The organism is Pseudoalteromonas sp. 1_2015MBL_MicDiv (assembly GCF_002407505.1).
Lineage (GTDB): Bacteria > Pseudomonadota > Gammaproteobacteria > Enterobacterales > Alteromonadaceae > Pseudoalteromonas > Pseudoalteromonas fuliginea.
Genome location: NZ_CP012737.1, coordinates 3,171,934 through 3,402,619 on the forward strand (window position 1 = coordinate 3,171,934; position 230,686 = coordinate 3,402,619).

Genomic DNA, 230,686 nt, shown 5'->3' on the forward strand with positions numbered 1-230,686 from the left:
AAACCAAACCTCAGATTGGCCTGTATAATGATAAAAAAGACATGCCTAATACAATTACCAGCTTACTAGAAGTTGATAAGTCTAAAGAGCGTATAAAAACTGTAAAAGCACTTTTTAAACAAGAAGTAGAGAACGAAACGCGATCGCGTAGTGACATAGATGTTATTTACATTTTAGGTGATGCAATAGAAACCCGTTTAATTAAACCTTACCTTGATGTAAATGTAAGTACATTTGCTGATCGTATCCCACTTTATGCCAGCTCAAAAAGTCATAGCAAACAAATTGACCGTACAGATAAAGGTGATCTAGAAGGACTATATTTTACTGAGCTCCCATGGATGCTTAACTCACAAGTTAAACTACATACCTTGCGAGCACAATATGACACTTTATGGCCTGAACAAGTTGATATAAGCCAGCGTTTATTTGCTATGGCGTATGATGCAATATTAGTACTTCCAGAAATAAGGCAACTAAGTATTGTGCCTGGCAACGAATTTAGTGGTTTAAGCGGTAAGTTATCTATAAACAGCAGTGGGCACATAGAGCGAACATTAAATTGGGCGCAGTATTCTAATCGTCGTATAAAACCTGTGCAGTTAAAAACGCAGCGCCCAATACCACTATTTATGCAATCAGCAAATACAATACAAACAAGTAATTAAAGGGGGCGACATGTCGTGGTTTAAAGAGCTGTGGCAAAATAGCCGTGAAAAAGGTCAATATTATGAGCTCCAAGCGCAAAAATATTTGGTATCTCAGGGATTAACCCCCATTGAGCGTAATTATTACTGCCCCTTTGGTGAGCTTGATGTCATTATGAAAGAAGGTGACACCCTTGTTTTTGTAGAAGTTAAATTTCGTAAAAACAATGCGCGCGGCGGCGCTAATTATGCATTAAGCCCGCAGAAGCAGGCAAGACTAAAACGCAGTATTTATCATTACTTAGCCGCTAAAAACTTAACAAATGAAGCGCTTAGAATTGATTATGTAGCCATTACAGGAGAATCATCTCCCAAAATTAACTGGCTTAAAAACGTATTTTAAATACTTAGGCAATATAGGCTTAAGTTCATATAAAGATTAAGTATAAATTATTGGTAGGCTATGCAAGATACAATTAAAGAAATTTTTACAGAGAGCATTCAAGTACAAATCGCTGCAGGTGAAGTATTACCCAGTGCACTTGAATCAGCAGCATTTACCATTGCACAAAGCTTGATAAACGGTAATAAACTCATTTGTTGCGGCACTGCAAATTGCCATATGCTAGCCCAACATATTGCGGGTGTACTTGTTAACCATTATGAAACTGAGCGGCCGTGTCTCCCCGCGATAGCTTTGTCTCAAGAAAATATAAATTTAGGTCAAAATAACCAAGGCGATGATCACGATACATTTGCGCGACAAGTTCGTGCTTTTGCCCAGCAAGGGGATTTACTTCTTGCACTTGCTATAAACGGTAACGAAAAACATATTATTTCTGCTGTAGAGGCTGCACTTACTAAAGATATGAAAGTAATCGTGATGGTCGGTGATGATGGAGGGGAATTAGTTGGCTTACTTGGCCCTAATGACGTTGAAATTAGAACCCCTTCTAAGCGCCCTAGCCGTATTATCGAATCGCATTTAGTTAACTTACACTGTTTAAGCGAACTTGTTGATTTAACCCTCTTTCCGCAGGATGAAAACTATGTTTAAACGCTCCCTTATTGTTTTAAGTACTGTTGTATTATTGCAAGGCTGTGCGGCCGCTATTGTTGCAGGTACAGCTAGTGCAGTAACAGCAGCGAACGATCGCCGCACTATTGGCTCACAAATTGATGATAACAATATTGAGATAAAAGCCAGCATTGCCTTGAGTGAGGTAGAGCGCATTGAGAAATTTGCTAATATCAATGCAGTAAGCGTAAACGGTATCGTTTTATTAGTTGGTCAAGTCGCAAATCAAGAAATGAAAGGTGAAGCTCAACGTACAATTGAAGACGTTGCTGGTATTCGTAAAATTCATAATCAAATCCGTATTGGATCAAATATTGGTATCACCACACAAACCCACGACTCATGGTTAACCTCAAAAGTAAAAGCGCAGCTACTCACTGCAAAGAATATTAGTAGCAATAATATTAAGGTAGTTACTGAGAACGGTGAAGTATTTTTAATGGGATTAGTCTCTGAGTCTGAATCTAATCAAGCAGTAAACATTGCACGTAATGTATCTGGCGTTGAACGCGTAATAAAAGTTTTTGAATATATGTAGTTGTAAAATGATAGATAGCCTAATTACATACACCGGCTCGCTTTTGTATCAGGCATAAAAAAACCGCTTAATAAGCGGTTTTTTTTGGCATTTATGTATTATTTAATAACACGTAAATGAGAGCCTTTTTTCTTTTCAGGCTTTTCTGGTGGTGCTTCATCAATAAATTCAGCTGATGAGTCAACACTTTCAAGCTCTGGAGCAAAGTCGTCTTCGTCCCCTAAAAACTCGTCTGCTGTAAAGACCGTACCTTCACCATTTTCACGTGCATATATTGCCAGCACTGCACCTAAGGGCACATACACTTGCATTGGCTGACCACCAAAGCGCGCGTTAAAGCTAAGTTGGGTTAGGTCTAACGAAAACTGTGTGACTGCTGATGGACTTATGTTTAAAACAATTTGTCCGTCTTGAACAAACTGTGTAGGCACTTGTACATTAGCAAACCCAGCGTCTACCACTAGATGTGGCGTGCATTCGTTATCAACTATCCAATCAAAAAAAGCACGTAATAAATAAGGACGATTAGGCGTCATTATAAACGAATCTCACGCTCAGCTTCAGTTAAAGAAGCTTGGAATGACTCACGTTCAAATAAACGGATCATGTATTCTTTAAGCTCTTTAGAACCAGCACCATTAAGCTCAATACCAAACTCTGGTAAACGCCACAGTAGTGGAGCTAAGTAACAATCTACCAAGCTAAACTCTTCACTCATAAAGTAAGGAGCTTCACTAAAGATAGGTGCTACAGCTAGTAATGCTTCTGTTAACTCTTTACGAGCTTGAGCTGCATCAGATGCATTATTGATGATTTTTTCAGCTAGGCTGTACCAATCTGTATCAATACGGTGCATCATTAAACGGCTACGACCACGCATTACCGGGTATACAGGCATTAGTGGAGGATGAGGAAAACGTTCATCAAGGTATTCCATGATGATATTTGCCTGATATAAACCAAGCTCACGGTCAATCAGTGTTGGCACTGTACCGTAAGGGTTAATTTCGTGAAGTGCTTCTGGCAGGTTATCTTTTTCAGCCAAATGAATATCTACACTTACACCTTTTTCCGCAAGTACAATTCGTACTTGGTGGCTATACATACAGTTAGCCCCAGAAAAAAGGGTCATTACAGGGCGCTTATTGGCAGCTACGGCCATGCCTACCTCCATTAAATCACTAAAACAGCAATAGGGGCTTAAGCCCCTATTGCAAAATTACCTTTAAATATGTTCAAACTTAATGAACATCTCTCCAGTATTCTTTCTTAAGCATAAATGCCAAGATAAACAGGATAATTAAAAATCCGATTACCTTAATACCTAATGCTTCCGACTCAAGACGTGAAGGTTCACCCACGTACTCAAGGAAGTTCGTTAAATCACGAGCTGCTTGGTCGTATTCATCTACGCTTAGTTCACCCGTACCATCTGTTTCAGTAGCAATAACTTTAGTCACAGTGTGACCATGCTCTTCTACTTCTTCAGTAATTGGCGTTGGCAAACCTTGCAGCTCTTGAAGAACATGAGGCATACCAACAGATGGGAAAACAATGTTATTTACACCAAACGGGCGAGATTCATCTTTATAAAACGATTTTAAGTACGTGTAAATATAATCTGGTGATTTTACACGAGCAATTAGCGTTAAATCCGGCGGAGCCGCACCAAACCATTTTGCTGCATCATCTTTTGTAATCGCGTTAGTAATATGGCTACCGACTTTAGAACCGTCAAAAATCAATTGTTCTAAACCAACCTCTGTTGGGATACCAATATCGCGAAAAGTACGTTCATAACGTTGATACTGCATTTGGTGACAACCAAGACAGTAGTTCATGAACAACTTTGCACCGCGCTGTAAAGATGGTTGATCAGTAAGGTCGTTATTCGCTTCCATTAAAGGAACCGATGGACCCGCTGCCATAACCATATTCGGCAACAAGTTTACTGATAAAGCAAATAAACCAATAATAAGCTTTTTCATCATTTCGTTAACCTCTCTGGCAATGGCTTAGTTTTTTCGTTCTTACTGTATACAAACAACAGCACGAAGAACATAAAGTAAGTCACAGTACAGATTTGAGAAATTATCGTCTTAAGGTCTGTTTGTGGAGTTGCACCCACCCAACCTAAAAGAACGAAAGTAACAACAAAACCTGCAATGTTCCATTTATGGAAACCACAACGGTAACGAACCGATTTAACTCTACCACGGTCTACCCAAGGTAGTAACGCAAGTACAACAATCGATGCACCCATTGCTGCAACACCGATAAGCTTATCAGGGATTGCGCGTAAGATTGCATAGAATGGCGTAAAGTACCAGACTGGGAAAATGTGCTCTGGTGTTTTAAGAGGGTTAGCTGCTTCGAAGTTTGGACCTTCTAAAAAGAAGCCATTCATCGCAGGCATAAAAAACACAACCCAACAGAACAATATTAAGAAACCAACCACACCCACAATATCTTTAACTGTGTAGTAAGGATGAAACGGTATTGCATCAACAATATCTTTTTTGTCAGTGTAATACTCATGAAATTTAAATTTAGGTTTATCTTCTTCAGCTACAGAGCCTTTCTTACGCTTAATTTCAATACCTTCGGGGTTATTTGAACCCACTTCATGCAATGCAACAATGTGTAAGAAAACTAAGATTACGATAACCAGTGGGAGTGCAATTACATGTAATGCAAAGAAGCGGTTAAGCGTTGCACCCGATATTACGTAGTCGCCACGGATCCAAAGTGTTAAGTCATCACCAATAACCGGAATTGCACCGAATAGAGAAATGATTACCTGCGCACCCCAAAATGACATTTGACCCCAAGGTAATAAGTACCCCATGAACGCTTCAGCCATTAATGCCAAGAAAATAAACATACCGAATAACCACAGTAATTCACGTGGCTTTTGGTAAGAACCGTAGATCATGCCACGGAACATATGCATATATACAACGATGAAAAACGCTGAAGCACCTGTTGAGTGCAAGTAACGCAATAACCAGCCATATTCTACATCTCGCATGATGTATTCAACCGAGGCGAATGCGCCCTCAGCAGATGGCACAAAGTTCATCGTTAACCAAATACCGGTAAGAATTTGGTTTACTAGTACCAGCATGGCTAGTGAGCCAAAAAAGTACCAGAAGTTAAAGTTTTTAGGTGCTGGATACTGTGCAATGTGCATATTCCAAACACGTGTCATTGGGATTCGGTCGTCTATCCAACCAATAATCTTACCAAACATTAGACTACCCCTCTTTCTTCGCCCACTAAAATAGTGGTTTCATCTAGAAAAGTATAAGGTGGTATTTCTAAGTTTAATGGTGCAGGTACCGATTGAAAAACTCGGCCAGCCATATCAAATTTAGAACCGTGGCATGGGCAGTAGAAACCATCGTCAGTCCCTTCTACTTTTTCGCCAAAGTTACCTTGTAAAAAGCCAGGAGAACACCCTAAATGCGTACAAATACCTACAGCCAAAAATATTTCTGGGCGTAATGAACGGTAATCATTTGTTGATGATTCTAATTGTTGTGGCTCTTGCGATTGTGGATCACGAAGTTGACCTTCATGTTCTTTCATCTGCTCAAGCATTTTTGGGGTACGTGATACAACCCATACAGGTTTACCACGCCACTCGACACGTATTAATTGTCCCGGCTCAAGTTTGCTGATATCTACTTCCACAGGCGCACCCGCAGATTTAGCTCGCTCACTTGGATTCCAAGACGCAATAAAAGGAACAGCAGCCCCAGCCGCACCAACACCACCAACAACAGAGGTAGCTATGGTTAAAAAGCGACGTCGGCCATTGTCTACAGGCGCATTGCTCATCCACTTATCTCCACTTACGATTCTCAACACTTGCTATATTGAGAACATCAGTTACAGCAGGTTAATTATTCGAAATTTTTAAAATAGAAACGATCATAATTAAAACCCTTGATTAAAACAAGGTTATTCACAGCCTCATGCTCTAACACACCCTACTTCACCTAGGGTTCAGTAAGCCAGTTTGAGTATAGGGCCGAATAGTCATAATACCGTTTCTGTAAAAACTATGTACTGACCAAGATCAACTTCACTAAGCGAAAACTCTAAAACGGTGCGTAGTGTCGTAAAACTCGATCGTTTTACTTCCATGCCAATTGTAGCAAAAAATTCCACCAATTAACTGATGGATTTAAACTAATTACGATAATTATTTAACTTTTTTGCAGCTATCTGAGTATTTTTTAACTTTCGTTTATTAAATACGCTGTTATTGATGAGTTTGATCAATACAAGTAACTGTAATTATTAAGCCTAGGCACGATAACGAGTCAATTTAGGCATATCTTTCATTGTCGGAATTACTATTTTTAAAAACAAAAAACCCAGCATAAGCTGGGTTTTGAATTTTTGATAACGTATAGATTAACGTTTTGAGAACTGTGGACGCTTACGCGCTTTCTTAAGACCCACTTTCTTACGTTCAACTTTACGTGCATCACGAGTAACGAAACCTGCTTTACGAAGTTGTGGACGTAATGACTCGTCAAACTCCATAAGTGCACGAGTAATACCGTGACGGATAGCACCAGCTTGACCAGTTGTACCACCACCAGAAACGGTGATGAAAAGATCAAATTTTTCAGTCATATCAACTAGCTCAAGAGCTTGATGAACAACCATGCGTGCTGTTTCGCGACCAAAGTACTCTTCTAAAGAGCGCTTGTTGATTACGATGTTACCAGTGCCTGGGCGTAAGAATACGCGAGCACTTGAACTTTTACGACGACCTGTACCGTAGTATTGATTTGCCATGATGGTGCTCCTTAAATGTCTAGAACCTGAGGCTGTTGTGCAGCATGGTTGTGCTCAGTACCTGTGTAAACTTTAAGTTTACGGTACATAGCGCGGCCTAAAGGACCACGTGGCAACATGCCCTTAACAGCCTTCTCGATGATCATTTCAGGCTTTGCAGCTTGAAGTTTATCAAAAGTAGTAGACTTAAGACCACCTGGAAAACCAGAGTGTGAATAGTACACTTTGTTTTTGAATTTGTTACCAGTTACAGTAACTTTTTCAGCGTTGATAACGATGATATAATCACCAGTATCTACGTGCGGTGTATATTCAACTTTATGCTTACCGCGTAGGCGATGAGCGATTTCAGTAGCGATGCGACCTAAAGTTTTACCTTCAGCGTCAACTACGTACCAGTCACGTTTTACTGTTTCTGGTTTAGCAACAAACGTTTTCATTTATAAAAATCCAATGTTTTTCAATTAAAACCACAAGTAGTTAATATTAACTACTGCTCTAAGTTTGCTACAACCCCTTCGAGTTTTAGACTTTTGCGCCGCTCACAAGTGGCTAGACTATATGATGGCATAGAACGCAACGTGGCAGACGCGGGAGTATACCAGCACTTAAAACACATTGCTACTCGCCGGTTGTTTTTTCCACAAGAAATTTTAGAAATAAGAAGTACTATATATGTACCTCTTATTTTTAAGCGTTGGCCTATTACACATTTGCCTACTTACTTTAAACTAAATGCTCTTTAGCTAAATACTCTAAAGACTGCATTTCTTGCAAACGGCTTATACAACGCTTAAATTCAAAATTAAGGTTACCTTGAGTATAAAGGTCGGTGATCGGCTTCTCAGCTGAAATTATTAAAGTTACGTGGCGCTCATAAAATTCATCAACTAAAGCAATAAAGCGTCTTGCAGCATCATCGTTAGTTTGCCCAAGCTGTTTCACGTTAGAAATAATAACCGTATTGTATAGGCGACTAATCTCCATGTAATCGACTTGGCTTCGCGCTGTTTCGCACAATTCACTAAACTCAAACATCACAACACATTTAGCTACTTTGCGCGTTTTGATTAAACGCCCTTCTATTTCTATAGGCTCATCTAATTGGCCAGGCTCTGAGGAAAGTTTATCGAAGTAATCAAATAGATTTTTATCTGCTTGTTCGTCAAGCGGGCTATGAAAAATTTCGGCTTGTTCTAGCGTACGTAATCGGTAATCGACACCTGAGTCTACATTTACTATTTCTGTATTGAGTTTAACCAACTCAATAGCTGGTACAAAACGCGCACGTTGTAAACCGTTTCTATAAAGATCATCAGGTACTATATTTGACGTTGCAACAAGTACAATACCGCGTGCAAATAATGCCTCCATTAAACCGCCTAACAGCATGGCATCTGTAATGTCTTGAACAAAAAATTCATCAAAACAAATTATGTCTGTTTCAGCTTTTAAAATATCCGCGACTTTTTCTAATGGGTTTACAGTATTGTTTAGCTTTTTAAGTTCATCGTGTACGCGATGCATAAAACGATGAAAATGTACGCGCATCTTCCGCGTGCCTGGTAAGGCTTCATAAAAAGTATCAACTAAATAAGTTTTACCACGCCCTACTCCTCCCCAGAAATATAAACCTTTTATAGGCGCTGGCTCATCTTTATTAAAAAGCTTGGCAAAAAAGCTTTTTGATTTTATTTTGTTCTGGGTTAAATCGTCATATAAACGCTGTAAATGGCGCACTGCATTTTCTTGTGCTACATCATGTACAAAGTCATCTCGCTTCAAATCTTGTTGGTATGTTTGCCAAGGAGTCATATCTATTTACAGTTAAAATGCAGTTTAATTTGCAAAGCATATTAACACGCATCAATACTCGGGGTATATTACACTTAGTATGATTTATAATTGAATCAAGCATTCGTTAGTTATTTTCCCAAAGGGGTAGATTTATGGGCACAGTCACGTGGGTAGGTTTAATTGTTATTGTTGCTGTTATAGCTTTTTTTATTGGTGCATTTGTCACTAAAAAACAATTTAAACAGGATGAGTTGGAAAAACAGGCAGAGCAAGCTAACAATGCGTTAGAGCAATATCGTCAAGATGTAGCCGATCATTTAGCGAGTACAGGCAAGCTTGTAAATAAAATGAAAGAGAATTACGATCAACTACTTAGCCATGTTGAAGAAACCAATCAACTGCTGCTAGAGGATCGGAAGCAAACACCAGCTGAACCTTTCTTTTCAAAAGAAACTACTGAGCAATTACAAGCATCGATAAAAGAGCGCCGATGCGATCGCTCATCAGCAAAAGCACAACCTGCTGATTATGTTTCAGGCGAATCAGGTTTATTTGCAGGACAAAATAAAGTTTCAGAACATTCTAAAGCATCTTGATGAACTTTTTTTTAACCCCATAGTCTTTAGATATAACAGCTTTGTTGTTTTATCTTACTGATAAATTAAAAAGGGCTGCTTATGCAGCCCTTTTTAATTTTTTGCTTTTCTCGAAGTGGAGTAAACCCAGACTATGAAAATGAAATTATCACTTATCAGCGCAGCTATTCTTTCTACTAGCCTTTTATTAAGCCCGGTAGCGTCTTATGCAAAAATACCGGTTGCCGTAAATGGTCAACAGTTGCCAACACTTGCCCCAATGCTCGAAAAAATTACTCCAGGCGTTGTAAGCATTCAAGTTTCAGGCTCAAAAGAAGTGCGTCGCCGTGCGGATCCACTTGAATACTTTTTCGGACAGCAACAGCCCCGAAGCCAAAAACGTCAATTTAGCGGTTTAGGCTCTGGCGTTATTATTAATGCTGATGAAGGTTATGTAGTAACTAATAACCATGTGATTCAAGATGCCGAAAAAATGGTTGTTACTCTTGAAGACGGCCGTGAGTTTGAAGCGATTAAAATTGGGACTGATAAAGAATCCGACATTGCGCTTTTACAAATCGACGCTGATGATTTAACTGAAGTAAAACTAGCAAACTCAGATAATTTGCGTGTGGGTGACTTTGCCGTTGCTATCGGTAATCCGTTTGGCCTTAGCCATACTGTTACATCAGGGATTGTGAGTGCACTTGGTCGCAGTGGTTTAAACATTGAAGGCTACGAAGATTTCATTCAAACCGACGCAGCGATTAACCAAGGCAACTCTGGTGGTGCTTTAGTTAACTTAAATGGTGAATTAATAGGTATTAACACTGCTATTTTAGGGGCTTCAGGCGGTAATGTTGGTATTGGTTTTGCTATCCCGTCTAACATGATGAAAAACCTAGTAGATCAAATTATTGAACACGGTGAAGTACGTCGTGGCTCACTTGGTATTTCTGGGCGCCCACTTGATGCAGGCCTAGCTAAAGCACAGCAACTTGACGTCAAACAAGGTGCCTACGTTATGCAAGTAATGGATGACACCGCTGCAAGTAAAGCAGGAATCAAAGCCGGTGATGTTATTGTAAGTATTAATGGCGGTGATATTAGCGGCTTCCATGAATTACGAAGCAAAATAGCAACCTTGGGTGAAGGTAGAGAAATCAAGCTCGGCATTTATCGTGACGGAAAAATTAAAACAGTTAAAGTTACACTCGATGGTGCATCAGGTGTTACGGCAACAGGGGAAGAGCTACATCCTGCTTTTCAAGGTGCCGAGCTTGAAAACGTGCAAAAAAATAGTAATAAAGGTGTTGAAGTTACCTCTGTAGATCCTCGTTCACCTTCTGCCCGTGTTGGCCTTGAAGAGGGTGACATTATAATGCAGGTAAACCGTCAACGCGTAGAAACAATTCGTGATATGAATAAGATCATCGATGACACAAAAGGCAATATAGTGCTTGGCGTGAAACGTGGCCGTGAATCTATATTTATCTTAATTCAGTAATAAATATTGCTATAAATGAAATAAAAGTAACAGTGGCACTTGCCGCTGTTATTTTTTTTATGCCATCATAAAGAAATTACTTCCTTATAATAAGAATCCCGTGCTGAAACTAATAAAATTTATTCTCCCGCCATTATTTGCAGGGCTTAGCATTGCTTTTTTAGTGGTTTTTTTCAGCCCTAATATGCGAGCTTCTCTATTACCGAACGTGCCTCTTGCGAGTGCAATGAGTACTAGTCATTTAAGTTTCTCAGATGCTGTTAAACGTGCAGCCCCCTCCGTAGTGACTATTTTTTCTGAGAGCATTTCGAAAGAACCTCGTTATAAAAGACAAAATACCGTACAAGAATTAGGCTCTGGTGTGATTATGTCGCAAGATGGCTACATTCTTACTAACTATCATGTAGTGAATAATGCAGATCAAATTATGGTTATTCTGACAGACGGCAGGCGCTTTTTTGATGTCCAACTAATCGGCTTTGATACGATTACTGATCTTGCATTACTTAAAATAAACGCAGACCACCTTCCCGTTATTCCTATAAGCGATAGCTATACGTCGAGTGTAGGTGATGTAGTACTAGCCATAGGTAACCCACTTAATTTAGGACAGACAATTACCCAAGGTATTATTAGCGCTACTGGTAAGCAAAAAATTACAGACAGCCCTTATAATAACTTATTACAAATGGATGCCGCTATTAATGTAGGGAATTCAGGGGGCGCATTAGTCAATTCTAACGGTGATTTAGTTGGTATCACTTCAGCCCAATTTAAAACGCGTGAAAATTTAAACATACAGGGAATATTTTTTGCTGTGCCGTATTCACTTGCTAAAAAAGTGATGGGAAAATTGATTCGACATGGTCGTGTAGTTAGAGGCTACCTTGGTTTTGAAGGCACCGCAGTAGACAGCACAGGTAAAGAAGTTAACGATAGCCTAACTCCTGTTTCAGGTATGCGAATTACGAACTTAGATCCCTTAGGCCCAGCTTGGCAAGCAGGTATTGAAGAACAAGATATCGTTATTAAAATTGCAGGGCTTTCCGTAGCAAACCCGCAAAAAGTACTTGAAAAAATAGGCAATACAGAACCAGGGAAAGAAATAGAGTTTGAGCTTTATCGAAATGGCAAAATAGAAAAAATCATGGTGATGGTCGCAGAGCTTGAAACAAAACTATAACTACTAATTGTAGGTCGGTGTGTATTTACATATCCGACCTACATATATTAGGCGCTTTTAACTGCTTCTACGTTTAATATTAGCACCTAATGCACTGAGCTTATCTTCAATGCGCTGATATCCTCTGTCAACGTGATAAATACGGTCAACAACGGTTTCACCTTGCGCGACTATACCTGTTAAAATTAGACTCGCTGAAGCACGTAAGTCAGTTGCCATAACTTGCGCACCGCTTAGGCTTTTGGTTTCACCACAAATAGCCGTGTTGCCCTCAAGACGAATATTAGCACCCATGCGCTGTAACTCAGGCACATGCATAAAACGGTTTTCAAAAATCGTTTCTGTAATCGTTGCACTGCCATTTGCCACAACATTCAATGCTGTAAATTGAGCTTGCATATCAGTAGGAAAACCTGGGTGTGGAGCGGTTTTAATATTAACAGCTTTAAGCTCTCGGCCACGCATATCTAAGTAAATACTGTCATCATGCACCTCAAGTAATGCATTCGTTGCACGCAGCTTTTCAATCACAGGTTCAAGTGAATGAAAATCAGTATTCTTACAAAGTACCTCACCGCCAGCCATTGCAGCCGCCACTAAAAATGTACCTGTTTCAATTCTATCTGGCAAAATACTATGCTCACAACCCGCCAAGCGCTCAACACCCTCCACTTCGATACGGCTAGTACCTGCTCCAGTAATTTTAGCCCCCATTGCAATTAAACAATTAGCTAAATCGATAATTTCAGGCTCACGCGCGGCATTATCAAGTATGGTTTTTCCATCAGCAAGCGCTGCTGCCATCAGTAAATTTTCAGTAGCACCAACACTAACCATCTCCATAAAGATTTCAGCGCCTTTTAAGCGACCATTTACCTTTGCATTAATATAACCATTTTCAACGCTTATTTGTGCGCCTAAGCGCTCTAAACCTTGAATATGGATATCAACAGGACGAGCACCAATAGCACAACCACCTGGTAATGAAACCTGAGCTTCACCAAAGCGTGCCACTAAAGGGCCTAGTGCAAGCACAGAAGCACGCATTTGTTTAACGAGCTCGTAAGGGGCAAGCGTCTGATTTACCGTTGCGCCATCAATAATAAGTGTGTCGCCTTGCCAATTAACATCTGCACCTAAAGTTTTTAATAGTGCTTCGGTGGTAACAATGTCACGTAAACGTGGAACATTAGTAAATGTACTTTTACCATCAGCAAGTAAAGCAGCAAACAAAATAGGAAGCGCTGCGTTTTTAGCACCAGAAATAGTAACTTCACCAGCAAGTGAAGTGCCACCTTGAATTACAAATTGATCCATTTAGGAGGCCTTACTTATTGCGGTAAAATAAATTTTTGTTCACGTTTCCACTCTGTTGGAGTGAAAGCGCGAATAGAAACTGCGTGAATTGTGCCATCTGAAATTGTATTCATCAACGGACCATAAACTAGCTGTTGCTTTTTAACACGGCTTAAACCGTCAAAGCATTCACCAACTGCAATTACTTCATAATGACTACCATTAGCTTTTACATGCACTTCAGCTAATTGAAGTTCATCGCGTAATAATGTTTCGACTTGGCTAGTTTCCATAACTCTCACTCAAATAGGGTTGTAACTTGACCCAACTGCATTAAATTTTGCAATTGTTCAGGTGGATTTTGCAATTCAAGACGAATGCCTTGCTGCTTAAATTCTGCAAAAGAGTGAATTAACCAAGCTAAGCCCGCTGTGTCAACCCTTGATACCTCACTAAGGTCAAAATAAGTGGTTTTATGCTTAGTTATTAACTTATCGTTCAAAAGCCGTTCATTACTAATGGAATTTCGAGTAAGTTCACCACTTACTCGAAACTGCTGTTCATCAACTTGGCTAATTGCCAATTTAGTCATTCGAGCTACTGCCTCTAAATTGAACAGGTAACTTACTCTTTTGCTCTAAAAGGTTGCTTACATTGTCAATACCTTGCTGACGTAAAATACCTTGTAGTTCGCTTTGTTTGGCGTCTAATAAACTAATACCTTCAGCAATCATATCGTAAGCTCGCCATTCACCATCGCGATCTTCACGAACTTTAAAGTCTATTCTGATATCAGGTTTACCATCTTCAAGAATTTTAGTTTTAACAACAACGACATCTTTACCTTTAAATGGTTGCTCAGCACCAAACTCAACTTTTTGATTTGTATATTGTGTAAATACACCAGCGTAAGTGGCAACTAAATACTCTCTAAATACACCAATAAAGCGCTGAATATCTTTAATCGCTTGGGCTTTTTCAGCTTCATCTGTAATTGCTCGTACTTTAGATACTTCACTACCTAACACGCGAAGTGCTGCATATTTGTAGTCAATATAAGGCATTAATTCTTCTTCAACAATGACACGAAGATGCTCTTGATTTTTAATGATTAATGGCTGATCTTTTTTGATACGTGCAAATGTGTTATCCGCGACTTGGCGTACCATTTTGTTTGGATCATTTAGTTTAACATCTGCAGCACTTACGCTTTGAGTTAGCGTCATTGTGCTAATTGCTACAATAGCTAGAAACTTTTTCAACATAATAATTACTCACTACCTTGGTTGAATAAAAACTGCCCAATTAACTCTTCAAGTACAATGGCAGACTTAGTATCAGTGATTGAATCACCGTCACCTAACGCTTTACTGTCTACACCAAATAAATCATCAATTGCTTCGTCTTGCTTATTTTCGGTTACGACTTGACCTAAACAGCGTTGCTCTGCTGAATTAGGAGAAATAACAGGGTGGATACCTAGATACTGCTCACCTAAAATACCCGATGTTAAAATTGAGATTGAGCTCGTGTCTGAAAAACGACATAAATACTGTGCATCAATGGTCATATTAACCACTGGCAAGAACTCCTGTGGATGAACATAAATTGACTCTACTCGACCAATAACGACTCCGCCCACTTTTACTGGTGCACGTGCCTTTAATGACCCTATGTTTTCAAATTTAGCATTAAGTGTGTACGTCTCGCCTGAGCCGCTAATACCTGAATTGGCGACTTTAAGCGCAAGCATAGCAAACGCTAAAATTCCTAACGCCACAAAAAAACCAACTAAAATTTCTAATTTCCGTGAATTCATTATCTATACCCTATTAGCTGGTAAACATTACCGCTGTCAAAATAAAGTCAAACCCTAAAACCGCCAATGACGAATGAACAACCGTTTCGGTGGTTGCTTTACTGATCCCTTCAGAGGTCGGCACACAGTCATACCCTTTATAAAGTGCTATCCAAGTCACCACAATGGCGAATACAAAGCTCTTAATAATACCGTTTAGTATGTCTTGCTGAAATGATACTTGTGATTGCATAATTGACCAAAAGCTACCCGTATCAACACCAAGCCAATCAACTCCGACTAAATGAGCACCAATAATTGCCACTGCTGAAAATATCACCGCTAGTAACGGCATACTTATAAAGCCTGCCCAAAAGCGCGGTGCAATAATTCGTTTTAGTGGATCAATTGCCATCATTTCCAATGATGATAACTGTTCTGTTGCTTTCATTAAGCCTATTTCTGCAGTAAGCGCACTGCCCGCTCGCCCTGCAAATAATAACGCTGTAACAACAGGCCCGAGTTCTCGTAATAAACTTAATGCCACTAATGGCCCTAAACTATCCTCTGCACCATACCCAACTAATACCGTATAACCTTGTAATGCCAAGACCATACCGATAAATAAACCTGACACCATAATAATGAGCAAAGATTGCGAACCCACCATGTAGAGCTGACGAATAAGTAGAGGTGTACCCTTTTTAAAGTTAGGTACATTTACAAGTGCGCCAAAAAGCATATAAGTTGAGCGACCCAGAGCCGCAAAACGACCTAGCGTCTTATGCCCTAATTTTTGAAATAAATCCAACATTATGCTTTTTCTCCAAGCAACTCATCTGCATATGTTTGAGCTGGAAAATGAAAAGGCACGGGACCATCAGACAACCCTTTTAAAAACTGTTGCACTAAAGGAGACTCATGATTGCGCATTTCGTCAGGTGTTCCACAACCAATTACACCCTGATCAGCGATAATAATAACGTGGTCAGCAATACTCATTACCTCGTTAACATCATGGGTTACAATTAAAGAAGACAAACCAAGCACTTCGTTGAGTGACTTAATTAATTTAACCAACACCCCCATAGAAATAGGATCTTGGCCTGCAAATGGTTCATCGTACATTATAAGTTCAGGGTCGAGCGCAATAGCACGTGCCAGAGCTGCGCGCCTAGCCATACCTCCCGATAATTCAGAAGGCATTAAATCTTTCGCTCCGCGTAGCCCAACAGCTTGCAATTTCATTAGCACAACCAACCGAATTAGGTCTTCACTCAACTCAGTGTGCTCCCTAATTGGGAACGCTATATTATCGAATACCGACATATCAGTAAACAACGCACCACTTTGAAATAACATGCTCATTTTAGTTCGCGCTTCGTAGAGTTCTTTGCGCGACATATTTGGGATACTACCACTTTCAAATAAAATATCACCGGAGTCAGGCTTAAGTTGACCGCCAATTAAACGCAACATGGTCGTTTTACCAATTCCGCTTGGCCCCATAATCGCAGTGATTTTACCTTTAGGAACGCTAAAGCTCATATTTTTATATATGCTTCTATCGCCTCTCGAAAAGCTAACATCCTTGACTTCTACTATTGATTGCGACAAGTCGCTCTCCATAACAATGTTCACTAGTGCACCTATTTTAAAGCTTTTTTAACCAAGATGGAAAAAACAATTCGTAAGATTTTGTAATACACTTGCAAAAAGGAGTATAAGACTCGTTTATAACGGCTTAACTGCAGCTTAAGGTGCTGATATAAGCGCCTTAAAATATTATTCAACAAGTTATTGTAATTAGAGTTGACCTGACTCTTTTATTTATACTTTCACCTTTGCTTTTGTTACTATTCGCGCCATCTGTATTTTGAATAACTGGCTTAATATAATGGTTACCTCGTTTGTTATTTTAATTCTTGGTTTTGCGGCTCTTGTTTGGAGTGCAGACAGGTTTGTTTATGGCGCAGCGGCACTTGCAAAAAACTTTGGCGTACCAACCCTAATTGTAGGCTTAACTGTTGTGGCAATGGGTTCGTCAGCCCCAGAGATGATGGTTTCCGCTTCTGCAGCGCTCGCAAATAAAACAGATACTGCAGTTGGTAACGCTGTCGGTTCAAACATAACAAACATTCTACTTGTGTTAGGTATTACAGCGTTATTTAGACCTCTGTCTGTATCTTCAAGTACATTAAAACGCGAAATGCCACTGGTCTTGCTGATATCATTCGCTACCTGGTATATTTTTTCAGACAATTATTTTTCATTAGCCGAAGGTGTCGCCTTACTTATTGGCTTTATCGTGTTTATAGGCGGTTTGATTATTATTTCACTGCGCGCAAAAAACCAAGATGACCCATTTATAACAGAAGCCTGTGACGACGTACCTAACGATGTACCAACTAAAAAAGCGGTATTTTGGTTAGTTATTGGCATGGTTCTACTCCCTGTTAGCTCACATTTTTTAATTGGTTCAGCAGTCGACATAGCTAAATACTTTGGCCTAAGCGATCTAGTCATTGGCTTAACTATTATTGCCATTGGCACGAGCTTACCGGAGCTTGCAGCTTCAATTGCCGGTGTATTAAAAAATGAAGATGATTTAGCTCTAGGCAATATTGTTGGTTCAAACATTTTTAATATATTGGCTGTGTTACCGCTCGCAGGTATTATTAATCCATCCATTATCGATCCGTCAGTAGCGAGTCGAGATATACTCATTATGATTGGTGCAACATTTGCTCTTATCATCATGTCATTGAACTTTAGAGGCACCCAACGCATCAATAGAGTGGAAGGTGGCTTATTGCTTATCGCATTTTTGGGCTACCAAGGGTATATTTTTAGTCAAGTAGGGTAAATAATGACGACGCTGAACTTTATCGAACAGGGTCTTCGCGTTCTCAATATTGAACGCCAAGCACTTAATGACATAGCGCAATATGTAGATGAAAATTTTCATCACGCATGCCAATTAATGTTTGACTGCGAAGGTCGAATTATTGTTATTGGCATGGGTAAATCAGGCCACATAGGTAATAAAATTGCAGCAACACTTGCAAGTACAGGAAGCCCTGCCTTTTTTGTACACCCAGGCGAAGCTAGCCATGGCGATTTAGGAATGATCACCAAAAACGATGTTGTCATGCTTATTTCAAACTCAGGTGAGACGAGTGAAGTTTTAAATATTATCCCTGTTTTAAAACGCCTTGGCGCAAAAATAATCGCCATGACAGGCAATACTAAATCGACCATGGCAACACATGCAAATGTACATGTATGCATTAAAGTAGAAAAAGAAGCATGCTCTTTAGGGTTAGCACCAACGGCGAGCACTACAGCGACTCTTGCTATGGGCGATGCGATGGCAGTGGCTCTGTTAGAAGCTCGTGGTTTTACCGCCGATGATTTTGCGCTTTCTCACCCTGGGGGCAGTTTAGGCAAACGATTATTACTAACCTTAAAAGATGTTATGCACAGCGGCGCAAATACACCTATTATTAGCGTCTCACAAACCGTAAAAGATGCACTTATTGAAATGTCAGCCAAAGGCCTTGGTATGACAGCCATTGTTGATAAAAGTAATCAGCTAGTGGGATTATTTACCGACGGTGATTTACGCCGTATTTTAGAGCAAAGACTAGATATTCATACAACACAAATAGACCTTGTTATGACTAGGTCATGCACAACAGCTACACAAGATATTTTAGCTGCTGAAGCGCTTAATATAATGGAACACAAACGTATAAATGGCTTGATTGTTGTTAATGAGCAAAACCAGCCTATTGGCGCACTAAATATGCAAGACTTATTAAAAGCAGGAGTATTATAAATGCAATTTGAAGAACTCTATCAACCGCTGAGTGCTGATGCAAAAGCACGTGCTAAAAAAGTAAAATTACTTATATGCGATATTGATGGTGTATTTTCTGATGGCCGAATTTATCTTGGCAATCAAGGTGAAGAGCTCAAAGCATTTAATACAAAAGATGGTTTTGGCATTAAAGCGCTTATAAACAGTGGCTTTGAAGTGGCTGTTATTACTGGTCGCCATTCGCAGATAGTGCAACAACGTATGACCAGTTTAACAGTACAACATATTTATCAAGGTCAAGAAAACAAGCTTATTGCTTACGAAGAGCTAAAAAACAAGCTTCACCTAAGTGATGATCAAATTGCCTACATTGGTGATGATGGCCCCGATATGCCGGTAATGGAATTAGTCGGGTTTGCCGTTGCAGTTAACGATGCTCACCCACTAATCAAGCGTTTATCACATTACACGACACAGATGCTGGGTGGTTTTGGCGCAGTGAGAGAACTAACCGACTTACTTATGCTAGAGAACGACAAACCACTTACTAGCAAAGGTACTAGTTCATGAATACAGCGCGCATAATTTTAAGCGTTTTATTCATCAGCTGTATGGTTTGGCTTTGGTACCCTTATTTTGCACAAACAAATATGACAGCTCAGGTTGAAGCTGAAGTTATCGCTAAGCCTGATTATATTGCTATTGAGCTAAAACAAACGGCCTATGATGAAAATGGTAAAATTAATCATAAAGTTACAGCTGCTAAAATGGAATTATATCAACAGTTAGGCTTTACCTTTTTTGAAAAGCCCATTTTCACCTTATATAACGAAAAACAAACATGGCGAATAAATGCAGACGAAGCAACGTTATATGAAGGAAAACAATTAATTTTAGAAGGTAACGTGGTTGCCAAGAATCTTACTGATAATGCAATGATAGACAAGATTAATGCGGATAATATTCAAGTAGATATAAAACTACTCACGATGCGTTCAGAGCAACCCGTTATTGTTACGGGACCCAATTTAAAGATCACCGGTAAAGGCCTTGAAGCCGATTTAAAAACTGAAGTGATAAAACTTATTAACCATACGCGAACTATATATTATGACCAATAAAATTTCAAAAATACTTATTATTCCGACACTTATACTAGCTTTCAACCTTAGCGCTGCTGAACAAGCGATTCAACCTGCAGCGAATCAAATATCAATAAGTGCCGACAAACAAGAAGGCCAATTAAAAGAAAACGTCGGAATTTTTGAAAAAAATGTTGAGATTATTCACGGCAACCGCCGTATTACAGCCGACCGTTTAGAAGTACATAAACGTGATGAATTAGGCGATAATAAACAGCTACTAATTGCAACTGGTAGCCCTGCATATTTCGAAGAAAAACAAACTGACGGCACTATAATGAGCGCCAGCGCAAACGAAGTTCGTTATGATGTAGCTAAACGATTTTTAACCCTTATTGGCGATGCACAAGTATCGCAAGCGGGTCAAAAAATAAATGCCAAGAGTATTACTTACGATATGCAACAGCAATTAATTAGCGCTGAAAAAGACGAAAACTCAACCGATCGTGTGCATACTATTTTAGTACCTATTGAGACTAAAAAAGAAAAAAACGATAAAGGTCAGCCATGAGTACATTAAAAGCAGAACTATTAGCTAAAAGTTATAAAGGCCGTGAAGTTGTAAAAAATGTAGGTCTGGAAGTAAAGGCTGGCAGCATAGTCGGGTTACTTGGCCCTAATGGTGCAGGTAAAACCACAACGTTTTATATGATTGTAGGCCTTGTACCTAGTGATAAAGGCAAGATTTCTATCGACGATAACGATATTACTCTTTTACCTATGCATAGTCGTGCTAGATTAGGCATTGGTTACTTACCCCAAGAATCATCAATTTTTAGAAAGCTTACTGTTTATCAAAACTTAATGGCTATTTTAGAAACACGTAAAGAGCTAAATAAGCAAGCAAGAGAAGACACACTTAACAATTTATTAGATGAATTTAGTATTCAGCACATTCGTGATAGCCAAGGTATGGCATTATCAGGAGGCGAGCGTCGCCGAGTTGAAATAGCGCGAGCACTAGCCGCTGATCCTAAATTTATATTGCTTGATGAGCCTTTTGCTGGTGTTGACCCTATTTCAGTGTTAGATATAAAGAAAATAATAGAACATCTTAAAAATCGTGGTATTGGTGTGTTAATTACCGACCATAATGTAAGAGAAACTCTTGATGTTTGCGAAAAAGCCTACATAGTTTCTCATGGTGAGTTAATTGCATCAGGCACTCCAGAACACGTATTAAACGATAAAACAGTACGTGATGTTTATTTAGGCGAGCAATTTAGGCTGTAACATTTACGCCATGTCTTTAAGCATCTGCTAGTATTAATTATAACAACATAAAAGGATTGTTAGAGATACATGAGGCAATCATTACAGCTGCGCATGGGCCAGCAACTTACAATGACTCCACAGCTGCAACAAGCAATTCGCCTGTTGCAACTCAGTACATTGGATCTCCAGCAAGAAATACAAGAAGCACTCGACAGCAACCCCCTATTAGAGGTTGAAGAGCAAGATTACGCCGAAGATTCTGCTGGTAAAAACGAGCAAAAAGCAGATAACGACGATGTCACTGTTAGCGCAAATGCTGATGATGTTCCGAGCGAATATGAGCAAGACAGTGGTGAAGCACTTGCTAAAGATACGCTAAGTGATGAAATGGCTATGGATGTTAGTTGGGATGAATATATGAGCGCAGCCCCAGCATCATCATCAGGACCAATGCCTGAAGATGAATCTATATACCAAGGCTCCTCAACTGAAACGCTCCATGAATACCTAATGTGGCAACTACAACTGACTCCCTTTAGTCCTACCGATGAAGCGATTGCGATTGCGATTGTTGAAGCCGTCGATGATTCGGGTATTTTAACGCTGAGCTGCGAAGAAATTTTAGAAAGTTTTAATCAAGAGAACGAAGAAGACAACGAAGTTGAACTTGACGAAATAGAAGCTGTTTTAAAAAGAATTCAATTGTTTGACCCTGTTGGTATTGCAGCACGTAGTTTACAAGAATGCTTATGTATTCAGCTGAACCAATACGATAAAGAAACACCCTATATTAATGAAACAAAAATGATTTTAACCGAGCACATTGATCTATTAGCTGCTCGCGACTATCGTACATTAATGAAAAAAACAAAGCTCAAAGAAGAAGAGCTTAAAGAAATAATGACTTTAATACATACTCTTAGCCCAAAACCGGCGGATACTATAGTTAGAGAAGAATCTGAGTATGTAATTCCTGATGTATCGGTGAAAAAAATAAAAGGTCGCTGGGTTGTTGAACTAAACCCAGATAGCATGCCTAAAATCAGAGTCAACAGCCAATATGCAGCAATGTCACGCACCGTTAAATCAAGTGGTGATAGCCAGTTTATTCGCTCGCATCTACAAGAAGCTAAATGGTTTATTAAAAGTTTAGAAAGTAGAAACGATACACTATTAAAAGTAACTAATTGTATTGTTAAGCAACAACAAGGTTTTTTTGAGCATGGCCCAGAAGCCATGAAACCAATGGTTTTAAATGATGTAGCAGAAATGGTCGAAATGCACGAATCAACTATTTCACGCGTAACAACTCAAAAATATATGCATACACCTCGCGGTATTTTTGAGCTTAAATATTTTTTCTCAAGCCATGTAAGTACTGAAAATGGAGGCGAATGCTCATCAACAGCAATACGCGCTCTCATTAAAAAATTAATCGCAGCAGAAAACTCAGCAAAACCATTGAGTGATAGTAAAATTGCAGATATATTAGCTGAGCAAGGAATAAAAGTAGCGAGACGTACAATCGCAAAGTATCGCGAATCTCTAGCTATTCCACCGTCAAATCAGCGAAAAAGTTTGATTTAAGACGCTAAACAAAGAGGGTAATGCTTATGCAACTAAACTTAACTGGTCGTCACGTAGAAGTAACTGATTCATTAAGAGATTATGTAAATACCAAATTTGCGAAGCTAGAAAGACACTCAGATCATATTAATAATGTTCATGTCATTCTTGATATAGAAAAATTAAACCAAAAAGCTGAGGCAACGATTCATGTAAGTGGAGCTGAGTTATTTGCCTCTACTGAACATCAAGATATGTACGCCGCCATTGACTCGCTGATTGACAAGCTCGATCGCCAAGTTATTAAACACAAAGAGAAGCTTGCTCGACACTAATATTATGAAATTAAGTTCACTTATATGCCAGGACTGCAGCAGAGCTGCGGTCCTTTTTAATAGTAAAAAAAGAATTTTAGAGTTCATCAGTCAACTTGCTCATGACAAGCTCCCATATCTTTCTCAACAAGATATTCTCAGCGCCTTAATGAATAGAGAAAAACTGGGAAGCACTGGTATAGGAAGAGGCATTGCAATCCCTCATGGGCGAATGAGCGGCGCAGAAGAGCCCTTAGCACTCGTATTAGTAAGCGAAACACCTATTAATTTTGATGCTATAGATAATCGCCCTGTTGATATATTTGTTGCTCTCATCGTACCTGATGGCGATAACCAGCAGCACTTAAAGACGCTCGCAACGATAGCTGATAAACTAAATAATAAAGATTTTTGTAAACAGTTACGCAGCGCAAAATCAGATACTGAGCTGTATCAAGTTATTGTAGAACAATCGTAATTAACATAATGGGTGATAAATGGAATTAATTATCATAAGTGGCCGTTCCGGTTCTGGAAAATCGGTTGCTTTACGCGTAGTTGAAGATTTAGGTTATTATTGCGTAGATAATATTCCAATTAATCTGCTACCTTCTTTAGTGAGAAGTGTATCTGATAACTACGACAAAATTGCAGTTAGTATTGATGTCCGTAATTTACCAAAAGAGCAAGATGAATTTAACGATATCCTTGAATACTTACCTGGCTTTGCTAAACCGACTCTGTTTTATCTAGACAGTGAGGATCAAACATTAATTAAACGTTTTTCTGAGACTCGCCGTCTACACCCGTTATCAGTTGACTCATTACCTCTTGATTTAGCTATAAAAAAAGAAAAAGAACTACTCGATGTTCTCACTACTCGCGCTGACTATATGATCGACACGAGTGATTTAAGTGTTCATCAACTTGCTGAATCAATTCGTGAAAAAATTCTGGGTAAAAAAGATAAACAACTCATTGTTACTTTTGAGTCGTTTGGCTTTAAACACGGCATTCCTAAGGAAGCTGATTATGTCTTTGATGCACGCTTTTTACCGAACCCACATTGGGAGCCAGAATTAAAACCTTTAAATGGCTTAGACCAACCCGTAAAGGATTACTTAGCCAGCCACAGCATTGTCCAAAAGTTCACTTGGCAAATTCAAACTTTTGTACAAACATGGTTGCCACATTTAGAGCGAAATAACCGTAGCTACTTAACTATTGCTATAGGTTGTACTGGCGGGCAACATCGCTCAGTATATTTAGCACAAACGATTGGTGAAAGTTTTTCGATGACACATCCAAATGTAAAAATCCGCCATAGAGAACAAGAAAAATAACTCATTCAAAATAATCATCTGTTCAGCTTAGGTAGAGTAACTTATGCGTTTAGAAGACACTTTTTTAATAAAAAATAAATTAGGACTTCATGCAAGAGCCGCTACAGTATTAGCGCAACTTGCTATTAAATTTGATGCCTCAATCATGATATATCAAGATGATAAAGAAGCGCCTGGGGACAGTGTATTGGCTTTAATGCTACTGGAAAGCAGTCAAGGAAAAGAGGTGAAAGTAGTGTGTGAGGGCCCTGATGCCGAACAAGCTTTACATGCCGTTGGTCAATTGATAGCACAACGCTTTAATGAAGAAGAATAGCACTTAGCTAAAAACCGAAACTAAGATAAACTAAATGTGGTTAATTACCCCATTAATAAACCTCCCTATCCATAGTTATATAAAAATCAATAAGGACGCCAATGCCTGAAGCTTTTGAACAAGACTATCCACTACAACAATTAAAACAAGTGACAAAGTCGCTTAACAGTGGTCAATTTGTTCAAGTTAGGCGGATGTTAGCAAAAACAGCTCCTTGTGATACCGCATTATTATTAGAGTCATCGCCGCATAAAATTCGCCGACTACTTTGGCAGTTGGTTGACCCTGATGTACAAGGTGATGTTCTTGAAGAGCTTTCCGAAGATGTTCGTTTAGGCATTATTGCCCAAATGGAACCTGAGCACATTGCAGCCGCAACTGAAGACATGGGCCACGATGACTTAGGTGAAGTACTCCGTAGTTTACCAGACACCGTTTATAAAGACGTTGTCAGCGCGATGGATATTCAAGACCGTGAACGTGCAACACAAGCACTTTCATATCAAGAGCGTTCAGCTGGCGCGCTAATGAACACCGATACGGTAACCATTCGTCCTGATGTAACGCTCGATGTTGTACTTAGATATATTAGGCTACGTGGGGAGCTACCAGAAGGTACAGATGACCTATATGTTGTTGATAAACACAACTGTTTTATAGGCGCTCTATCACTGAGTACGTTATTAACGAACCCACCTGAAAAAATTGTTCGCGATTTAATGGATGAAGATTGTGAATCAATCCCAATTTCAATGGATGAAAGTGAAGTCGCGCAACTATTTGAGCGCCATAATTGGATATCAGCACCTGTTGTTGATGATAACGATCAATTACTTGGTCGTGTCACTATCGATGATATTGTTGACGTAATTCGAGAAGATGCAGAGCATAGTTTACTAGGCTTAGCCGGTCTAGATGATGAAGAAGATACCTTTGCGCCAGTACTCAAAAGCTCTAAAAAGCGCTCAGTTTGGTTAGGTGTCAATTTACTAACCGCACTTGCAGCGGCCTTTGTTGCTAGCTTTTTTGAAGGAACACTAGATGTTTTACCTATTTTGGCGGTACTAAACGGTATTGTCCCTTCTATGGGTGGCGTTGCAGGAAGTCAATCGTTAACGCTTGTTATACGCGGTATTGCAGTAGGCCATATAAACCAAACAAACCAACGCTTTTTAATGATAAAAGAACTTGCCATTGGTGCGTTAAACGGTATTTTGTGGTCATTATTAATTGCAGGTGTTATTGCCCTATGGCAATGGGACTTTATGCTTGGTGGTGTACTTGCCTTCGCTATGTTTATGAACTTAGTCGTGGCTGGTGTGGCTGGCGCAAGTATTCCAATAATACTTAAAAGAATGAATATAGACCCCGCACTTGCAGGGAGTGTGGTGCTAACCACTGTGACAGATATTGTTGGTATATTCGCCTTTTTAGGAACTGCTACCTGGTTGCTGGTATAAATTAGAATTTTTTGCAAATAACTAAAGTAAAAAATACTTAGGGTAAAGCAGCAATTATGACAACGAATATCAAGAATAAAAAAGTGACACCCAAAAAAACGCTAAAACAAAAAAGCGTATCCATATTAAAAAGTGTATTGGTATATGGCTCTATATTTTTCGTCATTTATACCGCCGTCAATTGGTGGCGGCAACCTGTCATGCCAGCAAATCCTCAATTACAATTAACAGATTATAAAGGGAAAAACATTGATCTAGCTGCAATGAGCCAAGATAAACCAACCCTTGTGTATTTTTGGGGAACTTGGTGCTCTATTTGTAGTATTACCTCCCCTGCCATAAACGAACTCGCAAACGAGAATAATTATCCTGTCGTGAGCATCGCAATAAAATCAGGTTCTGATCAAGAACTACATAACTATCTAAATGATCATGGCTACAGTTTTACGACCGTCAACGATCAACACAGTGAGATATTTACCGATTGGCAAGGGCAAGTCACGCCATCTTATATAATCTTAAAAGATAATAAAATGACGCAAGGGCTAACAGGTATTCAGCCGTTATGGTCACTTAAATTACGTTTGTGGTTATCATCAACGTTATAAGGAAGAACTGACTGCAAATATATAGGCACTAAATACGCGCAGCTCAAAGAGGGGGCTCTAAAAGCTCACTCTTTATCATCTACAATAATATTGATAATAAAGAGCAAGGTTAACTCAACTTACGTATTACGAAGGCTGAAAAGCGCGTATCGCAATTAAACTAATAACTGGCAGATTGAATTACTAACGTGTACTTTGACGATTACCACCTACTTTTGGTTTAGTGTTTGCCTTTTTAAATTGGCTAAAACCGGTATGTCGCGTTAATGCTGGTCGCCCGCCTTTTTTACCGCCTTTACCTATTTTTTCATCACGCCCTTCTTCAGGCACTAAACAGTTCGGTCCTTTACCAATTAAATTAGCTTTACCCATTTTACGTAGTGCTTCACGTATCATCGGCCAACCTGCTGCATCATGGTAGCGTAAAATAGCTTTATGTAATCTACGTTGGCGAGCGCCTTTAGGTACTGGAACAACTTCTGAGTTGTTTTTTATATTACGTAAAGAGTTCATCTCTGTATGGTAAATAGTCGTCGCATTAGCCATAGGTGATGGGTAAAAATTTTGTACCTGATCAAGCTTAAAGTCGTTTGATTTAAGCCATAAAGCCATGTTTACCATGTCTTCATCTTTTGTACCTGGGTGAGCAGATATAAAGTAAGGAATTAAATACTGCTTTTTACCGGCTTCTTTAGAGTACTTATCAAATAGTTCTTTAAATTGATCGTACGCACCCATACCTGGTTTCATCATTTTTGATAATGGACCATCCTCAGTATGCTCTGGCGCTATTTTTAAGTAGCCACCCACATGATGCGTTACTAACTCTTTAACGTAACGAGGGTCGCGTACAGCTAAATCGTAACGTACACCTGAAGCAATCAATACCTTTTTAATACCCTTAACTTCACGTGCTTTTTTATACAAATCTATTGTTGGCGTATGATCTGTATCCATGTGTTTACAAATATCAGGATATACACATGATAAGCGTCTACAGGTACTCTCGGCCTTTTTGCTCGTACAGCGCAGCTTATACATATTCGCCGTTGGACCACCTAAATCAGAAATAACACCAGTAAAGCCGGGAACTTTATCTCTAATTTGTTCAATTTCTTCAATAATAGATTCTTGCGAACGACTTTGAATAATGCGCCCTTCATGCTCTGTAATTGAGCAAAACGAACAACCACCAAAACAGCCACGCATAATATTAACTGATGTTTTAATCATATCGTAAGCAGGTATTTTAGCATCACCATAACTTGGGTGAGGAATACGCTGATACGGCAAACCAAATACAGCATCCATTTCATGTGTTTCTAATGGATATGCTGGCGGGTTTACCCAAATAGAACGATCGCCGTGTCGCTGAAACAGCGCTCTTGCACAACCAGGATTTGTTTCTTGATGCAAAATGCGCGAGGCGTGGGCGTACAAAGGTTTGTTAACACTTACTTGCTCATAAGCAGGTAACTTAACGTAGGTTTTTTCCCACGGTTTAGGTCGCGCAGGCTGAACCATAATTGGTTTTGCAGCTTCAGCTTTTAAATCAATACCGGCTTGTTTAAATTCAGATTTACTACAGCCAACATCATCCGCACCATATGGGTTTGGAATAGGGTCGATTTTACCAATTTTATCAATAGCGGTAGAATCACTGCCACGCCAACCAGGTAGGGGCTCTTTTCGAATAACAGCCGTGCCGCGAATATCCTGAATCGTATCCATCGTTTCGCCCGCCGCAATACGGTGTGCAACTTCAACTAACGGGCGCTCTGCGTTGCCATAAATTAAAATATCCGCTTTTGCATCAAACAAAATACTACGACGTACTTTTTCTTGCCAATAATCATAATGAGCAATACGACGAAGGCTAGCTTCAATACCACCAATAACAATTGGGATACCTTTGTATGCTTCACGGCATTTTTGCGAGTAAATCATTACGGCACGATCGGGGCGTTTACCGCCGACGTTATCAGGTGTGTAAGCATCATCATGACGCATACGCTTTTCGGCAGTATAGCGGTTGATCATTGAATCCATGTTCCCAGCTGTTACACCAAAAAATAAATTCGGTCTGCCTAGCTCCATAAATGCATCTTTAGAGTCCCATGCTGGCTGGGCAATAATGCCCACTCTAAAGCCTTGCGCTTCAAGTACACGGCCAATTACCGCCATACCAAAACTAGGATGATCAACGTACGCGTCGCCACTGATAATAATTATGTCGCAGCTATCCCAGCCAAGTGCATCCATTTCTTCACGTGTAGTAGGTAAAAATGGCGCGGTGCCATAACATTCAGCCCAATATTTAGGGTATGAAAATAAGGCGCGCTTAGCTTTGAGTGTGCTCATAAATTTAGCCGTAGAATAACAAAAGGCGCGAATTATACCTTATAGCATTGTTTATATATACAACATTACAATGTGTGATGTGGCTTTAGCTGTAAAATCATAATTTAACTTTAATTATTTTGCTTATTAATAAACTCAATTAATTCGTGCTCAGGCATCGGCTTGGCATACATAAACCCTTGCACCTCATCGCACCCTAAATCTTTCAAAAATTTAGCTTGTTCCTGCGTTTCTACTCCTTCTGCAATCGTTTTTAAACCCAACTTAGCACCAAGTGATATAACCAAAGCAGCTATTGCACCTGTGTCATCATTTGGTAAACCTTTAATAAACGCCCTATCTATTTTTAATCTATCAATTGGTAAACTCTGGATATAACTTAAAGATGAAAAGCCTGTACCAAAATCATCAATAGCCACCTCAACACCTAATTTTTTGAGTTCTTGGAGTGTATTAATGACAGTTTCTAACTCATCCATAACCACACTTTCAGTTACTTCCAACTCTATATTTTTTGGCTGCACACCATATTTTAATAATGTATTTTTAACGGTTTGTGCATACCCTTTTACTTTAAATTGTGGAACAGATACATTTACTGCAATGCAAATATCTGCGCCGGCACTTTCCAATCGTTTTTGTTGCTGGCATGCTTGCTCTAATACCCATTGTCCTATATCAACTATTAGCCCTGCATCTTCAGCTAAGGGAATAAATACAGCAGGTGAAATATAAGTGCCATTTTCTAAAGGCCAGCGCAGAAGCGCCTCACAGCCAATTAATGATAGATCATTAAACGCCAATTGAGGCTGATACCACACCTCTAGTTTATTTCTAGCAAAATCATGCCTTAGTTGCCTAATAATACCGAGTCGCCATGCAATGGCGTCCTCCATATCAACGCAGTAATAAACACCTTCTTTATGTTTATTCTTTTTAGCTTGATTAAGCGCAATATAAGCTACTTTGAGGGTTTCAATACCTGTACTTTGAAAATCTTGCTGTTGACATAAACCAATTTTAAACCCCACCGGTAATATATGCTCTGCAGCACAAAATGAAATACTAAGTTTTTCGTTAAAGTCTGTAATATTAAATTCATTTTTAAGGATAACAAAACCAAATACATCAGCCCCAATACGTGATAGTAATTTAGCTGTTGGGTAAATTTCCTTTAAACGCTCAACAATAGCAATTAATAACTTATTACCAACCTCTTGCCCTAAACCATTATTAACATCAGAAAAATTCATTACATCAAGTAAAACAAGAAGGTACTCATTTTTTTGTAGTTTTTGATAGCGCTCTATTCGCTCAATAAAATTAGTTCGATTGGAAATACCTGTCAGTACGTCTCTGTAAGCCGCATCTCTCAACTTAACAAATAGCCTAACGTTATCTAAAGCAATGCTTACATTTGCAAAAAATATTTCTGCAAATTGCAATTGAGTACGCGTTATCACTTCGTCGCATTCAATATAAATGGCTGCTTTTCTGTGCTTACTTCTTAAAAAAAATGTAGCGCTAGTATCTGTATATTGATGTTTTTTTTGACTAAAAGACGCTTCTACTTCATCGTATATCCGACTATCAACCTCAGCTAAATTTTCTCCAAAGTATGTTTCATAGCGCGTGCAACCGCCCAAGACTTGAATGTAATTATTACCGTCTAGTTTACTGCAAATTAAGCCTTTATCCGGACACTGTAAAATAACGCTTAAGTGCTTTATAATTCTTCTGCACAGTACTTTTATGTCGGTCTGTCCTAAAATAGACTTCGAAGCCGATAAAATAGAGTCCATTGCTTTATGCTGGTACTCTAATTGGCCAATTTGTTCATATGAGCGAATTGCAGTAATTAAAGAGGTGACGAGCTTAGAACGTGTTAATTCCGTTTTTGTTTTATAATCATTGATGTCATATTCACGAGTTACTTTTTCTTCAGGTATGCTACCGGCTTGCCCTGTACGTAAAATAATCCTAACATGTTGGTTATTAAGCTCCTCACGGACCCGCCTTACAACCTGCAAACCTGCATCATCAGTTTCCATTATCACATCTAAAAAAATGACTGAGATTGAGTTTTTTTGAGATAATATAGCAATAGCTTCAGCACCAGAATAAGCATCATGAAATCGAAATCCAGCTCCTTTGTATTCCAATCCAGAGAGAGCTAATTTAGTTACAGAATGAATAGCAGGATCGTCATCGACGATTAAAATATCCCAACAATCAGAAGGCTCTGAGATGACTTCATCATGGTCTTCTTTTAAAAATAAAAAACCGCTCGATTCTGATGACATTCATGCTCCTATTAATAACAAGCAAAAAACAACCAACTTAAAAACAATAACTTAGTAAAAATAACAGCTCAACATTCTCGTCAACACCTTAGTTAGGATTAGATTGTTTGAACTTCTAAGTTTACAGCTTTAGATTTAGATTTTGGTTTACAACTCTACTCATACTATAGTCTACTAATGGAAAGTTGTTATATTTTAAGTAAATAATTCAGTTAAGGCCTAATTATTAAATTATTAAAAACACTGTTAAAATGTCTCTTAATTTTGTTACTCACTATTATTATTATTGGCTTAATGCTTCCTCAAAACTATAGCGTCAATAAGACTATCGAAGTGAATGCAAGTATTCGTACTATCAAATCATTAACAACCGATTTTGATGAATGGCATAAATGGTCTCCTTGGCAACAAGTCGATCCATCAATTAAATTTGCAGTTAGTGAACCAAGTGCTGGTATTGGAGCTCATCAATCATGGATCAGTAAATGGGGGCATGGTGAGATGACAATTACTGCATTAAATGATCGTAAGATGGTATTTAATACCTTATTAAATAATGAACATATCGTACAAGGCACATTGACGTTTACAATTAATAGTAACAACAGTGTAAATGTAGAGTGCCATATTGAAGGGCAAGCAACGACAATACTTGTTTCTAGTTACATGGCTATATTTAGCGAATATGTGCTCAATAATACAATTGCATTAGGGCTAAATAATTTAAAAACAGTTGCTCAACTAAGTGATATACAAAATGTAATGGAAAGTCATGACAGTCAAAACAGCACAAGCAAGAATTAATCTCGCAAACATCATAGAATCATTACTTGGTTACTCTATAACCAAGGTAGGAAGTAATGGCGCACTCTCAAACGATGAAAAAAACTATAACCCACAAGGGAAAATAAGACCGCTGTACCATATTAGTAGCGATAATTCAGTTTTAGCTCGCGCTCAAAAGCGACAAGATTTACTACTTATTAAGCAACAGCAAAATATTGAAACAATCTTAGCGATGGCAATGGCGTTTTGTCCCGATGTAGCAAGTAGCAAACAACCAGATGCGGATTGGGTAGAGCACTTTATTGGGCTCTGTGAAGACACCTCAAACGAATCAATGCAAACATTATGGGCAAAAATACTTACAGGCGAAACTCTCAATCCTGGAACATTTTCAATTAAGAGCCTGCAAACACTTAAGCACATGACTCAGCGCGAAGCCGATGCATTACAAAAATGTGTATCACTAAGTAGCTATAACGAAAAAGACGACAGTCACTTTATTTTACTCGGATTTTATAAAAAACCATCGATTTTTGATTTACTACGCAAAGGCAATAAAGTATCTCTAAATTTAGGAAAAACAGGTATCAGCTTTCCTGACATTTTAACTTTAATGGATCTTAACTTATTGTATCGAAAAGAAATTGAATCAGCCGTGTTAAAATCAGGGCAAGAACTTACGCTTTCATTTTTTTCTCAAAAAGTAACGTTAAAAGCAAAAAGTAATGATTTAGTACTGAGTTATTACAAATTCACTCAAACGGGTGATGAGCTATCTAAACTAATAAACGTTCCAGTAAATAAAGTGTATAAACAATTAATAAATAGTGCATTAGAAGTAGAATTTGATTTAGCGTGGCATGCTACTAAGTAGTAAACCACGCTATAAAATCACTCAACTAGTTATCAAGTGAGTAATTAAAAGTGAATCTGAATACCTGCAAATGGGCCAGATGCATCGATATCTGTAGTAATATTATCTACATCATCAAGTTCTAATACCATGGAGCGATATCCAGCTTTAACTGCAACATCAATCGCTAGGTTATCAATAAATTCCCACGCAATACCCACTTGGTAATCTTGTACTTTACTATCGTCTATAGCCAAAAAGCTACCTTCAAAAAACACACTTAAACCAGTAAATGGCAGGCCGGCTTCTGCACGACCATAAGCAAGTGGTACAAAACCTGAAAAATCAACGGTTTCAGTAAAGTTAGTGTTGCCACTTTGAGTAGTACCCGTTACAGCAACCTCACCATCAAACTGTTTCGCATTCAAACCTAAATCAATAGAGATTAAATCGTTATCAAAAATTTCGTAATACAGAATATAATCAATGTGTGTTAGATCGCTAATTGAATTAACTGTCGTACCAACCACATAGTCTGAACCATTAAAGCTAAATGTATCAGTTAAAACTGCAGAACCGTTTAGTTCAAGTTCGGTATACTTTAATTTAATATTAGGTACTAACGGTACTGGGTGCTCAAGGGCTGCGTAATAACTTATAAATGTTTCATCTTCAAAATTGAAATCTTGAGATGCATTATTTTTATAAGAAAACTGACCATCATTATCTGATTTCCAGCCATCAACCCCTACATATAAACCTAATAAAGTGTCAGCGTGTGCTGCAGGTGCTAAACATGCCATTGAAAGGGCTGCTGCTAAACAATACTTTTTCATTTTTTATCCTTGAGCTAGTAGTTCGCTAAGTTCGATTAAAGCCGCATTGGCTCTAGAAATATAATTTGCCATAACTAAGGAATGATTAGCCACATAGCCAAAACCATTCCCATTTAAAATTATTGGGCTCCACACCGTTTCTTGGGTTGCCTCAAGTTCACGTATTATTTGTTGCACACTAACACGAGCATTTTTCTTCTCAAGTACATCTGCAAAGTCATACTCTACCGCTTGTAAAAAGTGTAACAACGCCCAAGTTGCGCCACGAGATTCATAAAAAACATCATCAATTTTTAGCCAAGGTGTTCTGACTTGCTGTTGTAATGGTGCAAGAGTCGCTTGTTTATTTGACGAATTTCCAGCTAAATCAGTATTCACTTTTTCTTGGCCGACACTGGCACTTAAACGTTGGCTTAAGCTACCTAAGCGCTTTTCCGCTTCTTTTAACCAACTACGTAGATTATCAGCTCGCGCATAAAATTGGCTATCACGTTCGTGCTGATTCGCTATTTGTGTACGATAAACGACTAGATAATCAATTCCTTTTTGATACTCTCCCTCCGCGCTTGGCCATGCCCACGCTTCAGAGCTTATATTAAACTGTGGCTGTGCTTTTTTAAGTGCTTCATGCTCTGTTGATTGCGATTGCGAACGGCTAAAATCTTTTCGCATAGAAAGCGCTAAATCACGCGTCATTTCTAACGCACCATATTCCCACGCAGGCATGTCATCCATAATAATACTTGGCGGTATAACATCATTCGATAAATAACCACCCGGTTTATTTAGTATCGTACTCGCTACCTCAATAAGCGTTGCCGTTGTTGTATAACCTGTAACTATTTTTTCATTACGTAACTGCGCTTGCTCTTTTGCATTAGCGACAACATCAAAACGTGCCGGTTCAGTACTCCAATAAACAGCAATTGCGTAAAATATGATAAGCAGTAAAACAATTGTTCCTGCTATTTTTCCTTTATGTTGCGACATGTGTACTCCTAATGATGAGCGTGTTGAGTAGATGGTTTTGACTGCTTAGCTTGCGTTTCAAGCGACACCACTTGAGCATTAGTAAACAAGCGGTTACCGTCACTAAAATATAGCGTGAGTTTACGTTCTTGCCCTACTTTTAATGGCTCTAATGGTTCAAATGCCATTAAATGATAACCGCCTGGTTGGAAGCTAACACTTTCATGCGCTTTAATTACAACCGATTCAACTTGTTGCATTTTCATCATGCCGTCTACATGTGAATGCTCGTGTATTTCCACACGCCCTAAGCCATCAATTGTTGCCTTAGTTAAAGTGGCGTTTGTTCCACTGTGATTAATAAGCGTTAAATAGCCTACAGTTGCAGTATTGGCAGGTAAAAACTCCCTCACTTGCGCGTTAGTTACTTCGAGTACAGCCACATCAGAACCATGCTCATGCCCTGAATGCGCCGCCAATGATGACGTAAATAAACCTAACATTAACGCTGAAGCCATCGAAAAAAACTGCTTTGTCATCATTTCATCCCTAGTGAAAACATTAAATTACAGGCTAAATTTAACATAGTTAACCCATAATAGTCAGTCAAATTAAGGATTAAGAGGCTACTTTTTTGTTATCAGCAACAAGCCAACACAACACTGCAACAAATAGTAACGGCCATGCAATCATTATTGATCCGAATAAAAACGCTAAAACAGTCCCAGCTAATGCCACAACACCCGCTCCAACTAATCCCATAGTAATTAAAGCCACTACCGCAACCACAGCAACAATTGCGGCCAAAGCACCTACAAGCTCAAGCCCTGCCCAGCTAATATCAGCAATCCATAATGGTAACTGCCAAGAATCAACATGCACAAACGCTATTAAATCAGTAAACAGTAATAAATAGATAAATACACATACTGCCAAAGCTTTCATAGTAATTCTCCTTATACCAACCGGCTTATATATGGGTCTATTTAACGATAAGAAAATTGCGCTATAACTAGGCAAAAGTTTTTATATCTAGTTGTTCTAAATAAAAAATTCAACAACGCTATAGAGTGATTTAATTCGTTAAATTGTTCAAATATTTATGCCTCTTAGTATTAATACTCTTTATTTTCAAGGCAGCAATGCGCTATAAAATAACCAAGTGCAATTGCAAACGGAAAACTCAAAAATAATAAAATAGTAACTAGGCGGGTTGCCCATACTGGAAAGTCCAATCTATGTGCTAAACCACTACAAACACCCGATATTTTTTTATTCAAAGTATCTTTATACCAACCTCGTTGACGATTAAAGCTGTTCATAGCAATCTCCTAAGCAGTGTGTTTTAAATTAGTATTTAAGTTCGCTTTTAAGCGAGCCAGTTCAGCATCAATTTTTTCATTTTTAACTAACGACTCAATTTGGGCACTGGTAGAGCTTGCTGTATCAGTCAGCTCATAAGCCTCTACTTGAGCTTCAATGCCTTCAACACGCTGCTCTATTTGTTCAAAACGAGACAACGTATGGGCAACTTTATCACTTTGTAATTGCGTATTAATTCGCTCTCTAGCAATAACAACATGATGACGTTGCATTAACTGAGCTTGCTTTGTTTTAGCCATAGCCATTTTTTGCTGCAAGCGTTCACAATCAACCTTAATTTTTGCAATAGACTCTTGCAATGTTTCTAGTTGATTTTGCTTATTTTCAATGCTTTCGTTAACGCGTTGCTTCTCAAGTAAGGCTGATTTAGCAAGGTCATCACTGCCCTTCTCAACCGCACGTTCTGCTTTAATTTGCCAAGCTGCTAATTCTGTTTTTTTAGTATCAATTTGGCGATTAATTACTTTCTCTTCACACAATAAAGCGGCTGCTGTACTACGACACTCATTCAATGCATCTTGCATCTCGGTAAGCATTAGGTTTAAAAGTTTTTCAGGGTCTTCAGCTTTATCAAGCATGGCGACAATGTTTGATTGAATTACATCATTTACGCGGTTAAATATTCCCATGGTATTCTCCTGTTGATTTTTAATTAATTTCAACAAGAAGATTCCAAGAGTTGTGCCAAGTTCATAAAAACAATGAAAAACAGCCTAATATCAACAATATAATTAATAAACAATTAAATTTTTAGTGACTTTAAGCTGAATAGCATTGAGTGTAATTAGCCAATAAATTATGCTTTTGACTAATTTTTAGGATCAAAAAAGCCACTTGAAAGTGGCTTAAATTTAGAATTTTTAAAGCTTAGTTTTATTCGGGTACAAAGCTTAATGCTTTATCCATTACTGATAAATCGGCTTGCTTACCGTGACCACTTTCAGAAAGGTGGCGTCTAAAACCTCGCGCACCAGGCTGCCCCTGAAAAATACCGAGCATGTGACGTGCAATATGCCAAAAATTAGCACCCAAACGCATTTCTTCTTCAATATAGCTGTACATTGAGCGTACTACATCGTGGCGTGATTGCGTGTTTGCAGTATCACCATAAATTTTCTCATCAACGTCATTGAGCATAAATGGGTTACTGTAAGCTTCACGCCCAATCATTACACCATCAATATGTTGTAAATGTTCTAGGCTCTGCTCAATTGTTTTAACACCGCCATTTAGACTTAAGTCTAGCTGCGGATAATCTTTTTTAAGTTGGTAAACACGTGGGTAATCAAGCGGTGGAACTTCACGATTTTCTTTTGGACTTAAACCATTGAGCCATGCTTTACGAGCATGAATAATAAAATCATCACACCCTACTTTATGCGACGCCTCAATAAGCGCACACAAAAACTCATACGAATCTTGCTCATCAATACCAATACGTGTTTTAACGGTAATAGGGATGCTTACTTCGTTTTTCATTGCTGCAACACACTCAGCAACTAATTGAGGCTCTGCCATTAAACATGCGCCAAATCGGCCATTTTGAACTCTGTCTGACGGGCACCCTACATTTAAATTTATTTCGTCATAGCCACGCTCACCTGCTAGCTTTGCACATTGCGCAAGCGCTTTAGGATCAGAGCCACCAAGTTGCAGCGCAACTGGGCCTTCGTGTTTATTAAAATGTAAGTAATCGCCTCGACCAAATAAGATAGCCCCTGTGGTTATCATTTCGGTATAAAGCACAGTGTGTTTAGTCATTTTGCGATGAAAAGTACGACAATGACGATCAGTCCAATCAAGCATTGGGGCTACAGAAAAGCGTCTATCCAAAGTACATTTATTCAAAGCAAACCTCAGGGTATTAAGTTATTAAGCACAGCTTAAAAGGCGCTGTATTTTACACAAAAGCCTAGCGGGCATCAATGCAAAGCAAACACCTAAAAACTAAAATAATGAGCTACACCATTTAAAAGACAATCGGTGTAGCCGAGCTTAAAATAAACCATATGGCTCTACTAATAAATTTACGCAAATATCATTAATTTGTGTACACGACAGTCATTAAACTAATACCACTGCCCCAAGACAATTACATAACCCATAAAATCATTAATTATCAAAGAAATATACATCTTTAAATTAGTAATGATGTTACCGAATTGCCACACTTCCATTGCTTCTATATAAAAACATAATTTAAACTTTAAATTTATTCAAATTAACTCTTAAATTAGCAATATATCGGGCGATACTTTCATTTGCTTCTGACGTATTTTTTGCTCCTGTAGATGTTTCTATTGCAATATCAGTAATATTAATTAAATTTTGATTTATTTCGCTTACAACAGCAGACTGCTCTTCCGCTGCGGTAGCAATCTGTAAGTTTAGGTCCGTAATCTCATTAACAGCAATGGCTGAGTTGGCAAATATTTCTGACGTTTCAGTACTTTTTTTAAGGCATTCGTCAGCACTACTAATCCCTTTATTCATACTAACAACCGCATTTTTCGCCTCACTTTGTAAGCGAGTAACCAGCCCTTGTATATCAACAGTTGAGACCTGTGTTCGTTGAGCAAGTGCCCTGACTTCGTCCGCTACAACAGCAAAACCTCTACCAGTATCACCAGCACGAGCGGCTTCTATTGCAGCATTTAAAGCGAGTAAATTGGTTTGTTCGGCAATACTCTGTATTGTATCTAAAACGCTGCCGATATTATTTGTTTCTGTAACAAGGCACTCAATTACGGTACTTGCTTCATCTATTTCTTTAGCTAAACGCTGAATAACAACTTTTGCCTCAGAAGCTTCTGCCTTGCCCTTTAATACACGCTCTTTGACTGCTTCTGTTACATCAGAAGCATTCTGGGTATTACTCGCAACTTCTAAAGTTGTACAGTTCATTTCTTCTACTGCTGTTGAAACCATTTCGGTTTCAGCTCTTTGCTTTTCAACATTAACTACCGTTTCCTGCATAACAGTTACGGCAAACTTTGATGAGTCGTCTAATTGCGATAAATGTATATTAGCTTCATTTATTGTTTCTCTTAGCATTGATAAAAATTTGTTGAACGCTCTTGCTGTATCGCCAGTTTCATCGCCGGCGCTTTCATCAAGCTTTAACGTTAAATCGCCATCGCCATCAGCTATTTCAACTAATCTATTTTTTAGCATATTCACAGGCAAAGCGATTGCTCTGCTAATCATATATGACAAAACAACACCCACAATAACGGAGAAGATAAATATATAAAGAATAAGGTTAATACCTTGCTTTTCATCATTTTCAGCTTGCAAAGCTGAGTTTAAAGTAAACTGCTGGATCTGAGAGAGTAAAGCTACAAGTTTTTCCTCAAATTTATCTTCTGCGACTTCTATTAACTTTATTTTATCATCCAAGCTGCCAACGGATTGCGTTTTAGTGGCCTCAATAATGTCATTAATATTCAGAGAAATACTTTGGTATTCTTTATTTAAAAGCCTCAGGTCACTCGCTAGCGAAGTAAAACTCGCTTTTGCCTCTTCACTGTGTAAATAATCAATAGAATCGGTGACAAATTTTTCTGACTTATTAAATTCACTTTGAATTTTTTGCGTTAATGACGTGAGTTTATTCTCGATTTCTTCATTGGCTTTACCTGGTTCTAAACTTGCGTGTAATAAAGCTCGCTGAAAAAATATCGTTTGTTCTAATTTGTGCTCAGACATTGTAGTAAGCATGTTGCTGAGCGGAATATCTCGCTCAGCTATATCAACCAGCTTTATACCAATTTTGTTCATTTGTGTTAAAGATATAATCCCAATTACCACCATTAAAAATATTTGTGATATTCCTAGGCAGTATATTTTACTTGTAATAGATAACTTATTTAACATTTTAGACCCCTTCATATTTTAGGCTTAAACCTAACTTTACTGTTACAAAGTAAAAACTTAAAAAGGTCGAGTAATAGCTAAACCGACAACTACTGCTTCTTCATCATCAATAAAATCAATAGCTATCGTTGGTGCTATACCAAAATCACCGACATGAAAATCATAGGCTGAGCTAATACGATATAAATCCTCATTATGAGGATGAGCTCCGCCTATACGCTCTTCACCATAACCCACCCCTAAACGTATATTTTTAGTTGGATGATAATAGAGCGAAGCCAAAGCGACAGCAGTACCATCGCCATGATGTGCATCATTTGTTCGCTCATACACCACTCCGGCGCCCCATTTTTGAGTGATTTTATATTCATACTCAACACCAAACGTAAACTCACTTTCACTGTCAAAATGTGTAGTACCAATAAAAACGCCTGGTATATGTTTCACCTCGTCACCCGCCTGAACAGCAGGAGTCAAAAATATAAAGAAACACGCTGTAAATTTTAAAACTTTATTTTTCATAATCTTCTCTTGTAAATAAGGAAACAAACAAACAAACAAACAAACAAACAAACACTCCAGCATCACATCAACGTTAGTATTCCTTCATAGGTTGGATCTTAAGAAAACTTGAAGTTGAACTCTGTTAATGATCAAATAGTTACGCCAATAAAAACATGACTAAAAACAGAGTTCACATGCAGATTAACCAAGTTTCAAACCAATTAAAAGCCCTTATCTCAGAAAAACACCTCATTGAGCTTGCAAAAACCTCTGGATTTCAAGTTCGACACCGTTGCCTGTCGATCGTTTCTCTGCTCAAAGCCGTATTTAAAAGCTTATCTTGCCTGCAAGACGCTAACTTGTCAGATATCCATCAAAACTTGCGAACGCAGGCTGATTGCACGATAAGTTATAAACCCTTTCATAATCAAATTCGAAAACCAGCCTTGACTGAGCTTGTCCGTGAGCTCGTTATTCAAGCGATGTCTAAATTGACTGTAAACACGCTGGATAAAACCTTTTTTACCCAGCGAGGAATACAGCGAGTGTTATTGCAAGATGGTTCTTCATTTGCTCTACATGATGAATTAGCGCAGGTTTTTGCTGGTCGTTTTACTGCTGTAAGTCCTGCCGCAATTGAGTTGCACGTTACCTATGACCTATTTAATGAACAACCCTGCGAAATAGATATTCGTCCTGATGTTGAAACTGAGCGCGCCTTTTTACCAGGTAGCCACACACTTGAAGATACGTTATTACTTGCTGATGCTGGGTATTTTGACTTAGATTACTTTGAGCAAGTAGCTCAAGATGGCGGATATTTTTTGATCAGAGCAAATAAAAACATTAACCCAATCGTTACATCAGCTTATTGCGCGGGTATAGAACTTAAAGAAAAGAACATTAAAATCAAAGCGTTACTCGATAAATTCGCAAGCCAACCACTTGAATTAACAGTACGTTGGAAGAAAAATGGGCCCGAGTACAGGCTTATCTATTTACCGAATGAAAAGCGCCCCGTTTTCCTTGTTACTAATTTAAAAGAGGCACAGTTTAGCTTTGACGAACTACTCGATATATATGCAACTCGTTGGCAAATTGAGTTGTTTTTCAAAGAACTAAAGTCATGGAATAATCTTAAAGGGTTCATCACACGAGATCCTCATATTGCCGAATCATTGGTTTGGCTGAGCATACTGCAAACACTTATCAAGCGTTTTATCTGCCATAGTGCAGCGGGTATGTTTAAGTGTGCGATCTCGACATTTAGAGCGAGTAAGTGCAGTTATATTTGGTTGGATGATATTCTGGATTGCATAGAACAAACACGGTGCAGCCATAAGATACATCGTGTATTTGAGCTACTAGCGGTAAATTGTAAGCGGCAAAGCATTGAGAAAAACAATGATATTTGCCGTTTTAAGATAGGAAGTCACACGGTCTGTGTTCCTTAAGAACTAAGCTATGAGTATTCCTTACAACAAAGCCAAAAATGTAATAACTAATAAACAATTAAGAAAAACATTTATTCTATATGCAGGGTGGTATTGTTAATAAATATAGGCAGGATTATTTACTTAGTAAAATTTTTTATAAAATCAGTTAAAAAATAAAAACAATACTATTTCACTTACAACAATCGGCTTAGATTTGAGGTCTATTAACAATAATTAAATTGCACTGTAGCTAGGCCATGTTGATCTTTGTGAATAGAAATTTGTTCAATCCAAGGAAGATTAAATCGCGGTGCGAGGTTTGTAATCAAGTGGTTTCGATAACTGCTCCCGCGTAACTCTAATGGCTTGCATCCCTTTAAGTGCATGTAAAAACCGAGTAAAGCTTTCATGCCTAGCTCGCGCCTACTTAACTTCATCAATGTAAGTAACAGAAGGTTAATCGCCCCTAAAAAGCCCTCATTATGGCGGCGGATATTTGTACTGCCTTACCGCCTATTTATGGGAAATAACCACACGACACAGGCTCTGTTTTGCCTGAAAAATAAACATACAGCTAAAACTTTTATGCAGATTGGTACTATAAAAAATACCTACTTTAATTTACACAACGCTACGAGTGAGCAATTTAAGACTGTAACGATATAGTAAGGGGTTGCGTTTAGTATTATATCGTTCTAATAAAACACGGCCAAACAGCACTCAAAAACAACAATACATCTTAAAATTAAAAAATTACATTTAAAATGCGCATAATCGCAGCAAGAGTAATTTGCATATAAGCAGCAGGCCTACCACCCGCAAACCCAATATTTCCCAATCATAAATATCGTTACGTGTGATTAATTATTTCAAATTCAAGTTAGTAAATATAATGTCATGGTCTCTTAAAGTCGCAACGATTTTAAGTAAACACTTGCAAACCAAAGTAATGAGCAATACCGCTTAAAATATTTGTTACCGCAACTGAACTCAAAATAAGCCCCATTATTCTACTTATTATACTTGCACCACTGTCACCAATTAATTTATGCACATGCGTAGCTAAGAGCAATAAAATTAGGACAATAGCCAACACCGCTAACATCGTTGATGATGTTATTAGCTGCTCAACCCATGTATGCTCTTCGTTACGAGTCATCAACACGGCCCCCAACATAGCACCAGGGCTTGCTATAGAAGGAATAGCCAGTGGGAAAATGGCAGTCTCAGTGCTATCTCGAACACTTTTTATTTCTGTTTCTGGTTTGCTTTCACCAAATATCATTGAAAGTGCAAAAATAAGTAATACTATGCCGCCAGCAATTTGAAATGCTGAAAGCGGAATTTCTATGGCATTAAGTAGTTGCTCACCCGCTACAACAAAAAATAAAAGCACGATGGCAGATACACCTACGGCTTTAAATATTACTTTGCGCTTAAATTTTTCATCTTCACCGCGAGTAACTGCTATAAATACAGGCACAGTGCCAATGGGGTCTATCACCGCAAAAAAGAAGATAAATATGGCTAATAATTCATGCATTACTGGGTTTCCTAGATAAAAAGCGTCTAATAAAAACGCTGCAACTACAACACAGTATGTTAGTATATCACGGTAGCGTAAGGATAAGAGAATGATGAATATAGAATCACTCGTAGGTAAAGCAAAACAAGTATGTGATAACCGTGGCGCACGTTTCACACCCATTCGTGAGAAAGTATTTCGCTTACTCGCTAGTGCCCAAGGTGGCGTGGGGGCCTATGACTTACTTGAACAATTAAAAGTAACTGAGTCAGGTGCTAAACCCGCCACTATATATCGCGCCTTAGATTTTTTGGCCGAACTAGGCTTTATTCATAAAATTGAAAGCACAAATGCATTTATGCTGTGTCATCATTTTGATCATATTCATCCCGTACAGTTATTAATTTGCGATACTTGTGGTTTTGTAAAAGAGTTACACTCTACCGTTATTTCGCATGAGCTTAATAACTTAGCGGCTGAGGGTGGATTTGTTGTTTCAGGACAAACTATCGAAGCACATGGAAAATGTGATTCTTGTAGGACATCCTAGCCCTCAAAGTTACCCATATTGGCTATACTTAATATAATTATAGTCATTTTCATAGTATCAATTTAAGAGTAAGCAATATGAATGTAGAGTTCATCAATCCTTTTTTATCTTCTTTGATAAATGTATTAAGTACCATGGCTCAAACTCAATTAAAGCCAGGTAAGCCACGTATCAAAACAGATGAAATAGCCTGTGGTGATGTGTCTGGCCTTATTGGCATGGTAGGCCCACAAACTAAAGGTTCATTTTCAATTACCTTTGATGAAGAGCTTGCATTAACTATTATGGAACGCATGCTAGGCGAACGCCCTGATTCAATTGATGAAGAAGTAACCGATATGGTTGGCGAAATTACTAATATGGTTACCGGTGGCGCTAAAAATTTATTAGGTGAAAAAGGCTTTGATTTTGATATGGCAACACCTATTGTCGTATCCGGTCAAGGGCATACAATTACCCATAAAAGCCAAGGTAAAAAAATCATCATGCCATTCACTAGCGATGCTGGTAATGCAAATATTGAAGTTAGTTTCGATAAGCTATGAGTTGGCAACAAAAGGTCATAGTATTAAAACCTCGCTCGCGGGGTTTTCATTTAATTGACGACGAAATATTGTCTCAACTCCCTGAACTTACTACTTACACAGTAGGCTTGTTACACCTATTCATCCAACATACCTCCGCTAGCCTTACTATAAACGAAAATGCCGATCCTACGGTGCGTATGGATATGGAAAGCCATTTCAATAAATTCGTTCCTGAATGCCAGCCTTATTACCGCCATGATTATGAAGGCGATGACGACATGCCCGCACATATTAAAACCAGCACATTGGGCTGTGAGTTAACTATTCCTATTTCTAATGGGTATTTAGCACTAGGTACATGGCAAGGTATTTACTTAGGTGAACATCGCAACTCTGGTGGCGCTAGGCGTATTATAGCAACGATTCAGGGGGAGCGGCTTTAATAAAAGCTCTCGGTTTCAAATTATTGACTCCTCCTACCTCACTCATACCTCATAACTTCAAAGTACAATACCTTTATTGTAGGCGCAGAGCTCGCGCGAGAAGCGATAGCTTTTAACAACCAAAACTTCAATGCTGAATATTACACAAAGAATAAAGTAGATAAGAGAGATTTTAAATTATAATTTTATTTATTATTTTTAATATAGGAAATTTTGAGGATATAAAAAGATTGGAGCGGTACACGAGGCTCGAACTCGTGACCTCGACCTTGGCAAGGTCGCGCTCTACCAACTGAGCTAGTACCGCATTTTTATTTCTTTAGTTATTTACGTTGGTGCGCGACAGGTCGCGTTCAACATTCTAGCAACTGAGCTAGTACCACATTACATTTTCATTCAACACTACAATTTCTTTTGGTTAGAAATTGGAGCGGTACACGAGGCTCGAACTCGTGACCTCGACCTTGGCAAGGTCGCGCTCTACCAACTGAGCTAGTACCGCATTTTTCAGTTATTTTATTGGTGCGCAATAAATTGCGTTCAACATCCTAGCAACTGAGCTAGCTTTTATTCACTACAATTTCTTTTGGTTAGAAATTGGAGCGGTACACGAGGCTCGAACTCGTGACCTCGACCTTGGCAAGGTCGCGCTCTACCAACTGAGCTAGTACCGCATTTTCACTTCTTCAGTTATTTTACGTTGGTGCGCGACAGGTCGCGTTCAACATTCTAGCAACTGAGCTAGTACCGCATTTTTACTTCTTCAGTTATTTTACGTTGGTGCGCGACAAGTCGCGTTCAACATTCTAGCAACTGAGCTAGTACCGCATTCTCTATTTCTTCAGTTATTTTACGCTTAAGCGCGACAGGTCGCGTTCAACATTCTAGCAACTGAGCTAGTACCGCATTTATTGATGGTAATTCAATCACTCAAACACACTAACCCCGCGTGGGTTATCGTCTTGAGCGGGGCAGGATTCTACAATAATACGGAGTGTTTGCAAGTGTTTTTTACAAATTAAAGAAATTTTCTCTATAGATTTTTAATTCCATAATCGAATCTTTAATATCGTCCAAAGCAAGGTGTGAGCCTTTTTTGTTCACTTTAGCAAGCACTTCAGGTTTCCAGCGACGTGCTAATTCTTTAATAGTACTTACGTCGAGATTTCGGTAATGGAAGAAGTCTTCAAGCTCGCGCATATATTTATTCATAAAGCGGCGGTCTTGACCAATTGAATTACCACACATTGGCGAAGTGCCTGCTGGTACCCACTGCTTTAAAAACGCTAAAGTTTGCTCTACAGCATAGGCTTCATCAAAGGTACTTGCTTTGCAGCGCGCTGTTAAACCCGATTTACCATGTTGAGTCGTACACCACTCGTCCATACCATTTAGTAATTCATCATTTTGATGAATAGCTATAGTTGGCCCTTCGGCTAATATATTCAGGTCTGCGTCAGTGACAACCGTCGCAATTTCGAGTATTTTATCGGTCTCTGGTTCGAGTCCGGTCATTTCAAGATCGAGCCAAATTAAATTTGATTTATTAATAGTCATAATACCTAAGCGGTGCTTTCCTTTAGATCCAACGCATTTCGATATATCATATTAGCATCAACCGTCGAGCTAAAGCTTTTTTTAGGAAAAGCGACATTTAACTAAGGTTATAGGCCTCCAGTGGCAAAACAGAAAAAATTAAGTAAAGGCCAATCGCGTCAGATCAAGGCCAACCACCAAAAGCGCATCAATAGCGCAGACTCAAGACCAGCTAAAAAAGGCGCGCAAGAGTGGCAAACCGATAATTTAGGTCAGGTCGAGAGCGCAATTGTGATCAGTCGTTTTGGCCAACACGCCGATGTCGAAACACAGAACGGCGATGTACTGCGTTGTAATATACGCCGTACCGTGTCAAATTTAGTGTGTGGTGATGAGGTATTGTTTCGCCGTGCCAAAGTAAGTGAAGGTGATTTAGCCGGAGTAATTGAAGCCACGCAAGAGCGTCGCTCACAACTTACCCGCCCTGACTTTTACGATGGTGTAAAAGTTATTGCAGCTAACATTGATCAAATACTCATGGTATCGGCGGTACTACCTGAGTTTACCCCAAGTATTATCGACCGCTATTTAATAGCCTGTGAAGATATGGGTATTGAGCCAATTTTAGTACTCAATAAAATAGATTTAATTGATGATGCTGGTCTTAGTGAAATACAAAAAGTTCTCGATATCTACCGTAAACTTGATTACCAAGTACTCCTTGTTAGTAATATATCGGGCAATGGTATTGATGAATTAAAAGAAGTACTTGTTGGTAAAAATAACATTTTTGTTGGTCAAAGTGGTGTGGGTAAATCAACCCTCGTTAACACTGTATTACCTAACGCTGAAATATTAACTAAAGAAGTATCTGAAAACAGCGGCCTAGGCCAGCATACAACAACTGTTTCACGCCTTCACCATTTACCAAGTGGCGGTAACCTAATCGATTCACCAGGAATTCGTGAATTTGGTTTATGGCATTTAGATGTTGAGCGTGTAACGTGGTGTTTTAAAGAGTTTAGAGAATTTATAGGCGGATGCCGCTTTAGAGACTGTAAACATTTAAACGATCCTGGCTGTATAGTTAAAGAAGCTGTAGCAGATGGCAAAATTTCTCAATTGCGCTTTGACAGCTACCACCGAATTTTAGAAACAATGGCCGATGGCCGTGCAGGCGCCCGTGCGCCTCGCGTATAATTTAGGATAAATACTGTGAGTTTAGACAAATTTAAAATCGCAATGCAGTACGCAATGCCAAAACATTTTATTTCACGCGTAGTGGGAAAATTAGCCGCAGCTAAAGCAGGTGCTTTAACAACGACTTTAATTAAACTATTTATTAAGCAATATAAAGTAGATATGAGCGAAGCCCAATACCCAGATCCGGCTCATTATAAAAGCTTTAATGAATTTTTTACTCGCCCTCTAAAAGACGGCATGCGCCCAATGGTAGAAGATAACAATATCATCATTCACCCAGTGGATGGCGCAATCAGCCAGCTAGGCGATATTGTTGACGGACAGCTAATACAAGCTAAAGGTCACGATTACAGCTTACAAGCGCTACTAGGCGGCTCACAAGATGATACAACACCATTTTTAGGCGGTAAGTTTGCCACCATTTATTTAGCACCTAAAGATTACCACCGTATTCATATGCCAATTGATGGCACACTAAGCAAAATGATTTACGTGCCAGGTGATTTATTTTCAGTAAACCCACTTACAGCGCAAAACGTGCCTAACTTGTTTGCACGTAATGAACGAGTAGTCGCAATTTTTGAAACTGAGATTGGTCCGCTTGCTATGGTACTTGTTGGCGCAACAATTGTAGCCAGCATAGAAACTATTTGGGCAGGTACTGTCACGCCACCAGCTGGTAGCGATGTATTTAGTTGGAAATACCCAACCACTGGCGATAACGCTATCACGCTTAAAAAGGGTGAAGAAATGGGTCGCTTTAAATTAGGCTCTACTGTGGTACTTGCATGGGGTGCTGATAAAGCTGAAATACTGGATGACCAACTACCAGAAGTGGTTACTCGCTTAGGTACTGCGTTTGCAAAAATTAACGACTAAATCAATCGTTAATTAGAAATCAAAAAAACCGCGTTATTTAAACGCGGTTTTTTATTTTTTAAAGCGTGAGGCTTGCTCACGTGAAAAGCACCGCTTTTGGTTTATATGTAATTGCAGGCTGTAGCGTTTATATCTTTATGGACTTCGTCCATCACGCCAGCAAGCTGTGCGTCTACAAGCTTGGTGCAAAAATTTTGATGTGTTGTAGACGTAGAGCTTGCTCACGTGAAAAGCGCAGCTTTTGGTTTATATGTAATTGCAGGCTGCATCGTTTATATTTTTATGGGCTTCGCCCATCACGCCAGCAAGCTGTGCGTCTACAAGCTTGGTGCAAAAATTTTGATGTGTTGTAGACGTAGAGCTTGCTCACGTTAAAAGCGTCAGCTTTTGGTTTATATGTAATTGCAGGCTTATAGCGTTTATATCTTTATGGGCTTCGCCCATCACGCCAGCAAGCTGTGCGTCTACAAGCTTGGTGCAAAAATTTTGATGTGTTGTAGACGTAGAGCTTGCTCACGTGAAAAACGCAGCTTTTGGCTTATAAGTAATTGCAGGCTGCACCGTTTATATCTTTATGGACTTCGCCCATCACGCCAGCAAGCTGTGCGTCTACAAGCTTGGTGCAGAAGTTTGATATGTTGTAGACGTAGAGCTTGCTCACGTTAAAAGCGTCAGCTTTTGGTTTATATAGCAGGCTGCACCGTTTATATCTTTATGGACTTCGCCCATCACGCCAGCAAGCTGTGCGTCTACAAGTCTGGCGCAGAAGTTTAATGCGTTGTAGACGTAGAGCTTGCTCACGTTAAAAGCGCAGCTTTTAGTTTTTAACGGCACATGTAGTAACAGGCACAAGCCCCTTCAAAACCTATTTTCCACACTCTTTACACTCTGAATCTTTAATCACTTTAAAATGCTGTTGCTTTAAAGTAAGCGCATCGAAGGTTATAAACATACATCCCTCTGCATGCCCCAGCAATAAATTGAGCGTAAGTTGCGCCTGCATAGAGCCTATTACACCAAGTAGCGGGCTAATTACTCCTGCGTTACTGCAATTTATAACCGGTGTAGCTTCGCTTTGTGGAAAAACACAGCCATAACATGGGCTATCACTTTGCCTAAAATCAAAGCCCATTAACTGCCCTTTGGTTGCGAGTGCAGCACCAGAAATTAACGGTGTTTTATTAGCAATACAATAACGATTAACACTATAGCGAGTACTAAAGTTATCAGAGCAATCAAGTACTATGTCAGCACCTTTTAGAATATTAGTGGCATTACTCTCATCTAGCTTTTGACAATGCGTTACTATGTTTATTTGATTATTCAGGCTCGCTAATACTTTACCCGCTGCAGCGACCTTGCTTTGCCCTAAGTGGTTTATTTTATAAAGCACTTGGCGCTGTAAGTTTGAAAGCTCAACCTCATCATCGTCAATTAAAATAAGCGTTCCAATACCCGCAGCGGCCAAATATAAAAGTGCTGGGCTACCTAAACCACCAGCCCCAACTACTGCAACCGTTGAGGATTTAAGTGCTAACTGCCCTTCAAGCCCAACTTCTTCAAGCAATAAATGGCGGCTGTAACGCAGGGTTTCTTTATCGCTTAGCTCACTCACGTTTATCAGCCTTATTAGTATTACCCTTGTTAGTTTTAATTGGCACTGCTTATGGCCACTTGCAGAGCGCTTATAGCCTCTACGTAATTATCAGCCTCGGTAATCGCACGCACTACGGCAACACTGCCTACGCCTGTTTTAGCTACCTGCTCAGCACGGCTTAAATCAATCCCACCTATTGCTACTGTTGGGTAGCTTTGCATAAGCGGCACAAATTTAATCAGCTTTTCAAGGCCTTGTATTTGCCCTGTCATGTCTTTGGTGGTGGTTGGGTAAATAGCACCAAATGCCATATAACTAGGGCGATAATTATGCGCACGCAGCATTTCATAAAAACCATGAGTAGAAAGCCCAAGCCTTAGCCCAGCGTCTTTAATAGCGGCTAAATTAGCAATGTCTAAATCCTCTTGCCCTAAATGCACACCATACGCACCATATTTAATAGCTAGCTGCCAGTAGTCGTTTATAAATACCTGTACGTTGTATTGCTTGCCCAGCTCAACAGCATGCTTAATGAGCCCATCAAGCTCATCTTGCGTTTTATTTTTAACGCGTAACTGCGCTGTTTTAATGCCTTGTTGTAAGCATTTTTCTAACCAATCTGTGCTATCTACAACCGCATATAAGCCCAGCGATTTACTTTCACAAAGCGCAAAATCTGCCGCCATATTAAAATCAAGCGGCACATCAAAATCAAGCTCATCACCCAGCCAGCTGCCTGGCTCAATTACTTGTGGGTAGTCAGCTAAATTAGTGGGGAACGAGGTCTGAGCAACCGGTCCAATCCCCTCGCCGTATCGAACAGACTGTTTTAGCCCTTGGTTTATATATGCTTTAGCTAAAATAAAGGCATCTTTTAATGGGTAGTCTTTAGCTAAACATGCTGCAATTACCGAAGCCATGCTACATCCGGTGCCGTGGTTATGCGGGGTTTGTATTTTTTGATTGCCTAACCAGTATTCTTCACCATTTTGCGTATTACTATCAATACAATAATCAATGCAGTAGCCACTTGGGTAATCCCAATGTCCGCCTTTAATAACAACGGCTTTTGCACCCCAGCTTAATAGCTTATTAGCCGCTTCTTTTATTGCAGCCGGGCCAATTAAATACACACCGGTTAATAACTGTGTTTCGTGGGTGTTTGGGGTTATTACATCCACCAGCGGCAGTAAACATTCTTTTATTGCACTGACGGTGTCTTCTTCTGTTAGTAAGTCACCGCTTGAGGCAATCGCAACAGGGTCATATACAATAACGGGAGGCACAGGCCACTTAGCTTTATAGTGGCTTATATGTTCGCTGATCAGCTGAATTTGCTGCACATTGGCAAGCATGCCAATTTTTATCACTTTGGCTTTCATGTCTTTTTCAAGCGCTAGTAACTGCGATTCAATAATATCGGTAGACACTGCATTAATAGCTTCTACACCTAAACTATTTTGCGCAGTAAGCGCCGTAATTGCCGTGCAACCATGTACACCAAAACTTTGCATTGCTTTTATGTCAGCTTGAATACCTGCACCGCCGCCCGAATCAGAACCGGCAATTGTCCACACTACATTATTCATATTCTTTCCTTCACTGCTGATGCCAAAATGGCATACCCATTGTTGGGGTTGATGGGGCTGCAACGTCTTTTTCAGGCATTGCTTTTGCTTGATATGCAAAGCGCCCTGCTTCAACTGCGCCTTTAAATGCGCGGCTCATAGTAATTGGGCAACCCGCCCCTGCAATGGCTGAATTTAATAATACCGCATCATACCCCATTTCGAGTGCTTGGCAGGCATGCGATGGCAAACCTAAACCTGCATCTACTATTAATGTGGTATCGGGTAAGCGCTCTCGAATAGTTTTTAAATTATAACTATTTAACAAGCCCTTACCCGTGCCTATTGGCGCACCCCACGGCATAAGCACCTCACACCCTAGCTCATTTAAGCGCTGGCAAAGTACTAAGTCATCGGTGCAATAAGGTAATACTTTAAAGCCATCATTAATTAATATTTTTGTAGCTTCAAGTAACGCAAAAGGGTCAGGCTGTAAATTGTAATCATCGCCAATCAGCTCTAGCTTAATCCAGTCGGTGGCAAATACCTCACGGCACATTTTTGCGAGTGTAATCGCCTCTTTTACACTGTGGCACCCTGCGGTATTAGGCAGTATTTTTAAGCCTGTATTTTTTATTAACTGCCAAAAGTCATCACCGGCTGCTACACTTTGTTGGCGCCTAAGCGACACGGTTACAATTTCAGCGCCAGAGGCGACTATCGATTGGGTCATAATGTCGGGTGACGGATAAAGCGCAGAGCCTATCAATAAACGACTCTTTATTTGCTCTCCATAAATAGTTAAACAGTCTTTAGTTTGCATGAGCTTTATCCGCCTTGAATGGGTGACAGTAACTCAACACTGTCGCCTTCATTAAATACATAGTTACTGTGCCGACTTTGTGGAATAAATTCGCCATTAACAGCCACAGCAAAAGGCGCAACTGCACCAAAACTTTGAAGTACCTCGACGAGTGCTTTGCTATTAACATTAAGTAGCTCGCCATTAATTGTAATGTTCATTTTATTCTCACTCTATTCGTGAAACTACTTGCGCCACTAATGCCGGTGCCAGCATATAACCATGACGATATAAGCCGTTAATGCTAATTACATTGCCAACTTGTGATACTTCTGGGCGGTTATCGCTAAATGCAGGGCGTAATCCGGCTTGAATATTAAGTAGTCGTGCTTCGGCAAATCCGCTGTGTACGGTATAAGCCGCTGAAAGTAACTCAAGAGTTGATCGCACTGTTGCGGCGCCGCTATCTTGCGATTCTATTTCGGTCGCACCAATTACATATTCATGATTAGGTTTAGGCGCTATATAAATTGGGTAACGCGGATGCATTAAACGCACAGGTCGCGTTAAATTTACTTCAGGTGCATATAGCCTTGCGACTTCACCGCGCACACCTCTAAGTGGTTTATCGCTTTTAGCACCAAGCCCACGACAATCTATAATGTAGTCAAATGGTCGATTATTTATTTCGCCGTTTTTAATGGTTACGCGCTGGTTAAACACACACTTAACTTTGCGCTTGTTGAGCATGGTAAAACTTGCTTTATAAAAGGCTTGGTTATCTATTTGCCCCTCGCAGGGTAAAAATAGACCTTGGTTAAACCGATTAGCAAGCTCTGGCTCTAACTGCGCTATTTGCTGAGCATTCAATGCCTGAGCGCTGTGCCCTGCTATAGGCTTTATTCTCTGGGTAAAGCTTTGTAGATCGCCTTTATCTTGCTGATGCGCAACGACCAATGTGCCTTGCTGCTGAAAAAAAACTTCACTTTCAAGTTCTGCAATAATGCCCGGCCAGCGTTTCATTGAATCAAGCCCCATTAAAGCTAAATCAGCCTCACACAATACCGACTCAGCAAGCGGGGCAAGCATTGCTGCTGCCACTTTACCGGCGCTATTTGGGGTTTGCTCGTCGTCTGCTTCAAACACCGTTACATGATGCAACTTACTTAGATCCAGGGCAGCTAAGCGCCCTGCTAAACCAAAACCCACCACAGCAATGTTATAAAACATAAAACCTCCAAAAGCAGTTATTAGTAGGTGCGAACTCACTCGCACTTCTTCAATGTTTAAAGAAGCGAGGTATAAAACCTCACCTACATCTGTATCTAACTTCTTGTTATACCGCTTTGTGGTAAATTTCTGAGCCTGTTTGCTTAAACTGGGCAGATTTAGCTTTCATTTCGGCTTCTACATCAATCATTTTTATTTCAATAGCGTCGCCAGCGTCATTTGGATCAATACCGCGTGTTTCTAAATCTTTAGCGTAATCGCGTACTTCTTGGCTAATTTTCATAGAGCAAAATTTAGGGCCACACATAGAGCAAAAGTGAGCCACTTTGCCTGACTCTTGCGGAAGGGTTTCGTCGTGATACTCGCGAGCACGCTCTGGATCTAAACCTATATTAAATTGGTCATGCCATCTAAACTCAAAACGCGCTTTTGATAAGGCGTTATCACGCTCTTGCGCGCCAGGGTGCCCTTTTGCTAAATCGGCGGCATGCGCTGCAATTTTGTAAGTAATTAAACCTTCTTTAACATCTTCTTTATTTGGCAGACCCAAATGCTCTTTAGGTGTTACATAACAAAGCATTGCACAGCCGTACCATGCTATTTGGGCCGCCCCAATACCTGAGGTGATATGATCGTACCCTGGTGCAATATCGGTCGTTAACGGGCCTAAAGTGTAAAATGGCGCTTCGTCGCAATGCTTTAGTTGCTCATCCATATTGGCTTTAATCATGTGCATTGGCACATGCCCTGGGCCTTCAATAAATACTTGTACGTCGTGCTTCCACGCAATTTTAGTCAGTTCACCTAATGTGCGCAGCTCACTAAACTGCGCTTCATCGTTGGCATCAGCAATAGAACCTGGACGAAGGCCATCACCGAGTGAAAAACACACATCGTATTGTTTTAAAATTTCGCAAATGTCTTCAAAGTGCGTGTATAAAAAGTTTTCTTTGTGATGCGCTAAACACCACTTAGCCATAATTGAGCCACCGCGCGACACAATACCGGTTACACGTTTAGCGGTCATTGGTACATAACGCAGTAATACACCCGCATGAATAGTAAAGTAATCAACACCCTGCTCGGCTTGCTCAATTAGCGTATCGCGAAAAATTTCCCACGTTAAATCCTCAGCCACACCGTTTACTTTTTCAAGCGCTTGATAAATCGGTACTGTGCCAATAGGTACAGGCGAATTACGCACAACCCATTCGCGCGTTTCGTGAATGTAACGGCCCGTTGATAAGTCCATCACGGTGTCTGCCCCCAGCGGGTAGACCACACCATTTTTTCTACTTCTTCTTCAATAGATGAGCTGACCGACGAGTTACCAATGTTGGCGTTAACTTTAACTAAAAAGTTACGACCGACAATCATAGGCTCTGTTTCTGGATGGTTTATATTATTTGGTAAAATAGCGCGACCACGGGCTATTTCGTCGCGTACAAACTCTGAGGTAATAAATTCAGGAATACTCGCACCAAACGACTCGCCTTTATGCTGCGCGGCTAGTAATTCTTTACGAATTTCTGCACGTCCCATATTTTCGCGAACGGCTACGTATTCCATTTCAGGAGTAATAATCCCTTGGCGTGCGTAGTGCATTTGCGTTACGTTTTTACCAGCGACACCACGGCGAATTTTTGGCAAGTGATCAAAGCGAATATGATCCAGCCCTTCATCTGCCATGCGCTGCTGCGAAAACTGCGACGTCACTGATTCTAAAATTTCAGTGTCACCACGGTTTTCAATCCATTGTTCACGAAATTTTGGTAAGCCTTTACGCACGTCTAGTTCAAAATTAGGATCGGTATACGGGCCCGACGTATCGTAAACGCGAAGCGGATCGTTTGACTCATAAACAGGGTTTTCATCTGTACCGCCAATAAACGTATCACTTAACGTGATTTCACGCATACCAACGCGCACGCCTGGTTGAGTACCTTCAACGTATACTTTATGAGAATTTGGGAACGGTTGACCCGTTAAGTTATAAATATATTCAGACGCGGCAGCGCGAGTTTCTCGGCGCGACGATTTATTTGTAGTGTTTGACATGACTTGCCTCATTGCTTAAGGGTTGTCTTGTCAGATATTCCGAGGAATAGAGAAAGATCGTAAAGTAGCGTACATGCTACTTTGCAGCCTAAAATAAACAAAATCACTTTATTGTGCGCATAAAAAAAGACGCACAAGCGTCCTATTTTAGGCAGCTTGTTCCCTACGCAGGTATTAGCCTGATCAGGTTCACGGATCCCGCTTTCGCGATCTCAGCCAAAAACTAATTACTTAGCTTTGGCACTCCGACAAGTATTGATATATAAATTTTGTTCGTCGATTCGAAGATATTATTCAACAAATCTGCGCTGAGTGTACGTCAGTTAAAAACTGCCCGCAAGGGGCTGTTTTTCAAAAACTTAAAATTATTTAGGGATAAACACAAATGTTTGCTCGCCTTGCATGACTAATTGCTGGTCTTGCATTTTAAGCTCGGCACCTTGCTTTAAGGCTTGCAATAACTGCTGCTCAAACTCATCAAGGTCTTCGCCGCACGACTTGCGCGTCATTCCTAATCTACTTACGGTAAGGTTACTTTCTTCAAGCGAGCCTTCACCAAAAAATTTGTTACAGCCAGCAAAACCGTTTACTTGCAGTGCTTCAATAAAGCTCATTGATGCATTAAACGAAGGTGGAATTGCTAAACCATCAACACGTGATAATTGCCATTGGGTGTATTTAAGCTGCTCACTGGTAACCGTCCCTGTTGATGCGCAACCAACACATAAACCGACTATAAGCATCGGTATTGCTGCTAATTTCATGCTACTACTAACTAATTGTCTAATTAATATAATTGTAACAATATTTATGCCCTTTATCCGTTAAAAATGCATGTTTTAAATGTAAATTTTTGTTCTATGATAGTTTAAAAGTTATACAATTAAGCACTAAGTTGTAGTTTTGAATACGTTATCTATTTGCTCAGGTAAAAACGGTCTACCTTTTTCATTAACAGACGTTCCTATAACCAGTGCATTGAGCATTACTTTTTCATCGTATTTACGAACAACCGTTTGCTTAAAAGCAAATTTAAGGCGACTTATGCGCTGCGGCTCCACAGCCACATAAAATTCATCACCTGGTAATAGTGAATGTTTATAGTCCATTTCGCTGCGCATCACGACTAGGTTAATTTTATCTTTCGCTAATTGAGCAAAATCAATACCGTGTGCGTACAAAAATTCATGGCGAGCATGCTCTAAATAATTAAAATAAACACTGTTATTTACGATACCTTGTAAGTCACATTCGTAATCACGTACTTTGAAGTCAACTTTAAAGGTCATATTAGTAATCCTGATTATTTAACGTATAATTGCCGCGTTTATAGCACATGTGTTTAAATAATTGCTACCATACGAGTCCCTAAAATGGAGTTAAGTAACCCAATGAACTTACGTTTGTCTTTAATTACTGCCGCACTTTTACCGCTGCTTGGTGCACCAATTGCAGCTAACGCTGATGATAGCGACCTAGAAAGAATTGTTGTAACCGGCGATTTTCAGCGCGAAAGCATTCAAACCTTAAGCGCGAGTGCGAGCTTATTCAGCGAAGATGAAATTAATCAACGTGGTGCAAGTTACTTAGACGAAATGTTAGGCAGTGCCGCCAATGTAAATTTTGCATCTGGTGCATCACGTGGTCGTTACATCCAAATTCGTGGCGTGGGACTTCGTTCACAATTTGTAGACCCTATTAATCCATCTGTAGGCTTAGTTATTGATGGTATTAACTATTCTGGTCTTGGTGGCAGCTCATTATTATTTGATATAGACCAAGTAGAAATTTACCGTGGTCCACAAGGTACACGCTTTGGCGCAGACGGTATGGCCGGCATGATCCAAATGGGTTCAGCTAAAGCCACAAGCGATCCAAGTTTAAAATTACAAGTAGGTGCTGGCACATACAACACACGCGAAGCAGGCATTGCAGCAAGCACAGGCTTAACAGATGACACTAGCGCACGCGTTAGCTACTTTCGCAGAAAGTCAGACGGTTACGTAGATAACCTGTACTTAAATGACGAAACACAAAATCAAGACGAGCAAGTAGCGCGTTTTAAATTAAACAGCCAGCTTACAAAGCATTTAAATACTGAGCTAAACCTTCACTATATTGATATAAACAATGGCTACGATGCGTTTACGCTTGATAACAGCCGCAATAGTGTAGCCGATGAACCAGGGCAAGATAATCAAGAAAGCTACGCAATAGGTATTAATAATACTTACACGGGCTTTGATGCTTTTGATGTAAATCTAAACCTATCGGCTATTGATACCGAATTACTTTACAGCTTTGACGAAGACTGGGGTTGTAACGATACAAGTGAGCCAAATTTATGTGCTGCTGGCTTACATCCTGATGGATACAGCTCAACCGATCTTTACAGCCGCGATCGCGATGACCAATCTGTAGATTTACAATTTAATTCTAAAACAGGTAACTGGGTTGCGGGTATTTATTACCAAAACCGTGATGTTGATTTAGAGCGCCAATACACATGGTTAGCAAGCCCGTTTTCTTCAACTTACGAAACCAGTAACGTTGCAGTATATGGTCAAGTAGCGACTCCAATTGGTTCTAAAACCACATTAATTACTGGTTTACGCGTAGAGCAATACCAAGGTGACTACACCGATAGCAATGGCTTTATAGAAGATACTGACGATGTAATGGTTGGCGGTAAAATTGCGCTAGAGTATCAAGTAATTGACCGCACTATGATCTACACAAGTATTACGCGTGGCTACAAAGCCGGTGGTATTAATTCAGAAGCGCTTGCTAAAGCGAAAGATGAAGGCTTAAACCTAAGCGCTGATTTTTTCCAGCAGCACACCAGTTTCGACCCTGAATATTTATGGAGTGGCGAATTCGGCGTTAAAGGCTCATCACTTGATGACAAATTTACACTTCGCTTAGCTGCATTTTACATGCACCGCGATGATATTCAGTTAAAAGCATGGCAAGTAAAAGGTCAGCAATTTACCGGTTATGTTGATAACGCAAGTTCTGGCAGCAATTACGGACTAGAAGTTGAAGGTAGTTACCAACTAACTGATAATCTGTTTTTAACAGGTAGTGCTGGTTACTTAAACACTGAAATAGACGACTTTGTAACACAATCAGGCTTAAATCAAGACGGTCGTGAACAGGCACAGTCACCTAAATACCAATATGCGTTTACTGCTCGCTATAACTTTACAAGTGAGCTTTACGGCATGATTGGTGTTGAAGGTAAGGATAATTATTACTTCTCTGATAGCCACAACTCACAAGCACCAAGCAGCAACTTAGTTAATTTAAGCTTTGGCTACGAAACTGACATGTGGGCAGTACGCGCATGGGCTCGTAACGTGTTTGACGAAACAGTCCCTACACGTGGCTTTGAATTTGGTAATGACCCACAAGATGGTTACGCAACGCATACCTACACACAATTAGGTGAGCCTCGCGTAGCAGGTGTTACGTTTACACTTAATCTGTAAAGCATAGCCGTTGGCTTTCAAATGAAAGCTTTCTGCAAGCAAATAAAAACACCGCGTTTAAATTAAACGCGGTGTTTTTATTTGTAGGTGAGGTTTTATACCTCGCTTTTTATAAAGTTAAATTACAAGAGCGCGAAATAAATTCGCACCTACAGGTTGGGCGTAGGTTGTTGGATTTGATGTTTATTGTAGGTGAGGTTTTATACCTCGCTTATTTATAAAGTTAAATTACATGAGCGCGAAATAAATTCACACCTACAGGTTGGGCGTAGGTTGTTGGATTTGATGTTTATTGTAGGTGAGGCTTTATACCTCGCTTTTTTATAAAGTTAAATTACATGAGCGCGAAATAAATTCGCACCTACAGGTTTGGCGTAAGTTTTGGGTTTGATGTTTATTGTAGGTGAGGTTTTATACCTCGCTTTTTATAAAGTTAAATTACACGAGCGCGAAATAAATTCACACCTACAGGTTGGGCGTAGGTTGTTGGATTTGATGTTTATTGTAGGTGAGGTTTTATACCTCGCTTTTTATAAAATTAAATTACATGAGCGCAAAATAAATTCACACCTACAGGCTTGATGTTTATTGTAGGTGAGGTTTTATACCTCGCTTATTTATAAAGTTAAATTACATGAGCGCAAAATAAATTCGCACCTACAGGTATTCCACCTACGCCTACAAGCCAAGCATCACGCTCTTTGCATATCAAATAAGTAATAATAAAATGTGTTGTAGACGTAGAGCTTGCTCACGTGAGAAGCGAAGCTTCTTATTACTTTAAACTAACCAAATAAAAAGACCTTAAAGCTTAGCTTTAACGCGCCAGCAAGCTGTGCGCCTACAAGTCCAGCATTACGCTCTTTGCACATCAAACGCGATTACGTCTTTAATTTTTTCTTTATTTGTTGCGAGCATTACCAATCTATCAATCCCCAAAGCCACCCCTGCGCACTGTGGTAATCCATGCTCCAGCGCTTTAATTAAACGCGTATCCATTGGTACTTGTTTTAAACCGTTTACAGCGCGGTATGCGTTATCTTCATTAAAACGTTTAGCTTGCTCACTAGCATTTGTGAGTTCGTTAAAGCCGTTAGCCAATTCCATATTTTTATAATAAAGCTCAAAGCGCCCTGCTACACGTGTATCGTGTTCACAAATTTGTGCCAGTGCCGCTTGAGAAGCTGGAAAGTGATAAACAAAACACGGTTTTTCTTGCCCTATCCTTGGCTCTACCTTCATACAAAACAATAATTGTAGTAAAGTGTCTTTATGCGTTTCGTTTTTGGCTATATCAGCAAATCCTTGCTCACAGGCAAGTTGCTTTAGTTGTTCTATGTTCGCTGTTAGCGGATCGAGCCCTAACGCATGTTCAAACGCTTGCTGATAAGTAAGCCTTGTTGCCGGCTCGACATTTAAAACAAGCCGCATTAGCTCATCCATTTCATCCATAAGTGCAAATTCATCAAAGCCTGGGCGATACCATTCCAGCATTGTAAATTCAGGATTGTGATGGCTACCTGCTTCTTCATTTCTAAATGCTTTACAAAGCTGAAAAATAGAGCCTGAGTCTGCAGCTAACAGGCGTTTCATAGCAAACTCTGGAGATGTCTGTAAAAATAGAGGAAGCCCACCTGCGTGCCCTGGACCTACAAATTTGGTATTAAAACTAGCTAAGTGCACATCAGTTACACTGGCAGCACTTAAGCTCGGCGTTTCTACTTCTAAAACATCACGCGCATAAAAAAACTCACGAATGCTACGTAATATCGCTGCACGTTGTTTTAGTGTTTCAATGCTTGCGCTTGGGGCCCAAAGATCTGCTGACATATTTTCTCCAAAAAAAATCCCAGCTTAAGCTGGGATTTATTAAGCTGAGTTAAGTGTTACTTAACACGGCTTACGTATTCACCGTTACGAGTGTCTACTTTAATTACTTCGCCAATTTGTACGAATAATGGAACTCGTACTACAGCGCCTGTGCTAAGCGTTGCTGGTTTACCACCAGTACCCGCTGTATCACCCTTAAGGCCAGGATCTGTTTCAGTGATCTCAAGCTCAACAAAGTTAGGTGGTGTAACAGCAATAGGGCTGCCGTTCCATAATGTGATTGTACATAAATCATTTTCAACTAACCATTTAACTGCATCGCCTAGTGCTTTTTCGTCAGCAGCAATTTGCTCAAATGTTTCGTTGTTCATGAAATGCCAAAATTCGCCGTCTGTGTATAGATACGCTAAATCGGTATCCATTACATCAGCACCTTCAACTGATTCACCCGATTTAAAGGTTTTTTCAAGCACCTTACCAGAGATAAGTTTACGGATACGAACACGGTTGAACGCCTGGCCTTTACCAGGTTTTACCATTTCATTTTCTAAGATACTGCAAGGCTCGCCGTCCATCATAATTTTTAGGCCGCCCTTGAACTCGTTGGTGCTATAATTCGCCATCGTTTCCTCTATTTATATTTTTTCGAGTAATCTACATGCCAATGATACAAAGAAATGAAGCAAATTTGCATAAAAACTGGCAAAAAGAATTAGCAAATGTAGTTACCTGCCCAAAAACCTTGCTTGAAATGGTCGGTTTATCGAGCCAAGTCCATGAAAACGACCTAAAAGCCCGCAGTTTATTTGCGGTACGCGTGCCTATCCCTTTTATAAAAAAAATACGCAAAGGCGATCCAAACGATCCTCTTTTGCTACAAGTAATGCCACGCCATCAAGAATTTTTAACTAAGTCGGGTTTTAATAAAGATCCCCTACTTGAGCAAGACAACGACCAACCCGGCCTTTTACATAAGTATAAATCGCGTGTTTTAGTAATGTTTAAAACCGGTTGTGCAGTCAATTGTCGTTATTGCTTTAGAAGGCATTTTCCGTATCAAGAAAACCAACTTAATAAAAAAAGTCTGCTTGAAACACTAAGCTACATAAAATCAGATGCTGATATAAACGAAGTGATTTTAAGTGGTGGCGATCCGCTCATGGCCAAAGACGATGCCATAAGTTGGTTTTTAGATGAGCTTGAGCAATTACCACAAATTAAACGAATGCGAATTCATAGCCGCTTGCCAGTAGTTATACCGGCGCGAGTTACCAATGAGTTATGTGAGCGATTAGCAAAATCGCCATTAAAAATTATTTTTATTAATCACATAAACCACGCCAACGAAATAGATTCCGATTTTAAAGCTGCCATGCAAAAGCTTAAACAAGCAAACGTAACGCTTTTAAACCAAGCTGTAATTTTAAAAGATGTGAACGATACGCTCGATGCGCAAATAAATTTAAGCGAAGCGTTATTTGACGCAGACGTATTACCGTATTATTTGTATTTGCTAGATAAAGTTGAAGGGGCCAGCCACTTTGATATTAACGAAGAAGACGCAATAAAAATAATGGCAGAGCTATTAAAAGCTCTGCCTGGATTTTTAGTGCCTAAGTTAGTTAGAGAAATAGGTGGTCAAAAAAGCAAAACACCTATCGATCTTAAGCTAATTTAAACGTATATATTTACGTTGTTACCCAATGATGCAGTTACCGACTTAGCCGGTGTTTGTGCACTTGACGATTGTGCAGCACCTTCAATAAGTGCAAGTGCTGCTGCGCCATCTGCTAGTTGCTGCTTTTTAGATAAAGCAGCGCTATAAAGCTCACTGCCTTGGCCTGAGCCGGAAACAGCGGGTAAACTTGTGCCTGATATATTCATATAACAAACCTGACTTTTAAATGTAATCCAAGTATTATGTCGGCCATGCAGTACAAAGCTTTAGGAAAACCATGGATTCAATTATTGAACAACTCAATACTAATTTAAAAATTGTTTATCGTCAGGCGCTTGATGCCGACAAAAAACTCGATGAATTACAGCAACAGGGCCATGGCAAATTTAAAGCCTTATTTGCACAAGATGCTGGATTTAGCTTTGAAGCTAAACGTTTTAAGCCTTACGTACTCGACGTAGCCGCTGACGTTGAAAGCTTATCTAACGATGGTTTTGATGAAGAAAAACTTAAAACTACCGTTATTAAGTTACAACAAATACTCACGTTGTTAGCTACTTTTAAGTAAAGCTTAAAAATAAAAATGCCGCTATTTAGCGGCATTTTTATTTTCAGTTAATCTAAACTTGGTAATATTTGTTCACCAAACCACTGCGTTAATAAGCGTTTTTCGTAATAAAATGATTCTTCGCGGCCCATTTTAATTTTATCCATAAAGCCCATATCTTTAAGCTCTACATCACTGCCTTTATTAAGTACGTTGCCATCTTTATCTGTTAACGAATAATTGAGCTTAATGCGCGGAAAATAGATTGGTTTTACTACACGTATTTCATCCATACCGCCGTATCGCACATCACCGGCTAAATCTAAATCAGTGAACTCTACGTTTAATTTATAACCTTTTGGTAGCTGCTCAGCAAGCTTAGCCATATGTTTTTCAAAGCTACTTGCAATGTGTTTATGATACGACCCTCTGGCTTGATTCGACGCTCGTACATCACGATAATCGTTAAAGTCATGCCATTTAACAATAGACTCCCCAGCATGAGCAAATACAGGGAGTGCTATACACATTGTCATTGCTATTTTCTTAACTGAATTCATATCGTTCTCCAAAAAGGTGTACCAATTACAATAGAGTGAATTGCAATAAGCCCAGTATTCATACCTAAATTACCAATGGCATATTAACAGTCATTCATTAACTATAACTTAACCATACCTTTTAAATTTTTGACAGTATTTTGTCGCTTGCGGCTTCAATTAAATCAAGCACATTTTCAAAGCCATCATCACCGCCGTAATAAGGATCGGGAATCGCACTAACGCTCTGTTCACCAAACTCTAAAAACAACGCTAATTTGTACTGTAAATGCGCAGGGCACTGGGCTTTTAAATCAGCTAAATTTTGTGTATCGGCCGCTAAAATTAAATCAAATTCAGTAAAGTCACTTGTGCGTACTTTACGCGAATAAATACCTTTAAAACTATAACCACGTTTTTCGCCTGCAGCCATTGAGCGGCTATCAGGCGTTTTACCTTCGTGATAACCAATAGTGCCAGCCGAATCAACTTTAACATCAACACCTAGCTTTTTAGCGCGGGCTTTTAATACCGCCTCTGCGGTTGGCGAGCGGCAAATATTACCTAAACAAACAACTAATATTTTTTTCATTAGACACTCCTTTAAACATTAAAAACTAAAACTGTTTTAAAATGCTCGCATCATACTCATCAGCATTTAGCGTTACGTTATGTTGCGCTGCAACAGATTCAAGCTCAGCTTGTTTAATGGCTAAATCGTCCATGGTGATTAGATTATCGTCTAGCTGCCACAATAACCGAGAGCCCGCGTAGCTATAATGAATCGCTAATAACGCATCGGCATTGCCTTCACGGCCAGCGGCTTTTAACTTAGCCATTTTACGGGTTATTTTATTAAGTGCTTTTTTAAGTTCCCACACATAAACAACTTCAGTCATAAAGCTATGTGTACGGTATTTATGAAGTAACCACGCAAGCCCAACGCTTGTAATAGCAACACCTATTAAGTTCCAATGAAAGTGGCTACCACTTTCATCAGGAAATAAAGCAATCAGCGTTTGCGATATAGCCAAGCTGCCTACAGCCAAACCAATACCACATCCTGCAATAACACGGTTTAAATGTTTACGATAACGCGCTTTATTTATTTCAATGAGTTGCATAACAGCCTAAAAAGTTAAGTTTTAATATTTGCGAATAGCTATTGTAACTAAACCCCACATTTTTTATAAAATTATTTCACCCCTTTTTGATTTGCCATCCGTTATAGCTTTGAAAATACCCTAATGCATTAATTTGGAGCGGCTTATGCACACACTTGAAGTACCTAACAACCCAGTATTTATTAAAACATCGACCGCCGTTATTGGCGGCGCCGCAATGACCTTTGCAGCTTTTGCGTTTATGCAATATTTAATAAGTGGCGAGCAACGCGCACCGGTTAAACCAGGGGGCGATATTATAGTAGAGATTTTTCAGGCACCTGAGGATTCAAAAGTCAGGCATATACAAAAAATACAGCCGCCACCGCCAATGCCTAAAGTGCCGCCAAAAGCTCCACCGCTTGATACATCAGCCGATCCTGTATTGGCGATTAGCGACTTTACGCCGATTACAATTGATGATTTTGGTGGCGACATTAACAACACCATTAATCGCCCAACAGGGGATGCAACACCCATAGTGCGCATAAACCCTAAATACCCAACCACAGCAGCACGCGATGGTGTTGAAGGTTGGGTGCAACTAAGCTTTAGTATTTCGCCAACGGGTGAGGTAATCGACCCAGTAGTTATTAACGCCGAGCCAAAACGTACCTTTGATCGCGAAGCAATACGAGCCATTAAACGCTGGAAATATCGTCCCAAAGTGATTGAAGGTGTGGCACAATTACAAACAGGTCAAACCGTACAGCTCGATTTTAAATTAGATAACTCTATTTAACGGACTAAACGCCTATGCTACTAAGTATTAAGTCATGGTTATTTGAAACGCCAAGCAAGGACTGCATGGCAAGTTATGCAAAAAGTGGCGACAATCGTTACTTAGAGCAGCTTATTGCCCTCTACAGTAACGACTTATACCACTACCTTGTTACGCAATCTAATACGCATTTAGCATACGACGTAAGCCAACAAACATGGCTAAAAGTAATCGAAAAACGCCACCTTTACCAAGCACAAACCACACCTAAAGCGTGGTTATTTAAACTTGCCCGCAACACACTCATTGACGAATACCGCAGGCAACAGCACTTTGTAGAGCTTGACGAAAACACGCATTTAGCAGCACAAAATGATAAGAGCGAAAGCGACTTAACTAGTGGAGACTCGCATATAGGCAGCTCAAACATAAGTTACGAAGCGTTCGACGCTGCGCTAAAACAACTTACCTTTGTACAGCGCGAAGCCATAACCTTGCAACAAGAAGGCTTTTCGCTCACCGACATAGAGCTTATAACGCAAAGCAACCTTGAGACCATTAAAACAAGGCTGCGCTATGCCAAACAAAACCTTAAACGTTTATTAGGAGCAAACAATGAACAAGCCTGATGAGCCGCTTGATCAAAAGCTCGCACAACATTACAAAGAGCGAAAAGAGCACACTACACTTACAAGTAATCAGCAAAAAGCGCTACTTAATAAAGCCACGCACACAAAGCCTAAAAAGCCCACAAGGCTTAGTTTTACGCTACAGCTAACCAGCCTTGCCTGCGCACTGGGTGTGTTCGCCTTTATTGTGTTTGATAATAACGATGGCTTTAACCACGCGCCTAAAACCGTATTTAACACCATAGACATTCACGACTATTCATTTATAAAAACACACGAAATAAATCAAGCAGGCAGCTACGCAAGCTCTATAAACGAGCAAAAACACGCGCTTGATAGTCAATTAGTTAACGATTTACGCCGTCACCAACAGCGCCATATAGAATACGGCACTCTAGTGAAGGTAGATAACGACTGGTACATAGCCAGCTGTAATGATGAAGTGCTAGTGCAAATTAAGCAGTCACTGTTGAGTGATTTAAAGGGTAAACACGCGGTAGAAAGTAATATAAATACGGGTGATATGCTGGCTATGGCACATAATGGTAAAGGGCAAATTATAGCGCTTAAACATGCAGGTGCTGGGGTTAGGCAGTGTAGGGCTTAGGTTGGTTTGGCTCAGTTAAGGTTGGTGGTAATTTAGATAAATATTACCACCGAGAACACAGAGACGCTAGGCGCTGCACAGAGATAGTTAACTATCGCCCATGTAATCTAATGGTGAGGAAAGCTCTATAAAATCACGATATTGTTCTTTAGTAATTTTGTTGTATTCATCTTTGATATAAATATAGTCAAGCCATAATAAAGTAACTTCTGGAGAAGTTTCTATTTTATGCTGTGCTAACGCCTCTTCTGCGTATTGCAGTTCCGTTAAATCATCATCACTAGAAGAAATAAAATAGAAATCATCTACATGTAAATCAAAGATTTTACAAAAGGTATTCTCAATAAATTTAGATAGTGGAATAGGATAATTTCCCTCAAAGTACTTATTATCTTTAGGAACGAAGCGGCCGTTATGGAATTGAGAGGTGTATGACTGTGGATCAATAAAATAGATTAACTCGGCTGATAAATACTCTTTTGATATATCCTTTTGTAAGAAGTCAGCTAGGCTAATATCTATGATCTTATTTTCATTACCTCGTTCTGTTCTTTTGAACCTACCATTTATCATCTCATCATAAAGTGGGTGGTCTTTTTCATAGATACAAAACAAAATAGCGAGCACAAGCACATCTACTTTTTTACCATTTGGTAAATTTACAATAATGGCAGTAATGCGTTCAGTAATTTGAATGGCTGTTCTAGGCGGCACTTGGAACGCATCTAAAACAACTGAGATATTAGCTAAAGCGGTTTCCGGTGTTTCTGTGCGGGGGAGTAGCTCAATATCTTTACTTTCTAAGTACCCAGATTCAAATTTAGTTGTATCACTATGTACTGATAAAAAATCCTTTAAAACAGGTCGCTTTAAGCTATAGCGGCTATTAAAAAAACGGCCTAGGTAAATCTTAGCATCAAAGCCTTCACCATAAATTGATTTGATTGTATGTTGGAGTTGTTCTGTATCTGTTGCTACAACAAATACAATACCTTTAACATCAAAAATATGTTTAATCGTCTCTAACATTTCTACTGCATAACTTGGGCGACAACGATCTAATTCATCAATAAAAATAAATATGGGTAACGACTTACCTTCCTGCTTTTCAAACTTACTGACCCAATCAGCTAACTTAGACTTTATTACTTCAATACTCTTATTTTTAGCTTCATGATCTTTAATTAAGTTTTGTGCAAGCGCCTTTACTGCCGGTGAAAAGTCGCTGCCCGTCAGCTTATTAGAATTTTGATTTTGGTCATTTTCAATTTCTTCATCAGAAAATAGTAATGTGTGTAGTTCATCTAAATCGATACCAGATATCTTTTTAGTTAAACCTTGTGCAATAGCAGGTGCAACAGCCTTAAACATTGAAACGGCGCTTTTAGGTATTGTTATATTAAACTTAGCCTGAAGTTGAAGCTGCTTTATAATACCTGCAATTACAGTTAAAAATGGGTCGTCTGAATAGTCTTGCTGCCATGCATCAATATATACAACAGGAAAATCTACTATTAATTCTCGTGACCAACGCTTAAGAAAATAGGTTTTACCTGCCCCCCATTCAGCATTTAAGTTTAATACATAGTTTTTCTTTTGTTCATCATCAGGCCTGCTTTCATCAAACCCCTCTTGAGCCAATAGCCTTGATAAGAAGGTGGCGTAGCGAGCACGATCTAATTTATCTGCAGGAAAATACTCTTCTAATGGAGGCTTAGTTGCTTTACTCCAATTGAATTCTTTCATTTAATTCCTTTTAAATAATACTTTTTTATATAGTGCCACATATCAATAAGTAAACGTGAGTTCTGTGCAATTTTTTAATTATTCACTCTATTTTTTTCAAGCTAACGCCCGACGCGCTAGCAAGCTATGCGCCTACAAAAAATATACATATACTTGGCTTTATAGGTGCAAACTACATTGGAGATTCGTTGGGTTTTGTACTGCTCAATCTACGTATGCTAAAAGTATCAGGCCATCATCAAATAAGCTGGCGATAGCCGTGTTTTAACACCGGTAAGTAAGTCCTCCCGATGCAATAGAAAATACGTCGCCGCTGATAGATGAGATCGCAAAAAGGGATCCATGGCAACACCTATTGGCTGCAGCTCTATACGTCACAAAATCTAAAATAAAGTTTTTAAATACTCCAAGTAAAAAACTAAACCTTAGAGCAGTGATTTGAATTGAAACTCAATACTTCTCAATTCAATACTCACTAATAATCTCGTATATAGCGATAATCAAATTCAGTACTATCTAATACTATACAATGATCATTAAAGTCGTCGCTGTTCATACTCTGTATGTCAATAATAACCGATTGCTCTTCTATATTTTTAGCAAAGCTCATTAGAAGCTGTTTGCCTCTCTTCGCATCAATTCGACAGCCAAATTCATAAATACTATAAAGCATAGCAAATTCATCACCTGCTTTTTCGGCTTGTAATAATAAAGCCTGACCTTTTTCGTTATTAAGTATTTTTCCTAAAATAAATTGTGCGCGCGGGTTTTTCTTTTCATTAGCTAGGTAACGTAATATTACTAAAGCTTGGAAGCTATCTTGCGGGTAGGCTCCTTTATAATATCCTCGCTCATCGAAGTGTCTTCCTGACTGATACGCATAAGCATATGTTAATGCTTTTTTGGTGCTCATAGAGGCGAGGTTTTCATTACTTGTTTCAATATGCTTACTGCGAAATTCAGCGGCACGCTGCTGATGTTGTTGTACCTCAATATCAATATGCTGCTGTTGCTGAAAAATAACGATACCTATTGCCGTAATAAAACCTGCAACAAGCGTTAAAACACTAACGACAGGAAGTACAATGAACCATCTATTTTTTAGCTTTTTTTGTTTTTGATAATCGGCAGATTCAAATAATTTATCAAATTCTTTATGGTCGTGCATTGATACATTAATGCGTGATATGTAGGCAGCTCCCCATGCGCCAAAAATATAAACCCCAACTAAAATAACCGCTAAAACGCCACCAACAAGAATAATCTGCAAATCCCACGCTACAAATACAATACAAGCATGAGCAATTAAACCTATTAGCGAAAATAAACGCTCGTATCCTCGACCATGAAACCGTACCGCTGCACCAACTAATGCACCACTAATGAGTAACATCACAGGACCTGCAGCTGGTTTTAACTCAAACAGAAATGCCCATAGAACTAAAATAGGAACACTCCAGAATGCAGCACCTAAAGCAGCTGAAAGTGCATTTTGTTTTGATATTTTTTGAAGTGCACTCTGTTTAGAATCTAGATCCATTTTAATTATTAGCCTTATTATTTTTTAATTAATCATAATACAACTCGATATCAGTTTCAGCATTACTTGCTTACTGCATGAATTAAAAGAGTAAAGAATTGTTAAAAATAATTTTTAAGCTCACAATAACAAAAATACACTTTTTATTAGTTTGCTTGTGACTTAAAGTCCCTCAAATCAAAATGAATAGTCCTTTTTAAGAAGGCATAGGGCGGATTTTGTTTTATACAAAACTAAAACACAGATGTCATGCTTAATACTATGATTCTGAAATCAGTAGTTGATGCGTAACCTAGTGCGTAAATACTAAATCTAACTTTTCGGGCTAACGCCCGACGCGCTAGCAAGCTATGCGCCTACAAAAGATATACATATACTTAGCTTTATAGGTGCAAACCGCATTGTAGAACAGTTCGGTTTCGTGTCACTCAACCCAACCTATGTACGCTTTTTTTAAACAAAAAAACCTACGGTTAAGCAGGCTTTTAACTATGTAAAAATCGTATTTTTTAATACAAACATACTTGTTACTAAGTACGCTAAAAACGTAAGATCGTAATCAAATAGCGTTATCTGATAATTTTCGGCTTAACGCTACTCACGTCTAAATGAATCGTCATTTCTACATTTTCAGGTTCTACCGCAACATCACTTAAACCTGTTCTAGTAAAATATTCTTCAAAGTTTTGCTGATATTTAGCCGAAAACTGCGTATACGCGGTAATAAATACACTCAACTTTTTAGCTATTATTGGGTAGGTTGCGGCAAGTTCCCGCAATTTTTCAGGTTCAGCAAAGGCAAATTCGGCGTAAGTATTAAAATCATTACCCATAGATGTTTTACCATAATCAGATAAAAAGCCCGCGCTATAATCTGGCGCTAACTCATCTTTTGTAAGTGCCTCAAAATTTGATGCCGCAGCCTTCCAATCTCTATTTAATAAACTTTGCCATGTCATTACGCTAAATGGTGAGTTATTAAATATGAGTGAACTAAGTTCATGATGTATTCCACGATACGCATTTTCATAGTTAGCTTTTGTTCCATTCCATTGTGCAACATTAGATAAAGCTATCCACCTAGAACCATAAGTTCCGCCAGCAGCAGCGCCTACAATATAAATAGTATCAATTACTTCAGAAATAAATCCTTCTGGGTAAACTCCCAAGGCAGACTCAATCCCATCAAGAGTTTCAGCAGCACTATCTAAAGAGGTTATAGTCACTTCAACATTGACTAAACTTCCCTCTTCTTCGGTAAAATCTTTTGGATAAGATTGCTTTGGATCATCTGTTTTTATATTGAGCTGGTATGTTTTACCCAATCGTTCTGCTTGCTCCGTTTCACTTTCTAGGTAAGAGCATGCGTTCAAAAACAATAAAAAACTAAAAAGGACAAAAGCTTTATTTTTCATTTAAACAATCCTTGTTTTGTGCCCTAAAAAAGCCTGCATATTTGCAGGCTTTCAAGGCATTTTATAAATAATTAAAACTCAGTATTTACAACACACTTTTATAACACGTTTTTATAACACAAGTATGCTTGTTACTAAGTACGCTATAAACGTGAGTGCGCCGCCAAATAAGGCGTACGGTAGCTGCGTTTTAACGTGGGTGAGTAAGTCACACCCTGATGCAATAGCCGATACAGCGCTGGTGTCGGATATAGGCGAGCAATGATCGCCAAATATACCACCACCCAAAATAGCACCTACAACAAGCGATGGCGGTAAACCAAGCGCTTGAATAAGTGGCACACCAATTGGGATTAATATAGCAAACGTGCCCCACGATGTACCCGTAGTAAACGACATTACCGCGCCGGTTAAAAAAAGCACAGGTACGATTAAATAAATAGGTAGGTAGTCGCCAACAAGCGATGCTACAAATACGCCAGTACCCAATTCTTTTAGGCTTGCGCCAAGTGTAAGCGAAAGCAGTACAATGGCGACCAGTGGCATTAATTCGCCCATACCTTTAAAACCGGTATCAACTAATTGATGATGCGTAAATTTACGTGAGCCAATCATTAAAAAGTAAGCGACAACAATGGCTAAAACCGTTGCATATAATACTGATTTAGAACCGCTGCCCTCGGCTAGTACACCATTACCGGTGTAATACATAAAGCCAACCATGCTGGTAATAAGCGTAATAAGCGGGATTAACATGTAACGCGCTTTAGAGCCTTTTACTTCTTCTTTTAAGTCAGTTGTTTGAAGCTCTAGTTTTTGTTCGGCTTCTTTCATTGGGCCGTGCACTTTATCGAACGCGATAGTGTAAAAAACAATGGCAAGGGTAATTATGGCGTAAAAGTTATACCCTACGCTGCCCCATAACACTGATACAGCCGACTCACCTAGCTCATAGTTACCTAACAAACCAAGTACAAATGCGCCCCAGCCGTTAAGTAGTATTAAAATACACACTGGCGCACTGGTGCTGTCAATAATGTACGCTAGACGCGCTCGGCTCATTTTAAATTTGTCGAATAAGCCACGCGATAAAATACCCGAGGTAAGTACGCTCAGGTTAGATTCTATAAACACCGCAATGCCGGTAAACATGGTTAAAAAGCCCACTTGGCGCTTACTTTTTGCAATACCTTTGTTCATTAGCATATTAACGGTTGCTGCAACGCCGCCAGATTCGCGAATGTAGGCAAGCAAGGCACCTATTAAAATACTAAATATTAATATGCGTGTATTACCTGGCGAACTGGCAACCGAAATAATACGTTCAATGGTATTTAAAAAAGTGTCAAACAAGCTATTACCTTCGCCCTGAAAGGCGAGTAAAAACTCAGAAGAAGCAACAGCAACAAGTAGCGCCATAATCACTTCTTTTCGCCAAAACACGATAGCAATCGCAATTAGCGGCGGTAAAATAGAATACCAATGCATAAAAAGTTAACCTTAATTATTAGCGAGTAAACCTCGCTTTGTACGCGTTTTAACGCTTATTTGTTAAGCCTAACAACATAAACCGGCTTAGTTTTATAGACCGCTTAGCTTAATGGATTGGCTTACTCAAGTCACCTGTAAATAAATCACTTAAGGTGGCACAGTTAGTACGTTTTAACCTATACGATAGCTTATTGATTTAGTAGCGCTTCATAAATAAGCGACACTACCGATCCGTACTGTGCGGTTTCAAATTGTTTGCCTGTAAATTCGTAACGTTTTTGCGAGCCTTTAATGGCACTATGGCGAGCATTGGTAAGTAAAACAATAGCCAAGTCGTAAGCGGGGTCAATTACGGTCACTGTCCCCGTCCAACCTGTGTGGCCATAAGCCTGCACGCTTGCATAAGGGCCAAAGTGCCAGCGCCTTGCTTGGTTGTTACCAGCTAGCCTAAAGCCAAGCCCGTAGGTTTCATCGCTTGATTGCGGCGTTAAAAATTGCGCTAAGGCGCTTGCACTAAATAATTGTTGGTCGCCGTAGCCACCATTATTTAGTAATAGCTGGCAAAGCACCGCTAAGTCGTGAGCGTTACTAAATAATCCTGCATGCCCTGCTACGCCATCAAGTGAGTAGTAAGCGCGCTCGTCGTGCACTTGGCCTTGTAAAACACTGGTGCGAACATTATCAAACTTAATGCGCCCGTCTCGTGTGTTGCCGCTAAGCTCAGTGGCTGCAAATTGCTGCGGCTTAAAGCCTTTTTTAAGTGGATTAAATAACGTGTTAGTTAATTTTAGTGGCGCGTACACTTGCTGCTCTAGATATTCGTCAAGGGGCTGCCCTGTAATACGCTCAATGAGCACACCTAAAATCATGTAATCAATATCAGAGTAAACATGCTGCCCAGATGATTCACTGCTAAAAGGGACGCTGGTAAGTAATAGCTGTTTGGTGGTTTTACTGTTTTGCGAATAAAACGCGTCACCATAGCTGCCATCTTTACGATGAAAGTCAAATACTGGCGGGTATCCGGCGCTGTGTGTGAGTAAGTCTTTTACTGTACGTTGTACTCGCCCTTCGCCTTTATATTCGCTTAGGTAGCTTTGTACGGGCTTATTAATATTTAATAACCCTTCGCTTACTAATTTCATAAGTGCAAAGTTGGTGGCAAATATTTTGGTGTTTGAGGCAAGATCAAACAAGGTATTAGTCTGCATTGGCTCTGGGCGTAGTAACATTAAATCACTTTGCTGGTATTGCTTTGCATCGCCATAGGCGGTTAATTTTATTAGCTCACCATTTTTAACAACGGCCAACACAGCCCCAGGAAAACCTGCTTTAACATCGCGTTCAATTAATGTGTCTACTTCAGTAAAATCTATATGCTTTTTTGGTTCATCGCTTAAAGTAGGAAATGCAAAACGCAGCGTTAAACTTGCGCCAGCAGGGAGAATATTTTCAACTTTAAAGGTATTAACACCGTTGTGAGTATTTTTTGCCAAACTGTAATTGTATAAGGTGTTGGCGCTTAGTTGGTTAACGTCGAGCTTTTTATTATTAATATAAATATCGGCGCTTTGTGCGTTGTGGTTTTGTATTAATAATTGCCCCCGCCCTTTGTAAGCTTTAAACGTTCCTCGGTTATTTACATAAAACCGGCTACTTGGATTTACCTCAGGAAACGTTACAACCACTTGTGCATTAGGCAGCTCTACAAGTTGGCTCTTTGTAAGTGGTAGCACCGAGCTAATAGGCTCAGGTGGTGTACTACAACCCACAATAATAAAGCTCAATGCCGCTATAAAAGCTTGTTTGATATAACCACACCTTTGATTTTTTACAGCAATAAACATGCTTAGCCCTTATTTATATAACAAGTAAGGCGCTCTTTGCGCTTTAAATTGCGCAAGCCCCGCCTGCCAGCTTTGTTTTATTTGCGCTTCTGATTGCCCTGCTTCAATAGCTAAGCGCAATTTATTAGTACCCGCTAGCTTATCCATAAAGTCAGCGCGCTCAAAAAACGAGATGTTGTTTTTACTAAGTTCCGTGTACGCATTTATTAAGTAAGTTAAATTTAGGCCTGAAATATTTGCTTGTCTTAAATCGAGCCCCTGCACGGTTTGGTTTTTAAATTTAGGGTTTAAAGCAGCGCCTTTAATTGCGCGCGGTGTAAAATTAAAATCACCTAATGCAACTGGCGAATAGCCAATTACTTGAAATGCAAAGTCGGTACCTCTACCAATGCTGATAGGCGTTGCTTCAAAAAAGCAAAGCGACGGATAAAGCGCAATGGCTTGATCGTTAGGTAAATTAGGGCTGGGTTTTATAGGCAAGCTGTAAGTACTTTTGCGAGTGTAATGATCAACAGGGATCACGGTTAGTTTTAAAGCGGGCGCTTTATTGATCCAGCCCTCACCCTTGATCATTTTGGCAAGTTCGCCAACGGTCATACCGTGTAACACAGGAATTGGGTGCATGCCTACAAACGATTTAAATTGTGGCTCTAATATTGGCCCATCAACGTAGGCAATATTTGGGTTGGGTCTGTCGAGTACTAAAAATTCTATCCCCTGCTCTGCAGCGGCTTCCATCATGTAGTGCATAGAGCTTATGTAGGTATAAAAACGCACTCCCACATCTTGAATATCAAAAATAATCACATCAACATCGACTAAAGCAGCTTGGCTTGGTTTTTTATTTTTACCATAAATAGAAATAAGCGGAATACCAGTTTTACCATCAACGGCATTTTTTACATGTGCGCCCGCATCGTGATCGCCGCGAAAGCCATGCTCAGGTGCAAAAATTTTAGTTATATTAATATTTTTAGTCAGCAGCGCATCTACCAAGTGAGTTTGCCCTACTGTTGATGTTTGATTGACTACTAGCCCTACACGTTTATTTTTTAACTGCGGTAAATATTTAGCATATTGCTGCGCGCCTACTACAAGTGAGTTGTTAACTTCGTTGGCTTGCACGCTTGCAATAAAAATGGCGCTAAAAATAAAAAATAACGTAATAAATAGGGTTTTAAACATACTGCAATATCCTTTTAAACAAGGTGTTTAAAATAACATAGGTAATATTAAAGAGCAGCTTTAGAAAGGGGTTAAGTGGACTTAGATATAGTGATTAGAAGCTGCCGCTTCTCACGCGAGCAAGCTCAGCGTCTACAACGGATAAATAAGCTCGGAGTTTGGATTTAAAGATTGGGTTGGTTTTACTTGTCGGCGTGCAGCTTGCTGACGCGACGAACAACGATCGTAAACTTTCTGTGAATTTTATAGATTAGAAGCTGGCGCTTCTCACGCGAGCAAGCTCTGCGTCTACAACGGATAAATAAACTCGGAGTTTAGATTTAAAGATTGGGTTGGTTTTACTTGTAGGCGTGCAGCTTGCTGACGCGACGAGCGAAGCTCGTAAACGTGCTGTGAATTTTATAGATTAGAAGCTGCCGCTTCTCACGCGAGCAAGCTCTGCGTCTACAACGGATGAATAAGCTCGGAGTTTAGATTTAAAGATTGGGTTGGTTTTACTTGTAGGCGTGCAGCTTGCTGACGCGACGAGCGAAGCTCGTAAATAAAGCATCAGTTATATCGGTGGTAAGTAATTAGAAGCTGGCGCTTCTCACGCGAGCAAGCTCAGCGTCTACAACGGATAAATAAACTTGGAGTTTAGATTTAAAGATTAGAGCTGTTTTTACTTGTAGGCGAACAGCTTGCTGACGCGACGAGCGAAGCTCGTAAATAAAGTATCAGTTATATCGGTGGTAAGTGATTAGAAGCTGTCGCTTCTCACGCGAGCAAGCTCTGCGGCTACAGGAGTGGTAGCTTACATTTCACTTTATTTTAGGCACAAAAAAACCGACTTAATGTCGGCTTGTTATGAAAGTGGTGGGCGCAGGAGGATTCGAACCTCCGACCGCTCGGTTCGTAGCCGAGTACTCTATCCAGCTGAGCTATGCACCCACTTTCATAGATTGCTTATTTAAACTCTAAGCAGAGCGTATAAATTCAGGCATAAAAAAACCGATTTCCATCGGTTTATTTTTCTTACACTTAAAAGTGTATGAAAACATGAAAGTGGTGGGCGCAGGAGGATTCGAACCTCCGACCGCTCGGTTCGTAGCCGAGTACTCTATCCAGCTGAGCTATGCACCCACTTTCATTTTTACTATTACTTATTTTGACTCTAAGTGAGAGTTTAGCTTATTTATACTCTAAGCAGAGTCTATAAAGTGGTGGGCGCAGGAGGATTCGAACCTCCGACCGCTCGGTTCGTAGCCGAGTACTCTATCCAGCTGAGCTATGCACCCACTTTATAGTTTACTTATTTAGACTCTAAGCAGAGTTATTAAAGTATGGTGGGCGCAGGAGGATTCGAACCTCCGACCGCTCGGTTCGTAGCCGAGTACTCTATCCAGCTGAGCTATGCACCCATACTTTAAAATTTTACAAAACACGCCATTAAAAGAAATGGTGGAGAGGGAGGGATTCGAACCCTCGATAGAGCTACAAACTCTATACTCCCTTAGCAGGGGAGCTCCTTCGGCCACTCGGACACCTCTCCGTCTTGTGGGGCGTATAATAAAGATTTCAGAAAATATGTCAAACACTTTTCTACCAAAAACGACTATATGGTTATAGATTGCACATATGCTTGGTTTTAAAGTGTAATTAGTTTGAAAATTAAGCGACTTATGAGTCCTCAGAGTGAGGATTAATACCTTCAACTGGTACTAACTCATCTGTTAGGTTTGCAAGGTACTGCTCTTGATACCCCAATTGCTGAAACTCAGCAATACAGGCTCTATAGTAGGCTTGTCGTTCTTGCTCTGTCGTACAGAGCTCTGACGACTCTTCAACGCGTTTATTTTTCATTTTATTATTCTATAAGTCCGTTTGATTATTCTTAGTTAAAGCGTACAACCTAGGCCGCTTAAATTTTCGCCATAGTGTAGCTAAAAAAGTTACATAAATACAACGAAATGTTTAAAAAACAGTCATAATAAAAAGTTATAATACTAACCAAATTTGTTTAAAAGAATCAAAATAAACAATATCAAATACTTAAGTTTATAAAAACAGCGCCACCCTAATCAAAAACAATTAACAAATTACATCTTTTTATTTACGAAGTACCTTGTTAAAAGCATACCTTTATTGTCTAGGCTTTAAACACAAAAACGCCGCGATTAGGCGGCGTTTATTAACTTACTTTGTTTTACTCAAAGCTTAGTCAGCTTGTGGACGCATATGCGGGAACAAAATAACGTCTTTAATTGTTGATGAATCAGTAAACAACATTACTAAACGGTCAATACCAATACCTTCACCAGCCGTTGGCGGTAAGCCGTACTCTAGTGCGCGTATGTAGTCTTCATCGTAATGCATTGCTTCATCATCGCCTGCGTCTTTCTCTTCAACTTGACGAGTAAAGCGCTCAGCTTGGTCTTGTGCATCATTAAGCTCAGAGAAACCATTTGCAAGTTCACGACCGCCAACAAAAAACTCAAAACGGTCTGTAACAAATGAGTTTTCGTCGTTACGACGTGCAAGTGGTGATACTTCCCACGGGTAGCCAGTAATAAACGTAGGTTGAATAAGCATGTGCTCTGCTGTTTCTTCAAATATTTCACACAAAAACTTACCTGGGCCCCAAACACAGTTTTCAGGAATTTTAACGTGCACTTGTTTAGCGTACGCTTTTAATTCGTCAAAGTGGTTTTCTGGGTCATTAAATACCACAGCATCAAACTCAGGGTTATACTTTAAGATTGCATCGCTCATGCTTAAACGTGTAAACGGTTGACCAAAGTCATACTCAACCGAGTCAGTTACTTCGCCGTTTTCGTCTTTCGTTGTATTTATAACAATTGGGCTACCCAATACGTTAGTTGCAACTGTACGTAGCATGTCCTCGGTGATGTTCATCAGGTCGATGTAATCAGCGTATGCTTGGTAAAATTCAATCATTGTGAATTCTGGATTGTGACGTGTAGATAACCCTTCGTTACGGAAGTTGCGGTTAATTTCAAACACACGGTCAAAACCACCTACCACTAAGCGCTTTAAGTAAAGCTCTGGCGCTATACGTAAGTACATGTCGATATCAAGCGCGTTATGGTGAGTTACAAACGGACGCGCAGACGCACCACCAGGTATAACCTGTAGCATAGGTGTTTCTACTTCCATAAAGTCACGCTCTGCTAAAAAGCGACGAATGCCTTCAACTACTTGTGAACGAATACGGAATGTTTCGCGCGTTGCTTCGTTAGTAATTAAATCAACGTAACGTTGGCGGTACTTAGTTTCTTGATCCGATAAGCCATGGAATTTTTCAGGTAACGGACGAAGTGACTTAGTTAATAATTGATACTCAGTCATTTCTACGTATAAATCGCCTTTACCTGATTTATTTAACGCGCCTTTAACACCAATAATATCGCCAGTGTCTAGCTGACCATATTTTTCCTTAAGATCTTTTTGAACATCTTTAGATGCATACGCTTGTACGCGACCTTTCATGTCTTGAATTACAAAAAACGGTCCACGCTTTGCTAAAATACGTCCAGCAATAGACACAACTTCTTGCATCTCTACTAATTCTTCTTTGCTCTTATCACCAAACTGGGCTTGCAAATCAGCCGTGTAATGCTCACGACGGAATTGGTTTGGATGACCGTTGGCTGGGCAATTTTCGCGTATCGCGTCTAACTTGCCGCGACGCTCAGCGATTAACTTGTTTTCGTCTTGGATTTTATCAGTCATTTTTTAGCTCTTTATTAGCTTGGTGGTTATAGGCCAGATTTAAGGCTGGCTTCAATAAATTTATCTAAGTTACCGTCAAGTACCGATTGGGTATTGCGGTTTTCAACGCCGGTACGTAAATCTTTAATGCGTGCGTCATCAAGTACGTATGAACGAATTTGACTACCCCAACCAATATCAGATTTAGCATCTTCTTGGGTTTGTTTTTCAGCATTTTGCTGCTGTAGCTCAAGCTCAAATAATTTAGCTTTTAACTGCTTCATCGCTTGGGCTTTATTTTTATGCTGTGAACGCTCGTTTTGACACTGCACTACGGTGTTTGTTGGTACGTGAGTAATACGAACCGCCGATTCGGTGGTGTTAACGTGCTGACCACCCGCGCCTGATGCACGGTAAACGTCTATACGTAGATCTGACGGATTAATATCAATTTCAATGTTATCGTCAATCTCTGGGTATACAAACGCAGAAGCAAACGAAGTATGACGACGACCACTTGAGTCAAATGGGCTTTTACGTACTAAACGGTGAACGCCTGTTTCTGTACGTAACCAACCGTAAGCGTATTCGCCAACAAAGCGAACTGTTGCACCTTTAATACCAGCAACATCACCGTCGGTTGCTTCAACTAGCTCAACTTTAAAGCCTTTAGCCTCGCCCCAACGTAAGTACATACGAAGTAGAATGTTACACCAGTCTTGTGCTTCAGTACCGCCAGAACCCGATTGTAAATCAAGGTACGCATCGTTTGAGTCATGAGGACCTGAAAACATACGACGAAACTCTAAGCCTTCTAACTGCGCATTCAAATCAGCGAGTTCGCTTTGTGCTTCATCAAAGGTATCTTGATCTTCAGCTTCTACTGCAAGTTCAAGTAAACCTTCAACGTCATCAGTACCGGCTACAAGGTTGTCGATTGTTTCAACAACGGCTTCTAATGCTGATTTTTCACGGCCAAGCGCTTGTGCGCGTTCAGGCTCATTCCATACGGCTGAATCTTCAAGTTCGGCGTTAACTTCTTCTAAGCGTTCTTGTTTAAGAGCGTAGTCAAAGGTACCCCCGAAGCAATTCAGTACGTTCGCGAATTTCCTTGATTTGGTTAATCACAGGATTCACTTCAAACATGGTCATTACTCCAAAATGGCTAGGTAATTGCGCCCCTTTACATGGGATTTTCGCAATAAATTATCGTCAAATGATAAAAACGCCCGATTTTAACAAAAAACCGCGCGCTTTATTAGCCTTTTATGCATGCTTTGTGCATATTTTTTAGTACACTTTTTCAAGTTCTCTGGCTATTAATTGCAGTGTAAATTTACCTCTAAACTCATTTATATCGAGTTGGTACGCTACTTTTACAAACTTCGCTTCTGTGTCGGGCCATTCTTTTACATCAATACCAAAGGCAATGGCGTCTACTAATCTCCCTGATTGATGCTTTAAAACGAGCTTTAAATGCTTTTCGCCGACTATGCGCTGCTGTATTACTTCAAAGGTGTGCTCAAACACTGGCTCAGGAAATTGCTGCCCCCACGGGCCCGATTGCTTTAATAGTTGAGCAAACTCCATAGTAAAGCAGTCGTTTGGCAGCTCACCGTCAGTAAATACAATGCAGCGCTTACTTTCTTCACTCAGTTGCGCGCTAACTGCGGCATCAAACGCTTTTTTAAAGTCGTTAAAGTGCTGCTCGTTAATACTTAAACCAGCTGCCATTGCGTGGCCACCAAATTTATTAATTAAGTGTGGGTCGGCTGTATTGAGTCCTTCGAGTAAATCGCGCATGTGTAGCCCTTCAATAGAGCGGCACGAGCCTTTAATTTCACCGTTTTCGCCACCAGCAAAAATAACGGTTGGACGGTGGTATTTTTCTTTCAAGCGACCAGCCAAAATACCAATAACACCTTGATGCCAATCATCTTGAAACAAACAAATAGCATCAGGGATGCTATCGTCGCTAAATGCGAGCCTATCAAGCACAGCTTGTGCCTCCACTTGCATGCCTTGTTCTATTTCGCGCCTTGCAAAGTTTAAGCTATCGAGCTCGCTCGCTATACTGCGCGCTTGGTTTATGTCGGTGCTGAGCAAGCACGCTATACCCAAACTCATGTCGTCTAATCGCCCTGCTGCATTTAAACGCGGCGCAAGTGAAAAGCCAAAGTCGCTTGCGCTTAAGCGCGCTGCATTGCGGTTAGCCACTTCAATAAGCGCGGTGATGCCAGGGCGTGTTTTACCACTGCGAATACGTGCTAAACCTTGATGTACTAAGGTGCGGTTATTTGCATCAAGTGCGACCACGTCAGCAACCGTACCAAGCGCTACAATATCGAGCAAGTTAGCTAAATTAGGCGGCGGTTGCTGCTCAAAATAACCAAGGTCTCGCATTACGCTTCTCAGTGCTATCAGTAAGTAAAAAGCAACGCCAACGCCTGCTATAGATTTAGACGGGAAGTTACATTCGTGCCTATTTGGATTTACTATTGCATCGGCATTTGGCAGCTGCTCACCTTGTAAATGGTGATCTGTTACCAGCACTTTTATGCCAACCGCTTTTAAAATATTAATACCGGCAATACACGATATGCCGTTATCTACGGTGATCACTAAATCAGGCTTAATTTGTACTATTTGCTCTGCAAGTGCGGGGCTCAAGCCATAACCTAAGCTAAACCGGTCCGGAATTAAGTAATCTAAATGCTTAAAACCAAACATCTCAAGGCCTTGCATTAAAGTGGCCGTACTCGTTGCGCCATCAGCATCAAAATCGCCGACTATTAATATTTGGCTTTGCGCTTTTAATGCTTCAATTAATAAATCGCTGGCTTTGTCGATGTCTTTGAACAATTTAAAGTCGTGAAGCGTAGCTACGCTGTTATTTAGCTCTTCGGCATTGAATACATTGCGGTTAGCATAAATTTGTTTAATTACAGGGTGTAAATTACTCGGTAAATGCGAGTCGTCAACGTTTTCACGCGCAATGATTAGTTTTTTCATGCAGAGTTTTAACTTATTGAGTCGTACTAAAAAGACAAAAAAAGGCCATTAAGGCCTTTTTATTAACTATAAAACGTATTACGACGCTTTGTTAGCATCTAATGCTGCTTTTAATGCTGCTGCAGGCTGGTAACCTGGGATCATCGTACCATCTTCTAAAACAATAGCCGGCGTGCCGCTAATACCAAAGCTTTGACCTAGCTGGTAATGCTCAGCAACTGGTGCATTACACCCTGCAATTACTTTAGTGTCTGCGCCCGATTTAGCCTCAGTCAGTGCTTCTTGCTGATCTTTAGCACACCACACATTCATTAAATCAGCATAACCAGAACCTTGTAGCCCACCACGCGGAAATGCAAGATACTTAACGGTAATACCTTCATCGAGTAAATCATCTAGCTCACGGTGCAACTTACGACAGTAGCCACAGCTAATATCAGTAAATACGGTAATGCTGTGCTTTTCGTTTGGTGCTTTATACACAATCATCGAATCTTCGTATTCTTTAATGCCTTCAACGCGCACGCCGTTTAATGCTTGCTCAGTTAGGTTATTACGATTATTCAAATCGATTAACGTACCTTGCATTAAAAATTGACCATCTGGACTTGCGTAAAGCACGCCTTTGTTGGTAATGAGCTCTTTTAACCCTGCAACTGGACTTGGGTTAATTTGCTTAACCGTTACGCCTAAAGTCGCAAATTTAGTAACTATAGGATCATTAGCATCAGGAGCTACAGCAACGCTATTTGCAAATGCACTAATACTTGTGCACAACATGGCACCTGCTAACATTAATTTTTTCATAATTTTCTCTATTCCAAAAGTACTTATAAATTGACCGGCTTAGTGCTATTTAATTTCAAATTAAGCACGCGGGTGATGCTGCGCATGCACCGATTTTAAACGTTCATTAGCAACATGGGTATAAATTTGTGTGGTTGATAAATCACTGTGGCCCAACATCATTTGTACCACACGTAAATCTGCCCCATGGTTTAATAAATGCGTAGCAAAAGCATGGCGCATTGTATGGGGCGATATTGGAGACTCAACTGCTGCCAAAATAGCATAGTGTTTAATTCTATGCCAAAAGGTTTGTCGCGTCATGCCAACACCGCGCTTAGACGGAAACACAAAATCGGTGGCGTGTTTTATCATTTGCGCACGCCCGACCTTTAAAAATTGCTCAAGCCAGTACATGGCTTCCTCGCCAAGTGGCACTAAGCGCTCTTTATTACCTTTACCTTTTACAAACACCACAGCTTGGCGCAAATTAATTTGCTCCATACGCAACCCAACAAGCTCACTTACACGCAAACCCGTTGCATAAAGTAGTTCAAGCATCGCTTTATCGCGCAGTCCCATCGCTTCTTCTGTATTGGGCGCATTTAACAATGCCTCAACTTCAGCTTCTGAGAGTGTTTTAGGTAACGACTGCCCTGCTTTTGGTTGAGCAATATTTAGCATGGGCGAATCACTAATTATTTTTTCGCGCACAAAGTACTGATAAAAACGCTTTAGCGCACTAATACTGCGTGCCGTACTACGTGGTTTTAATCCTAAATCAACTCTGTGAGCTAAGTAACCTTCTATATCAAGCCCGGTTACCGTCATTAAATTTTCGCCCTTTAAGAATAGGCAAAACTTATCTAAATCGCTGCGATAAGCACTTAATGTGTTTTCGCTTACGCCTTGCTCTAAGTACAGGCTATCTAAAAAGGTTTCTAGGTAGTCGCTATTACTGCTCATACTGCTGTCATTTTCAAAAGAATCATCAGATAGCGTTGTCACATTATGCTCTCATGCTTTGCTAAGGTATCAATTAAAAATACCTTACGGTAAACTTGAGCCTATCATATCAGGCAATTACACAGTGATAAATACGATGCAAATTGGTTTATTTTTTGGTTCTACTACGTGCTACACCGAAATGGCAGCAGAAAAGATTCGCGACATTATTGGTGCCGATATAGTTACCCTGCACAATATTAAAGACGAGCCACTAAAAAATGCGCAGCAGTACGACTTTATCATCTTTGGTATTTCAACATGGGATTTTGGTGAAATACAAGAAGACTGGGAGTCAAAATGGGACGACATAGCCGACGTAAACCTAACCGGTAAAACCATTGCTTTATTTGGCATGGGCGATCAGCAAGGTTACGGGCAGTGGTTTCAAGATGCGCTAGGGATGCTGCACGACGAAATAAATACGCAAACATTTACCCAACTTGGTTTTTGGTCCAACGACAGTAGTTACGAGTTTGAAGCTTCAAAAGCGCTAACTCCCGATGGTAAACAATTTGTAGGGCTCGCACTGGACGAAGACAGCCAATACGAGCTAAGTGATGAGCGTATTGCGACTTGGGTTGAACAAGTAATGACTGAATACGGCGAAACGCTTTAATTAAAATTGCGTAGCCATTATTGCTACGCTACAAAGTAATTACTCAACCCTTAGCCAATATTGGTTACGGAAAAAAAAGCCAATGTAACCACGTACTTCAAGTTTTTGACCTTCATCTTGCACTGTGAGCTGTAAGGTGTAGGTTTTACCATTTGTTGGGTCAAGTATTTCGCCATCTCCCCAAACGTCATCATCCTCAGCTTTTACATCAGTAATAATAGTCATTCCTAAAATAGGCTGATCTTTTAGCTCATCATCACATTTATTGCATATATCATTTTGTTTTGTAGGGTCTAAAATAGTTTCAACTTTACCGCTTAAAGTACCGTTGGTTTGGGTAATACGTACATACGACTTAGCTTGGTTTGTATCCTCGTCAATCGTTTTCCAAAGCCCAACTGGGGTCATGGCTGCCAGTGCACTTTGGCTTGCCAAAACAACCGCAGAGAATGTACTTAGTAGTATTATTTTATTTAATTTTTTCATTGTGTTGTCTTAATTCAATGTAACTAATGAGTGAATCATAACAGGTGATTTATAAACACACTATGAAAGAACAGTACCTAAAAAACCTAAACTAATAATCATTAGCTTAGGCTTAGGTTCAAATATAGGCTTTTTATTTATTTTTTAAAAACTACGAATAGCTACACTTGAGTTATTAAACTCAAATTTATTAATTTTTCCGCATTGCGCCATATGATTAGTGCTTGTATAAGGTGTATTGTTTTGAGCAATAGCAGTCTCCCATCCTTGGCCGTTTTTAATGAATGCTTTTAGTTCAAACCATCCATTAACCGCTTTACTGCAATCCATATCTACATCAAGCATCCAATAGTGTTCGCCCCATATATTTAAAGATGTCACACCAAAACCATCTGTGTTTACCGTTTTTTCAGCGCCCCAACCTGCTGGCCAAACATTCGTTGTCCAGTCGGTCGCAGAACCTTCTGCTTCGCTACTTTGCCCATTTTCTATGCCATACCAATCAAGGTAGTTATCATTTGCTTTCCAAGGGCTTGTTGTCACGTTTTTTAAATTATTATGACGAATAGGCATTGCACACTCAAAATTACTTGTATGGCAATTTCGACCCAGATTTGCGTTTGCATAAGCGTGATCTACACCACCGCGCAAAAACATATCTTGTCCACTTTGCGTTTGTGCATTAATAAAAATAACCGTGCGTTGCCAGTCACTCCCTGTATTTGGCACAGAGCTTGTATTTAACTTGGCATTTTTATGAATTGCCATTGCATCCCAAGCACCAATATTGAGATTAATAGTACCGTCGGAATTAACCGTTATAACCTCGCCACTGCAACTTTTAGCATCAGCCGACAACTCGCCTTTTAGCACATTACAGTATTGCCCAGGCGCCATTTCTGTTTGCACCGTTGCAATGAGTGTTGAGTCTTCTTTGTTAATAGCCATATGACCCGAGCTACCTCGGCCAAATGATATTTGATTATTCGTGTTATCCCACCAATTTGTTACTGCCCAATTGTCGGCGGTGTTATTTCTAAAATCGACCCCGCCTGCAATATATGACCAGCGATGCTCACACTTCCAATTACTAGCAAAACACTCTAAGTTACCATTATTATGTACCGGTACGTTTGGCCCACCAGCATCTGTATCACCATGAAAATCATAACTCGACATTACTTTTGGATAACCGTACGGATAAGCCAACATAAATACATTAGCTAAGTCATATAAGCGGCCATCCTCAAAGGTAATTACATTACCAGCGCCGCCATGACCACGTTGATTATCGTGATTATCTACAAAAACCACCGCAGAAGAGCTAGGCATAAAGCCCCACCCTTCGCCAAAATTACTTAGCCATGCAAGCGAGCCGTTTCTAAAAGTATTACCAAGCTCAGTGCTATATTTAAATTCAGTTACTAAACCAGTGCTTAAATATTCAGAGGCGCCAACAGCCTCTCCACCTTGATCAATCACTTCTTGAAAAACCACTGGCGAGCCATTTACTTTGGCCATTAAACTTTGGATATCGCTTGCGGCAACATGTTTAGAAGCATCAAACCGAAAACCTTTTACGCCAATAGCTTGTAAGTCGTTAATATATGCTGCAATGGTATTTTGCACATAGTTTGAAGCGGTATCTAAATCGGCAAGTCCAACGAGTTCACAATTTTGTACTCGGTAGCGATCGTTGCCATAATCAGAGCTATTAATGGTACAACTTTCATGAAAATCTTGTGGGCTATAAATAGGAAAGCTTTTATTACCAAAACTATTACCCGCTGTGCCTGTGCCACTTCCTGCTGCCATATGGTTAATAAGCGTATCAACATAAATATCAACCCCAGCTGCACTACAGCGATTTACCATATCAATAAACTGTGCACGGTTACCGCCACGACTTTGCAGTTCATAACTTACAGGCTGATAGCGTGTCCACCATTGGCCTCCTGTAATGTGTTCATTAGCTGGCGATACCTGCACTGCAGCATAGCCTTTTGGTCCTAAATACTGTTCACATTCTTGCGCTACATCTTGCCAATTCCATTCAAACAAATGCACAAATGTGGTGGGCGTAGCTGTGGCAATACTAGGTAAGAGCAACCCTAGACTTAAACCTGCGGTGGTGATTATTTTATTGAGTTTCATAGTGTGTGATCCAATTGTTGAGCGAGCAAAACAACTACTCGATATTATTTACAAGTGGTTAACACTAGGCTTATAGTCGATGAAATAAAAACTGAATACGTATGCATAACGGGTAAACTATCCTTTATTACTAAATAACCTTCATTACTAAGTAACTTACATTTTTAAATAAAATGTTTTGCACAAAGCTATATAATCAGCAGTGTAGGTATTATCTAAGTTTCTAATACACAGGGTTGATGATTCTAAATCGCTTTTTACGTAGCTAAATGTCATTAAACTGCGGCTAATATCTTTATTGGGCGTGGCTTTTACTTGGCAGTGAGTATTTAAATAAAGCCCATTTTGAGTAGCAAGCTCAATAAATAATGCGCCTTCAACGCTTGGGAGTATTAAGTTAAAGCGAGAGCGACTATGGCTTAAACGTTTAAACGCATTTATTAACTCTTCAAAACTTAAGCCGTCGGTATGGCGCGCGGTATTACGCGCAGCATTCTCGCCTTTTAAACTGTGATTAAAATACGGCGGATTAGAGATAACCACGTCAAATTTAATTTCACTACTAAAGCTTTGAATAGTTTGGTGCTTAATACTTATTGTTGGCCACGGGCTATTAGCTATATTTTGTAATGCTTGGGTATGGGCGCTTTCGTCAATTTCTACCGCAGTTATATCAAGCTCATTACTGCGCTGCTTACACATTAATGCTAGTAAGCCGGTACCTGTGCCTATATCAAGTAATGACTTTGCACCGCTTAAATTAGCCCATGCGCCAAGCAAAATGCCATCGGTAGAAACTTTCATTGCACAGTGGTCGTGTTCAACTTTAAATTGTTTAAATACAAAACCAGACATTTTTTCACCTTTTCATTCACCAAGCGCAGCATAGCGCGTATAATCAGGGTAATTGTCCCTTATTTTAGACACTCTATGCAATTTTCTGAATTTGATCTTGATAACAAGCTACTCGATGCCATTAATAAAATGGGCTACGAGACGCCAACCAGCATTCAACAACAAGCTATTCCTGAAGCACTACAGGGGCGCGATATTTTAGCATCTGCGCCTACTGGTACAGGTAAAACAGCGGCATTTTTAATTCCGGCTATTCAGTACTTACTGGATTTCCCACGTCGTGACCCTGGTTTTGCGCGCGTACTCGTTATGACCCCAACTCGTGAGTTGGCTTATCAAATTCATGAACAATGTGAACTGCTAGCTAAGCGCACACACCTAAAAATTGGTGTAGTAACAGGCGGTATTAACTACGGCACGCATAAAGAAATTTTTGAAAAAAATAACGATATTTTAATCGCCACACCAGGTCGATTAATGGAATACCTAGAAACCGAAAACTTTCATGCTGAACATGTAGAAATGCTTATTATTGATGAAGCAGATCGCATGTTAGATATGGGTTTCAAAAAAGAAATGAGCCGTATTTGTGACGAGGCTAAAAATCGTCGCCAATGTTTTTTATTCTCAGCAACACTTGAAGGTGACAGCGTAGAAAGGTTTGCTGAAAAAACATTAAACGACCCAGCTCTATTAGAAGCCGAATCGTCACGTAAAGAAAAGGCTAAAATTCACCAATGGGTACATTTAGCCGACGATTATCATCACAAACTTGAATTATTAGTTAATACGCTAAAAAATCCTGACGTAACTAAAGCGATTGTGTTTGTTAAAACTCGCGAACGCTTAGAAACATTGATTGGTGAACTTACAACTAATGATGTAAAAGCAGCGTGGTTACGCGGCGAAATGCCACAAGACAAACGTATGAAAGCCATGGAAAACTTCCACAGTGGTAAAACAAGCATATTAGTTGCTACCGACGTAGCTGCACGTGGTATTGACGTATCTGACATCAGTCACGTTATTAACTTTGATATGCCGCGCACTGCCGACGTATATGTACACCGTATTGGCCGTACTGGCCGTGCTGGTAAAAAAGGCATAGCAATATCGTTAGTTGAAGCACATGACATTGGCATTTTATATAAAGTAGAGCGCTACGTTGAGCAAAAGTTAAAACGCCGTGTAATTAGAGGTGTTGAGCCACAGCATAAAGAAGCTAAGCCACCGGCTAAAAAGCGTAAAGATCCAGTAAAAATGAAAGCCAAGAAAAAGGCCAAGGTTAAAAAGAAGAAGTAACCTAAAACATTTTTATACTAAGCCGGCTTTTGCCGGCTTTTTAATGCAAGCCTTACAGGCTCTGGTGTTTGTACCCGTTACATATGTAACCCAAGCATGTAACTCATACCCATTTAAATGTAATTTTTGCCCACCTTAATTCCCACTTAATAAAATTACCTTATATTTCATAGCGTTAATATTGGCACCGAAATTGTAACTACAAAGATAACCTAGCCGATGGAATTTCCATTTTGTGGCTGCACGATTCACCATAATGTAAGGATTAAGTTATGAACCGCTTCAAGTTAACTATCGCTTTAGTATCATTTTGTTGTTTATTTTTATTAGCTTGCGCTACAAAGGTAAGTGCAGCAACCAACATGGCAGTAGTAAGCAGTGTAGCCACTCAACCTAACCTACAACAAACTATCACCAACACCCTACGAACTAATCCTAACTTAGCGTTAAGTGATATTCGTGTGCAGGTAAAAAATGGTGAAGTAGATTTATACGGTGAAGCACAAACTGGTTTTCAGCGCGCATTAGCTCAAAAGTTTTTAGAAAATATGGATGGGGTTAAAATCATTCGTAATAAAATTAGCGTTATTTAATACGTACCACATAAACCTATTTATATAACTAATTCGTAAGCGCGGCTTGTTACTCCAACACAAGCTGCGCTTTTTTATTTTAATTTTTCTAATTGTTTAGTCACATCACTTATTTTAAAACTACTTTTTTGCGAAGAATAGCTATCAACAAATACTTCTTCGAAATTGCTCACTGTAGAATCTTCATTTAACTCAAAAGGAAAACCCTTAAGTTCCTTTGTTTTTGTGTTGAACTTATAAATAAAATTATTGCCACTCAAGCCAGCTGAAAAAATATATTGTTCATTATTCAACCACCCACCGGTTTGATGAAACAAACCGATATTAAACTGGTTAGTTGTTTGATGAAGTCCAACCTTGAGTATATGGCTTTCATTAAATGCAGACTTAGTTATTTCAATTGTTGGTAAAAACCAAAAACCTTGGGTGTCACCTGCAAAAACGGCTAAAAACTCACCATCGGGAGACCAACTAACAAAGTTACTTTCAGACTTTTCTCTAGCGCATAAAATACCATCCGATCTGCAAAATTCTCGTAACTGCTCTTTTACAATGTATACCGTTTTATTTGGTAGGGTAAGTGCGTTTATAGGGGTATCGTTCTTATTAAGAAAAAGTATTTCAGCAGTATTGTCATCTACATTTAATTTATAGCTCAAACCATACTTAAAATTATGTTTTTCACTCGTACTTTGCTTATTACTTATTGATGTACACCCAAGCATGAAGCTTAATAAAGTAAGGGTTATGAACTGTAGTAATGCTACTTTACGCATTGATAAACTATTTAAATTAATAATGGTCATATTGTAATCACATTATCAGTTATGGCAAATAACACGGTTATCATAATAAACAAAAACGATTAAATTTGGCTTACCCTGTTCAGGCTTAATAATTATTAAGAGCATGTACTAAAAAGCGCAATTTTACTCTGTAAAAATGCGCTGTTGGTAAGTAACTATTTCCCAATGCTTTTGCCTAGTGAGCTTTAACTAAATTACTCACTTTGGCTAGAGTCAGCACCGTCGCTACTGTCTTTATTGGATGACTGCTGGCTTATTTTATCGCTTATCATGGCATCGAGTTTTTCACCCCCTTTAATGCCAAAGTCGAGCGTACGAATTGGGAAAGGAATACTAATATCAGCTTCGTCGAGTGCCTGCTTAACGGCAACAACCCCTTTGTGGCGTACCGTCATAAAGTCAGGCTCGCCTGGGTATTTAATCCAAAACCATACCAGTAAGTTAATGCTGCTGTCGCCAAAACCTTCAGCGTATACGGCGGTTTCGTCTTTACGTATTACAAAGTTAAATTCATTTATTTTATCGGTAATAACTTGAGATGCTTTTTCTATGTCGTCGCCATACGAAATACCTACGGGTACTTCTATACGTCTTATACCTAGCGTGGTGTAATTTTTGAGTACATTTCTAAATAAGACTTTGTTTGGTACAAGTATTAGTTGCCCGTAAAAGCTCTCTATTAGCGTGTTACGTAGGTTTATTGAATGTATTGAACCAAACACATCATCGGTTTCTATTACATCACCTGTTTTAAATGGCTTGCGTACACCCATTGCTATACCAGCAATTAGGTTTTCGGTCATGTCTTGAAACGCAAAACCAATGGCCAAACCCACAATACCCGCACCAGCAAGTAGCGAAGTAACGGTGCCTTTTAGGCCAACAAAATCGAGCGCTATAAATAAACCTATGCACAACACAATAACTTTAAAAATTGATGCCATTAAATCGGCAATTTGTGTTGAGTCGAGAGAGCGGCGCAGTACGTTTTTCACCAGTTTGCCAGCAAAGCGCGCCAAAATTGAAAAAACAATAGCAATAACAATTGCCACTATAAAATTAGGGATATGGCTTATTACAACATCAAACCACCCTCCGAGCTTTTCTTCTATTAGTTTTTCGGCTTCGCCAACTGACGGAATGCTGATCATTTTATTTGCACCTATTTAGTTAGTGTTCTCATTAATATTAGATGAGGTTGCAAATATAACGCCAACATCAAAAAAGCCATGCGGTGCATGGCTTTTTAACTATTTAATTAAGTTTACGCTCAGTTTAATTTTGTTCGTCGCGCATAAATACCGGCTCAAGCTCTTTAACCGTTGCCTCAGGGCTAAAGTAATAACCCGCTACAGTAAACTCTTTAAGTTGGCTTAATTGCGTTACTTTATTTTCGATAATGTAGCGCGCCATCATGCCGCGTGCTTTTTTAGCGTAAAAGCTAATTACCTTGTATTGACCGTTTTTACAGTCTTTAAAGTGTGGGGTAATAATTTGTGCATTTAATGCTTTTTTATCTACCGCTTTAAAGTATTCGTTTGAAGCAAGGTTAACTAAGTATTGCGCGTCTTGTGCTTTTAATACTTCGTTTAGTTTGTTCGCTATTACGCTGCCCCAAAACTCGTATAAGTTTTTGCCACGCGAGTTTTCAAGCTTGGTGCCCATTTCAAGGCGATAAGCTTGCATTAAATCAAGTGGTTTTAATAAGCCGTATAAGCCAGAAAGGATACGTAAATGGTTTTGTGCGTAATCAAGCTCGCTAGCTTTAAGCGTGCTTGCATCTAAACCGCCGTATACATCGCCATTAAAGGCAAGTGCGGCTTGTTTAGCATTACTTTGCGTAAACGGCTGCGCCCACTCGCTAAAGCGTGCAGCGTTAAGCCCAGATAGCTTATCGCTAATTTTCATTAAACTGCCAATTTGCGCTGGTGTTAGTTCACGGCATACTTTCATGAGCTCTTCGCTGTGCTCTAGTAATTCAGGCTGAGTGAACTTGTCTGTTGCGGGTGGCGTTTCGTAATCAAGATTTTTTGCAGGTGAAATAACAGTGATCATAGTTAGCTATTGACTTGTAATTTATTTAGTGTCAATTTCAACATTAAATGAAACGAAAAGCACGTTTTGTTTAAATAAATCCTCTCTTAATAACCCATGCATTACCGTTTTTTTATTGATCAGGACATAAGACCTATCAAGCATTGTCACACTGTTGCAGTATGGATTGTATATATTAAGAGTGATTAGATTTTTCTTTTAACTTGCTTGGAATGAGGAAAGCAAATGACTTCAGCTCTACAAAGGCTAAAACAACATTCATCTATCGTAGCCGACACTGGTGATATTGAAGCTATTAAAAAGCATCAACCAGAAGATGCAACTACAAACCCGTCGCTTTTATTAAAAGCGAGCGAGATTGAAGCATATAAGCCTTACCTAGATAAAGCTTGGAGCTACGCAAAAGAAACCGAGCAAGAGCCTGCTAAGCAACTTGAACTAGCATGCGATTACTTTGCCGTATTACTAGGTAAAGAAATTAGCGCTATTGTACCTGGTTATATTTCTACAGAAGTAGATGCACGCCTTTCGTTTAATACGCAAGCTACGATTGATAAAGCACATACCCTACTTAGCCTTTACGAAAAAGAAGGTGTAAGCAAAGACAAAATTTTAATTAAAGTAGCGTCTACATGGGAAGGTATTAAAGCCGCTGAGCAGCTAGAAAAAGAAGGCACTAAATGTAACCTTACTTTATTATTTAGCGATGCCCAAGCCCGTGCGTGTGCCGATGCAAACGTATTTCTAATTTCGCCATTTGTTGGCCGTATTTTAGATTGGCACGTTGCTAACGGTATGGAAAAACCGACCGATCCGCTACAAGATCCAGGTGTTCAGTCTGTACGCAGTATTTTTGAATTTTACAAACGCCATGACTACAAAACAGTTGTGATGGGTGCAAGCTTCCGTAATACAGGCGAAATTATTGCCCTTACTGGTTGTGACAAGCTAACTATTAGCCCTAATCTTTTAGAAGATTTAGGTAACCTTGAAGGTGCACAAGAATACTTGCTGCAAAGCGATGTTCCACAAGAGCCAAAACCAGAGCCACTTACAGAAGCGCAGTTCCGTTGGTTACATAACCAAGATGCTATGGCTACTGAAAAACTAGCTGAAGGTATTCGCTCTTTTGCTGATGCACAAGAACAACTAGAAGCGTGTTTTAAAGCAATGTAATTTGCTATAATCGTGTTTTAGAAAACGTCGCAATAGCGGCGTTTTTTTATGCCTAAAATACGCTATTTCTCTATACACTCTTCTTATACCAACCTGCATAAATCTTTGATCAATTTAACGAATTAAATTGCACTATAACGTCGTTAAAATTTTTTTATTTAGAACAACTAGATACAAAAACTTTTGCCTAGTTCTAGCGTAATTTTCTTAACGTTAAATAGACCCCATACATAAGCAGATTGGTATTATAAACCTTCATCAATTAATCACACTTACGTAACATAACTGTCACTTTTTTGTTCTATTTTATCTAGGCCTGTGGTATAGGTATTCTTGAGGTCATAAATCAATAGGAGAAATTCATGGATAGCCTAAACGATATATTAGAGATATTAGAAGGTCCTGATACAACTAGAAAAACCTCTCAAAAGAATAAAAAAAGGAAGTGGCGTGAAATAGAAGCAATAAAAGACAAACAGCGCCTACGCAAAGAACTACAAGAACTAGATTATTTTACAGACAGTATTGCAATTGATGAGCTCGATTTTTAATTCAATACGCCCCAACTAAACAAAAAGGCTTCCAGAATCTGGAAGCCTTTTTTAATGGTTTAAACAATTTGAGTTCTTTGGAATAAATTAGATTTGCCAGTTAATTGGCTTATCTCTTTGGGCTTGCAATAGCTCATTCGTTTGTGAAAAATGCCTACAACCAAAAAAGCCTCTATGCGCCGAAAGCGGCGATGGGTGCGGCCCTTTTAAAACATGATGGCGAGTGCTATCTATGCCTTTACCTTTTTTTTGTGCATGTGCACCCCATAAAATAAATACCACACCTTCGCAGTGCTTATTAATATGGGCAATTACATTATCGGTAAATAGCTCCCATCCTAAATGCTTATGTGAATGCGCTTGCCCTTGCTCAACGGTCAATACTGTATTGAGTAAAAACACGCCCTGATCTGCCCAGCTTTGCAGGTAACCATGCTCAGGAATAATAAATCCGCTGATATCGACAGCTAACTCTTTGTACATATTTTTAAGCGACGGTGGCAACTTTTTTACATCAGGCAATACCGAAAAACACAAGCCATGCGCTTGCCCTTCTCCGTGGTATGGGTCTTGTCCTAAAATTACAACGCGGATGTCATTAAGTGCGGTGGCATCAAAAGCACTAAATACTTGAGCTTCAGGCGGATAAACAGCAACACCTTCATTGCGGCGATTAGCCACATACTCTAACGTTTGCTGCATGTAAGGTTGTTGTAATTCACTTTCTAAAAATGTAGCCCAATTGCTCATTGTGTACTCTTAATCTGTTTACGTGATGCGTCTATTTTATCACACATATCCGCAAGCCCATCTAGCATGCGCACAGTAAAACGATGTAATAAATCGGCATTTACGCTAATAAATTGATCATTTTTAACAGCGGGTACTTCTGGCCACTTTTGCCAATTAACAACCGGCTGTGGTGTTTTTGATTTTTCATCAGGGATAATAATAACTTGCGGCTTAGTAACAATGACATTTTCGATACTAATTTGCGGGTAATCTGTAACGCTCTGTGCAAATACATTGCTTACATGGCATGTTTCAATCAGTTGGCTTATCCACGTATTTTTACTTACTGTCATCATAGGCTCAGCCCATAACTGATAAAATCCGGTTATATTTTTTTTATCTTGCTGGCTTTTAACTATACCGTTTAGTTTTTGCGTAAATGCATTTGCCGCTTGCTGGCTTTGCTCAATATTTCCTGTAAATTCACCAAAAGTAAGTAACTCGTCGGCTACACCAGCGATTGTGGTGGGGTTACTCAAATATACTTTTATACCTAAACGCTCTATTTGGGCTAAATCTTCGCTTTGATTTCCGCTTTTCCACGCAATAACTAAGTCGGGTTTAAGCGCCAATACTTTTTCAAGCGAGATGCCGTAATAACCACCTATGCGCTCAATACTTTGGGCTTCACTTGGGTAGTCGGCGTAATCAACTGTGCCCACAATATTATCGCCCGCCCCTATGGCAAATAGGTTTTCGACTATATGTGGTGCAAGCGCGATTATTCGCAGTTTTTTAGAATCATTAGCCTGCTCTGCAAGTGCACTGCCCGATACACTAAAAAGCAGTAGCCCAATAAAAAACGCTTTAAGCATTAGTAATCAAACCCTTCAAGCGCTTTTATGCCTGAGTCGAATGCATGTTTTACATTACGCACTTCACTTACTGTGTCGGCAAGGTCGGTTAAAGTGCGGTGTGCTGCACGCCCTGTAATAATAACTGACTGCATTGGCGGGCGGTTATTAAGCGCTGTTACTACTTCATCTAAATCTACGTAGCCGTATGTCACCATATACGTAAGCTCATCGAGTAATACTAAATCAATACTGCTATCAGCAAGCATACGTTTTGACTCTTGCCATGTTGCCTGCGCGGCTGCAGTATCGGCTTCTTTATTTTGCGTATCCCAAGTAAAACCGGTGTTCATTACAACAAACTCAACACCTGCACCTTGTAATAAATTACGCTCGCCACACTCCCACGTACCTTTAATATATTGGCAAACAGCCGCTTTTTTACCATGCCCTACACAGCGTGCTACAACGCCAAAACCCGAGGTTGATTTACCTTTACCGTTACCGGTAATTACCTGAAAAATACCTTTTACATCTTGTGCGGCGGCAACACGTGCATCCACTTGTTCTTTTACTTTTTGTTGGCGCTGCTTATGCTTATCGTTGTTTTGTTCAGTCATTATTGTGCCCTTCATAAATCGAGATAATTTGCTGTATGTTTAAATGCGTTTCGCACATGGTTGCTAATCGTTCTAACTGCTGCTCGCGATGAGTGGCAATACTAATTGGGTTAATTGAGGCGCTTGGTTTTAGCCATTTTAAAATTTGCGATGTCGCATCGGCTTCATCAAATAAGCCATGTAAATAAGTGCCCGCAATGGCGTTATCATCGCTAATAAAGCCATCGAACATAAAACCATGTGGGTGGCTTTCATCAAAGGTTAAAAATGGCTTATTAAGCGCTGCACCTTGGCTAATCCCTGCATGTATTTCGTAACCACTACAGGGTGTTTGTTGGTTATTTAAAAGCAGTGTAGCGGTTATTTTAGTTAATACTTTTTGTGCTGTCAGCGTGGTTTCAAAATCGCACAGGGCAAGTCCATTTACTTGCTTTAATGACGATTCAATACCCTCGGGATCGTTGATTGTATTGCCCAGCATTTGCATGCCGCCACAAATACCAAGTACTTTGCCACCATAGCGTAAATGGCGCTTAATTTGAGTGTCCCAGCCTTCATTTTTCAAAAAATTCAAATCGCCCAGCACATTTTTACTGCCTGGGAGAATTATCAGATCAACTTCTGGGATCGTTTGCGTATGGCGCACATAATTCATATTAATGTTTGGGTGCAAACGCAGTGCATCAAAATCGGTATGGTTACTAATGTGTGGCACAAGCAGCACTGCAATATTAATTGTGGAGTTGGTTACGTTATTATCAATTGCGACGGCGTCTTCAGCGTCAAGCGCAAGGTCGTGCAAATAAGGTAATACGCCAAGCACGGGTTTGTTTGTATATTCTTCAAGCCAATCAAGCCCGCCTTGCAGCAAACCTATATCGCCTCTAAAGCGGTTTATAACAAAGCCCTTTACGCGCGCCTGTTCTGATTCACTTAACAACGCAAGTGTGCCCACCAAGTGTGCAAATACGCCGCCTTTATCAATATCAGCAATTATAATTACTGGGCAATCTACCTCTTCGGCGTAGCCCATATTGGCAATATCGTTTTCACGCAGGTTTATTTCAGCAGGACTACCCGCCCCTTCAACAAGGAGTAATTCAAAGCGTTTAGCTAAGCGGTTATGTGAGGTAATTACTGCATCCATCGCCACTTTTTTATAGTCGTGATATTTGCCAGCTTCCATATTACTAATGGCTTTCCCGTGAATAATCACTTGTGCGCCCGTGTCGCTATTAGGTTTAAGTAATATAGGGTTAAAGTCTATTTCGGGCTCTACTTTAGCTGCTATTGCTTGCAAAGCTTGCGCACGACCAATTTCGCCGCCATCTTTTGTTACTGCGCTATTAAGTGCCATATTTTGTGGTTTAAAAGGCGCAACCTTTACCCCACGCTTAGCAAACACCCTGCAAAGGGCAGCAACTAAAGTGCTTTTACCAGCATCTGATGTAGTGCCTTGCACCATTAAGGTTTTCATGGAATTACACCTTTCGCTTTCTAAAAAACAATAAACTTAGAAAGAACACGCTACCAATAGCTGCAGTAATAACGCCTACGGGCAGCTCTTGGTTTTTAAGCAATGAGCGCGAAAGTACATCAACCCACACCATAAATGTACCGCCCACCAAGCTGGTTACCAGTAAGCCAGCGATGGTGCCTTGAGATATAAAAAAGCGCACAATATGCGGTACCATTAATCCTACAAACCCAATACCGCCACACATAGCCACCAGCACAGCAGTAATTAACGAGCTCAAAACTAGCATGAGTATTCTAAAGCGCTGAACTCTAACACCTAATGTAATTGCGCTTTCATCGCCCAGTAACATAGCATTAAGCTGCCTTCTAAAACTCAGCATTACAAACGTACACAATGTAATTACCAACAAAGGCAACCAAAGCGTAGCCCACTGCGCACGCGCAAAGCTGCCCAGTGTCCAAAATAAAATAGCGGCTACTGCCTGAGGGTCGCTCCAATAAAGCAACAAGCTGGTAAATGCACTAAATAAAAACGACAGAGCGACGCCTGCTAATAACATTGATTCTACCTGTGCACTTTGCTGCCTACCTGCAATAAGTATTAATAAACTCATAGCGAGTAAGCTACCCATCAGTGCTGCTGCTGATAGCATAAAGCCTGCGCTAATGCCTGCTAATGCCATGAGTAACACCACGCCAAATGAGGCACCCGACGATATGCCAAACAAGTAAGGATCGGCTAAAGGATTACGTGTAACCGTTTGTAAAATAAGCCCTGCAATTGCTAAACCGGAGCCTGATAAAAAGGCGAGTAATGTGCGTGGCATTCTTAGTTCAAAAATAATACGCGTATTAAAAGACGCCTCATTTGAGAGCAAAAAACTATTAAGTACGTCTTGAAGTGAGGTCTCTGCTGCACCAAAACTAAGTGCTGCAAATAAGCTAAATAAAGCAGCTGCAACACTTACAAATAGCGCAAGTGAGTGGCGAGTATTAACTGCGCTCATATTATTTGTAACCATAAAAGTAAGTGATATGAGGGATGCTATTTCCCGACTTCGATATTTGCGGGTGGTTATTTACTTGAGCGCAGACACCAAAAACGTCGCCTAGCATGTTTTCGGTTAATACCTCACTTGGCGCGCCTGTATGTGTAATTTCACCGTTTTTAATAACCACTAGTTCATCGCACATTGCAGAGGCTAAGTTTAAATCATGAAACGATGCAAACACCGTTACACCCAACGATTTAGCAAGCTCCATTACCTGTATTTGATATTTAACATCTAAATGGCTAGTTGGTTCGTCCATTATTAACAGCTGAGGTTGCTGGACTATCGCACGGGCTATCAAGGCACGTTGCTTTTCACCACCCGAAAGTGACTCAAAGCTTTGATCGCTATGATCTGCCAACCCTACAGTGTTGATAGCTTGGGTGATTTTTTGTTTATCAATGTTAGTTACTGAGCTAAATAGCGATTTATGAGGCGTTAGCCCAAGCGCAATAACGTCAAATACACTTAAGTTAAATTGCGACGGAGTTTCTTGTAAAACGACTGCTACTTTTTTTGCGTACTCATCGCTTTTTAATTGCCAAATATCGGTGTTGTTAAATTCTATAACACCTTCAGTTGGTTTATTAAAACGATATAAACAACGCAATAAGCTCGATTTACCAGCGCCATTGGGGCCAATCAAACCAACAAATTTACCTGTAGTTATTTTAAGGTCTATTTTTTTGAGAATCGTTTTATTGCCAATACCCCACGATACGTTTTTAACGTTTAGTAATGGTGTATTTAATGGCGTTTGAGTGTGCAATAGTCAGTCCTAGATAGGGTCTGTTGATCTTTCAAGGTTAAATTTGCAACAGTCTGTTTGGTATTTAGGCAAGGCAGAGCCTATGTAGTGTGGTTATTCCCCATAAATGGGCGATAACGTAGCATTAATGCCAAACAGGCGCTGCCCAAAGGGTTCTTCCTAGGGGCTATTTACTCTTTGTTGCTCGGTTTTTACTTAGCCCACTAGGTTACAAACCTCGCGCCGCGATTAAATAGCCCCTAGTTTGAACAAATTTTAATCCGCAAAGTTCAACAGACCCTAGGTTAAACTCACTAAAAATGCGATAAAAATACTAATGCACTACAAGAAAAAATGAGTAAACCCGCTCGTTAAAAAAATTTATACCAGTTGCATTAAATTAGTGATTTATTATAGCGACAAAGAAATAGTTTAATAACAAGGCGGAAATTATGACATATAGTTGTTCTATATGAATAATTTTTAACGAAGTTAGTAAGTTATTTAATTCACTAGAAAGATCATGTTTTTAATAAAATTGGTATTATACCATTTGTATCTGACTTAAAGCTTTGCGCTAATTACAGTTGCGGGAACAGTCGAGGACTCGCACCTCATTCCAAATTAAGCTCTATTATGGGCGGCTAAGTAAATAATTTAAAGCAAAAAAAACCGCACTCAAAAGAGCGCGGTTAAAAAGGGAGTGTTTTAACTAATTTAGCGAATAGTTAAAACTTGTATTCCATACCTAAGCCTAAGTAATCTTGGTCAACGTTGTTGTCCATGTCGAAGCCCGAGTAAAAACCAAATACTTTAATATTTTTATTTAACTTGTGATCAACACCTACTGAGATTGCTGACTTATCATCGCTGTCGTCAAAATCCATAGTTTGGTATTGCACTTTAAATGTATTGTTTCCCATTATGTAAGCTGCACTTAATAAGTACCCGTCAGCCTCTGCGCTGCCGTCTACTTTTTCTTGTGTTTGGTACATTGCGCCTACTTTAAAATCATCAATTTTACCTTGAACAGTTGCACGAACTACATCGTAGCCATTTACTTCACTATCAACACCAATTGATGCATATACTTTACTCTTTTTAAGTGAAGAATCGCCATAAGTAAGTCCTAGTGAATAGCCATTTTTTGCATCTTCATCATCTTCTGCAATAAAAGTAGCAAGTACTCTAAAATCTTCGTAAGTATTTGATGAATAAGTAACAGAATCACCTAAACGGTTTTCGCCTTTAAATATACTTTTAATATCGCCTTCAAGGTCGCTAAATAAATCAACTTTACCTTGAGATAACTTAAGTGCAGTATCGTGTCGACCAACAACAACTTGGCCAAATGCACCTTTTAATCCTATATATTGGTTACGCGCAGAAATATTGTCATCATTATCACCCTTTGAGTCCGCATCAGATACGTCAACTTGAAACTCAAATTTATAAACAGCCTCTAAGCCCTCTGTTATTTTTTCAGAACCTTTAAGACCAAAGCGAGAATTATTACTTTTAATTTCAGTGAACGACCCTTCACCGTCATCAGATGATTGAATAGTTACATTCGCTTTGCCGTACACGTCTACATCAGCAAGAGCATTAAAAGATAAGCCACTTAATAGCGCTAAACATAAGCTCGATTTTACAAATTTCATGTTATTTCCTTGGATAATCACAAAAGACTAATTTTAAAACAGCAGCAGTTTGTCACTGTAAAATTACAGAAATATTACAATCGAAATATTTCTGTAATTTTAAATTAATAAAAGTGCATTAAATATGAAATCAAAATAACATCGATACTCAGCAACTCATTTGTACCTATAAACTAGGCTCCAACGTCAAGCTAGGTGTCATTTGTGATAACAAATTTACCAACGTTTCTATTAATTCTTTCTGTTCATTATCTCTATGATAGGCAATAAATACATCTCGTGACGTATTTTTTACATCTTTAACATGAAATAAATCACCTTTATTTAAATGATGCTCTACAAGTACTTGAGGAATAAACGCACTCCCGCCGCACTGTAATATTAAATCAAGTGCTATACGACCAGTACTTGTTCTGAAGTAAGGCGGCGTTTTACCTGTAAACTGACGCGCATGCCAAAGTGAAAAAGTTGTTCCCCAATCAACATATACATATTGGTTATCAAAAAAGTTTTCGTTAGTTGCAGTATCATAGCCACTCACTGGAATAATAGGCAGTTCACAAATTCGCTCTACTACTAATTCATCTACTTTCGGTGGATCAAATAAAATGGCTAAATCGAGAGTTCGCTCTAATAGCAACCGAGTGCTTTCTTGTTGTGCTTTAACTTCTGCGACTAATGACACGCCCGGCATCGCCGATACAATATTTGTTATACCAAACTGTAAAAAAGCATCCCAAATATTAGGCGTTCCTGCTAAGCTAATTTGCTTATGCATATTATCGGCAAGCGCAACATCTACTTTGGCGCGTTGCATACCCGTAATAATCATTTGAGCATGTGGCAACAAACGCTCACCCGGCGCTGTAAGTTGAATATTATTACGCTGGCGTATAAATAAATTAACCCCAAGTCCCTGCTCTAGCTGACGAATCCTAAAGCTCACCGCAGATTGGGTGATATAAAGGTTTTCGGCCGCTTTACCAAAGTGACGTGTACGCACAACTTCAACAAATGTTTTTAATAAATCTATATCCAATTTTTTATCCTCACGATAAAAATAACTTGTTTAATAAATTGCCAAACTTGCATCATACTCCAGCTAATTACTAAGGCATGAGGATAAAGCTATGAGCAATGATATTTCACTACTTCGTCAAGCATTTGTTAGCCAACGTCAGTTTTATGATGATCACAACTTCCCACGCGGTTTTAGCCGTAGTGGAAACTTCACCTTATTAGAAGCCAGCATATTAGACCAGCATGGCGTTGTTTTAAAAGGCTTACACAACAAAACTATTGAGCCACAAAACGAACACCAAGAACAATTTTTAGCCGTAGCAATGGGGACTTTAGAGCCAACAAATCCGATTGAGCGTGCTTGGGTTAAATACCTTAAACTTACAACATGTAAGAGTAAGTTTCATACCCTATTTGGGCGCTCAAAAATATCAGGGCCAGCACCTATAAGCCAAGAGTATTATTCTGAAGCAGATAACCTATAAGCTCTTCACTTATTTGCTTATTTGCTTTTTTGCGTTTTAGCAGTTACAACTTGTATAAGCAAATACTTTTGCAAAAATATAAACAAGGTTGTGACGTGACGCGAAGAATACTAATAGTTGAAGATACGCCTACAATAGCGCGGGTGCAAAAACACATCGCGCTTAAAGCGGGTTATGAAGTAGATATAGCTGAATCTCTAACTCAAACAAAAGAACTTATCAGTAAAAATAGCTACTTTTGTGCTGTAGTCGACTTTATTTTACCTGATGCGCCTAATGGCGAAGCAATTCCTTGTACTATCGCTGCTGAAATTCCAACGATTGTAATGACGGGTAATATTGATAAAAAAACACGCGATACAGTAGAGAAATACCCTATAATTGACTACATAATCAAAGAAAATAAACAAGCGTATCAGTATCTCGAAAAACAGCTATTACGACTACCTCGAAACGAAAATATAAAAGTACTCGTTGTTGACGACTCTTTATCCACACGACAGTACATATGTAGCTTGTTAACCCGCCATAAATATCAAACTTTACAAGCTGAAGATGGTAAACAAGCACTTGTTATGCTTGAAACATCACCTGATATCTCCGTTATTATCACTGATAATGAAATGCCTAATATGAACGGCGATGAACTATGCACAGAAATCAGGCGTTTATATGATAACGATGAAAAAGCAATAATTGGCATTTCAGGCGCTGATTCTTCAGATTTATCTACCTTATTCTTAAAGAACGGGGCAAATGATTACCTACATAAACCTTTCAATAGTGAGGAGTTTTATTGTCGATTAAGCCAAAATGTCGATATGTTAACGCTTTTAGCAACCATAAAAAACCAAGCTAATACAGACTACCTCACAAAAATCCCCAATCGTCGTTACTTTTTTGAAGAGGCTAGAAAATCCCTTAAGAAAATTGAACTTGATAACGGTAATGGCGCATTAGCTATGCTTGATATTGATCATTTTAAAGCAATTAATGATACCTATGGCCACGATGCAGGCGACGAAGTATTAAAAGGTTTATCTATTTGTTTTAGCAAATACTTTAAAAAGTATTTAGTAGCACGCTTGGGGGGCGAAGAGTTTGCTGTTTTTTTTGCCGATACTGATAAACAAGAAGCACTCAAAAAACTTGAAGGATTTAGGTACTTTATAGAAGCTAATAGCCAACAATTTAGTAAAGCCAACATTAGATTCACTATTTCTATTGGTTTTTCGTCAGGGCCTGTTTATCAAATTGATGAGCTATTAAAACAGGCCGACTTAAAACTTTATGATGCAAAAGAAACTGGCCGCAACAAAATTATTAGCTAGAATAGTTAACTAGCCACTTGTGCTGTCGCCACTGCCGCTTTTTTTCGTTTGCGTGATTGATAGTAAGAATCCCAACTAAATATAGCAAGCGCACTCCAAATACATGCAAATGTAACTAATCTTTCTGCATCAAATACCTCACCGTAAAACACCACTGCGAGCATAAACATTAAGCTTGGCCCAATGTACTGAAAAAAGCCCAATGTAGTGTATTGCAAACGCTTAGCTGCGCCAGTAAAACACAATAACGGTAATGTAGTTATAATGCCCGCGCTAATTAGTAACGCATTAGTATGCCAATCGTTAGCGGGAAGGCTTGATGTGTCAGAAGGCGCCATTAACCACCAATAAACAAGCGCTACAGGTAATAATATAAGTGCCTCTAGCAATATCCCTGGCAGAGCTTCAACGGGGAGTTTTTTACGTAATAAGCCATAAAGTGCAAATGATATTGCCAATGAAAAAGCAACTACCGGAAACGAGCCAAAGCTAACGAGTTGCAATAATACTCCCGAAAACGCGAGTGCAACGGCAACGCCCTGAAACTTACGTAAACGTTCGCCTAAAAAAAGCATACCCAGTAGTACATTTAACAACGGGTTTATGTAATACCCCAAGCTTGCATCCAGCATATGGTTATTATTTATCGCCCATATGAAAAGCCCCCAATTAAATCCCAGTAACGCTGAAGTAATAACAAGCATTAACACTAGTTTGGGCTGAACAATAATACGCTTTATTTTGTGCCAATATTTAAGAATACTTACCACAAGTACTAAAAAAACAACAGACCAAACAACGCGATGCATTAATATTTCAAAAGCTGACACATGCTGGATAAATTTAAAGTATATAGGTGCTAACCCCCACATCACAAATGCTAGGCAAGCAAAAACAGCGCCTTTACGCTGCTCTGTATCAATCGACATAATAAAAACACTTAGTGATACTAAAAGGTCGCTAGTTTACTCTCCATGGATTGTTTATCCAACTAAATACGTACCAGTACCAAACGCAATTTGAATTGCTTTTTCATTATGTAACTCCATTCGACATACACACACTTTGTTGCCTGAACGAATAAGCGTTGCACTCGCGGTGAACACTTCGCCTTTGCCTGGGCGTAAATAATCGGTGCGTAAATCGATGGTTCCAAGCGTAGCTAGCCTCGTTTGCACACTACCAATATCTAAGTCTGTTAATTTATCAATCACACTTGCTGCAGCAAGCATTCCTCCCACATTATCAAGCACGGCTGAAATAACGCCTCCGTGTAATATTTTTTGCGCTGGATTACCAATAAATACATCCTGCCAAGGAAAGGTAATTTTTGCTTGTTCAGGACTCAGTGATTCTACCGATATTTGTAAAAACTGATTAAACGGCATGCCATTTACAAACAACGCCCCGACTTGTTCAATTAACATTTCTTTATTCATTATTATTCTCTATGCCAAAACTGGTAAGATGAGTAAAACATACATAGTGTAAAACTACGAGACTCCACTTAAATAATTCATCAAGTAACTCAGCTAAAGACATCTCGTTAAAAAACCACTAAAATACCCGCCAATGAATACATTAACACCACCTTCTAGTACGCTTGTGCGTAAACCAGAAACTGTCCTCAAACAAGTGTTTGGCTACAGCGAATTTCGCGACGGTCAAAAAGCAGTTATTGATGCAGCTATAAATGGGCATGACTCGCTTGTATTGCTACCCACAGGTGGTGGAAAATCTGTGTGTTATCAAATACCCGCTTTAGTGCTTGAAGGCGTAACCATTGTTATATCTCCGCTTATATCGCTAATGCAAGATCAGGTAACGCAACTCCAAGCACTTGGCGTAAAAGCCGCTTACGTTAATAACAGCTTAGCGCGAGAAGAACAGCAATTGGTGTATCAACAACTTCACCAAGGTTTAATTAAACTATTATATGTTGCGCCTGAAAAAGTATTGCAGCGTGACTTTTTAGAGCGTTTATCGCATTTAAATGTGAGCTTATTTGCCATTGACGAAGCGCACTGTGTGTCGCATTGGGGTCACGATTTTAGACCTCATTACTTTCGCTTAAACGAATTAAAGCAACGTTTTGCACATGTTCCTATGATGGCGCTTACCGCCACGGCTGATAAAGCGACCCGGTTTGATATCGTTGAGCAACTCAAACTACAGCAGCCTTATATTCATACTGGTAGCTTCGATCGTCCCAATATTCGTTACACCATAGAAGAAAAATTTAAACCTATGGTGCAACTGCTTCGCTACTTAAAAGAGCAAAAAAACCAAAGCGGTATTATTTATTGCACCAGTCGTAAGCGCGTAGACGACATTGCTGAAAAACTTGCAGACGCAGGGCTAAACGCTGCCGCTTACCATGCGGGTATGAGTAACGAACAACGACAATTTGTGCAAACTGGGTTTGCCCGCGACGACATTCAAATTGTAGTAGCAACTGTTGCTTTTGGTATGGGGATTAATAAACCTAACGTACGCTTTGTATTGCATTACGATATTCCAAAAAGTATAGAGTCGTACTATCAAGAAACAGGACGAGCTGGGCGAGATGGCCTTGCCGCAGAAGCCATCATGTATTTTGATCCGGCTGATATTGGCCGTGTAAGGCGCTTTTTTGAAGACATTGATGACGAACAACGTCGCCGTGTAGAAGAACAACGCTTTAACGCCATGGCTAGCTTTGCTGAAGCACAAACGTGTCGCCGCCAAATATTGCTAAACTACTTTAGTGAATACCAGCGCGAACCTTGTGGCAACTGTGATATCTGCTTAAACCCACCTAAAAGCTTTGATGGTACGTTAGTCGCACAGCAAGCGCTTTCGTGCGTATATAGAGCTGAGCAACGTTTTGGCCTAGGTTATATTGTAGAATTACTTCGCGGTGCAAACACGAGCCGCATACGCGATAACAACCATCATGAGTTAAGTACTTACGGTATCGGTAAAGATAAAAGCAGTGAATTTTGGCTTAGTATTTTACGTCAACTTATTCATCAGGGTTTACTAAGCCAAGATATAACACAAGGTGCGTCTCTTAGATTAACAGAAGCCGCGCGTGCAATTTTAAAAAGTGAATATGCTTTGCAATTGGCTGAACCTCGCCTGCAAGCCAAGCACGTGTACCAAGATAAATTAGCGCAATTTAATTATGATAAAAAGCTCTTTGCCCGCTTAAGAGCACTGCGTAAAGAACTTGCTGATGCCGACGATGTACCACCGTATGTAGTATTTAATGATAAAACCTTGGCTGAAATGGCGCAGCTTATGCCAACAAATGACAGTGAGTTTTTAAAAGTGTCGGGAGTTGGTTTCACTAAATTAAATAAATATGGCGGCGCCTTTTTAACTGCAATTCGTAATTACTTAGCTACAAATTAAGAGCATTATGACAAAAATAGAATACGACCATACTCATAAATGTATTGTAATTACGCCCATCGAGCCTCCGCATGATGAAGACTTTGAGCTGTGGAGTACATTATTTTTACATTCAGACGATATAACGCTCAACGAGTATTCTGCTGGTGCTGACCGTCATCGAGTTCGCTTTAGCTACCAGCAGCAAACCTTTAATTTAAACTATGAGCACTACAGCCAAAGTATTTGGATAAATGGAGAAGGCACTGAAGCCGATCATCTACTTGCTGCACTCACCTTTTATTTAAGTTAGCGGCTTTAGTTCAAAGTCGTTATATTTAATTTTCAAACTCAATACTTTTAACTTACATTTTAGTAACTATGATGTAAGCTGATATTACGGTAGTAATTTGCTACGTAGCAGTAAAGGGTTTGAATGGTAACTAAGAAATGGATCACACAGTACTGTATTAGCTTAAGTATTTTAGCCTTATCCATGCAAAGTGCATTAGCACAAACTCATGATAATACTCGTTGCCAAGTTGAAAAGTTAGACCACTCTAATAATAAAAACTTACGCCGCCAACTCAACGACGATATCTCCATTGTAAGCGCTAAACCCAATGCTAAAATTGCCACTATTTCACTTAAGCAACTCAATGTATTTAATACCGAACTCGAAGAAGAAAATAATGCATTATTTCGCTTTGCCAACCGCGCACATATTCAAACCGAACCGGATGTAATTAATAACCTCCTACTGTTTGCCACCGGCGATAAATATGATGCTAAAAAATTAGCTGAATCAGAACGCCTCCTACGCAAAGAAAGTTACTTATATGACGCCCAAATTAGTGCAACTGAGAACTGCGATGGTGACATTGATGTAAAGGTAGTGACTCGTGATTTATGGACGCTTCTACCTGAAATAAACTTTAGCCGCAGCGGTGGTGAAAATAAATCAAGCATTGGCTTTAGAGAATCAAACCTCTTTGGTTGGGGTAAACGCCTATCGTTTTCACGCACTACCGATAGCGACCGCAGTGGTTACTTATTTGTTTACGACGATCCTAATATTTTATCTACTCGCTACCGCGGCCGTCTAGAGTACGCCGATAACAGCGATGGCAAGCGCCATTTACTTGAGTTAACCTATCCATTTTACGCAATTGACACCCCTCTTAGTTACGGTATTTTAAGCTATTCAGAACAGCGCGAAGAGTCATTATATAAACGCGGCGAAGAGTTTAGCGAATTTGATCAAACTAGCGATTTAACCAGTGCATTTATAGGGCACTCTAAAGCGCTTAATAATAACTGGACCCAGCGCTTAACCTTAGGTTATACCGACGAGCAGCATACCTTTGAAGCTATAGACACCACCTTTGCACCACTTGCCGATGACAGAAGTTTAAGTTACCCATTTATAAGCGGCCACTGGTTTGAAGATAACTTTATAAAAGTACGCAATTTCGACAGTATGTACCGCACTGAAGATTTAAACCTAGGCTGGAATGTTAAAGCCCTTGTTGGTTACTCTGATGAATCTTTGAGTGATGATGATAGTCGTGCTATTTATTCATTAAATTTTAAAAAAGCACATTTTTCTGGCGATAATACTCTATGGCGTTTTAACACTGACATTGAAGGATATTGGAATAAAGAACACAAACAATTAGAAAACTTTAGGGCCACTAGTCAAATTCAATACTACTTAAACACCAGTGTTGATCAATCGTGGTATGTAAAAGGGCGTTTGCAATATGCTAAAAACTTAACTGCCGACCAACAACTTACTTTGGGTGGTGAAACTGGTTTACGAGGCTACCCTATGGATTATCAACACGGCGATCGCAGTTTTTTAGTTAGTTTAGAAAAACGCTATTATTGGGAGTACGATTTGCTTCAGCTATTTAAAGTAGGTGGCGCTGGGTTTATTGACGTTGGCCGAGCGTGGTTTAACGACAAAGATAATGGCGAGAACGATCACGTACTTAAAAATGTTGGCATAGGTTTACGCTTAGCCCCAAGCAGAGCTAACGCAGGTACTATGATCCACATTGACATCGCCGCACCGCTTGATAGTTATGACGATGTAGACTCAGTACAATGGTTAGTTAATGTGAAAAAATCTTTTTAAATAACTATTTCGCATCATCTTAAAACGTTAAACTAATTAATTACTTACTCCCCATATGAGAATGTATTTTGGAACCGTTAGAGATTTTAGATTTTTTTGGTACACAATATAAACTGATTGTGACCCTAATCGCCTTACTACTTTATCCGTTGCTATTAAAGCTGACTAAAAAGCTTCTCGAAAAAACCATTAAGGGTAAAGTAGATTTACATCACAAATCGCGCGCAGAACTACTGCTTAAAATAATACTTGCCTGTGTAATGATATGCTTAGTACTGGTATTTTGGGGCATTGAATTACGTGGCTTACTTGTACTTGGCTCCTCATTATTTGCCATGCTAGGTGTTGCACTTTTTGCCGCATGGTCGTTATTAAGTAACTTAACTGCATTCTTATTAATGTTTATTCAAAACGACTGCCGCGTTGGTTATTGGGTACGAATTATTGATGGCGCGAATCATGTTGAAGGTCGCATTGTCGAAATGGGTTTGATGAATGTAGTACTTGAACACATTGATGGCCATCGTGTTATTTATCCTAACAATTTATTTGTGACGCGCCCTGTCATGGTTTTAAATAAAGAACCAAAACCAACAAAAACGCCTGTTATAAAGCGTATTATTGGCCCTAAAAAACATACTTAAAAAATAATAGTCACAAAAAAGCCGCAGAAGGTAAATACCTTCTGCGGCTTTTTAATGCTTAACTAAACAGAACTTAGGTTAACGATTAATTATTTAGTTCCGCAGTTTTAAGTTCGTCATCTAAATCATTTATTTCGTCTATAAAGCTCTCTAGCTGCTGCTCAACTAAACCATTGTCACTCGCAAAGTAAGCTAGATGAAAGACTGCATCACCCTCATTTACTAATGGCATCGTTTGTTGGCCAATAACAATCCCACCTTTAGGTGCTAAAAGCTCAAGTTCAGAGTCACCCAACGGACTACTAATATAAGCAAGTATTTGGCCCTTAATTACACGTTCGCCCAATGATACTTGAGCACGTACAATGCCATCAACTTCTGCGCGTATCCAACTTGTAGAACCTGCAATAATCGGATCTGGTAATTTTTTCGGGCGTTTGCCACGAATCATTTTTAAATGACGCATAACATAATCAACGCCCTGCACACCGGCTGCAATTGCAATAGGATCAAATCGTAGTGCTTCACCTGCTTCATAGGTTATAACAGGTATGCCTAAGTTAGCCGCTTCGCTGCGAAGAGAGCCATTACGCAGTGATGCATCTATAACCGCTGGCGTGCCAAATGCTTTAGCCATTTCAGCTGTTGCTTCATCTGCTAAATTAGCACGAATTTGTGGCAAATTAGTCCGGTGAATAGCCCCCGTATGTAAATCAATGATATGCGTACAATGTACTGCTACTTGATTAAAAAACATATAAGCCATACGTCCTGCTAACGAGCCACGTTCAGAGCCTGGAAAACTGCGGTTCATATCACGTCGATCTGGTAAGTAACGCGATTTATGAATAAAGCCAAACACATTCACAATAGGCACAGCGATTAACGTGCCACGTAACTGACTAGGATCTATTTTAGCAAGTAACTGGCGTACAACTTCTACGCCATTTAATTCATCACCATGAATAGCAGCACAGACCATTAGCACAGGTCCTTCCATTACACCATTCACCACTTCTATAGGAATATTAAGTGGTGAATGGGTGTAAAGCTTTGCGGCTTCTAAGGCAAGCGTTTTACGCTCGCCTACGCCAATCTGTTCACCTAATAAGGTAAAAGGACGGTTAATTTTAACCTTTGCCACGTGTTGCTGTTCCTTTACTTGAAGCATTCTTTTCGATGAAGTCAATCACCATACCTGCAATATCTTTACCTGTTGCGATCTCAATACCCTCAAGACCAGGTGATGAGTTTACTTCCATCACAAGTGGCCCACGAGATGAGCGAAGTAAATCGACACCAGCCACATTTAAGCCCATTGATTTAGCGGCTGCAACTGCTGTTTTACGCTCCTCAGGAGTAATACGTACTAATGTCGCGCTACCACCACGGTGAAGATTAGAACGGAACTCACCTTCTTGTGCTTGGCGCTTCATTGCTGCAATTACTTTATCGCCCAATACGAAACAACGAATATCTGCACCACCTGCCTCTTTAATATATTCCTGAACCATAATATTAGCTTTTAAGCCCATAAATGCTTCAATAACACTTTCAGCCGCTTTACGCGTCTCAGCAAGTACAACACCAATGCCCTGTGTACCTTCAAGTAATTTAATTACAACAGGTGCACCGCCTACCATTTCTAGTAAGTCTTTTACATCATCTGGTTTGCTAGCAAAACCTGTTACTGGCATACCAACGCCTTTGCGCGAAAGTAACTGAAGCGAGCGCAATTTGTCGCGCGAACGAGAAATTGCCACGGATTCGTTTACAGGGTAGACACCCATCATTTCAAACTGACGAAGTACCGAGCAACCATAAAATGTAACCGATGCACCAATACGCGGGACGATTGCGTCAAATTCTTTTAAATTTTCACCGCGATAGTGAATTTCTGGTTGCTCTGAATTTATATTCATATAGCAGCGTAGTGCGTCGATTACTTTAACTTCATGGCCACGCGCTTCTGCCGCTTCGATTAAACGACGTGTTGAATATAATTTTTTGTTACGAGATAAAATACCGATTTTCATAGTTAAAACCTTAACTAAATTGTATGCATTAATTATTTATGGCTGATTTTCAAACATAAAATTCAATACTTTTATAATAAATGAGATAAAGCCGTGTCAACAATGACACGATTTTCCATGGCTGTACGCCCTAATAACATTCTAAACTTCATTGTTGCTCGACTGGTTAAAGTCATCTCTATAGGCCAGCTATGCTTACCCGCATGCAATGTTGTTTCTATAAAATAACGTAATTCTTTTTGTCCACTTGAGCTTGTTACGTTTTTTATTTTTTTAACCTTTGCATTACAAGTGATTTTCGTTTGTTCATCATCTTGCAATGGCTGGGCTGTAAACTTAACCCATTTTTCTCCATCAACTTCGTACTCTTCAATGTTAATAGCATGAATACATGATGTACGAGCGCCTGTATCAATTTTAGCTTTTATTCGCTCAATACCCAGTTCAGGTAAGCTCAACCACTCACGCCAACCAATAGTGATCTTTGTCGTCATAAATGTGCCCTTAATAAAAAAGTGACTTATACGCTACAGGTAAAAAAACACCAACAAAATAAATTTATCCCGTCGACAAGTGAATTTGATTGATAAATATCGACCGCAAACTTCACTATATTTTTCTACTGCACAGTTAACTATCTTGGTTTGCTAGCAATTTAATTCACACCAAATTTATGCTTTATTAATTTAAAAACTAACTTATTAAAAATAAAGATAAGTCTATTTTGATTAAGTAGATACACTATAGTTAACAGTATTAAAAATACACTATTATGAGAAACTAATATGATTAATGGTTTACTCCACGCCCTAGTTCTTGACGAACGAGGTGGTGCACGCCCCATTTCAAACACTGATGAGCTACATAATTGGAAACCTGGACAGGGTAAGCTTTGGGTACACATGGATTACAGTCAAACAGAAGTCGTTACATGGCTTAAAAATTGTGAGTTTTTAACCGATTACGAGCTAGAGTCGTTAACCGCAGATGAGACTCGCCCACGTATTACATCTGCCACAAATGGTCACATGCTATTTTTACGCGGGGTGAATTTAAACCCGGCGCAAAGCCCTGAAGATATGGTATCAATTCGCTTTTTCATTAATGAAGATATTGTAATTACGACACGTAAACGTCGATTATTATCAATTCAAGATATTTTAACATCGTTTAGTAGTAATACCGGCCCATGCAACATATCAGAATTAGTATGCGCAATAGCACAAAAATTGATATCACGAATGCAAAGCGTCATTGATTCGCTTGATGAAACATTAGATGATTTTGAAGAAGAAATAGACGAACCAAGTAAACCTTTTGATAACCAAGGGTTATCGCAACTGCGTCGCCAAACAATCGCCTTAAAGCGCTACTTAAGGCCGCAAAAAGAAGCATTAAGCAGTATGGTGAACAACCACTATCCATGGTTATTTGATGACGATAAAGCAAAGTTAAATGAAACGACAAATTTGCTTATTCGCTATCTAGAAGAGCTAGATAGTTCCATAGAGCGGGCACAAATTATTCAACAAACAATCACAAACCAAGTGTCTGAGCAATTAAATCAGCGCATGTACGTCATGTCGGTTGTCGCTGCTTTATTCTTACCTCTGGGGTTTTTAACTGGCTTATTAGGTGTGAACGTAGGGGGCATACCTGGCACAGAGAGTCCATATGCATTTACGTTATTTGTGGTTTTTTTAATCGTATTAACGGGCAGTATTGGCATTTACTTTAAAAACAAAAAATGGTTATAAATTAAATTCATATACTATCAACGAGTATAAAAGCCACTCTACTTTGAATTAAAGTGGCTTTATAAATAATACTTAATTATTTAGTTACTCGAGTATAGCTAACATTTGTCATTGTGATTTTAGATTTAGTAATACCTAAATCCTTAAAGCACTCTTTAAAGGAGTTTGAATTACCCGATTCACCACAATTATCTAATGTATATGGGTCTTGCGATTGTAGGTAGTTACCAAATTTGAAGTAAGATTCGGAATCATCTTCGACCGGAATACCAAAAGTACTGCCAAGTGCGGTTACATCAACATCACCGTAATTATTCACAACTTTTAAATTAAATGAACCACCACTGGTTATAGTACCTAGTGCAAACTTTTCTTCATTACCACTGGTGTTACGCAAACGTACATACACGTCAAAAACACCATTATTTGCAGTACTATCATCAAAACCTGACTCTGACGAATCAGACACATACACTTTCATAATAGTGCCTGTATCACTTGCATGGTGTTGGGCAACAATAGTTTTTCCACCATCGGACATTTCAACTTTAACATTAGCTTCAAATACTTCGTAAGTGTCAGTCATCGCAACACGTAAATTAGATTTAACTTTATACTCATGACGCCAACCATTTCCATTAGGCGTAATATGTTGCGCTTCTAATGGCACAAATACTAATGTGCTATCGTTAACCAATGGATTAGGATTATCCCCCTCTAAATCAAAAATACTACCACTTGTAATACTGCTTGGAATATTACTTCCGCCACCAGTATCACCGCCGCCAGTGTCACCCCCACCAGAGCCGCCACTGCTTAGCGTAAAATCATCAAAACGTACATCATTCGAACTATTATTATGTTTAGCAAAAACTTGTAATGAATCCGTATTCGCAGAAGTAAAGGTTTTAGATACTTTAGTCCACGAAGAAACATCAAACTTCTCGCTTTTAAACAAACCATTCAGATCATTGACTCCAATTTCACCTTTGCCTAGTACGTACGCACTTAATGTGTATTGAGTGTTTCTTTCTATATCAACAACTTGATGTACACGACCAGGGCTACCTTGAATTTTTAAGGATTTGGATCCTTTGTAAGCACTTCCCGAAATAGCTGCTGGTTCGACTTCATTCCAATTACTCCAGCCGTCTTCAAAACCAGCATTATTAATCGTTGCTGCTTGCAAAAAACTTGAGCTTGTAGTCATTATTGCAAAAATAAATAGGGATTTTTGATTAATCATTATCTTCATTTCTCCGAACCTGCACATGAAAATAATCTAACTGCCCAGTTTAGTGGCATTTCCACCGAACCTAGATCACCGCCTGTAAACAGGTTTCAACTTGTGTTTGTGTAACTGGTAATTTAATTTTAGATAAAAACCAACAATTGGACTTACAAAAATAAATTACCAATTGATATTGCCAGTGTGGCGAGACACAAGTTATATCTCTTGAAATAAATTTGCAATAATTAATTCAATAGGTAATAAGTATTAATACCATTTCTATTTTTGATTAAATACATACTAAAAATGATTTAAAACAATAACTAACATTAATTAAAATATAAAAATGATAGAATTTAAATTTTTTAAAATAATGAATAAGTATCAAAAACACAAAAAATTGGTATACCAATAAAATACAATTTAAAAATTTGCATAAACAAAAACACTGGTCTAGTCTTTTTTATAAATACCACGCCAACACTGGTTGACCAATTAAACTTACTTAAAGTAAATATAAGATAAAAAGTCACTTAACAATGGCAACATAGAGAATGCTCTAAACATGAAACTTCGTACCCGTTGCATTAATAAATTAAGCAATGGGTAAATGGTTTAATAACAAGGTAAAAAATACAGGTTCAAATGGGGAGTTAACGCAGCAAGTGAATTATTCATGTGGCTCGAACGGTCAATGCTTTAAAAAATAGATACTAATACACTTAAGCAAGCCTTAACCTGTACATGAAGTTTATTAAGAAAATAAAAAATTCAGTTATCACTTTCATACATTTCACCTATTTTAGTGAGGTATTAAAACTTATTTATCTTTCGAGGTTAAATTTACAGCAATGTATTTTTTTAGGCAGAGCCTATAGTGTGTGGTTATTTCCCCTAAATAGGCGATAACACAACATAAATACCACACATTATCAGCCCTTTGAGTTCGCCCTAGGTCGATTGATTCTTTGTTTTTTGTCTATATGACTATAGTTAAGGTGAATGTTCTGGACACAGAAGCTTTGCTCGGCTTCTACTCATTTTGTGTAGATGTAAGACAGTAGGGTAATGCTGGATCTTTTACTAAGTCACCTTGAACTCTGGATAATAAATCTATCTCAAGCAGTTATTTTCAGCGCTAACTGCATTGAACTAATACCAATTCACTTAATTAAGTGACCTGTTTTGAGGTAAAAACCGTGTCGATAACAAAACAAAAAGTTAGTTATTTAGTTGTTATAACTAATTGTTCTTACATTACTCTACCTTCTGCAACCATGTAGTCGTATATCAGATATTTTTAACACAATTAGCGTCAGATTTAATCCCTCAAATTGATTAAGCACTATTGCGGATTGGTATCACACACCTCGATAATACTCACTTTCAAAAGACATTAAAAAAGGCAAGCATCTATAATGCTCGCCTTTTATTTATGGTTGTGCAGCTAACTACTCTTGAAAGTAAGTGCCCCAACCATCATATTCTACTTCACATTCGACGGCTAATTGCGCTAATTTATCAACGTCTTCCATTATCACGTCTACATCAAGTTCGGCTTCAACAACGATGTCAAAACTCCAAATTTTACTGCCATCTTCAAGCTCAAGCTCTGCAGGCTCTTCAACATCGTAACCCAATTTGAACGCAGCAAGGGCTGCTTGTTCCAATTTAGGGAAATCTTCACACACAAAGTGGTGCTCTACTTCATAAAGTATTTCAGGATCAGATCCGTCTTCGAGTAATGAAGATACAATGTCTTCACTTATTTCACGCCAGTTTTCCATTATTTATCTCTCACTTGAGCATCTAATTCAGTTATTTTAGCAGCCATAATATTGTGTACATTTTGGGCGTGCTCGCGCGCGCTAATACTTTCATCAAGTGATATAGGCGCTAACATTTCAATGTAGATTGTACCATTATCCCAACGATTTAGCTTAATGGTTTTATGTGTTGTATTCATACACACTGGGACTATTGGTACTTCAGCACTCATAGCAGTATGAAAAGCCCCTGTTTTGAACGGTAGCAACCCTCTTCCATAACTGCGTGTGCCTTCGGCAAATACCCAAACAGACAACCCATCTTTCTTTATTTTTTCAGCAGCTTTCGAGATTGTACCTGCTGCTTTTGAACGATTTGCCCGATCAATTAAAATATTACCCGAAAGCCAATAAAGCTGACCAAAAAATGGAATCCACTTTAAGCTCTTTTTGCCTAAACTTACGCAGTTTTTGGGCACCATTGCTGGCACTGTAAATAAATCGTAGCTATTTTGATGATTAGCAACATAAACGGCAGGACCAATATCAACAGCATCTTTATGACGTGTTAAAACTAATTTAACACCAATCATTTTAGCCATTGAGCCAAACCAGCCCGCTATAATGTGTACGTTATTGGGATGAAATGGCCTTACTAACGACAATAGTAAGCCAAAAAAACAACTCAATAGTATAAATAGCAGCATAATAAAAATACGTATAACAGCGAGCAAATCGGCTTCTCCAAAAATCAGTTACAACTATTATAGCGTTATTTTGTGACACAAACGAGACAATAGCGCACAAGTGTACGCTGAAAAACTTTAAGTGCTTTATTTTAAAACAAAAACGGCCTGCAAATGCAGACCGTTTCTAATTATACAAAAAGTAATTGATTACTCTTCGTTAATGGCTTCTATTGGCTCATCATCTTGAGGAGTTAGCTCAACAACGGCTTCGTCAACACGCTGTAAGCCACGTGGTAACTTATTACCACGACGACCTCGCTCACCATGATAATGCTCTAAATCACTTGGTTTAAGTGTTAGTTTACGCTTACCAGCATGAAGCGTAACACTGCTTCCTAATGGCACAACAGCTAGCACTTTTACAAACTCTTCACGGGCTTGTACTTTAGCACCTGGTATAGAAATGATTTTATTACCTTTACCCTTACCTAATTTTGGTAAGTCTCGCAGTGGGAATAAAAGCATTCGACCTTCGTTAGAAATAGCCATACAGTAATCGCTAGCAACATCGTTCACCCTAATAGGAGAAAGTAATATGCCACCTTTAGGAACACTTACCAGCGCTTTACCATTTTTATTTTTACTCACTAAATCTTTAAAGTCGGTAATAAAGCCGTAACCTGCATCTGACGCCATAAGTAAGACTTGCTCGTCTTCACTCATTACCACGTGCTCAAAATTAGCACCTGGTGTTAAGTTAAAACGACCTGTCATTGGTTCGCCTTGGCTACGCGCCGAAGGCAGACTGTGCGCATCGGTTGCAAATGCCCGCCCTGCTGAATCTAAAAATACAGCCGGTTGATTGCTCTTACCCCGAGCCGAGGCTCTAAAGCCATCACCTGAACGATAATTTAAGCCTTGTACATCTAAATCATGGCCTTTACCAACGCGTGCCCAGCCTTTATCTGATAGCACGACAGTAACTGACTCTGATGGAATTAAATCTTTTTCGTTAAGTGCTTTCGCTTCTGAACGCTCAATCACTGGCGAGCGACGATCATCACCGTACATTTCAGCGGCTTCTTGAATTTCTTTTTTCAGCAGTGTCGACATACGACGTTCTGAGCCAAGTATTTGCGCTAATTTATCACGCTCTTTGGCTAGTTCATCTTGCTCACCGCGAATTTTAAACTCTTCAAGTTTTGCTAAATGACGAAGTTTTAATTCTAAAATAGCTTCTGCTTGCGTATCAGTTAAATCAAAGCGCTCCATTAGTACAGGCTTTGGTTTATCTTCACTGCGGATGATTTCAATCACTTCATCAATATTTAAAAAGGCGGCTAATAAACCTTCTAAAATATGCAAACGCGCTAATACTTTATCTAAGCGATACTGCAAACGACGGCGCACTGTTTCGCGTCTAAATGTTAGCCACTCACTTAAAATACAGCGCAAGTCTTTAACTTGCGGGCGACCATCTAGGCCTAGCATGTTTAAGTTTACGCGGTAATTTTTTTCAAGATCGGTGGTTGCAAATAAATGCGCCATCAATGGCTCAGCTTTAATGCGGTTTGAGCGTGGAATAATTACAATGCGTGTTGGATTTTCATGATCTGACTCGTCACGTAAATCAGCAATCATTGGTAATTTTTTAGCGTTCATTTGCGCTGCAATTTGCTCAAGTACTTTACCACCAGAACATTGATGCGGCAGCGCTGTAATAACGATATCGCCATGCTCTTCGGTGTAAACCGCACGCATTTTGATAGACCCACGACCGGTTTTATATATTTTATGAATATCGGCTTTTGGGGTAATTATTTCAGCATCTGTTGGGTAATCTGGTGCATGTACAAGCTCAAGTAATTCTTCAAGCTCTGTTTTTGGTTTATCAAGTAATAAACAACATGCACTAGCCACTTCACGTACGTTATGTGGCGGAATATCGGTTGCCATACCTACGGCAATACCCGTTATACCGTTGAGTAAAATATGCGGTAAGCGAGAAGGCAGTACTACTGGTTCATCCATTGTGCCATCAAAGTTTGGTGTCCAATCGACGGTGCCTTGGCCAAGCTCTTTTAATAGTACTTCTGAAAACTTAGATAAACGCGCTTCGGTATAACGCATTGCTGCAAACGATTTAGGGTCATCTGCCGCGCCCCAGTTTCCTTGTCCATCTACCAAAGGGTAGCGGTAAGAAAACGGCTGCGCCATTAATACCATCGCTTCGTAACATGCACTGTCGCCGTGTGGATGGTACTTACCGAGTACGTCACCCACGGTACGAGCTGATTTTTTGTACTTGGCATTAGCCGACAAACCCAGTTCGCTCATCGCATAAATAATACGACGCTGTACTGGTTTTAAACCATCACCTACATGCGGTAAGGCGCGGTCCATGATCACGTACATGGAATAATTTAAATAGGCGTCTTCGGTAAAACGCCCCATTGTTTGTTGCTCAATTCCTTGCATTAGCAAGGTATCTGTATCACTCATTAAAGCTTACCTAGTTTTTCTTATAGCTTACACGGTAGATTACATTGGCGTAATCATCGCTTACTAACAGACTGCCGTCACCTAATTCTGCAAATGCAACAGGGCGTCCAAATGTTGTTTCGTCTTTCATAAAGCCAGTAATAAATGGCGTATATTTAGTTACGCGACCTACTTCAATTGTTGCTAGCCCTACTTTATAACCTGCCTTTTTAGAACGGTTCCATGAGCCATGTTCAGCAACAAATAATTGGTGCTTATAACTTGCTGGAAATTGCTTAGCGTTATAAAAATGAATACCTAGTGGCGCTACATGCGCAGGAAGCGCAAGTGCTGGCGACGTGTAATCGGCAATGTTTTTACCTTCACCAAACTCAGGGTCAATAATCGCACCGGCATGAACATACGGAAAACCAAAATGCTCACCTTCTTGCGTTGCGCGGTTTAATTCATCAGGTGGAATATCATCGCCCATCATGTCGCGACCGTTATCACTAAACCATAAGGCTTGAGTCGCTGGATGAAAATCAAAACCCACTGTGTTTCTAACGCCCTTGGCTATTGTTTTTATTTGTTTTGTTTCTACATTAAGCGCAAAAATACGGCCAAAACGCTCATCTTCAGCACAAATATTACACGGCACACCCACTGGAATGATTAATTCTCCCGTTGGTGCAAAACGTAAAAATTTCCAACCATGATGACGCTCACTCGGTAATGCGCCATAAACCACATCAAACTTTGGCTCTTTTAATTGGGTATCAATATTTTTAAAGCGAATTATACGATGCACTTCGCCTACATATAAATCGCCATCTTTAATCGCTATGCCAGAGGGCATGTTTAAGCCTTTAGCAACAACAATTTTTTTATCTGCTACGCCATCGCTATTATGATCAATAAGCGCGTATACATTGCCCGCTTTACGAGAGCCAACATACACAATACCTTTTTTTGAAACAGCTATTTGACGCGCATTTTCTACATCATTTGCAAATAAACTTATTTCAAATCCCGGTGCTACGGTGAGCTTATCGAGTATATTTTTAGCCATTGCAGGAGCTGTAGTTAGCCCAAGTAATAGCAAACTTCCTAGTAGTTTATTCATTCATATCTCCCAGTATTAAACACAGGCGATCAAACTTGCGCCTTGTTACCATGATCTTCTAACCATTGACGACGATCCGGCGATCGTTTTTTAGCAAGCAGCATATCCATCATTTCCATGGTTTCTATTTCTTCATCAAGCGTAAGCTGTACTAAGCGTCGCGTATTAGGATCCATGGTTGTTTCGCGCAATTGCAGTGGGTTCATTTCACCCAGACCTTTGAATCGTTGCACGTTTACTTTTCCGCGTTTCTTCTCTGCTTCTATACGCGCTAAAATAGCGGTTTTTTCGCCTTCATCTAGTGCGTAATAAACTTCTTTACCAATATCTATTCTAAATAATGGCGGCATTGCAACATACACATGCCCTGTTTTTACTAACTCTGGAAAATGGCGAACAAACAATGCACACAATAGTGTTGCAATGTGTAGTCCATCCGAGTCTGCATCGGCCAATATACAAATTTTATTGTAGCGCAGTCCCGACATATCGGTTGATTCTGGATCAATTCCCAGTGCCACTGAAATATCGTGTACTTCTTGTGATGCTAATATTTGGCCTGATTCGACTTCCCACGTATTCAAAATTTTACCACGTAGCGGCATAATTGCCTGAAACTCACGGTCTCGCGCTTGTTTAGCAGAACCACCAGCAGAATCACCTTCCACTAAAAACAATTCGGTACGATCGTTATCGGCAGCACTACAATCGGTTAGTTTACCTGGTAATGCAGGGCCTGCAGTAACTCGTTTACGTACCACTTTTTTAGCTGCACGCAAACGGCTTTGCGCGTTTGAAATACATAGTTCAGCTAATAATTCTGCAGTATCGGTATGTTCATTTAGCCATAAACTAAACGAATCTTTTACAACACCCGATACAAATGCGGCACATGAACGTGATGAAAGTTTTTCTTTGGTTTGCCCTGCAAATTGTGGATCTTGCATTTTAACTGACAATACATAACTACAACGTTCCCAAATGTCGTCAGGCGTTAGCTTTACACCACGCGGGAGTAAGTTTCTAAACTCACAAAATTCACGCATTGCTTCAAGTAAACCTTGGCGCAGACCATTTACATGTGTACCACCTTGCGCGGTAGGAATAAGATTTACGTAACTTTCAGCTATTGATTCTCCACCCTCAGGTAGCCATACAACAGCCCAATCAGCGCCTTCAATAGAGCTTTTAAACTCACCTACAAACGGGTCTTGTGGTAATGTTTCAAAACCTTTAACGGCTTCAATTAGGTAATCTTTTAAACCCGTTTCGTAAAACCATTCTTGAGTTTCTTTCGTTTGCTTATTAACAAACTTAATACGCAGACCTGGGCATAAAACCGCTTTGGCTTTTAATAAATGATTAAGCTTGGTAATTGAATAGTTTGGTGAATCAAAGTAGCTAACATCAGCCCAAAAACGCACTGTAGTACCCGTATTGCGTTTACCGACGGTGCCTATGACACTCAAGTCTTCTACTTTATCGCCATTTTCAAATGCCATTCTGTATTGCTGGGCGTCTCGTCGTACAGTTACTTCTACGCGCGTAGATAGCGCATTCACTACAGAAATACCCACACCATGTAAACCACCCGAAAATTGGTAGTTTTTATTAGAAAACTTACCACCTGCGTGTAATTTAGTGAAAATTAACTCAACCCCAGGAATACCTTCCTCAGGGTGGATATCAATAGGCATACCACGACCGTCATCGCTCACTTCAAGTGAGTTATCTTCGTGGAGTATTACGTCGATACGTGTGGCATGACCAGCCATAGCTTCATCGACACTGTTATCGATAACCTCTTGGCCTAAATGATTCGGGCGTACGGTATCGGTGTACATCCCTGGGCGTCTTTTTACCGGATCTAATCCATTAAGTACTTCAATGGCTTCGGCGTTATAATTTTGATCACTCATAGTTTTTATCTTTATATGCGCTAAGGCTATGCTTAGCTAGTTTTACGTGATTTTAAGAAAATCTACAATACTGGTAAAGGTGTTATCAAAACCTGTATAGCTATGATCGCCACCAAACTCTACCCGTTGTTTGCATTGTGAATAATAGTTTACTGCGTGTTGAAAATTAAGCACTTCATCGCCGGTTTGCTGTAATAAATACAGCAACTCAGGGTATTTTAGCTTATCTACAGACAGTATTTTTAAGGCATTTATATGACTGCTATTTAAATCATAATGATAATCTTGGTAAGGATTATAGTTTGGCCCAAGTAACGCTTGTAATAAATTGTATGGTGCTACCGCTGGATTAATAACCACTGCAGGAATTTGATAACGCTGCGATAAATATGTGGCAAAAAAACCACCTAACGAGCTCCCTAATAATACTGTATTAGGTGTTAGTAATTGCTCAAGCTTAATGATAGCTTGTATAGGCTCATGGTTTAGGCACGGTACACAATAATCAACGTCATAGTGTGCCATAAGCTCGCCAAAGCGCACAGCTTTATATGACTTATGTGAGCTATTAAAACCATGAACATAAATTACACGTTTAGCCATACTACTTCCGTTTTCATGCCTATTTTATCTTTTTCTGTATCTATATAAAGCATTCTATAAGCTGGGCCGCAGTTTTGCTGTTGCCACTGGGCACTGTATTTTTTAAACTGCGTAGAACTCGCCGGTGTTGCAAACACGCTTAACTCTCTATAACTTTGCTCATATTCATTATGAACGTGACCATGGAAAACCCCAATAATATTACCACTATTTACCAGTACATTTAATAATTGAGGCCCATTTTCGAGCATGTGCTTATCAAGGTAGCCATTTATTGGTAACGGATTATGATGACAAAATATGATCTTTTTACTGCTTGATTGAACCAAACACTCCGTTGTTTCATCTAAATGCGCGCCAGTCACCCACCCAGCAGGTGTAGGACCTTTCGAATTAATAAGTAGTAACTCAATGCCGCTTGCCGCTATGTGTTTGGCACTATTTATTTGCCCACCACTTATACGGTTAAGCATTGTTATCTCATCGTGATTACCTGGCAACCAGAATACGGGACATGTTAATGCACTTTTATGTATCAGCTCACTAAACAATAGATAAGACTCAAAGCTGTGATCTTGTGTTAAATCACCACCAAATATCACACAATCAAGTGGTTTTTGAGCCATGTGAGCTAGTGCTTGTTCAAAATGCGATGCAGTGTTTACTCCAAAGTACTCACCGTCTTTATCGGCAAATAAATGGCAATCGGTTACATGCGCTATGCGCAGCACCGATTTATTAAATGTATGTTTATCATCAAACCAAGCCATTATTTACATCCCAATTAAGGGTCGCTTGTCCGTGTTCAACACAGGCAACAAGCCAATCATATAAAAAAGCGTTAAGTTGGTATTTTTCATCTTTTTGATGCATTTTAGGGTTAGGATACCCATAAGATGGCTTTATCCTTTGATGATAATCGTGATGAATAATCTCAGCTACTTTAGCGTCATGATACAATCTAACCGTTAAGTAAAGCGGTGCTATGCCTTTAACCATTCCTGTTAACTGCTTAATTGAAATATCCATAGTGTATTTTGCACTACCATCAATTTTTGTAGCAAACTCACTGTTGCCAAGTTTTACTTCACGAATGCTTCCTATATTGCGCTCGCTAGGCAGTAATTTTAATAGTCGCACATAATTATGCTCGCAAAGCGTTAAATACTTTGGGAGGCTTTGAATATATCGTTTTGTTGCTAATCGTGCTATCAAAGTACCACCATAATATTAGTAAGAATTTATGCCCATTTACTTGCCATCTTTTCGCGATTAAGTGCAAGCCATTGCATACAGATAACCGTTGCTGCATTATCCATTTCACCGTTATTGAGGCGAATTAAGGCATCATCAACCGTTAATATATGGGTTTTTATGTCTTCACCTTCCGTTTCCAGCCCATAAACACCCGACTCTATTTGGCTTAAATCAGCGCGTGCTAAATACAAATGTAGGCGTTCAGTTGTGCCACCGGGGCTTGATAAGTATGAAAGCATAAACTCCAACTCATCTAACTCAAGCCCAGCCTCTTCAAATGCTTCTTTTTTAACGACAGCTTCATAATCATCACTACCATCGGTCATGCCAGCAATACATTCTAGCAGCCATGGCGAGTCCTTGCTTTTAATAGCGCCAATACGTATTTGCTCAATTAAAAGGATGGTGTCTGATACTGGGTCGTACGGCAATACAGCAATAGCATCACCGCGCTCTAATATTTCGCGACGAATAGTTTTTGATTTTCCACCTGCAAATAATGCGTGTTCGAACTGATATAAGTTCACCTGAAAAAAACCTTTATAGAGATTTATTACAGGTTTTATTTTCACATCTTTATGTGTAAATTTAACCAAACTTTTACTTACCATGCATCGACTTCCTGTATATCTAAACGATTAAAATGCGTTAATATATTCTGTTACATTTGAACATGCAGTTTTACAAAAAAATTTTTTTTTATTAAGTAAAACAGGTTAACATGCTTTTAGTATAAAAATTGTCTAAGGACTGAACCCATATGAAAAAGAACATTCTTGCGGCACTGATTAGTTTATCATGTGCACTAGGCTCAACAGCAGCTAATGCTGAAGATTTACTAAACGTTTTTGAAATAGCGACAGCTAATGATCCTACCGTTTTAAAGGCAAAAGCCCAAGCAGATGCACAATCTTACGAAAGTGATCGTGCTATGAGTGCATTATTACCTCAAATTGGTTTAAGCATGGGTTACAAAAAAACTGATTCAACCACTTATAGACAATCTGAAGATTTGTCGGCTATTAATCAGTTTAATACTGATAACGATGAGTTTTCTCGAGGCTTAAGTTTAAGTCAAACTTTATTTGATTTAGGCGCTTGGAACTCATTAGATATTGCAGATAAACAAGCTCTGCAAGCAAGCGCGCAATACGATGCAGCTAAGCAAAACTTAATTGTACGCGTTGCTGAAGGTTATTTTAACGTATTAAGTGCGGTTGACAATCTTGAGTTTATAGAAGCCGAAAAACGTGCTATTGAACGCCAACTTGAACAAACAAAACAACGCTATGCGGTAGGCTTAACAGCTATTACAGACGTACACGAAGCACAAGCACAGTTTGATAATTCAGTAGCTCAAGAAATTATTGCAAGCAATGCAGTAGAAACAGCCCGTGAGCAACTTCGTGAAATCACGGGTAAGTACCATGCAAAATTAGATTTTTTAAATACCGATACTTTCTCTACAACTAAGCCAGCTAAACTTTCTTCAGATTTTGTTAAAGTCGCTGAAAATAAAAATATTAGTTTACAAGTATCCAAAGTAACCGTTGATATTGCAAGAGATCAAATTGAGCTAGCTAAAGCGGGGCATTACCCAAAACTAACTCTAAACGCTAGCTATGGTGACACTCTGACTGATACAACAACAAACAATTTGAGTTTCAATAACCGCCCGCGTGAAGATTTATCCTCGGTCGGTATTAACTTCAGCGTCCCACTCTACTCGGGTGGTGCAACGGTTGCTGCAACTAATCAAGCCCGTGCATTTTACGTAGCTGCAAGTCAAGATTATGAAACAAATTACCGTGCTATAACACGCACTGTTATTACATCTTACAACCAAGTTGTTTCAGATATTGCAACTTACAAAGCACTAGAGCAAGCGGTTGTTTCGGCCCAAAGTGCGCTTAAAGCAACTGAAGCAGGTTTTGAAGTAGGCACACGAACTATTGTTGACGTACTGGTTAGTACACAAAACTTATACAATGCAAAGCGTAACCTTGCTGATGTGCGTTATAGGTATGTACTATCTACCCTTCGCTTAAAACAAGCAGCAGGAACATTAACAAGTGAAGATTTAGTGGCAATAAACCAAGGGTTAAAAGCCGCTTAAATTACACTTTTTGTAATGTAAAACTAGAAAAGCCAGCGACATTGCTGGCTTTTTGTATTTTATAGCGCTTAGCGTTAAACTAGCATTTTTATTTATAGAGAGTTTTTTGTGGTCACCTCATCTCCTTTTAAAGCATCTTTTTTAGGTCCTCGATACTGGCTAACGTGGATTGGCGTTTTATTCTTATATTTACTCTCTTGGTTGCCACAAAAACTACAATTAGCCATGGGTAAACAGCTGGGGCGTTTAGTTTATAAATTCATGAAACGCCGTCGCCATATTGCACAAGTAAACATTAAACTATGCTTTCCTGATATGAGCGAAGCAGATCAAAAAGACCTAGTACTCAAAAATATGGAAAATACAGGAATTGCGATGGTCGAGACCGGTATGGCTTGGTGGTGGCCGCAATGGCGTGCTCAAAAAGCATTAGGGTCTTTTAAAGGGCTTGAACACTTTGAGCGGGTGCAAGCTTCTGGCAAAGGCGTATTATTACTTATTCCTCATGTTTTACATCTTGAAATGGCTAGTCGCATAATGGGATTAGCGTGCCAAGGAGTTGGGTTTTATCGTCCTCATAACAACCCATTGATGGAATACTTTACAACCAATGGACGCCTCCGCTCTAACGAATATTTAATTGGTCGTAAGGACGTAAAAGGTCTATTAAAAGCATTAAAAAATAAAAAAGTTTGTTATTACTTGCCTGATCAAGATTACGGTCGTAACCGTTGTGAGTTTGTTCCTTTTTACGCAGTACCCGATACAGCAACCACAACAGGCACACTGATGTTTGCTGGTAGTAAAAACTGCGAAACAATGAGCTTAATCACGCGTCGTGACGACAATGGTAAGTATCACTTAGAAATACTACCTGAGCTTGAAGATTTCCCAAGTGGTGACGATAAAGCGGATGTAATACGTGTAAATCAACGTATGGAGCGTTCAATTAACGCGGCGCCTGAGCAATATATGTGGCTCCATCGCCGTTTTAAAACGAGACCAGACAAAAATACCCCTTCTTTTTATAAGAAGTAGCAGTGGAATAACACTAAATACAAAAAGTGAGTAGAGATTATGTGGTTTTGGGTTAAACATTTATCATTTGCTGCAGTATTAATTATACTGGCTATCTATTTTTTATTCAGTGATGGGCCAACATTTGATATTAGAGATTCTAAAAATGCGGCAGCTGAAGGGCTATCTCGCTTTTATTCATCCATCCGTAATCAAGTTAAAAGCAATAAAGAGCGAGATCAATTTGTACTCCAACTCAAAAAGCCAGATCAGACTCTTGATCGCGTGTTAGCGGAGCGAGGCCGAACGGTTGATCCTATGCCAACTAGCTGGACGGGCGGAATTGAGCCCAGACGTTTTGAAAGTGGGACAACGTTAAAAAAAGCACTTTCTCAATATGCTGATAATGAAGGTCTTGCGCTTTATTGGTATTTAAGTAAAGACTACGTAGTAAAAGATCATTTTAGGGTCGACAGTAATTTCACCTCTGCATTATATCAAGTAGGCAGAGCTATCAATGATGACTTTGAATATGAGGTCTACACTTATTTTTGCCACAAGCAACGTGCCGCAATAATTACTGAAAAACCGTCTGAATTTGTACGTGCTAACTGCTTAAAATTAAAAATTTAACCACTTAAAATAAAAACCCAAGCTTTAGCTTGGATTTTTAAATTTAACTTAACGCAAAAATGCTATTCCAAATATGTGTTACATGAGTAATATCATTCTGGAATGCTTCTCGTGATACTAATTTACCTTGCTGATCTAAGCTCAGTACATGGTAGCAAGAACGATAATCAATATATGCTTTGACCAACTGCTGCTTTTGCTCTTCAGTAATACAACCAATTTTAGCAGCCTCAGTTAAAATTCTTACGTTGTCAGAATAAACTATTAGCTTTTCAAATTTATGAGCATGTTTGAGCACTATATATTGCGTAATAAATTCAATATCAGCCATACCACCAATATCTTGCTTTAAGTCAAATTGATCAGTATTTCCTTTTGCTAGATGATCACGCATTTTTTCACGCATTTTTATAACATCATCTTTTAGTGTTGTAGCATCGCGTTGTTGACTCAGTATATTTTTTCTAATTTCTAGAAAGCGTTCAACTAGCTCATCTTGACCTAAAATTAAGCGAGCACGAACAAGTGCTTGATGTTCCCACGTCCATGCTTGAGTTTGCTGATAATGATTAAAGCTTTCAAGGTTGATCGCTAACAACCCTGATGCACCTTCAGGTCGTAAGCGTGTATCAAGCTCATATAAAATCCCCGATGCGGTACGTGTATTAAATAAATGCATTAGGCGTTGTGCGAGTTTTAGATAAAACTGCCTTGAATCAATTGGCTTATCGCCATCAGTTTGACTAGAACCGTCGTGGTTATGTACAAAAACTAAATCAAGATCTGAATCGTAACCCACTTCAAATCCCCCTGTTTTACCGTAAGCAATTACGGCAAACCCTTTATTTTCATCGTCAGTGCCCGGCGGCATGCCAAAACGCTTAACCGTATTATGCCATGCAATATTAACAGCTTGATCAACAATCGCTTCGGCCAGTGCTGTTAAGTGATCGCTTACTTTCATAACATCAATTACTCCAGTAGCATCAGCTGCTGCGATACGTAATTGATGTGTTTGTTTGAACTGCCTTAGAGATTCCATTTGTAGTTCTAAATCATCATGTTCAATGCGTAAGAAATATTGCCTTATTTCATATTTATAAGCAGTTAAAGGGGTCGGCTTATACAAAACTGCAGGATCAATAAGCTCGTCAAGTAAGATAGGATAGCGAGATATATGTTCTCCTATCCATTTGCTATGGCAACACAATAGTACCAGCTGCTTTAATGTTCCTGGGTTTTCGTATAATAATTCCAAGTACGCAGTACGCGAAATAATTTTATTTAGTATTTGGCAAACCATAGAAAATGCTGCACCACTGGCGTTAAAATTATTTAACTGTTTTAGTAAAGCTGGCATTAATTTATCGAGAATATCGCGCCCCCGATTACCTATTTTTGCCTTTGATATACGTTGTTTAAAATCTTTTAATGGTAATTGCCAATCATCTTTTGGCTCATTTAAAAAACTAATATCACCATGATCCCATGCACTCACAAATGCCCCTTCACTTGTATCTAAAGGCTCAGTTTCTTCACCAATCACCTGTGTAAATTCGTTATGTATTTGCTGCATGACGTGATCTATTTCAACCAATGTTGCGCCAAAATCATCCTGTTCTAATAAAGTATTTAGGCGTTGCTGGTTTAACTCATCATCCGGCAATGTTTGTGTTTGCTGGTCGTCGAATATTTGCAAGTACTGTTCAACTTTACGTAAATAAAGATAATTATTCTCAAGACCTTGCGCTTCAAGCTCATTAATAACTTGGTTAACCGTTAACTCCTTTAACGCTTTAAGTAATGATTGCGTTTGTAAGTTAGCTTCTCGTCCACCTCTTACCATTTGCAACGCTTGAACAATAAACTCAACCTCTCGAATACCACCACCACCTAGTTTGATATTATTAGTTAAACCTTTTCGCCGCACTTCTTGGGCAATCATTAACTTCATTTTTCGTAGTGATTCAATCACTGAGAAATCAATATAGCGACGATATACAAATGGCTTTAAAAGCTGATTAAATTCATCCCAATACTGATTAGGTGTACCAATTAAACGCCCTTTTAACATGGCATAACGTTCCCAATCTCGTCCTTGCTCTTGGTAATAGTCTTCAATTGCGTTAAAGCTCATAACAAGTGGGCCACTTTCACCAAACGGGCGAAGTCGCATGTCAACCCTAAATACTTGCCCGTCACCGGTCGTTTGATTTAGCGCTGCAATTAGCTTTTGTGCCACCTTTGTATAAAATATTTGCGCCTCTAAGTTTCGACGTCCACCTTGTGTTTTAACACTGCGGGGATAAGCAAAAATAAGATCTATGTCTGATGAGTAATTAAGTTCTTGCCCCCCTAGCTTACCCATACCAAGTACCATTAATGGCATTGCTCGGTTACCCTCATCTAAAGGTTCGCCATTAATTTTAGCAACGTGCGTATGCGCCCATTGATTCGCACTTTCTATCAATATATCAGCAAGCTGACTAATGTATTTTATGCTATCAGCAATTGGGTGATTACAGCATAGATCTAAAAATGCGATCTTAAGCCAGTACTTCTCTCGAAACTGACGAAGTATCTTATGGCATTCATTTTCATCTATCTCAGCTAAATTTCTATTTTCAAAAGGAGAGTTAATAATTCGGCTTTGTATTTCGTCTTTGCATGTTAGCCACTCTTTTAAGTCTGGCTGGGATCTTAAACTACGCCACGCAAAGTCACTTAATCCGAGTAACTTTACAATAACGGGCTCTTTATTTTGCTCTGGGTACAACTGCTCAAAGCGCATTAAGCCAAGTTTTTGTAATTGAATAGGAAGTTGCTTTACGTTACTCATCAATACTCTCTTTTATATCATCAGTAACCGTACTAGAATGATTAAAACCTAGAAAGGTTAACTCTACTTAGGAATACCATGTCTTATTTGTCATTATCTAACACTAGTTTTGTTGCGATTGCTATTAGTTTTGCGGTTATTTGCATAACTATATTTTGCCTACGAGTCGTAACTCAAATTAAAGCAAAACAAGCGCTTAAAGATGAACTTGCGCAGCACGATAACTTTGCAATGGGGATTAGTTTTGCCTCTGAAATATCAGTTGTTATTGCAACTATGGCTTTTTTGTTTGATGAAATTAGCGTAAGTACTGCGCAATCCAACCCTTTAAAAGTGATTGTATTAATTATTCTACTGTTTATTTTTATCAAAGCGGGACACTTAATTCATCGAAAATGGATCCTCCATCGCTTTAATGAAGAAGCCGCTATATTAAAACAAAACGTATGTGCTGCATTAGTCGATTCAGGTATGTTAATCGCTAACTGCATTATGACTTTAGGACTTTATACATGGACTCATACACAAGGTCTAAGTAACTTGCTAATTGCTTTTGTTAGTTTTTTTGTCCTGCAAGGTATGTTCGCTTTTGATAGTAAAATCCGTGAGTATCGCTTTGCAAAAGCGAATCAAGGAGCTTCATTACAGAGCAACTTTAATTTAGAGAACACCTCGATAGGGATACGCTATGCTGGTAAGTCGATTGGTTTAGCACTCGCTGTGTATGCCGGTTTATCCAGTGCTGAATTTCAAAATGGTAAAATGGTAGAAAATTTATTCACTCTCGTCATGCACTGCGGTGTAATGTGGATATTACTGTATGCGCTTACTTTTGTAATAAAAGTTATATCCTTACCTAATATTGATACAGCGCTTGAAGTTGATCATCAAGATAACATAGGGATTGCTTGTATTGAATTTGCTGTTTTTTGTGCTATTGGCTACTTGCTAATTAGCATGTTTTCTATTTAGCCTCCCTTTAACTGAAAAGGTTGACCGGCGTATTAAATTGCTATGATATTAAAATTTATTTAGCGCTAGAAAAAATAAGGTGAGTTTGCACATCAATAGTGGGCTTACTGCACGTGAATTCAACATCGTTAATGTTGAATTCAGCTGTGTAAGATAAATTGATCATTTTTGGCTCAAGTTATTTTTCAGTGAGTTCTTTAAATTAAACAGCTATAAACGATCTACTTTTAATTAAGTTTGTATACACTGACCTAAATACGATGGGGACTTATGCCATTCCAAGTGACTAACTATTTATTAATAGACATAGATAAAGAGTTTAGCCGATCATTTGCTGAGCATTATTTTAATAGTGAACGACGAAATACATCGAGCCCCTTAGTCATAGCGGGTTCTAATATGCGCCAATTAGTAAAAATGATGTTTGATGAGCTTATAAAAGACTATTGCTATTGCGATTTTGAAAACGAAATAAGCGTTTCTGAACTTGCCAGCTACTTGCATGATCATCACAGTATCGAAGGTATTTTACTAAATAAAGTCGACTACTTACTGGCCGATGATGCACAGCGATTTATCTATAACTCTTTGCATAAAAATCGCATTTTAGTTAGTCAAGATGAAAATGGTTTTAACTTTTGCCCACTAACAGACCAAAGCTACTCTAATCATCTATCTTGTCACACTGATATAGCAGAAACTCCTTTGAACCTAGTTGAGTTAACAGAACAACTTAATAGAAAATAAATAATTGCACCAAGCTCACAGCTTACTTACCATAGCGGTATATAACTTTTATGCGCTAACCTATAAGTGACATTACATGCGAGTTCCTCATATTTATCAAAAATCTAACATTATCTTAAATACCCCCGTTTCGTTAGATGAAGACGCTGCAGGCCACGTTGGCCGTGTACTTCGTATGAAAGTAGGCGAAAATGTGTCTATTTTTAATGGCGAAGGCGGCGAATACCTTAGTGAAATAATTGAAGTAACTAAAAAAACAGTTGTAGTAATGCCATATGAATTTAATGCTCATGATGTTGAATCACCCTTAAAAATTCATTTAGGTCAGTGTGTTTCACGTGGCGATAAAATGGATTTTACGATTCAAAAATCAGTTGAACTAGGGATTACCGAAATTACGCCTATTTTTAGTCAGCGCTGTGGCGTAAAACTAATGGGTGATCGCCTTGAGAAAAAACACCAACAATGGCAAAAAATCGCAATTGCAGCAGCTGAGCAGTCAGGACGTAACTTTATACCAATCATTAATCCACCGATTGATTTAAAACAATGGCTTGCACAACAAACCAATGCAATTAAGCTCACACTCCACCCTCGTGCTGAGCACAGCATTAAAACCATTACAGTACCTAAAGATGGCGTGCGCTTTTTAGTCGGTCCTGAAGGTGGTTTTACCGATGATGAAATGGCACTAACTAAGCAACTAGATTTTGTAGATATTCGTTTAGGCCCGCGTGTTTTACGAACGGAAACGGCCGCTTTAACGGTCTTAAGTGCATTACAGCTTCAATTTGGCGATTTAGCTAATTGAAATAACTAAAAGCACCCTCATATAAACAGTAACATTTATAGTAAGGCACAGCGCATGGCAATTAAGTTAGGTATTATTTCAGATCCTATTAGTGGATTTAACATCAAAAAAGACACCGGTTTTGCAATGATGATGCAAGCGCAAGAACGCGGCTACGAAATTTATTATATGGAGATGGATGATTTATCTCTTCGTAAAGGTAAATCTTACGCTACGGCGTCTAAAGCGCAAGTATTCAACAATGCAGAAAAATGGTACGAGCTTGAAGAAAAAGCCACTATAGCCCTTGCCGACCTTGATGTAATTTTAATGCGTAAAGACCCTCCTTTTGATACTGAATACATTTACGCGACGTATATTTTAGAGCGTGCAGAACAAGAAGGTACGTTAATAATTAACAAGCCACAAAGCCTTCGCGATGCTAATGAAAAGCTATTTACAGCATGGTTTAGCGAACATACGCCAGATACCCTGGTTACACGTAGTCAAAAACAAATTCGTGAGTTTTTAGCCGAGCATAAAGACATTATTTTAAAACCACTTGATGGCATGGGTGGCGCATCTATTTTCCGCATTAGAGAAGACGACGCTAATATAGGTGTAATTTGTGAAACGTTAACCGAACACGGCAGTCGCTTTGCTATGGTGCAAAATTATATTCCTGAGATCAAACAAGGCGACAAGCGCGTATTGGTTATTGATGGCGAAGTCATTCCGTATTGTTTAGCGCGCATTCCACAAAATGGTGAAACGCGCGGTAACTTAGCTGTAGGCGGTCGAGGCGAAGCGCGTCCTCTTAGCGAATCAGATTTAAAAATAGCGCAAGCTGTTGCACCAACGCTTAAAGAAAAAGGCTTAATATTTGTAGGCTTAGATATTATTGGCGATAAATTAACTGAAATTAACGTCACTGCACCAACGTGCGTGCGCGAAATTGAAGCTGCTTATGATATTTCAATTACGGGTATTTTATTTGACGCAATTGAGAAAAAACTAGGTAAATAAGCACATACCTAATCGTTACTTATAGCTTTTTTCGCATTAAAAATTAATGCAGTAACTGCTGCATTAATTTTTAATGATATACATAAGCTTATTTAGTTTTAAAAACATAGGTATATGCCATACTCAAAGTCCACTAACTTAAAAGGGTGAAATCTATGCAGTCATTAGAAAATCATTTTTTAATCGCGATGCCGTCGATGCAAGACCCTTTTTTTAAACGTGCCGTTACCTATATTTGTGAGCACAATGAAGATGGGGCTATGGGCTTGGTGATCAACCAACCTATTAATGTTACCGTTGGCGAACTACTGGACAAAATAGAAATAGATAATGATAAAACCCAGCAAGCTGCACAAGTTGCTGTATATGCAGGTGGCCCGGTTAAAACCGATCGAGGCTTTGTACTGCATTCTCCAAAACTGGGTTACACCTCAAGTCAAAAGCTCAGTAGTGACATTATGATCACTACATCTAAAGATGTACTCGCAAGTTTAACAACCGCACAAGCACCCGAGCAGTTTATCATTACCTTAGGTTATTCAGGTTGGGAGCAAGGTCAACTAGAGCAAGAACTACTTGATAATAGTTGGTTAATTATAGAAGCTGATCCGAAGATCATTTTTAATACGCCCGTTGAAAAACGATGGGAAAAAGCGGTTTCAATGCTGGGCTTTGATATAAGCCAACTAAGCCCTGAAGCCGGTCACGCATAGTAATTTTAATTATTTAAAACTTAAACAAGACAAACATGACAAAAAAAACGCTTAAACCGCAAGGCGAGCGAACCGTAATGGGCTTTGACTTTGGCACCAAAAGTATTGGCATTGCTATTGGTCAAGAGCTCACTGGTAGTGCATCGAGCCTAAAGGCTGTAAAAGCGCAAGATGGTATTCCAAATTGGGATCATATTGCAGTACAAGTGTCGCAGTGGCAGCCCGACTTAATGGTTGTTGGTTTGCCGCTAAATATGGATGGGACTTCACAAGAAGTAACCTTTAAAGCTAAAAAGTTTGCTAACAGGCTGCATAACCATTACGGCATTCCTGTGCAAACGCAAGACGAGCGCTTAACAACAGCCGATGCTAAAGCTCGTTTATTCGAGCAAGGCGGCTATAAAAACTTGGGTAAAGGTAATGTAGATAATATGTCTGCGGTTATTATTTTAGAAAGTTTTTTTGAATCTAGTTACGGTGAATAATAAGGCCGTATAAAATATAAAAGCGCCAACTTGGCGCTTTTATATTTTTCATTTAGCATTTAGTAATTACTGTCTTTTCCATCTAAACCATCTATCGTTACACCTTGTAAAAAACCAGCTCCTTGTTGTTCATTATTACGTAGTTTAATCATCAAACGTAAATCATTCGGCGAGTCAGCATGGTGCAGCGCATCAGCATAGTTAATTGATTGTTGTTTATAAAGTTCAAATAATGCTTGATCAAAAGTTTGCATGCCCATTTCTTTCGATTTTGCCATCGCCTCTTTAATACCACCAATATCACCATTTTTAATGAGCTCTGCAATCATCGGCGAGTTAAGTAGTATTTCGATTGCTGCAACACGACCTTCACCATCAGAAGTAGGTAATAACTGTTGAGCAATAATAGCGCGCAAATTTAGCGCTAAATCGTATTTAAGCTTATCGTGCTTTTCTTTAGGTACTAAATGCATTATTCGATCAATAGCTTGGTTAGCATTATTAGCGTGTAGTGTAGCAACACATAAATGACCTGTTTCAGCAAAGCTAAGTGCATATTCCATGGTTTCTTGTGAGCGTATTTCACCAATCAAAATTACATCGGGTGCTTGGCGCAATGAGCTTTTGAGTGCTGATTCAAAACTTTCTGTATCAAGCCCTACTTCGCGCTGAGTAATAATACTTTTACGATGTTCGTGAACAAACTCAATAGGATCTTCAATTGTTAAAATGTGACCACGTTGATGACGATTTCTATAACCAATAAGCGCCGCTAAAGACGTTGATTTACCCGTCCCTGTACCACCCACAAATAACACAAGCCCACGCTTAGACATAATTACATCCGTGAGCGTAGAGGGCAGACCTAACTCTTCTACATCAGGTATTTGCGTAACTATTCGACGAATAACCATACCTGCTCTATCACGCTGCCAAAAGGCAGAAATACGAAAACGCCCTTCGTCAGTTGCAATCGCAAAGTTGCATTCCTTAGTTGCGTGATACTCCGCTTTTTGCTTTTCGCTCATAGCAGACTCAACAAGCTCGAGCGCTTCTTCATCAGTTAACTTTTCATCACCTAAGTGGATAAGTTCGCCATTTATTTTAGCGCTTACAGGTAACCTACTTGATACAAATAAATCAGAGCCTTTTTTCTCAATCATTAACAGTAAAAAATGATTTAAAGATAACGTCATAATAGTTCCTTAACCGCCAAATTGTGTTTTGTCTTGTGCTTTTTCTTTAGCTGCAACGTTACTAACAATACCGTGATTAACTAAGTTTGTTAAACACTGATCCATTGTTTGCATACCAACGGATGCGCCAGTTTGGATAGATGAATACATTTGCGCTACTTTATCTTCACGAATTAAGTTACGAATAGCAGGCACTGCAATCATAATTTCATGTGCAGCGACTCGCCCACCACCCACTTTTTTAAGTAATGTTTGTGAAATTACTGCGCGTAATGATTCAGACAACATTGAACGGATCATTGCTTTTTCTTCACCAGGAAATACATCGATAATACGGTCAATCGTTTTTGGTGCTGAAGTGGTATGTAGCGTACCAAATACCAAGTGCCCAGTTTCGGCTGCGGTCATTGCAAGACGAATTGTTTCTAAATCACGTAACTCACCCACAAGTATTACATCAGGGTCTTCACGCAGAGCACTACGTAGCGCATTTGAGAAACTATGTGTATCGCGATGCACTTCTCGCTGGTTAATTAGACTTAATTTATTATCATGAACAAATTCAATTGGATCTTCAATTGTTAAAATATGATGGTGTTTATTTTGATTTATATAATCAACCATCGCGGCAAGTGTCGTTGATTTACCCGAGCCCGTAGGCCCTGTAACCAGAACTAGTCCTCGTGGAGTATCAGATATCTTTTTAAAAATTTCTGGCGCACCTAAATCATCAAGCGTTAACACTTCACTTGGTATGGTACGAAACACTGCTGCTGGTCCGCGATTAGAATTAAACGCATTCACACGAAAGCGTGCTAAATTAGGTACTTCAAACGAAAAATCCACTTCGAGGTTTTGTTCGTAGTCCTTGCGTTGATTATCGTTCATAATATCGTAAACCAGACTGTTTACGTCTTTATCTTCTAATGCAGGTATATTAATGCGACGAACATCACCGTCTACGCGTATCATAGGTGAAACACCCGAGGATAGGTGTAAATCGGATGCTTTATGTTGCACACTAAACGCTAATAATTCGGTAATATCCATTTATGACTCCACAACTAACTGATAAATATATGGTTACAATAGCAGAACGACTAACATCCGCCTACGCTAGAATTGCAACGGCTGCAAAAAATACACAGCGAAATAACAATGAAATAACCTTGCTGGCAGTGTCTAAAACGAAACCAAGCGAAGATATAATTGCAGCTTACAAGCACGGCCAGCGTGAATTTGGTGAATCTTATGTTCAAGAGGCTATAGATAAAATAGCTCAACTACAGTCATATAGCGACATCATTTGGCATTTCATTGGCCCTATTCAATCCAATAAAAGTGCCTTAGTAGCTGCCAGCTTCGATTGGGTGCAAAGTGTTGATCGCATGAAAATAGCGAAACGATTAAACTCCCAGCGCCCAGGCGATAAAGCGCCTCTAAATGTACTTATTCAAGTAAATATAAGTAATGAGGAAGCAAAGTCAGGTTGCCACCGCGATGAAATAGATGAACTTGCCGATTATATAAACCAATGTGAGCACCTAACACTTCGAGGTTTAATGGCAATCCCTGCTAAAAGCGACAAACTGGATACACAAATTCAATCTTTTGAGCAATTGCAAACTTGCTTTGATAAACTAAAGACCCAATATCCTCAAGTAGATACTTTGTCGATGGGTATGAGTAACGATGTTGAAGCTGCCATTAGTGCAGGTTCAACCATGGTGAGGATCGGCACAGACATTTTTGGAACACGAACTTAAAAGGTGATAACAGATTTATGTCAGATAAAAAAATCGCATTTATAGGCACAGGTAATATGAGTTACGCCATTATTGGTGGCATGGTAAAAAACGGTTTTAACGCAAGTAATATTATTGCAACTAACCGCAACCAAGAAAAGCTTGCAAAGGTAGCATTTGATTTCAAGGTGCAAACCACCAGTGACAATAACGAAGCCCTGCGCGATGCTGATGTAATTGTTTTGTCTGTTAAACCACAAATGATGGGCGATTTATGTAAATCGTTTCAAGAGTCAGGCATAGACTTTAGCAATAAACTGTTTATTTCTGTTGCTGCGGGCTTAACCGTAAAACGTTTGCGCGAAATGCTAGGTCAAGACGTTAAAATGATACGTTGCATGCCAAATACACCGTCTTTATTAGGTCGCGGAGTATCAGGTTTATATGGTGCGGGCGAAACACAAAGCGAACACGAATTTGTACAACAAGTTTTTGAATGCACTGGCATTGTGGTATGGGTTGAAGAAGAGTCACAAATAAACGATATTATTGCTGTGACCGGCTCATCACCTGCTTACTTTTTCTTGTTTATGGAAGCCATTGAAGAAAAAGCCAAAGCACTGGGCTTTAACGACGAAGACGCTCGTCGTTTAGTGCAACAAACAGCTCTTGGCGCCGCCGAAATGGCACTTAGCCAGCCTGATATTAGTATTTCGCAACTACGTTCGAACGTAACATCTAAAGGCGGTACTACTCACGCAGCTGTTGAGCACTTAAAAGGTGAAGGCTTAACTAAAACCGTTGGCGATGCAATGGATGCGTGTATTGCGCGTGCAGAGCAAATGGAAAAAGAACTTTAAAACTACTTTTTTATTGAAGGTTACACTATGAATGCCATGCAATTTTTAATCAGTACCTTGTTTGATTTGTTTTTAATGGTGGTATTACTGCGCTTTTGGCTGCAGTGGGCAAAAGCCGACTTTTACAACCCAATGAGCCAGTTTGTGGTTAAAGCCACTTCGTTTGCAGTAAAACCACTGCGTAAAATCATTCCTGGATTTGGTGGGCTTGATTTAGCTTCTCTGTTGCTGGCATTTATAGTCGCTGTAGCCAAAATAAGTACTTTAATGCTTGTTATATATAATGCGTGGGCAATACAGCCTGTACTTATTCAAGCACTTATAACGGTACTAAAAGAAGGCCTTAATTTAGTATTTTGGGTACTTATTATTCGCGCTATTTTAAGTTGGGTTAGCCAAGGTTATAACCCTATAGAAGCGGTTTTCCATCAGCTTACTGAACCAATGCTAAAACCAATTCGTAAAATATTGCCATCAATGGGTGGCTTAGATTTATCAGTTTTAGTGCTTATTATTGGTATTCAGTTTTTGCAAATGCTGCTTATGGATTTTTTAGTCTAATATGGATTTTTTAATTAGAGGCCCAAAGGCCTCTTTTTTATATGTTTTGAGGAATACATAATGAACCGTTTAATTAAGTTTTGTTTTATTGCTTGTTTAGCATTTGCATTTAACGCGCAAAGCGAAGAAATGCAAGGCGCACAATACAAAGAGCTTGGCCCATGGCAAGTGCATTACATTGCTTTTCCTTCTACTTTTATTCAGCCAAAAATAGCAAAAGCGTATGGCCTTGAGCGAAGCGGATACAAAGGCATTGTGAATATTTCTGTTTTAAAAAATGATGCCGAAAATACAGCCCAAACAGCAAATCTTACTGGCACAGCTAGAAATCTACTTGGCAACAAACAAACGCTTACTTTTAAAGAAGTAAAAGAAGGTGATGCAATTTATTACCTTGCCCAAGTTGATTACACCAACGAAGAGATTTTACGCTTTGAGATTGAAATACAGCAAAGTAATCAATTTCAAAAATTACAGTTTCAGCAAAAATTTTACGTAGATTAATAACATGACCAAAACTTTAGTACTTGCTACAGGTAACCCTGGCAAAGTAAAAGAGCTAGCTAACATGCTAAGCTCTCTGAATATTAATGTAGTTCCACAGAGCGACTTTAACGTAGGTGAAGTTGCCGAAACCGGTACTACCTTTGTTGAAAATGCTATTATTAAAGCGCGCCATGCCGCTAAAATTACCGGCATGCCAGCTATTGCCGATGACTCCGGTTTAGAAGTTGATGGCTTAAATGGTGCGCCCGGTGTGTATTCTGCTCGCTTTGCAGGCACAGGTGCCAGTGATCAAGATAACATTAATAAGTTACTTGTAGATTTAGGTGATAATCCTATTCGCAGTGCACGCTTTTGGTGTGTACTGGTGTTAATGCGCCACGCAGACGACCCTACTCCGCTTATTTGTAGTGCTAGTTGGGAGGGCGAAATTACGCTCACTCAAAATGGCAATGGTGGATTTGGTTACGATCCTGTGTTTTTTGTAGCAGAGAAAAATTGTACGAGTGCTGAGCTTACAAAAGAGCAAAAAAATGCAGTGAGTCATCGCGGACAAGCGCTGCAAAAATTATTATTAGAACTACAGCAAAAAGGCGGCCTGTGAACCTTCCACCACTGAGCTTATATGTGCACGTGCCTTGGTGCGTGCAAAAATGCCCGTACTGCGATTTTAATAGCCACGGACAAAAAGGTGAAATACCTGAAGCTGAATATGTTCAACACTTAATTGATGACTTAAAAGCAGATTTGCACTTAGTACAAGGGCGTAAAATTCACAGTATTTTTATTGGTGGCGGCACTCCGAGCTTATTAACTGGTGCAGCTTATACCCGATTATTAAATGAAGTCGACAACCTAATTGGGCTTGAAGAACACTGTGAAATTACCCTTGAAGCCAACCCTGGTACAGTAGAAACAGGTCGCTTTAAAGATTACGTAAAAGCAGGCATTAACCGTATTTCTATTGGTGTACAAAGCATGCAAAACGACAAGTTAAAAGCACTTGGTCGGATTCATGGCAGCGACGAGGCTAATTATGCTGCACAGCAGGCTAAAGAAGCCGGTTTAAATAGCTTTAACCTTGATTTAATGCACGGCTTACCAGGGCAAACTCTTGACGATGCACTGAGTGATTTAAAGCAAATTATAGCGCTCGATCCACCACATATATCTTGGTATCAACTAACTATTGAACCCAATACGCAGTTTGCTTCAAAACCCCCTACCTTGCCACAAGACGAAACACTGTGGGACATTCAAGAACAAGGAATAGAATTACTCAAACAAGCCGGTTACGTACAATACGAAATATCGGGTTATGCAAAACCGGGCTATCAATGCCAACATAACTTGAATTATTGGCGTTTTGGCGATTATCTTGGTATTGGCTGCGGCGCACATGGTAAGGTTACTGATGAAAATACAGGGCTTATAACGCGCACCGAAAAGGTTAAGCACCCGCGCGGTTATATGGATTTAATTAAACCGTATATGTACAAAAGCTGGCATGTAGAGCAAGACGATTTAGCATTTGAATTTTTTATGAATCGCTTTCGCCTTGTTGAGCCTTGCCCAATTAATGATTTTAATAAACTAACAATACTGCCACTGCAAAGTCAACAAAGCGCACTAAACCAAGCACTTAATAAAGGTTTATTGACTCAAACAGACAGCCATTGGCAGGTAACCTTAAAAGGTCATCGCTTTTTAAATGACCTACTAGAATTGTTCGTGTAGCGCTAAGGCACTACACGACAATATAAAGCGAATAAATATAAAACACCCTAATGGGTTTCTAACAACAAAAGGGAAAACAATGCGTAAACTTACTTTTATTGCAGCGGCTGTAAGCGTTGCACTGCTTGCTGGTTGCCAGCAAACAACACAACAATCAACTCCAGCCTCTGTTGCACAAGCAGTTCAATCACAACAAAGTGAAATCGACAAAGCGAATGCATTTTTTGAAGATACATTTAATCGCGATGTAATGAGCAGTCCTGTATATCAAACATATATGGGTATTAAGCAAGATTACGATAAGTGGGACGATGGCAGCGAAGAAAGAAAGCTTAAAGATTTAGCACAAACAAAAGCTGACCTAGTTGCATTAAAAGCAATTAATCGTGATTTATTAGATGATGCAACAAAAGTAAGTTACGACTTAAAAAAACAAGATCTTGAAAGTTCAATTGCCGACTTTAAATGGCGTTACCATAATTACCCTGTGAACCAAATGTTTGGTACGCATTCTATGATCCCTGCGTTTTTAATTAATCAGCACTCAATTAGTAATGCAAAAGAAGCTAAAGACTACATTTCACGTTTAAATGGTGTTACTGAGGTTATTGATCAGCTTATTACTGATTTAAATGTACGTGCAGAAAAAGGCATTATCGCTCCTAAATTTGTGTTCCCGCATGTTATTGATTCAAGTAAAAACATTATTCACGGTGCCCCATTCGAAAAAGGCGATGATTCTACATTGCTTGCTGATTTTAAACGTAAAGTAGCAGTGCTTGAAATTAGCCAAAACGAAAAAGACTCGTTAATCAGCGATGCATCAGATGCATTAAAATCGGCTGTTAAACCATCTTACTCTAAGCTAATTAACTACCTAGCACAGTTAGAAAAACGTGCAGATAACCGTGATGGCGCATGGAAATTACCTGATGGCGAAGCGTTTTATAACAACGCACTTAAGCGCACTACAACTACAGATTTAACGGCTAAAGAAATTCATGCAATTGGCCTGTCTGAAGTAACACGTATTCATGATGAAATGCGTGAAATTAAAGATAAGGTTGGCTTTAAAGGCGACTTAAAAGCCTTTATGCAGTTTATGAAAACTGACAAACAATTTTACTACCCTAATGATGCACAAGGTAAACAACGCTACCTTGATGAAGCAACAGGGCTTATCGATACAATGAAAACACGTTTAGATGAGCTATTCATTGTTAAACCAAAAGCTGATTTAAAAGTAAAAGCAGTTGAAGCATTCCGTGAAAAAGCAGCGGGCAAAGCATTTTACCAACAGCCAGCTCCTGATGGCTCACGCCCAGGTATTTACTACGCGAATCTTTACGATATGGAAGCTATGCCAACGTATCAAATGGAAGCGCTGGCATACCACGAAGGTATTCCGGGTCACCACATGCAAATAGCTATTTCGCAAGAACTAGAAGGCGTGCCTAAGTTTCGTAAATTTGGTGGCTACACTGCGTATATTGAAGGTTGGGGTTTATACTCAGAATTCATTCCTAAAGAAATGGGCATGTACTCAGACCCTTACTCAGATTTTGGTCGCCTTTCAATGGAGCTGTGGCGCGCATGTCGTCTAGTGGTTGATACGGGTATTCACGCAATGAAGTGGACTCGCCAAGAAGGTATTGATTACTACGTAAACAACACGCCTAATGCAACATCTGACGGTGTTAAAATGGTTGAGCGTCACATTGTAATGCCTTCACAAGCAACTGCTTATAAAGTAGGTATGCTTAAGATTTTAGAACTTCGTGAAGACGCTAAAAAGCAACTGGGTAATAAGTTTGATATTCGCCAGTTCCACGACGTTGTCCTTAAAAATGGTCCTGTACCACTTAATGTACTAGAAAACTTTGTTAATGAATGGGTAGCAAGCAAAAAAGCTTAAAACCAATTTAAACAATTGCTTTAAAGATGAAAGGTCGCATTTGCGACCTTTTTTGTTTTATAGTAGCAAAAAAGACTTTGGAAATAATAATGGATTTAAGCATACAACTACTTAACGCACGTATTTCAAAGCATCAGCTAGATGAGCTTGATAACGACTTTAAACAGTTAAGCCCAGCCCAACAGACATTGCAGCTAAATCATTTATATGAAAGCACTCAGCGTATGAGCATTAAATACGACTTTATGCAAAATGTGGCAACGCGTATTTTAACTACCAATGCACCTCCAGCCGCGTTTATAAACCAATTGACAACAACAGATACGTTAACCTTTTTTACCCCAGCACTTAAAGTTAATAAAGGCTTTTTAGCGCAAGACGTGCGGGGCAATAACGCGCTGCATAATGTATTTAAACACGCCGACGATCAAAAATTACCTTTTAATTATGTGCGCTCTTTAATGCTGTTTGAATCTAACGATGATTTAGTAAAAGCGCTTGCCCAGCCAAACGATCGCGGCCTAACACCCGTAGCTTGTTACATTGCGTATGCGAATAAGCCAAGCACGCCGGTTAAACATGAGTTTTCAGCGTTATTAGCACTCATGGAAATAGAGCAAAAACAAAACCCAATGGCTAAACAGCAACTGGCAAATACATTAAAAGGCGCAGGCCTTAACGAAACTAGCATTTTACTTAGTGCTGCTTACTTGCAGCGTTCAACCGCACAGGTGGCGCATTTAATTAGAGCAATTTAGTCATCTAAATAATATTCAACACTAGTAACAACGCGTATTTTTTTGATTTGTGGAGTGTTTGAATCGCGATTACTGATACTAAATTGCCCTTGGCGAGCTGTTTTTATTTTGCCTAATTTTGAATTAGAGTCTTTAGCAAATTTATTAGCGACTTCACGCGCTTTTTCAGTTGCTTCTTGCACCATCGCAGGTTTTACATCATTGAGGCCTGTAAAAATGTATTCAACTTTAGTTTCGTAGCTGTCCTGCACTATCGCGATATCTTGTTTAGCAAGCTGGCTTACTTTACTCAGCGCGTTTTGCACTTTATCTGGCGCATCAGAATAAACAATAATATTTGAGCGTATTATGTATCTAAACTTTTGATTTTCATTACTGTATTCACGTGATTGTTTATCAATAACTGACTGGCTACCTATAGTTATTTCATCGTCGTCAAAACCATGGAGTTTTAAAAAAGCAGTTACCGCATCATTTTTTTTCTCAACTCGGCTGACTAATTCTTCAAGATCATTGTCGGCATCACTAAATTGCAGAGGCCAAATTACCGTATCAGCTATTACTTCTCGCTCGGCCAATCCCTTAACCTGCACAGTACGTTCCATCCCTTTCACACCCAGAGCGGTACTTTTTAAAATAAACCCTAAGCTAATTAGGCCTATACTTAAACAGATAGCCGCTATAACAATGTAAAAACCGGGGGTTTTATTCACAATAATCTCCTTGATTGATATCAATAATAAGCATCTAGACGCTCGAAATAACACAGTAAACAGGGTACATTGAGACTATAAATAACGCAAAATTTAATCAGCCTAGGAAAAACCATGAGCCTTAAGCGTATAACCCAATTTTTTAACCCAAGCTCAGTGGCCGTTATTGGCGCCTCTAACGTATCAACTCGGGCTGGTTTTGTGGTTATGCGCAACTTACTTCAAGGCGGTTTTAAAGGGCCGATAATGCCCGTTACTCCAAGCCATAGCGCAGTACATGGCGTACTTGCTTACCCCTCTATTGCTGACTTACCAAAAGTACCCGACCTTGCTGTTATTTGTACTAACAAAAACACCTTAATTGATATTATTGAGCAGCTTGGAGAGCTTGGCTGTAAAACGGCTATTGTTATTGCAGATGGACTTTCTGGGGAGCAAAAAAGCGCGCTTAAAGCATGCGCTCAAGCCAAACAAGTTACTTTGCTTGGACCCAATTGCTTAGGCTTGCTGATCCCTCATATTGGTTTAAATGCGAGCTTTTCACATACCGTGGCAAGCCCAGGTAAAATTGCATTTGTATCGCAATCAGCAGCAGTATGCTCAACCATTTTAGATTGGGCTAAAAACAAAGAAATTGGCTTTTCATATTTTGTCTCGGTAGGTGATTGCCTTGATATAAACTTTAATGAACTACTCGATTTTTTAGGTCGTGATGCTAAAACTAAAGCTATTTTACTCTACATAGATAACATTGAAGATATTCGTGGCTTTATATCAGCAGCAAGAGCAGCGGCCTTTAGTAAGCCTGTAATTGCGATTAAAACAGGTAAAACAACTGCGGGCGCACTTGCAGCCGAAATTCACACCGGCGCAAAGCAAAGCTCTGATGCTGTTTATGATGCGTTATTCCAACGAGCGGGTATGCTGCGTGTAAATGATTTACGAGAGCTATTTGCAGCGACACAAACACTCGCCATGCATCCAAAATTATTAAAAGTAGAACAACTGACAATTTTAACTAATGGTGGCGGCCCAGGTGTTATGGCCGTTGATGAACTTATTCAAAGCTCCGGTAAATTAGCAGAACTAAGCATTGAAACCCGAAATGCGCTAAATAAAGTCATTCCGCAATCAGAAACCACCTCAAACCCTGTGGATATTTTTGGCGACTCAGCACCTGCGCGTTATAAGCAAGCATTAGAAATTTTACTGCACGCAAAAGAAGTTAAAAACTTACTGATTATCCATACTCCCTCAGCGCTTGCGCCAAGCGAAGACTACGCCAACATTATTGTAGAAACCTTACAAACATTACCCAAAATGGCGCGCCCTTACGTTATAACTAACTTTATGGGTGAAGACGCATCTTACGCCGCCAGAAGAGTGTGCTCAAACAACGCAATACCAACTTATAGAACACCAGAGGGTGCTGTAGGCGCGTTTATGCACTTGGTAACGTATCGTCGTAACCAAAAGCATTTAACGCAAACACCTGAGTCGAACACTGATGACGCTAAAATAAATAAAGTGGCAGCTAAAGCGCTTATTAATGAGTTTTTAGATGACGGACAAAGCTACTTACCTACTCATCAGGCAAGTCAAATATTAAACCACTATGGTATTAAATGCATTCAAACTGAGGTCGCTTACACCCCAACAGAAGCCAAAGAGCAAGCCATAGAGCTTGGCTTTCCGGTCGCGTTGAAACTTATTAGTCCAAGTATTGCCTCGAAGTCTGAAGTCGGTGGTGTGGTACTTAACTTAAACGACGCCAACGAGGTTGAACAAACTGCTTTTGCAATGCTTATCCGTATTAAAAACACGTATCCGGATGCTGTTATTGAAGGGTTTTCATTACAAAAAATGGCGCCACGAGCAGGAGCAAATGAGCTGCGAATTGCGATCAAAACAGAGCCTAATTTTGGCCCTGTTATATTATTAGGTGAAGCAGGCACTGGCCTTGAATATGCACAAGCCGCCGTTGCACTGCCTCCACTAAATATGAACTTGGCAAAGTATTTAATTGCTGCAGCGCACGACAAAGGCGTATTAAAGGAGCGCATACTCCCAGAAAAGGTTGATAAGTATCGTTTATGTGCACTGCTAACACGCATTTCTCAGTTAGTAATTGATCAACCTGACATTAGCTCAATGGAACTAAATCCTATTCTTGCCAGTAATGGGCAGTTTTTAGTGCTTGATGCCACTATGACACTTAATCGCTATCAAGCTCAGAGCAATCGTAAGCGGTTATCTATTCGTCCCTACCCTATTGAACTTGTTGAAGTGGTAACACTTAAGAATAACACCCAAGCTACGCTCAGGCCGATAAAACCAGAAGATGAACAAGCTCATAAAGTATTTGACGAGTCACTTAACAAAGAAGACAGATATAAACGCTTTTTTGGCGAGCTTCCACAGTTTAACCACGATCAACTCGCTAAAATGACCCAAATTGATTACGACCGTGAAATGGCGTTTATTGTTTGCCAACGCTTTGAAGGTAAAACCCGCACTCTGGGTGTGTCTCGCGTCATTATGGATCCCGATAACCTACATGCTGAATTTGCTATTGTAGTACGCTCAGACTGCCAAGGCTTAGGGCTTGGTCGCATACTGATGAGTGCTGCAATTAATCACTGCAAGCGCCAAGGTGTGGAGTCGATTGAAGGCATAACCTTACCTGAGAATACAGGGATGATTGAGCTTGCCCGTAAGCTAGGTTTTAAAATTAGCCGCGACTTTGAAGAAGGCAGTATTAACATGGTACTTAAATTTACATAATGAATAATTCGCAGACTTTAAGACAAAAACTGGCTTGCCTGTTTGAATGCACAGGCCAGTACCGCCGAGCAGGGCATATTCTTGATATTGCACTCATTAGCTTAATAATGATCAACGTTGTAGCCATCGTTATTGAATCAATCCCAAGTGTGGTAGAGCAGTATTACAACGAATTCTTAGTTTTAGAAATTGTCTCAGTCGCTATTTTTGCTATTGAGTACTTAGCCAGACTTTGGGCTTGCGTAGATAAAACACAATATGCTGCAATAAAAGGATCTAATACCAAACGTCGGCTTAGTTATTTTTTCTCCCCTTTGGCAATTGTTGATTTAATCGCGATTTTGCCGAGCTTAATGATGTTTTTATTTCCTCTCGATTTACGTTTTTTACGTGTGCTTCGACTATTAAGAGTGTTTAAACTCACACGCTACTCACGTGCCATGCAGCTACTTTTAAAAGCCTTTAACGATGAAGGTAGTTCATTAATGGCCGCTTTTTTTATTATGGCAGTGGTGCTTATTTTAGCCTCATGCGGAATTTATTTAATTGAGCACGACATACAGCCCGATAAATTTGGCTCTATTCCTGCAGCTATGTGGTGGGCAATGGCCACACTAACGACCGTTGGTTATGGTGATGTAGTACCTATAACGCCATTGGGTAAGTTTTTCGGCGGCGTTATCACACTACTGAGCATGGGTATGGTTGCGATACCAACAGGTTTACTGGCGTCTAGTTTTTCAGAACAAATACGTAAACGCCGCCAGTTTTTTGAAGATGCCGTACATGAACAAATTCAAGATGGCACTCTTAATGATACTCAACAAGAACACCTAGAAGAACTACGCTATAAATTAGGCTTGAGTAAACTAGAAGCTAATAAGGCCATTAAAACGCAGTTAAATGAGCATAATAGCCATTTGTTTTGCAGGCACTGCGGTAAAAGGCCTTAAATGAGTGCAATATTATCAATTGAACATATCACTCCAATCGCGATTAATAAGCGGTAGTACTTCGTTATTTGGTACAGGCTTACTAAATAAGTAACCTTGGAAATGGCTACATCCCCTTTCATTTAAAAAGGCGAGCTGATGTGAGCTTTCAACCCCCTCTGCTACACATTCTTTACCTAAACTGTGTGCAAGGGCAAGTATTGATTGAATAATGGCTTCGTCATCAGAGTCAATTCCTATGTCTTGTACAAAGCTCTTATCAATTTTTAGTACGTCGATAGGAAAACGTTTTAGATAAGTCAATGAAGCATAACCAGTACCAAAATCATCCATATAAAGCTTGCAGCCCAAACTTTTAAGCTTCTCCATACTGTGCAATGCTTGTTTTGAATCACGCATAAGTATCGACTCGGTAATTTCAAATACAATCGCGTCTGACGGTATATTGGCATTACTTAGCGCTTTTCTGATCTCTGGCACCAACTCTATAAACTCAAAATCAAGTGCCGATAAATTTATTGATAAATAAAGCTTCGGCGATACCTTACGCCATTCTTTCAAATCCTCTAAAGCACGCGCCAATGTTTGCAGCATTATCTTTGTTATTAAACCAATACCTTCAGCCGCTAAAGAAAATTCTTGAGTTTGGATAAGATTATTTTCAGGCCAACGTAATAACACTTCAAACCCTTCAGTTATATAAGTTTTTGCGTTAACAATGGGTTGGTAATAATTACAAAATTCATGTTCTTGATAAGCTTTAGTAAGTTGTGACTCCAGGTGAAGTGTTTTTTGTACATGCTGATTCATTTCTTGTTTATAGAATTGATAGCTACTTTCAAGTGAATCTTTAGCATGATAAAGCGCAATGTTAGCCGCTTTTAATAATGTAGAGCTTTCTTTTGCATCATCAGGACATATAGCAACACCAATACTTAAGTTAATATTAACGACCTGTCCGCTAATACTAATATTTTGGTTTACGCAATCCATTAGTTTTACGCATATAAGTAAAACCTCTTCTATTTTATGAATATCCTCTACGAGCGCAACAAATTCATCACCACTAAAACGTGCGACACTATCTGATGGGCGTAATACACATTTTAATCTCTCTGCGACTTTTTTAATTAATTCATCACCCGCTTCATGCCCTAAGGAATCATTAAAGTACTTAAAGCGCTTAATATTTATGTATAACAGTGCAACTTTACAGCTGTGCTTTTTTGCTTGTTCTAACGCATGCCCAACACGATCGTTAAACAACGTACGGTTTGGTAATCCCGTTAATACATCGTAATTAGCGAGCAAATGAAGTTCATTTTCAGCTGATTTTTGAGCACTTATATCAGTTAATATAACAACATAACTATTTAATCGTTGCTCGTTATCGGCCACCGCACTTATTTTCACTAATACATAATGAGACTCACCATTTGCGAGCACTACAGTATCTTCGCAAGTGAAATGCTCGCCAACTAATAGTTTTTGTATAATCCGTAAATAGCCAAAACGATTGCTCCGTGAAATTCCTAAATTTAAAGAGCGACTAGAAAGCGACTCAGCAGAGAAGTTAAAGGCTGTTTGAAGTGATTTATTTGAGGCACGGATATTAAAGTTTTTATCGAGTATAAGCACCCAATCACGGGTTTGCTCAAATGCTGCGGTAAACAGCAATGCATGCTCTTCAAATACCATCTCACGGGTCATATTAGTGTAGGTCCCCGCCACTTTTTGCGGGTTTTTTTCGTCCCACTCTACAACTTTGCCAAAATCTTTATACCACCGCCAATAGCCTTTTGCGTGGCGCAGGCGGTAAGTACAGTTAAAGTAACCTTTATCAGTAGATAAAAATTCTAACCATTCTAAGCGAAATAATTGTTTATCTTGCGGGTGAATTTTAGCTAAATAATCATCCAAACTCACTGTTTCATTATCGTAGCCAAGTTCATTTTTTAGCCGAGGCTGATAAATGGAGGGGTTACTTGACTGCCAATCCCATACCCCAGATTCACTGCCTTCTAACGCTATTTTTAAGCGGGCTTCACTTTCTTTGCTCTCTTTATTTGCTGCTAATAGAATCCGTTGAATTTTATTGCGTCGCATCACCCACATTGTTACAAATGCAACGAGTAACATTGCATATAGCACCATAAAATAAGGCGCTCGCCAAAGCGGGTATTTTACTCTTATTTTTAAAGTTGCAGGTGCTGTGTATTTGCCTGTAAGTGGATCTTTCGCCCACACTTTTAATTGGTAGTTACCCGGATTAAGTTTAGGGAATAAAACGCGATTATTATTGCGAGTATACGTTTTCTGGCCATTGCCTAATTGATACTCATAAATAATACGCTCTTGATTACTAAATGCCATAGCAGAAAAAGCAACTTCAAGTCCTATGTCATCATGGTTCAGAATAACTTCATTTAGTGGCTGCTTTAAATCAAACGATAAATCACGCGACATCAAATTGACTCGTGTAATATTGACATGATCAATTAGCACCTGAGTATTTTTATTTTCCATTGGCTGGAAATAGGTGAGACCTTTTAAGCCACCATATGCAATACGGCCATCTTTTAGGCGTGCCATTGCGTTGCTATTAAATTCAGCCGAAAGCAGCCCTTCAGATACAGTAAATTGTTGAAAATGTAATGTTTTTGGGTTTAACCGCCAGATACCTTTGTGGCTACTCATCCAAATCATGCCGTCATCATCTAGCACCATGTCATAGAGTAAAGTGCCCAATTTATTTTTTTCCAAATCAATTGTATGTACTAGCTGATAAGTTAAAGCATCAAGTCCTATTAGGCCAAAATTAGACAATGATATCCATAAAATATTGTTGTTATCTATAACATACGACAACACACTAATAGCAACATTTTCATGCTGTTTGGGTACTTTATAAATCATTTTCAATGCAAAATTTTCAGGGTTTACTTGATATAAAATTCCCGCATTAAAAAACAATGGTGAATCGGGTTTACTAGAAAGTGGTGGTAAAAAACCATGGGCTAGGAAAGGTTGAAATTGTGCAAATTCACCACCTAAACGAGTCACTATTTGCGTATCAATGTTATAAATAAACACGCCATGATCTGAGTGCACATAATATAAATCGCCATTTGGCATAAGTGTAACACCATGCACCCAGCCTTTTATTTTATTTTGGTTAGCAGGATTTTTTGTTATTGGTTTACTAACATCATGTGTCATTGGATCAAAAACAAACAGCCCTCGGTTACTGTAAAGCCACAATTTATTTTTATAGGGCATTATTTCATAAACAGTAAATTCGGTTGTTAGTAAATCTACTTTATAGTCTTTTAAATAGACCTTTCCTGTATTGGCTTTTAAATCGACCTCGGTTATGCCATTGTGCGTGGCTAACCATAACTTATCATTGTATTCGGTAATGCCCCACACCGAATGATGCGACAATCCATCACCACCTAATAAACTGCCATCAACATTGCTAAAATTATAATTATCGTTTGATAAATAAAATGCGCCATCTGTTTTGGTCGCCACCCATGTGCCGCCTGATTTATCTTTTACCATATCAATAATACTAGTATCAGCAAGCGTATATTTACTTTGCGTTATACGCGTATTTTTAATCAATTCACCACTGGTTAAGTCAAACTTAAACAATCCTTTATCTGTAGCTAAATCTACTTTTCCATGAGCGTTAACAATTTGCCAAATATTTAAATCTGCTAACAAAGCCTTATTTTTAAATGGTAGGTCGGGGCGCTCAAACATCTTCGATAAATTAGTGATATCTACTTGATACAACCCCTTTACAGTACCAACGAGAAGTTGATTACTTTCGCCTAAGGCGAACGCTTTCACATTATTTTGGTAAATATGTTCAGGCTCACCCTTTAAATGCTGTAGTGGACGTATTTGTTCCGTCGCGATATCAAATATATAAGCACCGTGGCTAGTGCCAATAAAAATATAGCCATTGTAGTGAAAAAGCTCCCTAACTAAAGTGTTCTTATATTCATGTGAAAGCTCAAAAATAGAAGTTACTATGCCACTTTCAATGTCTAACTTTGCAAAGTCTCTACCTCGCCCAATCCACAGTGTTTTTTCATCAATCGCCAGCATGCTAAAAGCAGATTTGTTAATAATTTGTTCTTCGCTGGTGGGTTTTTCTAGAAACTGTTTGTATGAGTTAGTTGCAGGGTCGTACCTAAACAAGCCAGCAAGTAATGATGCAATCCAAATATGGTCCTGAGGGTCTTGGTAAATGCGGTCAATAATAGCATCTTCTAATTCACCATTGGGGCCATTAATAGGAATAATCTGATAACCATCATAACGATTCAATCCCGCTTCTGTCGAAAGCCATAAGTAACCGCTATTATCAATAAGCATAGTGTTAACGTAGCTCTGTGACAAACCTTCGTTTGGAGATAAACGCTTCACTTGTGCGCCTACTTGAGAGCTTAAAATAGCAGTAAAAGCTATTAAACTACATATGATCCAGTTAACACATCTGCTCATGCTTATTCCATATTATTTGATGCTATGGGTATTTTAAGGCGACTACATTGCGGTGTTTATAAGTATCGAAAAGTACTTGTAAAGCAAGAGTATATGTTAACACTTGGTTAAAACCAACAGTGCGGTATAAATCAACTAGTGTTTTGTAGGCAAAGGTATAAACAACTTTATTTTGCTTCTCTAGGAGTGTTGCTATTAATAGCTTTGCTAAACCTTTAGATCTATGCTGAGGAGCGACAAAAACGGTCGACAAAAATAAAAATTCGGCTTTATGCTGTAAGCGGCACGCAGCAACAATATCTGTTTTATTATAAACAACCCAAAGTTGATCTTGCTTATTAGCACGCCCCCTTACGCTGTATTGCTTATAAAATTTATTAACAAGTGGACTTTTAACTTGTTCTAATATTTCAACCTTATACATACCTAACTTAGCATCATTGACAAATACTGTTCAAATTGCCGTTTTAAAAACATTTGCTCAGCAACCGGACGGCTATGAATAGTGTTATACACTTGTTCACGCGTTTTTTTATTGCGTTTAATTTGATACGCCCAAAATGACGCTTCATAATCGAGCTGAATTTGGTATTTTTCTTCACGTGGTAACAGACATAAGTTAAAGCTCATAGTATTTCCTAATTCATTCCAATAAATTACCAGCTTAAATAGCGATAATGCTATAAACCAACCAATAAGGTGGCCATATTGCATTATACGCCGCGTATTTTATTTACTTCTGTAGTAATTTAAAATAGCAGCCACAACATTTTAGCATCTTATTATTGTTGATTAATTTATTTTTATCCCGTCGTATTTTAACAACCGTTTTGTGTGTTCCAAGAACACAATTGGCATATAGAAAAGCAAGCTTTAGATGAAATTAGTTATGAAGTATCGACTATAGATTAATAGTCGTAACAGTAGCTTTGTGGCCGTAAATAGTACTTTAGTGACTGGCTAATTAATCGAAGCTTTGGATAATAAATCTATCCCAAGCAGCTATTTTCAGCGCTAACTGCCTTGAATTTACTTGTATTAGGCCTGTAAATAAAACTATAAAAGTTTCATAAAAATTCAAGTCGCCATAAAATTAAACTTACTGTAAATTATCCCAACTCGCTAAATTGTTCAAATTCTATGCAGCATTGGTATTATATGTGCCAAAAGGCAGATAAGAATTAAAAATCAAATCCTTGCTGTTTGGTTTTACTATTTAGCACTGAATTTTTTTGATCTTTTTGCAGGTAACGTTTGTAGCGTTGTTGGCATAAACTAAGCACTTTCTTTTTTTGGGCATTACTTAGTGAGTTCCAAGTAAAACGCTCATCGCGACTGCGGTAGCATCCCTTGCAATACCCTCTATTATTCACTAGACAAATACTTTTGCAAGGGCTTGGAATATCAAATATTTCAATTTGTTGCATTGTATTAATACCACTTAAGAAGGTCAGACTTTTAGTATAGCGTTTTTTTTAAGCAAAAAAAAAGTGACAAATAAACAGTCACTTTTCAAAGGTTATTAAACTCACCTGTGGCCTTTCAGTATAAAGGTTCTATTTAGACGCAATTGAATCACGGCGCGAGGTCTGCAACCTCATGGGCAAAGTAAATACAGAGCAACAAAGAGTAAGTCGCCCAAGAGCGAGCTCAAAGGGCAGCGTATATTTAATCTAAAAAGGTAAGCAGACCCCGCTTAGTGCTCACAACTTTTAATATTAATCTCACTCTTACGATGAAAAGGCTTAGCGTACATTGCAAGTACAAGCGGTTTAAGCTCTTCAGGTACATTAGCCATTCGCTGTTCGAAGGTGGCTGTATCTGGTGAGTCAATTACTGCTTTTTTACAGCCACCAGCAATATAATTTCCGGGGTGCAAATAAAATGAATCCACTATTTGCTTATCAATCGTTTTTGCCAACGCTTCTGCGCTATCACAATTGGATTCAATAGGTCGTCCAAACGCTAAATGAACATGTCCCTTGGCGGTACTAAAGCCTTCGACGATACTGGCAATATCTTCACCAGCAGACTTAATATATTCACCGTGGCGTTGCTTATGATATAACTCTTTAGCTTTAGAAATAGCACACGGCTCGTATTGATAAGATATAGAAACAGGGACTATTTTTAACTCTTTTATATAATCACCAAATTCTTTCTTTTGCTTGCGCCCATTAAGTTGCAGCATTTTTAGAAGCGCAGGATCCGTTTGATCAAATCCATCTTTCGCACGCCCCTCTTTTTGTGCAATCCAAATTGAATTACCACTCATCAACGAATCATAAATATAGGATGAAAGTTGAGTAAGTGCTTTTAGCATTTCTTTAGGTGCTTTAGCTGAGCGCTTAACTATAAAGCTTTTATTTAAGCGCATAAGTTCAGTGATATAAGGTATTTGTAATAAATTATCGCCAATGGCAATACGCACTGTTTTCATTTTGTGTTGAAACAAACCCCAATTGACTAATGCTGGATCCAGTACTATGTCGCGATGGTTAGAGATAAATAAATAAGCTTGTTTAGGGTCTAATTCATCGAGACCTGCAAAAGTAACTTTTGACGTGGTGCGTTTTACTAGCTTATCAAGGTATTGTGCAACCTCGTTCTGTACGTCTTCAACAGTTTTTACCTGCCCCCATTTTTTACGCAGCTGGCTTCTTACCAGTGGACGTGTAATGAATGGTACAAACGATAAAAAACGCGGTAAGTTGTATTTTGCTATTACATCAATAAACGCATTATCGTTGATTAAACGCGTAAGCGAAGCCGCAACTTCATCGTCATTATATGGGCGTATATCTGTGTATTTGTCTTCTAATTCACTCATTACTACATCTATAATGTTAAAAAACGGCACGCCAAAGCGCACCGTTTATGTCTATGTTCGATTATAACTCAGCCAATCTAAAATGCGAAATAACCAATAAACGGCTTTTATTACTTAAGTGGATCATGCTCTTTACTTTACATAAAGTTCGACCATGAAACCTAGTATTAGTGCAACAAATTTAGCTAACCAATCCAGTAAAATACCATATTCTTAGACTGTTAGTGGGCTGACCACTACTACATAGCCCTCTAATCATTTGGTAGTAATACCATTAACAAAGCCTTTCTTTCGTAGTACCTTAAGCCCATATTTTAGATTTTTGATGGATCGTAAGCCTCTTTTTTACGATTTTAACTCTTTCAGATCCACTTATTTTAGGGCTCATAATGAACATTACTATTCTTGATAACGCTACATTAGCTAAAACATCTCTTACTTGTATTGAACAACTTGGTAAATTAACGACTTATGAACTTACTAGCCCAGAGCAAGTTATTGAACATTGCCAAGATGCTGATGTATTAATCACTAATAAAGCAGTTTTAAATCGCGACACGATTAGTAAACTGACTCAGCTGAAATTAATTTGCGTAAGTGCAACCGGTACTAATAATGTTGATTTAGAAGCCGCTAAAGAATTTGGTATTGCCGTAACTAATGTAGCTGGCTATTCAACCCCTTCAGTTGTTCAACATACGTTTTCTTTAATTACTAATTTACTGGGTAACACACACCGCTATCAGGCGGATTGCCAGCAAGGCGCGTGGCAAAAAAGTGACATGTTTTGCATACTCGATTACAGCTTTAACGACCTACAAGGTAAAACATTTGCCATTATAGGCGGTGGTACGTTAGGCAAGGGTGTTGCGAAAGTGGCTGAGGCATTTGGCGCTAATGTTATTGTAGCAGAGCGTAAAGGGGTTAAATGTCGAGATGGTCGTACGCCTTTTGAAGACGCCATTAAAACAGCAGATATAATCAGCGTACACTGCCCGCTAACAGATGAAACACGTGATTTAATTTCGCTTAATGAGCTTAAAATGATGAAGCCAAGTAGCATTATTATTAATACCGCACGTGGTGGCATTATTAACGAAGCCGACTTAGCTAAAGCACTTGAGCAAAACCTAATTGCAGGCGCAGGTGTTGATGTACTAACTAAAGAGCCTGCCGAGCTTTCAAATCCACTTGCTAATTACAAAGGCAATAATTTATTACTCACTCCACACATTGCATGGGCAAGTACTGAATCTATCGTACGCTTAATTAATGAAGTAAGTTTAAATATTACTGCATTTAATAATGGTGAATCACGTAACCGCTTGGTGTAGTGATTTTATTGTAGTAATCAAAAAAGCTAAAAAATGGCTGTTTTTACTAACACATTTAATATTTTGCTAGATAAAAACAGCCAATATAACTTAAGATAATGATTAATAACAACTTATAATTATGGTATACCCTTTGCTTTAATACAGCTAATAACAAATTAAAAACTTTATTAAGGTAAATAAAAATGAAAAAATCACTTTTAGCTGCAGCTTTAATCGCTCCATTTTTAACAGGCTGTGTTATTGCAGTGTCAGATGGCGAAACAGAAACACATTGGGCTGGTAAAAATTCATCTAGTTGGGAAACTAAGAATAAAAATAATCGTGAAGCCATTTCAGAGCTTGCAATGGATAGTAGCTATCAATCCGTGTTAACTAAATTAAAAACACCTGACTTCACTGAATTATTAAAAAAAGGTGATGATGTTTTTCAAATACTGTTTTACGTAACGCATAGCGTTCATTCTGACGGAAAAACAACGAAAGATGAATGTACTCCACTGATATTTAAAAATGACAAATTAGTCGGTATGGGCGAAAGTGCTTTGGGAATGATAAATAATTAAAAAAAAGCGTCACTACATTGTTATTGGCGCTTTTATTGATGGAACTTAGGTTAGGTTATTTATAGGAGTGTGATACCAATCTGCTTATATATGGGGTGAATTTTCAGCAGTATGTTTGGTTTTTAGCCAAGGCAGAGCCTATGTAGCGTGGTTATTCCCCATAAATAGGCGATAACGGAGCATAAAGACCAAACATGCGCTGCCATTTGGGTTCTTTCTAGGGACAATTAACTCTTTGTTGCTCGGTTTTTACTTATTCTTACATGGTAACGCAGGAGCAGTTACCGAGCCCACTAGGTTGCAAACCTCGCGCCGCGATTTAATCGCCCCTAGATTGAAAAAATTTCAATCTACAAAGGTCAACACGCCCTAGTTGTTCTAAATAAAGAATTTTAACGACGTTATAGTGCAATTTAATTCGTTAAATTGATCAACGATTTATGCAAGTTGGTATGACATATACAAACCAACTTTTTCCTATTGTAAATCCACTCAAAACGCTGGTGTTAGTTGTTATAAGATAAGAAGTAAAAGTAGTTTATTATACGCAATACAGGTCACTTAGGAGATCAAAGCTCAATTAGCGTGCAATAATTTGATTACGCCCAGCATCTTTCGCTGCATACAAACCTAAGTCAGCCTCTTCTAAAAGTGTTTGCTCAGCATACACTTTACCACTTTCAGTCGTTGCTACTCCGATACTAATAGTTATATGTTCAGCATTAAGTGACGCTTTATGTTCTATCTTCAGTGCGTTTACAGCATTTCGTAATGTGTTAGCAAATTGAATAGCCTCGTGTTTATTAACACCAGGTAACACGGCTGCAAATTCTTCCCCGCCATAACGTGCTACAAAATCACCACCGCGTTTACACTGAGCAACAAGTACTTGCGCCACTTTTTTTAAGCACTCATCACCGGCACGATGCCCATAACAATCGTTATAACGTTTAAAGTGATCTATATCCATCAGTAATACCGACAGGGGTGTGCTACCTCGTTTACTTCTGCGCCATTCTCGAGATAAATTTTCATCAAGATAACGTCTATTGGGTATTTCTGTTAGGCCATCAATTGAAGCTAACATCTCAAGCAAGTCATTTTTTTGTTTAATGAGTAACTGATTACGTACTCTCACCCTAACAATTGAAGCACTAAATGGCTTAATTATATAATCCATAGCCCCCAGCTCTAAACCTTTAGATTCATCTTCATGGCTTTGATTAGCTGATATGAAAATAATGGGGATAGACTGTGTGATTGGGTTTTCTTTTAATTGCACAAGTACTTCGTAGCCATCAATACCCGGCATTACAACGTCGAGAATGATCAAATCAACCTGTGTTGTTTTCACAAAAGTCAGTGCTTTTTCACCGCTTTCAACTAAAAACACATCATGCTCACCTTTGAGTGTTTTTTCGAGCACTAAACGGTTAAGAGGATCGTCGTCAACAATTAATACCTTAGCTTTTTTCGACATCCATTGCTCCCAAGCCTTTTATAAAAACAATTACCTGCTCTAGCTGCATAATAAGCTCTTTTAACGAAATTTCAACAGACTCATTGGTTGTCTTAAACTGATGTTCACATTGTTGTGCACAAAGTGATAACCGCTTGAAGCCTAAATTGCCTGCCACACCTTTTATACTATGCACTAAGCGTACCAAATCATTTCTATTGGTACTTCCTTCTATTTGGGTGAGCTGGGTTTGGCACAAATTAGCAAACTTATCAATCATGGTTTTGAGTAATGCCTCATCAAAACTGAACTGCGTTAATGCAAATGATTCTTCAAAAAAGCTAGGTTTGGAGAGCCCTAAGTCTGCAATTGCATCAATGAGTACGTCAGCCACTACAGGCTTTGTTAAGTGTTTATTCATACCGCATTTTAATGAGCGCTCAACATCAGCTGGTTCGCAATGAGCGGTTAATGCAAAAATAGGTAATTGCTTAGTGTCAAACTGTTGGCGAATTAAAGCCGTTGCTTGACAGCCGTCAATATGCGGCATTTGTACATCCATTAAAATTAAATCAGGCTTTAAAACGCGTAATAGTTCTATTCCCTCAACGGCACTCATAGCTGTAACAACATTAGCTTTAGCTTGATGCAACACACTGCTAATAATGTCTAAGTTTAATTGGTTGTCATCAATTGCTAACACTAATAATCCCGCTATACCCCTTTTATACACCTGTTCATTCGTTACTACTATTTCACTGTTTATATTAGGCTGCGAGGCAACATCCAAATTAAGCAAGCGTTGAGCAAGTGCTGATGCTTTAACATGTTGAACTGATAGCAGCTGACTTGTTGACAAATTTAATGTGTGTTGATGGTTGATCATAACCACTGAAATTGCTTTTGAAGATAATGAATCGTTGATTGCTTGCACACTTAGTAATTTAGGTAAATCACCAGCATCTATAATTAAGTTTTCAGTTTCGGTTAACTTTATGGGATATTCTAACGCTTCCTTTAGATCAATATTTATTAACTCCGGTAAAGCGCCCACAACACGTTGTAGCTCATAGCTTTGCTCAGATATAACGGCTAATGCATTTGCTGGTAATACGCTACTTTTTGTTGTATCCACCTGTAACAAAATACTAAAATAAAACTCACAACCATGACCTTTCTCACTATTTAATGCAATTTCACCACCCATTAGTGACACCGCATGCTTAACAATAGCGAGTCCTAATCCAACGCCTTGGTGGATTCTTGTTGATGATTCATCGCCTTGCGTGAAAGCGTCAAATAAACGCCTTTGATCAGCTTTATCAATCCCGCAGCCAGTATCTATCACACGAAAACAGATAAGCTGTTGTTCAATACTTACGCTTTGTACTAAATCCATTTTTAGTACAATAGAGCCTGAGCTTGTAAACTTAACCGCATTCGTTAGTAGATTACCTAAAATTTGCTGTAAGCGGATACTATCGCATATAAAAACAGGAGCAATTAAAGGGTCTACATCAATAATAAACTCAACATTTTTATTTTCACACAGCGGCGCCGTTAAGCTATCGCAAATATCAATTAGCTCTACAATATTAAATGGCGCTAACTTAAGTTCAGCTTGCGCACTTTCTACGCGTGCAAAATCCAGCATTCGGTTAAGCATCAATAATAAACTTTGCGCAGCGTGTTTAGCCTGGCCTGTTTGTTGTAGTTGCTTTTGGGTAAGCCCCTGATCTATTAACATATCAAGTAGGCCCAATACCGCGTTAAGTGGAGTGCGTATTTCATGGCTTAAATTAGCAATAAAACGGCTTTTAGCAAGGGTTGCTCGTTCAGCATCATGCTTAGCTTTAGTTAGTGCGCTTACATCCTGTAAATGAATAACATAATAAGAAGGATCACGTTTTTCATCCCACACAAGTGATACACTCAATTGTAACCAATTGGCTAATTTCCCTTGCGCTAAGGTTAAATGGTATACCTTTTTCTTGTCGTCGAGTAACTTTGCTAAAGTGATTTTTATTTCTTGCCATTGGCTGTCGTCAAAGAGCATTTTAAGCTGCTCTCCTACTAAAACAGGATGTTCTATAAATAATTTTCTGGTCGCTTTATTAACTTGTACAATCGTGTGCTCAAGCGACAGCAGCACAACGCTATTAGCAGCAAATTCAATCGCACTTCTAAATTTAGATTCTGAAGCTTTTAAAGCGTACAACGTTTGTTGCTGCTCAGTTATATCTCGTCCTATTCCCATTGTACCCAACAAATGTTGATGCTCATTATAAAAAGGAGCTATGGTTAATTGATAGGACTTATTCTCTGTGTCTATTCGTTGTTGTACATCGTGACGGTTTTGTAAAACTTGCTTTTCTAAAACGCTAATTTGTTCATCATCATTGCTAATTTCCTCCATGCGTTTACCCACTAACGCTGTTTGCTCTTTACCTATATACGCTTCAAATGCCTTATTACACCCTAAAAACAAACCATCAATATTTTTAAAATAAATTAAATCGGGCACACTGTTAAGCATCGTGTTGAGTAATGCTAGGTGACGTTCTTTTGCTTCATAGCTACGCTTTAGCTTTTCGGATTGCAGCTGCACTTGCTCATCAAGATCTTTATTAGCATTTTGCAGTGATTCCACCAGCTGCTTATTTTTAGCAAATACGCGTTTTACTTTCGAAAACCAAGGCTGCCAATTAAGAGGAATTTGATAATCTAATTGTTTATTTTGTTGTGTATCATTTTGCTCTAAATAGTGCATTAAATGCGTCATCGGTTTTATAAAAATACGCTGGCTTAACCAAAAAAACACACCAAACATAATGCTTAAAAATAGTGTTAAAAATATAAATTCTAATAATACTTCGTAACGAATAGAGTTTACTAAATTTGATTTAGGTTCGTGAAATGCAGCATGAATAGGCAAATTGCCCATTGGTTGCATAAAATAATTAGTATTACTGGTTAATATCGTCAGTTTATTATCCGGACCTGCGATGTTTGGCCAATAGGTTTTTAGATCGATGGCTTCGTCAATTAGATTTTTTGAGCTGGCAATAATGTGATGGAACTGATTCATAAATACATATTCACCGTGATTAGGTGATACTTTTTTTAGCCAAGTAGACATTGCCTGAACATCGTAAATTAAAATAATGTAATCGCTTGAACCAAGTTCTCGCTGACGGCCTATAGCAAAATAAGCTTTACCATCTATATTAATTATTGGGCTTGATGAAAGGTTATTTGGAGAAAACTCGGGTTTAAATTGCCCGTCTAAAATTTCGGTTAATAAAAAGCTTTTACTTTTATTACGCCTTGCCACATATGCAATACCACGCTCATCCACATAAGCGACTGCTGAAAGTGACTGCATCAGCGAAAGCGTCGTATTAAAAGAAGGGCCTAACGCGACTAATTGCTGCCACTGTAAAAGCTCACGAGTAGAAAGTGAAAAATCTCCTTTACCAACAATTTCAGTGCCTTGGTTTATAAAGTGACGATAGTAGTAACCATCATACTGGCTAATACCTTCAAGAAGAGTGCTATTTAATTGATTATAAGGAGGCAGTTCGTACAATGTAAACATCGTAGTAAGCAAGTCACTTGCCGCTTGCATGCCATGACTTACTTGTGCAGATACATTGATAAAATCGGCTTCGCGCTTTTCAACAATGCGTTCAAGTTTAATATTATATAAATGTAAGCATAATAAAAGAGCTACAACTAATGGAACCAAAAGCGCAACAAATAAAGAACGATAATAATGTTTAAGAGGTAAAAAATTCAACGTACTGCCTGTGTTATGGCTCGAAAATCAATCGATAGACTATCGAGCCAATTTGTTAAGCGCAAGTTATAAATTTTCTTCTGCGAATGACGCTAAGCGACTACGTACAACCCCGTTAAGGTTTATCGTTGCACTGCCCTCAAAGTTTTTAAAACGCTCTACTATGTACGTTAAGCCCGAAGTCACCGGTGTTAGGTAGTTACTGTCTATTTGCGCCAAGTTACCCGTACAAATTAATTTAGTACCTTCGCCGCAGCGAGTAATAATCGTTTTAAGTTGAGATGCCGTTAAATTTTGGCTCTCATCTAAAATTACCACCGCATTTTGAATGCTACGCCCACGCATAAAGTTAACCGATTTAAACTGCACATTGGCTTTTTCCATAATGTAGTTTCGGCTTGATATCGGATTTTCGTCGCCTTTGTGCAATACCTCCAGCGTATCGGTAATGGCTGCAAGCCATGGCGCCATTTTCTCCTCTTCTGTGCCGGGTAAAAAACCAATGGACTCTGCTATTTCAGGGGTATTACGGGTGACTATTACTTTATCGTAAATACCTTTTTCGATGACCATTTCAAGGGCACTGGCAAGTGCTAACAAGGTTTTACCACACCCCGCAGGGCCGGTTAAAATAACAAGTTCAATACTTGTATCCAGCAGTGCATCAAGCGCCATACCTTGATAAATGTTTTTAGGTTTAACACCCCATGCTTGTTGATGCATTAAACGCTCAACGCCAATATCTTTTAGCGTTATGTGCTCGTCATCGTACGATTTAACGCGCGCCGCAAACTGATCCCCTCCATCAAGTAAATATTCATTACAAAATACATCAGGTATTAAGTTTTTAGGCACATGATGAAACGTATCGCGCCCATGCTGCTCAGTATTACACTCCCCTACATGCTCCCAAACATCCCCTTCAATTTTTTTATAACCACTAGTAAGCAGGCTTATATCGTCAATAAGTTGGTCGGTGCGGTAATCCTCAACATATTTAAGCCCGGCGCCTTTGGCTTTTAGGCGCATATTTATGTCTTTTGTAACAAGTATTACTTTTGAATCACTGTGCTGCTTTTGTAAGTACACGGCGCAATTAATAATACGATGGTCGTTTTCGTTACCTGGTAAACCAGAAATGGAGTCGGCAAATAAATGATCGTTTACAATAATGAGGGTACCTGCAGAGCTCGCTTTTGCCTTTTTGTTACTCGGCAGCGCCACGCCTTGTAGCATTTGTTCAGGCGTTGCATTTTTAAGTACTTCATCTAATCCACGAATAGCGACGCGCGCATCACGACTTACATCGTGTTTTCTGTCTTTTATGTGGTCAAGCTCTTCAAGCACCGTCATTGGGATAACAACGTCATGTTCTTGAAAAGACAAATAAGCGAGAGGTTCGTGAAGTAGTACGTTGGTATCTAGCACATACATTTTACTTTCAAGGTTCGAAGCTTTTTCCATAGCACTTTCCTTACGTTTTATGATTTTTATGCTATACCAAAATAACTAAGTAAAACGGGCAAAACTTAAACCTGCAATACCTAATTGCCAAGGCATAATGTAAGTTTAGTCTATTTGTCATAAAAGTCCGTTTTATTACAAACCATAATTAGTTTTAATTTATAAAAAAAGCAGCCATAAACAAGTTGCTTTAATAGTAATAATTAACACTTACAAAATTAATTAAAAGTGAGCCAAATAGCGCCTTGCAGTGGTGTTAGCTTACAGGTAACATAGCCGCCTTTTTCATCATAGACGAGACATACATGAATTTTTCCTTAGGTCAGCGTTGGATCAGTGATACAGAGTCAGATTTAGGATTAGGCACCGTTGTTGCCATTGAAGGCCGTCAGGTCAGCATATTATTTCCTGCCAGTGGTGAGAGCCGTGTTTATTCTAGTGCAGAAGCACCTGTTACCCGTGTGGCATTTAATCCTGGCGATGTGATCAAAAGCGTTGAAGAATGGGAATTAGAAGTAGAGTCTATTGAAGTACAAGGCGAGTTACTTTGTTATCACGGCACCCGTGTTGATAATGGCGAAACTGCCAAGCTTAAAGAAACCTTTTTAGATCATTTTATTAAATTCAATAAACCACAAGATCGTTTATTTGCAGGCCAAGTAGATCGTTTTGATCGCTACACACTTCGCTACCAAACGTGGTTACATAAATTTGAACGTGAGCAATCGCCTATTAAAGGCTTAATTGGTCAGCGTGCTAATCTTATTCCGCACCAGCTTTATATTGCCCAAGAAGTGGGTAAACGTTTTGCCCCACGCGTACTTTTATCAGATGAAGTAGGCCTTGGTAAAACAATTGAAGCGGGCATGATACTACATCAACAAATTATTAGTGGCCGTGCAAGCCGCGTACTTATTGTTGTACCAGAAAATCTACAGCACCAATGGTTAGTAGAAATGCTACGCCGCTTTAACTTACGTTTTTCTATTTTTGATGAAGAGCGCTGCGACGAAGCGTTTGCAGATTCTCCAAACGTATTTGATACAGAGCAACTAGTACTTACCAGCCTTGAGTTTTTAACCAAGAAAAAACGCTGGTTTGAACAAGCAACGCTTGCTGATTGGGACCTTTTAGTAATAGATGAAGCCCATCATCTAAGTATCAATAACGGCAAGCCAAGCTCAGAGTACCAACGTATGGCAGAGCTTAGCCAAGATATTCCGGGCCTTATTTTGCTTACAGCAACGCCTGATCAACTTGGTCACAGCAGTCACTTTGCGCGTTTACAATTACTCGATCCGGATCGTTTTTACGACTACGACGTGTTTAAAGAAGAAGAAGCAAATTATAAAGACGTAGCGCAAGCTGCAAATCAATTACTGCAAGAGCAAGCTCTGGACGACGCAGCCAAAGCCACGCTAATTGAGCTATTAAAAGAAACCGACATTACTGATATTCTTGCAAAAGCACAGCAAGGTGATTTACCAGCGCGTAAAGAAATACTTAATATGCTGCTCGATCGCCATGGCACAGGTCGTATATTATTCAGAAATAGCCGCAGCGGCATTGACGGCTACCCAAGCCGTAAATTACACGCCTACCCAATGGCACTGCCAAAACAGTATAAAACGGCTATGTCGGTTCTTGGTAACATGGGCGGCATTCAAAACCCTGAACTAAGTGCACACCGTGCTCTGTTTCCTGAAAAAATATTCCAAGAGTTTGAAGGAGAAAGCGCAAGCTGGGGTTTATTCGATCCACGTGTAGATTGGTTAATCGACACCCTTAAAACACTTAAGCGCGAAAAAGTACTGCTTATATGTGCTAAAGCTGAAACAGCTATCAGCCTTGAGCAAATACTGCGTGAACGCGAAGCAATTAAAGCGTCGGTATTCCACGAAGGTATGTCGATTATTGAGCGTGACCGCGCTGCTGCATTTTTTGCAGACGAGTACGATAATGCACAAATATTACTGTGTTCAGAAATTGGCTCAGAAGGTCGTAACTTCCAGTTCTCGCATCACTTAGTATTGTTTGATTTACCACTGAACCCAGATTTACTCGAGCAACGTATCGGTCGATTAGACCGTATAGGTCAAACGCAAGATGTGAACATTCATGTGCCATATTTTGAAAACACCGCTCAAGAAGTACTGCTACGTTGGTATAACGAAGGCCTAGATGCATTCGAATCTACATCAACAACGGGGCAAATGCTTTATAAAGAGTTCCGTGACGACCTACTTGAATATATTTCTGCGCATAACTGCGATGAAGACGAACTCGATCCATTACTTGAGCAAGTAGCACAGCAAAATGCAGTACTGCGTAAAAAAATGGAAAGTGGACGAGATCGTTTACTAGAACTACATTCATCGGGTCAAGGTGCTGCAGATTCGCTTGTGGCTGATATTGAAAAACTCGATAACCAGTTTGAGTTGCCAAGCTACATGATCAACGTGTTCGACACATTTGGTGTTAGCCAAGAAGATAAAGGCGAAAACACCATTATCTTAAAGCCAACGGAACATATGTTAAGTGCCTCATTCCCATCGCTTAAAGACGATGGCATGACGGTTACCTTTGATCGCGACACAGCTCTTTCGCAAGAAGACGTACACTTTATTAGTTGGGATCACCCAATGGTGCAAGGCACCATGGATATGATTTGTGACGATGACTTTGGTAGCGCATCAGTTGCACTGCTTAAAAACAAAAAATTACCGCCTGGCACCTTTTTTGTTGAGCTTATTTTTGTTGCAGAAGCAATGGCACCAAAAGTATTACAAGTTGGTCGCTTTTTACCACCTACACCAATTCGTATATTGCTCGATAAAGCAGGTAATAACTTAGGTGAGAATGTGGCATTTGAAGGCTTTAATCAGCAGCTATCAGCCGTTGGCCGCCAAACAGCAAGTAAGCTTGCGGGAGCACTGCAAAGCGCTGTTCACCCTATGATCACAACCGCTAAAGATATGGCACAAGAAAAACTTGAAGTTATTCGCGCAGCGTCGCTTGTTAAAATGCAAACATCACTCAGTGAAGAGCAAGAGCGACTTGTTGCCCTTAAGCAAATTAACCCTAATATTCGACAAGAAGAAATAACGTTTTACGATAAGCAACGCAACGACCTAACTACGTATATTGAAAAAACGCAGTTACAACTTGATGCCATTCGCTTAATTGTTGTTTCGCACTAAGGTTTCAGAAAAGACTGCTAATAAGCGTAAGTTAAATAGAAGTGCGGTATTTATATCGCACTTTTTTTCATAAAAATACATCTAAAACACAGTAACTATTCCGTCATTAGACTCACAATCTATATTAACTAGAAGCTAATACCTCCAATATTTTCGCTTATGTTCACGTCGAGATATTGCATTGCATCATGTAAATTTAAAATCAATTGGCTGACTGAGATTGCAAGCTTTTGGATATCATCCCTTGAAATATAATGAGCTTTTCCATCTTTTGTCTTTCCACTTCGATGAACACAATCATGCCTAATAAGTATTGCAGTCTCAAAATATCGCCTTTCATTTACTATCAGCTTTTGAAGATCAATATCTAATACATTCATATATATTTTACTAACTACCCCGAGATTATGATAAAGAATTTCTGATAATCTACCGGTGACTATATCTTCTAATAAATTAGGTTTTTGAATAATAAGCTTAAGAGAGTACGTCTCATTTTTAAGCTTTTCCGAAGTAAGGATGAACTTTTTTATATACTCATCTGAACTGAGTACATGGCACCTTAATGCATCACCAAAGTAAGTCTCCAACGTAATGATACATTGAGTATAAAACAGTCTATTAAAATAAGTATTATTGACATAGTTTTCTGATAAAAGATGATAGGTTAATTGCTCTAAGTTAAATACGGCACTTTTAAATACAGCTTGATACTCACTTTCTCCTTCTCCTAGCTTATAACCATCATTTAGGTGATAATCAAAATTTAAAGAGTTAGGATCTTTACTTACATGCACCTGAAAAGGATTGTCACAGTTAGTGCAATTAAGGATTTCTAATTGGTGCTCAACCTCCCCGTCAATAGCAAGCGGTAAGTCATTATTAGAATCGGGCTCATGACTATTTAATTCACCACATCGACTGCAATAAAACTCTATATTTCCATACATGAAACCTCCTTTGCTTGGTATCCAGATTAAATTTTCACAACCACTCTTGTGTATCTTGTCCACCCAAAATAGCCATAATTTCTACATTTTCTTCGGTAACCCTGTAATAAATACTGTCTGAACCACAGACTGCTCGCCGATAACCCTTACGTATATGCTCAACTGATTGGTAGAAATAAGGGTTTGCTGCTAGTTTTTCAAACATAGTAAAAAAAGCATAAAAATAATTATCTGCTTGCTGTTGTGAATATTCATCACAGCCGTACTGGTAAATGCGACGTAAATCTTCTTTAGCATCGTTTGAAAGCTTGTATGTACGCATTACTTCGTGCTTGATTTGAATTCTGCTAGCATTTCATCTGCAGATTGAGTGCTAAAGCCACTTTGCTCAGACTTTGCAAGCTTACTATTTATTACCTCAGCTCTTCGAGCACGCCTGATCAGGTCGTTTACCAGTTCACTTTTATTTGCGTAATCACCCACGTTTTCAACGTGATTACGCAGCCATAAATCATTTTGCTCAGTAAGCGAAATACTTTGTCTAGCCATAACATTAAACCTTGCTTGCAATAGTTGGTGTAATTTTACACCAGAACAAAAAACACGCAATAAATTTTTCCCTTGAGCCTTCAGCCTCGCTCCACTAAAATAGCGCCCTTAAAAATCATTAAGGCAGGCTGTGTTAGTTAACTATAATCCCCCAATGAGCCCGTATTTAACAATACTTTTCCAAGACGACGATTTGCTCATCGTTAATAAGCCAAGCGAGTTATTAACCGTCCCGGGTAAAGATCCTAAACATGCCGATTGTTTAATAAGCCGTGTTAATCGTGTTTTTCCAACAGCTAAAATAGTTCATCGTTTAGATATGGCAACATCGGGCATACTTTGCCTTGCTATGAATAAAGTAGCGCACAGGCATTTAAGTATGCAGTTTCAAGAACGCGAAACAGCTAAGCGTTATATTGCACGTGTATTTGGGCAGCTTGAGGTCGATACGGGAACCGTGGATCTGCCGCTTATTTGTGATTGGCCTAATCGCCCAAAACAAATGGTTGATCACGAAAATGGTAAGCCATCGCTTACGCACTTTAAAATACTTGAGCGCGAAGCCGATGCTACCCGTGTAGAGCTAACGCCAATAACTGGGCGCTCACATCAGTTACGTGTGCATATGCTAAGTTTAGGACATCCTATTTTAGGTGATAGGCTCTATGCCCATAAAGACGCACTTGCCGCAGCTCCTCGCTTACAATTACACGCACAAATGCTGAAGTTGAAGCACCCTACAACTGAGCAAGTACTTACATTTGAAGCCGAACCTGAGTTTTAATCATTGCATTAATGATTATTAAGCCATAGTGCTAAACTTTTACCGTAGTACGCCGATACCTAATTAGTATTCATTATTTGAGCTTCTTATGGTATCTGCGCAGTTTTTAAAAAGTATACTTAACGTATTACTAATGTGTACGCTATTTTTAAGCATACAGGTAACAGCTGCAGAGCATATTGCCCCTCCTACATTATCAAGTATTGAAAACAACGATATTGAACGCTTGCTTCCAAATGACGAAATAAAATCAATACTTGCAGGTGAAACCGAGTTTTTGAGTTTATACAGCGAATATATGAGCGCCGACTTTAGAGGTGTTGTATTACTTATACCCGACTGGCAATCAGTGCCAACAAACAATGCTGGCATGAGCTTTTTACGAAAAGAACTTAATAACTTAGGCTATACCACTTACGCAATGACGGTACCCGACATAGACTGGCAAGCCAGCAAAATACCAGACTCATCAACAGAAATGTCTGCAGAAACAACGACACCTGATGCAGCTACAAGCACAGAGCCTGCGACTGCAGATATGAAGAAAAATGCAGAACCTCATTATGTTAATGCTTTAGAAAAAGTGACTAATGAAGTACTCGACAATTATAAAATAAATCTGATTGCTCGCTTTAATGCGCTATACCAAACTGCAATGCAAGAGCCAGGTAACGTAGTGGTTATTGCACAAGGTACCAGTGCTGGCGTATTACTTGAGTACTATGCCGACTTTCCAGAACAGAGAGTAGATGCATTTATAAGTTTAAGCAGTTACTTACCTAATACTAAACGTAATAAAGATTTGAGCCAAACAACATCACTTGTTACGCCAGCTTTACTCGATATTTACTATGCTAATGACAGCAATGATATTTTAATGAGCCTTAAAAATCGCCAACGCTGGGTTAACCGAAATGCTAAATTTGATTATCGCCAACGCCAGCTATTTGGCCTGCGCGATCAACCGGATCAACACGCACGTCTAACAAAAGAAATAGACGGCTTTTTACGCCGCCTTTTTTAAATATTCATAAGCTGCTTGAATATCTTGGCTCTTTTTAACTGCAAGCTCCATCATGTGTTTTGGTAAACCTTGCGATACCAATTTATCTGGGTGATGTTGGGACATAAGTTTACGGTACGCTACTTTTATCTCACGCTCAGTCACACCATCATTAAGCCCTAATAACGCCAATGCCTGTGTACGATTCATATTATTATTGGGTGGGACATGATGACCCGAGCCTTCACGGTAGCTGCTACTTTGCCCTTGGCTTTGTTGCTGTTGATTAAAGCGCTGTTGTTGCTTTCTAAAGTTAAATTCTGCTTGATAGCGTTTTAATACGAATGCAAAATGCGTTTTCGAAATCCCTAACTGCTTACTTACCTCTGCTAACAATTGTTTTTCTTGTTCGGCTAACACCCCATCAGAGAATGCCATTTGAATTTGTATCTCTAAAAACAATTGCATCAAGTCGTTTCGCTTAGCAAAGCGTTCTTTAAAGTCGTGCACGGTTTCTTTAAGTGAGAAGTCGCCCTCTTTACCCGACTGAAAAGCCTGCTGTGCTTCGCGGCGCTCTTCGCCTTTTAAACCCATTTCATCCATAAACAAGTTGGCGGCTTTTATATGCACTTCGCTAACTCTGCCATTCGATTTAGCAATATGCCCCATTACGGCAAAACAGCTCGAAAAGAACAAAGCTTGGCGCTCGTTTACATCTGCATCGTTAAACAAGCTTGAAAAGCCACCCGCTTTATCAAAGTTACTTTTTAAGCTTTTATCAAATAAATGGCCAAGGTATAAACCTAAAATGGCACCAAAAATTTTGCCAAACATAAAACCAAAACAAAAACCGAGTATTTTTCCCCACATTTATAATGCTGCCTTTTTAAAAAATTTAGTTAATGCGCCGCAAGGCGTTTGTTTAAGTCATTTAAACGATCGGGTGTACCTATATCATCCCACTGACCAATATAAAGCTCAGTAGAGATTACATGCTTACTTAGCTTTTCACGTAAAATAGGCCCTAAAGGACGCCTCCCTTGCGTTAACCCTTTGAAAAAATCAGCCTGATACCGACTGATCCCTGAGAATGTATACTTTTGACTCTCTGGCGATAAATGACTTAATGCAAAATCACCATCTGGATTATGTGGTGGGTTTTGTATTAGCACAATATGCGCCTCACCCGCTTGCAAATGCAGCTGCATTAGCGCACTTACATCATAATCGGTATATACATCGCCATTAACTACAATGAAAGACTCTCCAAGTAGAGGTAGCGCCTGAATAATACCGCCAGCAGTTTCAAGACCACCTTCAACTTCTTGACTGTAAAGTATGTTTACCCCAAATTGACTGCCATCGTTAAAGTAATCTTTTATTTTATCACCTTGCCAAGCGAGGTTTATTACAATATCGGTAATTCCGGCAGCTTTGAGGTTATTTATATGATGCTCAATAAGTGGTTTTTCTGCTACTTTTAACATTGGCTTTGGCATATTCTGTGTTAGCGGCATCATCCTCTGTCCGCGTCCTGCGGCTAAAATCAACGCTTTCATGTGCGCTCCTTTGCTAACTTTTCAGTCACTTTTGGCACTATGGTATGTTTAGTCCAATCACTCAATGCTTTAAGCTCGGGATAATTAGCAGCCACTTCAATAATATAATCAAGTGTGGGTAAAATATTATCTAAATAACCCGTTTTTCCGTCGCGTAAATATAATCGACAAAATATACCAGCTGCTTTTAAGTGGCGCTGAATACCGGTTAAATCAAACCAATATTTAAACTCATCAAATGAGGTATTAACCATTAAATTTTGAGCAGTGAACTCGCTATAAGCAAAATCAAGCAAGCTTTTTAGCTCTTTTGCCGGAAGTTTAAAATAGCAATCACGAAGCAGCGATACTAAATCGTAACAAAGCGGACCACGTACCGCATCTTGATAATCTATAATCGCCCACAGGCCATTACTATTCATAATATTTCGACTGTGATAATCACGGTGCACGGTTACTGTAGGCTGCACAAGCATAGCCTGAGTGAGTAACTCACAGCTTGTTTGCCACATAGCTTGATACGCTGCAGTTGGGGATTCATCTATAAAGTCGTTTACTAACCACTGACTAAATATATCGAGCTCAAGTTTTATAAAGTCTTTATTGTAAGCTTGCATAACAGCTGAGGGTGGTGTTTTTGCCCATTGAGCACTTAAAATAATTAAAGCTTTGTAATACTCAATACGATTTTCATCATCTAGCATATCAGCCAAATGCTTACTGCCTAAATCACTTAGTATAAAAAAGCCTTGCTGCTCGTCGCTAGCAATTATTTTTGGAAGTAAAAAGCCTTGCTCGGTAAATATCTTATTAAGTAATATATAAGGCGCGTTATTTACTTTTTGGGGTTCTGAATCCATCACAATAAAATGCTCATTACTGCACGTTAAACGGTAATAGCGACGGAAACTAGCATCCCCTGTTATCGCATTTAACAAAGTAGGCTGCGTATTAAAGTGTGTGTTTATAAATTGTTGTAAATTATCAAAGCGTGTCATTTTATAAGATATCTATTTTTAACTAAGTTAATTAGGTCAATTACTGTATTTGCCATTATTTTCCTTTATTATGTGCAAATTATATTTAATCACAAAGCATTAAGGTCAATAAATGAGCAAAACCTGGGGCATATTGATGCTAAGCGTAGTTAGCGCACCATCGCTTGCCGAAACTGAACTGACGCACAACCTTTGTGGCATTTCAATGCAAACCAGAGCTTGGCAACCACTTCCAGGCCTTGAGCTTGGTACTGTTGATATTAAAGCTGATGATGTAGAGCTCCTCGGCACTCAAAGTGCTGAATTTACCGGCAATGTTGATATTAACACCGTTAATATGAGTTTGTCCGCACAAACTGCGTTGATAGATAAACAGCGTGGTTTATTAAATGCAACCGGACCAATTACTTATCGTGACACAATTAGCCAAATAAGCAGCAAAGGGCTAAACGCCGATTTAAGCAACTCAGAAATTAGCCTACTTGGTGCAGATTACAGTTTAACCGATCAACAAGGTAAAGGTGGTGCAGAAAAGCTGACCGTGAATGATTCTGGCTTAGTGCTCATGAATGCAAGCTTTACTGCTTGTCCCGGTCAAAGCCCTGTATGGGAAATAGAAGCAGACGAAATTAATTTATCCCGCGAGGAAGGCTGGGGCGAAACTCACAATGCGGTGCTAAGAATTCTTGATACACCTGTTTTATATTTGCCTTATTTTACATTTGCACTCGATGAACGTCGTAAATCAGGATTACTAAAGCCTAATATTTCCAGCTCAGATCGCTATGGTATTGAAACAATTACACCTTATTACTGGAACATAGCGCCAAATTTTGATGCCACTATTACCCCGCGCTATATGTCTCGTAAAGGCTTGCAACTGCAAACAGAGTTTCGGTACTTAACTGAGCAACATGAAGGTTTGGTCGGTGTAGAGTACTTAAATAAAGACGATTCAGAGCCAACTCTTGATTCACGTTATATGTTTCATTGGCAACAAAGAAGTTATTTAGGTGAGAGCTGGCGAGCTAATGTAGATATTACCAACGTAAGTGATGACAATTACATTACTGATCTTGATTCTAACTATGCAAATAAAACCGATACCCAACTTTACCGAACTGGCGCACTAACACACTTAGGTGAGACATGGCGTACAGATATTAAAGTGCAAAACTTTGAAGTACTCGGTGATCACTTAGAATCATATACCGCTATACCTCAAATCAACTTTACTCAAACAGCCCCATGGCGTATTGATAATTTTGATTTTACAGTTTCTGGCGAAATCAGTCATTTTACTAACGACTCAGCCATTATAGATCAAGCAACGCGAGTGCATTTAGAGCCTAAAGCTCGCTTTGATTACAAACAACATGCATGGTCGTTTTTATCTGAAGTAAGTTTATTGCAAACAAATTATAAACAACATGGTGATTTAGATGGCACGCAATACAGCGAAAGCGTATCGCGTACAATCCCTAAAGTTCGTTTATATTCTCAACTAAATTTTGAACGTAATACATCATCTTTTATTGAAGATGGTATTCAAACCTTGGAGCCTCAAGTTCAGTATTTATATACCCCCAATAAAGACCAATCTGATATTGGGTTATTCGATACAACTAAGCTACAAGACGATTACTATGGCTTATTTAGAGACACTCGATTTTCGGGTGTTGACCGCATTGCCGCTGCAAACCAATTTACATTGGGTGCAACAACGCGTTTGTTTGATAAAAAACAAGAAGAAGTGTTTAACTTTAGCGCTGGACAAATATTTTATTTAAGTGACTCAGCTAAACCAACAGAGCAAGGCTTAAACTCAGACACTAATTATAATGCACTATTTGCAGCCCAAACCATGTTACATTGGCATCGACGTTGGTACCTTGCTGGAGGTATTCAATACGATACAGATGGTAAACAAATGGTTCAGTCAAATGTAACACTTGATTACAAAGGTGATAATAATCAGCTAGTACAATTGAACCATCGCTATGCAAATGATGTCTCAGGAAATACAATCGAGCAAGCGGGTGTATTTACAAGTATTCCCATTAGTGACGAATGGCAATTTATTGCAAGCTATCATCGAGATCTTGAAAATAACAGAAGTATCGAAATATTGAGCGGATTACAGTATGAATCATGCTGTTGGGCATTCCAAATTACTGGTCATCGCCAAATCGAAACTGACTTAAATCAGTCAATAGGACAAGAACAAGCAACTTTTGACTCAAGTATTGGTTTTAATTTTGTATTAAAAGGACTGGGTAGTAAAAGCCGCTATGATGCACAAAAACTATTACAACAAGGTATTTTTGGCTATCGTAGACCGTATTTTCTTAGTAACTAGTATCACAACAGTACTATTAGCAAGAGTAGTAAAGAGAACATGACTTTAAAAAAATTATTAGTATCAACAGTTTTAAGTATCAGCCTTTGCCAAAGTGCATTAGCAGCCCCTGTAGAAATCGACAAGGTGATTGGCGTTGTAAACCAAGGCGTTATTTTAAATAGTGAAGTAGACACCATTGTAAATCGTGTTAAAAAACAAGCCGAAGAGCAAGGGCAGCAACTTCCTAAAGATGAAACCTTACGTGTACAAGCAATAGAACGCTTAGTTAGCCAAACATTGATGATGCAAATGGCTGAACGTATGGGATTACAAATATCTGATAGCCAGCTAGACCAAACGCTAGCAAATATGGCAAAAGAACAAGGCGGTACAATTGCTGATCTACGTAAAACCATTGAAGGTTCTGGCGAGAGTTTTCAAGCATACCGTGAAGAAATCCGTAAAGAAATAACCACTCAACAAGTTACACGCGCCAATGTAGATCGCCGAATTTATATTAGCGATCAAGAAGTTGATAATTTGCTAAAAATTATGGAAAGTCAGGGACAAAACTCTGAAGAGTATAATATCGGGCACATTCTTATCGATATTCCTAATGATGCGACTGCTGATGAAATATCTGCAGCAAAAACACGAGCAGATAAAGTAATAGAACTATTAAATGATGATCAAGAATTTAAACGTATTGCCATTTCGTCATCAAGCGGTTCAAAAGCACTTGAAGGCGGACAACTAGGCTGGATGGGTATTAATGAAATGCCATCATTATTTGCAGAAGCAGTTAAAGGCAAAAAAAGTGGTGCTATTATTGGCCCTCTTCGCTCTGGCGCTGGATTTCATATAATTAAAGTACAAGAAATTCGTGGACTACAAGTTGTAGAAACAACTGAAGTGCGCTCACGTCATATACTAATCAAACCCTCTATTATCTTAAGCGAAGAAAAAGCACGAAATATGCTTGCTGGTTTTGCAAAAGACTTACGTGCTGGTACCGCTGATTTTGGTGAACTAGCTAAAGAATATTCTGAAGATCCAGGTTCAGCTCTCAAAGGTGGCGAATACGATTGGACTGATCCAACAACTTACGTTCCAGCTTTTAGAGATACTTTACTTTCTCTTAAACAAGATGAAATTAGTGAACCATTCAGAACTCGATTTGGTTGGCATATTGTTCAGTTACTTGGTAAACGTGTAGCTGATAAAACAGAGCTTGCTAAACGCAATCGTGCTCATGGCATGTTGTTCAATCGTAAATTTAAAGAAGAAAGTTTTAACTGGCAACAAGAAATGCGCGAGCAAGCTCACGTTGAAATTTTCCCTACAGACCAATAAATATGACCTTAAGAATTGCGATTACCCCGGGCGAGCCAGCAGGCATCGGCCCAGATTTACTTCTTACGCTTGCTCAGCAAGCGTGGGATGCTCAGCTTGTCGTACTAGCTGATGGTAAACTGCTTAAAGAACGTGCTAAACATCTTGGTTTGCCTATTAATTTAATTAAGTTTGATGAAAATGCCCCCGCAAAAGTAGCACCTGCGGGTAGTGTTTATATACATCAAGTTGATTTAGGTGTTGATGTAGAACTTGGGGTATTAAACGACGGTAATGGCCAATACGTTTTAGACACTTTGCGTATCGCAAGTGAAAAAAACATGGATGGTACATTCGATGCTGTTGTAACTGGTCCTGTCCATAAAGGTATTATTAACAAAGCTGGTATCTCTTTTAGCGGCCATACTGAATACTTTGCACAGCAATCAGATACTGCTGACGTTGTGATGATGCTGGCAACTGAGGGCTTACGTGTCGCACTTGTGACAACCCATATCCCACTTGCTTATGTATCGCGTGCTATTACCGAAGAACGTCTTACTAAAGTAGCGGGTATTTTAAATCACGACTTACAAACTAAATTTGGTATCGAAAAGCCACGTATTTTGGTATGCGGTTTAAACCCGCATGCAGGAGAAGATGGCCACTTAGGACGTGAAGAGATTGAAACAATCACACCTACTCTTGATGTACTTAGAAGCCAAGGTATGAATTTAATAGGTCCATTACCTGCGGACACGTTATTCCAAGATAAATATCTATCTGAAGCTGATGCTGTGCTTGCTATGTATCACGATCAGGGATTACCTGTGCTAAAATACAAGGGATTTGGTAATTCTGTGAATATTACATTAGGTTTACCATTTATCCGCACTTCAGTTGATCATGGTACGGCGCTAGATTTAGCCGGTACAGGTACAGCTGACGTTGGCAGTTTTGAATTAGCGATCCGCGAAGCAATTAAGCTCGCCCAAGAAAAAGCACAAAATCAATGACCGATAAAGTACATTTAGGACACCGCGCCCGTAAACGTTTTGGGCAAAACTTTTTATTTGATGAAATGATCATCGATAAAATAGTCTCTGCAATCGATCCTAAACCAGAAGACAACTTAGTAGAAATTGGCCCTGGACTTGGCGCTATTACAGAGCCTGTCGCTGATCTTAGTGGCCACCTAACGGTTGTTGAACTAGATAAAGATTTAGCACAACGTTTAATTGAGCACCCATTTTTAGGCCCTAAATTAACCGTTAACCAAGGCGATGCAATGACGTTTGACTTTGCAAGCCTAGTAAGAGACGACAAAAAATTAAAAGTGTTTGGCAACTTACCTTATAATATTTCTACGCCTTTACTGTTTCATCTTTTTGAATTTGCAGACAATATTGAACACATGCATTTTATGCTACAAAAAGAAGTCGTAAAGCGTATGGTTGCAGGCCCTGGTAGTAAAACCTTTGGCCGTTTAAGTGTAATGACTCAATACTACTGTAATGCAATGCCAGTGATAGAAGTGCCACCTGAGTGCTTTAAGCCAGCACCTAAGGTTGATTCTGCAGTTATTCGTTTAATCCCTAAAAAGCCAGAACAACGCACGGCTAAAAGCGTTAAAATTCTAAACACTGTGTGCTTGGAAGCCTTCAATCAGCGCCGTAAAACACTGCGCAACAGCTTGGGCAACTTACTAACAGCAGAAGAGCTTACAAGCATTGGGATAGACATAACGTTGCGCGCTGAGCGCTTATCTTTACAACAATTTATTGATATAGCTAATTGGATTTATGACAACAAGCAGTAATATTGGATCGCCTGTTAAGGTATCTGTAGAAACATTTTACGTAGAAGGCCAGTCTCAACCAGAGATCGAAAAATACGTATTTGCCTATTCGGTAACTATTCGAAACCATAGTCTGTGTAGCGCTAAGTTACTTAGCCGCTATTGGTTGATTACAGATGCAAATGGCAAAGAAACTGAAGTAGAAGGTGAAGGTGTTGTTGGCGAAATGCCAACCATAGGCCCTGGTGAAAGCTACAAATATACCAGTGGAGCTATACTTGATACACCAGTAGGCACTATGCAAGGGCATTATACTTTACGCAATGAATTTGGTTCTGAGTTTCAAGCACCTATTAACGTGTTTCGCTTAGCTTGCCCTAATATTTTGCACTAAATGATAACTAAATTGTATGGCTGATTATGTAATAGGTGATTTACAAGGATGCTTTAGCGAATTTAGCACCTTGCTACAGCGGGTAGATTTTAACCCAAGTAAAGATCACCTCTACTTAGTAGGAGATATAGTCGCTCGCGGACCAGACTCTTTAGCCTGCTTAGATTACATTTACCAAAACCAAGACAGCATAACGATTACACTTGGCAATCATGATTTGCATATGATTGCCTGCTATTACTTAAATAAACCAACTAACCCAAAAGACAAACTTAGCCCAATATTCAATAGCCATAAACTCACCCATTACATTGAATATCTTCAAACTCAGCCTCTTGCCTTATACTTAAAAAAATATAATAGCTTTATATCTCATGCTGGTCTTAACCCTGATTGGTCAATTGAAAATGCGTTAAAATATGCACAGTTTGCGCAAAGCTGTTACCAATCAAATAATGCAAAAACCTTCTTTGAGCAAATGTATAAGCCACACCCTGTGAAATGGCATAATGATCTAGACGACTTTGAAAAATTTAGATACATAGTTAATTATTTTACTCGAATGCGCTTTTTAACAAGTAATAATCAACTAGAACTTAGTGCAAAAGGCGCAACAATCAATAATAATGAGTTAACACCTTGGTTTATGCATCCAAATATATTAAACATTAAACAGGATATTATTTTTGGGCACTGGGCTGCCCTTGAAGGTAATACAAACCATAAATGTGTACACGCTTTAGATACAGGGTGTGTGTGGGGTAACAGCATGACGCTAATGAAACTACCTAGCAAACAAAAAATTGTAGAAAAATCCCACCTTTTGTCTAAATAACCTGAAATAATCTAATACATCTGTTAGATTTATAGACTAATAATTAAAATTAATTAAAGTAATTGATTTTAATTACTTAACTTATCAGTACAAACGCCGATAAGTTCTAACTGAAGTACTTTTGAGTGGAAACCTATATGAATCTAACAGTAAGCCAACGTATTTGGGGTGGTTTTATATTTATCACGCTATTACTTTTAATAATTGGTGGCAATTCTTTAATAAAAATAGCAAATATTGACCGCTCAACTCAAAAAGTGAACCAACTATCACTTCCAGCTCTGAATAAAAGCTCTGAGTTACAAGCTGAATTCATTTTAATGAGTAAAGCCGCTCAAGCGAGTTTTTACACTTCATCTGCAAATGAACTGGCGCCAATAAAAAAACAAGTACTCGAACAAAAACAGCTATTTAATAGCCTTCATAGCGAACTACAAGCAGTCGTAAAAGATGATCCAGCTTTAAACCAAAGCAGTAGAAATGTAGAACAAACCTACCTAAGTTTTTTAAGTACTGTAGAGAGCTTGCTTGTAGATAAGAGTAAACAATTAGCACTTAACAAAACATTAAAGTCTCAATTAGAAATTATCGAACTTAACGCTGAAGATGCAAATTCTGTCGTACTCGACATTTTGGACATAGACGGTTTTGAGCAAAATCATGCACGCGCATTCCAAGCGGCTAATAATTTAGAGAATAACTTTATGTCGGTTGTAAGTAATAGTACCGACATGCTGACAGTTAAAACACTCAATACACTTGATATTGTTAAAAACGAACAAAGCTACTATTTTGATGAAGTAACACGCACTCTAGCGTTAATAAAGCCTGCTATAGAGCAAACTCACAGTGATTTATTCAATAACTTAAAAGAGTATGTAGATACCCTCGAAAATAATATTAAAGGTAATAGTGGTTTAGCTGCAAATAAAAAACGCCTAATTGACTCAATCACACTGACCGAAAGAGAGCTTGCCGAATCAGAGCAAGCAACGAAAATGGCACTTAATCAAATTGATGAATTAGTTGCACAAGCAAGCAATGTTGCCTTTGAGTTACAAAAAGGTGTGCGCAGCGATGTAGATTCAGCTAATTTATGGACATGGGTAGGGATGGTTATCGCAACACTTCTAGCGATAGCAATTGCCATTATTACAGTTAGTCGTATAACCAAACCGCTTGCTGAAGTTAATCGTATTTTAGATATTGTTGCCAGTGGCGACATGACACAACGCTTAGATGACACTGCTAAAGATGAGTTTGGCGAACTATCTAAAAGTTGTAATACTTTAATTGATAGCTTGCGCAGCTTAATTAAAGGCATTATTTCTCGCTCGACTCAACTGGCCGCCGCTTCAGAAGAAACGTCTGCAATTACTGCAGAATCAAGCCAAGCAATTCGCAATCAACAAGCACAAGTTGAACAAGCAGCAACTGCAACCACTGAAATGAGCAGTACATCGCAAACAGTTAGCAACAGTGCTCAACAAGCGCTTAGTGAAATTAAAAATGCTGACAAAGAAGCCGAACGCGTTAAAGGTATTTCTAACAACAATAAAGCGACGATTGAGCAGCTTGCTCGTGAAGTAGACGACGCCTCTCAAGTTATCAATAAACTACATCAAGATAGCGCATCAATTGGTAGCATATTAGATGTAATACGCGGTATTGCAGACCAAACAAACTTATTAGCACTTAATGCTGCAATTGAAGCTGCACGTGCTGGTGAGTATGGCCGAGGCTTTGCGGTTGTAGCCGATGAAGTTCGCTCTTTAGCAAGTAAAACACAAGAGTCGACTCAAGAAATTCAATCAATGATTGAATCGCTACAAACAGGCGCAGAAGCTGCGGTAACAGCAATGAGCAAAGGTAAACAACGTGCTGTATCGTGTGTTGAGCAAACAGACTTAGCTAGTAGCGCGCTTGATTCTATTACATTTGCGGTATCTCAAGCTCACGATGTCAGTGAAGAAATATCAACTGCTGCATTAGAGCAACAACAAGTAGCACAAGAGATTAGTGAACGCTTAGAATCAATCGTAGCCATTGCAGAACAAACCGCTGAAGGCGCAAGCCAAACAAACATCTCAAGTTCAGAAGTAGCAAAACTTGCTGAAGAACTTCGTTTATCAGTCGATGAGTTTAAAGTTTAAATAACGCAATTAGCGCAAACTAAAAACCCCGTTGATACCAAGTATCAACGGGGTTTTTGTTTATTTAAATAAAGTACTTAACCTGATCTCTGGTTAAGAAGTTTACTAACGTATTGAATCATGGTGATATTTAAATTTATTTTCTCTAGCCAGAGATTTTTAGTAAATTCAACGCAATTAGCGCTTAAAATAGCTGCTCGAGATAGATTTATTATCCAGAGTTCAGGTTACTTATGCCAATGCGCTTCATTGAGAAGGCTGGTGTTATTACTTTTGGCAATGGCTGCAAAAAACGGTGCTGCGCTGCCCTAGCCGTATTTCTTGCAGTTCGCTTTCACATGTCATACATGGCTTGCCTTTACGCCCATATACTAATAATTCTTGTGCAAAATACCCTGGTTTACCATCGCTTTGTGCAAAGTCCTTAAGCGTAGTACCACCTTGCATAATAGCCGCAGCAAGCGTGTCTTTTATAATAGGAATAAGTGCTTGATAGCGCTTTTGTGAAACTTTTCCCGCTTCTCGCTTTGGATGTATACCCGCTTTAAATAACGATTCATTCGCGTAAATATTACCAACACCAACCACCACTGCGTTATCCATAATAAATTGCTTTACGGGTACTTTTTTATTGCGCGATTGTTCATACACACGTTTAGCAAAAAAATCATCGGTAAGCGGCTCAGGACCAAGCTTAGAGAGTAGCTTATGTACTTGCCCTGGCTCTTGCCATAAGCAACAACCAAAACGACGAGGATCGTTTAAGCGCAACGCTTTACCGTTGCCAAAAATAAACTCTACATGGTCATGCTTTTTAAGCGGCTCACTTTTATCTACAACACGTAAATTACCTGACATACCCAAATGTAAAATAGTACTGCCAAGCTCACAGTGTAAAAGTAAGTATTTAGCTCGTCGTTCAATACTTGTAACAATTAGCCCTTCAAGTTGATACACGTCATCTGGCACTGGCCAGCGCATACTGGCATTATAAATATTAACTTTAACCACAACTTGATTTTGTACGTGGGGAGTGATGCCCATTCGGCTCACTTCTACCTCTGGTAATTCAGGCATTAATTAGACTCACTTTGTGAAAAATCAAAACTAGGAAATAACTGCTGTGCAGTTTTTAAATCGAGTGCGAGTATTCGTTGGCTACTCTTTTCGAGTAAGTAATATTGCCCATCACCTTTATAAAGCAAATAAATCCAAGGTAAACTCTCACCAGCTAATTCAAAAGTAGCAACATATAAAGGCGCATTAGGATTAAAAACAACAGATTCGTTAACACCCATTAACTGCGCGCTTTGCCATTGGTTAATTAAATCACTAAGTTGTTGCTCAGAAGCTTGCCAGATAAATGGCGCATCTTTTTGTAACATTGTTGTACGCCAACTAGTTCCAATACGCTCAATTTTTTGATCAACAAATGTCAGCGTCAATACAAAGCTTTGAATTGGTAATACAGGCTGTACCGAAGACTCATCAGCTGAATTAAAAAGTTGCTTATGCCAGCCATTTAAAAAGAAGATCATAATCAACATTGAAAAAATAATAACGTTGTTCCAACCTTTGCGACCAAGTTGCATGTGCACACTTCCTATTTAATTCAAGATTTTAAAGTGTAACTAAAACTTAATTGCACTGTCTATATGTTAAACCGTGCAGACTTTGTTAGAATATCGGCAAATTTAAAGGAGTTCCGTCAATGTCTATGTATGTAGTGGGCCATAAAATCCCAGATTCAGATTCTATTTGTGGTGCAATTGCACTGGCTTATTTAAAAAACCAAATCGATGAGCCAGCAATTCCAACACGTCTTGGTGAAATTTCACCAGAAACTCAATTTATCCTTGATAAATTTGGCTTCGAAGCACCAGAGCTAAAATTAAGCTACGCTGGCGAAGACGTTTACATTGTGGATCACACAGAAAAAACACAAGCACCCGATGATATCGACCAAGCTCGCGTTGTTGGTGTGGTAGATCACCATAAACTAGGTGACTTAACATCATCGACTCCGCTTGAATGTTGGATTCGCCCTGTTGGCTGTTCGAACACCATTATTAAAATGATGTACGATTTTTACAGTGTAGAAATCCCTAAAGACATCGCTGGTATTATGCTGTGCGCAATTTTAAGCGACACAGTCATATTTAAATCACCAACATGTACTACTGCCGATATTAAATGTGTTGAAGCGCTAGCTGAAATTGCAGGCGTAGAAGACTTTAAAGAACTTGGTATGGATATGTTCCGCGTTAAATCTGCGGTAGAAAACACACCAGCACGTGATTTAGTAATGCGTGACTTTAAAGATTTCAACATGAACGGTAACCTAGTAGGCATTGGCCAACTAGAAGTAATCGACCTTGCTGTTTTTGACGATATTAAAGCAGACCTTGCAGCCGATATTGCTAAGCTCAAAGTAGAGGGTAACCGCCATTCTGTGTTTTTACTGCTTACCGACATAATGAAAGAAGGCTCAGAAATGCTAATTGTATCTGACGATGCAAACTTAGTTGAGCAGGCTTACGGTGTAAAACCAGAGAATGATAAAGTATGGTTAGATGGTGTACTGAGCCGTAAAAAGCAAGTAGTTCCACCACTGCAAGATGCGTTTTCAAAAGCCTAATAACTTTAACAAATAGCACTAAAAAAGCCGATATTGTATAAAACAATATCGGCTTTTTTGTTTTTAAAATGTGTATTTCTTATACCAATTCGCTTAATTAAATAAGCTATTTTGAGGCTGGAAAAACGTGTTGATAGCTAGGCAAAAAATTCGATATTTAGTTGTTCTCGGCAATTGCTCCTGCATTGCTCTACCTTCTGCATCCATGCAGTCGTAAATGAGAATTTTTTAACGCAGGTAGCGACACGTTTAGCCCCGCAAAATGATTAAGTATTATTGCGGATTGGTATTAAGCTACAAACACAACTCTCTAAATGGCAATGTGGCTGCGCCAATTGATACCGGAAAATTATCAATATTAGAAACCACCAGCTTTGGCATAGGACGTTTAGCGCCACGTCTAAATTGTGCATAGACCTCCGTGCGTGCAATAACTTTTTCAGCCAACTCTTTTGGAATATGGCCACCAATAATAATCGCTTCAGCATCTAATAATGCCGAGCAACAGGTTGCCACTAAATCAAATGAGTCTTGAACTTTAAACAGCCACTCTTCAACGCCAGGCCAATCGGGGTCAAAGTTGTCATGCAGGTCGTAAATAGAAGTAACCGCTACGCCATTTTTTTTCAAAATACGTTTTAGTAATTCAAGATTAGGGTGGGCATATAATTTAGGGGGTAGCATGTCGCCAAGCTCACCTGCGTTTCCGTATGTACCGCGCAGTACGTCACCATTATTTACAATACCGCCACCAAATGCGGCCGACACAAACATATAAACAAAGTTTTTATACTCGCGTCCAATACCAGCAACACCCTCACCTGCGGCTGCACCTGTAGCATCGTTAACAACCCAAGTAGGGAGTTGAAAATGCTGCGACACAATATCGATAATATCCACCTGCGACCATTCTTCTAGCATATGGTGTGTATTCATTTTCCCATCCATTGAGCTAAAAAAGCCAGAGATACCCACGCCCATTCCCAGTACTTTTTCACTCGGAATGTCGCGCTCAGCGCTTATATCTTCCACCAGCTTTTGTGCACATTTAAGCACATTATTAATGCTCATATCCGACATTAGCTGCATATGGGTGTAAACCACCTTTCCCGTAAAATCCATTACGGCAAGCGAAATAGCATCAAGCAAAATAGCTAAGCCAAAGGTAAATCCGTAATCGGGATTAAGGGCAATGCCAAACCCAGGTTTGCCTTTTTTATTAGGAATTAGCGTATCAGTTTGTACAATTACACCGTGTTGGGTTAACGACTTAAGTAAACGCGACACAGTTTGCTGTGGAATACGAGTTGCGCTCACAATATGACTTTGAGTTACGCACTTTTCCCAAAACACCACTTTTATAATATCGCGCTCAATATCTTGAAATAGTTTTTCGCCTTTTCCAAGCTCAAAACCAGAGCGTAATAAGTTACTGTTGTTTAACGAAAACATAGCTATTAACCCTAACAAAATTGGAGCACAAGATTACGTGAAACCATTATAAAGAACAAGTGGGCAAACTGCGCCTACTCAATCACTATCACTCTAAAATCATTCACATTTGTGTTAGTTGGCCCAGTAATAATTAAATCATCAATGGCTTTAAAAAACTGATGGCTATTATGTCCTTCTAACTGTGCGTGTAAGTTTTCGCCTGCATCTTGTGCGCGAGCAATCGTACTGTTATTTATATACGCACCCGCTACATCTTTACTACCATCAACACCATCGGTATCACAAGCAAGTGCGTAAATACCCGCTTCGCCATTAAGTACCTCAGCAAACGCCATTAAGTATTCCTGATTGGGCCCGCCATCGCCATAAACATCAGCAACGGTTACTGTAAGTTCGCCACCTGAGAACAACATAACGCGCTTGCCTTGGGCTTGTTGCTCAAGAGCGATAGCCGCATGTTGCTTTGCAACTTCTTTAGCCTCGCCTTGAATATCATACCCTAGTACCTGGGTTTCCCAGCCTTCGTGCTGTGCAACACTTATAGCGCTATCAATAGCATGCTGCGCATTTGCAACAATAAAGTACTCACCCACGGTATCAGCAACTCGTTCTTGCTCTGGTTTTAATAAATGCGCTTCAACCTCTGCCATTACCGGCCAATTGTACTTTTGTAAAATAGCCAGTGCATCGGCTTTAGTACTGCCATCGCTAATAGTAGGGCCTGATGCTATATCACTTGGTTTGTCCCCTACTACATCTGAAATAATGAGCGTAACGTAATCCGACTTAGCGGCCTGCGCTAACTTACCGCCTTTAACAAGTGACAACTGCTTACGCACTACATTTATTTCATCAACGCTTGCACCACTTCTAAGTAAAAACTGATTAAGCTTTTGCTTTTGTGAAAAAGGCACATCATCAACAGGTAGGCACATCAACGACGAACCGCCCCCCGAAATAATAAACAAAATAGGAATATCAGCCGGGTTATTTTTTACAAGTTCCAATAACTCTTTGCCAGCAGCTAAGCTGTTATCGTCTGGTGTTGGGTGGTTTGCACTAAGCACTTTAATTCGCCCAGTATCACCGCTACTTTCGTAGCCATAACGCGTTACCACTGCGCCAAAACATTTATCACCATAAAAGCGATTAACTTCGGCGGCCATTTCAGCGGCGGCTTTACCCGCCCCTACTACACACAAACCTTTGCTTGCATCTATATTTTCTAAATACTTACTCATGCAAGCACTCGGTTTGCAGGCATTTACCGCAGTGGTAAATAAATCAATTAAAAACGACTTTTTAGAATCCATTAGTCACAGCTCACGAAAAAATTGAAGGAATAGCTAAACAAATTAATATCATCACAATAAACATGCTAAGTAGCATAACGATATCTTTGCCAGTTAAAATTGAGTTTGATACTGTCTCGGCATTTTGTACTTTTGTGACTTCGTTTACCTCTCTTGGAATTAAACGACTCGTAACATAAATAATCACCGCGGCGCTTACAAAACCGATAAAATTCCACCAAAACCAGAAAATATCTGGCGCAAATACCGACACCAATAAGTTAATTAATACACCACTAATTAAGCCAATATTGGCATGCAATGCAGCACTGCGTTTACTTAATACAGCAACTAAAAATACCGCCAGTATTGGGCCATAAAATAGCGAGCCGACTTTGTTAATAGCTTCAATAATGGTCGGCGCTATGTCACCGGCAAAAAGTGATAGTACTAAGGTAATTGCGCCCCATGCTAAACCTAAGTATTTAGCTAACTTTAAGTAAGATGGTTGGTCTAGCTCTTTATTAGAAATACGGCTGTAATCTTCAATACTTACCGCCGAAAGTGAATTAATTGCAGAGCTAAGTGACGACATCGCTGCCGACAAAATAGCGACAACTAACAAACCAATTAAGCCATGCGGTAGGTAATCTAAAATAAATATAGGCATCATCCAATCAGGGTTATCTGCTGGAATTTTTGCTAAAAATTCAGGGTTACTCATTGCCAATGTGCCAACAATTAAACCCGACACACAATATAAAATAGTAATAGGAAAACGCACGACACCATTTGCTAAAATCATGTAGCGTAGGTTTTTAGGATCTTTTGCACTGAGCGCACGTTGCGCTTGCGTTTGGTCACATCCGTAGTAAGAGGCGTAAAGTACCACACCACCAAAAATCATCGGTAAAAAGCCAAAGCCATCACCACTAAAACCAAATGAATCAAACTTAATCGCTTCTAATCGGCTCGAATCAACATTGGCAATAAAGGTATCAACCCCACCTAAGTGATACAGTCCAAACCCTATACAAGCAATAGTACCCAGTACAATGATGAACATTTGAATTGCATCACCGTACACTACAGCTTTCATCCCACCTTGCAGTGAATACAAAACGGTTATAACACCCGTTAATACAATAGCTTGCCATGCTTCTATTCCCATGGTGCCTTGTAAAATAAGCGATACCGCGTAGATCATAATGCCGGTGGCAAACGCACGGCTAAATTGAAACACCACACTAATAAGCACACGGGTTGAGCGGCCAAAGCGCATTTCTAAATAATCGTAAATACTGACAATGCCGCTTTTATAAAGCTTGGGTAAAATAGTCGCTAAAATTAAAATCATCGCCAGCGGAACACCCAACTCATACGAGAGCCATTGCATACCACCGCCTTCACGCAAACCAACAAATGCAGGAGCCGAAATAAAGCTAATAGCCGAAAGCTGAGTGGCCATTACCGACAAAGCTAAAGGCTTCCAACCTAAGCTTTTACCCCCTAAAAAGTAATCATTTTTATTGGTTTGTTCGCGTAGCATAAATCCCATTACCAATAAGGCACCAAGATAAAGAGCAACTATTGAAAAATCTAATATATTCATAATTAATTCGCGTATTCACAATATGAAAACACTGCGCCTTTTCAAAAATTAAATACCAAATGGCTACCTGCCCTTACCTTTTTAAATAAACGAACCTAATCAAAAAGATAAACCTGTAGCTAACTTAGCTGAAAAATACATCACAATGCAAAAAACCTATTAACCCCAAAGTGAGTTAATAGGCATAAAGCATTTATTTAAAAGTCGTATTTAACTCTTAAAGTAACGCGTCGTGGGAGAATTGGGCGACCTACAAAATATGGGTTATCTGCCGTTTGGCTATTACCTAGACGAGGTGAACCTTCAGTAACACCGTCAGAATCAAACAGGTTAAATACCCCAACGCTTAAGCGTACTGTTTGCTCTGGTGCAACTTGCCAGTTATAGCCTGCATCAAATCTAAATAAGTGGAATGAATCAAGTTCCACAGAGTTTGCATCGTTAGCAAAGTTTTTACCGGTAAAGTTATGGTAAATCGATGCATCCCAGTTATCTGCGGTGTAGCTAATAGATGAGTTAAATAATATTTTTGGTTTACGACGTAATTCGTTACCAATAATAGAAGGGTCTGAGTCAAATTCAGTAAACTCGTGATCGGTATAGGTCATGTTGGCATCAACAGCCCACTCATCGGTAATATCGTAACGACCGGTAAGCTCAACACCCGTTGCTTTAGTTGATTGCATAACTGGCAGCTCTAATACGCCCCCATTACCATCATTTACAAAGTCTACGCTGCGTCTGTCTTTTAAGTCAGTTCTAAATAACGCAATGCTACCGCTAAAGTCGTTATCAAAAAACTTAACACCTAGCTCGCCTTGCTCAACAATTTCGGCTTCGTAGCTGGCAGGCTCGCCTAAATCGTTAAACTGAATACCTCTAATTTCTGGGAAGAAAAACCCGCGAGATGCATTGGCATATATATTTAAGTTATCGGTTAGGCGATATAACGCCGCCCCCGATGCAGCAAACTCAGACGTGTCGACTTCGCCGTAAGTCATTACACCACTGCCCGTAGTGTTAACTTGTAAGTTAGGTGCAAGCGTTGGATCATCAGAAATCTGAACTACTTGGCTGCCTTCGCGACTAATTTTGCCTTCAATTTCTTCGTAGCGAACACCAAAGTCAAAAATCCAATCGTCGCTTTCCATTTGATCCGCTACGTACAATGCTCTGCGGGTAGCGCTAATGGTTTGGTTAGTATAAGAAATGCCTGGGCCACTAATACCATTTTGAGTGTACTGAACCTCATCGCCATTAACATCGGTATACGTTAAGTCGATTAAGCGAGGGTTGTTATTAAACTCACCTAAGTAAGTTGTAATAACGTTGTCGTCGTCGGCTTCACTGTGCGAGAAAAATGTACCGACTGTAATATCGTGGCTAAAATCACCTACAAAAATACTTTTGATGATATTAAATTCTGCAGAAAAATCTTCAGCTGGGCGGTCACGGTCTAAAATACGGTTAGCAAATAGTAAGTCATCACTTGCAAGTGCTACACCTGAATTAACATAAGAAAACTCAGCACCGCTTGCATCACCTAGCCCTCGGTTAGCTAAAAAGTCGCCTTGGCTTTCAGGTACATTAATAATACCGTCGCCGTCTAAAAATAGATTAAATTCGTGTTGATATTTAGCGTATTTACTGCGCATATTAATGGCAAAATCGTTAGCGAGTTCTTTTTCAAACACCACTGAAATAGAGCCACCTTTAGTAACTACACCATCGCTGATTGGCGATTCATAACGACCATTTGCTGTATCGTAGGTTAAGTTAGATACTTGCGCCGTTTGCAGTGATTCGACTTCACGACCATCATTACCACTTAAGCGCTCGCGGCTGTCGCCATCAAGTGGAATAGGTAAGTAAAACTGAGCTTGGTCGTCAATGTACTGTCCATAAACAGTAAATGAGCCAGAGCCATCATCAAATTCTTTACGAATATTACCACGCAACTGTGTACCTTTAGTCTCAAGGCCTGTATCTAAAGGGCCCTCGTCGTAACGGTAAAAACCAGAAAGCGCATAATATAAGCCGTCTTCGTTAAGTGGGCCGCTCGTTGCAAAATCTAAGCGAGTACGCCCTTGGTCAGAAAGCTCCATTTGTACGGTACTTTGCGGATCATCACTGCCCGTTTTAGAAATATAGTTAATAATACCGGCTACAGAACCTTGGCCAAATAAATTAGATACACCACCACGCACAAACTCTACGCGCTCAATACCCAAATCATTACGGTAATACACATCAAACGCCGATGAGTTTAAACCAAAAACACTCAAACTAGGTGAACCGTCGTACGACAGTGGCGTAAACTGAAACTGACCCGATGAAGGTAAGCCTCTTACTTGTAGATTAGTAGCAACTTCACCGCCACCGCCTTCTACTTTAATACCCGGAATATAGCGAAGCACATCCGCTTGGCTACTTGAAGACAGCTTTACCAGCTCGTCTTCACTAATAGATGTTACTGATTGTGGAGTGTCTGAAATAACACGCCCTTTACTGGTACCAGAGACGATAATACGCTCAACGTTGTTAGCTTTTTTTGCTGTATCTGGTGCAGCTTCTTCTGCCGCATAAGCGCCCTGTGCAAGGCATAAAGATACAATAGAGGCGATCGTTGTTTTATTCACGGGTATTCTCCAATTGTGCTGGTTGTCTGTGTGTATTTACTTAGAGTGAGGCTAAGCAAAGCCGAAATAATCAAGTAAAAATGTTAGTTTTTTGTTACTTCGAACAGGATTTAAGCACAGAAAAAAAACATTTACAACCCATAATGAGTGCTTTAATATTATCCAAATCGGAAATAACACACAAAGAGCACCCAATATGACTACTGTAAACAGCGGTAAAATTGACTCAGCAACGGCTTCATCGCTTGCAGACCTTGCTACTAAAACACTTATAGCGAACGACTTAGGTGGCTATACAGTACCAACACATGGCCTATACCCGTTTCAGTGGAACTGGGATTCAGCCATTACAGCGCTAGGTTGGATGAAATCAGACGAAAGCCGCGCATGGCAAGAAATTGATGTGTTATTTTCAGGCCAATGGGATAATGGCATGGTGCCGCACATCTTGTTTCATAAAGATTCAGATACTTATTTTCCTGGCCCTGACGTATGGGGTTCGGATAAAAAAATTAAAAGTACGTCTATTTCACAGCCGCCAGTAGTCGCCACCATAATGAAAGAAATGCTTGCCAGCGCTAAAGATAAAGCACTTGCAGAACAAAAAGTTAAAGCGTTATTTTCACAAGTAGTTGATTATCATTTATGGTGGTACAACGACCGAGATCCTGAAAAAACAGGTTTAGTAGTGACCTACCACCCGTGGGAATCGGGCATGGATAACAGCCCATCGTGGGATGATGCTCTTCATGCTGTGCCATGTGTAGATTGGGAATATACGCGCCGTGATACAAGTCATGTGGATTCTTCTCAGCGTCCACATAAAAGTGAATACGACCGCTTTTTATACCTTGTAGACTTTTTCAAACGTAACAACTTTGACAGCAAAGTAATTTACGAAACCTGCCCGTACAAAGTGAATGACCTAGGTATTATTGCTATTTTACACCGTGCAACCAAAGATTTACTCAAAATGGGTGAACAACTTGACTTAAACGATGCTCGCACTGATTACTTAGCACAGCGCTTACAAATAACAGAGCAAGCCATAAACACTTTATGGTGTGAACAAAGCCAGTACTTTTATTGCAGAGATGTATTAACTAACAGCTTGGCTAAAGTTAAAACATCAGCCGCGCTATTAACTGTATATGCAGGTTTAACAAGCGATGAGCAAACTAAAATAATTAATACAGCCACCGAAGATTTTATTGAGTCGAGCCAATTTAGTGTGGCATCTACTCACCCTAAAGAAGAAAAATACGAGCCACAACGCTACTGGCGTGGCCCGATTTGGTTACACATCAACTGGATGATAGCCATAGGCCTTAAAGAAGCAGGCTTTGTAACAACGGCTGAAAAAATTCAAGATGATACGCGCAACCTAGTTGCTAAGTCAGGCTACTACGAATATTTTAACCCAGAAACAGGTGCTGGCTGTGGTGGTAAAGATTTTTCATGGACAGCTGCAATAGCATTACATTGGCTACTTGACTAATAACTAAGGCAAGATCATGAAACACACAATATGCTTTGGTGAAGTACTGGTTGATTTACTTTCAAATAAATTGAGCCAAAACAGCAACGAACACGAAGCGTTTACAAAGTTTGCAGGCGGTGCGCCTGCAAACGTAAGCGTTGCCATTGCAAAGCTAGGCGGTAATGCCTATTTTGCAGGAATGCTAAGCACTGATAGCTTTGGCGACTTTTTACATAATGCATTAAAAGAGCAAGGTGTAAAAACCGACTTTATGCGTTTTACCAACCAAGCAAAAACAGCCCTTGCGTTTGTATCACTCGATAACGATGGCGATCGCACGTTTGAGTTTTACCGTGATAACACCGCCGATTTGCACTTTAGTAACGATGACTTTAGTCGCGAATGGTTTGAGCAATGCGATATTTTTCATATTTGCTCAAACACATTAACCAACAAAAACATCAGAAACACCACCGCTTACGGTGTTAAATTTGCAAAACAAAATAACTCAATTGTAAGCTTTGATATTAACTTGCGCCTCAATTTATGGCCAAGCGATGCCAACCCTCGCGAGCATATTTTACCGTTATTAAAAGACTGCTCAATTATTAAAGCCTCAAAAGAAGAGCTTGAATACTTAGCGGGTGAACAATCGAGCGATGAGTTTATTGCCCAAACACTTAATAACGGTTGTGAGCTATTTGTAGTTACTGATGCAAGTAACCCAATGTATTGGTTTACTAAACACGGCAAACAAATGCTTATCCCTAAAAAAGTAACTATGGTTGATGCTACCGCTGCAGGGGATGCGTTTGTAGGTGGTTTACTATACCAACTCGGTTTACATGCATTAACACCAACGAGCTTTAGTACCCTTTGTGAAAATACTGCAAAGCTAACAACTATTTTTGAATTTGCTTCGTTATGTGGTGCCCATGCCGCATCTTACAAAGGGGCATTTAACTCCCTACCTAACCAAAAGTCTCTACACGATTTTAGGAGCAAACTATGAAAAGCACACCTGATAACTTTAAAAGCCGTGAATTTTTAACGCAGCACATTAGCGACACGTTAGCGTTTTATGAGCCAAATATTGACGATGAACACGGTGGTTTTTACCAAAACTTTTCTGATAACGGTGAGGTATTTGATAAACACACGCGCCACTTAGTAAGCTCTACTCGTTTTGTATTTAACTATGCACGCGCGTATCAAACCTTTAATGACGAAAAGTACCTTAATCGTGTTAAATCGGGGATTGAGTTTATTCGTAAGCATCACCTTGTTGAGCAAACTGGTGGCTACAACTGGTTATTAAAAGTTGAAAACGGTCAAGCCACCGTGCTTGATAACACCAATCATAGTTATGGTTTTGCATTTGTTATTTTAGCGTACAGCTGGGCATACCGCGTAGGCGTTACGCAAGCACGTAAATATCTCAACGATACATTTCAAACAATGGAAACACATTTTTGGGATGCAAAAGCCGGTTTATATAAAGATCAGCACAACAGCGACTTCACAAAATGTGATTCATACCGCGGCCAAAATGCCAACATGCATACTTGTGAAGCACTGATTGCCGCTTATGAAGCCACAAAAGACGAAATATTTTTAAACCGTGCGCTCACACTTGCCGACAACATGGTTAACCGCCAAGCTAATTTAATGGGTGGGCTTATTTGGGAGCATTACGATATAAATTGGCAGGTCGATTTAGAGTACAACAAAGACGATCCTAAAAATTTATTTCGTCCGTGGGGCTTTCAACCTGGCCATCAAACAGAGTGGTCAAAACTACTTATGTTTTTAAATAAGCATAAGCCACAAAAATGGCTTATTGAACGCGCTCAAGCCTTATTTGATAACTCAATAAATGTAGCGTGGGATAAAAAACACGGCGGTATTTGCTACGGCTTTGCCCCTGATAAAACTATTTGCGATGACGATAAATACTTTTGGGTTCAAGCCGAAACTCTGTGTTGTGCAGCGTATCTTTATCAAGCAACAGGGGATGAAAAATATCAGCAATGGTATGACAAAATTTGGCAGTATTCGTGGCAGCATTTAGTCGATCATAAATACGGTGCTTGGTTTAGAATTTTAACCGCTGACAATAAAAAAATAGACACGATGAAAAGCCCAATAGGTAAAACTGATTACCATACAATGGGTGCCTGCTTTGATGTGCTCGAACTATTAAAGTAACTATGTAGTTATAAATTTTACAGTGTTGTGTAGACCTTTTAACCGCCAGTTTGGCGGTTTTTTTCTTAATGGGTGGCCAAAATCACTGTACCACTACAAGACCTAAAACCGGTTTTAGCAGAATGGAAGATAGATTCAAAACAACATATGTCGCTATGAGTCGTCCTACCCATTTACTTTGTGTAGCAATGAAAAGAGAGCGAGTAAATTGTGTGACTTGTACTGGGGCAAAGAAAGATAATTGTAAGTGGAAAGTAATATCACAAACTGATCGAACACTTTTAAATGACAAAGCTTAACTAAATTTGACAGGCAACAATAAGCTCAAAGCTGCCGTTGATATTTTTACGCTAACTTATGGTTGGCAACTAAAAGCGTTATGAACTTTTTGCCAAAGCAGTAATTATATCAGACTGTATAACTAAGTTGATTTGAAGGCTAATCTTAGTTGGTTTTGAGGTTTGATGGTTTGCATCAATAGACATAGAGAGACTAAAGCCACACCTATCCAACCAATGACTTTAAATTTTTCGCCAATAATGAAAACAGCTAAAATAGTTGCAACTAATGGCTCAATTAGGGTTATTAATGTTGCTTTACTTGCATCTATATAATTCAAGCCAAAACCAAATAATAAGTATCCTAAAAACATTGGAATTATTGCCATATACAAAGATACCAAAGCATTAGTTGAGCTTGAAAATAAGTTATCACCCGTAAACCATAATGAAAGGAGTAACAATAGTGCGGCACAACCAAATAGCCCTGACATGGACGATTTTGAATGAACGCCACTTTCAATTAAACGCCTTGCTGCCCATGAATAACCTGCATAAGTTAATCCAGCAATACAACCCAAAAGAATCCCCAAACCCTGTTGATTAATACTGTAAGCAGTATTATTACTTTGGTCTCTACCTAACGTTAAAAGAGCAATACCTATCGCTCCAATGACAAAACTCAATATCCATTGCAATGATATGTTCTTTTTACTAATTAGACGTTCAAGGATTGCTGCAAAAAAAGGAGCTGTAGCTATAGAGACTACAGTACCGATGGCAACACCAGATAAACTCATTGAGGTATAAAATGCTAATGGATAAATAGCGACAGAAGCGGCACCTAATATTAATACCTTAGGTTGTTCTAGCATCACCTTATAATCTATAAGTAGCTTTTTTCGAGCTGTGATTACAAGTAAGACTCCACCTATTCCCATAGAAAATGCACCAATAGCTAGAGAGCTTACATCAGGGGAATAGCTTGCTGCGGTGCCAGTTGTTCCCCACAAAAAACTAGCAATAATAATGGCAATAACACCTTTAAAATTTTCGTGATGATTTTCCATAATGAAACCTGTTTATGATAACTTCAATACAGAAATAGTATGCTAATTATGAAAGGCGTTTTTAACAATTAAGACGCAATCGTTAACAATTCAGACTAAGTTTACTTTTTGAACTTAGTTGGTGATAGACCAAAGTATTGCGAAAACTTTCGGCTAAAGGCTGATGGCTCTTTATAACCTACTTTTTCACCGATAATTGGTAACGGATAATCGGTGTGCGTTAGTAAAGCTTGAGCTTTTTCCATCCGAAGTTTTGTTACGTACTTCATCACAGTCATACCTGTTTGTTGTTTAAATAGTTTCTTAAACTGTGTATCACTCAGGAAAGCAGACTCAGCCAAGCGTTTGATTTGAAGCTGCGATGCAATATTTTGTTCTATGAAGGATATTGCTGTACCAATGCGATTATCTACTTTTGGCAATAAAGGTTGCTCTGCAAGCAGTAAACTAAACATTTCAAACATTGCCTGCTCTAATTGAGTATTAACTTTGTTTTCTAGTTGGTTTTCGATAAAAGTTAAGTAACTTCTAAGAGATGAATTAATCGCAAAAACAATATATTGTGAAGATGAAATGTTTAGGGGTAGGTGTTCCATATCCACGACTACAAATCTAGCTTCAGTATCAGCAGTGAACAAGTGCTCTTCGTTGGCTTTAACTACAACACATTCACTAGGTGCAACTTTACCATTGAAATTACCAACACATATATTTATAACACCACGTAAGGGTAAAACCAATTGATTAAAGTGATGTGAGTGACGAGTTGGTTTTGTACTATAAGAGCGAATGGATAATAGATTTTTCATAATAATAGAAAATGTATGGCCTTACTTCATCCTGATTCTGATTATACATATTAGAGCAATGGATAATAAAGAGAAGTGTTAGTTTTTACTGGTACTTTATTTAAAAGTATCTATGACCGCTTTGGTGGCTTTTGAGACTGTCAGGCTTGGTAAAAACCTATTTACCAAAAGTGTCTATTCAGGTTTGAGCTAATGAATATCAAGCTTAGTTTGCTCAACTTTGTCTTCATTTATAATCGAATAAAGCAGTCTTTAATCTACAAATAGATGGTAACGAACCATCTATTTGTATCTATTTAGTTCTTAATAGTCTCTATTTAGATCTGAAAGTATCTGTTTTCATTCTGAACTACTAACCTAAGCGTACTGCCCACAAGCAAATCCACAGCTCCAAGCATACTGGAAATTGTAGCCCCCTAACCAACCCGTTACGTCAGTTACTTCGCCTATAAAGTATAGGCCTTTAGCTTTTTTAGCTTCAAAGGTTTTTGAGCTCAACTCGTCGGTATCTACACCGCCCAATGTTACTTCTGCTGTTCTATAACCTTCTGTGCCATTGGGTTTAATTTGCCAAGCGTGAATGTAATTTACCAGCTCATCTATTTGAGCATGCGTAAGCTGATTAATATTACAATCTGGTATCGCTTTGCTTTCGTGTAGTATTTCTATAAAGCGTTTAGGTAAAATAGTTGCAAGGCTGTTTTTTAACGACTTTTGGGCTTGCATTTCTCGCCAATCAGCAAGTTGCTGCCTTAAATCAATTTCAGGTAATAGGTTTATAGTTACAGCCTGCCCTGCTCGCCAAAATGAGCTTATTTGCAATATTGCTGGGCCCGATAACCCTCGGTGAGTAAAGAGGATATTTTCTTTAAATACGGTGCCGTCTTCGCTTGAAACTTCACATGCAATACTAATTCCCGAGAGCCCTTCAAAACGCTCTTTATCGTGCTGATGCAAAGTAAATGGTACAAGTGCAGCCATGGTTGGTAACACGCTTAAGCCAAACTGCTCTGCAATTTTATAGCCTATTGGTGTAGCCCCTAGTTTTGGCATAGTTAAGCCACCTGATGCGACAACTAACGACTCACAGCTTAATGTTTCTTGCTCTGTGGTAACGCTATAGCCGGTTTCGGTTTTTGATACGCTGATCACTTCATTGCGTAGCTTTATATTTACCCCTGCCCACTCACATTCGGTCAGTAAAATATTCACAATGTCTTGTGCATTGTTATCACAAAATAGCTGGCCTAGTGTTTTATGGTGATACGCTAATCCATGCCTGTCCACCAGCTCAATAAAGTCATGCTGTGTATAGCGACTTAAACATGATTTAACAAAATGAGAATTTGTGCATAAGTAGTTATCGGGTGTTGCGTTTTCATTTGTAAAGTTACAACGCCCACCACCACTTATTAAAATTTTACGACCTGGTTTTTTCCCCATATCAAGTACTGTAACGCTTCGGCCACGGTATCCTGCTTGCGCTGCACACATTAATCCTGCAGCTCCCGCACCTATTACTATTACATCTACTTGGGTCATTTATTTATCTCGTTAAAATTTTTTTCGATTATAGCAAAGTTTAACAACAAACAGCGCGCAATCATTATCAATAATAACGCAACAAAATAAACCAGAAAAACAACCAATAATATTAACAAATCATAAAAAGCACGAAACACCTTAAAAACAACGACAAAAGTATTAAAAAATCATTAAAGTTCTTAGTTATAACCAAACAAAATACATAAAAAGAAATTAATACTTTAACTTTATTAACAAATACTTTACCTTTGTTCCTACATCGTGAGCATTAATCACGAAATTACTAATAAAATCTAGGAAAAATTATGACAACAAGAAAAACTTTTCAAAAGTGCGCTATAGCTTTAACTGTAAGTACGCTTTTTTCAGCAACATCAAGTATGGCAAATCCAGCTCAAGCAATTGCTCCTTCAATGGCTGAAACCACAGCAAAACTACAAATCCAAAGCGGTTTTGAAACCCAATTCATTATTAAATATAAAAATAACAATAATGAAATAGCCACTTTTTCAACAGCGAGCGCTAACTCATCAAATATGAAACAACGCGCTCAACGTTTTGTTAAAAACTTTTCGTCTAAAAAAGGGAAGGTAAAAGGTAAATATGTACGTGCAATGGCACTTAATAATCACCATGTTATGCGTGCAGACAAGAAGCTAAATGCAGCCGAAGCGCAAGAGTTTATGCAAGACGTTATTGCTTCTGGCAATGTTGAATACATTGAAGTCGATCAAATGTTGCAACCTTTTTCGACACCTAATGATCCTCGCTTTGATGATCAATGGCATTACTACGAGCAAGCGGGTGGTCTAAACTTGCCAGCAGCATGGGATACAGCAACAGGTAGCGGCGTAGTGGTCGCGGTGCTTGATACAGGCTACCGCCCTCATGCTGATTTGAATGCAAATATTCTCCCTGGTTACGATATGATTTCTAACTTGTCGGTAGCAAATGATGGCGGTGGTCGTGATAGCGATGCTCGCGATCCTGGCGATGCGGTTGCAGCAAATGAATGTGGTTCTAACGGTGCACAAAACTCTAGCTGGCATGGTACGCATGTTGCTGGCACAGTTGCTGCTGTCACTAATAATGGTGAAGGTGTTGCTGGCGTTGCTTATAATGCAAAAGTAGTTCCTGTTCGTGTGCTTGGTAAGTGTGGTGGTTTAACATCTGACATTGCTGACGGCATTATTTGGGCATCAGGTGGAAGTGTTTCAGGCGTTCCTGCAAACTCAAACCCTGCAGATGTAATTAACATGAGTTTAGGTGGCAGCGGTTCATGTAGTTCTACAACGCAAAATGCGATTAACACAGCACGTAGCAATGGCACCGTTGTGGTTATTGCAGCTGGTAACGATAACGACAACTCAGCAAACTATAATCCAGGCAACTGTAGCGGTGTAGTAAACGTAGCATCGGTTGGGCGCAACGGCGGTCGCGCTTATTACTCAAACTACGGTAGCAATATTGATGTTGCAGCACCTGGCGGCGCACAAAGTTTTGCAAACGACTCTGAAGGCGTTCTATCAACTTATAATACAGGCTCGTCAACACCTTCAAGCGATAGCTACGGTTTTTCACAAGGTACATCTATGGCAGCTCCTCATGTTGCTGGTGTTGCAGCACTTATTAAGCAAGCCAAACCAAATGCTACGCCTGATGAAATAGAAAATATTCTAAAATCGACAACGCGTTCATTCCCAGCTTCATGTAATAACTGTGGCACTGGTATTGTAGATGCAGCAGCCGCTGTTGCTGCAGCAAGTGGCGGTACGACAACAACACCACCTGCAGCCGGTGGTGGCTCCGTAAGTGATGTAAGTGCTAATGCTGGTCAATGGAAACATTACACCCTAGATGTACCTGCCGGTATGTCTACATTTACCGTAACAACATCAGGTGGGACTGGCGATGCTGACTTATTTGTTAAATTTGGTAGCCAACCAACAGCATCAAGTTACGACTGCCGTCCATATAAAAATGGTAACGCTGAAACATGTACATTCTCAAGCCCACAAGCAGGAACATGGCATTTAAGCGTTAACGCTTACAGCACATTCTCTGGCTTAACTCTTACCGGACAATATCAGCCATAATTTATTGAAACAACTCCCTGAGAGCAAAGGTCAAGCTGAAAAGCTTGGCCTTTTTTTATTTAAAAACAATTTATAGCAACTCGGATTATGCCAATCTGCTTATATGGGTTTATTTAACGATAAGATAATTGCGCAATAACAAGGTGAAGTATGACATATAGTTGTTATCACTAATTGCTCCGTGCCTTACTTTATCTCCTACATCCATACAGTCGACTATGAATCATTTTTAATACGGTGAGTAATACCAACCCGCAATAATACTTAATCAATTTGGGGGATTAAATCTGACGCTAACTGTGTTAAAAATTTCTGATATAGGGCAACTAAATAACGAAATTTTTGCCTTGTTATCAGCACGGTTTTCTCACCTCAAAGTAGATCACTTAATTAGGGTATGTTGTTCTTTCAAGGTTAAATTTACAGTAGCCTGTTTGGTATTTAAGCAAGGCAGAGCCTATGCAGTGTGGTTATTCCCCATAAATGGGCGATAACGTAGCATTAATGCCAAACAGGCGCTGCCCAAAGGATTCTCCCTAGGAGCTATTTACTCTTTGTTGCCTGCATGGATGTAGGTAAGGGGCGTGAGCAGGACGCGGAAGCTTTGCTCGGTTTTTATTTATTCTTACTTGGATGTAAGCCAGTAGAGTAACGCAGGAGCAGTTACCGAGCCCACTAGGTTACAAATCTCGCGCCATGATTAAATAGCCCCTAGTTTGAACAAATTTTAATCCGCAAAGATCAACATACCCAAGAAAATTGGTATAATTAAGAAATTAAAGCTATGTAGTTAACCTGAACTCTGGATAATAAATCTATCTCAAGCAGAGTTCAGGTTAGTTAATTATTCAAACCAATATTAAATTACTTAACCACAAAAACAAAAAACCCAGCCTAGGCTGGGTTTTTACATTCTAAAAGAAGAACTAAAATTACTTAATTTTAGCTTCTTTAAAAAGAACATGTTTACGAATCTTTGGATCAAACTTTTTGATTTCCATCTTCTCAGGCATGTTACGTTTGTTTTTGTCAGTAGTGTAGAAAAAACCAGTACCGGCAGTTGAAACTAAACGGATTTTATCGCGCATGATTCAGATCCTTAAACTTTAACGCCGCGAGCACGGATTTCTGTAAGAACCGTGTCGATGCCTTTTTTATCGATAATACGCATACCTTTAGTAGTAGTGCGTAATGTTACAAAACGTTTTTCACTTTCAACCCAAAAACGGTGTGTTTGTAGGTTAGGTAGGAAACGACGTCTAGTCGCGTTTCTCGCGTGTGAACGGTGATTACCAACCGCTGGACGCTTACCTGTAACTTGACATACTTTAGACATGTCTATATATCTCCAATAACTTCGCTCGAGCTTAATTTAATCTAAGGCCGTGTATTTCTGCCCTAGAGATAAATCGAAGGGCGCTCTTTATACAGCTTTTACAGGCAAAGATCAAATACTGATCTATCCAACCAGCTCATATGTAAATTTGATAGCGGCCAATTATAAAGATCGAATGCCCTTAGGGAAAGTAAAAACTGCATTTAAATTAAACTAATTTGCCAAAACGTATTAAACAGCTCATTTTTAGCACATTTATCTATCTAAGGAGCTAAATTAGGCCTCGCTCAGCAAACGAAACACAAGTTTCACCGCCAACAATGATGTGATCGAGCACACTTATGTCGACCAATTGCAGCGCTTGTTGTAATTTATTAGTGATGAGTTTATCTGCTTGGCTTGGCTCTGCAATGCCACTTGGGTGATTATGAGCAAAAATAACAGCAGCCGCATTATTCTTTAGCGCAGCCTTTACCACTTCACGCGGATAAACACTGGCAGAATTAATTGTGCCATAAAAAAGTATTTCGTCTTTAACTAAACGATTTTGACTATCGAGATATAACACCATAAACACTTCTTGCTGCAAACCACGCATTTGAATTGTCAGGTAATCGTAGACTGAATTTGGCGAATTAAATACGGCATCTCGTTGGCAACGTTCCTGCATGTAACGTTGACTTAACTCAAGTACAGCTTGTAGCTGTACATACTTAGCAGTTCCTAATCCCTTTTGAGAGCAAAACTCTTCAATACTGGCGTTAAATAAATTATGCAGTGTTTTATTTTCATTCAATAAATGTTGAGCCAGCTCAATAACATTCATACCCGGTAACCCAGTACGTAAAAATATAGCTAGAAGCTCTGCATCACTTAATGCTTTGGCCCCTTTTTCAATGAGCTTTTCACGAGGGCGAAGCGAATTAGGTAGTGCAGTGAGTTGCATTATTCATCCTTGAGGAGCAAAAGTGTTCTATAAATGTAATGCAAAATTCAAATTTTGCCCGTTATTTTAGTATTAAAACTTAGCTCAATAAGCAAAGATTTGTTATTTTAGACACAATATTAAATAAGACTGATAAACAACCATGATCACTTTAACGAACAAAAAAATTGTACTTGGCATTAGCGGTGGTATTGCGGCTTATAAATGCGCTGAGCTAGTAAGGCGATTAAAAGATTCTGGTTGTGAAGTAAAAGTAGTCATGACTGAATCCGCTAAGCACTTTATTACACCATTGACTATGCAAGCTGTAAGCGGCGAAATTGTCTCAGATTCATTATTAGACCCTTCAGCCGAAGCTGCAATGGGCCATATTGAATTTGCAAAATGGGCTGATCTAATTTTAGTTGCTCCTGCAACGTGTAATATTATCGCCAAAATGGCCGCTGGTATTGCTGATGATTTACTAACTACGCTGCTACTGGCGACACCTGCAAAAGTAGCTGTTGCGCCAGCAATGAATCAACAAATGTATGCCCACGCAGCCACACAGGCTAACTTGGCAACGCTAAAGGCACGTAACGTACTTATTTGGGGGCCAGGCAAAGGCGAGCAAGCTTGTGGCGATGTTGGCGCAGGACGCATGCTAGAGCCACATGAACTTGTCCAGCTATGTATTACAAAAGAGCACCCACAACTGCTTGTTGGCAAAACAATTACAATAACAGCAGGTCCAACGCGAGAGCCACTCGATCCGGTGCGTTTTATATCAAATCACAGCTCAGGGAAGATGGGCTACGCACTTGCAGAAGCGGCTTTATTACTTGGCGCAAAGGTTAACTTAATTTCAGGCCCTGTAACTATAAAAGCCCCTACTGGCGCAAATCTTATTAATATAGAAAGCGCTGAGCAGTTATTAACTGAATCACTTGCTTACGCGCCACAATCAGATGCTTTTATTGGCTGTGCTGCTGTTGCAGATTACCGAGCTGCAAATATTGCGACTCAAAAAATGAAAAAGCAAGGCGACGAACTCACACTGACTTTAACTAAAAACCCTGACGTAATTGCTGCTGTTGCTAATCTTAAGCAAAACCGCCCTTATACAGTAGGGTTTGCCGCTGAAACACAAAACGTAGAAAACTACGCTAAAGGTAAACTAAAAAACAAAAACCTAGATATGATTTGCGCTAATGACGTGTCAAAAAGTGGCTTAGGGTTTAATTCCGATCATAATGCTTTAACACTGTACTGGCATAATGAACAACTAGAATTACCACCAACAAGTAAAACAGAAATAGCCCGCAAGGTGATCGAACAGCTGGCCAAACATCTATAAAAAGGCTGGAAACAAACTGAATAAAACATTAACATACGCCATTCATTTGAACAAAAAATGACTAGGGTTTTTAACTGCGCCACTAAGAATAACTAATAAAAAGGAATGTTCATGCCTGCGACAAAAAGAAGTAATCGCAAAGAGCAAATACTGCAAGCACTCGCACAAATGCTAGAAACCAGCCCAGGGCAACGAATCACTACAGCTAAGCTAGCTGCTGAGGTAGGTGTATCTGAAGCTGCGTTATATCGCCACTTTCCGAGCAAAGCACGTATGTTTGAGGGCTTAATTGAGTTTATTGAAGATACTCTTTTATCGCGCATTAACCTTATTTTAGAAAACGAAAAAGAAAGCCAAGCACGTATATATAATATTTTATTGCTGCTACTCACATTTGCTGAAAAAAACCCAGGCATTACACGTATTCTAACTGGCGATGCTCTGCAAGGTGAACAAGAGCGATTACGTGAGCGTGTACAAAGTTTTTTTGAAAAACTAGAAACTCAGTTTAAACAAGTACTTCGTGAGAGAAAGCTTCGTGAAGGTAAAAACTTTCAAAGTGATGAGCTTACGCTTGCAAACTTTTTACTTGCTTACGTTGAAGGAAAAATGAATCAGTTTGTACGTAGCGACTTTAAAGTTAAACCAAGTACTCAATTTGAAAAACAATGGCTTGAGCTACAAAAAATTTGGCTGTAATGTTTGCTAAATTAATAAATTAAATACGATAAAACGACCTACGGGTCGTTTTATCGTATATAGCTGCCATTTATCCGATCCGCTCGAATTATGAACCAAACTCGTTACAATGAAACAATGTCATAATACGAGAATCAATAATGAAAACAAAACTCACCTTATTAAGCACGGCACTCATTGCCAGCTTAACTAGCACCGGCATACACGCCAAAGAATCGCTACAATTTAAAGACATATTTAGTTTTAAATCAGCTAAAAGCACGCAACTATCTGACAATGGCCAAGTACTCACTTTTAGTGCAACGCCGTATCGTGGAAATGCAACTGGCCAAGTTTACTCACTACAAAGCAATACACTCATCGCAGAAGTAGAACGCGGTACAAAGCCTCATATTAATAAGGCCGCTAACTGGGTCGCTTTTACACAAGTACCTACCTTACTTGAAAAAGAAACAACCAAAAAAAAAGACACACTTAAAAACAATCTGGTACTCGTAAACACACAATCAGGTGCTCAACAAAGCTTTGCTGATGTAAAAGATTACACGTTATCTGATGATGGTATGTGGCTTGCTTATCGTTTAAATAAAAAAGACGATGACGCAAAAGTAGAAGATAAAACCGATAGCGCTAAAAACGAAGAAGACAACGCTATCACGCCCGATAAAAAAGATAAGAGCTATCCACTTGTTATCGTAAATTTATCTGATAAACGCAGCCATACAATAGAAAACGTATTTAGCTACGCTATTAACTCAGCTAACAGCCAGCTATTAGTGAGTCAAAGTTACAGCGACGGTAATAACAACCAAATAGCGTTAATTGAGCTAAGTGACTTTAATAGCAGTGTATTAATTGATGAACCGGGCGTAATCGCAAATAAAATAGCGTGGCACCCAACTGACAATATTGCAGCATTTACATTGGGTAACTATGTAAATGATGACACGCGCCGTCGAAGCTACACTTTACAGCTATATAAAAACGAGAAGCTTGCAACTATAGATTCACCTAATAAAGCATGGACCCTAGGTAAAACAGCATCCCTTAAATGGTCAGAAAATGGCGAGCGCTTATATTTTGAAAACCATCCAAAATTAGCAGCTAAAGTAAAAGCCAAAGAATATACCGACGAAGCCTCATTGTACGACTTTGATACCATACGTGAACATAAAGGTTTAGATGTATGGCACAACAACGATGCGCAAATAAAACCGCGTGAAGAACAGCAATGGAACGAAGTTAATAAAAACCGCCATTACAGCGCGGTATATCACGTTAACTCGCAAAAAGTGGTACAGCTCAGTACCACTAATATGCCTGAGGTTGCACTAAACCCTCAGCGAGATGTATCTTTACTTGGCTCATCTAACATCCCCTACCTAGAAAAAATAATGTACGGCGGTTTTTTTGCTGATTACTTTGCAGTAAATATAAACACCGGTAAACAAACTCCCATTATTAGTAACTATCCGTTTAGACCAAGCCTTGCACCAAACGGTGAATTTGCAGCTTATTTTAACGACAGCCAAATACAGTTAAAAGATTTAAAAAATAATAAAGTAACATCGCTTACAAAAGCGATTCAGGCAACCTTTGCTGATGATAAACACGACTACCCATCTACTCAACCTGGTTATGGTTTTGCTGGTTGGATGACCGATAGCAGCCAAGTGCTTGCTTATAGCAAATACGATATTTGGGCATTTGACGTAAAAACTAAGCAAGCTAAACGCCTAACTAATGGTAAGCAAAGCAATACGCAGTACCGTGTTATTAAGCTTGATAAAACCCAAGTGGGCTTTAAAAAAGGCGATACATTACTTGTCTCTGCTATTAACTTACAAACTAAACAAAGCGAAGTTGCAAAGCTCGACTTAACCACTAACACACTAACTAAGGTGCTTAGCGGTAATAAACGCTTTGATATAGTTAAAAAAGCCAAAAAGGCTGACAAGTACTTATTTACCTCGCAAACTTATAGCCAATTTCCTGATTACTACCAAACTGATTTTAGCTTTAGCGCACCAAAACAAGTGACCACCCTAAACCCGCAAATTAGTAATTTTGCGTGGGGCGAAAAGCCAGAACTAATAAGCTATAAAGGTTTTGATGGCGAAGACTTACAGGGCGTGCTAATAAAACCAGCGGGCTATAAAAAAGGCGATAAAGTACCTGTGGTTGTGTATTTTTACCGTTACATGAGCCAGCGTATGTATGACTTTCCAAAAATGGAATTAAACCATCGCCCTAATTTTCCTATGTTTACCTCAAACGGTTATGCGGTATTTTTACCTGATATTCGCTTTGAAATAGGTCACCCGGGTAAATCGTCAACGCAAACCATGATAAACGCCACCCAAAAGCTTATTGATTTAGGTATAGCTGATAAAAACAAAATTGGCTTACAAGGGCACTCATGGGCAGGTTATCAAAGTGCGTTTATGATAACCCAAACAGATATGTTCAAAGCGGTTGTATCAGGTGCACCAGTATCAAACATGACCAGTGCTTATAGCGGCATTCGATTAAAATCGGGTCTTGCTCGTCAATTCCAATACGAAACAGGGCAAAGCCGTATAGGTAAAAACTTATTTGAAGCACCAGATCTGTACATAGAAAACTCACCGGTGTTTTTTGCAGACAAAGTGAATACGCCTATTTTGATAATGTCTGGTGATAAAGATGATGCCGTACCTTGGCATGAAAGCGTGCAGTACTACTTAGCACTTCGTCGTGCAGGTAAAGATGCAACCTTTTTACAATACGAAGGTGAACCGCATCACTTGAAAAAGTTTCCTAATCAGGTCGACTTTTCTGTGCGTATGATGCAGTATTTTGATCATTACTTAAAAGGTAAACCTGCTGCTAAATGGATGGTTGAAGGTGAGGCCTTTATTAAAGAGTAGTACCAATCTGCATAGAGTTAAATAGACCTCATATCTAAACAGGTTGGTATAATACCAACCTGCATAAATCTTTGATCAATTTAACGAATTAAATTGCACTATAACGTCGTTAAAAATTTTTTATTTAGAACACTAGATACAAAAATTTTTGCCTAGTTCTAGCGTAATTTTCTTAACGTTAAATAGACCCCACATATAAGCAGATTGGTATAAGATAATCACCCTTTCAATAAAAAGCCGATATTACATAGTAATATCGGCTTTTTATTGAAAAATCACAGCTACATGATTTTTAGTTACAAAAAAACCGCGTATAAAACGCGGCTTTTAAATGCTTTTTAATTACAGACCAGCACGGTCTTTAATTACAGCAATAAGTGGTGAACCAGCATGGTTACCTTCAGCCCAAGCGATATCTGCGCCATCAGCTAATGAACTTTTTGAAAGGTTTTTAACAATGTATTCACCAGTACCTACTGCGTTGCTTGCAACTGCATGGCGTAATAAGTTATTACCATTACATTGTATTGCATCGTAGATATTACGAATTTTTACACGAGAACTTTTAAGTTTACTACGTAAACGGTTTTTATCGTCCGCTGCTATATACTCGCAAATAGATACAGCTAATTGATCTTCAGCGTTTGCAGGCGCTACATACGAAAATGAACCTACTGCAATAGCAGTAACAATAACTAGCTTTGGTAATTTAAACATGAAAAACCCTTTATGGTACTTTTTACCTATGTTGATTGGTTAATATTGTACCAACACACGTAGATTTTCGCAATAATGTTATTGAATTTTATATAAAGTTACGAATTTATAACTAGATTTGTTTTTATTATCAGGCTGCATACTTAACTCTTCTTTAAGCTCCCATTTAGCTATTTTTTGATAATCTGGGAATTGTGTATCGCCTTCTACATCTAAATCTATAAACGTTAAATATAAGCGATCTGCACGCTCTAAAAACTGCTGATAAATATTTCCACCACCAATGATCATTACTTCTTCAGCGTCAGAAACTAAATTCAATGCAGCCTCTGGTGTTGCTACCGTTTCAATTCCATCAGCTTGATACCCAAGATTACGAGTAATAATAATATTACGTCGCCCAGGCAGAGGACGTCCGATAGATTCAAAAGTTTTACGACCCATAATTACAGGCTTACCTGTAGTCACTTTTTTAAAATGCTGAAGATCTGCAGGTAAATGCCATGGCATTTTATTATCTAGGCCAATTACACGGTTATTTGCCATTGCTGCAATCATTGAAATTATCATATTAAATACCTAGTACTTTATTTTTAAACAAAGAAAAAGGAGCATAAGCTCCTTTTTATAAATTCTATTTAATTAGCGCTCGTAGACAACTTCTACGTCGTAATCATCTTCATCCCAGTCGTCCCAATCATCATCATTGCCCTTACCTTTAGTGGCTTTTTCATGATAGGTATCCCACTTGAATTCAATCTCTTCATCTTCAACCTGTACAAACTTCTCTTTAGGCATGCTATCGAGTAGTGTCATTATGTTGTGAATTAAAGGTTGAGTATTGAGTTTATTAATCGCTGAAATGTGATAAATATTTTCAGTTTCGCCCAGTTCTTCTGCAATAGCTTCACATAACGCTTTTGCTTCGTCCTCTGGTAATAAATCTATTTTATTAAAAACTAACCAACGTGGCTTCTCAGCTAATTTAGGGCTGTATTGATGTAACTCGTTAATAATCGAGAATGCATTATCAACAGGGTTTGAACCATCTACCGGCATTACATCGATAATGTGTAATAACACACGACAACGCTCTAAATGCTTCAAGAAGCGGATGCCTAAGCCTGCACCATCAGATGCACCTTCAATTAAGCCTGGTATGTCAGCTATTACAAATGATTTATTCGCTTCTGGACGCACTACACCCAAATTAGGAATAAGCGTTGTAAACGGGTAATCAGCTACTTTAGGCCTTGCTGCTGATACACTACGGATAAACGTAGATTTACCTGCGTTAGGAAGCCCTAGTAAGCCTACATCCGCTAATAGTAGCAACTCTAATTTTAAATTACGTACTTCGCCTTCAGTACCCAAGGTTTTTTGACGAGGTGCTCGGTTAGTACTTGATTTAAAACGTGCATTCCCCAAGCCGTGGAAACCACCTTTTGCAACCAAAATACGTTGACCATGTTGCGTTAAATCACCAAGTCCCTCTTGGGTATCAACATCCATGATGCGAGTGCCTACAGGCACCATAACAAATAAGTCATCGGCTTTTCGGCCTGTACAGTTACGGCTACGACCGTTAGTACCACGTTCAGCTCTATGGAAACGCTCAAACTGATAATCAATGAGGGTATTTAAGTTTTCATCAGCTTGTAGATAAACACTACCACCGTCTCCACCGTCACCGCCGTCTGGTCCACCATCTGGAACATATTTTTCACGACGGAAAGACACGATGCCGCTGCCACCGTCTCCAGCTTCTGCGCGAATTTCTACTTCATCTACAAACTTCATGATTACTCACTTTAGGGATTGGCTTGTTAATTTAACTATTATATACCGAAGCCAAGCTGATTGCAGGCTTGGCTTGGGTATATATTTTTTTCTTAAAACAAAAAACCCCGCAAAGGCGGGGTTTTTTAACTACCTTACTGATTACTCAGTTACGATAGTTACGTATTTACGGTTTAAAGGACCTTTCTGTTCAAACTGAACTTTACCATCTGCTTTTGCGAAGATAGTGTGGTCTTTACCGATACCTACGTTTGTACCAGGGTGGAAACGAGTTCCACGCTGACGAACAATGATGCTACCCGCTAGAACTGATTCGCCACCAAAACGCTTAACACCTAAGCGTTTGCTTTCTGAATCGCGACCGTTACGAGTACTACCAGCTGCTTTTTTATGTGCCATTTCTAAGTACCTCTAATTAAGCGCTAATGCTAGTGATTTTAACTTCAGTGAACCATTGACGATGGCCCATTTGCTTACGAGAATGCTTACGGCGTCTAAATTTAACAACCTTAATCTTCTCACCGCGACCATGTGAAACAACCTCAGCTGTTATCTTGCCACCGTTTACGAACGGTACACCGATCTCGATTTTCTCACCATCAGCAACTAAAAGTACTGAATCAAATTCTACTGCCGCACCAGTTTCAACGTCTAATTTTTCAAGACGAATCGTTTGACCTTCAGTCACACGATGCTGTTTACCACCACTTTGGAAAACCGCGTACATAATTAACTCCGTCTGTGCACCCTCAAATCGGTGCAACTAAAATATTCTTCGATAGGGCGCGAAGTTTACGCTAACGCGAAATAACTAGCAAGCCTATTTTGTAATTAAAATGAATAAAAAGTAGCTGCATTGAGAGTAATTCAATATTTCCCCCAGTTTATATTAATTGACCCTTTTGCCAAGTGCTTTTTAGCTGTTAAGCGAAATAAGTTAATGCGCTTAAATAGAGCTCTCGCTGTATAATATCTAAGCGCGACTCATATTGCATATTGGTTATCTATTAATCAGTTATCTCAACCAATTAAGCTCTTATTCAGTACTTTAATAGTGTTTTTTCAATCAATCGTCACAAAATATCGAGCTAGTGCATTTTTTGTTGTACAATCTGCGCCGTTCACACATAAAAATTGGCTCGGAGATCAATGGATATAAAAGCTATCCAGGCGTTAATCGAAAGCGATATGAATGACGTCAATCAACTTATACATGCGCAAATGCGCTCAGATGTGGCGTTAGTTAATCAGCTTGGTTTATATATAGTTAGCAGTGGCGGCAAACGTGTTCGTCCAATGCTCGCAATTTTAGCAGCCAAGGCGCTCGGTTATCAGGGTAAAGATCACATAACACTTGCAACAATTGTTGAGTTTATCCATACAGCAACGCTATTGCATGATGATGTTGTAGATGAATCAAACTTACGACGTGGCACGCCTACTGCAAATGCTGAATTTGGTAATGCTGCTAGCGTATTGGTTGGTGACTTTATTTATACTCGCTCATTTCAGCTTATGGTTGGCCTTGGAAAAATGCAGGTTATGCAAGTACTTGCCGATGCAACAAACATTATTGCTGAAGGTGAAGTATTGCAGCTGATGAACTGCAATGACCCAGATACGACTGAAGCCAGCTATATGCAGGTTATTTACTCTAAAACGGCTAAATTATTTGAAGCAGCTACAGGCCTTGCTGCCATTATTACTGAGCAAGACCAAGCGACACTCGACGCATTAAACTTATACGGTATGCATTTAGGCACCGCGTTTCAGTTAGTGGATGATGTACTCGATTACAATGCGGATGCTGAGCAGCTAGGTAAAAACATTGGCGATGATTTAGCTGAAGGCAAACCAACCCTTCCGCTTATTTATGCTATGCAACATGGTAGCGAGCAGCAAACGCAACTTATTCGTGATGCAATAGAGTACAGTAATGGTATGGAGCATTTAGAAGAAATTTTAACTGCACTAAAACAAACTAATGCGCTTGAGTTTACAATGCAAAAAGCAGAGCTTGAGGCCGAAAAAGCCATTGCCTGTTTAGACTTTTTAGCTGAGTCTGACTATAAGCAAGCACTTATAAGCCTTGCCCGTATTGCGGTTGACCGCGACCACTAGTTTTAACTAGTTACACAGTGTGACATTAATTCTGAGCAATAAAAAGCCTGCAAATGCAGGCTTTTTTGTTGCTTAAACCGGCTATTACGCCATGAAATCAACACCTTCTTTGATGTCTTTTTTCAATGTTTCAAGCATGTCATTTTTTGCTTTTGTTTCAAATGCGCTTAGTTCGCCGTAAGAAAGAATTTCTTCTACGCCGTTTTTACCTAAACGTACTGGATGTGCAAAGTACTCTGCATCGCCATTTTCAACAGCAACGTAAGCGTAATCTACAACTTCTTCACCTTGTAGGCCTTTAACTAAAGACATACAAAAACGCGCTGCAGCAGCACCCATAGATAGCGTAGCTGAACCACCGCCTGCTTTAGCATTTACAACTTCAGTACCCGCATTTTGAATACGTGGAGTAAGTGCAGCAACTTCTTCATCTGTGAAAGAAACACCTTCAACTTGAGAAAGTAGAGGCAGAATCGTTGTGCCTGAGTGACCACCAATTACTGGTACTTTTACAGTTGCTACGTCTACGCCTTTAAGTTCAGCAACAAATGCTTCTGAACGAATAACGTCAAGCGTAGTAATACCGAATACGCGTTTAGCGTCGTAAGTACCTGCTTTTTTGAATACTTCAGCAACAATTGGAACTGTGCCGTTTACTGGGTTAGTAATAATACCTACTAACGCTTTAGGACAGCTGGCAACAATGCCTTCTGCTAACGTTTTGATGATGCCAGCATTTACATTGAATAAATCAGCACGATCCATACCTGGTTTACGTGGCATACCCGCTGGGATAAGAACGATGTCAGAACCTTCAAGCGCTTTATTTAAATCGTCTGCGCCAAAGCCTGCAACTTTAACATCTGTTGGGATGTGAGAAAGGTCAACCGCAACACCTGGTACTACTGGTGCAACATCATAAAGTGATAATTCAGAGCCAGCTGGTAAGCCTGTTTTTAATAATAAAGACAACGCTTGGCCGATACCGCCTGCAGCACCTAATACAGCAACTTTCATTGGAATTCTCCGTCATTTGAGGTAGGAAATATTTGTGGCCCTTAAGATAATGAAATTAGCGACTAAAAACAAATTTATCCTGTCTATTTCAAGTATATTTTCGACCATAGTCGTAAACTTTTGTGATTTAACGCATCAAACTGGCAAGTTAACTAAACAACTGCTGCATAATTATTCATTATTGTGTAGAATTTGCAGCATAAATAACAAAAATGAATAAAGACTATGCAACCACAAGATAAACAAGAAGCACTGGTAAAAGCATTTAAATCGCTTTTAAAAGAAGAAAACTTTGGCTCTCAAGGCGAAATAGTTGATGCGTTAAAAGAGCAAGGCTTTGACAATATAAGCCAAAGTAAAGTATCACGCATGTTAAGTAAGTTTGGCGCTGTACGCACACGTAATGCCAAGCAAGAAATGGTTTACTGCTTACCTGCTGAAATGGGTGTACCTACGGCTAAAAGCCCATTACGCCAATTAGTAATCGACATTATGCACAACGAAATGATGATCATCATTCGTACCAGCCCAGGTGCGGCTCAGCTTATTGCTCGTTTATTAGATTCATTAGGTAAAGCAGATGGCGTACTAGGAACTATTGCCGGCGATGACACTATTTTTATCGCCCCGGCTAAAATATCTGAAATAGACGTGACACTTGAACGCGTTCGCATTTTATTTGATACGGTTTGATTATTAATCGTAATTAAATCTGTTTTAAAAATCCGACCGAAGGTGCAAAAAAAGCAGAACCCATATCGGCTTGAGTAAAATCAAGCCAGTGGTCGTAACAATCACCTTCGCCTAAACGGCTTTTAAGTATTTTTTCGAACGCGGTTCCTTTACATGCGCATGTAATTGATAACATTCCCTGCTCATACACATCGCCATAAGGCATGCTTTGATTTAATAGTAGCGGTTGCCCGTCTTCATCTTTTAGCTCACTACGCGAAGCATGGCTGGTTTCGATCGCGGGGGTAATTAGTGTGTTATCAAGGCGCGTACGACCCATTATTTGCTCTTGCTCACTTAATGATAAATGCTGCCACACAGTTAAGTCATGCTTATAACGTTGTACATGAATATAACTTCCTTGATCTTCAAAGCTACCCGGTTTATTTATTAGTGCCGTCGCACGCTTTTTTCTACCATGAGCAGAATCGCCACCATAAATAAAGCCATTAAAGTCTCGTCCATCTAAAAACCGAAAATTACGAACCTGCTCTACCAGCTCTACATCAGGAGCAAATAACTTTAATACTTGCAGGGCAAATAAATGGTTAACGTCTTCACGGTCAGAGCGAATTTGCACAAACAAATCACACGGTTGCACGCTCATTTGGTGATCGCTGTGATTTATATTAGGAAAGCTCTGTAATTCGCTTGGAATGTACTCAGGAAGGATATGTGGCCAATATTGCGCACCAATAGCGACCATACAAGAGAGCATTGACTCTGAAAACTGATCGCTAAATTCTTCTTCAATAGCGCTTACTTGCTTTAGTTTTACGCGTAACGATTCATCTTGACCATCAAACACATTAAAAAATAAGTGCAAACCGTGTAAGTTTGCTTCAGCACAAATCCCTGATTGCGCTTGCGCCATTGTTATTCCTTAGTTTTATAGATAAAAACACAGCGAATAACAAATTAATTATGATTCGAAAAAGTTCACCGTGTGAGGTTTTATTTTTATTATAACCTGCTCATTTTTTTCAAATGATTGGTCATATTGTGCAGCAACTTCAACTTCTTGCTCAGCAATAACGACTGTGTAAACATACGCTGAACCAATAAAGCGACTACTTAATATTGTAGCTCGTTCACAGTGTCTGTCACATAGATAATCACTTACCAATTCAATCTGGTGAGGACGAACATATATTTTCCCTACACTCGCTCTATGCTCATGTCCAATATATGATTTAACTAAGCCAAACGGTGTATTATATTCAGTTGTCGTTAATACTTCTGCCTCTAAGTATATGCCTTGACCCAGAAACTCTGCAACCTCCTTTGAGCTTGGAGCTGCAAAAAGCTGTTCTGGCGTGCCTTGTTGCGCAATTTTACCGCGATGCATAATGGCAAGTGTATCGGAAAAGGCAAATGCCTCTTCTTTTGAGTGCGTAACAAATACAGCAGAGACTTGTGTTGCCTTAATAATTCGACGTATATCGGCGATTAGTTCAAAGCGTACTTGTGTATCAATGTTTGAAAAAGGCTCATCAAGCAATAACAAACTAGGTTTATAAGCTAATGCGCGAGCAATCGCTACGCGTTGCTGCTGACCACCCGATAACTGATGAGGAAATCTATCGGCACAGCCAATTAAATGAACAAGCTTAAGCATCTCATCAACGCGTTGCTGCTTTTGGGCTTTACTCATTTTACTAAGCCCAAATGCGATATTATTTGCCACCGTTAAATGCGGAAACAATGCATAGTCTTGAAACATCATGCCGATGTTACGATGCTCAGGTGAGACAAATGATTGCTCATTACGCACTAATTTACCGTCTATAAAAATAGACCCTTGCTTGGCTTCAATTAAACCTGCAATGGCTTTTAATGTGGTTGTTTTACCGCAACCACTTGCACCGAGCAGACAAACAATTTCATCTTTGCCCACTGTTAAATCTAAATCGTGAATAACCTTTGTGCCGTTATAGTGATAGCTCACGCCTTGTAAAATTAAACTACTCATTTAACTACGTTGCTCCATAGAACGATTAATAAGATACAAAGGAATAAACCCGACAATAACAATAAATAATGCCGAAATTGAAGCAAGCTCTAACTGCTCGTCACTCACATACTGAAATACATGAGTTGCTAAGCTTTCAAAATTAAACGGTCTGAGCAATAACGCCGCAGGTAGCTCTTTCATGCACTCAATAAACACCAGTAATGCCGCCGTAAGTAGTCCACGGCGTAATAAAGGTAGATGTATTAAACGCAATGTTTGCCCTTGGCTTTTACCCATTGATTGACTTGCCATATCGAGTGATGGGCTAATGCGTAAAAAACTCGATTCTATCGCTCCGTGTGCGATGGCATAAAACCTAACAATGTAAGCAATAATAATAGTAAGAATACTGCCTGTAAGCAGTAAACCTATATCTAAATTATATGGTTCGAGCGCTTCATTGATGGTGTTTTCTAATAATGTAAGTGGTAATAAAACAGCAATAGCGAGCACTGTACCAGGCAATGCATAGCCCGTACTGGCTAAACGCCCAGGAATAAGCGGATACGTTTGCTTTGCAACACGCTGATAAAAAACCACAAAAATACTCAACGTAATGGTTATTACACTCACTATCCCTGCTACTTTTAAACTTTGCCAAGCATAGCTAAAAAACTCAATGTTCCACGCTTTATCAAAGTAGGTAATTGCGTAGTTTACGAGTACTGCAATGGGAATTAAAAAAGCGATAAGTAAAATAAAGCCACAAAATGCAGTTGCTAGCCAAGCCGACTTTCCTTTTAATACATAGAGAGATTCGCTATTTACACTTGATTGGCGCTCAAATACCGCTTGGTTACGGCGGCTAAAGCGTTCTGCCATTAATGCCAAAAATAAAAGTAAGAGCATTACACCCGATATTTTAGCGGCCGCTGTAAGCGAATAATAACCAAACCATGTATCGTATACGGCGGTCGTTAATGTGCTCACGGCAAAATAGCTGACGGTTGCAAAGTCAGCCATAGTTTCCATACTAATGAGTGCAAGAGCCGCAACAATTGCGCCGCGAGAGAGCACCAAACTTACTTTAAAAAAACTTTGTTTAGGAGATAGCCCCATTAATTGACTAGCTTGTACTAATTTGAATGACTGTTCGCGAAGGGCTGTTTTAAAAATTAAAAATAAATACGGGTAAAGTACCAAGGCAATCATAACGATAGCGCCAGGTAGTGTACGTATATCAAAAAACCAATAGTCACTAGGTGATTGCCAGCCAAACCATTTTCTAAGTGCTATTTGCACAGGGCCCGCATAGTCTAATAAATCAGTGTATACATAGGCAATAATATAGGTAGGCATAGCAAGGGGCAACATAAGTGCCCATTCAAACTGCTTTTTACCAGGAAAACTACAGTAAGCAGTAAGCCAACCGAGTGGCAGCGCAATAGCACAGCTAAGCACACAAACGCCTAAAACCAGCAACACAGTATTAGTAATGTAATCCCAAAGCACTGTATCCCAAAGATGAGAAAACACCTCAGAGTTACCTTGCAGAGATTCAAAAAGAAGAAAAAACAACGGGGCCGACAGAATCAAACCCGTCGACCACGCAAAGAGCTGCCATTTAGACAGCTTAAATTTATAAGTCATTAAAGATCGAACTTCACCTCATCAATCAGCTTAAGCGCTAACGGACGATATTTACTGATCTCATCGAGTGGCAAGCTGTCTTCCTTAAAGCTCCCCCAAGACGCAACCAAACTGGATAATTGCACACCTGGCTTAACTGGATACTCCATATTTAGTGAGGCATACATGTTTTGTGCTTTATTGTCGGTCATATACTCTATGAGTTTCAAGGCATTTTCAGGATTTTTAGCGAACTTAGTAATAACCGCACCCGATACATTTATGTGCGAGCCACGATTAATTTGGTTCGGGAAATTAATATTTACCGCTTCCGCCCAACCTTTTTGTTCTTTATCTTGCAACATTTTTCCAAGGTAATAACTATTACCTAACGCTAAATTGCACAAACCTTCTTTAACAGCTTTAACTTGAGCACGGTCGTTACCTTGGGGTTTGCGCGCTAAATTAGCTTTGACGCCTTCAAGCCATGTTTTAGTATCAGCCTTACCATGGTGAGCTATCATTGATGCAACAAGCCCCAAATTATAAGGATGCTTACCCGAACGAGTGCAAATTTGCCCTTTATATTTAGGATCAGCCAACTCTTCATAAGTTAGGTTTGGTAACGCACCTACTCGCTCTTTTGATGAATAAACATTACGTACACGCTTTGTTAGCGCAACCCACTGGCCTTCGCCATCACGAAATGCTGCAGGCACATTATCATTTACGCTGTCACTTTTAATAGTTTGCGTTAACTTTAAATCTTCTAATTGAATAAGTGCACTAAAGTTAGAAGTTAGTACTAAGTCGGCTTTGCTATGTTTTCCCTCGCGCTTAACACGTTCAATTAATCCTTTTTTAGCAAAAACAACATTCGTTTGGATGCCGGTTTGTTTTGTAAAATCATCCAAAATTGGCTGTATTAAAAACGGTTGGCGAAAAGAGTAAATATTAACGACGTCGTTTGCAAAGGCTGGCGCCGATACTATTAATCCTAAAGTGATAGCGAGTGTCTTCATTATTCCACCTAAATAATAATTATTATCAAATAATTCTACCGTGAACAGTTAAAAAGTGCACACCTTAAATAGCTGTAAGTAGGTAAAAGGTGTCTAAAACAGAAATGTCATGTAAGACATCTCTCACGGATGTGACAGCTAATGAGTAAAAAGCAACATATAAAACAAGCATTAGTTAAATAACTAATTGAAAATAAAGCATTAATAAACTTTAGCTATTGCATAAATACTAATTAAATATGGTTTCAGCCCTATTTAAGTTGCTCCATTCACCTATAATTTACCCATCAACCAAGCAGTGATGCTTATCGATTAAATACAAGCAAATTATTTATTCGACCAACCAATGATTAGGTTACCAAGGAAATACGGATTTTAGGACAGGCTCAGGATGAGTAACACAATGGAATGTTGTAAAAATGGATAGCATCAGGAAGGTGCGAAAGGGATAACAACAAGGGTTTAAGTTGTTTGACAGGATGTTTAAGGAATAGATGGACAGGCCTTTTAGGCAACACAATGGATTGATTAATACACGGATGCACTAGGAAGTGCAATGGAAGGATTTGGTAATAGTATTTACCTTACAGGATGTTCAGGAATTAAAGGAGACAGGCCCGGATAGCCTAGATTACATAGAACTAAAAAGTAATATTGTAATAACATGGATTAGTAAAAATTGGAGTTGATTAAGTTCAATTGCAGGATGCAGAAAATTAGAAGATTCCGCAAGCGCGCCTAGAGATAGAGCGCGCTTTTATTTGCATAGGTAATTAAGTCAAACATATTAATAATAGAGGAAATAGCAATCTCATCAGCTTCAGAGCACAATTTATATGAAGGAACATAAATAGTTTATGGATATAAATTTTAAATCGAGTAAAAACGTCTCCACACTTAATAGCCCAGTAAATAGCACAGCAGAGTATATTTGTATTTTTACGGCTCCTACCCCAAAAGAAAATCCTTATTCTGCTTTGTTTAATCCAGAAGGATACGATTTTTCTAACATGTCTATGAGTGAGTTTAAAACGATACTCAACGTTATTATTCAATTAGAAAGTGATATCAGAACAACCCAAAGAGGTGAAACCGCCCGTGATGACGAATTTAGTTATCAATTAAATAAGCTAGCAAATGCAATAGGCCGCACAAATTTTAATGGTAAAGTTAATATTAATAAGTATTTTTTAAAAAGAGTAGAAGAAGCAAAAAAAATGGAAAGCAGTGACTTCCATTCATTTAGCCAAGTGCATACAAGTATGAATCAACTATATGAAACAGTTGTAAAGTTAACATCTGAAGAAAGTTTTACAGCACTTCAAAATAAAGCGATAACTTACTTAGAATACACGAGCAAACAATCGGCTTAAGTTAGCTCTGATCAGACTCAGGCCTGCCTTTATTACGTTTACCTAATAAATACGCATCGCGAAACTTTATAAAATGTTGCTCAAGCTTTGTTGATGCATCCATTTCGCCCGCAAGGGCTAACACCATAATAGCCACTTCAGCAGTGCCTAGTTGATGCGCATGAGGGGCTACACGTAATCGGTAATCAGATAGTTTATCAGCAGTAACAGAAAGCACTGGCAGGTTATCTAAATAGGGACTTTTACGAATCATTTTCTTTGCTTCTCGCCACGTACCATCTAAAAATATAAATAGCGGCTTTTTACCTAATTCAATACTCACTTCGGTAATAGCTCTGCCCTCTTCTACATCTTCAGCAGGAAACACGACCATTGGCTGATACTGCGAATCATTTATTAAAGCTAAAAGCGCTGGGTTAGGATCTGTTCTGTCCCATCTAAAAGCGTGATTATCAGGCACTATTTCAGCAATTAAACGTCCGGTATTTGAAGGTTTAAAGCTTTCATTATGGTACATCAATAAACAGACTGCAGCCGTACAATCAGCCTGTTCAACACCTTTACAAATACAGTAGTGCTTAGCTATTAAGCATTGCTCACAGCGATCTAATTTACCGCCTCGAGCATTAAACTCTCGACGGGATTCACTTATTTGTTGAGCGCGTAATGCTAAAACTGAGTTTTTCACTGTATTTACCTTCAATTAATTAAGCGCGCATTGTAACGACTTCTTGTTATTTAATCTTATATTTATAGTCATTGAATTAATTCAACATCTATCAAATTAAAAATCAGACATAAAAAAACCCAACCTAAGTTGGGTTTTTCAAACAAATGCTAAAGAGTTAAATTACTTCTTTTTAACTGCTTTTTTGTTTGGTAGGTCAGTGATCGAACCTTCAAAAATTTCAGCTGCAAGGCCGATTGATTCGTTCAATGTTGGGTGAGCATGAATTGTAAGCGCTAAGTCTTCACCATCTGCACCCATTTCAATACCTAAACCGATTTCGCCAAGCATTTCGCCCGCGTTAATACCGATCATAGCACCACCGATTATACGGCCACTTTCTTTATCAAAGATAAGTTTTGTAGAACCTTCAGTACGAGCAGATGCGATAGCACGGCCAGATGCTGCCCACGGGAATACCGCAGTTTCAATTTTTAAGCCTTGCTCTTTTGCTTCTTTCTCAGTAACACCTACCCAAGCGATTTCAGGGTCAGTGTACGCTATTGAAGGAATACATTTAGGGTCGAAGAAATGCTTCTGACCAGAAATAACTTCTGCAGCAACATGACCTTCATGAACCGCTTTATGCGCAAGCATTGGCTGGCCAACTAAGTCGCCGATTGCAAAAATATGGCTTACATTAGTACGTAATTGCTTATCAACATTAATAAAGCCACGCTCATCAACGTTTACGCCCGCTTTTTCAGCATCAAGTAAGTTACCGTTTGGAGTACGGCCAACTGCAACAAGTACTTTGTCGTAACGTACTGGTTCTGCTGGTGCGTTTTTACCTTCAAACGTTACGTATAAGCCATCTTCTTTAGCTTCAACACCAACAACTTTAGTCGAAAGCATTACGTTGAATTTTTTGCTTACGTATTTTTGGTAAATTTTGATAATGTCTTTATCAGCTGCTGGTACTAATTGATCAGCAAATTCTACAACATCAATTGCAGAACCTAGCGCACGGTATACCGTACCCATTTCAAGACCGATAATACCACCACCAAGTACAAGTAGTTTTTCTGGTACGTCTTTAAGTTCTAATGCACCAGTTGAATCAATTACACGGTCATCTTGTGGGATGAAAGGTAAGTTAACTGGTTTAGAACCTGCTGCAATAATCGCGTTATCAAACGTGATAGTTGTAGCGCCGTCTGCGCCTTCAACTACTAAAGTATTGCTGCCAGTGAATTTGCCGTATCCAGATACAACTTTCACTTTACGCATTTTGGCCATGCCCTCTAGTCCACCAGTTAACTGGCCAACTACAGAATCTTTCCAAGTACGAACTTGGTCAAGATCGATTTTTGGTGCGCCAAAAGTAACACCGTGAGATGACATTTCAGCTGCGTCATCAATCACTTTAGCTACGTGTAAAAGTGCTTTAGAAGGAATACAACCAACATTAAGACATACGCCACCTAATGTTTCGCGAGATTCTACTAATGTAACTTCTAAGCCCAAGTCAGCAGCACGGAAAGCCGCAGAATAACCACCAGGACCACCGCCTAGTACAACAACTTGAGTTTTTAATTCGTTGCTCATGCTTTTACCTTAATTGTTTGAACGGGACACTGCCCTAAAATTTAACTGCCATGTTTCTGCAAGGCAGAAAGAGTGAGCAGCGCACAAAGTGATGCAATTCGTACAAAGATTGTATCATTGCAAATGGTAAAAATCCCAGCTAAAAACAACTGGCTGGGATTTGATTCTATTTATTTTATTGCGTATACCAATTTTTCTAAACTGGTTACATCACCAACTGGCGAATATCGCTCATGTAACTTGCAAGGGTCACAGTAAAGCGTGCAGCTAATGCTCCGTCAATAACCCTATGGTCGTATGACATAGAAAGTGGAACCATTAGTTTAGGTTCAAACTCTTTACCATTCCATTTAGGTTTCATTTCAGATTTAGATACACCTAAAATAGCAACTTCTGGCGCATTAACAATCGGCGTAAATGCCGTACCGCCAATACCGCCAAGGCTAGAGATAGTAAAACAACCACCTTGCATATCAGACGATGTAAGCTTACCGTCACGGGCTTTAACAGATACTTCCATTAGTTCTCGTGATAATTCAACAATGCCTTTTTTATCAACATCTTTAAACACTGGCACTACTAAACCATTTGGCGTATCAACAGCAACACCAATGTTAATGTACTTCTTAAGAATTAAACTTTCGCCATCGTTAGACAGTGAAGAGTTAAATGTTGGGAAGTCTGCAAGTGCTTTAGCCGCTGCTTTCATCACAAACACAAGTGGTGTGATTTTAACACCCAGCTTTTTCTTCTCGCTAAGTGCATTTTGCTCTTTACGAAATACTTCAAGACTGGTGATATCAGCTTCGTCAAACTGTGTAACGTGTGGAATTTGTACCCAGTTACGGTGTAAGTTTTTGCCTGATAGCTTTTGAATGCGAGATAGTTTTTTCTCTTCAATTTCACCAAACTTAGCAAAATCTACTTTAGGCCATGGAATTAGACCAAGCTCACTGCCACCAGCATTACTACCTGCTGATAATTGACCAGATTCAACTTGCTTAACCAGTGTTTTAACATAGTTTTGCACGTCTTCTTTAACCACACGGTTTTTACGACCAGTGCCTTTAACGTTAGCTAGGTTAATACCAAACTCACGCGCTAAACGGCGAACAACAGGTGATGCATGAGCATACGCGCTGTTTTCTGTGAAGCTTTCATTACTTGCTTTTGCAGGTGCTGCTTGAGCGGGAGCCGACTCAGTTTTAGCCGCTGCTGCAGGTGCTGATTTTTCAACTGGTGCAGATGCTGCTACTGGCGCGCTGCCTGCAACTTCAAATACAAAAATTAATGAGCCAGTCGATACTTTATCGCCAGCGGCTACTTTAATTTCTTTAACTGTACCTGCAAATGGAGCTGGTACTTCCATTGCCGCTTTGTCGCCTTCAACGTTTAAGATTGATTGATCTTCTTCAACCGTATCGCCAACCGCAACCATAATTTCAGTTACTTCAACTTCATCTCCACCAATATCAGGCACATTAACTTCTTTAGTGCTTGGTGCTGAACTTGCTGTTGAACTCTCAGCTGGCGCTTCTACAGGAGCCGACTCTTTAACCGGTGCTGCAGATTCGCTTCCTGCTACTTCAAAAACAAACACTAATGAGCCAGTTTTAACTGTATCGCCAGCGGCTACTTTAATTTCTTTAACTGTACCGGCAAATGGTGCTGGCACTTCCATTGCTGCCTTGTCGCCTTCAACGTTTAAGATAGATTGCTCTTCTTCAACGGTGTCGCCAACAGCAACCATGATTTCAGTTACTTCAACTTCGTCATCGCCAATATCTGGTACTGTTACTTCTTTAGTCGAAGAACCTGTAGAAGCAGCAGGTGCTGCCTCTTCAGATTTAGCTGGAGCAGCGGCTGATGCATTAGTCGAGCCAGTGCCTTCACTCTCGCCTTCAAACAAAAATACTAAAGAGCCAGTTGTAACGGTGTCGCCAACGTTTACTTTAATCTCTTTCACTGTACCCGCTTGCGAAGCAGGTATTTCCATTGATGCTTTGTCGCCTTCAACATTTAATAGTGATTGGTCAACATCTACTTTGTCGCCAACGCTTACTAATATTTCGGTTACTTCTACTTCGTCGTCACCAATATCAGGTACTTTAATTTCAATACTCATTGCAAACCTCTTATGCGTACAGTGGGTTAAGTTTGTTAGTGTCGATGTTGAACTTTTTAAGTGCTTCAACAACTACTGACTTCTCAACTTCACCGCGTTTAGCAAGTTCAGATAACGTAGCAACAACAACGTAGCCCGCGTTAACTTCAAAGTGACGACGTAGGTTTTCACGGCTATCAGAACGACCGTAACCATCTGTACCTAGCACTTTGTAGTTGCTGCTTGGAATAAATGAACGCGCTTGTTCCGCGTAGTTTTTCATGTAATCTGTTGCTGCAACAGTCACAGAGTCGTTTAATACGCTTGTGATATATGCTGTTTTTTGCTCGCTTTCAGGGTTAAGCATATTGAAACGTTCAACATCTTGACCTTCACGCGTTAATTCGTTGAAAGACGTTACTGAGAACACGTCAGACGCAATGCCATACTCTTCGCTTAGAATCGTAGCGGCTTTACGTACTTCAGTCATAATAGTACCTGAGCTTAATAGCTGTACGTTGGCTTTTTTACCTGCGTAACTTTCAAGCTTATAAATACCTTTACGAATACCTTCTTCAGCGCCTTCTGGCATAGCTGGCTGATGGTAGTTTTCGTTCATAAGCGTTAGGTAGTAGTAAATATTTTCTTGGTCATCACCGTACATACGACGAATACCGTCTTGTACAATAACAGCAACTTCAAACGCGTAAGTTGGGTCATAAGAAATACAGTTAGGAACCGTATTAGCAAGAATATGACTGTGACCATCTTCGTGTTGCAAGCCTTCACCATTTAGCGTTGTACGCCCCGCCGTAGCACCTAATAAGAAACCACGTGCTTGTTGATCGCCCGCCATCCATGCCATGTCGCCAACACGTTGGAAACCAAACATAGAGTAGTAAATGTAGAATGGGATCATTGGTAAATCGTTAGTGCTGTATGAAGTTGCGGCAGCAACCCATGACGACATAGCACCTAACTCATTAATGCCTTCTTGCAGTACTTGACCAGAAGTCGCTTCTTTATAGTAAGAAACAATATCGCGATCCTGCGGCGTATAGTTTTGGCCATGCGGATTGTAAATACCGATTTGACGGAATAAACCTTCCATACCAAATGTACGCGCTTCATCGGCAATAATTGGTACGATGTTTTTACCAATGCCCTTATCTTTTAATAAGATATTAAGTGCACGAACAAAGCCCATAGTGGTAGAGATATCACGTTTTTGCTCTTCAAGTAGCGGCTTGAATGCGTCTACTTCTGGCAATGCTAGTTTTTCACTAAAACGTGGAATACGTTTAGGTGTATAACCTTTAAGTGCATCACGACGAGCATGTAGGTACTTGTACTCAGGTGAACCTTCTTCAAGCTCTAGGTATGGTAATTCTTTTAATTGATCTTCAGATACTAAGTCATCAAGGCCAAGGCGTGAACGTAAATGTGCAACATGCGACATGTCCATTTTTTTCACTTGGTGCGCAATGTTTTTACCTTCAGCTGCTTCACCCATGCCGTAACCTTTTACAGTTTTAGCAAGAATTACAGTTGGACGACCTTTTGTTTCTTCTGCTTTTTTAAATGCAGCAAATAGTTTTGACGATTCATGACCACCACGCTTAAGCGCGAAAATTTCGTCATCTGTCATGTCCGCAACAAGTGCAGCTGTTTCAGGGTAGCGACCAAAGAAGTTTTCACGTACGTACGCGCCATCTTTCGCTTTATATGTTTGGTAATCACCATCCACAGTCTCGTTCATTAACTGTAGTAATTTACCCGTTGTGTCTTTAGCTAGAAGAATATCCCAACCGCTGCCCCACACTAGTTTAATTACGTTCCAGCCAGCGCCTTTAAACAAGCCTTCTAGCTCTT

214 protein-coding genes, 8 tRNA genes, 1 pseudogene and 2 riboswitches (2 of these 225 running past the window's edge) are annotated in these 230,686 nt (G+C 39.3%); of the genes and pseudogenes, 88 read left to right on the forward strand and 135 right to left on the reverse strand.

All coding sequences use genetic code 11. From position 1 onward, the window contains the following. The 4 genes in view from AOR04_RS14155 to dolP are tightly spaced (at most 60 nt apart) and all read left to right on the forward strand, a layout consistent with a single transcriptional unit that may run on beyond the window. Positions 1-668, forward strand: the 3' portion of a protein-coding gene (locus AOR04_RS14155; protein WP_096793711.1) for a penicillin-binding protein activator. The gene continues 1,210 nt to the left of window position 1, outside the view; only the last 668 of its 1,878 coding nucleotides appear in the window; the start codon falls outside the window, past its left edge; its stop codon occupies positions 666-668. A gap of 10 nt (positions 669-678) precedes the next feature. Then, a complete protein-coding gene (locus AOR04_RS14160) occupies positions 679-1,050 on the forward strand; it encodes a YraN family protein (RefSeq protein WP_007379078.1) in 372 nt (123 codons plus the stop codon). A 60-nt stretch (positions 1,051-1,110) separates the two neighbouring features. Continuing rightward, positions 1,111-1,704, forward strand: a complete 594-nt coding sequence (locus AOR04_RS14165; RefSeq protein ID WP_007379077.1) for an SIS domain-containing protein — start codon at positions 1,111-1,113, stop codon at positions 1,702-1,704. After that, complete coding sequence (dolP, locus tag AOR04_RS14170) at positions 1,697-2,263, forward strand: division/outer membrane stress-associated lipid-binding lipoprotein (RefSeq protein ID WP_096793712.1); 567 nt, start codon at positions 1,697-1,699, stop codon at positions 2,261-2,263. The genes AOR04_RS14165 and dolP overlap by 8 nt, the downstream gene beginning before the upstream one ends. A 98-nt stretch (positions 2,264-2,361) precedes the next feature. Here dolP and AOR04_RS14175 read toward each other — a convergent pair whose 3' ends face one another. The 8 genes from AOR04_RS14175 to zapE all read right to left on the reverse strand — a co-directional run bounded on the left by AOR04_RS14175 (position 2,362) and on the right by zapE (position 8,893). Beyond that, positions 2,362-2,799, reverse strand: coding sequence for a ClpXP protease specificity-enhancing factor (locus tag AOR04_RS14175; RefSeq protein WP_007378323.1), 438 nt, complete (start codon positions 2,797-2,799; stop codon positions 2,362-2,364). After that, the gene (gene sspA / locus AOR04_RS14180) at positions 2,799-3,425 is read right to left on the reverse strand and encodes a stringent starvation protein SspA (RefSeq protein WP_007378322.1); all 627 of its coding nucleotides are present in this window, start codon (positions 3,423-3,425) and stop codon (positions 2,799-2,801) included. The genes AOR04_RS14175 and sspA overlap by 1 nt, the downstream gene beginning before the upstream one ends. Positions 3,426-3,504: 79 nt before the next feature. Then, positions 3,505-4,254: a cytochrome c1 gene (locus AOR04_RS14185; protein WP_008135840.1), complete on the reverse strand. Its 750-nt coding sequence runs from the start codon at positions 4,252-4,254 to the stop codon at positions 3,505-3,507. Beyond that, positions 4,251-5,516 (reverse strand): cytochrome b, encoded by a 1,266-nt coding sequence (locus AOR04_RS14190; protein ID WP_007378320.1) that lies wholly within the window; start codon positions 5,514-5,516, stop codon positions 4,251-4,253. Before AOR04_RS14190 ends, AOR04_RS14185 begins: the two co-directional genes overlap by 4 nt. Further along, a complete protein-coding gene (gene petA / locus AOR04_RS14195; RefSeq protein ID WP_007378319.1) occupies positions 5,516-6,106 on the reverse strand; it encodes a ubiquinol-cytochrome c reductase iron-sulfur subunit in 591 nt (196 codons plus the stop codon). The genes AOR04_RS14190 and petA overlap by 1 nt, the downstream gene beginning before the upstream one ends. Positions 6,107-6,688: 582 nt before the next feature. Beyond that, positions 6,689-7,081: a 30S ribosomal protein S9 gene (rpsI, locus tag AOR04_RS14200; protein WP_086007041.1), complete on the reverse strand. Its 393-nt coding sequence runs from the start codon at positions 7,079-7,081 to the stop codon at positions 6,689-6,691. 8 nt (positions 7,082-7,089) lie between these two features. Continuing rightward, on the reverse strand, positions 7,090-7,518 hold the full coding sequence (gene rplM, locus AOR04_RS14205; RefSeq protein WP_007378318.1) for a 50S ribosomal protein L13: 429 nt from the start codon (positions 7,516-7,518) through the stop codon (positions 7,090-7,092). Positions 7,519-7,804: 286 nt separating this feature from the next. Then, on the reverse strand, positions 7,805-8,893 hold the full coding sequence (gene zapE / locus AOR04_RS14210; protein WP_007378317.1) for a cell division protein ZapE: 1,089 nt from the start codon (positions 8,891-8,893) through the stop codon (positions 7,805-7,807). 134 nt (positions 8,894-9,027) lie between these two features. Between zapE and AOR04_RS14215 the strand changes: the two genes are divergently transcribed. From AOR04_RS14215 to AOR04_RS14225, 3 genes are all read left to right on the forward strand, one after another. Continuing rightward, complete coding sequence (locus AOR04_RS14215; protein WP_007378316.1) at positions 9,028-9,471, forward strand: YhcB family protein; 444 nt, start codon at positions 9,028-9,030, stop codon at positions 9,469-9,471. A gap of 133 nt (positions 9,472-9,604) precedes the next feature. Beyond that, the gene (locus tag AOR04_RS14220; protein WP_096793713.1) at positions 9,605-10,957 is read left to right on the forward strand and encodes a Do family serine endopeptidase; all 1,353 of its coding nucleotides are present in this window, start codon (positions 9,605-9,607) and stop codon (positions 10,955-10,957) included. A 100-nt stretch (positions 10,958-11,057) separates the two neighbouring features. After that, positions 11,058-12,140 carry a trypsin-like peptidase domain-containing protein gene (locus tag AOR04_RS14225; protein WP_007378314.1) on the forward strand — a complete coding sequence of 361 codons (1,083 nt, stop codon included), beginning with the start codon at positions 11,058-11,060 and terminating at the stop codon, positions 12,138-12,140. Positions 12,141-12,197: 57 nt separating this feature from the next. Here the strand turns inward: AOR04_RS14225 and murA are convergent, their stop codons facing one another. The 7 genes from murA to AOR04_RS14260 are packed head-to-tail and all read right to left on the reverse strand — an operon-like array spanning position 12,198 to position 16,863. Further along, the gene (gene murA / locus AOR04_RS14230) at positions 12,198-13,457 is read right to left on the reverse strand and encodes a UDP-N-acetylglucosamine 1-carboxyvinyltransferase (protein WP_007378313.1); all 1,260 of its coding nucleotides are present in this window, start codon (positions 13,455-13,457) and stop codon (positions 12,198-12,200) included. Between the two features lie 14 nt (positions 13,458-13,471). After that, positions 13,472-13,729 (reverse strand): BolA family protein, encoded by a 258-nt coding sequence (locus AOR04_RS14235; protein ID WP_007378312.1) that lies wholly within the window; start codon positions 13,727-13,729, stop codon positions 13,472-13,474. A 5-nt stretch (positions 13,730-13,734) separates the two neighbouring features. Next, complete coding sequence (locus tag AOR04_RS14240; RefSeq protein ID WP_007378311.1) at positions 13,735-14,028, reverse strand: STAS domain-containing protein; 294 nt, start codon at positions 14,026-14,028, stop codon at positions 13,735-13,737. Continuing rightward, positions 14,021-14,701 (reverse strand): MlaC/ttg2D family ABC transporter substrate-binding protein, encoded by a 681-nt coding sequence (locus tag AOR04_RS14245; RefSeq protein WP_007378310.1) that lies wholly within the window; start codon positions 14,699-14,701, stop codon positions 14,021-14,023. The genes AOR04_RS14240 and AOR04_RS14245 overlap by 8 nt, the downstream gene beginning before the upstream one ends. 5 nt (positions 14,702-14,706) lie before the next feature. Next, positions 14,707-15,255, reverse strand: a complete 549-nt coding sequence (mlaD, locus tag AOR04_RS14250) for an outer membrane lipid asymmetry maintenance protein MlaD (protein ID WP_008135833.1) — start codon at positions 15,253-15,255, stop codon at positions 14,707-14,709. A 13-nt stretch (positions 15,256-15,268) separates the two neighbouring features. Continuing rightward, on the reverse strand, positions 15,269-16,048 hold the full coding sequence (gene mlaE / locus AOR04_RS14255) for a lipid asymmetry maintenance ABC transporter permease subunit MlaE (RefSeq protein ID WP_007378308.1): 780 nt from the start codon (positions 16,046-16,048) through the stop codon (positions 15,269-15,271). Next, positions 16,048-16,863: an ATP-binding cassette domain-containing protein gene (locus AOR04_RS14260; RefSeq protein ID WP_096794137.1), complete on the reverse strand. Its 816-nt coding sequence runs from the start codon at positions 16,861-16,863 to the stop codon at positions 16,048-16,050. The genes mlaE and AOR04_RS14260 overlap by 1 nt, the downstream gene beginning before the upstream one ends. Before the next feature lie 268 nt (positions 16,864-17,131). On the opposite strand from AOR04_RS14260, the gene AOR04_RS14265 reads away from it, so the two are divergent. From AOR04_RS14265 to AOR04_RS14325, 13 genes are all read left to right on the forward strand, one after another. Beyond that, positions 17,132-18,100, forward strand: a complete 969-nt coding sequence (locus AOR04_RS14265) for a calcium/sodium antiporter (protein WP_096793714.1) — start codon at positions 17,132-17,134, stop codon at positions 18,098-18,100. Positions 18,101-18,103: 3 nt separating this feature from the next. Continuing rightward, positions 18,104-19,075 (forward strand): KpsF/GutQ family sugar-phosphate isomerase, encoded by a 972-nt coding sequence (locus AOR04_RS14270; RefSeq protein WP_096793715.1) that lies wholly within the window; start codon positions 18,104-18,106, stop codon positions 19,073-19,075. Continuing rightward, the gene (gene kdsC, locus AOR04_RS14275) at positions 19,076-19,627 is read left to right on the forward strand and encodes a 3-deoxy-manno-octulosonate-8-phosphatase KdsC (RefSeq protein ID WP_007378304.1); all 552 of its coding nucleotides are present in this window, start codon (positions 19,076-19,078) and stop codon (positions 19,625-19,627) included. Then, complete coding sequence (lptC, locus tag AOR04_RS14280) at positions 19,624-20,178, forward strand: LPS export ABC transporter periplasmic protein LptC (protein WP_007378303.1); 555 nt, start codon at positions 19,624-19,626, stop codon at positions 20,176-20,178. Before kdsC ends, lptC begins: the two co-directional genes overlap by 4 nt. Further along, the gene (gene lptA / locus AOR04_RS14285; RefSeq protein WP_007378302.1) at positions 20,168-20,710 is read left to right on the forward strand and encodes a lipopolysaccharide transport periplasmic protein LptA; all 543 of its coding nucleotides are present in this window, start codon (positions 20,168-20,170) and stop codon (positions 20,708-20,710) included. Before lptC ends, lptA begins: the two co-directional genes overlap by 11 nt. Continuing rightward, entirely contained in the window at positions 20,707-21,432 is a 726-nt protein-coding gene (lptB, locus tag AOR04_RS14290) for an LPS export ABC transporter ATP-binding protein (RefSeq protein WP_007378301.1), read from the forward strand. Before lptA ends, lptB begins: the two co-directional genes overlap by 4 nt. Positions 21,433-21,501: 69 nt before the next feature. Then, a complete protein-coding gene (locus AOR04_RS14295; RefSeq protein ID WP_007378300.1) occupies positions 21,502-23,001 on the forward strand; it encodes an RNA polymerase factor sigma-54 in 1,500 nt (499 codons plus the stop codon). A 26-nt stretch (positions 23,002-23,027) separates the two neighbouring features. Further along, positions 23,028-23,315 (forward strand): ribosome hibernation promoting factor, encoded by a 288-nt coding sequence (gene hpf, locus AOR04_RS14300; protein WP_007378299.1) that lies wholly within the window; start codon positions 23,028-23,030, stop codon positions 23,313-23,315. Between the two features lie 4 nt (positions 23,316-23,319). Then, positions 23,320-23,772: a PTS IIA-like nitrogen regulatory protein PtsN gene (ptsN, locus tag AOR04_RS14305; protein ID WP_033015583.1), complete on the forward strand. Its 453-nt coding sequence runs from the start codon at positions 23,320-23,322 to the stop codon at positions 23,770-23,772. 19 nt (positions 23,773-23,791) lie between these two features. After that, positions 23,792-24,637: an RNase adapter RapZ gene (rapZ, locus tag AOR04_RS14310; protein WP_007378297.1), complete on the forward strand. Its 846-nt coding sequence runs from the start codon at positions 23,792-23,794 to the stop codon at positions 24,635-24,637. Between the two features lie 43 nt (positions 24,638-24,680). Continuing rightward, entirely contained in the window at positions 24,681-24,953 is a 273-nt protein-coding gene (locus AOR04_RS14315; RefSeq protein ID WP_033029547.1) for an HPr family phosphocarrier protein, read from the forward strand. Between the two features lie 101 nt (positions 24,954-25,054). Beyond that, positions 25,055-26,413: a magnesium transporter gene (gene mgtE / locus AOR04_RS14320; RefSeq protein WP_096793716.1), complete on the forward strand. Its 1,359-nt coding sequence runs from the start codon at positions 25,055-25,057 to the stop codon at positions 26,411-26,413. A 56-nt stretch (positions 26,414-26,469) separates the two neighbouring features. After that, positions 26,470-27,021 carry a protein disulfide oxidoreductase gene (locus AOR04_RS14325; RefSeq protein ID WP_096793717.1) on the forward strand — a complete coding sequence of 184 codons (552 nt, stop codon included), beginning with the start codon at positions 26,470-26,472 and terminating at the stop codon, positions 27,019-27,021. Positions 27,022-27,204: 183 nt separating this feature from the next. On the opposite strand, the gene AOR04_RS14330 is transcribed toward AOR04_RS14325, so the two are convergent. Further along, positions 27,205-29,382 carry a YgiQ family radical SAM protein gene (locus AOR04_RS14330; protein ID WP_007378293.1) on the reverse strand — a complete coding sequence of 726 codons (2,178 nt, stop codon included), beginning with the start codon at positions 29,380-29,382 and terminating at the stop codon, positions 27,205-27,207. A gap of 110 nt (positions 29,383-29,492) precedes the next feature. Continuing rightward, positions 29,493-31,685, reverse strand: coding sequence for a GGDEF/EAL domain-containing response regulator (locus AOR04_RS14335; RefSeq protein WP_096793718.1), 2,193 nt, complete (start codon positions 31,683-31,685; stop codon positions 29,493-29,495). Between the two features lie 264 nt (positions 31,686-31,949). Between AOR04_RS14335 and AOR04_RS14340 the strand changes: the two genes are divergently transcribed. Together AOR04_RS14340 and AOR04_RS14345 are read left to right on the forward strand one after the other, a co-directional pair. After that, positions 31,950-32,489, forward strand: a complete 540-nt coding sequence (locus tag AOR04_RS14340; RefSeq protein WP_096793719.1) for an SRPBCC family protein — start codon at positions 31,950-31,952, stop codon at positions 32,487-32,489. After that, a complete protein-coding gene (locus AOR04_RS14345; RefSeq protein ID WP_096793720.1) occupies positions 32,458-33,345 on the forward strand; it encodes a TIGR03899 family protein in 888 nt (295 codons plus the stop codon). Before AOR04_RS14340 ends, AOR04_RS14345 begins: the two co-directional genes overlap by 32 nt. Positions 33,346-33,389: 44 nt before the next feature. On the opposite strand, the gene AOR04_RS14350 is transcribed toward AOR04_RS14345, so the two are convergent. The 9 genes from AOR04_RS14350 to AOR04_RS14390 all read right to left on the reverse strand — a co-directional run bounded on the left by AOR04_RS14350 (position 33,390) and on the right by AOR04_RS14390 (position 40,910). Then, positions 33,390-34,160 (reverse strand): TIGR04219 family outer membrane beta-barrel protein, encoded by a 771-nt coding sequence (locus tag AOR04_RS14350; RefSeq protein ID WP_007378288.1) that lies wholly within the window; start codon positions 34,158-34,160, stop codon positions 33,390-33,392. A 3-nt stretch (positions 34,161-34,163) separates the two neighbouring features. Next, on the reverse strand, positions 34,164-35,150 hold the full coding sequence (locus AOR04_RS14355) for a DUF2333 family protein (protein ID WP_007378287.1): 987 nt from the start codon (positions 35,148-35,150) through the stop codon (positions 34,164-34,166). An 8-nt stretch (positions 35,151-35,158) separates the two neighbouring features. Next, a complete protein-coding gene (locus AOR04_RS14360) occupies positions 35,159-35,668 on the reverse strand; it encodes a copper chaperone PCu(A)C (protein WP_198403025.1) in 510 nt (169 codons plus the stop codon). Between the two features lie 79 nt (positions 35,669-35,747). Next, a complete protein-coding gene (locus tag AOR04_RS14365) occupies positions 35,748-36,074 on the reverse strand; it encodes a hypothetical protein (RefSeq protein ID WP_007378285.1) in 327 nt (108 codons plus the stop codon). Positions 36,075-36,244: 170 nt separating this feature from the next. Further along, positions 36,245-36,451 carry a PspC domain-containing protein gene (locus AOR04_RS14370; RefSeq protein ID WP_096793722.1) on the reverse strand — a complete coding sequence of 69 codons (207 nt, stop codon included), beginning with the start codon at positions 36,449-36,451 and terminating at the stop codon, positions 36,245-36,247. Positions 36,452-36,460: 9 nt separating this feature from the next. Then, positions 36,461-37,141: a PspA/IM30 family protein gene (locus tag AOR04_RS14375; protein ID WP_033029556.1), complete on the reverse strand. Its 681-nt coding sequence runs from the start codon at positions 37,139-37,141 to the stop codon at positions 36,461-36,463. Between the two features lie 244 nt (positions 37,142-37,385). Beyond that, the gene (gene dusA, locus AOR04_RS14380) at positions 37,386-38,318 is read right to left on the reverse strand and encodes a tRNA dihydrouridine(20/20a) synthase DusA (protein ID WP_232525539.1); all 933 of its coding nucleotides are present in this window, start codon (positions 38,316-38,318) and stop codon (positions 37,386-37,388) included. Positions 38,319-38,711: 393 nt separating this feature from the next. After that, positions 38,712-40,388 (reverse strand): methyl-accepting chemotaxis protein, encoded by a 1,677-nt coding sequence (locus tag AOR04_RS14385; protein WP_232525481.1) that lies wholly within the window; start codon positions 40,386-40,388, stop codon positions 38,712-38,714. A 57-nt stretch (positions 40,389-40,445) separates the two neighbouring features. Then, positions 40,446-40,910 (reverse strand): hypothetical protein, encoded by a 465-nt coding sequence (locus AOR04_RS14390; protein WP_096793724.1) that lies wholly within the window; start codon positions 40,908-40,910, stop codon positions 40,446-40,448. A gap of 176 nt (positions 40,911-41,086) precedes the next feature. Between AOR04_RS14390 and AOR04_RS14395 the strand changes: the two genes are divergently transcribed. After that, entirely contained in the window at positions 41,087-42,346 is a 1,260-nt protein-coding gene (locus AOR04_RS14395) for an IS4 family transposase (RefSeq protein ID WP_157770551.1), read from the forward strand. A gap of 904 nt (positions 42,347-43,250) precedes the next feature. Here the strand turns inward: AOR04_RS14395 and AOR04_RS14405 are convergent. After that, the gene (locus AOR04_RS14405) at positions 43,251-43,871 is read right to left on the reverse strand and encodes a MarC family protein (RefSeq protein WP_007378742.1); all 621 of its coding nucleotides are present in this window, start codon (positions 43,869-43,871) and stop codon (positions 43,251-43,253) included. 94 nt (positions 43,872-43,965) lie between these two features. On the opposite strand from AOR04_RS14405, the gene AOR04_RS14410 reads away from it, so the two are divergent. The 3 genes from AOR04_RS14410 to AOR04_RS14420 all read left to right on the forward strand — a co-directional run bounded on the left by AOR04_RS14410 (position 43,966) and on the right by AOR04_RS14420 (position 45,373). Next, positions 43,966-44,403 carry a transcriptional repressor gene (locus tag AOR04_RS14410; RefSeq protein WP_033015589.1) on the forward strand — a complete coding sequence of 146 codons (438 nt, stop codon included), beginning with the start codon at positions 43,966-43,968 and terminating at the stop codon, positions 44,401-44,403. 77 nt (positions 44,404-44,480) lie between these two features. Beyond that, complete coding sequence (locus AOR04_RS14415; protein WP_096793727.1) at positions 44,481-44,948, forward strand: chemotaxis protein CheX; 468 nt, start codon at positions 44,481-44,483, stop codon at positions 44,946-44,948. Continuing rightward, complete coding sequence (locus AOR04_RS14420) at positions 44,945-45,373, forward strand: secondary thiamine-phosphate synthase enzyme YjbQ (protein ID WP_008135799.1); 429 nt, start codon at positions 44,945-44,947, stop codon at positions 45,371-45,373. Before AOR04_RS14415 ends, AOR04_RS14420 begins: the two co-directional genes overlap by 4 nt. 231 nt (positions 45,374-45,604) lie before the next feature. Here the strand turns inward: AOR04_RS14420 and AOR04_RS14425 are convergent. The 4 genes from AOR04_RS14425 to orn form a co-directional block, all read right to left on the reverse strand. Then, positions 45,605-45,680, reverse strand: a tRNA-Gly gene (locus AOR04_RS14425). Positions 45,681-45,799: 119 nt separating this feature from the next. Continuing rightward, positions 45,800-45,875, reverse strand: a tRNA-Gly gene (locus tag AOR04_RS14430). 96 nt (positions 45,876-45,971) lie between these two features. Beyond that, a tRNA-Gly gene (locus AOR04_RS14435) sits at positions 45,972-46,047 on the reverse strand. Between the two features lie 337 nt (positions 46,048-46,384). After that, the gene (gene orn / locus AOR04_RS14440; RefSeq protein WP_008135796.1) at positions 46,385-46,930 is read right to left on the reverse strand and encodes an oligoribonuclease; all 546 of its coding nucleotides are present in this window, start codon (positions 46,928-46,930) and stop codon (positions 46,385-46,387) included. 120 nt (positions 46,931-47,050) lie between these two features. On the opposite strand from orn, the gene rsgA reads away from it, so the two are divergent. Next, positions 47,051-48,109 (forward strand): small ribosomal subunit biogenesis GTPase RsgA, encoded by a 1,059-nt coding sequence (rsgA, locus tag AOR04_RS14445; RefSeq protein WP_096793728.1) that lies wholly within the window; start codon positions 47,051-47,053, stop codon positions 48,107-48,109. Positions 48,110-48,124: 15 nt separating this feature from the next. Beyond that, complete coding sequence (gene asd / locus AOR04_RS14450; RefSeq protein WP_198403001.1) at positions 48,125-48,991, forward strand: archaetidylserine decarboxylase; 867 nt, start codon at positions 48,125-48,127, stop codon at positions 48,989-48,991. Between the two features lie 865 nt (positions 48,992-49,856). Here the strand turns inward: asd and AOR04_RS14455 are convergent. The 8 genes and pseudogenes from AOR04_RS14455 to AOR04_RS14490 all read right to left on the reverse strand — a co-directional run bounded on the left by AOR04_RS14455 (position 49,857) and on the right by AOR04_RS14490 (position 57,535). Next, on the reverse strand, positions 49,857-50,606 hold the full coding sequence (locus AOR04_RS14455; protein WP_096793729.1) for a HesA/MoeB/ThiF family protein: 750 nt from the start codon (positions 50,604-50,606) through the stop codon (positions 49,857-49,859). Positions 50,607-50,641: 35 nt separating this feature from the next. Further along, on the reverse strand, positions 50,642-52,177 hold the full coding sequence (thiE, locus tag AOR04_RS14460; RefSeq protein ID WP_096793730.1) for a thiamine phosphate synthase: 1,536 nt from the start codon (positions 52,175-52,177) through the stop codon (positions 50,642-50,644). A 10-nt stretch (positions 52,178-52,187) separates the two neighbouring features. Continuing rightward, positions 52,188-52,979, reverse strand: coding sequence for a thiazole synthase (locus AOR04_RS14465; protein ID WP_096793731.1), 792 nt, complete (start codon positions 52,977-52,979; stop codon positions 52,188-52,190). A 5-nt stretch (positions 52,980-52,984) separates the two neighbouring features. Further along, positions 52,985-53,179: a sulfur carrier protein ThiS gene (gene thiS / locus AOR04_RS14470; protein ID WP_096793732.1), complete on the reverse strand. Its 195-nt coding sequence runs from the start codon at positions 53,177-53,179 to the stop codon at positions 52,985-52,987. A 7-nt stretch (positions 53,180-53,186) separates the two neighbouring features. Next, the gene (locus AOR04_RS14475; RefSeq protein WP_096793733.1) at positions 53,187-54,188 is read right to left on the reverse strand and encodes an FAD-dependent oxidoreductase; all 1,002 of its coding nucleotides are present in this window, start codon (positions 54,186-54,188) and stop codon (positions 53,187-53,189) included. 106 nt (positions 54,189-54,294) lie between these two features. Next, positions 54,295-56,246 (reverse strand): annotated as a pseudogene (thiC, locus tag AOR04_RS14480) (phosphomethylpyrimidine synthase ThiC). 143 nt (positions 56,247-56,389) lie between these two features. Continuing rightward, positions 56,390-56,504: riboswitch (TPP riboswitch) on the reverse strand. A 107-nt stretch (positions 56,505-56,611) separates the two neighbouring features. Continuing rightward, complete coding sequence (locus AOR04_RS14485; RefSeq protein WP_335682222.1) at positions 56,612-57,010, reverse strand: META domain-containing protein; 399 nt, start codon at positions 57,008-57,010, stop codon at positions 56,612-56,614. A gap of 126 nt (positions 57,011-57,136) precedes the next feature. Further along, positions 57,137-57,535 carry an acyl-CoA thioesterase gene (locus AOR04_RS14490; RefSeq protein ID WP_096793735.1) on the reverse strand — a complete coding sequence of 133 codons (399 nt, stop codon included), beginning with the start codon at positions 57,533-57,535 and terminating at the stop codon, positions 57,137-57,139. A gap of 84 nt (positions 57,536-57,619) precedes the next feature. Between AOR04_RS14490 and AOR04_RS14495 the strand changes: the two genes are divergently transcribed. Continuing rightward, complete coding sequence (locus AOR04_RS14495; protein WP_198403002.1) at positions 57,620-59,737, forward strand: TonB-dependent receptor; 2,118 nt, start codon at positions 57,620-57,622, stop codon at positions 59,735-59,737. Positions 59,738-60,592: 855 nt separating this feature from the next. On the opposite strand, the gene epmA is transcribed toward AOR04_RS14495, so the two are convergent. Both epmA and efp read right to left on the reverse strand, forming a co-directional pair. After that, positions 60,593-61,567: an elongation factor P--(R)-beta-lysine ligase gene (gene epmA / locus AOR04_RS14505; protein ID WP_096793738.1), complete on the reverse strand. Its 975-nt coding sequence runs from the start codon at positions 61,565-61,567 to the stop codon at positions 60,593-60,595. Positions 61,568-61,623: 56 nt separating this feature from the next. Next, on the reverse strand, positions 61,624-62,190 hold the full coding sequence (gene efp, locus AOR04_RS14510) for an elongation factor P (RefSeq protein ID WP_024596699.1): 567 nt from the start codon (positions 62,188-62,190) through the stop codon (positions 61,624-61,626). A gap of 41 nt (positions 62,191-62,231) precedes the next feature. Here efp and epmB point away from each other — a divergent pair, with 41 nt between their 5' ends. Beyond that, a complete protein-coding gene (gene epmB, locus AOR04_RS14515) occupies positions 62,232-63,245 on the forward strand; it encodes an EF-P beta-lysylation protein EpmB (RefSeq protein ID WP_096794140.1) in 1,014 nt (337 codons plus the stop codon). Here the strand turns inward: epmB and AOR04_RS14520 are convergent. Beyond that, positions 63,242-63,451, reverse strand: a complete 210-nt coding sequence (locus tag AOR04_RS14520) for a hypothetical protein (protein WP_002960797.1) — start codon at positions 63,449-63,451, stop codon at positions 63,242-63,244. The genes epmB and AOR04_RS14520 overlap by 4 nt on opposite strands. 71 nt (positions 63,452-63,522) lie before the next feature. On the opposite strand from AOR04_RS14520, the gene AOR04_RS14525 reads away from it, so the two are divergent. After that, positions 63,523-63,813 carry a hypothetical protein gene (locus tag AOR04_RS14525; protein WP_002960798.1) on the forward strand — a complete coding sequence of 97 codons (291 nt, stop codon included), beginning with the start codon at positions 63,523-63,525 and terminating at the stop codon, positions 63,811-63,813. Positions 63,814-63,860: 47 nt separating this feature from the next. Here the strand turns inward: AOR04_RS14525 and AOR04_RS14530 are convergent, their stop codons facing one another. The 3 genes from AOR04_RS14530 to AOR04_RS14540 all read right to left on the reverse strand — a co-directional run bounded on the left by AOR04_RS14530 (position 63,861) and on the right by AOR04_RS14540 (position 65,455). Further along, positions 63,861-64,352, reverse strand: coding sequence for a DUF3016 domain-containing protein (locus tag AOR04_RS14530; RefSeq protein ID WP_096793739.1), 492 nt, complete (start codon positions 64,350-64,352; stop codon positions 63,861-63,863). Between the two features lie 121 nt (positions 64,353-64,473). Then, positions 64,474-64,923 (reverse strand): low molecular weight protein-tyrosine-phosphatase, encoded by a 450-nt coding sequence (locus tag AOR04_RS14535; protein ID WP_008137282.1) that lies wholly within the window; start codon positions 64,921-64,923, stop codon positions 64,474-64,476. 25 nt (positions 64,924-64,948) lie between these two features. Next, on the reverse strand, positions 64,949-65,455 hold the full coding sequence (locus tag AOR04_RS14540) for a DUF3087 domain-containing protein (RefSeq protein ID WP_007378817.1): 507 nt from the start codon (positions 65,453-65,455) through the stop codon (positions 64,949-64,951). Positions 65,456-65,600: 145 nt separating this feature from the next. On the opposite strand from AOR04_RS14540, the gene AOR04_RS14545 reads away from it, so the two are divergent. From AOR04_RS14545 to AOR04_RS14555, 3 genes are read left to right on the forward strand one after another with little or no spacing between them, the layout of a single operon-like run. Next, positions 65,601-66,236: an energy transducer TonB gene (locus tag AOR04_RS14545; RefSeq protein ID WP_096793740.1), complete on the forward strand. Its 636-nt coding sequence runs from the start codon at positions 65,601-65,603 to the stop codon at positions 66,234-66,236. A 14-nt stretch (positions 66,237-66,250) separates the two neighbouring features. Continuing rightward, the gene (locus tag AOR04_RS14550; protein ID WP_096793741.1) at positions 66,251-66,844 is read left to right on the forward strand and encodes a sigma-70 family RNA polymerase sigma factor; all 594 of its coding nucleotides are present in this window, start codon (positions 66,251-66,253) and stop codon (positions 66,842-66,844) included. After that, positions 66,831-67,451 carry a hypothetical protein gene (locus AOR04_RS14555; RefSeq protein WP_096793742.1) on the forward strand — a complete coding sequence of 207 codons (621 nt, stop codon included), beginning with the start codon at positions 66,831-66,833 and terminating at the stop codon, positions 67,449-67,451. Before AOR04_RS14550 ends, AOR04_RS14555 begins: the two co-directional genes overlap by 14 nt. A gap of 87 nt (positions 67,452-67,538) precedes the next feature. Here the strand turns inward: AOR04_RS14555 and AOR04_RS14560 are convergent, their stop codons facing one another. The 17 genes from AOR04_RS14560 to xerD all read right to left on the reverse strand — a co-directional run bounded on the left by AOR04_RS14560 (position 67,539) and on the right by xerD (position 85,192). Beyond that, complete coding sequence (locus AOR04_RS14560; RefSeq protein ID WP_096793743.1) at positions 67,539-69,197, reverse strand: KAP family P-loop NTPase fold protein; 1,659 nt, start codon at positions 69,195-69,197, stop codon at positions 67,539-67,541. 475 nt (positions 69,198-69,672) lie between these two features. After that, positions 69,673-70,737, reverse strand: coding sequence for a hypothetical protein (locus tag AOR04_RS14565; protein ID WP_232525482.1), 1,065 nt, complete (start codon positions 70,735-70,737; stop codon positions 69,673-69,675). A gap of 569 nt (positions 70,738-71,306) precedes the next feature. Next, complete coding sequence (locus tag AOR04_RS14570; protein WP_198403003.1) at positions 71,307-72,152, reverse strand: hypothetical protein; 846 nt, start codon at positions 72,150-72,152, stop codon at positions 71,307-71,309. A 111-nt stretch (positions 72,153-72,263) separates the two neighbouring features. Then, complete coding sequence (locus tag AOR04_RS14575; RefSeq protein ID WP_096793745.1) at positions 72,264-73,640, reverse strand: Na+/H+ antiporter NhaC family protein; 1,377 nt, start codon at positions 73,638-73,640, stop codon at positions 72,264-72,266. A gap of 191 nt (positions 73,641-73,831) precedes the next feature. Continuing rightward, positions 73,832-75,490 carry a penicillin binding protein PBP4B gene (gene pbp4b, locus AOR04_RS14580; protein ID WP_096793746.1) on the reverse strand — a complete coding sequence of 553 codons (1,659 nt, stop codon included), beginning with the start codon at positions 75,488-75,490 and terminating at the stop codon, positions 73,832-73,834. Positions 75,491-75,499: 9 nt separating this feature from the next. After that, positions 75,500-76,675: an exo-beta-N-acetylmuramidase NamZ family protein gene (locus AOR04_RS14585; RefSeq protein WP_096793747.1), complete on the reverse strand. Its 1,176-nt coding sequence runs from the start codon at positions 76,673-76,675 to the stop codon at positions 75,500-75,502. Between the two features lie 853 nt (positions 76,676-77,528). Continuing rightward, positions 77,529-77,605, reverse strand: a tRNA-Arg gene (locus AOR04_RS14590). Between the two features lie 115 nt (positions 77,606-77,720). Beyond that, a tRNA-Arg gene (locus AOR04_RS14595) sits at positions 77,721-77,797 on the reverse strand. Between the two features lie 78 nt (positions 77,798-77,875). Beyond that, positions 77,876-77,952, reverse strand: a tRNA-Arg gene (locus AOR04_RS14600). Between the two features lie 46 nt (positions 77,953-77,998). Next, positions 77,999-78,075 (reverse strand) — tRNA-Arg (locus AOR04_RS14605). A gap of 38 nt (positions 78,076-78,113) precedes the next feature. Beyond that, positions 78,114-78,206, reverse strand: a tRNA-Ser gene (locus AOR04_RS14610). Positions 78,207-78,334: 128 nt separating this feature from the next. Next, a complete protein-coding gene (locus AOR04_RS14615; RefSeq protein ID WP_007376465.1) occupies positions 78,335-78,517 on the reverse strand; it encodes a hypothetical protein in 183 nt (60 codons plus the stop codon). Positions 78,518-78,871: 354 nt separating this feature from the next. Beyond that, on the reverse strand, positions 78,872-80,407 hold the full coding sequence (lysS, locus tag AOR04_RS14620) for a lysine--tRNA ligase (RefSeq protein ID WP_096793748.1): 1,536 nt from the start codon (positions 80,405-80,407) through the stop codon (positions 78,872-78,874). A 26-nt stretch (positions 80,408-80,433) separates the two neighbouring features. Next, positions 80,434-81,532, reverse strand: a protein-coding gene (gene prfB, locus AOR04_RS14625; protein ID WP_096793749.1) for a peptide chain release factor 2 whose coding sequence is annotated in 2 segments (ribosomal slippage) — positions 80,434-81,456 and positions 81,458-81,532 — 1,098 coding nt in all. Because the reading frame shifts where the segments join, the coding sequence is not laid out codon by codon here. A gap of 144 nt (positions 81,533-81,676) precedes the next feature. Continuing rightward, positions 81,677-83,398 (reverse strand): single-stranded-DNA-specific exonuclease RecJ, encoded by a 1,722-nt coding sequence (gene recJ / locus AOR04_RS14630; protein WP_096793750.1) that lies wholly within the window; start codon positions 83,396-83,398, stop codon positions 81,677-81,679. A gap of 78 nt (positions 83,399-83,476) precedes the next feature. Then, positions 83,477-84,205: a bifunctional protein-disulfide isomerase/oxidoreductase DsbC gene (gene dsbC, locus AOR04_RS14635; RefSeq protein WP_008136397.1), complete on the reverse strand. Its 729-nt coding sequence runs from the start codon at positions 84,203-84,205 to the stop codon at positions 83,477-83,479. A 60-nt stretch (positions 84,206-84,265) separates the two neighbouring features. Further along, on the reverse strand, positions 84,266-85,192 hold the full coding sequence (gene xerD / locus AOR04_RS14640; RefSeq protein WP_008136396.1) for a site-specific tyrosine recombinase XerD: 927 nt from the start codon (positions 85,190-85,192) through the stop codon (positions 84,266-84,268). Between the two features lie 94 nt (positions 85,193-85,286). Here xerD and fldB point away from each other — a divergent pair, with 94 nt between their 5' ends. Next, complete coding sequence (gene fldB, locus AOR04_RS14645; protein WP_007376471.1) at positions 85,287-85,808, forward strand: flavodoxin FldB; 522 nt, start codon at positions 85,287-85,289, stop codon at positions 85,806-85,808. A 39-nt stretch (positions 85,809-85,847) separates the two neighbouring features. On the opposite strand, the gene AOR04_RS14650 is transcribed toward fldB, so the two are convergent. The 3 genes from AOR04_RS14650 to AOR04_RS14660 form a co-directional block, all read right to left on the reverse strand. Then, a complete protein-coding gene (locus AOR04_RS14650) occupies positions 85,848-86,294 on the reverse strand; it encodes a DUF2147 domain-containing protein (protein WP_007376472.1) in 447 nt (148 codons plus the stop codon). 144 nt (positions 86,295-86,438) lie between these two features. Further along, positions 86,439-88,448 carry an alpha-amylase gene (locus AOR04_RS14655; RefSeq protein WP_096793751.1) on the reverse strand — a complete coding sequence of 670 codons (2,010 nt, stop codon included), beginning with the start codon at positions 88,446-88,448 and terminating at the stop codon, positions 86,439-86,441. Between the two features lie 156 nt (positions 88,449-88,604). Continuing rightward, a complete protein-coding gene (locus AOR04_RS14660) occupies positions 88,605-89,303 on the reverse strand; it encodes a tRNA1(Val) (adenine(37)-N6)-methyltransferase (protein WP_096793752.1) in 699 nt (232 codons plus the stop codon). A 75-nt stretch (positions 89,304-89,378) separates the two neighbouring features. Between AOR04_RS14660 and srmB the strand changes: the two genes are divergently transcribed. Further along, the gene (srmB, locus tag AOR04_RS14665; RefSeq protein WP_007376476.1) at positions 89,379-90,605 is read left to right on the forward strand and encodes an ATP-dependent RNA helicase SrmB; all 1,227 of its coding nucleotides are present in this window, start codon (positions 89,379-89,381) and stop codon (positions 90,603-90,605) included. A 272-nt stretch (positions 90,606-90,877) separates the two neighbouring features. Beyond that, complete coding sequence (locus tag AOR04_RS14670; RefSeq protein WP_033015799.1) at positions 90,878-91,198, forward strand: BON domain-containing protein; 321 nt, start codon at positions 90,878-90,880, stop codon at positions 91,196-91,198. 74 nt (positions 91,199-91,272) lie between these two features. On the opposite strand, the gene AOR04_RS14675 is transcribed toward AOR04_RS14670, so the two are convergent. From AOR04_RS14675 to yaaA, 3 genes are all read right to left on the reverse strand, one after another. Then, a complete protein-coding gene (locus AOR04_RS14675; RefSeq protein ID WP_096793753.1) occupies positions 91,273-92,004 on the reverse strand; it encodes a hypothetical protein in 732 nt (243 codons plus the stop codon). Between the two features lie 194 nt (positions 92,005-92,198). Then, positions 92,199-93,155 (reverse strand): mechanosensitive ion channel family protein, encoded by a 957-nt coding sequence (locus AOR04_RS14680; protein WP_096793754.1) that lies wholly within the window; start codon positions 93,153-93,155, stop codon positions 92,199-92,201. A gap of 124 nt (positions 93,156-93,279) precedes the next feature. Continuing rightward, entirely contained in the window at positions 93,280-94,059 is a 780-nt protein-coding gene (gene yaaA / locus AOR04_RS14685) for a peroxide stress protein YaaA (RefSeq protein ID WP_007376480.1), read from the reverse strand. A gap of 225 nt (positions 94,060-94,284) precedes the next feature. Between yaaA and tal the strand changes: the two genes are divergently transcribed. Next, positions 94,285-95,235, forward strand: a complete 951-nt coding sequence (gene tal / locus AOR04_RS14690; RefSeq protein ID WP_096793755.1) for a transaldolase — start codon at positions 94,285-94,287, stop codon at positions 95,233-95,235. Between the two features lie 362 nt (positions 95,236-95,597). Next, positions 95,598-95,786: a DUF3545 family protein gene (locus tag AOR04_RS14695; RefSeq protein ID WP_002961395.1), complete on the forward strand. Its 189-nt coding sequence runs from the start codon at positions 95,598-95,600 to the stop codon at positions 95,784-95,786. An 87-nt stretch (positions 95,787-95,873) separates the two neighbouring features. Here the strand turns inward: AOR04_RS14695 and ung are convergent, their stop codons facing one another. The 8 genes from ung to AOR04_RS14735 form a co-directional block, all read right to left on the reverse strand. Further along, positions 95,874-96,536 (reverse strand): uracil-DNA glycosylase, encoded by a 663-nt coding sequence (gene ung / locus AOR04_RS14700; RefSeq protein ID WP_096793756.1) that lies wholly within the window; start codon positions 96,534-96,536, stop codon positions 95,874-95,876. Next, positions 96,533-97,393, reverse strand: coding sequence for a cobalamin-binding protein (locus AOR04_RS14705; RefSeq protein WP_096793757.1), 861 nt, complete (start codon positions 97,391-97,393; stop codon positions 96,533-96,535). The genes ung and AOR04_RS14705 overlap by 4 nt, the downstream gene beginning before the upstream one ends. After that, complete coding sequence (gene cobO, locus AOR04_RS14710) at positions 97,393-97,992, reverse strand: cob(I)yrinic acid a,c-diamide adenosyltransferase (RefSeq protein ID WP_007376484.1); 600 nt, start codon at positions 97,990-97,992, stop codon at positions 97,393-97,395. Before cobO ends, AOR04_RS14705 begins: the two co-directional genes overlap by 1 nt. Further along, positions 97,985-99,469 (reverse strand): cobyric acid synthase, encoded by a 1,485-nt coding sequence (locus tag AOR04_RS14715; protein WP_096793758.1) that lies wholly within the window; start codon positions 99,467-99,469, stop codon positions 97,985-97,987. Before AOR04_RS14715 ends, cobO begins: the two co-directional genes overlap by 8 nt. Positions 99,470-99,473: 4 nt before the next feature. Beyond that, positions 99,474-100,478: a FecCD family ABC transporter permease gene (locus tag AOR04_RS14720; RefSeq protein WP_096794142.1), complete on the reverse strand. Its 1,005-nt coding sequence runs from the start codon at positions 100,476-100,478 to the stop codon at positions 99,474-99,476. A gap of 1 nt (position 100,479) precedes the next feature. Further along, positions 100,480-101,292, reverse strand: coding sequence for an ABC transporter ATP-binding protein (locus tag AOR04_RS14725; protein WP_033040394.1), 813 nt, complete (start codon positions 101,290-101,292; stop codon positions 100,480-100,482). A gap of 512 nt (positions 101,293-101,804) precedes the next feature. Beyond that, positions 101,805-101,956, reverse strand: a riboswitch (cobalamin riboswitch). A 43-nt stretch (positions 101,957-101,999) separates the two neighbouring features. Beyond that, on the reverse strand, positions 102,000-102,932 hold the full coding sequence (locus tag AOR04_RS14730) for a porin (RefSeq protein WP_096793759.1): 933 nt from the start codon (positions 102,930-102,932) through the stop codon (positions 102,000-102,002). 166 nt (positions 102,933-103,098) lie between these two features. After that, positions 103,099-103,971: a LysR family transcriptional regulator gene (locus tag AOR04_RS14735; RefSeq protein ID WP_007376489.1), complete on the reverse strand. Its 873-nt coding sequence runs from the start codon at positions 103,969-103,971 to the stop codon at positions 103,099-103,101. A 91-nt stretch (positions 103,972-104,062) separates the two neighbouring features. Between AOR04_RS14735 and AOR04_RS14740 the strand changes: the two genes are divergently transcribed. Continuing rightward, a complete protein-coding gene (locus AOR04_RS14740) occupies positions 104,063-104,437 on the forward strand; it encodes a DUF413 domain-containing protein (protein WP_007376490.1) in 375 nt (124 codons plus the stop codon). A 95-nt stretch (positions 104,438-104,532) separates the two neighbouring features. Continuing rightward, on the forward strand, positions 104,533-105,768 hold the full coding sequence (locus tag AOR04_RS14745) for a response regulator (RefSeq protein ID WP_096794143.1): 1,236 nt from the start codon (positions 104,533-104,535) through the stop codon (positions 105,766-105,768). Positions 105,769-105,773: 5 nt separating this feature from the next. Here the strand turns inward: AOR04_RS14745 and rarD are convergent, their stop codons facing one another. Both rarD and AOR04_RS14755 read right to left on the reverse strand, forming a co-directional pair. Further along, a complete protein-coding gene (gene rarD, locus AOR04_RS14750; RefSeq protein WP_033031372.1) occupies positions 105,774-106,697 on the reverse strand; it encodes an EamA family transporter RarD in 924 nt (307 codons plus the stop codon). A 54-nt stretch (positions 106,698-106,751) separates the two neighbouring features. Continuing rightward, the gene (locus AOR04_RS14755; protein WP_008136377.1) at positions 106,752-107,207 is read right to left on the reverse strand and encodes a thioesterase family protein; all 456 of its coding nucleotides are present in this window, start codon (positions 107,205-107,207) and stop codon (positions 106,752-106,754) included. A gap of 133 nt (positions 107,208-107,340) precedes the next feature. Here AOR04_RS14755 and recQ point away from each other — a divergent pair, with 133 nt between their 5' ends. The 4 genes from recQ to AOR04_RS14775 all read left to right on the forward strand — a co-directional run bounded on the left by recQ (position 107,341) and on the right by AOR04_RS14775 (position 111,927). Continuing rightward, the gene (gene recQ, locus AOR04_RS14760) at positions 107,341-109,164 is read left to right on the forward strand and encodes a DNA helicase RecQ (protein WP_007376494.1); all 1,824 of its coding nucleotides are present in this window, start codon (positions 107,341-107,343) and stop codon (positions 109,162-109,164) included. A gap of 7 nt (positions 109,165-109,171) precedes the next feature. Continuing rightward, a complete protein-coding gene (locus AOR04_RS14765) occupies positions 109,172-109,456 on the forward strand; it encodes a DUF3630 family protein (RefSeq protein WP_096793760.1) in 285 nt (94 codons plus the stop codon). Between the two features lie 123 nt (positions 109,457-109,579). Next, positions 109,580-111,283 (forward strand): BamA/TamA family outer membrane protein, encoded by a 1,704-nt coding sequence (locus AOR04_RS14770; protein ID WP_096793761.1) that lies wholly within the window; start codon positions 109,580-109,582, stop codon positions 111,281-111,283. A gap of 68 nt (positions 111,284-111,351) precedes the next feature. Further along, a complete protein-coding gene (locus tag AOR04_RS14775) occupies positions 111,352-111,927 on the forward strand; it encodes a mechanosensitive ion channel domain-containing protein (RefSeq protein WP_096793762.1) in 576 nt (191 codons plus the stop codon). Between the two features lie 85 nt (positions 111,928-112,012). On the opposite strand, the gene AOR04_RS14780 is transcribed toward AOR04_RS14775, so the two are convergent. The 3 genes from AOR04_RS14780 to AOR04_RS14790 form a co-directional block, all read right to left on the reverse strand. Then, a complete protein-coding gene (locus AOR04_RS14780) occupies positions 112,013-113,071 on the reverse strand; it encodes a succinylglutamate desuccinylase/aspartoacylase family protein (protein ID WP_007376498.1) in 1,059 nt (352 codons plus the stop codon). After that, positions 113,058-113,963 carry a 30S ribosomal protein S6--L-glutamate ligase gene (gene rimK, locus AOR04_RS14785; protein ID WP_007376499.1) on the reverse strand — a complete coding sequence of 302 codons (906 nt, stop codon included), beginning with the start codon at positions 113,961-113,963 and terminating at the stop codon, positions 113,058-113,060. Before rimK ends, AOR04_RS14780 begins: the two co-directional genes overlap by 14 nt. A gap of 71 nt (positions 113,964-114,034) precedes the next feature. Next, entirely contained in the window at positions 114,035-114,457 is a 423-nt protein-coding gene (locus tag AOR04_RS14790) for an ATP-dependent zinc protease family protein (RefSeq protein WP_007376500.1), read from the reverse strand. Between the two features lie 291 nt (positions 114,458-114,748). Here AOR04_RS14790 and AOR04_RS14795 point away from each other — a divergent pair, with 291 nt between their 5' ends. After that, the gene (locus AOR04_RS14795; RefSeq protein WP_096793763.1) at positions 114,749-115,720 is read left to right on the forward strand and encodes a zinc transporter ZntB; all 972 of its coding nucleotides are present in this window, start codon (positions 114,749-114,751) and stop codon (positions 115,718-115,720) included. 76 nt (positions 115,721-115,796) lie between these two features. Here AOR04_RS14795 and AOR04_RS14800 read toward each other — a convergent pair whose 3' ends face one another. The 10 genes from AOR04_RS14800 to AOR04_RS14845 all read right to left on the reverse strand — a co-directional run bounded on the left by AOR04_RS14800 (position 115,797) and on the right by AOR04_RS14845 (position 127,403). After that, positions 115,797-116,966 (reverse strand): polysaccharide lyase family 7 protein, encoded by a 1,170-nt coding sequence (locus tag AOR04_RS14800; protein ID WP_007376502.1) that lies wholly within the window; start codon positions 116,964-116,966, stop codon positions 115,797-115,799. A gap of 1,436 nt (positions 116,967-118,402) precedes the next feature. Next, the gene (rraB, locus tag AOR04_RS14805; protein ID WP_007376503.1) at positions 118,403-118,738 is read right to left on the reverse strand and encodes a ribonuclease E inhibitor RraB; all 336 of its coding nucleotides are present in this window, start codon (positions 118,736-118,738) and stop codon (positions 118,403-118,405) included. Further along, positions 118,738-119,451: a 1-acylglycerol-3-phosphate O-acyltransferase gene (locus AOR04_RS14810; protein WP_007376504.1), complete on the reverse strand. Its 714-nt coding sequence runs from the start codon at positions 119,449-119,451 to the stop codon at positions 118,738-118,740. The genes rraB and AOR04_RS14810 overlap by 1 nt, the downstream gene beginning before the upstream one ends. 162 nt (positions 119,452-119,613) lie before the next feature. Beyond that, on the reverse strand, positions 119,614-121,908 hold the full coding sequence (gene parC, locus AOR04_RS14815) for a DNA topoisomerase IV subunit A (RefSeq protein WP_007376505.1): 2,295 nt from the start codon (positions 121,906-121,908) through the stop codon (positions 119,614-119,616). A 10-nt stretch (positions 121,909-121,918) separates the two neighbouring features. Then, positions 121,919-123,013: a PQQ-dependent sugar dehydrogenase gene (locus AOR04_RS14820; protein WP_008136373.1), complete on the reverse strand. Its 1,095-nt coding sequence runs from the start codon at positions 123,011-123,013 to the stop codon at positions 121,919-121,921. A 29-nt stretch (positions 123,014-123,042) separates the two neighbouring features. Further along, on the reverse strand, positions 123,043-124,932 hold the full coding sequence (gene parE, locus AOR04_RS14825; protein ID WP_008136372.1) for a DNA topoisomerase IV subunit B: 1,890 nt from the start codon (positions 124,930-124,932) through the stop codon (positions 123,043-123,045). A gap of 42 nt (positions 124,933-124,974) precedes the next feature. After that, on the reverse strand, positions 124,975-125,535 hold the full coding sequence (locus tag AOR04_RS14830; RefSeq protein ID WP_096793764.1) for a YqiA/YcfP family alpha/beta fold hydrolase: 561 nt from the start codon (positions 125,533-125,535) through the stop codon (positions 124,975-124,977). After that, positions 125,520-126,305 (reverse strand): metallophosphoesterase, encoded by a 786-nt coding sequence (locus AOR04_RS14835; protein ID WP_096793765.1) that lies wholly within the window; start codon positions 126,303-126,305, stop codon positions 125,520-125,522. Before AOR04_RS14835 ends, AOR04_RS14830 begins: the two co-directional genes overlap by 16 nt. Next, positions 126,292-126,750 (reverse strand): DUF1249 domain-containing protein, encoded by a 459-nt coding sequence (locus AOR04_RS14840; protein ID WP_096793766.1) that lies wholly within the window; start codon positions 126,748-126,750, stop codon positions 126,292-126,294. Before AOR04_RS14840 ends, AOR04_RS14835 begins: the two co-directional genes overlap by 14 nt. A gap of 26 nt (positions 126,751-126,776) precedes the next feature. Further along, positions 126,777-127,403 carry an NUDIX domain-containing protein gene (locus AOR04_RS14845; RefSeq protein WP_096793767.1) on the reverse strand — a complete coding sequence of 209 codons (627 nt, stop codon included), beginning with the start codon at positions 127,401-127,403 and terminating at the stop codon, positions 126,777-126,779. A gap of 149 nt (positions 127,404-127,552) precedes the next feature. On the opposite strand from AOR04_RS14845, the gene tolC reads away from it, so the two are divergent. From tolC to AOR04_RS14860, 3 genes are all read left to right on the forward strand, one after another. Beyond that, positions 127,553-128,908 carry an outer membrane channel protein TolC gene (tolC, locus tag AOR04_RS14850; protein WP_033031395.1) on the forward strand — a complete coding sequence of 452 codons (1,356 nt, stop codon included), beginning with the start codon at positions 127,553-127,555 and terminating at the stop codon, positions 128,906-128,908. 108 nt (positions 128,909-129,016) lie between these two features. Then, complete coding sequence (lpxL, locus tag AOR04_RS14855) at positions 129,017-129,946, forward strand: LpxL/LpxP family Kdo(2)-lipid IV(A) lauroyl/palmitoleoyl acyltransferase (RefSeq protein ID WP_007376513.1); 930 nt, start codon at positions 129,017-129,019, stop codon at positions 129,944-129,946. A gap of 39 nt (positions 129,947-129,985) precedes the next feature. After that, on the forward strand, positions 129,986-130,558 hold the full coding sequence (locus AOR04_RS14860) for a toxin co-regulated pilus biosynthesis Q family protein (RefSeq protein WP_096793768.1): 573 nt from the start codon (positions 129,986-129,988) through the stop codon (positions 130,556-130,558). Between the two features lie 43 nt (positions 130,559-130,601). Here the strand turns inward: AOR04_RS14860 and glnE are convergent, their stop codons facing one another. Then, positions 130,602-133,397 carry a bifunctional [glutamate--ammonia ligase]-adenylyl-L-tyrosine phosphorylase/[glutamate--ammonia-ligase] adenylyltransferase gene (gene glnE / locus AOR04_RS14865; RefSeq protein ID WP_096793769.1) on the reverse strand — a complete coding sequence of 932 codons (2,796 nt, stop codon included), beginning with the start codon at positions 133,395-133,397 and terminating at the stop codon, positions 130,602-130,604. Between the two features lie 78 nt (positions 133,398-133,475). Between glnE and AOR04_RS14870 the strand changes: the two genes are divergently transcribed. The 6 genes from AOR04_RS14870 to ruvX all read left to right on the forward strand — a co-directional run bounded on the left by AOR04_RS14870 (position 133,476) and on the right by ruvX (position 138,130). Next, on the forward strand, positions 133,476-134,369 hold the full coding sequence (locus AOR04_RS14870; RefSeq protein WP_007376516.1) for a DUF350 domain-containing protein: 894 nt from the start codon (positions 133,476-133,478) through the stop codon (positions 134,367-134,369). Positions 134,370-134,639: 270 nt separating this feature from the next. Continuing rightward, positions 134,640-135,116, forward strand: a complete 477-nt coding sequence (locus tag AOR04_RS14875) for a hypothetical protein (RefSeq protein ID WP_096793770.1) — start codon at positions 134,640-134,642, stop codon at positions 135,114-135,116. 76 nt (positions 135,117-135,192) lie between these two features. Beyond that, entirely contained in the window at positions 135,193-135,927 is a 735-nt protein-coding gene (gene rsmE, locus AOR04_RS14880) for a 16S rRNA (uracil(1498)-N(3))-methyltransferase (protein ID WP_096793771.1), read from the forward strand. A gap of 54 nt (positions 135,928-135,981) precedes the next feature. Next, positions 135,982-136,932 (forward strand): glutathione synthase, encoded by a 951-nt coding sequence (gene gshB, locus AOR04_RS14885; RefSeq protein ID WP_007376519.1) that lies wholly within the window; start codon positions 135,982-135,984, stop codon positions 136,930-136,932. Between the two features lie 155 nt (positions 136,933-137,087). Beyond that, the gene (locus AOR04_RS14890; RefSeq protein WP_007376520.1) at positions 137,088-137,645 is read left to right on the forward strand and encodes a YqgE/AlgH family protein; all 558 of its coding nucleotides are present in this window, start codon (positions 137,088-137,090) and stop codon (positions 137,643-137,645) included. A 35-nt stretch (positions 137,646-137,680) separates the two neighbouring features. Beyond that, on the forward strand, positions 137,681-138,130 hold the full coding sequence (ruvX, locus tag AOR04_RS14895; RefSeq protein ID WP_096793772.1) for a Holliday junction resolvase RuvX: 450 nt from the start codon (positions 137,681-137,683) through the stop codon (positions 138,128-138,130). A 59-nt stretch (positions 138,131-138,189) separates the two neighbouring features. Here the strand turns inward: ruvX and AOR04_RS14900 are convergent, their stop codons facing one another. Together AOR04_RS14900 and AOR04_RS14905 are read right to left on the reverse strand one after the other, a co-directional pair. After that, a complete protein-coding gene (locus AOR04_RS14900) occupies positions 138,190-139,326 on the reverse strand; it encodes a PilT/PilU family type 4a pilus ATPase (protein ID WP_033040501.1) in 1,137 nt (378 codons plus the stop codon). Between the two features lie 9 nt (positions 139,327-139,335). Beyond that, on the reverse strand, positions 139,336-140,376 hold the full coding sequence (locus AOR04_RS14905) for a type IV pilus twitching motility protein PilT (protein ID WP_008136622.1): 1,041 nt from the start codon (positions 140,374-140,376) through the stop codon (positions 139,336-139,338). Positions 140,377-140,378: 2 nt separating this feature from the next. Here AOR04_RS14905 and AOR04_RS14910 point away from each other — a divergent pair, with 2 nt between their 5' ends. The 8 genes from AOR04_RS14910 (at position 140,379) to AOR04_RS14945 (ending at position 147,406) form a co-directional block, all read left to right on the forward strand. Beyond that, positions 140,379-141,092: a YggS family pyridoxal phosphate-dependent enzyme gene (locus AOR04_RS14910; RefSeq protein ID WP_096793773.1), complete on the forward strand. Its 714-nt coding sequence runs from the start codon at positions 140,379-140,381 to the stop codon at positions 141,090-141,092. 17 nt (positions 141,093-141,109) lie between these two features. Then, on the forward strand, positions 141,110-141,931 hold the full coding sequence (gene proC / locus AOR04_RS14915) for a pyrroline-5-carboxylate reductase (RefSeq protein ID WP_096793774.1): 822 nt from the start codon (positions 141,110-141,112) through the stop codon (positions 141,929-141,931). 27 nt (positions 141,932-141,958) lie between these two features. After that, the gene (locus AOR04_RS14920) at positions 141,959-142,492 is read left to right on the forward strand and encodes a YggT family protein (protein WP_002962568.1); all 534 of its coding nucleotides are present in this window, start codon (positions 141,959-141,961) and stop codon (positions 142,490-142,492) included. Positions 142,493-142,552: 60 nt separating this feature from the next. After that, entirely contained in the window at positions 142,553-142,996 is a 444-nt protein-coding gene (locus AOR04_RS14925; protein WP_096793775.1) for a DUF4426 domain-containing protein, read from the forward strand. Positions 142,997-143,000: 4 nt separating this feature from the next. Beyond that, the gene (locus AOR04_RS14930) at positions 143,001-143,600 is read left to right on the forward strand and encodes an XTP/dITP diphosphatase (protein WP_096793776.1); all 600 of its coding nucleotides are present in this window, start codon (positions 143,001-143,003) and stop codon (positions 143,598-143,600) included. Further along, positions 143,597-144,733, forward strand: coding sequence for a radical SAM family heme chaperone HemW (gene hemW, locus AOR04_RS14935; protein ID WP_096793777.1), 1,137 nt, complete (start codon positions 143,597-143,599; stop codon positions 144,731-144,733). The genes AOR04_RS14930 and hemW overlap by 4 nt, the downstream gene beginning before the upstream one ends. Positions 144,734-144,812: 79 nt before the next feature. After that, positions 144,813-146,648 carry a DUF885 domain-containing protein gene (locus AOR04_RS14940; RefSeq protein WP_096793778.1) on the forward strand — a complete coding sequence of 612 codons (1,836 nt, stop codon included), beginning with the start codon at positions 144,813-144,815 and terminating at the stop codon, positions 146,646-146,648. 89 nt (positions 146,649-146,737) lie between these two features. Next, on the forward strand, positions 146,738-147,406 hold the full coding sequence (locus AOR04_RS14945) for a hypothetical protein (protein ID WP_007376530.1): 669 nt from the start codon (positions 146,738-146,740) through the stop codon (positions 147,404-147,406). Here AOR04_RS14945 and AOR04_RS14950 read toward each other — a convergent pair. Next, on the reverse strand, positions 147,403-148,119 hold the full coding sequence (locus AOR04_RS14950) for an SIMPL domain-containing protein (RefSeq protein WP_096793779.1): 717 nt from the start codon (positions 148,117-148,119) through the stop codon (positions 147,403-147,405). The genes AOR04_RS14945 and AOR04_RS14950 overlap by 4 nt on opposite strands. A gap of 114 nt (positions 148,120-148,233) precedes the next feature. On the opposite strand from AOR04_RS14950, the gene AOR04_RS14955 reads away from it, so the two are divergent. Both AOR04_RS14955 and AOR04_RS14960 read left to right on the forward strand, forming a co-directional pair. Beyond that, entirely contained in the window at positions 148,234-150,903 is a 2,670-nt protein-coding gene (locus AOR04_RS14955; protein ID WP_096793780.1) for a bifunctional acetate--CoA ligase family protein/GNAT family N-acetyltransferase, read from the forward strand. Beyond that, positions 150,903-151,856, forward strand: a complete 954-nt coding sequence (locus tag AOR04_RS14960; RefSeq protein WP_096793781.1) for an ion transporter — start codon at positions 150,903-150,905, stop codon at positions 151,854-151,856. The genes AOR04_RS14955 and AOR04_RS14960 overlap by 1 nt, the downstream gene beginning before the upstream one ends. Positions 151,857-151,871: 15 nt before the next feature. Here AOR04_RS14960 and AOR04_RS14965 read toward each other — a convergent pair whose 3' ends face one another. The 5 genes from AOR04_RS14965 to AOR04_RS14985 form a co-directional block, all read right to left on the reverse strand. Further along, a complete protein-coding gene (locus AOR04_RS14965) occupies positions 151,872-156,374 on the reverse strand; it encodes an EAL domain-containing protein (RefSeq protein ID WP_096793782.1) in 4,503 nt (1,500 codons plus the stop codon). Between the two features lie 22 nt (positions 156,375-156,396). Next, a complete protein-coding gene (locus AOR04_RS14970) occupies positions 156,397-156,798 on the reverse strand; it encodes a GNAT family N-acetyltransferase (protein WP_096793783.1) in 402 nt (133 codons plus the stop codon). Positions 156,799-156,800: 2 nt separating this feature from the next. After that, positions 156,801-157,004 (reverse strand): DUF3283 family protein, encoded by a 204-nt coding sequence (locus AOR04_RS14975; protein ID WP_096794144.1) that lies wholly within the window; start codon positions 157,002-157,004, stop codon positions 156,801-156,803. 551 nt (positions 157,005-157,555) lie between these two features. Then, entirely contained in the window at positions 157,556-157,801 is a 246-nt protein-coding gene (locus tag AOR04_RS14980) for a DUF1289 domain-containing protein (protein ID WP_096793784.1), read from the reverse strand. Between the two features lie 269 nt (positions 157,802-158,070). Then, positions 158,071-159,204: a 1-acyl-sn-glycerol-3-phosphate acyltransferase gene (locus AOR04_RS14985; RefSeq protein ID WP_096794145.1), complete on the reverse strand. Its 1,134-nt coding sequence runs from the start codon at positions 159,202-159,204 to the stop codon at positions 158,071-158,073. A 389-nt stretch (positions 159,205-159,593) separates the two neighbouring features. Between AOR04_RS14985 and AOR04_RS14990 the strand changes: the two genes are divergently transcribed. Both AOR04_RS14990 and AOR04_RS14995 read left to right on the forward strand, forming a co-directional pair. Then, complete coding sequence (locus AOR04_RS14990; RefSeq protein WP_096793785.1) at positions 159,594-160,538, forward strand: D-2-hydroxyacid dehydrogenase; 945 nt, start codon at positions 159,594-159,596, stop codon at positions 160,536-160,538. A 185-nt stretch (positions 160,539-160,723) separates the two neighbouring features. Further along, positions 160,724-161,104, forward strand: a complete 381-nt coding sequence (locus tag AOR04_RS14995; RefSeq protein WP_096793786.1) for a DUF3192 domain-containing protein — start codon at positions 160,724-160,726, stop codon at positions 161,102-161,104. A gap of 580 nt (positions 161,105-161,684) precedes the next feature. Here AOR04_RS14995 and AOR04_RS15000 read toward each other — a convergent pair. From AOR04_RS15000 to AOR04_RS15010, 3 genes are all read right to left on the reverse strand, one after another. Next, positions 161,685-162,584, reverse strand: a complete 900-nt coding sequence (locus tag AOR04_RS15000; protein ID WP_007376541.1) for a diguanylate cyclase — start codon at positions 162,582-162,584, stop codon at positions 161,685-161,687. Beyond that, positions 162,568-166,362, reverse strand: a complete 3,795-nt coding sequence (locus tag AOR04_RS15005) for a PAS domain-containing hybrid sensor histidine kinase/response regulator (RefSeq protein WP_096793787.1) — start codon at positions 166,360-166,362, stop codon at positions 162,568-162,570. The genes AOR04_RS15000 and AOR04_RS15005 overlap by 17 nt, the downstream gene beginning before the upstream one ends. 66 nt (positions 166,363-166,428) lie before the next feature. Next, positions 166,429-167,826: a PhoH family protein gene (locus AOR04_RS15010; protein ID WP_033028338.1), complete on the reverse strand. Its 1,398-nt coding sequence runs from the start codon at positions 167,824-167,826 to the stop codon at positions 166,429-166,431. A 305-nt stretch (positions 167,827-168,131) separates the two neighbouring features. On the opposite strand from AOR04_RS15010, the gene rapA reads away from it, so the two are divergent. After that, a complete protein-coding gene (rapA, locus tag AOR04_RS15015) occupies positions 168,132-171,026 on the forward strand; it encodes an RNA polymerase-associated protein RapA (RefSeq protein WP_033038953.1) in 2,895 nt (964 codons plus the stop codon). Between the two features lie 128 nt (positions 171,027-171,154). Here rapA and AOR04_RS15020 read toward each other — a convergent pair whose 3' ends face one another. From AOR04_RS15020 to AOR04_RS15030, 3 genes are read right to left on the reverse strand one after another with little or no spacing between them, the layout of a single operon-like run. After that, positions 171,155-171,976 (reverse strand): hypothetical protein, encoded by an 822-nt coding sequence (locus tag AOR04_RS15020; RefSeq protein ID WP_096793788.1) that lies wholly within the window; start codon positions 171,974-171,976, stop codon positions 171,155-171,157. 34 nt (positions 171,977-172,010) lie between these two features. Then, entirely contained in the window at positions 172,011-172,298 is a 288-nt protein-coding gene (locus AOR04_RS15025; RefSeq protein WP_096793789.1) for a type II toxin-antitoxin system RelE/ParE family toxin, read from the reverse strand. Further along, positions 172,298-172,525: a ribbon-helix-helix domain-containing protein gene (locus AOR04_RS15030; RefSeq protein WP_033038999.1), complete on the reverse strand. Its 228-nt coding sequence runs from the start codon at positions 172,523-172,525 to the stop codon at positions 172,298-172,300. Before AOR04_RS15030 ends, AOR04_RS15025 begins: the two co-directional genes overlap by 1 nt. Positions 172,526-172,655: 130 nt before the next feature. Between AOR04_RS15030 and rluA the strand changes: the two genes are divergently transcribed. Further along, a complete protein-coding gene (rluA, locus tag AOR04_RS15035) occupies positions 172,656-173,309 on the forward strand; it encodes a bifunctional tRNA pseudouridine(32) synthase/23S rRNA pseudouridine(746) synthase RluA (RefSeq protein ID WP_096793790.1) in 654 nt (217 codons plus the stop codon). A gap of 133 nt (positions 173,310-173,442) precedes the next feature. Then, complete coding sequence (locus AOR04_RS15040) at positions 173,443-174,333, forward strand: DUF3530 family protein (RefSeq protein WP_442960142.1); 891 nt, start codon at positions 173,443-173,445, stop codon at positions 174,331-174,333. Here AOR04_RS15040 and djlA read toward each other — a convergent pair. The 3 genes from djlA to AOR04_RS15055 are packed head-to-tail and all read right to left on the reverse strand — an operon-like array spanning position 174,316 to position 176,869. After that, entirely contained in the window at positions 174,316-175,182 is an 867-nt protein-coding gene (gene djlA, locus AOR04_RS15045) for a co-chaperone DjlA (protein ID WP_033028344.1), read from the reverse strand. The two genes, AOR04_RS15040 and djlA, sit on opposite strands and share 18 nt — an antisense overlap. Positions 175,183-175,211: 29 nt before the next feature. Then, positions 175,212-175,871, reverse strand: coding sequence for an N-acetylmuramate alpha-1-phosphate uridylyltransferase MurU (murU, locus tag AOR04_RS15050; RefSeq protein WP_096793792.1), 660 nt, complete (start codon positions 175,869-175,871; stop codon positions 175,212-175,214). Next, entirely contained in the window at positions 175,868-176,869 is a 1,002-nt protein-coding gene (locus AOR04_RS15055) for an aminoglycoside phosphotransferase family protein (protein ID WP_096793793.1), read from the reverse strand. The genes murU and AOR04_RS15055 overlap by 4 nt, the downstream gene beginning before the upstream one ends. A 112-nt stretch (positions 176,870-176,981) precedes the next feature. On the opposite strand from AOR04_RS15055, the gene lptD reads away from it, so the two are divergent. The 7 genes from lptD (at position 176,982) to AOR04_RS15090 (ending at position 185,722) form a co-directional block, all read left to right on the forward strand. Then, the gene (gene lptD, locus AOR04_RS15060; RefSeq protein ID WP_096793794.1) at positions 176,982-179,228 is read left to right on the forward strand and encodes an LPS assembly protein LptD; all 2,247 of its coding nucleotides are present in this window, start codon (positions 176,982-176,984) and stop codon (positions 179,226-179,228) included. A gap of 39 nt (positions 179,229-179,267) precedes the next feature. After that, positions 179,268-180,563 carry a peptidylprolyl isomerase SurA gene (gene surA, locus AOR04_RS15065; RefSeq protein ID WP_007376551.1) on the forward strand — a complete coding sequence of 432 codons (1,296 nt, stop codon included), beginning with the start codon at positions 179,268-179,270 and terminating at the stop codon, positions 180,561-180,563. A 2-nt stretch (positions 180,564-180,565) separates the two neighbouring features. Further along, the gene (gene pdxA / locus AOR04_RS15070; protein ID WP_008136591.1) at positions 180,566-181,558 is read left to right on the forward strand and encodes a 4-hydroxythreonine-4-phosphate dehydrogenase PdxA; all 993 of its coding nucleotides are present in this window, start codon (positions 180,566-180,568) and stop codon (positions 181,556-181,558) included. Next, on the forward strand, positions 181,555-182,361 hold the full coding sequence (rsmA, locus tag AOR04_RS15075) for a 16S rRNA (adenine(1518)-N(6)/adenine(1519)-N(6))-dimethyltransferase RsmA (protein WP_007376553.1): 807 nt from the start codon (positions 181,555-181,557) through the stop codon (positions 182,359-182,361). Before pdxA ends, rsmA begins: the two co-directional genes overlap by 4 nt. Beyond that, on the forward strand, positions 182,345-182,734 hold the full coding sequence (gene apaG / locus AOR04_RS15080) for a Co2+/Mg2+ efflux protein ApaG (protein ID WP_007376554.1): 390 nt from the start codon (positions 182,345-182,347) through the stop codon (positions 182,732-182,734). The genes rsmA and apaG overlap by 17 nt, the downstream gene beginning before the upstream one ends. A gap of 16 nt (positions 182,735-182,750) precedes the next feature. Continuing rightward, the gene (locus tag AOR04_RS15085) at positions 182,751-183,569 is read left to right on the forward strand and encodes a symmetrical bis(5'-nucleosyl)-tetraphosphatase (RefSeq protein WP_033038971.1); all 819 of its coding nucleotides are present in this window, start codon (positions 182,751-182,753) and stop codon (positions 183,567-183,569) included. Positions 183,570-183,706: 137 nt separating this feature from the next. Then, the gene (locus tag AOR04_RS15090) at positions 183,707-185,722 is read left to right on the forward strand and encodes a methyl-accepting chemotaxis protein (RefSeq protein WP_007376556.1); all 2,016 of its coding nucleotides are present in this window, start codon (positions 183,707-183,709) and stop codon (positions 185,720-185,722) included. Between the two features lie 267 nt (positions 185,723-185,989). Here AOR04_RS15090 and mutM read toward each other — a convergent pair whose 3' ends face one another. Both mutM and AOR04_RS15100 read right to left on the reverse strand, forming a co-directional pair. Next, positions 185,990-186,799 carry a bifunctional DNA-formamidopyrimidine glycosylase/DNA-(apurinic or apyrimidinic site) lyase gene (gene mutM / locus AOR04_RS15095; protein ID WP_096793795.1) on the reverse strand — a complete coding sequence of 270 codons (810 nt, stop codon included), beginning with the start codon at positions 186,797-186,799 and terminating at the stop codon, positions 185,990-185,992. After that, complete coding sequence (locus AOR04_RS15100; RefSeq protein WP_096793796.1) at positions 186,799-187,314, reverse strand: hypothetical protein; 516 nt, start codon at positions 187,312-187,314, stop codon at positions 186,799-186,801. The genes mutM and AOR04_RS15100 overlap by 1 nt, the downstream gene beginning before the upstream one ends. 119 nt (positions 187,315-187,433) lie before the next feature. On the opposite strand from AOR04_RS15100, the gene AOR04_RS15105 reads away from it, so the two are divergent. Further along, complete coding sequence (locus AOR04_RS15105; RefSeq protein ID WP_007376559.1) at positions 187,434-188,360, forward strand: manganese-dependent inorganic pyrophosphatase; 927 nt, start codon at positions 187,434-187,436, stop codon at positions 188,358-188,360. A gap of 294 nt (positions 188,361-188,654) precedes the next feature. On the opposite strand, the gene AOR04_RS15110 is transcribed toward AOR04_RS15105, so the two are convergent. The 4 genes from AOR04_RS15110 to AOR04_RS15125 all read right to left on the reverse strand — a co-directional run bounded on the left by AOR04_RS15110 (position 188,655) and on the right by AOR04_RS15125 (position 195,358). Then, positions 188,655-189,812 (reverse strand): ROK family transcriptional regulator, encoded by a 1,158-nt coding sequence (locus AOR04_RS15110; protein WP_002957728.1) that lies wholly within the window; start codon positions 189,810-189,812, stop codon positions 188,655-188,657. A 74-nt stretch (positions 189,813-189,886) separates the two neighbouring features. Continuing rightward, complete coding sequence (locus AOR04_RS15115; RefSeq protein WP_096793797.1) at positions 189,887-191,128, reverse strand: glycerate kinase type-2 family protein; 1,242 nt, start codon at positions 191,126-191,128, stop codon at positions 189,887-189,889. A gap of 10 nt (positions 191,129-191,138) precedes the next feature. Further along, positions 191,139-192,719 (reverse strand): sodium:solute symporter, encoded by a 1,581-nt coding sequence (locus AOR04_RS15120; RefSeq protein WP_096793798.1) that lies wholly within the window; start codon positions 192,717-192,719, stop codon positions 191,139-191,141. A 197-nt stretch (positions 192,720-192,916) separates the two neighbouring features. Then, positions 192,917-195,358 (reverse strand): TonB-dependent receptor, encoded by a 2,442-nt coding sequence (locus tag AOR04_RS15125; protein ID WP_096793799.1) that lies wholly within the window; start codon positions 195,356-195,358, stop codon positions 192,917-192,919. Between the two features lie 196 nt (positions 195,359-195,554). On the opposite strand from AOR04_RS15125, the gene AOR04_RS15130 reads away from it, so the two are divergent. From AOR04_RS15130 to AOR04_RS15140, 3 genes are read left to right on the forward strand one after another with little or no spacing between them, the layout of a single operon-like run. After that, positions 195,555-196,856 carry an MGH1-like glycoside hydrolase domain-containing protein gene (locus tag AOR04_RS15130; protein ID WP_096793800.1) on the forward strand — a complete coding sequence of 434 codons (1,302 nt, stop codon included), beginning with the start codon at positions 195,555-195,557 and terminating at the stop codon, positions 196,854-196,856. Between the two features lie 16 nt (positions 196,857-196,872). After that, positions 196,873-197,850, forward strand: a complete 978-nt coding sequence (locus AOR04_RS15135) for a carbohydrate kinase family protein (RefSeq protein WP_096793801.1) — start codon at positions 196,873-196,875, stop codon at positions 197,848-197,850. Next, complete coding sequence (locus AOR04_RS15140; protein ID WP_096793802.1) at positions 197,847-199,046, forward strand: AGE family epimerase/isomerase; 1,200 nt, start codon at positions 197,847-197,849, stop codon at positions 199,044-199,046. The genes AOR04_RS15135 and AOR04_RS15140 overlap by 4 nt, the downstream gene beginning before the upstream one ends. Positions 199,047-199,467: 421 nt before the next feature. Here AOR04_RS15140 and AOR04_RS15145 read toward each other — a convergent pair whose 3' ends face one another. From AOR04_RS15145 to AOR04_RS15155, 3 genes are all read right to left on the reverse strand, one after another. After that, positions 199,468-200,394 carry a DMT family transporter gene (locus AOR04_RS15145; protein ID WP_096793803.1) on the reverse strand — a complete coding sequence of 309 codons (927 nt, stop codon included), beginning with the start codon at positions 200,392-200,394 and terminating at the stop codon, positions 199,468-199,470. A 101-nt stretch (positions 200,395-200,495) separates the two neighbouring features. Next, a complete protein-coding gene (locus AOR04_RS15150; protein WP_007378618.1) occupies positions 200,496-201,203 on the reverse strand; it encodes a helix-turn-helix domain-containing protein in 708 nt (235 codons plus the stop codon). 357 nt (positions 201,204-201,560) lie between these two features. Continuing rightward, complete coding sequence (locus tag AOR04_RS15155) at positions 201,561-202,745, reverse strand: NAD(P)/FAD-dependent oxidoreductase (protein WP_096793804.1); 1,185 nt, start codon at positions 202,743-202,745, stop codon at positions 201,561-201,563. A gap of 308 nt (positions 202,746-203,053) precedes the next feature. Between AOR04_RS15155 and AOR04_RS15160 the strand changes: the two genes are divergently transcribed. Then, positions 203,054-204,844, forward strand: a complete 1,791-nt coding sequence (locus AOR04_RS15160; protein WP_008138088.1) for a S8 family peptidase — start codon at positions 203,054-203,056, stop codon at positions 204,842-204,844. Between the two features lie 932 nt (positions 204,845-205,776). Here the strand turns inward: AOR04_RS15160 and rpmG are convergent. From rpmG to radC, 3 genes are all read right to left on the reverse strand, one after another. Further along, entirely contained in the window at positions 205,777-205,932 is a 156-nt protein-coding gene (gene rpmG / locus AOR04_RS15175) for a 50S ribosomal protein L33 (protein ID WP_004335545.1), read from the reverse strand. Positions 205,933-205,943: 11 nt separating this feature from the next. Continuing rightward, positions 205,944-206,180, reverse strand: coding sequence for a 50S ribosomal protein L28 (rpmB, locus tag AOR04_RS15180; RefSeq protein ID WP_004335549.1), 237 nt, complete (start codon positions 206,178-206,180; stop codon positions 205,944-205,946). A gap of 271 nt (positions 206,181-206,451) precedes the next feature. Continuing rightward, complete coding sequence (radC, locus tag AOR04_RS15185) at positions 206,452-207,126, reverse strand: RadC family protein (RefSeq protein WP_007378615.1); 675 nt, start codon at positions 207,124-207,126, stop codon at positions 206,452-206,454. A 142-nt stretch (positions 207,127-207,268) separates the two neighbouring features. On the opposite strand from radC, the gene coaBC reads away from it, so the two are divergent. From coaBC to AOR04_RS15200, 3 genes are all read left to right on the forward strand, one after another. Continuing rightward, the gene (gene coaBC, locus AOR04_RS15190; RefSeq protein ID WP_008138084.1) at positions 207,269-208,462 is read left to right on the forward strand and encodes a bifunctional phosphopantothenoylcysteine decarboxylase/phosphopantothenate--cysteine ligase CoaBC; all 1,194 of its coding nucleotides are present in this window, start codon (positions 207,269-207,271) and stop codon (positions 208,460-208,462) included. Between the two features lie 111 nt (positions 208,463-208,573). Beyond that, complete coding sequence (slmA, locus tag AOR04_RS15195; protein WP_007378613.1) at positions 208,574-209,161, forward strand: nucleoid occlusion factor SlmA; 588 nt, start codon at positions 208,574-208,576, stop codon at positions 209,159-209,161. A 140-nt stretch (positions 209,162-209,301) separates the two neighbouring features. Further along, on the forward strand, positions 209,302-212,070 hold the full coding sequence (locus AOR04_RS15200; RefSeq protein ID WP_096793806.1) for a S9 family peptidase: 2,769 nt from the start codon (positions 209,302-209,304) through the stop codon (positions 212,068-212,070). Between the two features lie 342 nt (positions 212,071-212,412). On the opposite strand, the gene AOR04_RS15205 is transcribed toward AOR04_RS15200, so the two are convergent. The 5 genes from AOR04_RS15205 to rplU all read right to left on the reverse strand — a co-directional run bounded on the left by AOR04_RS15205 (position 212,413) and on the right by rplU (position 215,314). Beyond that, positions 212,413-212,787: a DUF3718 domain-containing protein gene (locus tag AOR04_RS15205; protein ID WP_007378736.1), complete on the reverse strand. Its 375-nt coding sequence runs from the start codon at positions 212,785-212,787 to the stop codon at positions 212,413-212,415. Positions 212,788-212,865: 78 nt separating this feature from the next. After that, positions 212,866-213,357 carry a type 3 dihydrofolate reductase gene (gene folA / locus AOR04_RS15210; RefSeq protein WP_008136828.1) on the reverse strand — a complete coding sequence of 164 codons (492 nt, stop codon included), beginning with the start codon at positions 213,355-213,357 and terminating at the stop codon, positions 212,866-212,868. A gap of 72 nt (positions 213,358-213,429) precedes the next feature. Next, positions 213,430-214,587 carry an Obg family GTPase CgtA gene (gene cgtA / locus AOR04_RS15215; protein ID WP_007378734.1) on the reverse strand — a complete coding sequence of 386 codons (1,158 nt, stop codon included), beginning with the start codon at positions 214,585-214,587 and terminating at the stop codon, positions 213,430-213,432. Between the two features lie 141 nt (positions 214,588-214,728). Then, positions 214,729-214,986, reverse strand: coding sequence for a 50S ribosomal protein L27 (gene rpmA, locus AOR04_RS15220; RefSeq protein ID WP_002957747.1), 258 nt, complete (start codon positions 214,984-214,986; stop codon positions 214,729-214,731). A gap of 16 nt (positions 214,987-215,002) precedes the next feature. Beyond that, complete coding sequence (gene rplU, locus AOR04_RS15225) at positions 215,003-215,314, reverse strand: 50S ribosomal protein L21 (RefSeq protein WP_002957748.1); 312 nt, start codon at positions 215,312-215,314, stop codon at positions 215,003-215,005. Between the two features lie 422 nt (positions 215,315-215,736). Between rplU and ispB the strand changes: the two genes are divergently transcribed. Further along, complete coding sequence (gene ispB, locus AOR04_RS15230; RefSeq protein ID WP_096793807.1) at positions 215,737-216,708, forward strand: octaprenyl diphosphate synthase; 972 nt, start codon at positions 215,737-215,739, stop codon at positions 216,706-216,708. Between the two features lie 84 nt (positions 216,709-216,792). Here ispB and mdh read toward each other — a convergent pair whose 3' ends face one another. Beyond that, a complete protein-coding gene (mdh, locus tag AOR04_RS15235; protein ID WP_002957751.1) occupies positions 216,793-217,725 on the reverse strand; it encodes a malate dehydrogenase in 933 nt (310 codons plus the stop codon). A 225-nt stretch (positions 217,726-217,950) separates the two neighbouring features. On the opposite strand from mdh, the gene argR reads away from it, so the two are divergent. Next, positions 217,951-218,418 carry a transcriptional regulator ArgR gene (gene argR, locus AOR04_RS15245; protein WP_006794541.1) on the forward strand — a complete coding sequence of 156 codons (468 nt, stop codon included), beginning with the start codon at positions 217,951-217,953 and terminating at the stop codon, positions 218,416-218,418. A gap of 13 nt (positions 218,419-218,431) precedes the next feature. Here argR and AOR04_RS15250 read toward each other — a convergent pair whose 3' ends face one another. The 4 genes from AOR04_RS15250 to AOR04_RS15265 are packed head-to-tail and all read right to left on the reverse strand — an operon-like array spanning position 218,432 to position 223,065. Continuing rightward, the gene (locus AOR04_RS15250; RefSeq protein ID WP_096793808.1) at positions 218,432-219,331 is read right to left on the reverse strand and encodes a Dyp-type peroxidase; all 900 of its coding nucleotides are present in this window, start codon (positions 219,329-219,331) and stop codon (positions 218,432-218,434) included. A gap of 48 nt (positions 219,332-219,379) precedes the next feature. Further along, the gene (locus AOR04_RS15255; RefSeq protein ID WP_096793809.1) at positions 219,380-220,429 is read right to left on the reverse strand and encodes an ABC transporter ATP-binding protein; all 1,050 of its coding nucleotides are present in this window, start codon (positions 220,427-220,429) and stop codon (positions 219,380-219,382) included. Then, positions 220,430-222,061, reverse strand: a complete 1,632-nt coding sequence (locus AOR04_RS15260; protein WP_096793810.1) for an ABC transporter permease — start codon at positions 222,059-222,061, stop codon at positions 220,430-220,432. Then, positions 222,061-223,065: an extracellular solute-binding protein gene (locus AOR04_RS15265; protein WP_096793811.1), complete on the reverse strand. Its 1,005-nt coding sequence runs from the start codon at positions 223,063-223,065 to the stop codon at positions 222,061-222,063. The genes AOR04_RS15260 and AOR04_RS15265 overlap by 1 nt, the downstream gene beginning before the upstream one ends. 854 nt (positions 223,066-223,919) lie before the next feature. On the opposite strand from AOR04_RS15265, the gene AOR04_RS15270 reads away from it, so the two are divergent. Further along, on the forward strand, positions 223,920-224,435 hold the full coding sequence (locus AOR04_RS15270) for a hypothetical protein (RefSeq protein WP_096793812.1): 516 nt from the start codon (positions 223,920-223,922) through the stop codon (positions 224,433-224,435). Position 224,436: 1 nt separating this feature from the next. On the opposite strand, the gene AOR04_RS15275 is transcribed toward AOR04_RS15270, so the two are convergent. The 4 genes from AOR04_RS15275 to aceE all read right to left on the reverse strand — a co-directional run. After that, positions 224,437-225,123 carry a tRNA-uridine aminocarboxypropyltransferase gene (locus tag AOR04_RS15275; RefSeq protein ID WP_007378727.1) on the reverse strand — a complete coding sequence of 229 codons (687 nt, stop codon included), beginning with the start codon at positions 225,121-225,123 and terminating at the stop codon, positions 224,437-224,439. A 162-nt stretch (positions 225,124-225,285) separates the two neighbouring features. Beyond that, on the reverse strand, positions 225,286-226,710 hold the full coding sequence (gene lpdA / locus AOR04_RS15280; RefSeq protein ID WP_096793813.1) for a dihydrolipoyl dehydrogenase: 1,425 nt from the start codon (positions 226,708-226,710) through the stop codon (positions 225,286-225,288). A gap of 205 nt (positions 226,711-226,915) precedes the next feature. Beyond that, positions 226,916-228,835: a pyruvate dehydrogenase complex dihydrolipoyllysine-residue acetyltransferase gene (gene aceF / locus AOR04_RS15285; RefSeq protein ID WP_096793814.1), complete on the reverse strand. Its 1,920-nt coding sequence runs from the start codon at positions 228,833-228,835 to the stop codon at positions 226,916-226,918. Positions 228,836-228,845: 10 nt separating this feature from the next. Continuing rightward, a protein-coding gene (aceE, locus tag AOR04_RS15290) for a pyruvate dehydrogenase (acetyl-transferring), homodimeric type (protein ID WP_096793815.1) crosses the window boundary here: on the reverse strand, positions 228,846-230,686 show its 3' portion. The gene runs 826 nt beyond the window's last position; 1,841 of the gene's 2,667 nt are visible here — the last part of the coding sequence; the start codon falls outside the window, past its right edge; the stop codon is at positions 228,846-228,848.

Coding starts and splice junctions, on each gene's coding strand:
- AOR04_RS14160 (WP_007379078.1), top strand. CDS start 679: ATGTCGTGGTTTAAAGAGCTGTGGCAAAATAGCCGTGAAAAAGGTCAA.
- AOR04_RS14165 (WP_007379077.1), top strand. CDS start 1,111: ATGCAAGATACAATTAAAGAAATTTTTACAGAGAGCATTCAAGTACAA.
- dolP (WP_096793712.1), top strand. CDS start 1,697: ATGTTTAAACGCTCCCTTATTGTTTTAAGTACTGTTGTATTATTGCAA.
- AOR04_RS14175 (WP_007378323.1), bottom strand. CDS start 2,799: ATGACGCCTAATCGTCCTTATTTATTACGTGCTTTTTTTGATTGGATA.
- sspA (WP_007378322.1), bottom strand. CDS start 3,425: ATGGCCGTAGCTGCCAATAAGCGCCCTGTAATGACCCTTTTTTCTGGG.
- AOR04_RS14185 (WP_008135840.1), bottom strand. CDS start 4,254: ATGATGAAAAAGCTTATTATTGGTTTATTTGCTTTATCAGTAAACTTG.
- AOR04_RS14190 (WP_007378320.1), bottom strand. CDS start 5,516: ATGTTTGGTAAGATTATTGGTTGGATAGACGACCGAATCCCAATGACA.
- petA (WP_007378319.1), bottom strand. CDS start 6,106: ATGAGCAATGCGCCTGTAGACAATGGCCGACGTCGCTTTTTAACCATA.
- rplM (WP_007378318.1), bottom strand. CDS start 7,518: ATGAAAACGTTTGTTGCTAAACCAGAAACAGTAAAACGTGACTGGTAC.
- zapE (WP_007378317.1), bottom strand. CDS start 8,893: ATGACTCCTTGGCAAACATACCAACAAGATTTGAAGCGAGATGACTTT.
- AOR04_RS14215 (WP_007378316.1), top strand. CDS start 9,028: ATGGGCACAGTCACGTGGGTAGGTTTAATTGTTATTGTTGCTGTTATA.
- AOR04_RS14220 (WP_096793713.1), top strand. CDS start 9,605: ATGAAAATGAAATTATCACTTATCAGCGCAGCTATTCTTTCTACTAGC.
- murA (WP_007378313.1), bottom strand. CDS start 13,457: ATGGATCAATTTGTAATTCAAGGTGGCACTTCACTTGCTGGTGAAGTT.
- AOR04_RS14235 (WP_007378312.1), bottom strand. CDS start 13,729: ATGGAAACTAGCCAAGTCGAAACATTATTACGCGATGAACTTCAATTA.
- AOR04_RS14240 (WP_007378311.1), bottom strand. CDS start 14,028: ATGACTAAATTGGCAATTAGCCAAGTTGATGAACAGCAGTTTCGAGTA.
- AOR04_RS14245 (WP_007378310.1), bottom strand. CDS start 14,701: ATGTTGAAAAAGTTTCTAGCTATTGTAGCAATTAGCACAATGACGCTA.
- mlaD (WP_008135833.1), bottom strand. CDS start 15,255: ATGAATTCACGGAAATTAGAAATTTTAGTTGGTTTTTTTGTGGCGTTA.
- mlaE (WP_007378308.1), bottom strand. CDS start 16,048: ATGTTGGATTTATTTCAAAAATTAGGGCATAAGACGCTAGGTCGTTTT.
- AOR04_RS14260 (WP_096794137.1), bottom strand. CDS start 16,863: ATGGAGAGCGACTTGTCGCAATCAATAGTAGAAGTCAAGGATGTTAGC.
- AOR04_RS14265 (WP_096793714.1), top strand. CDS start 17,132: ATGGTTACCTCGTTTGTTATTTTAATTCTTGGTTTTGCGGCTCTTGTT.
- AOR04_RS14270 (WP_096793715.1), top strand. CDS start 18,104: ATGACGACGCTGAACTTTATCGAACAGGGTCTTCGCGTTCTCAATATT.
- kdsC (WP_007378304.1), top strand. CDS start 19,076: ATGCAATTTGAAGAACTCTATCAACCGCTGAGTGCTGATGCAAAAGCA.
- lptC (WP_007378303.1), top strand. CDS start 19,624: ATGAATACAGCGCGCATAATTTTAAGCGTTTTATTCATCAGCTGTATG.
- lptA (WP_007378302.1), top strand. CDS start 20,168: ATGACCAATAAAATTTCAAAAATACTTATTATTCCGACACTTATACTA.
- lptB (WP_007378301.1), top strand. CDS start 20,707: ATGAGTACATTAAAAGCAGAACTATTAGCTAAAAGTTATAAAGGCCGT.
- AOR04_RS14295 (WP_007378300.1), top strand. CDS start 21,502: ATGAGGCAATCATTACAGCTGCGCATGGGCCAGCAACTTACAATGACT.
- hpf (WP_007378299.1), top strand. CDS start 23,028: ATGCAACTAAACTTAACTGGTCGTCACGTAGAAGTAACTGATTCATTA.
- ptsN (WP_033015583.1), top strand. CDS start 23,320: ATGAAATTAAGTTCACTTATATGCCAGGACTGCAGCAGAGCTGCGGTC.
- rapZ (WP_007378297.1), top strand. CDS start 23,792: ATGGAATTAATTATCATAAGTGGCCGTTCCGGTTCTGGAAAATCGGTT.
- AOR04_RS14315 (WP_033029547.1), top strand. CDS start 24,681: ATGCGTTTAGAAGACACTTTTTTAATAAAAAATAAATTAGGACTTCAT.
- mgtE (WP_096793716.1), top strand. CDS start 25,055: ATGCCTGAAGCTTTTGAACAAGACTATCCACTACAACAATTAAAACAA.
- AOR04_RS14325 (WP_096793717.1), top strand. CDS start 26,470: ATGACAACGAATATCAAGAATAAAAAAGTGACACCCAAAAAAACGCTA.
- AOR04_RS14330 (WP_007378293.1), bottom strand. CDS start 29,382: ATGAGCACACTCAAAGCTAAGCGCGCCTTATTTTCATACCCTAAATAT.
- AOR04_RS14335 (WP_096793718.1), bottom strand. CDS start 31,685: ATGTCATCAGAATCGAGCGGTTTTTTATTTTTAAAAGAAGACCATGAT.
- AOR04_RS14345 (WP_096793720.1), top strand. CDS start 32,458: ATGACAGTCAAAACAGCACAAGCAAGAATTAATCTCGCAAACATCATA.
- AOR04_RS14350 (WP_007378288.1), bottom strand. CDS start 34,160: ATGAAAAAGTATTGTTTAGCAGCAGCCCTTTCAATGGCATGTTTAGCA.
- AOR04_RS14355 (WP_007378287.1), bottom strand. CDS start 35,150: ATGTCGCAACATAAAGGAAAAATAGCAGGAACAATTGTTTTACTGCTT.
- AOR04_RS14360 (WP_198403025.1), bottom strand. CDS start 35,668: ATGACAAAGCAGTTTTTTTCGATGGCTTCAGCGTTAATGTTAGGTTTA.
- AOR04_RS14365 (WP_007378285.1), bottom strand. CDS start 36,074: ATGAAAGCTTTGGCAGTATGTGTATTTATCTATTTATTACTGTTTACT.
- AOR04_RS14370 (WP_096793722.1), bottom strand. CDS start 36,451: ATGAACAGCTTTAATCGTCAACGAGGTTGGTATAAAGATACTTTGAAT.
- AOR04_RS14375 (WP_033029556.1), bottom strand. CDS start 37,141: ATGGGAATATTTAACCGCGTAAATGATGTAATTCAATCAAACATTGTC.
- dusA (WP_232525539.1), bottom strand. CDS start 38,318: ATGCTTGATTGGACTGATCGTCATTGTCGTACTTTTCATCGCAAAATG.
- AOR04_RS14385 (WP_232525481.1), bottom strand. CDS start 40,388: ATGTTAAATAAGTTATCTATTACAAGTAAAATATACTGCCTAGGAATA.
- AOR04_RS14390 (WP_096793724.1), bottom strand. CDS start 40,910: ATGAAAAATAAAGTTTTAAAATTTACAGCGTGTTTCTTTATATTTTTG.
- AOR04_RS14395 (WP_157770551.1), top strand. CDS start 41,087: ATGCAGATTAACCAAGTTTCAAACCAATTAAAAGCCCTTATCTCAGAA.
- AOR04_RS14405 (WP_007378742.1), bottom strand. CDS start 43,871: ATGCATGAATTATTAGCCATATTTATCTTCTTTTTTGCGGTGATAGAC.
- AOR04_RS14410 (WP_033015589.1), top strand. CDS start 43,966: ATGAATATAGAATCACTCGTAGGTAAAGCAAAACAAGTATGTGATAAC.
- AOR04_RS14415 (WP_096793727.1), top strand. CDS start 44,481: ATGAATGTAGAGTTCATCAATCCTTTTTTATCTTCTTTGATAAATGTA.
- AOR04_RS14420 (WP_008135799.1), top strand. CDS start 44,945: ATGAGTTGGCAACAAAAGGTCATAGTATTAAAACCTCGCTCGCGGGGT.
- orn (WP_008135796.1), bottom strand. CDS start 46,930: ATGACTATTAATAAATCAAATTTAATTTGGCTCGATCTTGAAATGACC.
- thiE (WP_096793730.1), bottom strand. CDS start 52,177: ATGAATAATGTAGTGTGGACAATTGCCGGTTCTGATTCGGGCGGCGGT.
- AOR04_RS14465 (WP_096793731.1), bottom strand. CDS start 52,979: ATGCAAACTAAAGACTGTTTAACTATTTATGGAGAGCAAATAAAGAGT.
- thiS (WP_096793732.1), bottom strand. CDS start 53,179: ATGAACATTACAATTAATGGCGAGCTACTTAATGTTAATAGCAAAGCA.
- AOR04_RS14475 (WP_096793733.1), bottom strand. CDS start 54,188: ATGTTTTATAACATTGCTGTGGTGGGTTTTGGTTTAGCAGGGCGCTTA.
- AOR04_RS14485 (WP_335682222.1), bottom strand. CDS start 57,010: ATGAAATTAGCAGCAATACCGATGCTTATAGTCGGTTTATGTGTTGGT.
- AOR04_RS14490 (WP_096793735.1), bottom strand. CDS start 57,535: ATGACCTTTAAAGTTGACTTCAAAGTACGTGATTACGAATGTGACTTA.
- AOR04_RS14495 (WP_198403002.1), top strand. CDS start 57,620: ATGGAGTTAAGTAACCCAATGAACTTACGTTTGTCTTTAATTACTGCC.
- epmA (WP_096793738.1), bottom strand. CDS start 61,567: ATGTCAGCAGATCTTTGGGCCCCAAGCGCAAGCATTGAAACACTAAAA.
- efp (WP_024596699.1), bottom strand. CDS start 62,190: ATGGCGAATTATAGCACCAACGAGTTCAAGGGCGGCCTAAAAATTATG.
- epmB (WP_096794140.1), top strand. CDS start 62,232: ATGATACAAAGAAATGAAGCAAATTTGCATAAAAACTGGCAAAAAGAA.
- AOR04_RS14520 (WP_002960797.1), bottom strand. CDS start 63,451: ATGAATATATCAGGCACAAGTTTACCCGCTGTTTCCGGCTCAGGCCAA.
- AOR04_RS14525 (WP_002960798.1), top strand. CDS start 63,523: ATGGATTCAATTATTGAACAACTCAATACTAATTTAAAAATTGTTTAT.
- AOR04_RS14530 (WP_096793739.1), bottom strand. CDS start 64,352: ATGAATTCAGTTAAGAAAATAGCAATGACAATGTGTATAGCACTCCCT.
- AOR04_RS14535 (WP_008137282.1), bottom strand. CDS start 64,923: ATGAAAAAAATATTAGTTGTTTGTTTAGGTAATATTTGCCGCTCGCCA.
- AOR04_RS14540 (WP_007378817.1), bottom strand. CDS start 65,455: ATGCAACTCATTGAAATAAATAAAGCGCGTTATCGTAAACATTTAAAC.
- AOR04_RS14545 (WP_096793740.1), top strand. CDS start 65,601: ATGCACACACTTGAAGTACCTAACAACCCAGTATTTATTAAAACATCG.
- AOR04_RS14550 (WP_096793741.1), top strand. CDS start 66,251: ATGCTACTAAGTATTAAGTCATGGTTATTTGAAACGCCAAGCAAGGAC.
- AOR04_RS14555 (WP_096793742.1), top strand. CDS start 66,831: ATGAACAAGCCTGATGAGCCGCTTGATCAAAAGCTCGCACAACATTAC.
- AOR04_RS14560 (WP_096793743.1), bottom strand. CDS start 69,197: ATGAAAGAATTCAATTGGAGTAAAGCAACTAAGCCTCCATTAGAAGAG.
- AOR04_RS14565 (WP_232525482.1), bottom strand. CDS start 70,737: ATGGATCTAGATTCTAAACAGAGTGCACTTCAAAAAATATCAAAACAA.
- AOR04_RS14570 (WP_198403003.1), bottom strand. CDS start 72,152: ATGAAAAATAAAGCTTTTGTCCTTTTTAGTTTTTTATTGTTTTTGAAC.
- AOR04_RS14575 (WP_096793745.1), bottom strand. CDS start 73,640: ATGCATTGGTATTCTATTTTACCGCCGCTAATTGCGATTGCTATCGTG.
- pbp4b (WP_096793746.1), bottom strand. CDS start 75,490: ATGTTTATTGCTGTAAAAAATCAAAGGTGTGGTTATATCAAACAAGCT.
- AOR04_RS14585 (WP_096793747.1), bottom strand. CDS start 76,675: ATGTTTAAAACCCTATTTATTACGTTATTTTTTATTTTTAGCGCCATT.
- AOR04_RS14615 (WP_007376465.1), bottom strand. CDS start 78,517: ATGAAAAATAAACGCGTTGAAGAGTCGTCAGAGCTCTGTACGACAGAG.
- lysS (WP_096793748.1), bottom strand. CDS start 80,407: ATGACTGATAAAATCCAAGACGAAAACAAGTTAATCGCTGAGCGTCGC.
- recJ (WP_096793750.1), bottom strand. CDS start 83,398: ATGAAAAAACTAATCATTGCGCGTGAAAACGTTGACGACTCGCATTTA.
- dsbC (WP_008136397.1), bottom strand. CDS start 84,205: ATGAAAAAATTAATGTTAGCAGGTGCCATGTTGTGCACAAGTATTAGT.
- fldB (WP_007376471.1), top strand. CDS start 85,287: ATGCAAATTGGTTTATTTTTTGGTTCTACTACGTGCTACACCGAAATG.
- AOR04_RS14650 (WP_007376472.1), bottom strand. CDS start 86,294: ATGAAAAAATTAAATAAAATAATACTACTAAGTACATTCTCTGCGGTT.
- AOR04_RS14655 (WP_096793751.1), bottom strand. CDS start 88,448: ATGAAACTCAATAAAATAATCACCACCGCAGGTTTAAGTCTAGGGTTG.
- AOR04_RS14660 (WP_096793752.1), bottom strand. CDS start 89,303: ATGTCTGGTTTTGTATTTAAACAATTTAAAGTTGAACACGACCACTGT.
- srmB (WP_007376476.1), top strand. CDS start 89,379: ATGCAATTTTCTGAATTTGATCTTGATAACAAGCTACTCGATGCCATT.
- AOR04_RS14670 (WP_033015799.1), top strand. CDS start 90,878: ATGAACCGCTTCAAGTTAACTATCGCTTTAGTATCATTTTGTTGTTTA.
- AOR04_RS14675 (WP_096793753.1), bottom strand. CDS start 92,004: ATGACCATTATTAATTTAAATAGTTTATCAATGCGTAAAGTAGCATTA.
- AOR04_RS14680 (WP_096793754.1), bottom strand. CDS start 93,155: ATGATCAGCATTCCGTCAGTTGGCGAAGCCGAAAAACTAATAGAAGAA.
- yaaA (WP_007376480.1), bottom strand. CDS start 94,059: ATGATCACTGTTATTTCACCTGCAAAAAATCTTGATTACGAAACGCCA.
- tal (WP_096793755.1), top strand. CDS start 94,285: ATGACTTCAGCTCTACAAAGGCTAAAACAACATTCATCTATCGTAGCC.
- AOR04_RS14695 (WP_002961395.1), top strand. CDS start 95,598: ATGGATAGCCTAAACGATATATTAGAGATATTAGAAGGTCCTGATACA.
- ung (WP_096793756.1), bottom strand. CDS start 96,536: ATGAGCAATTGGGCTACATTTTTAGAAAGTGAATTACAACAACCTTAC.
- AOR04_RS14705 (WP_096793757.1), bottom strand. CDS start 97,393: ATGCTTAAAGCGTTTTTTATTGGGCTACTGCTTTTTAGTGTATCGGGC.
- cobO (WP_007376484.1), bottom strand. CDS start 97,992: ATGACTGAACAAAACAACGATAAGCATAAGCAGCGCCAACAAAAAGTA.
- AOR04_RS14715 (WP_096793758.1), bottom strand. CDS start 99,469: ATGAAAACCTTAATGGTGCAAGGCACTACATCAGATGCTGGTAAAAGC.
- AOR04_RS14720 (WP_096794142.1), bottom strand. CDS start 100,478: ATGAGCGCAGTTAATACTCGCCACTCACTTGCGCTATTTGTAAGTGTT.
- AOR04_RS14730 (WP_096793759.1), bottom strand. CDS start 102,932: ATGAAATTTGTAAAATCGAGCTTATGTTTAGCGCTATTAAGTGGCTTA.
- AOR04_RS14740 (WP_007376490.1), top strand. CDS start 104,063: ATGAGCAATGATATTTCACTACTTCGTCAAGCATTTGTTAGCCAACGT.
- rarD (WP_033031372.1), bottom strand. CDS start 106,697: ATGTCGATTGATACAGAGCAGCGTAAAGGCGCTGTTTTTGCTTGCCTA.
- AOR04_RS14755 (WP_008136377.1), bottom strand. CDS start 107,207: ATGAATAAAGAAATGTTAATTGAACAAGTCGGGGCGTTGTTTGTAAAT.
- recQ (WP_007376494.1), top strand. CDS start 107,341: ATGAATACATTAACACCACCTTCTAGTACGCTTGTGCGTAAACCAGAA.
- AOR04_RS14765 (WP_096793760.1), top strand. CDS start 109,172: ATGACAAAAATAGAATACGACCATACTCATAAATGTATTGTAATTACG.
- AOR04_RS14770 (WP_096793761.1), top strand. CDS start 109,580: ATGGTAACTAAGAAATGGATCACACAGTACTGTATTAGCTTAAGTATT.
- rimK (WP_007376499.1), bottom strand. CDS start 113,963: ATGAAAATCGGTATTTTATCTCGTAACAAAAAATTATATTCAACACGT.
- AOR04_RS14790 (WP_007376500.1), bottom strand. CDS start 114,457: ATGACGACAAAGATCACTATTGGTTGGCGTGAGTGGTTGAGCTTACCT.
- AOR04_RS14795 (WP_096793763.1), top strand. CDS start 114,749: ATGATTAATGGTTTACTCCACGCCCTAGTTCTTGACGAACGAGGTGGT.
- AOR04_RS14800 (WP_007376502.1), bottom strand. CDS start 116,966: ATGATTAATCAAAAATCCCTATTTATTTTTGCAATAATGACTACAAGC.
- rraB (WP_007376503.1), bottom strand. CDS start 118,738: ATGGAAAACTGGCGTGAAATAAGTGAAGACATTGTATCTTCATTACTC.
- parC (WP_007376505.1), bottom strand. CDS start 121,908: ATGAGTGATACAGATACCTTGCTAATGCAAGGAATTGAGCAACAAACA.
- AOR04_RS14820 (WP_008136373.1), bottom strand. CDS start 123,013: ATGAATAAACTACTAGGAAGTTTGCTATTACTTGGGCTAACTACAGCT.
- parE (WP_008136372.1), bottom strand. CDS start 124,932: ATGAGTGATCAAAATTATAACGCCGAAGCCATTGAAGTACTTAATGGA.
- AOR04_RS14830 (WP_096793764.1), bottom strand. CDS start 125,535: ATGGCTAAACGTGTAATTTATGTTCATGGTTTTAATAGCTCACATAAG.
- AOR04_RS14835 (WP_096793765.1), bottom strand. CDS start 126,305: ATGGCTTGGTTTGATGATAAACATACATTTAATAAATCGGTGCTGCGC.
- AOR04_RS14845 (WP_096793767.1), bottom strand. CDS start 127,403: ATGGTAAGTAAAAGTTTGGTTAAATTTACACATAAAGATGTGAAAATA.
- tolC (WP_033031395.1), top strand. CDS start 127,553: ATGAAAAAGAACATTCTTGCGGCACTGATTAGTTTATCATGTGCACTA.
- AOR04_RS14860 (WP_096793768.1), top strand. CDS start 129,986: ATGTGGTTTTGGGTTAAACATTTATCATTTGCTGCAGTATTAATTATA.
- glnE (WP_096793769.1), bottom strand. CDS start 133,397: ATGAGTAACGTAAAGCAACTTCCTATTCAATTACAAAAACTTGGCTTA.
- AOR04_RS14870 (WP_007376516.1), top strand. CDS start 133,476: ATGTCTTATTTGTCATTATCTAACACTAGTTTTGTTGCGATTGCTATT.
- AOR04_RS14875 (WP_096793770.1), top strand. CDS start 134,640: ATGCCATTCCAAGTGACTAACTATTTATTAATAGACATAGATAAAGAG.
- rsmE (WP_096793771.1), top strand. CDS start 135,193: ATGCGAGTTCCTCATATTTATCAAAAATCTAACATTATCTTAAATACC.
- gshB (WP_007376519.1), top strand. CDS start 135,982: ATGGCAATTAAGTTAGGTATTATTTCAGATCCTATTAGTGGATTTAAC.
- AOR04_RS14890 (WP_007376520.1), top strand. CDS start 137,088: ATGCAGTCATTAGAAAATCATTTTTTAATCGCGATGCCGTCGATGCAA.
- ruvX (WP_096793772.1), top strand. CDS start 137,681: ATGACAAAAAAAACGCTTAAACCGCAAGGCGAGCGAACCGTAATGGGC.
- AOR04_RS14900 (WP_033040501.1), bottom strand. CDS start 139,326: ATGACGTTATCTTTAAATCATTTTTTACTGTTAATGATTGAGAAAAAA.
- AOR04_RS14905 (WP_008136622.1), bottom strand. CDS start 140,376: ATGGATATTACCGAATTATTAGCGTTTAGTGTGCAACATAAAGCATCC.
- AOR04_RS14910 (WP_096793773.1), top strand. CDS start 140,379: ATGACTCCACAACTAACTGATAAATATATGGTTACAATAGCAGAACGA.
- proC (WP_096793774.1), top strand. CDS start 141,110: ATGTCAGATAAAAAAATCGCATTTATAGGCACAGGTAATATGAGTTAC.
- AOR04_RS14920 (WP_002962568.1), top strand. CDS start 141,959: ATGAATGCCATGCAATTTTTAATCAGTACCTTGTTTGATTTGTTTTTA.
- AOR04_RS14925 (WP_096793775.1), top strand. CDS start 142,553: ATGAACCGTTTAATTAAGTTTTGTTTTATTGCTTGTTTAGCATTTGCA.
- AOR04_RS14930 (WP_096793776.1), top strand. CDS start 143,001: ATGACCAAAACTTTAGTACTTGCTACAGGTAACCCTGGCAAAGTAAAA.
- AOR04_RS14940 (WP_096793778.1), top strand. CDS start 144,813: ATGCGTAAACTTACTTTTATTGCAGCGGCTGTAAGCGTTGCACTGCTT.
- AOR04_RS14945 (WP_007376530.1), top strand. CDS start 146,738: ATGGATTTAAGCATACAACTACTTAACGCACGTATTTCAAAGCATCAG.
- AOR04_RS14955 (WP_096793780.1), top strand. CDS start 148,234: ATGAGCCTTAAGCGTATAACCCAATTTTTTAACCCAAGCTCAGTGGCC.
- AOR04_RS14960 (WP_096793781.1), top strand. CDS start 150,903: ATGAATAATTCGCAGACTTTAAGACAAAAACTGGCTTGCCTGTTTGAA.
- AOR04_RS14965 (WP_096793782.1), bottom strand. CDS start 156,374: ATGAGCAGATGTGTTAACTGGATCATATGTAGTTTAATAGCTTTTACT.
- AOR04_RS14970 (WP_096793783.1), bottom strand. CDS start 156,798: ATGTATAAGGTTGAAATATTAGAACAAGTTAAAAGTCCACTTGTTAAT.
- AOR04_RS14975 (WP_096794144.1), bottom strand. CDS start 157,004: ATGAGCTTTAACTTATGTCTGTTACCACGTGAAGAAAAATACCAAATT.
- AOR04_RS14980 (WP_096793784.1), bottom strand. CDS start 157,801: ATGCAACAAATTGAAATATTTGATATTCCAAGCCCTTGCAAAAGTATT.
- AOR04_RS14985 (WP_096794145.1), bottom strand. CDS start 159,204: ATGAGTGAATTAGAAGACAAATACACAGATATACGCCCATATAATGAC.
- AOR04_RS14990 (WP_096793785.1), top strand. CDS start 159,594: ATGAACATTACTATTCTTGATAACGCTACATTAGCTAAAACATCTCTT.
- AOR04_RS14995 (WP_096793786.1), top strand. CDS start 160,724: ATGAAAAAATCACTTTTAGCTGCAGCTTTAATCGCTCCATTTTTAACA.
- AOR04_RS15000 (WP_007376541.1), bottom strand. CDS start 162,584: ATGTCGAAAAAAGCTAAGGTATTAATTGTTGACGACGATCCTCTTAAC.
- AOR04_RS15010 (WP_033028338.1), bottom strand. CDS start 167,826: ATGGAAAAAGCTTCGAACCTTGAAAGTAAAATGTATGTGCTAGATACC.
- rapA (WP_033038953.1), top strand. CDS start 168,132: ATGAATTTTTCCTTAGGTCAGCGTTGGATCAGTGATACAGAGTCAGAT.
- AOR04_RS15020 (WP_096793788.1), bottom strand. CDS start 171,976: ATGTATGGAAATATAGAGTTTTATTGCAGTCGATGTGGTGAATTAAAT.
- AOR04_RS15025 (WP_096793789.1), bottom strand. CDS start 172,298: ATGCGTACATACAAGCTTTCAAACGATGCTAAAGAAGATTTACGTCGC.
- AOR04_RS15030 (WP_033038999.1), bottom strand. CDS start 172,525: ATGGCTAGACAAAGTATTTCGCTTACTGAGCAAAATGATTTATGGCTG.
- AOR04_RS15040 (WP_442960142.1), top strand. CDS start 173,443: ATGTGTACGCTATTTTTAAGCATACAGGTAACAGCTGCAGAGCATATT.
- djlA (WP_033028344.1), bottom strand. CDS start 175,182: ATGTGGGGAAAAATACTCGGTTTTTGTTTTGGTTTTATGTTTGGCAAA.
- murU (WP_096793792.1), bottom strand. CDS start 175,871: ATGAAAGCGTTGATTTTAGCCGCAGGACGCGGACAGAGGATGATGCCG.
- AOR04_RS15055 (WP_096793793.1), bottom strand. CDS start 176,869: ATGACACGCTTTGATAATTTACAACAATTTATAAACACACACTTTAAT.
- lptD (WP_096793794.1), top strand. CDS start 176,982: ATGAGCAAAACCTGGGGCATATTGATGCTAAGCGTAGTTAGCGCACCA.
- surA (WP_007376551.1), top strand. CDS start 179,268: ATGACTTTAAAAAAATTATTAGTATCAACAGTTTTAAGTATCAGCCTT.
- pdxA (WP_008136591.1), top strand. CDS start 180,566: ATGACCTTAAGAATTGCGATTACCCCGGGCGAGCCAGCAGGCATCGGC.
- rsmA (WP_007376553.1), top strand. CDS start 181,555: ATGACCGATAAAGTACATTTAGGACACCGCGCCCGTAAACGTTTTGGG.
- apaG (WP_007376554.1), top strand. CDS start 182,345: ATGACAACAAGCAGTAATATTGGATCGCCTGTTAAGGTATCTGTAGAA.
- AOR04_RS15085 (WP_033038971.1), top strand. CDS start 182,751: ATGGCTGATTATGTAATAGGTGATTTACAAGGATGCTTTAGCGAATTT.
- AOR04_RS15090 (WP_007376556.1), top strand. CDS start 183,707: ATGAATCTAACAGTAAGCCAACGTATTTGGGGTGGTTTTATATTTATC.
- mutM (WP_096793795.1), bottom strand. CDS start 186,799: ATGCCTGAATTACCAGAGGTAGAAGTGAGCCGAATGGGCATCACTCCC.
- AOR04_RS15100 (WP_096793796.1), bottom strand. CDS start 187,314: ATGCAACTTGGTCGCAAAGGTTGGAACAACGTTATTATTTTTTCAATG.
- AOR04_RS15105 (WP_007376559.1), top strand. CDS start 187,434: ATGTCTATGTATGTAGTGGGCCATAAAATCCCAGATTCAGATTCTATT.
- AOR04_RS15110 (WP_002957728.1), bottom strand. CDS start 189,812: ATGTTTTCGTTAAACAACAGTAACTTATTACGCTCTGGTTTTGAGCTT.
- AOR04_RS15115 (WP_096793797.1), bottom strand. CDS start 191,128: ATGGATTCTAAAAAGTCGTTTTTAATTGATTTATTTACCACTGCGGTA.
- AOR04_RS15120 (WP_096793798.1), bottom strand. CDS start 192,719: ATGAATATATTAGATTTTTCAATAGTTGCTCTTTATCTTGGTGCCTTA.
- AOR04_RS15130 (WP_096793800.1), top strand. CDS start 195,555: ATGACTACTGTAAACAGCGGTAAAATTGACTCAGCAACGGCTTCATCG.
- AOR04_RS15135 (WP_096793801.1), top strand. CDS start 196,873: ATGAAACACACAATATGCTTTGGTGAAGTACTGGTTGATTTACTTTCA.
- AOR04_RS15140 (WP_096793802.1), top strand. CDS start 197,847: ATGAAAAGCACACCTGATAACTTTAAAAGCCGTGAATTTTTAACGCAG.
- AOR04_RS15145 (WP_096793803.1), bottom strand. CDS start 200,394: ATGGAAAATCATCACGAAAATTTTAAAGGTGTTATTGCCATTATTATT.
- AOR04_RS15150 (WP_007378618.1), bottom strand. CDS start 201,203: ATGAAAAATCTATTATCCATTCGCTCTTATAGTACAAAACCAACTCGT.
- AOR04_RS15155 (WP_096793804.1), bottom strand. CDS start 202,745: ATGACCCAAGTAGATGTAATAGTAATAGGTGCGGGAGCTGCAGGATTA.
- AOR04_RS15160 (WP_008138088.1), top strand. CDS start 203,054: ATGACAACAAGAAAAACTTTTCAAAAGTGCGCTATAGCTTTAACTGTA.
- rpmG (WP_004335545.1), bottom strand. CDS start 205,932: ATGCGCGATAAAATCCGTTTAGTTTCAACTGCCGGTACTGGTTTTTTC.
- rpmB (WP_004335549.1), bottom strand. CDS start 206,180: ATGTCTAAAGTATGTCAAGTTACAGGTAAGCGTCCAGCGGTTGGTAAT.
- radC (WP_007378615.1), bottom strand. CDS start 207,126: ATGCAACTCACTGCACTACCTAATTCGCTTCGCCCTCGTGAAAAGCTC.
- coaBC (WP_008138084.1), top strand. CDS start 207,269: ATGATCACTTTAACGAACAAAAAAATTGTACTTGGCATTAGCGGTGGT.
- slmA (WP_007378613.1), top strand. CDS start 208,574: ATGCCTGCGACAAAAAGAAGTAATCGCAAAGAGCAAATACTGCAAGCA.
- AOR04_RS15200 (WP_096793806.1), top strand. CDS start 209,302: ATGAAAACAAAACTCACCTTATTAAGCACGGCACTCATTGCCAGCTTA.
- AOR04_RS15205 (WP_007378736.1), bottom strand. CDS start 212,787: ATGTTTAAATTACCAAAGCTAGTTATTGTTACTGCTATTGCAGTAGGT.
- folA (WP_008136828.1), bottom strand. CDS start 213,357: ATGATAATTTCAATGATTGCAGCAATGGCAAATAACCGTGTAATTGGC.
- cgtA (WP_007378734.1), bottom strand. CDS start 214,587: ATGAAGTTTGTAGATGAAGTAGAAATTCGCGCAGAAGCTGGAGACGGT.
- rpmA (WP_002957747.1), bottom strand. CDS start 214,986: ATGGCACATAAAAAAGCAGCTGGTAGTACTCGTAACGGTCGCGATTCA.
- rplU (WP_002957748.1), bottom strand. CDS start 215,314: ATGTACGCGGTTTTCCAAAGTGGTGGTAAACAGCATCGTGTGACTGAA.
- ispB (WP_096793807.1), top strand. CDS start 215,737: ATGGATATAAAAGCTATCCAGGCGTTAATCGAAAGCGATATGAATGAC.
- mdh (WP_002957751.1), bottom strand. CDS start 217,725: ATGAAAGTTGCTGTATTAGGTGCTGCAGGCGGTATCGGCCAAGCGTTG.
- argR (WP_006794541.1), top strand. CDS start 217,951: ATGCAACCACAAGATAAACAAGAAGCACTGGTAAAAGCATTTAAATCG.
- AOR04_RS15250 (WP_096793808.1), bottom strand. CDS start 219,331: ATGGCGCAAGCGCAATCAGGGATTTGTGCTGAAGCAAACTTACACGGT.
- AOR04_RS15255 (WP_096793809.1), bottom strand. CDS start 220,429: ATGAGTAGTTTAATTTTACAAGGCGTGAGCTATCACTATAACGGCACA.
- AOR04_RS15260 (WP_096793810.1), bottom strand. CDS start 222,061: ATGACTTATAAATTTAAGCTGTCTAAATGGCAGCTCTTTGCGTGGTCG.
- AOR04_RS15270 (WP_096793812.1), top strand. CDS start 223,920: ATGGATATAAATTTTAAATCGAGTAAAAACGTCTCCACACTTAATAGC.
- lpdA (WP_096793813.1), bottom strand. CDS start 226,710: ATGAGCAACGAATTAAAAACTCAAGTTGTTGTACTAGGCGGTGGTCCT.
- aceF (WP_096793814.1), bottom strand. CDS start 228,835: ATGAGTATTGAAATTAAAGTACCTGATATTGGTGACGACGAAGTAGAA.